Here is a 176,742-nt window from a genome sequence, read left to right as displayed (position 1 = left end):
CGGCCACCTCAGAGCGTGTGATTTTTTGGCAGCGTGCCAGGTAAATCTGTCCGAATGCCGGTGGCATGTGATTCTCTGGCGATGATGGATTGGCGGGAGGCGAAGATGGCTGCCGATGAATTGTTCGGTGATCTGCCGGCGCAATCGAAGCCTGAAGCCGACGCGGCGCCGCTCGGCGCGCCACGGCTGCGTGAGCCACAGCGCGACCAGATCGCGTTGCGAGCGGTGGATATCGAGAGCCTGATCGGGGAAGACCATCCGGTGCGCCTGATCTGGTCTTATGTCGAAGAGCTTGATCTGAGTGAGCTGGAGAACCGGATCAAGGCCAGGGGCGACCGCCCCGGTCACCCCGCGACCTCGCCGCGGCTTTTGCTGGCGCTGTGGCTCTCAGCCACCAGCGAGGGCGTCGGCAGCGCGCGAGCATTGGAGCGACTGTGCGAGAGCCACGATGCCTATCGTTGGCTGTGCGGCGGGGTGTCGGTGAACTATCACATGCTGGCGGACTTCCGGGTCGGTTGCGCCGACCTGCTGGACCGGCTGCTCAGCGAGCATCTGGCGGCGCTGGCGAAGGCTGGTCTCGTCAATCTGGCGACACTGGCGCAGGACGGGGTGCGGGTCCGGGCCAGCGCGGGAGCCGCCTCGTTCCGGCGCGAGGCGACACTCGAGCGGCATCTGGCCCTGGCTGAGACGGTGGTGGAAGACCTCAAGCGCGAAGTCGACGTGCGCTCTGACGCCAGCAATCAGCGCGCCCGGGCAGCCAAGGAGCGAGCCGCGGAGGAACGCAGCGCGCGCGTGAAAGCGGCGCAGGCGGCGCTTGCCGAGATCAAGCAGCAGCGCAAGGAACGCGAGAGCAAGCAAGGCAATGGCAAGACGCCGAAGGAGCCGCGCGCGTCGACGACGGACGCCGATGCACGGGTCATGAAGATGGCGGATGGCGGCTTCCGCCCAGCCTACAACGTGCAGGTGACGAGTGCGGCCGGCGAGCAGTTCGTCACTGACGTTAAGGTATGCAACACGGGGTCCGACCGCGGGCTGATGCGGCCCATGCTGGAGCGGCAGCGCACGCGCCCTGGCGGCCTGCCCAAAGACCATCTCGTCGATGGCGGCTTTGGCAGTGCGGAAGACATCGAGTGGGCGCATGCCGAGGGCATAGAGGTTTTTTGCCCGCCCACTCAATCCAAGCACGGCACCGACCCCTACCTGCCGCGACGCGGCGACGGCGCGGGGGTACTGGCTTGGCGTGCGCGGATGGCGAGCAAAGAGGGCAAGGCCCGGTACAAGCCCCGTTCGATATGCGAGTGCATCCATGCCCGCTGGCGCAACTGGAACCTACGGCAATTGACCGTGCGCGGGATCGAAAAGGTCCGCGCCGTCGTGCTCTGGTACGCCCTCACCAACAACATCCTGCAAGGCAACCGCCTCCGCAGCGCATAAACGAGAGCTCATCGACGAACTCAGACCCGCCATTTACCGCGACAAGAAACTCCACTCCGTTCCGAACAAGTAAAAGCGTCACAAGCTCTCAGGGTGACGGTTTGAGAGCGGTGTTGTGAGCGACAAGCCTCAATGAAAATCCCGCGACGGCGGCAGGATGCGAACGTTGCGGGGGTGGCGGATTTTTTGCGCAGGCGCATCCATGTGATCGCGGCGGTCGTCGTTGAGCGGCTCGATCAGGGCGGCGCCAGCCGGCACTGGATGCGTGCGGCTCAGCGCGTCGTTGGCCAGTCCAATCAGATCATGCGAGCGGTCGATCATGCGTTGCGCGATGAGATGCGTCACCTTCTCGGGGCTGCTCTGGATATAGCCTTCGACCAGGATCAGGCGCGCGCCCATCACCTCTTTGCGGTACTGCTCCATGATCTTGGGCCACACCACGACATTGGCGATGCCGGTTTCGTCCTCCAGCGTCATGAACACCACGCCGCTGGCGCTGCCCGGCCGCTGCCGGACCAGCACCACGCCGGCGCAGCGAACGCGACGGCGCTCGTTCTCATGGCTGACGTCCTTGCAGGCCACGATTCGTTCGCGCGAAAACATCTCGCGCAAAAATTCCATCGGGTGGCCTTTGAGTGAAAGCCGGATGGTCTGGTAATCCGCGACCACCTGCTCGGGGAGCGGCATCACCGGCAACGGCTTTGCATGCTCGTCCGGCTGCTCCCGTGCAGTCGCCGCTTCAAACAGCGGCAGCACCACGTCATCGGGCAGCCGCCGCACCTGCCACAGCGCCTCGCGGCGGTCGAGCCCGAGCGAATGGAAGGCGTCGGCATCCGCCAGCAGGATCAGCGCCCGCTTGGGGAGGCCGGTATCGCGAGCGAAGTCTTCGAGCGACGTGAAGGGACCGAGATTGCGGGCGTCGATGATGCGATCGACCCAGTCTTTCGGACTGACATACTCTTCGCCTCGTTGCTTTGCCTGCTCCTTTTTGAGGAACTCTTCATCTGGATCAAGCCAGTGGAAACCGTCGATCTGGCGGAAACCCAGGCGCACGGCGCAATATCTGTTGTCGGTGTTTTCCAACGTGTTCTGCGCAAAACTGTAGGAGACATCGATCTCGCGAACCTCGACACCGTTCTTGCGGGCATCGCTGACAATTTGCGCCGGGGCGTAAAAGCCCATCGGCTGCGAATTCAGCAGGCCGCAGCAGAAGGCATCGGGGTGGTAATGCTTCAGCCATGACGAGATGTAGACGAGCTGCGCAAAGCTCGCCGCATGACTCTCGGGAAAGCCGTAACTGCCAAAGCCCTTGATCTGCTCAAAACAGTTTCTGGCGAATTCCGGCGCATAGCCGCGCGCGATCATGTTGCCAATCATCTTGTCTTCGAACTTGCCGATGGTGCCGACATTGCGGAACGTCGCCATCGAACGGCGCAGCCCGTTGGCTTCTTCGGAAGTGAATTTTGCCGCCTCGATCGCGATCCGCATCGCCTGCTCCTGGAACAGGGGCACGCCTAACGTCTTGTGCAGCACCTTGTAGAGCTCGTCTGGCTTGCCATGATCGGGCGACGGCGCCGGATAGTTCTCCTTCTCGATCCCGTTCCGCCGCCGCAAATACGGATGCACCATATCGCCCTGGATCGGCCCGGGCCGCACGATCGCGACCTCAATAACGAGATCGTAGAAGGTCCGCGGCTTCAGGCGCGGCAGCATGTTCATCTGCGCGCGGCTCTCGACCTGGAATACGCCGAGCGACTCTCCATCACACAGCATGTCGTAAACTTTGGGATCGTCCTGCGGGACGCTTGCCAGAACCCAACGCCTGCCCTTGTGATCCGCGATCAGATCAAAACATTTGCGGATGCAGGTCAGCATACCCAGCGCGAGCACGTCGACCTTCATCATGTTGAGCGCGTCGACGTCGTCCTTGTCCCATTCGATGAAAGTGCGGTCCTCCATCGCGGCGTTGCCGATCGGCACATAGGTGTCGAGCCGGTCCTGGGTGAGCACATAGCCGCCGACATGCTGGGAGAGATGGCGCGGGAATTCGATCAGCTCGGTCGCGAGCTCGACCGCGAGGTTGATCATGGGATTTTGGGGATCGAGCCCGGCCTGCTTGACCTGCATGTCGTTGAGGCCCTTACCCCAATGTCCCCAGACGGTGTCGGCAAGCGCGGCGGTAACGTCCTCGGTCAGGCCAAGCGCCTTGCCGACATCGCGGATGGCGCTGCGCGGACGATAATGGATCACGGTGGCGATGATCGCGGCGCGGTGGCGGCCGTAGCGGCGATAGACATATTGCATCACCTCCTCGCGCCGCGAATGCTCGAAATCGACGTCGATGTCGGGCGGCTCGAGCCGCTCCTTGGAGATGAAGCGTTCGAACAGCAGATCAACCTTGGTCGGGTCGACCGAGGTGATGCCGAGCACATAGCAGACGGCTGAATTTGCAGCAGAGCCGCGGCCTTGGCACAGTATGTTCTCGCCGCGGGCGTAATGAACGATATCGTGCACTGTAAGGAAATAGTGTGCGTATTTTAGCTTTCTGATGAGCCGTAATTCCTTATGCAGAGTCTTTTTTGTTTTCGGCGCAATTCGGATTGGAAACTTTCTGTGAGCCCCTTGCCACGTTAAATCTTCTAAATGACGCTGCGCGGTCTTGCCCGGCGGAACCGGCTCGTCCGGATATTGGTATTTGAGCTGATCGAGCGAGAAGACGATCTTGTCCGCAAAACGCATGGTCTCCGCGATCGCCTCGGGAAAATCGCGGAACAGCCGCGACATTTCTCTAGGCGTCTTCAGAAAGCGCTCGGCATTGGCCTCCAGCTTTTTGCCGACCACCTCGATCGTGGTTTTTTCCCGGATGCAGGTCAACACGTCCTGAAGCGGGCGGCGGCCGGGGTCGTGATAGAGCACCTCATTGGTCGCGAGCAGCGGTACCTTTGCCGTCGCCGCGAGGTCATCGAGCCGCACGAGGCGGCGCCGATCGTCGCCGCGATAGATCAGGCTCGCCGCCAGCCACACGCCTTCGGCGCGGCTCGCTTTCAACTTGGCAAGAACATCCAACGCTTGCGCTTTTTCAAAGCGATGCGGCAACGTCAGTATCAGGAGTTGGCCTTCGGAAAACTCAAGGAGATCGGCGAAGGTGAGATGGCACTCGCCCTTCTCGATCCGCGTAATATCGTCGCCACGCTTGCCCCGCGTGAGGAGCTGGCAGAGCCGGCCATAGGCGGTGCGATCGTGCGGGTAGACCAAAATATCGGGCGTACCATCGATGAAGACGATACGCGTGCCGATAAGCAGCTTCGGCTTGTTCAGCACCTTCTCATGGTCGAGTTCCTTATAGGCGCGCACCACGCCGGCAAGGGTGTTGTGATCGGCAATGCCGATCGCGGAGATGCCGAGGATGCTCGCCTGATGCACATAGGCACGCGGATCCGAGCCGCCGCGCAGGAAGGAGAAATTCGTGGTGATGCCGATCTCGGCATAAGCGGGCGTATTCATGCGAAGAGACCATGCACGTACCAGCCAGGAGAAGCGGGCTTGCCATCGCCGTCGAACACTTCCCCCTCATAAAGACCGTCGCGAAAGATCCAGAAGCGCAGGCCCTCGGCATCCTCGATGCGAAAATAATCCCGCGTGAGCTGCCTGTCGTCCTGCCGCCACCATTCCATGGCGATGCGCTCGGGCCCCTCCACCCGCACCACCGCATGCAGCGCGCGCCGCCAGGTGAATTGATGCGGCGGGCCGTCGGGGACGGTTGCGAACGGCACCTTGATCGGCTCGGGCTTCTCGAACAGCCGCAGGGGGCGCAGCGGCGGCTCGCTCTCCATGCGTGCGGGCCATGTTGCATGCGTGGCGACAGCAAGATGATGCTGCGCTGATACGGCCAACACGGCATGCTCGGGCATATGAGTATCTTGCGGCAGGTGCACGACGACGCGTTTTCCGCCGATGCGCGCGGCGATGCGGTCGATCAGTGCGGCCAACTCGTCATTGTCGTGGACATGGGCGTCGAGATCGCGCTGCTCCTGCACCACGATCTCGGTGCGGCTCGCCGACAACCGCACCATGTCGAAGCCGAAGCCGGGATCGAGGGGATCGGCGAGCGCATCGAGACGCTCGCGGAACAGACGGTCGATGACGGCGCTTCGCGTCACCGGCCGTCCGGTCTCGACCATGATCGCGCGCACCACGCCGTCGGTGCGGAAGAAGGCGGCTTCTAACCGGCGCGCGCCCTTGCCCTGCTTCTCCATGGCGGCGATCAGCGTATCGGCGAGCCGCGACAGTGTCATCGCGATCATGATGTCGGTCGAGATCGGCTCGGGGAAACGTTTTTCCACGATGTAATCGGGCAGCGGCTTGCGCGGACTGATCGGCGCGTCGCCCTGCCCCAACGCATGCGCGAGCAGTGTCGAGAACCGTGCGCCGAACCGCGCCGTGATCTCGTGCGGCGCGCGTGACGCGACATCGCCGATGGTTTTCAGGCCGGCACGGCGCAGGCCGGTGGTAATGGCCTCGCCCGCGCCGAGCGCGGATACCGGGAGACGGTTGATCGCCTCTGCCTCCCCGCCATCGGCGACGATGGTGCCTGAAGCCTGCCGCGTCAGCGTGCGCGCGCAGACCGAGGTCCCGGCAATCGCCGCGCTGACGGCAAAGCCCTGACGCGCCAGCGCGCGAACCAGCGTCTGCAACAGCGCAGCCTCACCGCCGAACAGATGCGCGCAGCCGGTGATGTCCAGAAACAGTCCATGCGGCGGATCGAGCGCGACCAACGGCGTGAAGCGGTCGCACCAGTCGGCGATGTCGCTGAGCGTCTTTGCATCGGCCACGACATCGGCGTCGAACACTTTTAAATCCGGACACATCGCCCGGGCATTGGCCAAGGGCTGGCCTATATGCAGGCCCAAACGTGATGCCGCATCGTCGAGCGAATGGATCACCAGCGCGTTGTTGTCCTTGATGACGACGATATTTGGTTCATCCTGCACGCCGCTGCGCGCCGGGAAAAATCGCTGGATCCGATCGACGGGCAGGCGCGGCAGCCACAGGCTGAGGATACGCCGGCGATTCACTGAACTGGCACTCATCACATTTCCATTCCATGATCCACCGGCCACACGGGCCATGACGATTGCGCAGGAGTTCGGCATCGAAGCGCGGCGCACCCCAGGCACTCCACATCGCCCCCGGCGGTGAATGCGCCGCGCGCAGCATCCATCGTGTCTCTGCGGTCGAAGGCAGCGGCTGCGCGGCCATCCGCAGCAGCAGGCCGGTGACGCCGGAAGACTGCGCGGCCAACGTCAGCTTGCGGCTCGCCACGAGATCGAACTGCCTGGTCTCGCCCCAGAGCTCGAGCACGACGGCGCCGAGCGCATCGCAGGCGAGTGCGTCGGCCGAGGCGCGCAGCGCACTCTCCACGTCAGCCGCGCGTACCATCACCACGCGGCGCGGATCGAGGCCGAGTTCGGCGAGCCCGCTCATCGACAGCGCGCCGGTTTCAATGTCCGAAAAATCCTGCCGCACCCACAACAGCGGTTTGCGTGTCGTCACGCGGCCCGCAAGCCCGGTGACAAAGCCCGTCGCGGCAGCGCCCTGGCGCCCCTCGCAAAACACCTCGTGGATCGCCGCGCGCGCGAGCCCGCCCTTCAGCGCGCAGTCCACCTCGCTGTGGCCGAGCGCGACGCGATCGCGCTGATGCACGACCTCCGCCGCCTCGATGCGCTCGATCTGGCCGCGCAGGATCGCAAGCGCGCTTCCGCGTGCGCCGCTCATGCTCGCCGCTCCTTCAGGGATAGATGCCGTGGCTCTCAAAAAGAAACCAACGGCTGGCTCATTTGTTCATGATATGTTCTAATATAAAGCTAACGGCGTCCGAAGAGTCAATCGAATTGGCACTCAGTCGGATTCATGAGCTGAATCAAAGGGATTCTGAGATGGACGTACAGCGCAAGCTGGAGATTCTGGCGGACGCCGCCAAATACGATGCGTCCTGTGCCTCCAGCGGCACCGAAAAGCGGGATTCCAGCGACGGCAAGGGCATGGGCTCGACCGCGCCGGGCATGGGCATCTGCCATTCCTACGCGCCGGACGGACGCTGCATCTCGCTGCTCAAGGTGCTGCTGACCAACGCCTGCAATTACGATTGCCTCTATTGCGTCAACCGCGCCTCCTCCAACGTGCCGCGCGCCCGCTTCACCATCGACGAGGTGGTCAAGCTCACGCTCGACTTTTACCGGCGCAATTACATCGAGGGACTGTTTCTCTCATCCGGCATCATCCGCAGCCCTGATTACACCATGGAGCAGGTCGTCGGCGTCGCGCGAAAACTGCGCGAGGAATATTACTTCCGCGGCTACATACATCTCAAGACCATTCCCGAGGCCGACGACGCGCTGATCACGGAAGCCGGCAAATATGCCGATCGTCTCTCCATCAACATCGAAATGCCGGACGAGACGAGCCTGCAGCAATTCGCGCCCGAGAAGGACGTGCGCGCGATCCGCCGTACCATGGGCCGGCTGCGGCTGAAGCTGGACGAAGCGGAAGAAAGCCACCGCGCGAAAACGAAGACGAAGCCGCGGCGTTTCGCACCCGCTGGCCAAAGCACGCAGATGATCGTCGGCGCTGATGCTGCCTCCGATCACACCATCCTCCATACCAGCGCCAATCTCTACGGTTCATACCGGCTGAGGCGCGTCTATTACTCCGCCTTCAGCCCGATCCCCGATGCCAGCCGCGCCTTGCCCCTGCGCGCACCGCCCTTGCTGCGCGAGCACCGGCTCTATCAGGCCGACTGGCTGATGCGGTTCTACGGTTTTGACGTCGGCGAGATCGTCGACGACAGCGCGATGCTGCCGCTCGACATCGATCCCAAGCTCGCCTGGGCGCTACGCCATCGCGACCGCTTCCCGCTCGACATCAACCGCGCCAGCCGCGAGGAACTGTTGCGCGTGCCGGGCTTCGGCACCAAGGCGGTCGAGCGCATCATCGCGACGCGGCGCACGACCACGATCCGCGTCGCCGATCTCGCGCGGCTGCATGTGCCCCAGAAAAAGGCGCTGCCGTTCATCGTCCTCAGCGATCATCGCCCTCCGTCGCATCGGCTCGATGCTGCCGGGCTCATCGAGCGATTCAAGCCGAGGGCAACGCAATTGGGATTTGGCTTCTGATGCAGTACCTCACCCTCGACACCGAAACCGATTTCGACGGCTGGCGCAAAGCCGCACGTAGCCTCGTGCTTCATCATGTGAGGCCTGCCGATGTCACCTGGACCGTGCAAGGCGGCGAAGCGGAGTTGTTCGCGATGCCTGCGCCGTCTCCGATACTTGAGGTGAACGACGGCACCTTCAACGTGCCCGCAAAATTTGTCGAGTTCGCAAAAGCGGCAATCCTTCACCGCGACGGCGAGCGTTTCGCGATCCTCTATCGCCTGCTCTTCCGGCTGAAGGACAATCACGATCTCATCGAGGTCGCGACCGATTCCGACGTCGCGCAAATCACCGCCATGGCAAGAGCCGTCCATCGCGACGAGCACAAAATGCATGCCTTCGTGCGTTTCCGCGAGATCGGCCGGGAACGCGAAGCGCATTACGTCGCCTGGTTCGAGCCGGAACATCACATCGTCGAGCTCGCTGCGCCGTTCTTCGCCAAACGCTTTGCCGACATGCCCTGGTCGATCCTGACGCCGGATTTGTGCGCGCATTGGGATGGCCACGCACTCACGTTCACATCAGGCGTCAGCAAGGGCGAGGCCCCTGGCGAAGACCGGCTCGAGGAAACCTGGCGACGCTACTACGCCAGCATCTTCAATCCGGCGCGGCTCAAGGTGAAGGCGATGCAGACGGAGATGCCGAAAAAATATTGGAGGAACCTGCCTGAGGCTTCGATCATTAAACCCTTGATCGAGGACGCCGAGCGCATGACCGGCGCCATGATCGCTAAATCCGCGACCGATCCACACAAGCCTCAAAAGCGGCCGGAGGCTCTCATGACACGCAAAACCACAGCCGCCGACGATCTCGAAACACTCCGCGAGGAGGCCGCGCACTGCCGCGCCTGTCCGCTTTACAAGGACGCGACGCAGACCGTGTTCGGCGAAGGTCCGAAGGACGCCACCATCATGCTGGTCGGAGAGCAGCCCGGCGACAAGGAAGACCTCGCCGGCCATCCCTTCGTTGGCCCCGCCGGCCAGATGCTCGACCGTGCGCTGGAAGAGGCCGGCGTCGATCGCAAGAAGGTCTATGTCACCAATGCGGTGAAGCACTTCAAATTTGTGCCCCGCGGAAAAATCCGCCTGCACCAGAAGCCGGCAACGCCGGAGATCAAAGCATGCCGGCAGTGGTATGAGCGGGAAGTTACGGCAATCCAGCCCGATCTCATCGTGGCGATGGGCGCAACTGCCGCGCAAAGCGTGTTCGGCAAGATCACGCCGATCGGCAAGACCCGCGGCCGGCTGATCGACCTTCCCGACGGCCGCAAGGCGCTGGTGACGGTGCACCCCTCCTATTTGCTCCGGCTGCCCGACCCCGAGGCCAAGGTGCTGGAATATCAGCGCTTTGTCGAAGACCTGAAGATCGCTGCCGGTCAGCAGAAGAAATCCGCCCACGCCGCCTGACGCTCTCCGCAATGCGCGCAACAGGCGGTGGAAAAGTTGCCCCTTATCAATAGTTTTTCAACCATTTCAACTGGCTGTCACATGCCGCGCGCAAAATCGGAGGCATTGGGACAGGAGAATTCCGATGAGTGACGTTGCTTTACCCGGCTCCATTGAGCCGGCCTTGCGTAAGGGCCCCGACCTTGAAGGCGGATTCCATCCGCTGACTGGTATCATCTATATGGGGGTCATCGCCGCCGCACTGCTCTTCGTTGCCTACAGCATCTGGGTCGATGTCGATGCGGCTGGCGCGCAGGTCAAGAGCATCGCCCCCTTCCTCATGCTCTTCGTCGCGCTTTTGATCGCGCTCGGCTTCGAGTTCGTGAACGGCTTCCACGACACTGCCAATGCGGTCGCGACCGTCATCTACACGCGCTCGCTGCCCGCCAACATCGCCGTGGTGTGGTCCGGCTTGTTCAATCTGTTCGGCGTGCTGCTGTCCTCGGGCGCGGTGGCGTTCGGCATTGTCTCGTTGCTGCCGGTCGAGCTGATTCTTCAGGTCGGTTCCAGCGCCGGCTTCGCGATGGTGTTCGCGCTGTTGATCTCCGCCATCATCTGGAACGTCGGCACCTGGTATTTCGGCCTGCCGGCCTCGAGCTCGCACACGCTGATCGGCTCGATCATGGGCGTCGGCATCATGAATGCGCTCCTGCACGGCCGCAGCGGCACCTCGGGTGTCGACTGGTCTCAGGCCACCAACATCGGCAAGGCACTGCTGCTGTCGCCGCTGTTCGGCTTCGCGCTCGCCGCGATCCTGCTGTACATCCTGCGCAGCGCGCTGCTGCGCGCCACGCCCGCTCTGTTCGGCGAGCCGAAGGGCGACCAGCCGCCGCCGTGGTGGATCCGCGGCATCCTGATCCTCACCTGCACGCTGGTGAGCTTCTTCCACGGCTCCAATGACGGCCAGAAGGGCATGGGCCTGATCATGCTGATCCTGATCGGCACCGTGCCAACGGCCTATGCGCTCAACCGCGCGCTGCCGGCGACCGAGATCGAACATTTCGTCACGAACTCGGACGCGGCCAGCAAGATCATCGACGGCAAGGCGGCCGGTTACAACGTGCTCGGCAATCCGCGGCCCGCGGTGACCAGCTACGTCGCCACGCGCGAAGTCAACGGCGGCACCTTCCCGTCGCTCGCCGTGCTGGTGCGCGATATCGCCAAGCAGGTGACCACCTACGGCTCGCTCGCCAAGGTTCCGGCGGACGTCGTCGGCAACACCCGCAACGACATGTACCTCGCTTCGGAAGCGCTCCGCTTCCTGATGAAGGACAAGGAAGCCGAGCTCAACGCCGACGACGTCGCTGTGCTCAATGCCTATAAGGGCTCGCTCGACAGCGCCACGAAGTTCATCCCCGGTTGGGTGAAGATCGCGGTCGCCATCGCGCTTGGGCTGGGCACCATGGTCGGCTGGAAGCGCATCGTCGTCACGGTCGGCGAGAAGATCGGCAAGACGCACCTGACCTACGCGCAAGGCGCCTGCGCCGAGATCACGGCGGCTGCGACCATCGCCGCTGCCGACATCTACGGCCTGCCGGTGTCGACCACCCACGTGCTGTCGTCAGGCATCGCGGGCACGATGGCCGCCAACGGTTCGGGCCTGCAATGGTCCACGATCCGCAACATCGCCATGGCCTGGGTGCTGACCCTGCCGGCCGCGATGATCATCTCGGGCACGCTGTACTACTTCTTCTCTCACGTCTTCTGAGAGACCGCCGCTCACTGACGTCAAAGGGCCCGTGCGATGCACGGGCCCTTTTTCATTGCGCTCGGCCGTAAGGGCTTACGATGCCGCGAGCTGCCCCTCGACCAGCTTGACCCAGTAAGACGTGCCGAAGACGATCGCCTCGTCGTTGAAATTGTAGGCGGGGTGATGCAGGCCGGCGCTGTCGCCGTTGCCGCAGAAGATGAAGGCGCCCGGGCGCGCTTCCAGCATATAGGCGAAGTCCTCGCCGCCCATCAGCGGCGGCATCTCGTGGACATTGGCGTCGCCTGCGACCTGCTTGGCAATGCGCGTCGCCACCTCGGTCTCCGCAGCGTGGTTGTTCACCACCGGATAATTGCGCTTGTAGTGCAGGTCGATCTTCGCGCCGGTGATCTGCGCCACGCCCGCCACCACCTCGCGCACGCGCTTCTCGACGAGCTTGCGTACCTCCGGCGACAGCGTGCGGATCGTCCCCCTCAGCGTCGCAGTCTGCGGAATGACGTTGCGGGCGTTGCCGGCGTGGAACTCGCAGATCGAAATCACGGCCGATTCCAGCGGATCGATGCTGCGCGCGACGATCGACTGCAACGCGGTGATCAGCTGCGCGCCGACCAGCACGGAATCCACGCATTTGTGCGGCCGCGCGGCATGGCCGCCGAGGCCCTCGATCATGATGTCGACCTCGTCGGTGGCTGCCATGATCGGGCCCGGCCGGATCGCGAACGAGCCGATCGGAATGCCGGGGCCATTGTGCATGCCGTAGACCTGCTCGATGCCGAAGCGCTCCATCATGCCGTCCTTGACCATGGCCGCACCGCCGGCGCCGCCCTCCTCGGCGGGCTGGAAGATCACGACCGCATCGCCGGCGAAATTGCGGGTCTCGGCCAGGTAACGCGCAGCACCGAGCAGCATCGCGGTGTGGCCGTCATGGCCACAGGCGTGCATCTTGCCCGAATTCTTCGAGGCATAAGGCAGGTTGGTCTGCTCATCGATCGGCAGCGCGTCCATGTCGGCACGCAGGCCGATGGTCTTGAGGCCCTCCCCGGCAGGCTTGCTGCCCTTGATCACCGCGACCACGCCGGTCTGGCCAATGCCCGTCACGACCTCATCGCAGCCGAACTCGCGCAGGCGGTCCGCGACGAATGCTGCGGTGCGGTGGACGTCGTACAGCAGCTCGGGGTGCTGGTGGATGTCCCGTCGCCAGGCCTGGATGTCGGGTTGAAGGTCGGCGACGCGGTTCACGATGGGCATGGAGGATCTCAAGCTTTGTTGGGAATACAGGACTGTCTACCATGCAAGCGCCAGTCCACCCAACTGCCTCAGATCGGAGCCTAGCCCTGCCCGCCCGGCATGGCCGGACTTGTCCCGATCCGCCGCGTCTGCCTATTAGGACGGAACGTCAAGTGACCATCCGGGTGGAAGTAGAATGCCAAGACGGCTCGAAGGTGAGTATGACTACATTGTCGTCGGCGCCGGCACGGCGGGCTGCATCGTCGCCAACCGGCTCTCGGCCGATCCCAAGAACCGGGTGCTGATCCTGGAGGCCGGCGGCGACGACAACTGGATCTGGTTCCATATCCCCGTCGGCTATCTCTTCGCGATCGGCAATCCGCGCTCGGACTGGATGTTCAAGACCGAGGCCGAGCCGGGGCTGAACGGCCGCGCACTCGCCTATCCCCGCGGCAAGGTGATCGGCGGCTCATCGGCGATCAACGCCATGATCTCGATGCGCGGACAGGCCGCCGACTATGATCATTGGCGCCAGCTCGGCATGACCGGCTGGGGCTATGACGACGTGCTGCCGCTGTTCAAGCGGCTCGAAGATCACTTCCTGGGCGCGAGCGAGCATCACGGCACAGGCGGCGGCTGGCGCATCGAGGCGCCGCGGCTATCGTGGGACGTTCTCGATGCGGTCGGCGACGCCGCCGAGGAGATGGGCATCAAGCGCATTCCGGATTTCAACACCGGCGACAACGAAGGCACGAGCTATTTCCACGTCAACCAGAAGCGCGGCCGGCGCTGGTCGTCGGCGCGCGGGTTTCTCAAGCCCGCGCTGAACCGTCCCAACCTGCGGCTCGAGAAGAACGTGCTGGTCGACCGCCTCATCATCGAGCAGGGCCGCGCCGTCGGCGTGCGCTTCATCCAGAACGGCGAGATCATCGAGGCGCGCGCCAGCCGCGAGGTAGTCCTCTCGGCAGGCTCCATCGGCTCGGTGCAGGTGCTGCATCGCTCCGGAATCGGGCCAGCGGACTGGTTGTCGCCGCTCGGCATCGACATCGTAATGGACAAGCCCGGCATCGGCCGCAATCTCCAGGACCATCTCCAGCAGCGCGCGATCTACAGGGTCGAGGGCGTGCGCACATTGAACGAGACCTATTACAATCTGTTCCGTCGTGGCCTGATGGGGCTCGATTACGCCTTCCGCCGCCGCGGTCCCTTGACGATGGCGCCATCGCAGCTCGGCATCTTCACCCGCTCCGATGCGACACGCGCGCGCGCCAACATCCAGTTCCACGTGCAGCCGCTGTCGCTCGACAAATTCGGCGATCCCCTGCATCGCTTCCCCGCGATCACCGTTAGCGCCTGCAATCTCCAGCCGACCTCGCGCGGCACCGTGCGCCTGCGCGGAACGACACCAGACGAGAAGCCGATCATCGCGCCGAATTACCTCTCGACCGATGATGACCGCCAGGTCGGCGCCGACGCCATCCGCACCACGCGCCGGCTGATGCAGCAGAAGGCGCTGGCAAAATATCGCCCGAGCGAATATCTGCCCGGTCCCACTGTCGGCGATGACGATGCCTCGCTCGCGAAGGCCGCCGGCGACATCGGCACCACCATCTTCCATCCCGTCGGCACGGCGAAGATGGGAGCGGCGAACGATCCGATGGCGGTGGTCGACGAACGCTTGCGCTTCTACGGCCTCAGCGGCCTGCGCATCGTCGACGCCTCGATCATGCCGACGATCACGTCAGGCAACACCAACACGCCGACCGCGATGATCGCCGAGAAAGGCGCGGCGATGATCCTGGAGGATGCGAAAGTGAATGCGTAGCCCGGCCCCGCGCTGCGCTCCATCCAGGCCAGCACGCATCAACGCTCAACTCATGATCAGTCAGCACCGATTTTCGATCGGACCCGGGCGGTCCGGGAATTTTCGGAGTTGAAGCCCGTTCATCTATGTGCCCCGGACGCAGTACGTAGCCCGGATGGAGCGAAGCGCAATCCGGGGATGGCCGGGCGCTCGATCCCGGATTTCGCTGCGCTCCATCCGGGCTACGATTCTTCCTCACGAAAACGTCATCGCCTCCCGCGAATAAACCTGCCCCTCCCCCAATCACCTCCCAGACGGCCCAATTCCGGGCCAAAGGAGATGTGCGATGAGCGGACACGATCACGGCGAAGACGGCGTCAGCCGCCGCAAGGTGCTGGAATGCATGACCTGGGCCGGCACCGGGGTGCTCTGGACCGTCACGGGCGGCGTGCCGCGCTCGCTCGGCATCATCGATTCCGCGCAAGCCGCGACCGCGGCCACGCCCGGCATGACCTTCCTCCAGATCAGCGACAGCCATGTCGGTTTCGACAAGCCGGCCAATCCCAATGCGCTGGGCACGCTGGAGGAAGCCATCAACAAGATCAACGCAATGCCGGTCAAGCCGTCGTTCATGATCCACACCGGCGACATCACCCATCTGTCCAAGGCCGCCGAGTTCGACAATGCCGATCGCATCATCTCGCAGAGCAAGCTCGACGTGCACTACGTGCCTGGCGAGCATGATTTCCTCGACGAAGAGGTGAAGTTCTATCGCGAGCGCTACGGTCGCGGCACCAAGGGCCAGGGCTGGTACTCCTTCGACGCCGGCGGCGTGCATTTCATCGGCCTCGTCAACGTCGTCGACCTCAAGGGCGGCGGTCTCGGCAATCTCGGCGCCGAGCAGCTTGCCTGGCTCGAGGACGATCTCCGCGGCAAGTCGAAATCCACTCCAGTCGTGCTGTTCGCCCATATCCCGCTCTGGACCGTCTATCCGGAATGGGGCTGGGGCACCGAGGACGGCGGCCGCGCGCTCGAATCCGTCAAGGGCTTTGGCTCGGTCACCGTGCTGAACGGCCACATCCACCAGGTGATGCAGAAGGTCGAAGGCAACGTCACCTTCCACACCGCACGCTCGACCGCTTTCCCGCAACCGGCGCCGGGGACCGCCCCCTCGCCGGGACCGATGAAGGTCGAGGACGCAAAACTCCGCTCGATGCTCGGGGTCGCCAGCGTCAACTTCAAGCAGAACGAGCAGCGGCTCGCCATCATCGACACGCCGCTTCAGGGCTGAACGGAAGCTGACAATGAAGACACTCAATCGCCGCGACTTCAGTATCGACCTCGGTCTTTCTTTGGCCGCGGCCATCCTGCTGCCCGTCACAAACGCCCGTGCCGACGACAACCTGGAGGTACACATCGACAATTTCGTCTTCCAGCCGCCGGAACTCAAGATCAAGCTCGGCACGACGGTGACCTGGACCAACCGGGACGACATTCCCCATACCGTGGTGTCGGCCGGCAAGTTCAGGTCCAAGACCCTGGATACGGACGACAAATTCACGTTCACCTTCACCAATGCGGGCGACTACAAGTATTTTTGTTCACTGCACCCGCACATGACCGGGATGATCAAGGTTGAGTAACATCTCCAACCAAGGCATCTCTGTCTTGCCCGGCCGGTGGTCCCACGCCGGCCGGGCTCGCGTGCCTTTGGTCAGGCCCAAAGACGAAGCCAAGAACGAGACGAAGCACGAGACGACGTACCAAACGCAGCAAGAGGCAAAGCGAGAGGCGATGCCCGTCAGCGACGATTTTCAGAAGGCGCAGCGCTTCCGTGAGGCGGCGTTGCCCTATCTCGACGACGTCTACACGCTCGCACGCTATTTGCTGCGCGACGCCTCCGATGCCGAGGACGCGGTGCAGGAATGCTATCTGCGTGCGTTGAAGCATTTTGACAGCTATCGCGGTCCGGCGATGAAGCCGTGGCTGTTCGCGATCCTGCGCAACGTTTGCAACGCCGAATACGCAAGGCGCGCGCATTCACACGCCGGAATCGAGGACACACCCGGCGCGGCCGACCAGACGCCGATGTGGCAGGAGACCGAGGCGAGCCCGGAAACCGAGGTGCTGCGCAGCCGCGACGCCGGCGCCATTCGCAAGTTGATCGACGCGCTCGCCGAGCCGTTCAAGGAAACCTTCGTGCTGCGGGAGATCAACAACCTGTCCTATCGTGAAATTGCCGAAGCCGTCGGCGCCCCCGTCGGTACCGTGATGTCCCGCCTCGCACGCGCCCGCGCCATGCTGCGCGCGGCCTGGACGGCGGAAGAGGAGCACTCGAAATGACCTGCGACGAAGCAAAGATCCTGCTTCACGCGCTGCTCGACAACGAGCTCGATGCCGGCCATGCGCGCGAGGTCGAGGCCCATATCGCAAGCTGCCCGGCCTGCGCGGCCGAGCTTGCCGCGCAACGCGAGATGCAGCGCGTGCTTGCCGATACCAAGCTGCGCTATACCGCGCCGGCCGGCTTGCGTTCCCGTATCGAAGCGTCGCTGCCGCAACCGCAGCGCCAGCCGAGCCGCCGCTCCGTGCTGCGCGGCTTTGCGATGGGCTCGGCGGTCTCGGCACTCGCCGCCTCCGGAGTCGTCGCCGTCGTGCTGCGCCAGGACGACCAGCAACGCATTCTCTCGGAGGTCGTTTCCGCCCATCTGCGCTCGCTCCAGGCCGGCCACCTCATCGACGTGGTCTCGACCGATCAGCATACGGTCAAACCGTGGTTCAACGGCAAGCTCGACGTTGCGCCACCGGTGATCGATCTCACCGCGCAAGGCTTTACCCTCGTCGGCGGCCGGCTCGACTATATCGACGCACGCGCCATCGGCGCGGTCGTCTACAAGCGTCGGCAGCACGTGGTCAACCTGTTCGTGTCGCAGACCTCGAGCACCGAGCATCGTCCGCCCAAGACCCAGACCATGCAGGGCTTCAACTGCCGCCGCTGGGGCGAGCGCGGCCTGAACTTCTGGGCCGTCAGCGATATCGGCAACGACGAGCTCACCGAATTCGTCGACAAGTTCGAGGCGGCGATGAAGGCGAATGTGGAGGGGTAGCGGCGCGACATCGACGCGCGACATTGATGAAACGCAATGCTCCCACATGGTCGTCCTGGCGAAAGCCAGGACCCATTACCACGAAGCGAAGTTATCGCGTGGTACTGGCCCTGAATTCTATTGAGAGATCACGCGATATGGGTCCTGGCTTTCGCCAGGACGACAGCTGACGGCGATCCGCCTACGCCGACCTTCTCACCGCGTTGTCCACCAGCGTCTTGCCGAGCGACCAGATCGCACCGGGGACCTTGTGGCTGCCGGCGATGACGTCGTCGAAGGCGCGCTCGATCCAGTTGCAGTCTTCTTCGGTGATGGTGAGCGGCGGCAGCAGCTTGATGGTGTGGCTGCCGTGGCCGGCGACTTGCGTGAGGATCTTGTGGTCCTTGAACAGCGGCACGGTGATGAGCTGGCAAAACAGACCCTTGTTGGCAGCTTCCAGCACGTTCCAGGAGGCCCGGAGCCGCAGCGATTTTGGCGGACCGAACTCGATGCCGATCATAAGGCCCTTGCCACGCACTTCCTTCAGCAGCTCGTAGCCGGGCACCATGCGCGTCAGCGCAAGGCGAAGCTCGGCGCCGCGCTTGGCGGCGGACTCGATCAGCTTCTCGGACTCCATGACATCGAGCGTGGCAATGCCCGCGGCCATCGCCAGATCGTTCTTGGAGAAGGTCGAACCGTGCACCACTGCGCGGTCCATCTGGTTGAAGATCTTGTCGAAGATGCTCTTGCGCGTCAGCACGGCACCGACCGGCACATGGCCGCCCGACAGCGACTTCGACAGCAGCACCATGTCGGGCTCGACGTTCCAGTGCTCGACCGCGAGGAAGCGGCCGGTGCGGCCCATGCCGGTCTGGATCTCGTCGGCGACGAACAGCGTGCCGTATTTCTTGCAGAGCGCGGCCGCACCCGGCAGGAACTCGTCGGAGGGCATGTTGACGCCCTTGCCCTGGATCGGTTCGACGACGAAGGCCGCGACCTCGCGCGAGGCCAGCGCTTTTTCGAGCGCGGCGAGATCGTTGAACGGGACCGAGGTACAGCCGGGCAGCAGAGGCTCGAAGCCGGTGCGGAAGTTCGAATCACCCGTCAGCGACAGCGCGCCATAGGTCAGGCCATGGTAGCCGTGGGCGCAATAGACGATGCCCGGGCGGCCGGTGGCGCCGCGCGCGAACTTGATCGCCGCCTCGACGCATTCGGCGCCGGAATTGGCGAAGAACACCTTGTCGAGATAGGGAACATATTTCAGAAGCCGCTCGGCGAGCACGCCGGCGAGGACCGAGACGTCGAACTGGACCAGATTGGGCAGATCGGCATCGAGCACGCTTTTCAGCGCCTCGCGCATCACCGGATGATTGCGCCCGATCGCAAACACGCCAAAACCGGACAAAAGGTCGAGATAGCGCGCATCATCGCGATCGTAGAGGTACTGCCCCTGCCCCTTCTGGAAGCCGACATCATAGCCGATGGTCTTGAGAACCCGGACGAACTGCTCGTTCAGGTACCGATTATGCAGGGCGCTGCGCTGGGCCTGACGGTCCGCGAATAGCTGAGACATGTCTGGATTTGGACTGTTCATCCGCTACATACTTCGGTTGAGGGCCGCTTCGTCAACTGAAAACGGTCAGCAAACGGAAAAGGGTCTGTGCGGCCTTTTGCCCTTTTTCGGACCATCTTCGCAAGCACAGCTTTAAACCATGTTGTACGACCAAGGAACACTCATGCGTTTGGCCCTTTACACCGGAATAATACTGGCTGGTGGTTACACCTGCCTGACGCCCGCGCTCGCCGCCGATCCGACTGGTGACTGGAGGGTCGCCGACGGCGTCGCCAATGTCCGCGTCGCCCAATGCAATGGCAACATGTGGGGCGCGGTTTCCTGGGAAAAGCAGACCGGCGGGCGCGACGACAACAACCCGGATGTCTCAAAAAAGAACAGGCCAACGCTGGGCATGGCGATCCTGAACGACATGAAGAAGACGGCCGGCGCCGAGCAATGGGAAGGTCAGGTCTACAACGCAAAAGATGGTCAGATGTACAGCGCGACCATCACGCCGGTTGGCACCGACCAGCTCGAAATCAAGGGCTGCGTGCTGGGTTTCCTGTGCGGGGGAGAGACCTGGACCCGAGTCGGGCCGCCGATCCCGTTGAGCCCCGCCAATGCCATGGCCAAAGGTGCGCCAAAAACCACCGGCGCGGCGCCCAAGGCCGCAGCAACGCCGGGCGCCGTGGCACCTGCGCCGACGACGGGAGCTCCGAAGAGCGCCGCCGCGGCCAAGCCCGGTCAGAAAGGCGCCGCCGACCCCGTCGGTGACATCTGCCTACTCCCTGAGATTGCGGGGTTTGCCCATTAGGGCCGGCTGAAACAGCAGCACGGCGGCGAGCGTCGTCACCAGCGAGAGCGCCAGCAGCTTGCCCATGCTGGATGTGCCCGGATGGCTCGACAGCCACAGGCTGCCGAACGCGGTCGCCGTCGTCAGCGCGCTGAAAAAGATCGCGCGCGTCAGGCTGGTTTGAAGCAGGTTTGTCCTGCCCGAGCGCCAGGCCACGACATAGTAGATCTTGAAGGCAACGCCGACGCCGAGCAGCAGCGGGAACGCGACGATGTTGGCGAAGTTGAGCGGCAGGCCGATCAGCACGCATATCTCGAGCGTCACCGCGCCGGCAACCAGAAGCGGCACCAAAGTCATCAGCACGTCGGTGATCCGCCGCAACGTGACCCAGAGCAACAGGCCGATCACCAGCAACGCATAGATACCGGCGTGGATGAACGCGTTCACCACGGTGTCGCCGGATTTCAGGATCGAGACCGGGCCGCCGATCGCGGTCGGCTCGGCAGCGAGCACCGCTGCCGCAAACTTGCGCAGCGTGTCGTTATCGTTGGGATCGCCCTTCGGCAGCGCCTCGACGCGGGTGATGCCGTCCTTGCTCTTCCAGGTGTTGACGAGATCGGGCGGCAGCGACTTCAGGCTGACCGGCTCGGCCTGCATCGCATTCCTGAGCTGGTCGAACACGATCTTCATCGGCGTGACGAACACGTCCTGTGCCTTGTTGCGGGTCGCCTCGTCGGCCTTGGCGAGCTTCTCCAGTGCGTCCGCGAGCCGGCGCGAGGCGACGGCGCCCGGGCCCTTGGCGTCACCGGCGGTCCGGCGCAGATTGTCGACCGAGGATTGCAGCGACTGGACGTTCTCCTGGTCGGACGGCGCCGCGTCGATCTGGTCCGGATTGAGCGCGGGGTTCAGCACTTTGGCGCCCTGTGCGAGCAGCTTCAGCTTCGGCTGCTGATCCTCCGGCACGAAGCTGTCGAGCGACATCACCCGCAGCACTTCCGGCACCTTCTCGAGCCTGGCCTCGACCTGTTTCGCCTGCTCTTCCGACGTGGTCATCACGTTGATGGCATTGGCGCCGGTGTTGGGATCCTTGCGCAGGTCGAGGAAGGTCGCGATCGATTCCGCCTTCGGGTTGCGCAGGTTCATCGGGTTGAAGTCGAACTTCAGGAAGTAGAGCAGCGGCAGGCCGGCGATCGCCAGCAGCAATGTGCCGCCCACAACCAACACACGGTGCTTCTCCAGGAAGTAATCGAGCGGCGCCAGGAAGGCATAGCCGACCGGCTCCATCTCGCCGGGCGGATTCAGCAGCTTCAACATCGCGGGCAGGATGGTGATGCTGGAGATGAACGCCACCAGCATGCCGACGCCCGCGATCTGGCCGAGCTCGGAGATGCCCTTGTAGTCGGTCGGCAGGAAACAGAGGAAGCCGGCGGCGGTCGCCATCGCCGCCAGCGACAGCGGCACCGCGGAGCGCTTCGCGGCAAGCACCAGCGCGCCGGAGAGATTGTCGTGCTTATAGCGCTCCGAGCGGTAGCGGACGCTGTACTGGATACCGAAATCGACGCCCAGTCCCACGAACAGCACGGCGAACGCGATCGACAGCAGGTTGAACGAGCCGACCATCATCAGGCCGGCGGCGGTTGTCAGCGCGAGACCGACGAAGAGATTGATGAACACCGCGAAGATGATCTTCGAGGAGTGCAGCGCAAGCCACAGGATCAAGAGCACGACGACCACCGTGCCGATGCCGTTGACGACGGCGCCTTCCTGGACGGTGGCGTATTCCTCGTTGGCAATCGGGACCGGACCGGTCAGCCGTACCCGCGCCTGGTATTTGGTCGGGAAATCCAGATCGGCGGCGGCCTTGCGAATCGCGTCGGTGGCGTCCTTGCCGGGCTCCAGCGCGTTGTAGTCGAGGACCGGCTTGAACTCGATGAAGGCGCGCTTGTCGGAATCCGACAGCGGCTGGTCGCTGACGAGCTCGCGCCAGGAGAAGCTCGCATTGCCCTTGTTGAGCACGGTCTCGACCGTCTCGGCGATCTGGTTGAACGGCCGCTCGGTGTTGTCGAGCTTCACTTGCCCGCGCTTGACGCCGGCAAGTCCTGTCTCCAGCGCGCCGGTCAGGCCGCGGATCGAGGGATCGCCAGCCATGATCTCGATCAGGGGGGCCGCGGATTCGAACTGGCTGGTGATCTTGCCGACTTCCTCGGTCGGCAGGAACAGCAGGCCATTCTTCTCGAAGAACTCGCCGGTGCCGAGCTGCTGCATCGACTGGAAGTCGGTCTTGTTGTCCTTCAGCTTGGCATAGAGCGCGTCCGCAGCCGCAGTCGCCATCTCCGGCGTCTTGGCCTCGACGACGGCGAGAATCGTCGCATCGCGATCGAAGGCGCGGTCGAACTGCTGGTCGCGCTGGCGCCAGTCCAGATTCTGGGCAATCAGCGAATTGATGTCGGTGTTGATGGCGAAGTGCTGGGACGTGTAATAGCCCGCCCCGACCGCCAACAGGAGCCCGAGAACGACGACGAGGGGGGCAAACCGGGTGCAGGCCCTGACGATGGCAACGACGACGCTTTGCAGCACGTATTTTCTTTCTAGTGTTAACAGCTTGCCGGAAACGCCCGCTGTTTATCGGAGTTCCGGAGCGAAACCTATTGCTGTTTTGAGTGCGTCTCGCGGGAACAAGGTTCGAAGTAAACGCCGGGAGACCATGGCAAAATCTTGCGGGGCGGTCGGTATAGCCGGTGACTTGAGGCGGGAAAGTGACGAAGGGGTGAGCACAAACGTCGCCATTTTGCGCACACAAAATACCATATTATAATACCGCGAGATTAGCTCTATAGGGAACCCAAGGTTCATTCCACCTTTCCTTGCTGCCGATTTTTTGACACAAAGTGCTGTGCTTGCATGCGCTAGGGCCCAGATGGGGTGGGCGGTTACCGCGGTCGCGAAGCCAATGGTGCGGATATTGCAACATCGGCCAGTATCGGGGTGCCGCCAGGGACAATTGAGCGGATTGGTGCAACTTGCGTGATGGGCGTCCAATGGAAGTTTATCTAGCGCAGCCGCGCGGCTTTTGCGCGGGCGTGGTGCGGGCGATCGAGATCGTAGAACGGGCCCTCCAGAAGTACGGCCCGCCCGTCTACGTGCGCCATGAGATCGTGCACAACAAATACGTCGTCGAGAGCCTGAAGAATAAGGGTGCGATCTTCGTCGAGGAGCTGTCTGAGGTTCCGCCGAAGGCAGTGACCGTTTTCAGCGCCCATGGCGTCGCGCGCAGCGTCGAGGAAGAGGCCGCCGCGCGCGACCTTCCGGTGCTGAACGCCACCTGCCCCCTGGTCACGAAAGTTCACAATCAGGGGAAGCGCTACATCACCAAGGGCCGTACCCTGATCCTGATCGGCCATGCCGGCCATCCCGAGGTCGAGGGCACGATGGGCCAGGTTCCCGGCCCCGTGCTGCTGGTCCAGAGTGTCGACGAGGTTAAGGCCCTGACGCTGCCGGTCGATACGCCTGTGGCCTATATCACCCAGACCACGCTGTCGGTCGACGACACCAGGGACATTATCGGGGCCCTTCAGGCCAGATTTACAGATATTCAAGGCCCCGACATCCGGGATATCTGCTATGCGACACAGAACCGCCAATCTGCGGTAAGGGACTTGAGTAAGCTGGTCGACGTGATCTTGGTGGTGGGCGCTGCCAATAGCTCGAACTCGAACAGGCTCCGCGAAATCGGCACTGAGGCCGGCGTCGCGAGTTATTTGATCGCCGATGGCCGCGAGCTCAATCCGGAGTGGTTGAAAGGTGCCAGAACCGTCGGCCTCACGGCCGGCGCCTCGGCGCCCGAGGTGCTGGTGGATGACGTGATCGAAGCGCTGCGGCGGATCGGACCGGTGACGGTGTCGGTGCTCCCGGGCCGCGAGGAAAACATCGAATTCAGGCTTCCGGCCCAACTGGCTGCGAGCTGACCTACCCGAATTCCAAGCCCAGAAAGAAAACGTGTAATGGCTATCCCCTTCTTCAAGGAAATGCGTATCGGCGGCTATTTGCTCAAGCAGAAAATGCTTGGCCGCAAACGCTATCCGCTCGTGCTGATGCTGGAGCCGCTGTTCCGCTGCAACCTCGCCTGCGTCGGCTGCGGCAAGATCGACTATCCGGATGCGATCCTCAACCGCCGCATGACCGCACAGGAGTGCTGGGACGCGGCTGACGAGTGCGGCGCGCCGATGGTGGCGATTCCCGGCGGCGAGCCGCTGATCCACAAGGAGATCGGCGAGATCGTGCGCGGCCTCGTGGCGCGCAAAAAGTTCGTCTCGCTCTGCACCAACGCGCTGCTGCTCGAGAAGAAGCTCGATCTGTTCGAGCCCTCGCCCTATCTGTTCTTCTCCGTGCATCTCGACGGCCTGAAGGACCATCACGACAAGGCCGTGTCGCAGAAGGGCGTGTTCGACCGCGCCGTGTCCGCGATCAAGGCGGCGAAGGCGCGCGGCTTCACCGTCAACGTCAACGCCACCATCTTCGACGGCCATCCGGCCGAAGAGATCGCAAAATTCCTCGACCTTACCGTCGAGCTCGGTGTCGGCGTCTCGATGTCGCCGGGCTATGCCTATGAGCGTGCGCCGGACCAGGCGCACTTCCTCAACCGCACCAAGACCAAGAAGCTGTTCCGCGACGTCTTTGCAATGGGCAAGGGCAAGAAGTGGAACTTCATGCATTCCGGCCTGTTCCTCGACTTCCTCGCCGGCAACCAGGAATACGAGTGCACGCCCTGGGGCATGCCCGCACGCAACATTTTTGGTTGGCAGAAGCCCTGCTACCTGCTCGGTGAAGGCTACGCAAAAACCTTCAAGGAGCTGATGGACACCACGGACTGGGAGACCTACGGCACCGGCAAGTACGAGAAGTGCGCGGACTGTATGGCCCATTGCGGTTACGAGCCGACGGCGGCGACCGCAGCGCTCAACAACCCGATCAAGGCGATGTGGGTGTCGCTACGCGGCATCAGGACCACGGGTCCGATGGCGCCGGAGATCGACATGTCGAAGCAGCGCCCGGCGCAGTACATCTTCTCGGCCGAAGTGCAGAAGCGCCTGTCGGAGATCCGCAAGGACGAGGCCGCCGCCGCTCAGGAGAAGGCCGCCCGGAAGGCTTCAACCGCCGCGTAAGCACGAAGATCTGTAGCCCGGATGAGCGCAAGCGAAATCCGGGACAGTCTTTCCGCGCTAGAGGCCTTGGATTTCGAGCTACGAACATCAAAAGAGAAGGCCCGGTCGCCAATGGCGGCCGGGCCTTTTCGTTTGTCCAGCTCAAGCGGCAGCGGGGAGGCGTGGAGTCAATGCGCGGACTGCGCCCCTCTCCTCCTTGCGGGACTGGACCGAATTTTTCAGAGAAGAGCGTTGGCAAAAATCGAGCCTGTCCATTGCCGTCCGTAACGATTGCGCCTCCAACGCGAAGCGTTCTCCTGCGCTGAAGCGTCGAGAGGAGCGCCGATCACAGCGCTCCGTTCCCTCGTCCTCGGATCACGCGCCGAGCAAGCACTTCGCGCCTGTTCCGATTCCTTCAGACGCTGACCTGCCCCCTTCACGATGGCGTGTTTCCAGAGGGGGTGCGCTTGCATTTTTCATAAGCAAGCTTATCAGATTCATAAGCAAGCTTATCATAAGCTTACGTAGGAGTTTGAGAGCCTTGGAAGTCGAATCCCCCACCCTTGGTTTTCTGCTGCACGAAGTCGCGCGGCTGCTCAGGAAGAGGTTTGAGCAGATTTCCCGCGAATCCGGGCTGACGCGATCGCAATGGCAGGCGCTGGCCTATCTGGCTCAGAACGAAGGCATCAACCAAAGCGGATTGGCAGAACTCCTCGACATCGAGCCGATCACGCTTTCGCGGATTTTGGACAAGCTAGAGGCTTGCGGGCTGATCGAGCGACATCCGGATTCGTCGGACCGGCGGGTCCGGATCCTCCGGCTTGCGCCGGCTGCCCGGCCAAAGCTGATGCAGGCACGCAAGCTCGGCGAGATCACCCGCCGCGAGGCGCTGACCGGTCTATCCGAGTCGGAAGGTTTGCGCCTGCTGGAGACCCTCAAAGTTTTGAAACTCAACCTCACCGAAGCGTGCGACTTCGGAGGAAAAGCAGAAGCGAGCAAGTCATGGGCAGTACCGGCGAAGTAAATCCCAAACGGCACGGTGCCGACAGCGAAAAGGCCATCACCCATAGTGATTCACAGGGCGCTGAGGACAAGGTCTATCGTTTGACGCGCCATCCGCCCGAGGCGAGGGACGCTCAAGACACAGACGCAGCCGCCGAGCCGGCAGCGAAAGAGCGATCGGACGATCGCAAGTCGCCCGGCGAACCGCACCACCGGCCTGCGTCGGCCGCTCCGGGAGCGCCGAAAAAATCCCGAAAGCGGGTTCTGATGTTTGCCTTGTTGCCGGTGGCGCTGATCGTCGGCGGCTATCTCTATGTGACGGGGGGCGCTGTCATGTCGACCGACAACGCCTACGTCCAGGCCGACATGGTCGGATTGTCTACCGACGTTTCCGGGATTGTCACCAACGTACTCGTCCACGACAACCAGAAGGTCGCGAAGGGCGATGTGCTGTTCAAGCTGGACGACCTGCCATTTCGGCTGGCGCTGGATCGGGCTGAAGCCCAGATCGGAAACACCCGGAATGATCTTGTCGCGCTGCAGACCAGCTACCGCAACATGCAGAGCCAGGTCGAACAGGCCAAAACAGACGTCGATTTCAACAATGTCAACTTCAAGCGCCAGCAACAGTTGATCACCAACGACTTCACACCGCGGGCGACGTTTGACGCGGCCCGCAATACGCTGCAAGCATCGCAGCAAAAGCTCGCCTCGCTGGAAGCGCAGCTTGCCGGAATCGCCGCAAACCTGAACAATAATCCGGATGCGCCGATTGAGGATCATCCACGCTACAAGGATGCGCTGGCTGCACGGAACGAGGCTGCGCGCCAGCTGTCCCATACCGTTGTCAAAGCACCCTTCGCCGGAATCGTGACCAACGTGCCGTCGTTGCAGCCTGGCCAATATCTCGCCGCCGCAGCAACAGCATTCAACATTGTGTCGACCGATCATGTCTGGATTCAAGCCAGCCCGAAGGAAACGGAACTGACTTATGTCAAGCCCGGACAGAAGGTGACGGTCGACGTCGATAGCTATCCTGGCAAGCGATGGGTTGGCACGGTCGAAAGCATAAGCCCGGCGTCGGCATCGAGCTTTTCATTGCTTCCGGCCGAAAATACCAGTGGCAATTGGGTCAAGGTTGTCCAGCGCATTCCGATGCGCATCCGGGTCAACAATGCGCCCGACATGCCGTCATTGCGCGTCGGTATGAGCGTGGAATTGAACGTCGATACCGGACACGAGCGCGGACTGCCCAGCTTCATCACGGGCCTGTTCAGCTCCTCGTCCTCGGAAAACGAAAATGACTGATTCCGCGACCGTCGAGGCTCGGCCGATCAACCGGCCCGCCATCACGGCCTGCGTGATCCTCGCCGTGATCATGCAGGCGTTGGATACCACAATCGCCAACGTCGCGCTTCCCTACATACAGGGGAGCGTTTCGGCCAGCGCGGATCAGATCAATTGGGTACTCACATCCTACATTGTGGCCGCCGCGATCATGACCCCGCCATCAGGCTTTCTCGTCAACAAGTTCGGGCGCCGGCGGATCCTGATGGCGGCGGTCACCGGCTTCGTCATCGCGTCGGTGCTGTGCGGCATCGCGCAGTCGCTGGTCCAGATCGTGGCGTTCCGCCTGCTACAAGGCTTTTTCGGTGCGGCGCTGGTGCCAGTGTCTCAGTCGATCCTGCTCGACATCTACACCCCCGAAGAACGGGGATCGGCGATGGCGTTATTCGGCGTGTCCGTGATGGTCGGGCCGGTGCTCGGTCCGGTCATCGGCGGCTGGCTGACGGATCATTACACCTGGCGCTGGGTTTTTTATATCAATGTGCCGCTTGGTGCTCTCGCCTTTGCTGGCATATCGTTTTTCCTGCGGGAAACCAAAACCAGCGCAGCCGCCAGGCTCGATTGGGTCGGATTTGGCAGCCTGAGTATCGCTATCGCCGCGATGCAGGTCTTTCTGGATCGGGGCGCGCAGCTCGACTGGTTTTCCTCCTTCGAGATCCTGATCGAGGCCGTCGTCGCGGTATCGGCGTTCTATGTCTTCCTTGTTCATACCTTCACGGCCGACGACTCATTCGTCAATCCGAAGCTGTTCCTCGATCGCAACTTCACGGTGGGAATGCTGTTCATTTTCATCGTCGGCATAACCTATCTGGCTTCGCTGGCGCTGATGACGCCCTATCTGCAAACGCTGATGGGATACCCCGTCGTCACGGCCGGGCTCGTCATGGGCCCGCGCGGTATTGGGACCATGGTCTGCATGTTCGTGGTCGGCAGGTTGATCGGGCGGATCGACACCAGGATACTCCTTATGATTGGCCTGCTGCTGACGGCATGGGCCCTGTATGACATGACCGGTTGGACCCCCGACGTCTCGCAATGGACGATCGCAGTGACTGGATTCATCCAGGGCGCGGGTCTTGGATTTCTTTTTGTCCCGCTGACCACCGTGACCTTTGCCACGCTTGCCCCGGAGCAGCGGCCCGACGCAACCGGTCTGTACAACCTCTCGCGAAACGTCGGCTCCAGCGTGGGAATCTCCGTCGTTTCCTATCTTCTGACGAGGAATGGCCAAATCAACCATGCCATCATCGGAAGCCATGTCACGGCGGTTAATCCCGGCTTCAGGAACAGCGTCATGGCACACGCGTGGAGTCCGTGGACCGCCTCAGGACGGGCTGCCCTCGATCAGGTCATCCAGAATCAGGCTTCCATCATCAGCTACATCGACGATTTCAAACTGATGATGCTCCTCTCACTGGGCGCCATCCCCCTGGTGCTGCTGCTGCGGCGTGCTGCGTCCGAGGCGAGCAACGACCATGCGATGGTCATGGAATGAAGCTGCATTGCGGCACTCTACGACCGTTGAACAAGACGACTGCAAGAGAGGAAGGAAACGCAATGAATAAAATTCTCCTGGCCCTCGCATTGCTCGCGAGCCTATCGACCGAAAGCGTCGCTCAGCACGCTGGTAGCGACCAGGATGAGAAGGCCTGCACCCACGACGTTGAGCGACTCTGCCGCAAGTGGATGGATCAAGGCGACTTTACTATTCTGGCCTGCCTGAAGGAAAATCGCACCAGGCTACATCCGGCTTGCCGAGACGTGCTGATCAGGCATGGGCAGTGGCGTTGTTCAAAGCTCGTCCGTCCCTGCATCAGTGCCTTCCGAGGAACCGGCCGCGAACGGAATCAGCAATAGTCCGAGCAGCGCCGCGCAAGCGAGGAGCGCCCAGGCTTCGTTGGCACTGAGTGCGAATGCGGCCTTTTCGACCATGGGACGCAGATAGGCTTCAATCGTGGCATCGGAGACCCCCGCAGGGCGATGGGTAAACAACGTCAGGTCAAGCCCGATCGCCTGAGCCGCAGTCACATCGCCCGCAATCAGACGCTCGCGCAGAGCGTCGGCGTGCGCGCCGGTGCGCCCATAAAGGATCGTATCGATCAGCGCGATACCGATTGCGCCCCCGACGTTTCGCATCAGATTGAACAGGCCGCTTGCGTCGGGTACCCGTGATGCGGTCAGCGAGCCCAACGCCAGCCGTGTCGGAGGCAGCAGGCAGAACATGATCGCAACGCCGCGCAAGACTTGCGGCCAGAACATTTCGTGGAAGTCGGCGACACGGCTCTCGAATGCACTGCAACCCAGTCCGATCGCGAACAGACCAAACCCCGCCGCCGACAACCAACGGGGATCGAACCTGCTTTCCAACAGGCCCGCAATCGGCGCGGTGGCAAGCTGCGAAACGCCGGTGACGAGCATGATCGTGCCGATTTCAAATGCGTCATGATGTCGAACATAGGCGAGGAAGACCGGCATGAGATAGACCGAGCCGAACAATCCAATTCCAAGGAAGAAGCTCAATGCGCAACCGATCGCAAACGAGCGAGATCCAAATGTCGACAGATCGACCACCGGATGCGCGGCCCTGAGTGTTCGGATGGTGAAGAAAGTTGCCGCGGCAGCACTCAAGACAATCGGGATAAAGCAGAATGGCGAAAGCCACCCGTGTTGCGGGCCTTCCTTCAGGCCGATCTCCAGGCATGCAAGCGAAACCGCAAGAAGTGCGAGGGAAGGCACGTCGAGTGTGACCAGATTGGAAAACCGCGGTCGTTCGCGCGGGAGCAGCATTGGCGTGGCGAGTGCGGCGATCGCACCGGGGGCGACATTGATCAGAAACAGCCAATGCCAGGACCACGTGTCGGTGATCCAGCCACCGACCACCGGCCCGACCGTGGGCGCCAGCACGGCCATGATGCCGGCCATGGTGGTCGCAACGGGATGCAAACGGATCGGAAACAGCAGGAAGACAGCGGAGAAAACCGCCGGAATCAGCACGCCGCCAGCAAATCCCTGAAGCACGCGGAAGCCGACAAGCGTCGTGAAACTGCCGCTGAACGCGCAACCGATGGAGGCCAGGGTAAAGAGGCTGATCGCAGTAACGAACAGCCATCGCAGCGTCAGCGCGCGCGTAAGCCACCCGGTCAGTGGAATGGCGATGATCTCGGCGATCAAATACGCGGTTTGAATCCAGCTCATCGCCTCTCGCGATATGGCGAGTGTACTCTGGATCGTGGGTAGGGAAGTGGCGACGACCTGAATGTCGAGGATCGCCATGAACATGCCCAGGCACATCAGGACGAAGCCAAGCCACGTCGCCGCACTGGGCTCGGTAACCCGTTCAATGACCATGCGCCACGCGCAATGTCTTACGGGATGCGGCGAGAGCGCGGTTTTCTGCCCGGATGCGGATCGCGAGAACCGTAGCGTTGAGGATGCTGAAGAGGACGGCCAGCAGCGGAAGACTGAGAACCAAAGGGAGCACGGCGATCTCGCCGGCAACCACCGCATAGTTGGGATGCGACAGAAATCGATAGGGTCCCGCTGACACGAGCGCTTGTTCGGGCAGAACAATAATCCGCGTCGTCCATCGTGAGCCGAGCGTCCAGATGACCCAGAAGCGAAGGCACTGAAGGATAAGGTAGCCGGCCAGGGCAGCGACATTCACCGGTTGATCGCGTCCAAACACCCACAGCGACAACAGCCAGGCTGCGTGAACCGTGATGATCAACGGATAATGCCGGGGTGCCACCTCAACGGCGCCCCTGGCCAGGAGCTTTCGAGTGTTGGCGCGCGAAATGACGAGTTCGCCGACGCGCTGCAGCGTGATGGCGCCGAGAATGAGTTCAGCAAACGTCACGCAGTGTGCCGTAGCGCGACGCAGCTCGCGGTGAAGCCGGGTCCGAGCGCCGTCAACAGCGACCGCACCGGCAACCCCTTCGCGAGGGCCTGCTCGAGCACGAACAACACAGTGGGTGACGACATGTTGCCAAAGTCGGCGATAATCTGCCGTTCATGGGAAAGCGTGCCTTGGTCGAGCGCGAGCGCGCTTTCCAATGCACTGACAACCTTCGTGCCGCCGGGATGGCAGATGAACCGGTCAATGTCTTCCATCGAAAGGCGCATTCTGGAGAGAATTTCCGTCACGGCGGAGTTGAGATGCCTCGTGACGAAATCAGGTATGGTGCGGCGAAAGATGACGCCGAATCCTTCCGGGTCGACACTCCATCCCATGATGCCAAGCGTATCCGGCCAAAGATGTTCGCCGGTAGCCTCGATCTGCGTCGAGCCGCCATCGCCCGCGCGCAACACGATTGCAGCAGCGCCGTCGCCGAACAGGCTGACGGCAACGATGTTGGCCTTGGTAAGTTCGTCCAGGCGAAGCGCGAGTGAGCAAAGCTCGATCGTGACCAGCAGCACGTTGGTGCCAGGCCGCGCTTGGGCGAGGCGCGATGCAATCGATAAACCCGAAACCCCGCCCGCACAGCCAAGACCAAACACCGGTACACGCATCGCGTCGGACCGGAAGCCCATCCGGCGGGCGACGCGCGCCTCGATACTTGGTGTCGCGATTCCCGTGGAAGAGACGGTCACGACAGCGTCGACATCGACGCCGGCAAGTTGCGCGCTCGCCAGCGCCTTCTCGGCGACATCGATAAATAGCGCTTCAGCTCCTTCGAGAAAGGCCTCGGTGCGTTCCGGCCAGCCTCGTCGTTCGAGATACCAGTCGAACGGCTTGACGCCGTGACGCTTGACGATTCCGGTATTCGAAAAGATGGTTGAGAACCGTTCGAATTCGGGAAAGCGGGCGCCGAAGACATCCCATGCCGCCGTCAGCACGTCCTCTTGTAAAAACACGTGGGGAGGCACCGACGTCGCCAAGGAGACCAGTGCAGCCGGGGGTATCGGGGATCCGATTGTTTCTGTCATCAGCATGAGAAACATCGGCGCTGTGCAAATATTTCGACGCTTGTAAGAAATGATCTGGCCGGACACGTCACTTAAACTTGAATAGTCACCGCAATTCCGTAATTCGACACGGCCGCCGAATGGCATGGCCCATTCCAGATTGCGGTGATGCTGCCGAACCGCAATCAGGCGGTCTTGATCGCTGTCAAAAAGGTTGCGACTTGCGACTGCAGGGATTTGGACCGAAGCGAGAGATCTGATGCCGCCTGCAACACCTGGGCGGACGCCGTACCGGATTCGCCGGCAGCACGGGTCACGTGGACCATGGTGTCGGCCATCTCCCGGGTACCGGCAGCCGCTTGCTTGACGTTGCGGCTGATTTCGTGGGTCGAGGCGCCCTGCTGTTCCATGGCGCCGGCAATGCGGGTCGAGATCGCGTTGAGCTCCTCGATGGTCGTGCCGATTCCCTGGATGGCCGACGACGTTTCGCCGGAGACCTTCTGAACCGCGGCGATCTGTGTCGCGATCTCGTCCGTCGCCTTCGCCGTTTGGGTGGCCAGCCCTTTCACTTCCGCTGCCACGACGGCAAATCCCTTGCCGACCTCGCCGGCCCGAGCCGCTTCGATCGTGGCGTTCAACGCCAGCAGATTGGTCTGGGCGGCAATCGCCTGGATCAGCGTGACGATCTCCCCGATCTTTTGGGTGGCCTCGGTCAGGCCGACAACGGTCGTGCTGGTTCGCCGGATGTCGTCAGACGCGCGGTCCGCAATCTCCTTGGCGTATCCAACCTGGCTATTGATATCGGCAATGCTGGTCGCCATCGCTTCGGCAGCCGATTCCACGCTTTGGACGTTGGTCGTCGTCGCGGCCGCTGCCGTGGCAGCAATGTTGGTCTGCTGGGTCGACTCCATTGCGAGTGCCGACATGCTCTGGGCCGTCGAGTCGAGCTGCGATGCCGCCGCTCCAAAACTCGACAGCGCGTCGGACGACCGCGCGTCGAAGTCGGAGACCAGGGCATCGATCATGCCGACCCTGCGGGCCTTTTCCGCTTCGTCGGCCTTTTGAACCGCGGCCAGCCTGTCGGCTTCGATGAGACCGGTCTTGAAGATCTCGACGGCGCGCGCCATCGCGCCGATTTCGTCGCGTCGGTTCGCATCAGGAATTGTCACGTGCAGATCGTTGCCGCTCAACTGCGCCATCACGCCGGTCAACCGCCGGATCGGCGATGCCGTGGTCAGGACCGTGACCATGCCGGCGGCAAGCGCGATGCAGGTCGCGACGACCAGGGCGACGATGACGCCGAGGCGCGCCCGATCCGTCGCGGCATTGACCAGATCATAGGATTGGCGCCCCGCCCGCTCGTTCAGCTCGACGATCTTCGCAAGCGTCAGGTTGAGCGCGTCAAACTGGTTTCTGTTGTCACCGACGTAGTATTTGCGAGCCGCGGCGTTGTCCCCGGCTTTGAGCGCATCCACGACCGAGACTGTGGATTTCTGGAATTCCGGCCAGGTCGAATCGAACTGGGCGATCGCCGTTTTTTCCTCGGCAGCATTGGGTTGATAGGTCTTCCTGATGTCGACGGCTTTCGCCGCGTATTTGTCCATCAGCCCTTCGCGGTATCGCCCATCCTCAGGCGTCACGCTCAGAAGACGATTGGCTTCCTCCCGGCGAAAATTGACGACCGCATTGAGCATCTCGCTGCTCTGGAACAGCGCGGGCATTGCCTTGCCGCCGAGGTCGTTTGCCGCCCGGTCGACGGCCGCGATTTGAACGAGCGCAAAGGAGCCGAGCCCGATCGTAACGAGCAGGACCAATCCAAAAGCGATGAAAGTCCGGACACGAATCGATATGTCGACAAGATGCGGCATGAATGTTCTGGCGTGGATGGCTGCGGGAAGGGCATGCTTCGTCGAGACGTCGTCATCTCAACTCTAGCTGCGAAGTTTCAATCTTTCCTTAACCAGCATCCTGCCGGGGTCTCGGCCTCCCGGGCTACACACACCAAAAGACAAAGGCCCGATCGCTTATGGCGACCGGGCCTTTGTCTTTCGTCAGATCGAAAATCCTGCTCAGACCGTCTCAGACACCAGCGCCTCGCTGTCGGCAAGCTCAGTACCGATCAGGAAGTCGCGGCAGCCCCGCAAGCTGCGCAGCGCGCGGTTGAAGTCGATGCCGGTCGAGACCAGCCCGTGCAGCGCTGTCGGATTGCGCACGATACCGCGCAGCACGGCGGCGAGGTCGATCTGGCCGTTGGGCTTGATCGCGGCGCGGGCGAGCGCGGGCAGCGCGCGATGGGCGGGGTCGCTGATGACGCGGACCGCGGCGAACGGCAAGCCGGCCTCGGCGGCGTAGGCGGCCGCGATGTGGCTTTCCATGTCGACGGCAGACGCGCCGGTCTCCGAATGCAGAGCCGCCTTGGAGGAGCTGCCCGTGACCACTTCCTCGGCGCCGGCGAGACTGCCGCGCACCACGCGGCGGCGGCCGGAGGTCAGCTTGTCGATGAGGTCGTGGCCGAGCGACAGGCCGGCCGCCCAGCGGGTATCGCCCGCGAGCACCTCGGTTGCCACCACGACATCGCCGGAGCGCAGCGTCGGGTCGAGCCCGCCGGCCACGCCGAACGAGATGACGCCGCGAATCGTCTGGGGATCAACCACCGTCAGCAGTGCCCGCAACTGGGTCGGGCTGCTCGACGAGCAAATGACCGCCATTCCGGGCCCGGCCGCAATGCGGGCCTCCTGAACCAGACCGGTCACGATCAATATCGGCCGCGGGTCAACGGCCTGACCCGCGGCAACATAGTCCCCCGTCCCCAAAGTCACATCCCGACCCCTACCACCCTGCTGTTGGTGTTCCGCAAGTTCCGATACCGCGCCAGCGCCCACAGCGGAAAGAACTTCGGATAACCATGGTACCGTAGATAGAATACGCGGGGAAAGCCTGTGGCGGTATAGCGCTGCTCGTCCCACAGTCCTTTTTCGTTCTGTGTTGCAATCAGGTACTCCACCCCGCGGGCGACGGCCGGGTGTTCAACCTCGCCGACCGCCATCAGGGCAAGCAAGGCCCATGCCGTTTGCGAGGCGGTCGAGGGGGCAGCCTCCCAACCCCTGTAGTCCAGGCGGTAACTGACCGCGTCCTCGCCCCAGCCGCCGTCCTTGTTCTGGATCGAGACCAGCCAGCCGGCCGCCTTGCGCATCATCGGATCGGTGTGGGGAACTCCAGCCATATTGACGGCGCAGAGCACCGACCAGGTTCCGTAGATGAAATTCATGCCCCAGCGGCCGTACCAGGAGCCCTCCGGGTGCTGGGTCTTCCTGAGATAGGCGACCCCGTCGGCGACGTGCTTGCTGGTCTTCTCGGTCTCGCCGAGCTGGGCCAGCATCGAAATGCAGCGCGCGGTGACGTCCTCGGTCGGCGGGTCGAGCAGCGCAGCGTGGTCGGAGAACGGGATGTTGTTCAGATAGTATTCGAAATTGTCGACGTCGAAGGCCGCCCAGCCGCCGTCGGCGCTCTGCATGCCCTCGATCCACTCCCGGGCACGGTCGATCGCCGCGTCATAGCCGGCAGTGCCGTGCTCCCGGCGCATGCGGTCCATCGACATCACCACCACCGCGGTGTCGTCGAGATCGGGATAATGCGCATTGTTGTACTGGAAGGCCCAGCCGCCCGGACGCACGTCGGGCCGCTTCACCGCCCAGTCGCCCTTGACCTCCAGCTCCTGCTTCGGGATCAGCCAGTCGAGGCCCTGCTTGGCGGCAGGCACCGCCTTGTCGCCGCCGGCTTCAAGCAATGCGTGGGCGGTCAGCGTCGTGTCCCAGATCGGCGAGACGCAGGGCTGGCAATAGGCCTCGTCGTCGCCGATCACCAGGAGCTTGTCGATGCCCCGGCGCGTGACCGCGCGCGGCGGGAAATTCTCGTCCTTGCCGAGCGCGTCGTACATCATGACGATGTTGGCCATCGGCGGATAGATCGCGCCCATGCCGTCCTCGCCGTTGAGCCGCTCCTCGGTGAATGCCAGCGCGGCATCGATGGCGCGCTGGCGCAGGCTCTTGGGAAACATCGGCTCGACCACGCGCAAGATGCTGTCGAGCGCGCTGAACAGCGTAAACCAGGCCTGGCTCTGGTGCGGCGCCTTCGCGGTCATGCCGATCGAACGCGGATCCTGGAGGAACAATTCGTCGACGCCGACGCCTTTCGGATTCTTCGCGCGCGGCTTCAGCGCAGCAAGCACCATCAGCGGCACCATGGTGGTGCGCGCCCAATAGGAGATCTTGTTGATGTGGAACGGAAACCAGAACGGCAGCAGCATGATTTCGATCGGCAGCACCGGCACCGCACGCCAAGTCACGACGCCGAACATGGCCAGCAGAAAGCGCGTGAAGACATTGCTGTGAACGGCGCCTCCGCGAGCGTGAATTGCTTCACGCGCGCGCACCATGTGCGCAGCGTCCGTGGAATCGCCGATCATCTTGAGCGCGAAATAGGCCTTCACGCTGGCGCTCATGTCGAACGCGCCATCATGCACCAGCGGCCAGCCGCCATGGGCGCCTTGAACGCGGCGAAGATAATTTGCGATCTTGGCTTCGAGCACGGCATCGACCGGCTCGGCCAGATAGTGGCGCAGCAGGACGTATTCGGCCGGGATCGTGCTATCGGCCTCGAGCTCGAACACCCAATGGCCATCGGATTGCTGGATGCCGATGACGCCTTGCGTGGCCGACGCAATGCTCGATTCCAGGACCTTCGATTCCAAAGCTTCGCGGGCGGTCGCGTTCACGGAATCCATCTGGCTCGATTACTCCGATAGTTGATTGCAATTGACCGGGACAAATGCCCGTCAGGGCCGCTCGTCAGTATCCCTTGGCGGCCAGGACCAGATCGGCGGCGCGATCACCGGACCGGACCGATCCCTCGATGGTTGCAGGCAATCCCGTAGCAGTCCAATCGCCGGCAAGGAACAGGTTTTTCAGCGCGGTGACCGGCCCCGGGCGCAGGGCATTCTGCGCCGGCGTCGCGGCAAAAGTGGCGCGGCGCTCGCGCACGATCTGCCACGGCGGCAGCTCGCCGGACACACCGCCCGCCTTGCAGACGTCGTTCCAGATCGCCTGCGCGAGTTCCTCGCGCGGCATGTCGACGAGGCGATCGCCATTGCTGATGGTGACGGAAAGCCGGTTCGGGAACGCGAACAGCCATTCGACGGTCCCGCCGATCACGCCGAGGATCGCAGCCGAACCCGGCGGCGGCTCAATGCGGAAATGCGCGTTGACGATGGCGCGGAATTCGGTCGGCGTCTTCAGGCCCGGCAGCAGGCTCGCGGCCGAGCGCGGCGGTACCGCCATCACGATGACATCGCCGGCACCGAGCTGGATCACATCCTCGCCGCCGAAATTCAGCGCGCCGACCTTGCCGTCATTGCTGACGAAGGAACGCAGCTCATGGCCGAGCTGAACGGAATGACCGCGCTCTGCCAGGAACTTCACGGCGGGTTCGATCAGCACGGCACTGAGGCCGTCGCGCGCGATCAACGGGCGACAGGCCTGTCCGCCCGCAAGCAGCGTCTCGCGCACGATCGCGCCGGCAAGCCCGGCCGAGCCCTCGGGTGGATCGACGTTGAGCGCTGCAAGCAGCAGCGGCTGCACCAGGCGCTGATAGAGCGTGCCCTCGCAAGGAATGGATTTGCCGACCAGCGTCTGCTCCGACGCCCAGATCAGCGGCGCCAGCTTCAGATAGTCGGTGAGCCCGGTGTCGGGCACGCGGCGGCTCTCGTCGAGCACCCAGGTCGGCAGTCGGCCATCGCCGAGATCGATCTGCCAGCGCTGTCCGGTCTTGATATCGACGAACGGAAACTGCGCGCGCTCCGGCCCGACCAGGCCCGCCTCGGTACCGATCGAGCGCGCATAGGCCCGCGCATGGCTGTTGCCGGACAGCAGCAGATGATTGCCGTTGTCGATGGTGAGATTGGTGGCGCCGTCGAAATAGGAACGGCAGCGGCCGCCGGCCTGATGCGTCGCCTCGTGCACGGCGACCTTGTAGCCGGCATTGGCGAGCCGCACAGCGGCGGAGAGGCCGGAAATTCCAGCGCCGATGATGTGAGCTGTGTTTTGCATCAGATGAGAGCGTAGCGGAACAGGATCGCGAAGCGTGTGACCTTCGACACACGCACCGGTTCGCGCGGCGCGTTGAAGCCGCGCGCGATCAGGAGGTCAAGAATGGCGTGATAGTATTTCGACATGATCCGCGGCGCGCGCACCGCGCGGCGCCTGTTGCGGTTCATGATCTCGTCCGATTGCTCGAAATACACCTTCGCGCGCTGCGCCAGCGGCAAACAGACCTTTGGCAGCGCCCGCTCGACAATCACGCGGTTCGGATCGTTGGAGGTGATGCCGGCATGCAGCAGCGCTTCGCGCGGCAGATAGAGCCGGCCGAGACCGGCGTCCTCGTCGATGTCGCGCAAAATATTGGTGAGCTGGAGCGCGCGGCCGAGATGATGGGCGAGCAAGATGCCGTCCTCTTCCGGCAGGCCGAACACCCGCACCGACAGCCGCCCGACGGCGCTCGCCACCCGATCGCAATAGAGATCGAGCGTCGCCATGTCGGGCGCGCGGATGTCCTGCGGCACGTCCATCTCCATGCCGTCGACGATGGCAAGGAAATCCTCGCGCTTCAGTCCGAACGTCTTCACGGAGGCGACGTAGTCCTTCAGCCGCTCGGGCGGATAGCCCTGATAGAGCGCGTCGATGTCGTTGCGCCAGACCTGGAGCGCGGCGAGCCGTTCGTCGCGCGGGCCGTCGGAATCCGCGATGTCGTCGACCTGGCGGCAGAAGCTGTAGATCTGGAACATCGCCTCGCGCTGGTCGCGCGGCAGGATGCGCATCGCGGCATAGAAGGAGCTGCCGGATGCGGTCGAGCCATAATTGGCGCCGGGCGTGGTCGCCTCAAGCGTCATGGGCAGTCCCTGGTCTGGAGATGGCCTTGCGCCCGATCGCACGGCGGCCGACTTCGCCGATCATGCCGGCGAGGCTGAAGATGAGAAGCTCAAACTTGTTCAGATGCACCCGCTCGCGCAAGGGATCGCGCACCTTCAGGAGGCGCACGATGCGGTCGGCATAGGCCTGGATCACCGCGACATCGACGCCTAGACGGACATCCCTGATCTCCGCGCTCAGCGACTTGCCCTCGTCGAGGAGCGCTTCGTTGCGTACGGCGAGCGCCTGAAGGCAGGCCAGCATCGCCGGCGGCGAGGCGGCGAGCCCGAGCTGCTCGACGGAGGCGCCGCTCGCGGCCAGCGCATCACGCGGCAGATAGACGCGATTGAGCTCGCGAAAATCCTTGCCGCAATCCTGGAGGTGGTTGTTGATCTGGAGTCCCGCGCAGAGCGCGTCCGATGCGGCCCAGGTCGAGGTATCCTCGCCATGGACGTCGAGCATGAAACGGCCGACCGGCATCGCCGAATAACGGCAGTAGTGGATCACCTCGTCCCAGGTCTCGTAACGCAGCTTGGTCACGTCCATGCGGAACGCGACGAGCACGTCGAGCGCATGACGCGGCGCCATGCCGCGTTCGGCGAGCGCGCGCCGCAAGGCGACGGCTTCGGCCTGGGTGTCGCCCTTGCCAAGCAGTTCCGCCTCGAACAAATCGAGATAAGCGAGCTTCTGATGGGGCGGCAGCGTCGCGTGGTCGGCGATATCGTCGGCCGTGCGGACGAAGTTGTAATACGCCAGAATCAGCGCGCGATGACGCGGATGAATGATCCAGGACGCGACGGGAAAATTCTCGTCGCGGTCACCCTTGCCGGATCGTAATTCGCTCGCAGAGGTCATCGAGGGCTGGTCAACAATCGCTTGGACAGGAAGGCTTTTTCGCCCGCACGGGCTCACGCCGGCGGGGCCGCCGCGGCCCCCATATAGGGGAATACGGCCTCAAAACCAATCCTGTCTCTCGATGGCTGCCCTACCGGATCCGGACCCGAAAAGGCGGCCCGGTATCCGCCATTGTAGGCCAGCGGCCGAGCTTACTGGTTGTGGTTCTTCAGGACCTGGTCGCAGGGCTGCGAGATCTTCGGCCGATTTTCCTTCAGGCAGGCCAGGATCGCGAAATCGCCCTGATCGATCACCGGACGGCAGAACTTCTGCACATCGCGTGTGCAGGCCTTCTGTTCGGCGTCCGTGCCACGCCCTTGCTGGGCAAACGCAGCCGTAGAAAGGGTGGCCGACAGCAGGGTGAGAGCGACGAGAAGCTTACGCATTGTATTCCTTCATTCTGACGGCAGAATCGCACCGATCCCGGACAGCACAGGGCGGACGACGGGAACGGATTGTTCTGATGGCAAGTTGCCGCGAAAACAGCGGCACCGGAGAAGGCACAAGCACTGGTAAATGCGGCCAAATTGGTGCCACGCCGACCAGATCAGGTCTTCCCTAGGTCTTCATTGCCAGATGTAAGGGATTGATACGACGTCATAATTCGGGCAGGCCGCGTTTTGCTGGACACCTGTTGCAGAGCTGCATCTGTCGATCCGCCTTTTCCGCGAGAAATATGCAGAAACAGAGCGAATCCAGGGGCGGAACATGGCGAGAGCGCTTTGCGAGCCTGACATCGTGGACGGTTGGGCTTTGAACCTGACACAGGCTCGGAACACTAAACTTTCGATGTGGCGAGACGTTCTGTCATGAGCGGGCGTCGTTCCAAAACGGGATATTTATGATGAAATTCTTTGGGCGATCTGGACAAGCGATCAAGGCGGCCGGCATTGGGGCTGCGCTGCTCTTCTCGGTTTCGGCGAGCCACGCTCAGTCGTCCGGACCGTTTGCCGGCTTCGACGGCGCGTGGAGCGGCACCGGCACGGTGTCGCTGTCCGACGGCTCCACCGAGCACATCCGCTGCAAGGCGGACTACAAGGTGGGCGGCACCGGCCTCAACCTGAAGCAGGCCCTGCACTGCGCGTCCGACAGCTACAAGTTCGACCTCACCAGCGACGTGACGAGCCAAGGCGACCGCATCTCCGGCAATTGGAGCGAGGCCAGCCGCAACATCTTCGGCAATCTCCAGGGCACCGCCGGCGGTGGCCAGATCGACGTGTTCGTCGAGGCCAACGGTTTTGCCGCCAACCTGACGCTGCGCACCAACGGCACCAAGCAGACGGTGCAGATCTCCTCCAAGGGCGAGATCCGCGGCGTCAACATCACGATGACGAAGGGCTGATCGCCCTTCCCGCTAGATAAGGAACACGCCCCCGGTTTTCGCGAGCCGGGGGCTTTTTGCTGACATGGACCACATTCGCAGAATCGTGCTGTGGGGCATCGGGCCGTTCGCAACTCACCGTGCTGTGAGCCTGAGAGAAGCAGCGTCTGCCGCCCCGCTCAGATCGCGGGCTTGTCCGGCCCCTGAAGCCTGGCGTGCAGATTGATCAGCCACATCGCCGTCGGCCGCAGGATGAAGAGGTCGGCGACCAGCGCCGCCACCATCGAGAAGGCACTGAGCCAACCGAACAGCCGGAGCGACGGCAGATCGGAGAACACGGTGACGACGAGGCCGCAGGCCAGCACCAACGTGGTCAGGATCAGTGCCGGGCCGACCAGCACGGTCGCGCGCTCCACCGCGAGCGCTGAACCCACGCCCGGCTTGCTCTCCAGCCTGAGGCGGTTGAGGAAGTGGATGGTGGCGCTTAAGCCGAGGCCGAACGAAACGGTCAGCGCCACGACACTGGCGAATTGCAGCCCCTCACCCATCGCCCACAGCACCGTTCCCGACATCACCACCGGGAAGATGCCCGGCAGGATGCAGGCGAACATCACAACCCAGGAGCGGAAGGCGAGCCCGATGAAGATCGCGACCAGCGCGAATTCGACGGTGAGCCCGCGGTTGAGCTTCTCGATCATGCCGGCCGAGTTGCGTGCGGCAATCGCGGCGAGACCGGTGACCGCCACCTCGTAACCGGGATGCTTCTTGCGGACGACGTCGAGCTCGGCATCGAGCTTGTCCACGACGGGCAGAAGCTGGCTGGAATCGATATCCGGTACGCGGCCTGCGACCAGGACGGCATCCTGGTCGGCATCGATGAAGCGCCGCACGAGATGCTCAGGGATCAGGCTGACATATTCCTTGAGCGTCGCGACGTCGCCGCTGCCGGCCTTTTCCGCAAGCCACCGGCGCAGGGTTTCGACAGACCAGACGTTACCAACGCCGGCCGCCTTCTCTACGATCGCGTGAACGTCCGCGATGGTTTGCAGGGTCTCCGGCGAGTAGAGCGATTCACCCTTGGGGAACTGGATCAGGACGTTGACCGGATTGGCGCCGGTCAATTTGGCGTCGAGCCGGTTGCTCGCGGCCACGGCCTGACGCTTGTCCGGCACCTGGTCCGCAAGCCGGTAGCGCGGCTGAAGATTGGCATAGACGACGCCGAGGCTGGCGACGAACACGACCGCGATCAGGCTGAACAGGCCGGGGCGACCCACCATGCGCACCGCGATCCAGTAGCAAAAATTGCGCAGCGCCTGCACGCCGGCATCCGCGCTCTGGAACTTGCTCGCAAAGACTTTCTCGTTGCGCACCAACAGCACACCGAACACCGGCACCAGCGACAGCACCGCGACCAGCGCGATGATGGTGGCGGCCAGACCCGCCTCGCCGAACTTGCGGATCAAGTCTGAGTCGGAGAACTGAAGCGCGATGAAGGAAATGCCGGCAGTGCCGTGCGTCAGCACGCAGGCCGGTCCCACCACCAGCACCGCGTTCTTGAACGCGGTGAACTTGTCCTGCCCTGCGATCAGCCGGTCACGTGCGGCGAAGGTAAGCTGCATCGAGTCCGAGAAACTGATGACCATGATGAGCGGAGTCATCACGTTCAGGAACATGTTGAGATTGAAATTGGCCCAGCCGAGCGCACCGAGCGCCAGCAGGATCGCGATCATCGGCGGGAACGCCGCCACGATCATGAAGGAAATTTTTCGGAAGAAGATGATGGCGATGACACAGCCGGCGAGGATGCCGAGGATGTTGTAGGTGAGGCCGTCGCGCTCGACCGCGTTGCGGATCTCGAGCTGCATCACCGGCACGCCGGAGAGCTCCACGCTGAGGCCAGTCTGGCCGAGATCCTCCTTCATCAGCGCGCGGATGTCGCCGACGGTCTTGGTGAGCTTGCTGGAGGCAACCACCTCCGGATCGAGCGAGAGCACGATCAGCGCGAGCGTGCCGTCCTCCGACAACAGCTTGCCGCGGATGATCTCGTTGGCTTTGACGGTCTCGATGAACTTGTCATAGGCCGCGCCCTCAGGCAGCTCGCCCGGGAATAGCGCCGCCGGCAGCTTGCCCGGCGCCGGCGCCTGGCGGGCGGAGAACAGCGACACCAGCCCGCGCGTGCCCTCGACCAGTTGCAAATCGGTGACGAAGTCGCGCAGCTTCTCGAGGTTATTCCGCGCCAGCAGGGTCTTGCCCTCGACCACGACGAGAACGTCGAATTCCTCCGCCGGGAACTTCTTCGTCACCTCTTCGTACTGGTGGAATTCACGGGAATTGGAGCGGAACAGCTGCGACAGTGAATCGTCGATCTTGATCCGATGGATGCCGAACACGGCGCCGACGATCAGCACGAGCAGGACGATGCAGGAAACGATCGGCGCCCGGACGGCGATCAGCCCGATGCGCTCAAGCCCGAAGGCGATGGAGGACGTAGGCCCCTGCTCGACCTTGTCGACATGAACCTCACTCTCGCTGTGCTTTTCGAGCATGCCTTGTCCAGTTCCTAAATCGGTTCGGTCAGTGAGCTTATGCGCCCCGCATATCGGCTTGAAAACGCCATACAGATGGGAGGCTTGCCCTTTGAAAAAGCGCGGGAAATCGCCGCGACGGGTTTAGCAGGTCCAAACGCCATCTCGCAAGCGCGTGCAAGCGCACAAATTGGATCAACATGCGGCGATTTCGGCCCTTGATATCGGTCATTCCGGCCGGATCGTCCCGATTCGAGCCGGGGGATCGCCGCTCTCGTCCTTGAGCGCCACGCCGGTGACTTCTCGCGCCAGTCCCTCGCGGACGAGCCAGGCGATCTTGAAGGCCGCCTCGTCATAGCTCAACCCTGCGTGATGGATGTTCGAGACGCAGTTGCGCTCGGCATCGGTCAGGCCCGGCTTCGGGGCGAAGGTCAGGTAGGCACCGAGGCTGTCGGGCGCGGACAGGCCTGGCCGCTCGCCGATCAGCATCACCACCATGCGCGCGCCGAGAATGGCGCCGATCTCGTCGCCGAGCGCGACGCGCGCGCCTGAGGCGACGACGACATGGCCGATCGCGACACCATTGTCCGCCGCGAGCAGAGGCAACAGGCTCTTTACCAGCGCGACCGCGTGGACATGGACCGCCGCCGCCGACAATCCGTCGCCGATGACGATCGCGAGCTGGCACGGTTTTGTGGCGCCTCGCGCCAGGGCCTCGGCGGATCCGGCATCGAGCTGCCGCCCCAAATCCGGCCGTCGCAGATAATCCCTGCGATCCGCCGCCCGGCTCCTCACCTCGGAAACGACGAGGCCAAGCGCACTGATCCCGGCAACCAGAAGCGGCGCATCGAAGGCGGCATGCACGGCATCGCGGGCGCGGGCGTGGTCCAGCGTGAAATCGAGCAGCGGTTTTGTCGGGAGACTCGCACCGCTGCGCCCGAGCGCGACGCGCGCAGGCGTGAACGACCGCAGATCGAGGGTCGGGCGGCGCGGGACGGTCTTGTCGGTCATTCGGCCGGAACGGCAGCCTCGCGCAGCCGGATCGAATAATTCGAGGCGTTCTGTTTGCCCGTCGTAGCCGCTTGCGAAAACTTGATCAGGTGGTGCGCGATCATGGTACAGCCGATCAGCCCTTCGATGTCGCCGCGCTTGATCCTTCCAAGTGCGAACTTCCAGAACACGCGCCTGTAATCGCCGAGCACCCCGACCTTCCAGAAGATGTTGCGCATCATGATCAGGCCGCGCCGGATATTGGGCCAGGTCTTCATCTCGTCCGGCACCGGCATCTTGAGGCGATGGGGATAAACGTTGTCGCATTGATACTGGAAGCGAGCGTAGACCTTCTCTGGCTCGTACGCGACGCTCATGGCGTGCTTCCAGGACGCGACGACGTCGTCATAAGGCAGCAGGAAATTGACGTTGGAATCGCGACCTTCGTCATCTTGAATCAGACGCCCTTCGCGCTCCAGTCGATCCCATAGCGGGGTCTTCGGCAGCGCCTGAAGCAGATTGATGGTCAGCAGCGGAATCTGGGATTCGTCGACGAATGCGAGCAGCGCCTCCGCGGTATTCGCCTTGTCGGTGTCGAGCCCCATGATGATGCCGGACACCACTTCCATGCCGTAGGAGTTGATGGTGCGCACGCCCTCCAGGATCGGGACCATCATGTTGTGGTCCTTGTGCATCGCCTTCAGCGCGTCGGGGTCCGGCGTCTCGATGCCGCAGAAGATGGTGATGAAAAAGGCCTCGCGCATCTTCTCGAGGATCTCGGGCCGCTTGGCGATGTTGAGCGTCGCCTCACAGGCGAGCCGCACGACGTAGCCGGTCTTCTTTTGCCATTCGATCAGATGCGGCAACAGGTCCAGCGCCGCCTTGCGGTTGCCGATGAAATTGTCGTCGACGAAATAGACCGTGTCGGTCATGCCGCATTCGCGCAGGCGATCGAGCTCGGCGATGATCTGCTCCGGCGACTTGAGACGCGGGTTGCGGCCATAGAGGCCGGGGATGTCGCAGAACTCGCACTGATAGGGGCAGCCGCTGGAATACTGAATGCTGCCGAGGAAGTATTTCTTCACGTCGGCAAGCTCATAGGCCGGGATCGGAAACTCCGTCATCGGAATGCGATCCTTGGTGGTCAGCACCACCTGCTGTTCCGGGCGCGAGGTGTCGCGCGACAGGATCTCGATCAGTTCATTGGTGGCGTCGCCGAGCTCGCCGACATGAAGATAGTCGAAGGACGGATAGTAATCGGGACACGCGCTGACCGAGGGCCCGCCGAGCGCCACCGGCAGATCGAGTTCATGGGCGCGGCGGCAAATGTCGTTCATATGCTGGCGCTGGATGTGCATGCCGCTGACGAAGACGGCCTCAGCCCATTCGAACTCTTCCTTTGTCGTGGGACGGAGATTCTCGTCGACGAACTTGACCTGCCATTCCTCAGGCAGATAGGCCGCAAGCAGCAGGAGACCCTGCGGCGGCATGAAGGCGCGGACGCCGTCTGTCAGAGGATAAGAGTATTCAAATGTGCCAAAGGATGAGGTGTAACGCGGGAAGACGCAGAGGATATGCCGGCTCGTTCCGTTGCTTTCAGCGCGCATCGAACTTTCCCCCAACCACGTTCTACGAACGGTCCTGACGAGGTCACCAGACACATAACGTAACGCTGCGACCGGATTTCCTCAATATTGTGGCATCGGTCTAATTCGTGAGACTCGCCAATGGTTTCCCAGGTTCACGCCGGGGACGGAAGTTTTTCGCGAGATTTTTCCGCCTCCGCCCTCACGCAATCAGCCGGGAGGCAAAATCGGGCAACAGGCCTGCATCGCCGGCAAGCCGGAAATCGGCGCCCGCGATGCCCGTTTGCGCCAGCCAGTCGTCGAATTCCGGCGCGCGGGCCACCCCGAAGACGTCACGGACGTAGAGCGCGTCATGAAAGGAGGTGGACTGGTAGTTCAGCATGACGTCGTCGGCGCCCGGCACCCCCATGATAAAGGTGACGCCGGCGGCGGCCAGCAGCGTCAGCAGATTGTCCATGTCGTCCTGGTCCGCCTCGGCATGGTTGGTGTAGCAGATGTCGATCCCGAGCGGCAGGCCGAGCAGCTTGCCGCAGAAATGATCCTCGAGCCCCGCCCGGATGATCTCCTTGCCATCATAGAGATATTCGGGGCCGATGAAGCCGACCACGCTGTTGACCAAAAGCGGTGCAAAGGCCCGGGCGACCGCATAGGCGCGGGCCTCGCAGGTCTGCTGGTCGACGCCGTGATGGGCGTTGGCCGACAGCGCCGAGCCCTGGCCGGTCTCGAAATACATCACGTTCTGCCCGACCGTGCCGCGCTTCTGCGACAGCCCGGCCTCCTGCCCCTCTTTCAGCAAGGCGAGGTCGATGCCGAAACTGCGATTGGCGGCCTCGGTGCCTGCGACCGACTGGAAGACGAGATCGACCGGCACGCCCTGCCCGATCAGCGACAACGTCGTCGTGACATGGGTCAGGACGCAGCCCTGGGTCGGAATCTTCAGCCGCGCGATGATCTCGTCGAGCAGCCGCAGCAATTGCGCGATCACGGCCGGGTCGTCGCTCGCCGGATTGATGCCGATACAGGCATCGCCGGCGCCAAGCAGGAGGCCGTCGAGGATCGAGGCTGTGATGCCCCGAGCATCGTCGAAGGGATGGTTGGGCTGGAGCCGCGTGCTCATCCGCCCCTTCAGACCGATGGTGTTGCGGAAGGCGGTGGTGACCTCGCACTTCCGCGCCGCCAGGATCAGGTCCTGGTTGCGCATCAGCTTTGACACCGCGGCCGCCATTTCCGGGGTGATACCGGGCGCGAGCTTGCGCAAGATTTCGGGCCTCGCAGCGTCCGACAGCAGCCAGTCGCGGAAAGCGCCGACCGTGAGCGACGCCACCGGTGCAAAGGCCTTTGCATCATGGCTGTCGATGACGAGGCGGGTAACCTCGTCGGCCTCATAGGGGATGACGGCTTCCTGCAAGAACTGCCCGAGCGGGACGTCGGCGAGCGCCATCCGCGCCGCGATCATCTGCTCGGCGTTGCCGGCGGCAAGGCCGGCCAGCCGGTCGCCGGAGCGCGGCGGCGTCGCCTTGGCGAGGAGGTCGCGCAGATCGGGGAACGTGTAGGTCGTGGCGTCGATGGTGTGGCGGTAGACCAAAGGCAGCTCCGCAGGTTCGTCGGCCAGTGACCGACTCCAGATCGATTTTGAAGGCGGCGCTCACGTTAGGGAATACGCGCTCGGCGGCTGTCGTGCACGCCGATGTTTGGGGCATTCCGGGCGATCCCCGGGGTCGGTCTGCCGGAAACCGATAGGATCACGCCAAATTACTGAGACGGCTCATATTTTCCCCGACCCTGGGCCTGCACCCCAGACTTGCACGTTAACGCTGCGTCCATCTTCATTCTGCATAGTTTTGCAACAATTTTAGACGACCGCGCGCACCGGCCGCTCCAGGCCATTCGGGCCCTGAACATTATGACAACCGATCGATCTGGGAATGCCACCGGGCTGGCAGGCCGCTTCACGCTTGCCACCAAGCTCTACGCGATCTTCGCGCTGTTCGCGCTGCTCACCGCGGCGATCGCGATGCTGTCCGACTACAACAGCCGCCGCAGCGCCGAGCTGACCGCCGCGATCGAGACGGCGAATGCGGCCGCGCTGAACGTCGAGCGCGTCAACTCGCTGGTCTATGCGGTCGTGATGGAATCCCGCGGCGTCTATATGTCGAGCGAGCCGGCCGTGGTGAAGAAATACGGCGAAGGCCTGCTCAAGTTCAACGAGCAGATCCTCGACGTCGTGAAGCGCTGGGAAACCATCGTCAGGGACGACGACGCCGCGCAATTCGCCACCTTCAAGAAGCGCATCGAGCAGTTTGTCGACTTCCGCAAGGAGCTGGTCCGCCGCGGCATCGAGATCGGCCCGGCCGCGGGCCGCGAATGGGGCGACAACGACGCCAACCGCGCCGTACGCTCGGCGCTGAACAAGGATCTCGAGGCGCTGTCCAAGGTCTATGCCGAGCGCGCCAGGCAGATCGCGCAGCAGACCGAGACCAACCGCATCCTGTCGCTGGTGCTGACCTGCCTCGGCGGCGTGGCGCTGGCGCTCGTCGTGATCGGCATCATCATCATCGCCCGCTCGATCGCCCGGCCGCTCGCCGCGATCACCGCAACCATCAAGCAGGTCGCCGACGGCGCCGAGAATGTCGTGGTGCCGCACTCTGACCGCGCTGACGAGATCGGCGCGCTCGCCCGCGCCATCCAGGTGTTCCAGGACGCGATGGGGCGCAACCGCAACCTCGCCTCGCAGGTCTCGCAGGACTCGGCCGCACGCGAGGAGCGTGCCCGTCACATCGAACAGTCCGTCGAGGAATTTCGCGATGCGATCGGCGCGGTCATGCGCGGCCTCACCGACAACGCCACGGTCATGCGCGAGACCGCGCAGACCATCACGCGCGTCACTGCGGACGCGAGCAGCCGCGCCGGCACGGCGGCGAACGCGACCGAGCAGGCCTCGCACAACGTCACGGCGGTGGCGAGCGCCGCCGAAGAGCTGTCAGCTTCCGTCGAAGAGATCGGCCGCCAGGTGCGGCAGAGCGCCGGTGCGGTCGAGCAGACCGGCCAGCGCACCGAGAAGTCGATCACCGAGATCGAGGGCCTTGCTGCCGCCACGCAACGCATCGACGGCGTCCTCAATTTGATCCAGGCGATCGCCGAACAGACCAATCTGCTCGCGCTCAATGCCACCATCGAAGCTGCGCGCGCCGGTGACGCCGGCCGCGGCTTTGCCGTCGTCGCGCACGAGGTCAAGGCGCTCGCGGGCCAGACCGCCAAGGCAACCGCCGACATCAGCGAGAACGTCAGCATGATCCAGGCCTCGACCCGCAACGCGGTCGATGCCGTGCGCGAGATCGGTGGCGCGGTGCGCGAGATCAATGACGTCACCTCGGCAATCGCCGGCGCGATCGGCCAGCAGGACGCCGCCACGCGCGAGATCTCGTCCAACGCGCAATCGGCCGCGCAAGGCAACGAGACCCTCGTCGCCAACATCACCTCGCTGCGCGACGCCATCGGCGAGACCGATACGGCGGCCTCCTCCGTGCTGATGGCGGCGAGCAGCCTGACCGCGACGGCGGAGACGCTGTCGCGCGAGGTGGAGACGTTCTTTCAAAACCTGCGATCAGGTGCGGCGGATAGCCACGTCGCCAAGGCGGGATGACGGCGCGTCAGCCCGCCTTGCAGGCGGGCTCACGCTTTCACAAAAAACGCGAAAACAACCCCATGCACAGTAGCCGGCGCCAGCTTTTCCAATGGCTTAACCGCCGGCGCGACGCCTGCTGATTTTACGAAGTGCGTTTGACTCGTCGGGCAAAACACCGGCATGATCTCATCATGGCGGCGGTGCAGCTCGCCGAGCCGAAAGCCTCTGCCCTGAAGGCGACCTCTTCGTTTGCGATCCCGCGAGAAGACCATCGAGACGTTTCCACTGTCCCGATAAGGCCGCGCTGTGCCTCTTTCGCGTATGATGTTCATCCAACCGGTCCGGGGACCCAATCGTCGCCGGAAAGCGGCCTAACCGTTACGTCAGGAATGACCCCGATCTCCAGGCTCGGATCGAAATGGCGCATCGTCCGCTCATTGAGATCAATGATGCGGCCAGGCTTGAGCGGCCCCACGTCATTTATCTTGACGATGACCTTCTTGCCTACAGCTTCGATGAGAGCATATTTCGGCCGCGCGCCAAATTGGACCCCGCCAAATCTCTGACGCAAACTCGTCTTGATGGCAGCCGTCCACACCGAGGGATCATAACGCTCGCCGGAGGCTGTGTTCGGGCCGCCCTCCTCGCTGCCGGGCTTGAACGGATTGTACATGGATGCCGCGCCAACGATCGCATCCCCAGAAGCGGCAATGACGATAGCGCTTGAGTGAACTCCACCCGTTTCACTCCGAGCAGCGGGAACAGAAACGGCAAGCGCAACCACGGCGCCGCAAATCGCGGCGCTCGAGCGGAACACCATCAGATCTCCTTTGATTTTTTCGATCGCCCGGTTCCTGATGCCGCAAAACATGGTCAAGCGAACGCGAAAGCGTTCAGGAACTTGCGCCAATCTTTTTGCGGACTCGAGCCAACCTCTGGCTACGGAACCGTCGTGGGAACCAGAGCGGTCCCCGCACAGTGTTTTAGTTCTCGCCGTCTAAGACAGGGATTGCGTCAGCAGCATGACGACGAGAGTCACGGCTGAATAGCTCGACCATGGTCTCACGAGTACGGTAAAAGTGCACCCCGAAGTATCGAGCTTGCAATCCCGACGAGTCCCGCGAAGGGATCGTCCAGCTCCAAAATCAAAAAGATCGCGCAGTTCGTAGTATGGGCAGAGCGAAGCGAAGCCCATCAAACGTCTCACACAACTGCGTCGGCCCGTCAGGGCGTGATGGGTTTCGCAAGAGCTCTACCGATCCTACGGACTGCCGGTGCGACGACTGCTGATTTTACGAAGTCCGTTTGACTCGTCGGGCAAAACACCGGCATGATGTCATCATGGCAATGGCACGCCGTTCCTAACTCTCTCTCGCCCTGAAGTGCCAAGCCCAGAAGTCGCGTTTTCAGCGCAACGGCAGTGAGCGCTCTCGCGCTGGTCAGCCGATACGGAGCAGGCGTCAGTTTGACTGGCGCATGGTCGCGGCGGCTTCCGCCACCTGGGTCTCGCGTGTCGCACGCCGTTTGGTCGAGTCGGCCAGGACCGCCGCCACGATTTCCGGTGGTGAGGTATAGGGGGTGCCGCCCTTGAAGGGAGGCGCCGGATCGTACTCCATGGCGAGCTGGATCTTGCGAGCCGTCTCCTCGCCTGCAAGATCTCCGATCACGCGGAGCGCCACATCGATCCCCGAGGTCACTCCACCGGACGTATAGATATTGCCGTCCTGCGTCATCCGATCATTGGAGACGATTGCGCCGAAGTTCGTGAGCAGGTCGCGGGCCTGCCAGTGGCCGCCGGCCCGGCGCCCTTGCAAAAGACCGGCTGCGCCGAGCAGCAAAGAGCCGGTGCAAATACCGAAGATGTATTGGGAACGTTTCGCTTCCTGCTTCACGTAAGCGACCCACTGGGGATCGAGCATCACAGTGTCGATTCCCGTGCCTCCGGGGATAACGATGATGTCGCTCTTCTTGGCGGTCTCGCGGGTGACGTTCGGGACCAAACGAAGTCCGCGGTCGGTTCGCACAGGATCCATCGTCGCAGCGACGAGATCGACTGTCCAACCCGGCGTGCGGGCAAGCACTTCGAATGGGCCGGTGATGTCGAGTTGCACCATGTCCGGCACGGTCACGATGTTACAATGCATGGGTTGCCTCGATGATATGCCCGCAGCGGCGCCGTCAGCAGCCTGGACGGAATTGCTGCCGCGTATCAGCACCGAAGTGGTGATTGCCAATCCGAGTGCGTCACGCCGAGTTAGCTTCATCTTCATCTCCGCTCAGGAACTTGACAGAACCGTTTCCTCGCAAACATCATGTTGCCAACTCTCGTTCATGATCGGCAGCGTGTATATGTCAAACAGACAACAAAAACTGCCACGCAGAACGGTTTTGATTTTGGCCTTTGACGGCGTTCAGATCATCGACATCGCCGGGCCGGCCCAGGTTTTGAGCACCGCGAATGAAGAAGGTGCAGACCCACCCTACGAAGTCCGGATCGTTGCGCTTCAAGCTGGTTTGATCGAGAACGCATCCGGCTTCTGCATATTGGCCGGCGAAATTCCAAAGGAGGGCGCGGTGGACACGCTCGTGGTTCCCGGCGGGCCTGGTGTTCATAACCTCCGCGAGAATCCGTTGGCGAGCATTGCACTGAATGATCTGAGCCAACGCGCCGCACGGGTTTGCTCTGTTTGTACGGGCGCCTTCCTTCTGGCGGAGGCAGGCATTCTGGACGGTCGCCGGGCAGTCACGCACTGGCGCTCGTCCGAGAGGCTGGCCCGAGAATTTCCAAATGTGACGGTTGATCCCGAACCAATCTTCCTGAACGACGGCCCCGTGTGGACGACCGCCGGCGTAACAGCCGGTATCGACCTCATGCTCAGCCTGGTGCAACAAGACCACGGTGCAGCACTTTCCGCGCGCGTCGCCCGCCGCCTCGTCGTCTATATGCGGCGAGCTGGCGGTCAGAAGCAGTATAGTGAGCCTCTCGCGCTACAGGCGGCGAGCGCGGCACCCTTCGACGTCTTGAGTTGCAGGATTGCAGGCGATCCCTGCTTGCCATGGACCGTGGAGCAAATGGCCCAGGCCGCCGGCCAGTCACCGCGAACGTTTCATCGCCGGTTCGAGGCAGCCACGGGCCTGTCTCCTGCGAAGGCGGTCGAGAAGATCCGCTGCGATCTCGCACGGTCGCTTCTTCACACGACGGATCTCAGTCTTGGACAGATTGCAGGTCGCACGGGGCTAGGCTCCGAGTCCCGGCTGAGACGGGCGATGACCCGACAGTTCGGCGTAAATCCGAGCGAGATGCGTGACCGGTTTGCATGATTCCGCGCTGGAGGAACACAGGGCGCTCGCTCCTCCCTTGGGAAAACGACTATCGCTCCGATCTTGATGGGTCGGCAAATATTCGAACGCGGCCAACATCCTCAACTTCACGATAACGACGCAACTCCATTTGGAGTTCGGGATCTGAACTGGCCCAAGCTAACCAATCGAACGGGACTGAACTCTGCAGCAAGGTATCGACGAGAATCACGTCTGGTCGACCGTTTCGCAGGTCCGCTAACAACTGCCGCCGCTCGAAATTGATGATGCCGTCCAGCTTTGCCCGCTCTTCCTGGGTTGGCTGCGAGTTGTTCTGGGCCAGAATTGCGCCGGCCGTTAGAGCTTGGGCACAAGAACTTCCCACCCAAGTCCCATCGATTTGACGGACGAGCGGATGCCCCAGAGCGACGTGATCGGTAATCGCGAGCAACCGCGGATGCTTTGCAAGTGCCTGGATACGCTGCTCCAGCGACGGAAACTCACGGAGCGACAAGGACAAACAGAACCCGATGAGCACAACACCAACAAAGCCGCCGATCCTGACCGACACCGGCAACGTCTTTGTGCGAACATGTAGCAACGGCGCAGCAATCGCAAACATGCAAAGCGCGTACAGTGTATATGTCCAGCCCTTGCCTTGAAGAACGAAACTCGCGGCTCCGCCAATGGCTGCTGCCAGCCACGGGGTTGCGTCGTCTCCCATTTTGAGGCCTTGCGGAGACACTTGGCGCAGAAACGCTATAGAAGCTGTTATCACAACGATCGGAAAAGGAAGCAGACCAGCTAAATTCTTCCTCATTGGTAGATAGGTGGCAGCGACCATCGGGGCATAGGTAAACAGCCAACCGGGAAAGATGATAACGACCAGCGCTCCGTAGCCGATGACGATAGCGGCGGCTGCACACGCTTCAGGGGTGAACAATGGCCTGAGAGAACGTTGGTGGATGGCGGCAAGGATGATCGGGAGGCCCACCACGAGCGCGAGCTGGGGCTTGATGCTTATAGCCAGCCCGGCACTCAATCCTGCCAGGATCGCAACCGCTCCGGGGGAAAGGCTGCGCCAGCGAATCGCAGTGATGGCTACAAAGGGAGTCAGTGCAACTACGGCTATGTGTTCACGTTGCCCGAATACGGCGCTTGGAAGGACCGCGAACAGAAAAGCCAGCACACATGTTGAAAGACATCGCTCTCCAGCTCCCAACTTGGCCGCCGCAGCGGCGCGATCGATCATGAAAAGCGAGCCGATGATCTCGATCATCACCAAGATGATCACAATGATCTCAGGCGCAATGCCGGTTAATCGCGCAAGCAGTGCTGCCGGCATGTATAGGTAGATCGATAGCGGCGGATTCAGTTCGAAGAGGTCGACCCCCAGCTTTCGGCCATCCAGAATTTCCTCTGCTTCAGAAAGCAGGCAGCTCAAATCGGGGTTAAGAACGGATGGTATTTGAACAAGCAAGGCCGTCAGGAGGATCGCGGCCACGATAATCCAACGCTGATTCATGCCGTAACTGCTTCCAGGCATACTCTTGGGCGGGACGGCCTCTTCTGACGTCGGCAAAAGTCCTCTCCTCGAGCGGAAGCGGCCTGTTCTCCTTCACCTTGCGTGAACTTGCAAAAGTGTAGGCAGCGCCACTCTCAATCAGTAGACGTTACTATTGTGCTACAATGATCCGAAACAATACTGTTTCAGGGCCAAAGCGTAGGACTTGCCATAGCTTCGTTCCGAAGATTGCAGAGGAACTGGCGACCGGAGTGGGGTCGTCTCCGTTCAGGGTCGAAATGCGAGGCGCTGAAGTTGCCGGCATGATCTCATCATGGCGATGGCGCGCCTCGAACTCTCGGTCGCCTAGAGCATGATCCGGAAAAGTGCGCAGCGGTTTTCCGAAAAGATCATGCTCAAACAATGATCTAAAGCGCGCTGACGATTCATCCTAATCGCATAGCGCTTTAGGCGCGAGGGGTGTATCGCACGTTCGGTCTGACCTGCGTCAGGGCGACGCCGGAGATTGCGAGCAGCCCACCGGCAATCAACTTCGGGGTCATGCGGTCGCCAAGGAACAGCACGCTCGAGATCAACGCGAACACCGGAAGCAGCAGGCCGAAGGGAGCGACGCGGCTCATGGAGCAACGGGCGATCAGCCAGAACCAGAGGCCGAACCCGACAATTCCTCCGATGAAAATCGTGTAGGCGAGCGCCAGCCAACCACGCTCATCCGCCGTGACAAGGCTCGCCAATTGTCCATGTTCAAGAAGCAACGACATCACCATGACCTGCGGCACCGTGAGCAGCGACGACCACCCCATCAACATCAGGGGATCGAAAGGGCCGTAGCGTTTCGTCAGGACGTTGGACACCGCGAATGCGAAGGCTGCCCCGACCACAAGCAGCAGCGGAAGCGCGTTGGCCGACAGGCCAGGCCCCGCTGCCAACACCACCACGCCGACGAATGCAAGCACCACTCCGGCGGACGTGGTGAGAGACGGCCGCTCGCCGAGCAGCGGCCAACCTAACAGGACGGTGAAGGGCGTGGCGAGTTGAATTGCGACGGCCGACATGCTTCCCGAGCCGAGGCCGAGGCCAACATAGAACAGCCCGAAGTTCAACCCGCCCAGGAAAAGCGAAATGGCAGCGATCGGGCCGAACTGTTGACGCGTGGGCCTTTTGACAAAGGGAACAAGCAGCAGAGCGATGGCGAGGAAGCGCAGTGCGAGGAAGAAGAGAGGCGGAAACTCCGTAACGCCCACTTTGATGGCCACGAACTGATAACCCCAGAGCAAGGGAACGGCCACTGCGCAGACGATCTGAATGGCGGACATCGCATCGTCCCTTTCAAGACCATTCAGTCTAGATATAGGCGTGCGAACTGCAGAAACGTCCATGGTGTGTCTACCTGATGAAGCGGTCGAGAAAAGCGTCAACGGTCGCTTGCGAAATGATCCGTGTCGGTGCCGTTTTACCGACCACCCGCAGGCCCTCGACGAAACAGACGAGAACTCGGGCGGCGCTCGAAGGCTCGACACCATCGGCCAACTTGCCCGCTGCCTTCGCACGGGAAAGTGCACCAGCCACCCGAGCCTCCATGGCTTTGAAAAAGCTCCCGATGCGACGATCAACATCGGCGTCACGGCCAGCCAGTTCCATGGCTGTGGCGACCAGCAGGCATCCGCGCCGACCATTGGCACCGCTGTTGCGGTCAACGTAGCCGGCAAGGTAGGCCCGCAGGCCGTCGACAGGGTCTCTGTGCGGGTCGAATTCGATATCCATCCGCGTCATTGCATCGGCAATGTAGCGATCAAGCGCAAGCAGGAAGAGCGAGTGCTTGTCACCGAACGCGGCGTAAAGGCTGCCGCGCGAGAGCTTCGTCGCACGAAGAAGATCCGGGAGCGCCGTGGCGTGATAGCCGCGCGACCAGAACACATTCATCGCGCGTTCGACGGCAGCTTCGGTGTCGAAACTTCGGGGGCGGCCACGGGACGGCTGCGCTGGGGCGGCCTGGTTCATTCCTGATATATAGACCAATTGGTCTTTAAATGGCAAGCCATCAATGCGGTCAAAGGCGAAGCTCATTGGATGGGCCGAGCGAAGCGGAACCTGCCCGAAGAGCGCTAAGTTGGCGGACCATTCAAAGCGCGAGACCTCTGCCTCATCGCTCCGTTTTCGAGATAGACCACTCCGTTCGGGGCCGAGCTGTCGATGAACTCGGCGACAAAGGCGCGCCCGATATCGTCCTGCTCGATCGTGCCAAACGATCCCGGAATGAGACGCCCTAGCCAGGCGACATAACCGGGGGTGTGAACATTGCCGCCAATAATTCCCGGCCGAAAAATCGCGAGGCGCTGGAAGCCGGTCTTTTGGACCTCCTCTTCCTTCAGGCCCATGATCCGCACATAACGGATCCTGCTCTTCGAGGTGCTCCCCACTGCCGAGAGCAGAGAAAATCGCGTGATGCCGCCGGCATGGCACCCGCGGGCAAAGCCACCGACGACGCCTATCTCGAGGGCCGTCAGCTCCTCCTCGCTCCACTTCGTGCTGCCTTTGCCGACGCCGACACAGGATGCCCCGTAAACGGGCTCACCTTGCGCGATCATGCCCTGCGCAAGTCTGGTCACTTCCGCCGGAAATTGAGGAGATGCCGTATCCAGGATCACCTGTCGCACGCGGGCATTGGCGTGGAGAGACGCCTCCCTGCGATTGACCATCACGATTTCGGCGCACGAAGACTCCGCCGCGAGTGCACGCACCACCGCATCTCCAACCTGTCCCGTGCCACCGATGATCAAGATGCGAAATGTCATTTTAGGTCGCCTAAAGCCTTTGCCACGACAACGGGTGCCGCGAGATCATTGTTGTCGATGACCATAGTGGCATGTTTCTCCGGCGCACACTCGCTCAGATAGATCCGCTGACCCTCGACGTAGCGGCGATTGGACTCGGCCGACGGGTCGGGGGACGTCCCGTCCCTGTCAGCACTGCGTGCCGCAGACCTCGAAAAATCGACCCGCAGGAAGATGGATGCATCCCAATACGCGCGCAATTCAGGGCGATGCAGAAAGATGCCGTCCAGCAGCAGGATTGAATTCGGGGGCGCGGTCCGCTCGACAAATGGGACAGCCTTGTCGGTGACGTGATCGAAAGCCGCGGCGCAGTATCGACCGCTGCCGCCCGGACTGAGCGGATCCAGGAGATATTGCTTCAGCAAAGTGTAGTTGTAGGAGTCCTCGAAGAAGCCGATTGGCGATTGCCTGCCGCGTGCGTAGCGAACGGCCCTTGGATTGTGGAAGCCATCGACGGAGGCTCCGATCACGGGACGGCCGAAATCGCGCAGGACGTCTGCGAGTTCGTTTGCGAAGCTCGTCTTGCCGGCACCGTCGACGCCATCGATGGCGACCCGCACGATCCTGTCCGGTGCGATATCCGTCGCCATGCAAGCAATCGCGGTGAGCAGGTCGGTTCGTTGAGACATCTCAACGAACCTAAGCGAGCGGGGATCGGCCGTAAACCCTGAGCTTGGCCCGCCGGCCTATTCTCGTACCGAAACCGGCTGCGCGCGTCCAAACAGGATGCGCTCCTGCATCTCCGCGAAGGTCGCATCCACATTTGTCTCGGTCGTCATCAGCGAGACGATGATGGCGACAAAGAACGACAACGGCATGCAGATGATCGCCGGATTGCGCAGGGACACGAACCACCAGGCGCCTTCGACCTGCGTCAGCGCCTTGCCGAGGACGTCGACCTGAATGGTCGGCGACAGCACGATCAGCAGCAACGAACTCAGCGTTCCCACCAAAATGCTGGCCACCGCCGCCGAGGTCGTGAAGCGGCGCCAGGTGATGGCGAGAACGAGCGACGGGAAGTTGGCCGCGCAAGCCACCGAGAAAGCCAACCCCGCCATGAAGGCGACGTTCTGACCTTCGAAGGCGACACCGAGGGCGACGGCGAACACGGAGATCACCACGGTTGCGATCCGTGCGACCTTGAGCTGTTCGGCCTCCGAGGCAGTGCCATTACGGACCACGTTGGTCCAGATGTCGTGGCACAAGGTAGCAACGCCGGACAGGGTGAGCCCAGCGACAACCGCGAGCATGGTCGCAAATGCCACCGCGCAAATGAAGCCGAAGAAGGCGTTGCCGCCGACGGCGAGCGCGAGCAGCGGTGCCGCCATATTGCCGCCACCGCCCGCCTTGGTCACCGCTTCGGGGCCAACCAGCACCATCGCGCCGAAGCCGATGATGAACACCATGAGATGGAAGAAGCCGATCAGGCCCGTCGCATAAAGGATCGACAGGCGCGCCGCCTTGGCGTCCCGCACCGTGTAGGCCCGCATCAACACATGCGGCATGGCCGCCGTCCCGAACATCAGGCCGAGGCCGAGCGAAATGGCGTCCCATTGTCCCGAGACCACCCGCGAGCCGGGCTGAAGCACCCTTGCTCCGTATTTCTCCGACGCCGCGGCAAACAGTTTGAGCGGGTTCATGTCGAAATGAGTGAGCACGAGAAAGGCCAGCACCACGCCGCCCGCCATCAGCAGCGCGGCCTTGACGACCTGCACCCAGGTGGTGGCGAGCATGCCGCCGAACAGCACGTAGACCAGCATGACGCTGCCCACGAGCACCACCGACCATGCATAAGACAGTCCGAACAGCAGCTTGATCAGCGATCCCGTCGCGACCATCTGCGCGATCAGATAAAACAATATCACCGCCAGCGTCCCGACCGCGGCCGCAACCCTCACCGGTTTCTGACGCAAGCGGTAGGCCACCACGTCCGCGAAGGTGAAGCGGCCGACATTGCGCAGCGGCTCGACGATCAGGAACAGGATGATCGGCCAGCCGACCAGCCATCCGATCGAGTAGATCATGCCGTCGAAACCGTTCGACGTCACGATCCCCGCGATGCCGAGCAGCGCGCCGGCGCTGAGGAAGTCGCCCGCCAGCGCCCAGCCGTTCTGCCAGGGCGTCACCTCGCCGCCGGCGGCAAAGAAATGCTCCGTGGTGCGCGTACGCCGCGCGGCCCAGTAGGTGATCAGCAGAGTGAGCGCCATGAAGGCGAAGAAGAACCCGATCGAGATCGCATTGCTGCCCATGTCCGTTCCCCTATCGATCAAGATCGCGCAAAGCCGGGTCGAACACCCGGTTTGCCCACAGCACGTAAACAAGGCACAGCAGGAACGAGCTGACGATGACGAGCGGGCCGAGCAGGATGCAGAGCGACAATCCCGGCGCCAGCAGCTGGCCCAACAGCGGCTTGTCAAATGCAAACAGCGCCATGAACGTGAAGTAGATGATCATCATCGCAGCGCTAAGCCCGAGCGAGACCCGAAGCCTTTGCTTCACCAGCGCTCCGGCTTGCGCCCTTGCCTCGGTCGCCGCGTCCGTCCTTGCATCCATTGTGGTCTCGATGTTGCCGCTAGCCGTTGCAAGCAGCTTCTGGTGTGCCCGCGGCAAAGGGAACTACGGATTTTTGCAATCTGCCGTGCGCATCTGCGGCATGGCTGATAGCCCGACCTGCATGTCCGGGTCGTTCTTCAGCGTGTTGCGGAGAAACGCGCGGACGGCGCGAATGCGGGGAGCGAACTGGAGATCGCTGTGCACATTCAGCCAGACCTCGCGGCTGGTCGAGGCAAGACCGGGCAGCACAGGAATGAGATCCGGCCGCCCGGCGATGGCGAAGCTCGGCAACAAGACGATGCCGAGACCGCCGGCAGCAGCGTTCATCTGCGCGATCATGCTGTTGGAGTGGAAGGCGATGCGGGGCTCCTCGATGACATCAGCGAGCCAGCGCACCGAATCCACCTGAATCAGGTCCTCGATATAGGACACGAACCAGTGCTCCTGGAGGTCGCGCAGGCTTTCAGGCGTGCCGTGGCCGTCGAGATAAGAGCGGCTGGCATAGAGTCCGAGCCCGAACTTGCCGATCCGTTCCGATATCAGGCCCGGCCCCGGGGGCTGGAAGAAGGACACGAACAGGTCCGCCTCGCGCTTGTGGACATAGACCGTCTGCGCCGAGGTCACGAGCTCGACCGTCAGTTGCGGCATGGTCTTGCGCAAATTGCTGAAGCGTTGCGCCAGGTAGAGCGAGGCGATGCCCTCCATCGTCGCCAGCCGGACCGTCCCGGCAAGCCCTTCGGTGTCGCCGATGCTGGCTTCTTCATGAATGGCAATGATGGCGCTTTCGACCTTCTCGGCATGGCGCAGCAGCCGCTCGCCGATATCGTTCAGCCTCAGGCCGGTGCGGTGGCGCTCGAACACGGCAACGCCGAGCGACGCTTCCATCTGGGCGATGCGCCGGCTCACCGTGGAATGGTCGAGCCGCATCCGTTTGGCGGTCTGGCTGAGATTGCCGGCGCGGGCGGCGTGCAGGAAGACCCGCAAATCATCCCAGTTGAGCGTGTCGAACATTGTGGGCTCCAGCATCTCGTGAATTTACGGCAGAGGTTTGCAAGTCCTGTTCCAGTCGGTGCGTTCGATCCTCTGCAACCGGGCTTGCGATAATCCCTATGCGCAGGACGGAACGGACAATGCTACCGGACCGATCGACCAGGACGCCAGGAAGATCCCATGCTCCCCCGTTTCAAGGCTGCCGCCGTCCACGCCGCGCCCGTCTTTCTTGACCGCACTGCGACGACGGAGAAGGCCATTTCGATACTCCGCGAGGCCGCCAAGGCCGGCGCGGAGCTGATCGCCTTTCCGGAGACCTATATCCCGGCTTTTCCGGTCTGGGCTGCGCTATGGGCGCCGATCGACAACCATGATTTGTTCGTTCGCATGGCCGATCAATCGGTCCTGATCGACGGTCCCGAGGTCACGCGGCTGCGTGCTGAAGCGCGGGCCCTGGGGGTCATTGTCTCGATCGGTATCAGCGAGCGCTCTCCCGTCAGTGCGGGGGGCTTGTGGAATTCGAACCTCCTGATCGGGGACGACGGCGAGATTCTGGTCCATCATCGCAAGCTGGTGCCGACGTTCTACGAAAAGCTGGTTTGGGCGTCGGGCGATGGCGCCGGTCTCAAGGTGGCCGATGTGCGGCTCGGCCGGATTGGATGCCTGATCTGCGGCGAGAATACCAATCCGCTGGCTCGTTTTTCACTGATGGCCCAGGGCGAGCAGGTGCATATCTCGAGCTGGCCGCCGATGTGGCCGACGCGCAGGCCAAGCAACGGCGGCAACTTCAACAACATCGCCGCCAACCGCATCCGCGCCAGCGCGCATTCGTTCGAGGCCAAGGCGTTCGGGATCGTGACCGCCGGCTACATGGATGCGCCAATGCGCGCGTTCCTGATCGCGCGGGATCCCACCGTGGCCGAGGTGATCGATCAGACACCGCGCGCGGCGAGCTTCTTCGTCGATCCGACCGGTGAGATCCTGGGCGACACACTCCAGGGCGAAGAAGGCATCGCCTACGCGGACATTGATCTAAACAAATGCGTCGAGCCCAAGCAATTCCACGATGTCGTCGGCTACTACAATCGGTTCGACATTTTCGACCTGTCCATCAACCGGACGCGGCTTGCGCCAGCAAAATTTTTCGACGAGGCCGCGCGGCCATCGACGGGCGCCACGCTGCCATCGGTCGATCAAGTCGAAATCGGAGAGCGATTGCGGTAATTCCCTCTACGCTTGCACCGTGATGCCATCGCTGGATGGCAGGGTCGATGAGGCAGGCAGAGAGATTTTTGCCAAATTAACGATCGTCCCAGAAAGGCGCTGTCGCCGGCCTGACGGAAACCTGGGTTTCAGCCGTTGTGCAGATGATGTTCCTGCGAAAGGAACGATCCGCGTGCGCTGGCTCATCAAGTCTCCCTTAACCATCATCGCCGTGCTGCTTGGCTTTACGCTCAGCAGCTTCTGGGCGCTTGTGGTGTGGAAATCGGCGGAGGAAAAAGCAGCGGCGCTGACCCAGGCCGGTCAGCAAACGCAGGCTCTGACGCATTCGCTGGCACAGCACGCATCCAAGAGCTTTGGTGCGGTCGCGCTCGCGCTGTTCGGCGCAAGCCAGTACATCGAGCACTCTGACAAGTCCGCCCGAGCCTCAGCCGAAATCAATGACCTGTTGGCGCAGTACGCCAAGAACATTCCGCAGGTGCGCGAGATCGGCGTCCTCTCGGAAAATGGCGACTGGATGTATTCGTCGTTTGAAACCGTTCCGGCGGTGAACAATGCGGATCGTGAGTATTTCAGGTTTCATCAGACCCATCCCGAGGAAGCAGGCCCCCGCATCAGTGAGCCTGTGATATCGCGCGTGACCGGCCGGCCGACCCTGCTGATGACGCAGCGTCTGCCGAACGCCGACGGCTCGTTCGGGGGCGTGGTGTTCGCCGCCATCGATCTAGCCTACTTCCGGTCGTTCTATCAGGGCTTCGAAGCCGACCAAGGGCGCACGGTCACCTTGATGATGAAGAATGGCAAGGTGCTCGTTCATCGTCAGGATGACCAAGTGGGCAAGAATATGGGCGGCAGCTCGCTATTCGTCAGCCGACTCAAGGAAGCCTCCACTGGTCTTTATTCGATCATCTCGCCGTTTGACGGTCGACTGAAGCAGTTCACCTTCGAGATCGTCGCCGAGTTTCCGGTCGTCATCAGCGTTGCCGTTGCTGAAGACAGCATCCTGGCCGAATGGCGCGCGAGCCGGAATTTCGACTTTCTGCTGGGCGCGGTTATTTCGGCGATCCTCGTCGGGCTAGCGGCTCTGTTGATGCATCAATTCCGCGAACGTTCGACGATGGCCCGACTATTGCGCGAACGTGAGCGCGGATACCGGCTGCTCGCCGAGAACGTCGAGGATGTGGTCGCTCGGCTCGACCTCAGCGGAAAACGTCTCTACATGTCTCCGTCGATCGAGAAAATGCTCGGCTGGACGCCCGCTGAAGCTCTTCAACAGGAGGGTTACGAGATTCTCCATCCCGCCCATCGGGAGCTCGTCAAGCACACCGTCGACCGACTGGGCCCCATGGAGCGGACCGCCATGTGCGAGTATCTCATGCGCTCGAAATCCGGGGACTACGTGTGGGTCGAATCGCAATTCAGCTTCATTGAGGGAACCGACAGTTCGTCGCCGGAAGTCCTCGTCGTCGTCCGCGACATCGCCAAACGCAAGGTGGCCGAAGAGCAACTCGTCGCCGCAAACGCCCGGCTCAAGGACCTGTCAGAAACGGATACGCTGACCGGGATTGCCAACCGGCGAAGATTTGACGAGATGCTCGAACGTGAGTTCAAGCGCTGCCACCGCGCGCAATCGGAGCTGTCCTTGCTCTTCATCGACATCGACAAGTTCAAGGCGTTCAACGACACCTACGGCCATACGGCCGGCGATGAATGTATCCAGCGCGTCGCGAACGCGCTCAAATCAAATCTGAAACGGCCTGGCGACCTCGTTGCACGTTATGGCGGCGAGGAGTTCGCTGTGCTCCTTCCGGAAACGGGCGCTCAGAATGCCGAAAATGTTGCCCAGGCATTGCGCCTCGCCGTGTCTGATATGGCGATCCCTCACCAAGGCAACGGCCACGGCCGGGTAACCATCAGCATCGGCGTTGCGGGATCGCGATGCGGCACAGCCAGCAGCCCTGCGACCGCCCTCGCAGCGGCCGACACGGCGCTGTACGTAGCCAAGGAGAATGGACGGAACCAGGTCAGCCTCGCCGCCGAAAGCCCAAGCTTGAAATTGGTTCGTCCCGCCTGACAAGTCGCCGCGGCACGCCGCTACCCCGCCATCACCCCGCCCCGCTTTATCAGCTCCTTGCCGACCGCGGCCAGATGCACCTGGTCGGGGCCGTCACCGATGCGGATAAAGCGGGCGTAGACATAGGCACGCGCCAGGAACGTGTCCTGCGAGACGCCGGCGGCGCCGTGGATCTGGATGGCGCGGTCGATGACGCGGGCGGCCATGCTGGGCACCACGATCTTGGCCGCCGCGATCAGGTCGCGCGCGGCCTTGTTGCCCTCGCGGTCCATCTTGTCGGCGGCTTGCAGCGTCAATAGCCGCGCCTGCGCGATCTCGCAGAAGGAGTGCGCGATGTCCTCCTTCACCGAACCCTGCTCGGCGAGCGGCTTGCCGAAGGCGACGCGGGACACCGAACGCTGGCACATCAATTCCAGCGCGCGCTGGGCGCAGCCGATCAGCCGCATGCAGTGATGGATGCGGCCGGGGCCGAGCCTGCCTTGCGCGATCTCGAAGCCACGGCCTTCGCCGAGCAAAATGTTTTCCGCGGGCACGCGGGCGTTCTCATAGACGATCTCGGGATGGCCGACCGGCGCGTCGTCATAGCCGTAGGTGAGCATGTCGCGGACGATGCGCACGCCCGGCGTATTCTTCGGCACCAGGATCATGGATTGCTGGCGATGGCGGTCGGGATCGTCGGGTGCGGTCTTGCCCATCACGATCAAAATCTCGCAATCTTCGTTCATCGCACCTGACGTGAACCACTTCCGCCCATTGATGACGTAGTCGCTGCCGTCGCGTTTGATCTCGCACTGGATGTTGGTGGCATCGCTGGAGGCGACCTGCGGCTCGGTCATCGAGAAGCCGGAGCGGATGCGCCCATCCAATAGCGGCTTCAGCCAGCGCTCCTGCTGCGCCGGCGTGCCGTAATTTGCGAGCACCTCCATGTTGCCGACATCGGGCGCCGAGCAATTGAACACCTCGGGCGCCCAGAGGATGCGGCCCATGATCTCCTTCACGGGCGCATATTCGAGATTGGTCAGTCCCGGTCCGTGCTCGCCGGAGAGGAACAGGTTCCAGAGCCCCTGCTCGCGTGCCAGCCGCTTGAGGTCCTGAAGAACCTGCGGCGTCCGGTAGCGCACGGCTTCAGGCTTCACCTGCTCGTAATAGAGCTCCTCAACCGGCTCGACATGCGTCCGCATGAACTGGCGGACGCGCGCCTGGAGCTCCAGCGAACGTGCGGAGTGTTGAAAGTCCATGGTGGTCTCCTCTTTCCTTCTCCCCTTGTGGGAGAAGGTGGCGCGAAGCGCCGGATGAGGGGTATCTCTCCGCGAACACAACAGGCAGTTTCGCACGCGGAGAGATACCCCTCACCCGGCTGCGCTTCGCGCATCCACCCTCTCCCGCAAGGGGAGAGGGTGCACCGTCTCTGCGGCCGCCCCTTACGTGCCGCGCAACAGCTCGCTCGCCACGACCCAGTCGTTGCCGTCGAACTGGAGCATATAGCCGTCCTTGATGGGACGGAAATCCTGCGGCGTGGTGTTGAGCGTGATGCCGGGCAGCAGCAGCGACAGCGGCACGTTCTTCAGGTTGGAGGCCTGCGCCATGATGTTCTCGCGCGTCAGATCGTCCTTGCACTGCTTGAGCACGACCACCAACGCTTCGGCAACCGTATAGCCGTAGAGCGCGGCGACATTGTTGATGTCGGCATTGGGCAGGCGCTTCTTCATGAAGTCGATATAGGCCGACATCGCCGGATCGTCCTTCGGCTCAGCCGTGAACGGTTTTAGCGAACCCAGCGACAGCACGCCCTTGCCGGCATCGAGGCCCGCCGGCACCATCACCGTCGCCTTGTTGGCGCAGCCCGAGGCGAGGAAGCGCGTCGGCTGCCAGCCGACCTCATAAGCTCTGCGGATCGCCTGCGCGCAGGCGCGCGGCGTCACTGAGTAAATCATGAAGACGTCGGCCTTGGTGTTGGCGAGCGTCAGCACCTGGGAATCGATGGTGGGGTCGGCCACCTCGAAGCTTGAGGCCATCGCGATCGCCTTGTCGGCATCGGCGCCAAGCGCTTCCTTGACGCCGCGAAGATATTCCTTGCCGGCGTCATCGTTCTGATAGAGCACCGCGAACCGCGCGTTCGGGTTCTTGGCGCGGGCATAGGCGACGTCGATCGCGGCTTCGCTGGTGTAGTTCGGCGCCCACGGCAACGCCATCGACCAGGGCATGTTGGCGGGGTCGTTCCACTTCGAGGCCGAGCTGATCAGGAAAAGCTGCGGCACCTTGTTGCTGTTGAGGTACTTTGCGATCGCCGAGCTCGGCGCCGTGCCCATGGTCGCGAAGATGAAGGCGACGCCGTCGCCCTCGACGAGGCGCCGGGCCGCTTCCATTGTCTTGGGCGGGGAGAACGCGTCATCCAGCGACAGCAGATTGAGCTTGCGCCCGTTGACCCCGCCCTTCTCGTTGATCTCGTCAAAATAGGCCGTGAGCACCCGGCCGGTGATGCCGAGCGGCGAGGCCGGCCCGCTATAGGGCATGGTGTTGCCGATCTTGATCTCGGTGTCGCTCACGCCGGGACCGTAAGATTTTTGCGCGGCGACGGGCGTGGACAGGCAGGCGGCAGCCAACGCTGCGGCCAGGGCCAAAGCGGCTTTCATGGTTTCTCCCCGGTGATTATCATCCGCGCGACGCGAACGCGCGGCGTGCTGCCTTTTGCCAGCGTGTCAGATCAGCGGAGTTATCTCGGACGGTCTTGCGTCGAGTTGCTGGTGAGCTAATGCCGCCGCCGCAGGCTGAAGCCCAGACTGACCCAGCCTGCGCCCGCCATGATCAGATCGATGCCGAGGAACAGGCCGAGAATGTAGACGCTGTTGACCGGCCAGCGCGCCAGGATCAACAGCCCAAGCAGCAGCGTGATGACCGCAGACAGCGCCACCCAGACCCACGGGCTTTCGCGCTTCATGCTGAAGGCGAGAAACAGCCGGACCGCGCCGGAGGCAAGCAGCGAGGCGCCGAGGAACAAGGTCAACAGCGCTGCAGCAAACAGCGGATTCTCGAAGGTGAGAAAACCTGCGACGATGTAGAGCACGCCGAGCAAGGCCCAAATCACGAACTTGCCCCAGCTCTTCATCTGGAACGCGCCGATCACCTCGGTGACCCCGGCGACGATCATCATCGCGCCAACCACGATCACGCTCGCCACCGTCGCCATCACCATGCTGCCGAGCGCGACGAAGCCGGCGATGAGATAGACGACGCCGAGGGCGACGATCCAGCCCCATTTGGCGTGCAGCGCGGTAATGCCCGATCCCAGGCTGAGGTTTGGAGACGTATCCGAAACACTTGTCATGACGGCTACTCCTGCATGCGAAGCCCCAGAGCGCAGCTTTAGGATAGCACCGATAGCACCGGGACAACAGCCAGCAGAGCAGCCTTGGCCGGCGCCAACGTTGACCCAAATCAAGATCGAATGCGGCGCAACACGTCCGCGATCGTTGCCGAAAAAATCAGCTCACCCGGCCGCCTTGCGCACGTCGAGCACGGCCTGAGCCCATTCGGCCGGCCGCTCCTGCGGCAGATTGTGACCGGCGCCCGTGAACACGCGCCGCTCGAAAAAGCCCTCGAACTTGCGCGCGTGATGCGCGGTGCCGGCATTGACGCCGTCGCTGTCGCCGTCAATCGCGATCGTGGGGACGCGGATCGGTGGCTGGGCCGCAAGCGTCGCCTCGATCCCGGCATAGGCGGGATCGCCCGCGACCAGCGCGTAGCGGTGACGATACGAGTGGATCACGATGTCGACGAAGTCGGGGTTGTCGAAGGACACCGCACTTTTCTCAAACGTCGCATCGTCAAAGGCCCATTTCGGCGACCACATCGACCAGAGCTGGCGGGCAAAACCGCGCCGGTTGCGCTCCAGCGCGCGGCGGCCGCGCTCGTTGTGGAAGAGATATTGATACCAGTGCGCCGCTTCCTCCGGCGGCGAGGCCGGCTCCATTGCGCGGGCAATGTTCTGGATATTGTAGGAATTGCCGGAGATCAGCCCGATCACGCGCTCCGGATGCAGCACCGAGACCACGCAGGCCGCGCGTCCGCCCCAGTCATAGCCGCCGACGACCGCGCGTTGAATGCCAAGTGCATCCATGAAAGCAAGCAGATCGGCACCCAGCGCCGCCTGCTCGCCGGAGCGCAGCGTCTCAGGGAAGCGAAACCGCGTCGGGCCGTAGCCGCGCAACCAGGGCACCAGCACCCGCGCGCCGGTTTGCGCGAGGATCGGCGCGGTCTCGGCGTAGGCATTCACGTCGTAGGGAAAGCCGTGGCCCATGATGCAGGGCCACCCATCCGGCGCGCCATAGTCGAGATAGGCGATGTCGAGGACGTCCGTGGTGACTGTTTTTTGTTGCATGATTTACTCACGGGTGTGCTCGCTATCGTAGCCCGGATGAGCGAAGCGACATCCGGGGTTTGGCGAGGCTGGTCCCGGATATCGCTTCGCTCATCCGGCCTACTGGGGCCCGACCTATTTCTGCGGCCCCGACAGCGAGATGTCCCGTTCGGCGCGGAAGACGTTGCTGTAGAGATTGGCAATCCACTGCCGGCCGATCTCGGTCTTGTTGAGATAGCCGATCTCGGTCTGGATATGCGGTGCGACGCTGTTCCAATAGAACTGCGGATAGCGGTTCACGATATCGGCCGGCGAGTCGTAGCCGAGCTGCCGGTTCATGCCGACTTCCTCGAACTCGTAATAGAGCGCGTTGGCCTTGCGCAGATAGTTGGGATCGCCGAGCTGTCCGATAAAGTCGGCGGCGCGCAGGATCGATGCCTCGTCGTCATAATCTTGGCCATGCTGGGCAGGAAACCGCGTGCCCTCGATGGCGCGGGCAATGCGTCCCGGGTCCAGCCCCGGAATATGTCGCAACCGCCGCGTGACATAAAGCTTCGAGCGGTCAACGTGATACATCATGAGACTGGCATCGGACGCGCCGCGCGGCAGTGACACCTTGGTGCCGGCCTCGTCGATCAAGAAACCGTCTTCGTCATCCTCCTCGAACAGGCCGCGCACATAGCCGATGTCGTGGGCGAGGCAGGCGATCAAGACATGGACGTAATCCTCGGCTGTCAGGTGGGTGTGGAGATTTCGGCCACTCATGATGGAATGAGCCGCCAGCGTCACCTGCATCGTGTGCTCGATGTTATGGTAGAGCGCATCACTATTGCCGATGCATTCCATGGCGGTGCGGGTCGCGCTCTCGACGATACTTGCGGAGGTCTCGTCGTACCGACGCCGCATGAACGTACCGAGCAACTTCTCCAGGGATTCGGCCGCCAGTCTCGGTAACGTCATCATCGATGCAGCCCCGCTGTCGGCGGTGTCCCACGCCAACTCCCGACGTCTCATTCTCGTCCTCGACGCAAGCTCAGCATAGCCCAATCCGGCCGGCTGACCAAATCTCGAGACAAGAATACGGAAATATGTTGCAGTCCCGCCGCGCAACATCACGGTTGCGGTCACAGTTCGGTGCACCCTGCCAGGTCATGCGGGACGGCTCGACGGCCGAAGGCGGCCGGGAATTCGCTTTATCGGATTTCTATGAGCCTGACTGCAAGAGCCGGAAATGCCCTGCGGTCCGGCGTGGCCGCCTGCACTTTTCTGCGAACGACGGCGTCAATTCCCCCGTGCAACACGTCCGAGCATGGCATCGAACGCGACCTTGATCCTGCTTATGTACAGGTCCTTGTAAGGAAATTCCGGATTCTGGTCGTGCACCAGCATGGAGGCGTTCACCTCGAACACAACGAGCTTGCCGTCGCGGTCGAGCCCGCAATCGATGCCGAAATAATCGAGGCCGATGCGATCGCGGATGAGCCGCAACGCCTCGTAGTGGGCCGCACCGAAGACCTGTTCGGGATCGCGCAGGAAGCACTCCTCCTCGTCCTGCATCCAGACATGGCGCCCCATCTCGGTGCTGTCGCGATGGAGCTTCCAATCGTCCCCAATCGCCAGATGATAGGGCAAAATCTCTCCGCCGATGAACAAGAACCTGTACTTGCGGAAGAAGCCGTCGACGGAGCGATAGTCGATATAGTCGATCACATAGCGATCATGGTCCGCTTGCGCGGCGAGGAACGCGGCCAGCGCCGCGACATCTTCGAATTTCTCGAAGACGTCGCCGCCGTGCATCCCGGCACGTCGCGCCAGCAGCGGAAAGGCAAGGTCGAGACCGGCCGGAAGCCCCTCACCGGCGGCGATACGGTCCGTGCGCGGTACGCGGCAGCCATCGATGCCGGCGAGCGCTGCGGCAGTGGCGTCGCGCGTCGTGTTCTGGATTTTTGCGGGATCGTTGACGACCGGCTTGCCGAGGCTTCGTGCGATGGCCATGGCGAGAGGCAGCACCTTGGCGCCCTGGTCGGCGTCGGAGACGAGGTTGACGACGACATCGGCCTCGCGCGCGAACAGGCCGATGTCCGGCTGGCTGCCGGGCAACAGCGACAGGATGCTGGTCTGGTAGGCGCAGTCCTTGAAGAGAAACTCGACCGGCGTGTTGCCGACGAAGGGCGCAAACAGTGCCAAGGCCCGGAACGCCGGCGGCGATTTGACTGCGGGCCTGCGCAGGATCGGGTGCACCTGCACGGCGCGGTCGTAGGCGGACCGCGCCGCCTCGAGCTCACCGCGCGCCTGACGGATCGCGCCGATCCAGTAGAAATTCTCGGCCTGTTCGGGAGCAAGTGCAACGGCTCGCTCGAACTGCGCCAGCGCCTCGCCGCTCTCGCCGAGCTCGAAGCAGACCTTGCCAAGCTGATTGCGAAGATCGGCATCGTCGGGCGCCTCCTCGAGCAATTCGAGCAGCAGCGTCCGCGCGATGGCGAACTGCCTGGTCGCGACCAATGCCTGGACCAGATTCGTCCGCGACGGCCGATGGCCCGGATTGCGCCGGAGTGCCTCCAGGTAAAGTGAGATGGCGTCCTGCACCATGCCGCTGCGCTGATGAACGATGCCGAGATTGCACCAGCAGGCGACGAGATGAGGAGCAACGCGCAAGGCGGCCTTGTAATTCTCGGCGGCAGACGCGATGTCGTCGCAGAGCATGAAGGCGTTGGCGAGAGCGGCGTGAAGATCGGCAACGCCGTCGACTGCCACTCCGATCGAGACCGTGGCGGCGAGCGCGAGCCCGGCCTGGAAGATCGCGATCGCGCGCCTGATCTCGCCGCGCTGGTAATGCTCGCGCCCCGCGCGCAACAAATCGGATACGCTCGGCGAGCCGGTTGCCGGCGCCGCGAGGGCCATTGATGGTGACGTCATGTGGTCTCCGGAAACGTCGCCGTGAAGGTGACGCCGTGCAGATTGATGGCGGGTGCGATGCCGTAGTGATTGCCGCCGAAGGCGCGCATGCGGCGCCACAACTCGTCGCTGGAAATATCCAGCGGGATATCGCAAGCGTCCTTGTAGCTGCGACGCGTGTTGGTGTGGCCGCTCCATGGCAGCGTACACCGCGGCACCAGCGACGGCTCGGCTGCCAATTGCTCCGCCCACACTTCGAACAATTGCAGCAGGTGCGCATAGGCGAGCTCGCCGAGCCCCAGGAGGGCGCAACCCTGCGGGATCGGGAACGACACGGCGTCGAGGATCGTGCCGGAATCGACCCGCTCCGCCATGACGTGGAAGGTCACGCCAAACGTGTCGGCGCGGTCATAGAGCGCGAAATGGGCCGGAGCCCAGCCCGGATAGTTCGGCGGGCCCGGATGAAAATTGAACGCGCCATAGCCGAAGCGCGCGAGCAGGTCGGCCGGCACGATGGCGCCGGACGCGAAGGCGACCAGCCGGGCGTTGCGGAGCAGCTCCGGCTCGATGCCGCGAAGCTCGCCGATGTCAGCTACCGGCCAAATCGCCAGATCCGGCCTGAAATTTCGCAGGATTCGCGACAGCGCCACCTGCTCGGCGGCGTCAGTCAGCAACACAAGGCTGTCGAGCATGGCTTCGGCTTCAGCAAGGATGAAAGTGAGCCAAAATGTCGCGGGGTAGCGTTAACAGCGTATTAATGAACGGCCGTTCGGCACATTCGAGAAATACACCGAAACAAATTTCCGCGGTCCAGACGCATCCGTTCACAGAACGGGTCTGTGAAACTACGGTCATTCCACCAGCAGCACGTCCACGGCCACACCGAGCTTCTGCTTCGGTGAGCCGACGATGATGCCGTCGACCGGCGAGACATCGGAGAAGTCGCGGCCGACCCCGAGCACGATGTGGTCGTTGGCGACCAGAAGATCGTTGGTCGGATCGAAATCGACCCAGCCAAGCTCCGCCCCGCACCACAGCGACACCCAGGCGTGCGTGGCGTCGGCGCCCTGCAAACGCGGCTTGCCCGGCGGCGGAATGGTGCGCAGATAGCCGCTGACATAGGCCGCAGGCAGACCGAGGCCGCGCAGCCCTGCGATCATCACATGGGCAAAATCCTGGCAGACGCCGTGGCGCTTGTCGAAGACCTCGTTGAGCGGCGTCGAGATCACGGTCGCCTTGGGGTCGTAGCGAAACTCAGTACGGATGCGGTGCATGAGATCGACCGCGCCGGCAAGGATACCCGCATCCGGCGCAAAGCTCGTCGCCGCATAGGCGCTGACGGGACGCAGCACCGGGACGAGCGGGCTGGCAAAGACGTAGCCCACGGGCGAAGATGGCCCGAGGCTGGTTGCTTCGAAGGCGATGTCGCGGACGCTCTCCCAGGACGGGCTCAACGCATCGCGCGCCGGCGGCTGGCGCGACACCGAGACGCGCGAGCGGGAGTCGATCCGCAAGTTGCGATGCGCAGTCTCGATCACGACGCTTTCGGTCAGCGTGCCGAAGAAATCGCGCCGGACGTTGCGTTCAGCGGGGCGCGGACGAATCTCGACGCTGTGCGAGATCAGCTCCTGGCCGCCTCCGCGCTTCGGCTCGAGCCGCAGCGTGCAGCGGGCGAAGCTGACCGGGCTTTCATACTCGTAGGTGGTGACGTGACGGATGTCGTAGATCACGCCAGCCCCGTCAGCTTTTCCGGCCGGCTGGCATTGGGACCATGCGGGAAGTAATGCAGCCCGATCGCCTCGGCGAGGCTGAGCAGATCCTGCTCCAGCGAGAACAGCGTCTTGACCTCGAGCTTCTCGGCCTCGGCCGTGGCGAGCATCGCCTGCACCGCGACGGCGAGCCGCTGCGGCCGCTCGATCAGGCCGTGCTCCTTCAGGCTCGGCAGTGCCGCGATGTGCTCGTTCAGTTGCGTCACCTGGAATGCGACCGAGCGCGGATTGTAGGGATCGAGCACGGCGAGATCGCGGACCGGCGCCAGGATCGGCGCGAGCAAATAGCGCGAGCGATAGGTGATCTGGGAATCCACCAGCGTCAGCAGGATATCGAGGTCCTCGTCGCCCGCCTCGTCATAGGCGAACTGGCGCGCGAAACGCGTGGTGTTGACGGCGCGTTCGGTGCGGCGGCCGATGTCGAGGAAGCGCCAGCCGGCGGCGCGGTTCATGTTCTCCTGCGCAAGGCCTGCAAAGCTCGCAAGCTCCTGCAAGGTCAGCTCGGCAGCGCTGAGCACGCTGTCATCGCCCTCGACCTCGTAGGCCAGCCGATCGGCCATCTCGGTAATGACCTGCCAGGCATCGGGCGACAGCCGCTCGCGCAACGAGGTCGCCGTGCGCTGCGCCGAGCGCACCAGCGACAAGGCCGAGCCGAAACGCTCCGTGCTCTGTAACGCTTCGGCGGCGATGCGCCCGGGCGTGGCGCGCGAGGCTTGCGAGATTGCGCCCCAGGACACCAGCAGGCGTTGGATGCGTTCGATCGACTGCATCGTGGCCGATGTGCCCTTGTTGGGCCCGCTCGGCGAGCTCAGTGCGCGCACCAGCCGCAGCGTGGCCTCGGCGCGTTCGAGATAGCGGCCGAGCCAGAACAGATTGTCGGCGGCACGGCTCGGCAGCACGCCGGCGATGCGGCGGATCCGCACCTTGTCGGTCGTCGGCAGCAGCGACGACGTCGAGACCTGCTTTCCCGAGACGACCCAGACGTCGGCCGCACGCGCGCCGTCGCCCATCGACACCGCACGCGCATCCGACTGCTCGGCGATCCGGCAGAAGCCGCCAGGCATGATGGTCCAGCCGTCGGGCGTCGCGGCCGCGAACACGCGCAGCACGAAGGGACGCGGCGTGAGCTGCCCCTGCTCCCACACCGGCATGGTCGAGAGCCGCACCACTTCCTGGCCGACATAGTCCATGCCGCGCGTGGTGATGGAATCGATCAGGCGCTGGCGCCCGCTCTTGTCGAGCTCGCTCGCGAGCACCGGGCCGTTGCTGTCGAAGCCGGGAACGCCGCGCCGGTAGGCGCCTTCGATCGCGACCTCGTCGAGCCGGGACAACACCTCGTCGCGCGCCGCGCGCTGGCCGCACCACCAGGTCGCGATATGCGGCATCTTCAGCTCTTCGCCGAGCAGCCGGCGGCTTAACGCCGGCAGGAAGCCGAGCAGCGCGCGCGCCTCCAAGACGCCGGAGCCTGGCATGTTGGCGACGACGACGCCGTCCTTGCGCAGCACATCGATCAGCCCGGGCACGCCCAACCGCGAAGACGCATCGAGCTCGAGCGGATCGAGCGAGTTGGAATCGACACGGCGAAGCAGCACGTCGAGCCGCTTCAGCCCCGCCACCGTGCGGATGTGGACGCGGTCATCGCTGACGGCGAGATCGTCACCCTCGACCAGCAGGAAGCCGAGATAGCGCGCCAGCGTCGCGTGCTCGAAATAGGTCTCGCTGAAACTGCCGGGAGAGAGCACGCCAATCCGCGGCTCGTCGCGATCGGCGCGCGCACGAAGAGAGTCGCGGAACGCTTCGAAGAACGGTGCGACGCGCGGGACGTTCATCGACTTGTAGAGATCGGAGAACGCGCGCGAGAGCACCAGGCGGTTCTCCAGCGCGTAGCCCGCACCCGACGGCGCCTGCGTGCGGTCGCCGAGCACCCACCAGCGGCCATCGGGTCCGCGGCCGACATCGGCGGCATAGAGCGAGAGGTAGCGGCCGCCCGGCGGCGGCACGCCGCAGACGGGGCGGAGATATTCAGGGCTGCCGGCGATCGCGGCCGCGGGCAGCGCGCCTTCCGCAACCAGCTTCCCCTCGCCATAGATGTCGCGCAGCACGAGCTCCAGAAGCTCTGCGCGCTGCTTGATCCCGGCGGTGAGCTGCTGCCAGTCGGCCTCGTCGATCAGCAGCGGCAAATGGCTGAGCGGCCAGATCCGGTCGGCGCTGTCGCCGGGTGCGCGGTAGGTGACGCCGGCTTCGCGCAAATGGCGGTCGGCCATGGCAAAGCGCCGCTCGATCTCGTCGGGCGCGAGCGCGCCGAAAGCATCGAAAAAGCGGCTCCAGACCGCGCGGGGCTTGCCGTCCGGACCGAGAAACTCGTCGGGAATGCCGGGCAGGCGGCTATAGTCGCGGACCCATTGCGCGACGCGGCGCTGGCCTTCGCGTTGACCTTGCGCCCTACCCGCCTTTTCGTCCTCTTCGGCTGCGCCCTCGCCCATGCGCCTCTCCATGCCCCACCCTCATACTCATTGCAGGAGTGGCGTTCGCAAGTCGAGGGTCAGCGGAAACTCATTTGTGCGTTCCTCCGGCGGCGGCTGCATCGGTCCTGGCGTATGGCCATGGTCCTGGAAGCGCGCCAACCGCCGCGCCTCGGCCTCGTAGGTGTTGACCGGCTTGGTGTCATAGCTGCGGCCGCCGGGATGGGCGACGTGGTAGACGAAGCCGCCGAGCGAGCGACCGTTCCAGGTGTCGATCAGGTCGAAGGTCAAGGGCGCGTGGACCGGAATGGTCGGGTGCAGACCGGAGGCCGGCTGCCAGGCCTTGAAGCGGACGGCGGCCACGGCTTCCCCCGAGCGTCCGGTCGAGGTCATCGGCAGGCGGCGGCCGTTGCAGCTCACGATGTGGCGGCCCTCGACGAAGCCTTCCGCCTTGACCTGGAGGCGCTCGACCGAAGAATCGACATAGCGCACGGTGCCGCCGGCCGAGCCTTCCTCGCCGAGGACGTGCCAGGGCTCCAGCGCCTGACGCAACTCCAGCGTCACGCCGCCATGGTGGACGCGGCCGAACGCGGGAAAGCGGAATTCGAGTTGAGCCAGATACCATTCCGACTCGAAAGCGTAGCCGGACTGCTTCAGCTCGGAGAGCACGTCCAGAAAATCTTCCCAGATGAAATGCGGCAGCATGTAGCGATCATGCAGCGCCGTGCCCCAGCGCACGAATTTGCCAGCTTGCGGCTCGCGCCAGAATTTTGCGATCAGCGCGCGGATCAGGAGCTGCTGCGCCAGCGACATGCGCGGATCGGGCGGCATTTCGAGCGCGCGGAATTCGACGAGGCCGAGCCGGCCCGTGGTCCCGTCGGGCGAATAGAGCTTGTCGATGCAGATCTCGGCGCGATGGGTGTTGCCGGTGATGTCGACGAGCAGATGCCGGAACAGCCGGTCGACCAGCCACAGCGGCGCCTGGTAGCCCGGCGGCGGCACATGCGAGAGCGCGATCTCGAGCTCGTAGATGCTGTCATGGCGGGCTTCGTCGATGCGCGGCGCCTGGCTGGTCGGACCGATAAACAGGCCCGAGAAGAAATAGGACAGCGCCGGATGCCGTTGCCAGTACAGCACCAGGCTCTTCAACAGATCGGGCCGCCGCAGGAATGGCGAGTCCGCCGGGCTGGAACCCCCGACCACGACGTGATTGCCGCCGCCGGTACCGGTGTGACGGCCGTCGACCAGGAAACGGTTGGCACCGAGGCGTGTCTTGCCGGCATCCTCATAGAGCCCAACGGTGATATCGACCGCCTCGTGCCAATTCTTGGCCGGCTGGACGTTGACCTCGATCACGCCGGGATCAGGCGTCACCTTGATGACGTCGACGCGCGGATCGAACGGCGGCGGATAGCCTTCGACATGGACCTGGAGCTGCATCTCCTCGGCGGTGGCTTCGAGCGCCGCGATCATCTCGAGATAATCCTCGATTTGCTCGACCGGCGGCATGAAGGCGCAGAGCACACCGTCGCGAACTTCGACCGACAGCGCGGTGCGGACCGGAACGGACGTGTTGAGCTGCTCGGGCGCGACCCGCTCCGGCGCTTCCGGACGCGCCGGGAGGCTGAACACCGGCAGCTTGCCGCGGGCCTCCATCGGGTCCCGTTCGACGATGTAGGGATATTGGTTGGGCGGCACGTAGCCGAGCGAGCCGATCGGCAAGCGCAGGCCGAGCGGTGAATCGCCGGGCGTCAGGAACAGATGATTGCGCCGGAGCGTCCAGCGCTCGCTGCGCCAGCGCGGCTCCGCGTTCCAGCGCTGCACCGGCAGCACGAAGCCGCGCGGCGTGTTGAGGCCCTGCTCGAACACCCGCGCGATGCGCGCGCGTGCCTCCGGATCGGACAATTTGGAGTCGGACGGATCGACGTTGACGGGAAGCTCGGCTTCTTTCTGAAGCCAAAGCGCGGTGTCCTCATAGGCTGGCATGATGTAGCCGGGATCGAGCCCGAGCCGCAGCGCCGTGCCCTCCATGAAGGTCCCCGCGTCTTTTGCCTGCGCCGGCCGCGGATTTTCGATCTTGGCGATGAGGTCGGCATTCTTCCAGATCGGCACGCCGTCCTTGCGCCAGTACAGGCCAAAGGCCCAGCGCGGCAGGCTCTCGCCCGGATACCATTTGCCCTGGCCGAAATGCAGCAGGCCACCCGGCCCGAAGCGTGTGCGCAGGCGGCGGATCAAATCGTCGGCGAGCGCGCGCTTGGTGGGGCCGACAGCCTCCGTATTCCATTCCGCCGCTTCGAGATCATCGACGGAGACGAAGGTCGGCTCGCCGCCCATGGTGAGACGCACATCTTGCGCGGCGAGATCGCCGTCGACCTGCTCGCCGAGCTCGTTGAGCCGCGTCCAGGATTCGTCGGAGAACGGCTTTGTGATACGCGGCGCCTCGCGGATGCGCTTGACGCTCATGTCGAAGGCGAACTCGACTTCCGCAAAGCCGGCGCCGCCGGAGATCGGCGCTGCCGAGCGATAATGCGGCGTGGCGGCAACCGGAATATGGCCCTCGCCTGCGAGCATGCCGGAGGTCGCGTCGAATCCGATCCAGCCGGCGCCGGGCAGATAGACCTCGGCCCAGGCGTGCAGATCGGTGAAATCGTTTTCGACCTCAGGCGGTCCCTCGATCGGATCGATGTCGGGACGGATCTGGATCAGATAGCCGGAGACGAAACGGGCAGCCAATCCAAGATGACGGAAAGTCTGGATCAGCAGCCAGGCGGAGTCACGGCACGAGCCGGCAGCAGAGGAGAGCGTCTCCTCCGGCGTCTGCACGCCCGGCTCCATGCGAATGACGTAGTTGACGTGCTTCTGAAGCTCGCGATTGAGATCGACCAGGAAGTTGACGGTGTTCGGGGCTTCGTGCGGGATCGTGTCGAGAAATTTCGCGAACAGCCGATCGGCCTTGACGGTCTCGAGATAAGGCGCGAGCTCCGTCTTAAGATCTTGCGTATATTCGAACGGAAAGCTGTCGGCATAGGGCTCGACGAAGAAGTCGAACGGATTGACCGTGGTCATCTGCGCCGTGAAATCGACCTCGATCTTCAACTCGGTCGTCTTTTCCGGGAAGACGTAACGCGCGATCCAATTGCCTAGCGGATCCTGCTGCCAGTTCACGAAATGATTGGCCGGGGTGACCTTGAGCGAATAGCTCAGGATCGGCGTCCGCGTATGCGGCGCCGGCCGCAGGCGGATGGTCTGCGGGCCAAGATCGATCGGACGGTCGTATTTATAGTGCGTGACGTGGTGTAATGCGACGTAGATCGACACGGGATGCGGTACTCCAGCAGCTTTTTTGAGCAGAACACCGCTGGTGATCGCGATCAAGCACTAACAACGGGCAGACCGTGCCTATGGCACGGGCTACCCGCGCATTACATCGTCGCGCCGAGCACCCAGGGCGCGAACTCGGCACCGCCGAAATCGAAGCTTTCGCTCTTGGTCGGCTGGCCGGAGGCGGTCTTGAGGATGAGATCGAAGATGCGCTGGCCGCATTGCTGGACGCTCTCCTCGCCCTCGAGGATGGTGCCGCAATTGACGTCCATGTCGTCTTCCATGCGCTTGTACATGGGCGTGTTGGTCGCGAGCTTGATCGACGGCGCCGGCTTGCAGCCGAATACGCTGCCGCGGCCGGTGGTGAAACAGACGAGGTTGGCCCCGCCCGCGACCTGGCCCGTGGCTGCGACGGGATCGTAGCCGGGCGTGTCCATGAACACGAAACCCTTCTTGGTCACCGGCTCGGCATAGCGCAAGACGTCGACGAGATTGGTGGTGCCGGCCTTGGCCATCGCGCCGAGCGACTTTTCCAAAATGGTGGTGAGGCCACCGGCCTTGTTGCCGGGGCTCGGATTGGCGTTCATCTCGGCGCCTTCGCGCGCGGTGTATTCGTCCCACCAGCGCATGAGATCGACCAGCTTCTCGCCGACTTCGCGGCTGACGGCGCGGCGCGTGAGCAGATGCTCGGCGCCGTAGGTCTCGGGCGTCTCCGACAGGATCACTGTGCCGCCGTGACGCACGATGAGATCGCTGGCTGCGCCAAGCGCAGGATTGGCCGACACACCGGAATAGCCGTCGGAGCCGCCGCATTGCAGCGCCACGGTCAATTCGCTCACCGGCACGGACTCGCGCTTGACCTTGTTGGAATCCGCAAGTGCTTCGCGCACGAAGGCAATGCCGGCCTCCACCGTCTTGCGGGTGCCGCCGACCTCCTGAATGTCCATCGCGCGCAGCCGGCCGGCGAGCTTCTGCTCCTCCATCAGGCCGCCGATCTGGTTCACCTCGCAGCCGAGGCCGAGCACGATCACATGAGAGAAGTTGACGTGCCGCGCATAGCCGCCGAGCGTGCGGCGAAGCAGCGCTAAGGGCTCGTTCTGCGTCATGCCGCAGCCGGTCTTGTGAGTCAGCGCAACCACGCCGTCGACATTGGGAAAGTCAGCCAGCGGATTGTCGCCGGTAAACGGATTCTTCTTGAAGACGTCGGCAACGAGGCTTGCGACATGCGCGCTGCAATTCACCGAGGTGAGGATGCCGATATAGTTGCGCGTCGCGACGCGGCCGTCCGGACGGCGGATGCCTTCGAAGGTCGCCCGCAGATCGAAATTCGGCGTCGGCTTGACGTCGGCGCAATAGGCATAGTCCTTGGCGAAGTCGCCCATGCCGATGTTCTGCACATGCACGTGCTGGCCCGGCGCGATCGGCACGGTCGCAAAGCCGATGATCTGGCCGTAGCGTATCACCGGCTCGCCCACCGCGATCGGCCTGATCGCGACCTTGTGGCCGGAAGGAATGCGTTCAACCGTCGTCACGCCGTCGGCCACCAATGTACCGGGCGGCAGGCTCGCGCGTGCGATCAGCACGCCATCATCGGAATGCAGGCGGATGACGGGGCTGATGGTCATGGGAGTCTCCTTGGTCTTCGTAGTTCACCTCTCCCCGCAGGAGCGGGGAGAGGGAGAGGATATCAGGCCTTGCCGGCCGAATCCTTGCGGGTCGCGTTGACCTGCATCTTGGCGTAGGTCGTCATCAGGCCGACCTCGTTCGACAGCGTCACCAGCTTGAAGCCCATGTTGATGGCGCGCGCCGCACCTTCGGCGCCGCTGCAATGGATGCCGGCGTTGAGGCCGCGCTTGCTGCTCTCCTTGATGATCTTGTCGTAGATCGCGAGGATCTCCGGCTCAGTACGATCGAGCTTCGGCTCGAGGCCATAGGAGAAGCCGAGATCGGACGGGCCAATATAGACGCCGTCAATACCTTCGACGTCGAAGATCGCTTCCATGTTCTCGACCGCGGTTTTGGTCTCCATCATCGGTAGCAGCACGATGTCGTCGTTCGCCGTCTTCTGGTAGGAGCCCGCGGTGCCGTACATGCCGGCGCGGATCGGACCGTTGGAGCGGACGCCCTTCGGGGGGTATTTGGAATAGGAGACGAGGTTCTTGGCTTCCTGCGGCGTGTTGACCATCGGGCAGATCACGCCATAGGCGCCGCCGTCGAGCACCTTGCCGATGATACCGGGCTCGTTCCAGGGCACGCGGACCATCGGCGTGATCGGATGCTTGTCCATGGCCTGGAAGCACTGCACCATCGACAAATAATCCTGCACGCCATGCTGCATGTCGACGGTGACGCTGTCGAAGCCGCATTGCGCGATCATCTCGGCCGAGAAGCCCGAGGGAATCGCAAGCCACGCGTTGACCACGGCCTTGCCCGACTTCCAGATTTCCTTGACCTTGTTCGCCACGTTGCCTTCCTTCTTTGTTGTTGGGACCTTCGTCACCATGACGAGCGCCGCGACAGCACGATCCCGTTGTTACCGCCAACCGGATCGCCGCGCTACGCTCGCAATGACACGAGACCTATGCCGTTGCCCGCTGGATGCTGACTTCGCTGACGCCAACCTCGCGGGCGGTGTTCACTATCGCCGCCCAGGTGTCATCCGGCAAGGGGACGCCGTTCTTGGTGCGCTCGGCCCGCGTTTTCCGCTCGGGATCGCCGGGAATCAGCACCTGATCGACCCCGCCCACCGGCTTGGTGGCGCGGATGAAGTCGGCATAGCGCGACACCTCTGCATCGAAGACATGGGAGGTATCGACCACCTTCGGATCGATGTAGAACGCCAGCATGCCGTTGGCGAAGCGCCGGCCGCCCGAAGTGGCCCCGGTTCCGGTCAGCGCGCCGCCGAGCAGCTCGCAGATAAAGGCGAGACCCGAGCCCTTGTGGTCGCCGAAAGCACGGATCGCGCCTGTTCCCTTGGTGTGATCGCGCGCGCCTTCCGGCGTGTAGGGCCCGTAGAGCACGGCGGGGTCCTCGCTTAAGGAGCCATCAGCATCGACCAGCGCGCCCTTCGGCAGCTTCTTGCCGCCGCGGCTTGCGACCAGCACCTTGCCTTCGGCAACAATCGAGGTCGCGAAGTCCAGCACGATCGGATCCTGTCCCTCGCGCGGGATGCCGACGCAATAAGGCGCGGTCGACAGCCGCTTCTCGACGCCGCCGAACGGCGCCACCAGCAGCGAGCCGGCAGCATTGACGAAATGCACGGAGACCAGACCTTCGGCGGCCGCCATTTCCGCCCAGTCGCCGACGCGGCCGATATGGCCGGCATTGCGCAGTGCAACAGCGGCGAGGCCCGCTTTCTTGCACTTGTCGATGCCGATTTTGACCGCCTGCGGCGTCACGGTCTGGCCGTAGCCGAACTTGCCATCAACGACCGCGAGCGAGGGCGTGTCGACGACGATCTCGGCGGTCTGGTTCGGGACCACAAAGCCCGTCTTCTTCCAGCGGATGTAGACGGGGACGCGGATCACGCCGTGGCTGTCATGGCCGGTGAGGTTTGCCGTGGTGAGATAAGTCGCGATCCGCTTTGCTTCCTCCGGAGAGGACTCAGCGTGGCCGAACACCTCGGCGACGAAATCGATGAGGTTCTGGACCTGGATCGTGACCATCGACGGCCCCTCCGATTACGCACTCACCTTGGCATGACCGCCGAGATAGGCGGCGCGGATAGCCTCGTTGCCCCAGAGCTCGTCGGGTTTGCCGCCGAGCACGATGCGGCCGGTCTCGAGCACGTAGCCGTAATCGGCGACCGACAAGCCCATGCGCGCATTCTGCTCGACGAGCAGGACGGTCGTGTTGCGCCTGATCTCGGAAATGATCTTGAACACGGCCTGCACGATGACAGGTGCAAGGCCGAGCGATGGCTCGTCCAGCAAGAGAAGCCGCGGCTTGGCCATCAGCCCGCGCGCGACCGCCACCATCTGCAACTGGCCGCCGGACAGGGTCCAGCCCAACGCGTTGGTGAACTTCCTGATGTCCGGGAACAGGTCGAACATCGCATCTGCCTCGCGCGAGATCTCCGAGGTCGCGGCCCGGCGATTGGAGGCCCCGAGCATGATGTTCTCTTTCACGGTCAGACCCGGGAAAACGCGACGGCCTTCCGGCACGTGTGAGATGCCCATGCGAACGATGGCTTCCGGGCCGAGGCCTGCGATCGACTTGCCGTCGTACAGTATCTCGCCGGATGTCGGTTTTGCGAGCCCCGAGATGGCGCGCAGCGTGGTCGACTTGCCGGCACCGTTGGCGCCGAGCAGCGTCACCACCTGCCCCTCTTCGACGGCGCAGGTGACGCCGCGCAGCGCTTCGATCTCGCCGTAGCGCACCACCAGATTGCGGATTTCGAGCAACGGCATCATTCGCTCCCGAGATAGGCGGAGACGACGTCGGGATGACGCAGCACGGCCATGGATTCGCCGTCCGCGATGCGGCGTCCGAAGTTGAGCACGGTGATGTGCTGGGCCGCTTCCGAGACCAGCGTCATGTCGTGATCGATGATCAGGATGGTCAAACCTTGGGCGGCGATGCGCTTGAGCAGCTCGTGCAGCTCGAGCTTCTCGGTCGAGTTGAGGCCGGCCGCGGGCTCGTCGAGCAAGAGCAGCGTCGGGTTCGAGGCGAGCGCGCGGGCGATCTCGATCAGCCGCTGATGGCCGTAGGAAAAGCTCGATATCAGCTCGTTGGCGCGACTGCCGAGGCCGACGAAGGTCAGCGCCTCCATCGCGCGCTCGGTCAAGGCGTCATCGCCCTTCCCGACCATGGTGTTGCCGGGCCGCTCGGCGCCGATCTCGACATTCTCCAGCGCCGTCATCGAACGGAACAGGCGGATGTTCTGGAACGTACGCCCGAGACCCGAAGCCGTGCGCTGATGCGGCGGCATGTGGGTGATGTCGGTGCCATCGAGCACGATCTTGCCGGCCGTAGCGACATAGAGCCCCGAGAGCACGTTGAGCGTCGTGGTCTTGCCCGAGCCGTTCGGTCCGATCAGCGCATGCACGCCGCCGCGTTTCACGGCGATATCGACGCCATCGACCGCCTTGAGGCCACCGAAGTGCTTCGACAGGCCGGTGACTTCCAGCACCGTATCGCCACCGATCGTCGCCGGCTTCAACTGCAAGGCGTTGGCTGCCGGCGGCGTCTTGATCTTGGCGCGCCAGCGCGTGAAGGCATCAGCGACAAAGCCCCAAATGCCGTCGGGCATGAAACGGATGATCAGGATCACGAACAGGCCGTAGATCGCAAGGTAAAGGCCCGGCACGCTCTTGAGGAAGCGCAGCCATTCCGGGATCAGGATGAGGAGACCCGTACCGATCGTCGAGCCGATCGGCGAAGCAACGCCGCCGAGCAGCGACATGGTCAGGAACACGATCGATTCCGCAAACGAGAACTGATCGGGGCTGACATAGGCGAAGCCGCCGGCGAACAGGCCGCCGGCGAGTCCGCCGAGAAGAGCGCACAGCGCAAACGCGTAGATCTTTGTGCGGAAGACGTCGATGCCGTTGACGCCGGCCGCGAGCTCGTTGTCGCGCACCGCGCGCATGGCGCGGCCGAGCTTGGTGTCGGGGAGATGCCAGACCAGATAGCCGACGATCGCCAGCATCGCGACGCAGAATGCAAGATAGCTCTGCGAGGTCTGAAACAGATCGGGACGCTTGATGTTGGAGACGCCGTCGGGACCATGCGTCAGCCAGATCGCATTGATCATCACCAATGTGACGATCTGCTGGAACGAGATCGTGACCATCGCGAGATAATGGCCGCCAAGCCGCAAGGTCGACATGCCCAGGAAGGCGCCGGCCAACATCGAGATCACGCTGCCGCCGACGAGACACAGCCAGAAGCTGACATGCAGATCGGTCGTCCCGATGCCGACCGCGTAAGCACCAAGGCCGAAGAAGGCGGCCTGCGCCAGATTGATCTGACCGCACAGGCCGAGCACCACCGAGAGCCCGAACACCGCGATCGCGAACGTCGTGGCCTGGAGCAGGATGTTGTGAACGTATCCATCGAAGTTCATGTTGGCCGCGACGACGACCAGGACGGCCGCGCCGATGAAGTACGGCAGGTGCCGGACCAGCAGCGGCTTCGAATGGATAGCGGGTGCCGGAATCGGCATGTTGTCGCTGGGAGCGCTCATGCCTTCTCCGCCACGCGTTCGCCAAAGATGCCCTGCGGCCGGAAGATCAGGAAGGCGATCAGAACCAGGAACGCAAAACCGTCCTTGTAAGGCACCGAGATATAGGCGGCGCCAAAGGTCTCGATCACGCCGAGCGCGAGGCCGCCGATGATGGCGCCGGCGACGTCGCCGAAGCCGCCGATGATGGTTGCGGCGAATGCCTTGAGCGCGATCGTCGAGCCCATCTGGATTGAGACGAACAGCACGGGCGCGACGAGGATGCCGGCGAGGCCGCCAAGCACCGCCGAATAGATGAAGGTGATCATGATCATCGTAGAGACGGAAATGCCGAGCAGCGAGGCCATTTCCTTGTCCTGCGAGGTCGCCTGCAGCTTCTTGCCGAGCAGCGTCTTCTCGAAGAACCAGAAATTGAAGATCACGAGGCAGATGGTGACGCCGATGATGAGGAGATACTGGCTGTCGAGATAGACCGGGCCGACCTGGATGCCCGGCGTTTCAAACCAGCCTTCCAGCACCTGCGGCTGCGGGCCGTAGATCGCGAGCACGGAATTGGCCATAAGGATCGACGCGCCGATCGTCGCAATGATCACCGGCAGATAGGTGCGGTGGCGCAGCGGATAATAGACGCCGAGATTGAAGACGACACCGAGCAGCGCCATGCCGAGCAGCGCGACGATGAAGGCCGCCCAATAGGGCAGACCGGCCTCAACCGCGACGACCATCAGATAGGCCGCAACCATGGAGAATTCGCCCTGGGCAAAATTCACCACATTGGTGGCTCGGAAAATCAGCACGAAGCCGAGCGCGACGAGCGCGTAGACGGCGCCGATACCGATGCCGGTAAAGAGCAATTGTAGGGCGAGATCCATGACAAGCGATCTGTTGGAGAGGAAGCGAATATTGCGGTGCCGACCGGAGCGGAGTGGCTGTCGTGTTCACAGCATCTCGTTAAAGGCCGCACGGGAGGTGTTAGGGCTCTCTCCCCCCTTGCGGGGGAGAGCTGGAGAGAGGGGTAAGCCACAAACACCGCTTGTGCGGCTTACCCCTCTCCCTTACCCTCCCCCGCAAGGGGGGAGGGAACCCATCCGTTCGTGCGTCCCTGCCCCCGGTCAATCGTTGAACTCGATGTGCTTGTCGAACACGATGTTGCCCTTCTCGTTCTTCACGACGTTGTAGCCGTGCAGACCGTCGCCGTTCTGGTCGAAATTGTATTCGCCCTCGGCACCGGCGAACTTCCTGGTTGCCAGGATGGCTTCGCGGATCTTGCCGGGATCGGTTGAGCCGGCCTTGTTGATCGCCGCCGACAAGACGTTGATGGCATCGAAGGTCCAGGAGCTCTGGTTGTCGGGCGCGACCTTGACCGCATCACGGTAGATCTTGCCGAACGCCTTCGAACCCTCGCTGGAATCCTCCGCATAGTCGGCCACGCCGTAGGTGTTGTAGAGCGCGGGACCGGCGAGCTTCAGTGCGGTGACGTTGGTGATCGAGGGTGAACCGACCCACGGGATATTCACGCCGAGCTGACGGAGCTGGCGCGCAAAGATGCCGAGATCGTTCTCGAAGGTGAAGTAAGAGCCGAGAATGTCGGCGCCGGACTGCTTGATCGCGAGCACGACGGGCGTGAAGTCCTGGCTCTGGTTGGCATAGCCCTGGTCGAGCACCGACGGAGCACCGAGCTTTTCCAGCGCGCCGCTCAGCGCCTTGCCGCCGGCGGTGCCGAAGGCGTCGGTCGAGTGCAGCACGGCCCATTTCTTCTTGCCGAGCGTATTGACGCCGAACTCGGCGATGACGCGACCGGAATAGCTGTCATTGGGACGGCAGCGGAACAGCCACTGATTGCCCATATGGGTAAGGTTCGGATCGGTGCCGCCGATCATCACGGGCTTGCCGAGCTTGATCACGTCGGGCGCCATCGCATGCACCTGGGTCGAACGGATCGAGCCGAGGAAGCCGACGATATCAGGTTGAGAGGCAAGCTTGGAGAAGGCGAGCACGATGCCGGGATTGGTGGTCTGATCGTCCTCGACGATCAATTCGCCCTGTTTTCCCAGAATGCCGCCGGCCTTGTTGACGGCTTCGAGCGCGAGCCTGGCGCCCTTGATGGCGTAGCCGCCGGATTCAGCGGCGGGCCCGGTGACGGGCGCACACATGCCGATCTTGAGGGTGGCGGCCTGCGCCTTTGCGCTTTTGATGAGGTATGGCGCGGCAATACCGGCAGCAATTCCGGTCGCGAAATCGCGTCTCGTCAGTTTCATTCATTCCTCCCTGGGGCCGGGCATCCTTGTCGGCCCTTCTTTGTCTTTAGCTCTGTTTTGGCTCTATCGCTGAATACAGAGCCGGATGCTACTTACGAATTCTGCCAGTACGAGTAAATTGATATTGCGCCAACATCGACTAAGTACGCAGAGAGCGCCCCTAATGATGTTTAACACCCGCGCAGGCTGTCTATTCTCAGCGAGTTTTGCGGGGCTTTTCGCTTCGCCCGGGCTGCCCAAGCGCTAAGCAATGACGACAGTCATGCATGATCGGCAAGTCATCATGCAAATTTGCCGTCACGCATCGTCCGTGATCTCGTCACGCGCCTCAGTCGTCGCGAGACACAATTCCAACTGCCCCAGCATCTCCTGCAACTCGGCGAGCTTGCGTGCACCAAAACGCCGCGTGATCTCGGCATAGATCGCTTCCGAGGACGGTGCGACGGAGGCCATCAGCTTCACGCCCTTCTCCGAGATCGAGACCATGCTGCGGCGCTGGTCGGCTTTCGCGGTCTTACGCTCGATCAAATTGCGCGCCTCGAGATCGCGCAGGATGCGCGACAAGCTTGGTCCGAGCAGAAACGCGGTGCGCGCGAGTTCCGTGACCTCGGCGGCCTCGATGGCGGCGAGCGCACGGAGGATGCGCCATTGCTGCTCGGTCAGACCGTGCTCGCGCAGCGAGGGACGAAATTGCCGCATCACAGCCTCGCGAGCTCGCAACAGCGACATCGGCAACGAGCGCGAGAAGTCGCGCATCGGCACCTGCCGTGCGCCGGGCGCGTTTGCGTTGGTCGGATCAGCCGGTCTCTTCGCCATGACGCCCTGTCCTCAAACCCGAAAATGTTTGCACTGCAACACGCCGGAATGGGGTTTGACGAATTCACTTAACATGTTAATTATCTCCCGGCACCCACATTTCAGAGACTGCGCATGGCGCTCTCCCATCACGATATCCAAGCTTGCGCGAGCCGTCTGCACCAGGCGGAGAAAACCCGCACGCAGATCCGGCAGCTCTCGCAGGATTTTCCCGACATCAGCATGGCCGATGCCTACGCGATTCAGAAGGCGTGGGTCGACGTCAAGATCGCTGAGGGACGCGTCGTCAAAGGCCACAAGATCGGCCTGACCTCGAAGGCGATGCAGAGTGCGCTTGACATCAACGAGCCGGATTCCGGCGTGCTGCTCGACGACATGTTCTTTGCCGATGGAGGGCTGGTCCCGACCGAGCGCTTCATCGCCACCCGCGTCGAAGCCGAGCTCGCCTTCATCATGAGCAAGCGGCTCACCGGGCCCGACTGCACGATGTTCGACGTGCTCAACGCCACCGACTTCGTGGTGCCGGCGCTTGAGATTCTGGATACGCGGATCGAGCGCGTCGATCCCAGGACCAAGGCGACACGTAAAATCTTCGACACCATCGCTGACAATGCGGCGAATGCCGGCATCGTCCTCGGCGGGCGGCCGATCCGCCCGCTGGAGGCTGACCTGCGCTGGATCGGCGCGCTCTGCTTTAGGAATGGCCAGCTTGAAGAAACCGGCCTTGCCGCCGGTGTGCTCAATCATCCCGCCACTGCCGTGGCCTGGCTCGCCAACAAGATCGCGCCACTCGGCCTTGCGCTTGAGCCCGGCCAAATCGTGCTCGCCGGCTCCTTCATCCGACCGATCGAGACCCGCAAGGGCGACACAATTCAAGCCGATTATGGCGCCTACGGTTCAGTGAGCTGCTACTTCGCCTGACGAACAAAAATATACGGGGAGTGAAACCGCCATGCCGCATTTCACGATCGAATATTCGGCCAATCTCGATGGCCGCCTCGACATCGGCGCGGTCTGCGAAGTGGTGCGCAAGGCGGCGGTCGAGACCGGCATCTTCCCGCTCGGCGGCATCCGCGTCCGCGCTATCAGGTGCGAGCATTATGCGATTGCAGATGCCCGGCAGGATTACGGCTTCCTCGACATGCTGCTGCGCATCGGCGAGGGCCGCGATCTGCCGACCCGCAAGACAGCCGGCGAGCACGTTTTCAACGCCCTCTCCCGGCATCTCGATCCTGTCTTCGCAGGTTCGAAATTTGCCCTGTCGTTCGACATGCAGATCAACGACAAGGACACCAGCTGGAAGCGCAACAACATCCACGACGCCCTGAAAGTGGAGGCCGCCCATGGATAAGCCCACACCCAAAGCCGATGTGTTCCAGGCCAACCGCGAGCGCGTCGCGCCGCTGCTGAAGAAGCTGCGCGCCGACGGCATCGGCCACATGATCGACGGCAAGACCGTCCCCTCGATCTCCGGCGAGACGTTCGAGACGAAGTCTCCGGTCGATGGCGCGGTGCTCGCAAGCGTCGCCCGCGGCAATGCGGAGGACATCGACGCCGCCGCGACCGCGGCTGCGCTGGCTTTCAAATCCTGGCGCGACATGGGGCCTGCGATGCGAAAGAAGCTGCTGCATCGGGTCGCCGACGCCATCGAGGACAATGCCGAAGACATCGCCGTGCTGGAATGCATCGACACCGGCCAGGCCTATCGCTTCATGGCCAAGGCCGCGATCCGCGCCGCCGAAAACTTTCGCTTCTTCGCCGACAAATGCGCCGAAGCGCGCGATGGCCAGAACACGCCGAGCGATGAGCATTGGAACGTCTCGACCCGCGTGCCGATCGGCCCGGTGGGCGTGATCACGCCGTGGAACACGCCGTTCATGCTCTCGACCTGGAAGATCGCCCCTGCGCTGGCGGCCGGCTGCACCGTCGTGCACAAGCCGGCCGAATGGTCGCCGGTGACGGCCGCCATTCTGGCAAAGCTCGTCAAGGAGGCCGGCGTTCCCGACGGCGTGCTCAACACCGTGCACGGCTTTGGTGAAGAGGCCGGCAAGGCACTAACGGAGCATCCGGCGATCAGGGCAATCGGCTTCGTCGGCGAGAGCGCGACGGGATCTGCGATCATGGTTCAGGGCGCACCGACGCTGAAGCGCGTGCATTTCGAGCTCGGCGGCAAGAATCCCGTGATCGTGTTCGACGATGCCGACCTCGACCGCGCGCTCGATGCCGTCGTGTTCATGATCTACTCGCTCAATGGCGAGCGCTGCACGTCGTCGAGCCGTCTGCTGATCCAGGCGAGCATTGCCGAGAAATTCGTGGAGAAGCTGACCGCGCGCGTGAAGGCGCTGAAGGTCGGCCATCCCCTCGATCCCGCCACCGAAATCGGGCCGCTGATCCATGAGCGGCATCTGGCCAAGGTCTGCTCCTATTTCGACGTCGCGCGCCAGGACGGCGCGACGATTGCTGTCGGCGGCAAGGCCTATGACGGGCCGGGCGGCGGACATTACGTCGAGCCAACGCTGGTCACCGGTGCGCATGGCAAGATGCGCGTCGCGCAGGAGGAGGTGTTCGGCCCCTTCCTCACCGTGCTGCCCTTCCGTGATGAAGCAGACGCCATCGAGATCGCCAACGACATCCGCTATGGCCTCACCGGCTATGTCTGGACCAACGATGTCGGCCGGAGCTTGCGCGTCGCCGATGCGTTAGAGGCCGGCATGATCTGGCTGAATTCTGAAAACGTCCGCCACCTGCCGACGCCGTTCGGCGGCATGAAGGCCTCCGGCATCGGCCGCGACGGCGGTGATTACTCGTTCGACTTCTACATGGAGACCAAGCACGTCTCGCTGGCGCGAGGCACGCACAAGATTCAGAAACTGGGAATGTAGGACACGTCATTCCGGGGGAAACGCAATGCCGGTACCGCAACACATTTTCGAGCCGCCCTTCAACATCATCCGTTCGAGCCACGTCGTGCTCGACGTGACCGATTTGAAGCTGAGCCGCGCGTTCTACGAGACCATTGTCGGCCTGCATGTCGAGGACGCCGATGACAATTTCGTCTACCTGCGCGCCGCTGAAGAGCATCAGCATCACTCGCTGGTGCTGCGCAAGGCCGCAGTACCGGCCTGCAACCGGCTCGGCTTCAAGGTCGGCAATGACGGCGATCTCGACAAGGCCGCAAAGTTTCTCTCCGAGAATGGTCTTGGCTACGCCTTCGTCGACCAGCCGTTCCAGGGCCGCACGCTGCAATTCACCGATCCCTTTGGCTTCCAGATCGAGCTCTATGCATCGATGGACCGGCGGCCGCATCTGCTGCGTCGCTTCGACCTTTACAAGGGCTGCCATCCGCAGCGGCTCGACCATTTCAACGTCTTCGCCGCCGAAGTGCAGGACACGGTCGATTTCTATGCCCGGCTCGGCTTCCGCCTCACTGAATATGCCGAGGAGGATGGCCCGAACGGCCGCATCGCCGCCGCCTGGATGCATCGCAAGGGCAACGTCCACGACTTCGCCATCACCAACGGCAAAGGCCCGCGGCTGCATCACTTCGCCTATTGGACACCGACGGCGATGAACATCATCCATCTCTGCGACGTGATGGCCTCCGCTGGTTTCGTGAAGAACATCGAGCGCGGGCCGGGACGTCACGGCATTTCGAACGCCTTTTTCCTGTACGTCCGCGATCCCGATGGGCATCGGCTGGAGCTCTACACCAGCGATTATTTCACCGGCGATCACGACCATGAGCCGCTGCGCTGGTCGCTGCGCGATCCGCGCCGCCAGACACTGTGGGGCGCACCGGCCCCGCGCTCCTGGTTCGAGCAGGGCTCGCCATTCGCGGGTCAGGCCGTACGTGAGCCGAAATTCGTAGCCGATGTACTGGTGGCGGATTAAGCCATGAAGCTCCCTCGCCTCGCCACCTACTCCGTCAAAAGTGAAACCCGCTACGGCGCCGTCTTGGAGGGAGGCATCGTCGATCTCTCCCCGCACCACGCCAAAAACTATCCGACGCTGCGCGAGGTGATCGCCGCAGGAAAGCTCGCGAGCCTCGCCGAAGAGGCGGCCGGCCGCACGCCGGACCATGCGCTCGGTGACATCACCTGGTTGCCGCCAATCCCTGCGCCGGAGAAGATCATCTGCATCGGCGTCAACTATCCCGACCGCAATGCCGAGTACAAGGACGGCCAGGACGCGCCGAAATATCCGAGCATGTTCATGCGCTCGACGCGATCCTTCGTCGGCCATGAGACGCCGCTGGTGCGCCCGCGTGCGTCGGCGCAGCTCGACTATGAGGGCGAGATCGTGCTGGTGATTGGCAAGGCTGGCCGGCATGTTCCGGAAAGTGCGGCGCTCGACCACATCGCGGCGTTGACCCTTTGCAACGAGGGCTCGGTGCGCGACTGGCTGCGCCACGGCAAGTTCAACGTCACCCAAGGCAAGAACTTTGATTCCAGCGGCAGCCTCGGTCCTTGGCTCGTGCCTTACACAAAGGAATCCCAGATCGCCGACATTCGTCTCACCACGCACGTCAACGGTGAGCTGCGGCAGGATGACCGCACCAGCCGGTTGATGTTTCCGTTCCGCACCCTCATCAGCTACATCTCGACCTTCGCAACGCTCGTCCCCGGCGATATCATCGTCACGGGCACGCCGACCGGCGCCGGTGCGCGGTTCGATCCGCCGCGCTATCTGAAGCCGGGCGACGTGATTGAGGTCGAAGCCGAAGGCATCGGAAGTTTGCGCAACGGCGTCGTCGACGAAGCCTGACCAACAATTGAAGTGAGAATAGTACAATGACCACCCTCACCGGCGGCGAAGCGATCGTAAGCGGCCTTGTCGCCCACGGTGTCGACACCGTGTTCGGCCTACCTGGCGCGCAAGTCTACGGCCTGTTCGACGCCTTTCACCAGGCCCAGCTCAAGGTGATCGGCGCACGGCACGAGCAGGCCTGCGGCTACATGGCGTTCGGTTACGCACGCTCCAGCGGCAGGCCCGGCGTGTTCAGCGTGGTGCCCGGCCCCGGCGTGCTCAACGCCAGCGCGGCGCTGCTCACCGCATATGGCTGCAACGAGCCGGTGCTGTGCGTCACCGGCCAGGTGCCGACGCAGTTTCTTGGCAAGGGCCGCGGCCATCTGCACGAGATGCCGGACCAGCTCGCCACCTTGCGCACCTACGTGAAGTGGGCTGACCGGATCGAAACGCCGGGCAACGCGCCGACCACCGTGGCGCGCGCGTTCCAGGAAATGACGTCCGGGCGGCGCGGTCCGGCCTCGGTGGAGATGCCCTGGGACATCTTCACCCAGCGCGGCGACACCGCGGCAGCACATGTGCTGGAGCCATTGCCCGCACCGCGGCCCGACCCTGATCTGATCAAGCAGGCGGCTGCGCTCATCAAAAACAGCAAGGCACCGATGATCTTCGTCGGCAGCGGTGCGATCGAGGCAGGTGACGAGATCCTCGAACTTGCCGAGATGATCGATGCGCCCGTTGTTGCGTTCCGCAGCGGCCGCGGCATCGTGTCCAATGCACACGAGCTCGGGCTGACCATGGCAGCCGCCTACAGACTGTGGGCCAAGACCGATCTGATGATCGGCATCGGCACGCGGCTTGAGCTGCCGACCATGTCGCGCTGGCCGTATCGCCCCGACGGGTTGAAGAGCATCCGCATCGACATCGATCCCGTCGAGATGCGGCGGTTCATCTCAGACACCGCGATCGTCGCCGATGCCAAGACGGCGACCGCCGATCTCGCCGCTGCCGTCAGCAAGGCGGGTTATAGCAAGACCGCCGGCCGCCGTGCCGCGATCCGCGAGGCCACGGCGACCGCACAACAGGAAATCCAGCGCATCCAGCCGCAGATGGCGTATCTCAATATCCTGCGCGAAGTGCTGCCGGCGAACGCGATCGTCACTGATGAGCTGTCGCAGTTCGGCTTTGCCTCCTGGTACGGCTTTCCGATCTACGAGCCGCGCACCTTCATCACCTCAGGCTATCAAGGCACGCTCGGCTCAGGCTTCCCGACCGCGCTCGGCGCCAAGGTGGCCAACCCCGACAAGCCAGTGGTGGCGATTACCGGCGACGGCGGCTTCATGTTCGGCGTGCAGGAGCTTGCCACCGCGGTGCAGTTCAACATCGGCGTGGTGACGCTGGTGTTCAACAACAACGCTTATGGCAACGTCCGCCGCGACCAGCGCGAACGCTTTGACGGCCGCGTGGTGGCGTCGGATCTCGTCAATCCGGATTTCGTCAAGCTTGCGGAGTCGTTTGGCGTGGCTGCTGCGCGCGTCACCGCGCCGGATCAGTTCAAGGCGGCGATGGAGAAGGCGCTCGCGCATGGCGGGCCATATCTGATCTCGGTGGAGGTGACGCGGGATTCGGAAGTCAGCCCGTGGGCGTTCATTCACCCGCCGAAGCCTTGAGATGAGCACCACCCTGTAGCCGCGCCGCCGCGATCACCAGGAGGCCTGCGCCTGCGACCGACCAGCAGGCGACCGGCGCCCAGTGCAGCAGCGGCGCGTAGTCCGGCATCTTCTGCAAGCCCCCGGCAACCGCCGCCATCCGCGCGAAGGTGCCGAGCGCCAGCGCGGAGAAGACGAGGCCCGTCACCTTTCCTTCCGCGCCGGTCGAGCCGATCGCGAGCGCGGCCGAGATCGCGCTCATCAGCATGCAGCCCCACGCGGCCCCGGCGAGAAATTGTGCAGCGATCAGCGTGTTGAGGCTGCCGGCGAATTCGGCCGCAGCGATCGCAACCGCTCCGAGGAGCCCGGCCGCACCCATCACAATCAGGCCGCCGCGATGCTTGACGACGAGGCTTGCCGGAAACATCGCGATGTTGAAGCCGATCCAGAACACCGGCATCAGCCATGGCAGATCGTCTGGCTTGACAAAGCGCAGATAGAACGGCGCGCTGTTCATGGCAAAGTGCAGTTGATAGCCGAGCGCCAGCGCTATCGTCGCGACGATGAAGACGATGGACGTCAGGCCGAGCGGCTTTGCCACCTCGGCCGGTGTGAGCGATGACGTGTCCCGCGCCACATCGTGTTCGATCCGCGACAGCCCCAGCGCCGTGAGCAGCAGCACGACGCTGGAGATCACGAACGGCAGCCGCGCGTCATGCTCTCGCATGACCACGCCGAGATAGGGCGAGACAGCGCCGGCAACGCCGTAGCCGAGCATCGCGAGAGCGGCGAGGAACGGCACCTGCGGCCGCGCACGATATTTGCCGAGCAAGGTCAGCGGCGGCGCCCGCAAGGCAGACGAGGTGATCGACCAGATCACGATCAGCGCGATCAACCAGACCTGCGCTGCCGCGCCGACGCCGGCAACGAAGGGCATCGCAACGAACGCGCCGCAGGAGATCGCGGCCACGAGTCCGACGAACAGGCCAAGCCTGCCGACATAGGGCGCGAGCCTGTCCGCGGCGATCCCCATCGCCGTGTCGGCAATGGTGAAGATCGCCTGGTCCAGCATCAGGATGAGGATGACGGCTGATGGCGCGATGCCGACCTCGGCGGCGAGCTTCGGCAGATAGATGACGTAGGTGGTCCAGCCCAGCGTGAACACCAGTTGCAGCGCGGCCAGATACAGGCCGGTGCGGCTGGCCGTCCCGGTGTCAGCCGTGAGCCGTGCTGTCGTCATGTCGCCGCCTCCCCGCCCAGAGCTTAGCCGAGCGAGGCCAGCGAAGAAACGCGTCAGCGCGTCCGGCGGAAGGTCAAATTGATCCGCTTCCGACCGAGCAGCGCATGCTCGCCGTCGGCGAGTGGCGCGACGCCGTGATAGGCGAGCCGGGACGGGCCGCCCCACACCACAACATCGCCATGGACGAGGCGGAAACGGCGCGGCTTGTCGGCGCGCGCCATGCCGCCGAACAGGAAGGTCGCGGGCAGGCCCAGCGACACCGAGACGATCGGCGCCGAATAGTCCAACTCATCCTTGTCCTGATGCAACGACAAGCGCGTGCCGGGCTCGTAGCGATTGACGAGGCACGCATCGGGCGCAAAGCCGGTGAAGCCGCCCTGCTCCGCCGCACGGCGGGCCAAATCGCGCAACACCGGCGGCATCGCCGGCCATGGCGCCTCGGTTCGCGGATCGATGGGATCGTAGCGATAGCCGGTGTGGTCGGTGATCCAGCCGCGTTCGCCGCAATTCGTCATCGCCACCGACATCAGATGGCCGCCGGGCGTGGTCATCCGCCGAAACGGCGACTGCACCACGATGGCGCGCACGGCTTCGATCAGCTCGCTCTCGATCGGCTTGACGAAGCCGCGCAACAAGACGGCACCGTCAGCGATCTCCTCGCGCGACGGTTGGGCTTCGGCAACCCTGTCGAACAAATCAGCTGTCAATCGTCGCGCTCATTTGGCATCATGAAAGATCACACCCACCGTATGGCGCTGGCCGGACCTGATCCGGCTGACGCCATGGCGGAGATTAACGCGATAGGTGCCGCGTGTCCCCTTCACCGGACGATGATGCACGGCAAACGCAACCGCGTCACCCTGCGTGAGCGGCACCACTTCCGCGCGAGACTGCATGCGCGGGCGTTGTTCTGTCAGCACGAATTCGCCGCCGGTGAAATCGCGGCCCGGCTCCGACAAGAGGATCGCGACCTGAAGCGGGAACACGTGCTCGCCGTAGAGGTCCTGGTGCAGGCAGTTGAAGTCACCGGCCTCATATTGCAGCAGCAGCGGCGTCGGCCGTGGCTGACCCGCCTCGTGGCAACGCTTCAGAAACGCCGCATGCGCGGCGGGATAGCGAATGTCGATCCCCATCGCCTCGTTCCAGCGATTGGCGACGCCTTGCAGATGCACGTAGAGCGCCGGGCGCAATTGCGCGATCAGGTCGGGCAGCGGATAGGAGAAATATTTGTACTCGCCGCGGCCAAAGCCGTGACGGCCCATGACGATGCGGCTGCGGAAGTGGGAGTCGTCGGGATAGAGGGCGGAGATGGCGTGGCATTGGTCGGGCTCCAGCAGGCCTTTCAGGACGGCGGAGCCCTGAGAGTCAAGCTCGGCGGTGATTTGGGGCCAGTCGAGGGCCTCGACGCGGGTGGCGAGATCCGCTGACGGGGAGTGAGGCGATTTGTGTGCTGTTGCTGTCATGGCTCTGACTTTCGCAAGACCGCCCCGCTCTCCGCCACCCGATTTCCGACTATCTCCTCGTCATTGCGCCTCAGCCCAGCACCGGCAGCGTCACCACGTCATACCCGTGCTTGATCGTGCGCTTCAGCACGGGGTCCTCCAGCTCGAACTCGAAGCGGTCGGCCGGGCGGATGCCGCCCTTGGCGGCGAAGGTGCCGCCGAACATGGCGCAGCCATCGGGAAACTTCCCACCCTCGAAGCCGCGCGCGATGAGGTCGTCGACCGGCAGCATCGCGTCCAGCGTGCCCTCCTGGTAGAGCACGCGCTCGCCCTTGATGGTGGCGTAGGAGCGCAGGATCATCTTGTCCCAGTGGCCGATCACGTCTTCGAGTTCCCACAGCGTCGTTGCGATCGGCTTGTCGCACATCTGCTTGGACACCGTGACGTTGTAGGCCTCGACCTTGCGGTCGGTATGGTCGGAGCCGCAGCCGACGAAGATGCGGCCCTGCCAGCCGATCAGCACGAACTCGACCTCGCCAGACGAGTCGCCGCCGCAGCATTCGATGCCGTCTTCCTGTGTCAAACGCCGCGCCGAGGCGCGGTAGTAGATCGGCGTCGAGGCCGGCGGGGCAATGCCCATCTCTTGCAGCTCGGCGATGTGCTTGTCGCGCGCGACTGGATCGCGGCCGGTCCAGCCGGCGATGACCATCTGGTCGATCGCCAAGGTCAGCGGCGTGGTGGTATCCTCTGCGTCGACGGTGAAAGTCAGGTCAAACACGAATTACGGCCTCCATGCCGGCAGCAAGTTCGAAAATACGACGGTCGGATCCGCCGCTACCCGCCAGCATCAGGCCGACGGGAATTTCGCCCTCGCGATGCGCAGGCAGCGAAATGGCGCAACCGTCGATCATGTTGATCAGGGTGCAATTGCGCAGCGCGCGCAGATTCTGGATGGTGAACGCCTTGTCGTCGGCGAGATCGGCGATCTTCGGCGGCGTATTGGCAGTGGTCGGCAGCACCAGCGCGTCATAGGGCGCAATGCGCGCATTGACGCGCGCGATCAGCGAACGGCGCTCGTTGAGGAGATCGATATAGTCGGCCGCGCTCTGCGCCTCGCCGCGCATGATCCGCACGGAAACGCGGGGATCATAGACATCGCCCTTGGACGTGATGAGATAGCGATGCCACGCAAAACTCTCGGAGGCGGCAAAGCCACCCTTCGCGTTCATCGGCCCGATGTCGTGGAACTCCGCCATCTCGATACGCTCGATGATGGCGCCGTGATCGGAAAGCGTCCTCAGCGCCCGCTCGAACGTCACGGCGACTTCGGCGTCGATGTCGTCGAGCGCGATCGTGGTCGGCACCGCCAGCCGCATGCCCTTTACGGGACGCGGCTTCAGCGCGACGATCGGCTCGTTGGCAAGCACCGCATCGAGTATGGCACAGCAACTGACCGATCGCGCCAAGGGGCCAATGCTGTCGAGCGAGAACGACAGCGGCACCGCACCGTCGAGCGGCACACGACGCTGCGTCGGCTTGTAGCCGACGATGCCGTTGAAGGTGGCCGGAATCCGGCAGGAGCCTCCGGTGTCGGTGCCAAGCGCGCCATGCGCCATGCCGTCGAGCACGGACACCGCGGCACCCGAGGAGGAGCCGCCGGGCACGTGGCCCTCGGCCCGGTTCCAGGCGCCTTTCGGCGTGCCGTAATGCGGATTGATGCCGATGCCGGAATAGGCGAACTCGGTCATGTTGGTCCGCCCGATCACGACAAAGCCGGCCTTGCGTAGCCGCGCCACCGTCGGGGCATCCTGCTCGGCTGGCGGGGAATCGTCGAGCGCGCGGGAGCCGGCGCGCGTGACCTGGCCCTTGATGTCGAAGAGATCCTTGATCGAGACCGGGATACCGGCATAGCGCGACGGTGCCGCCTTCACCTTGCGCAAGGCATCCATGGCATCCGCGGCCGCGAGCGCGGCGTCCTTGTCGACATGGATGAAGGTGCGCTGGCCCTCGCCGGCGGGATCGGCGATCCTGGCGATGCACGCCTCGACCAGCTTGCGGGAGGTGGTGCGGCCACTTTCGAGGTCTTCGGCGAGCTTCGCCAGTGTCGGAAAATCGGGCATGTCTGTCTCACGGAATATTGCGCGCGCAATCTATAGCGCCGGCTCAGTTCGACACAAGCATTGTGCGCATGATGGCATGCATGCACATTGCTGGACCGTTGACGCGCCATGGTCGATTGTCGCATCAGAAACGAAACGGGCGGGCGCGAAGCCTGTCTTTGGGAGGGCTTGCCGACATGGCCGAACCGCAGCGCGCGCGACCGAAACCGACACCCGAAACCCAGCATTTCTGGGATGGCACCAAAGCAGGCGAGTTGCGCCTGCAACGCTGCGACGCCTGCGCGCATGTCTATTTCCCGCCGCGCCCGTTCTGCCCGTCCTGCGCCTCACGCAAGGTCAGCATCTTCAAGGCGAGCGGCAAGGGCTTTCTGTACAGCTACGTAATCAATCACCGCCCAGCCGCGCCCGGCTTCACGCCGCCTTACGCGATCGCGGTGGTCGAGCTTGCGGAGGGGCCGCGGATGATGAGCAACATCATCGACTGCCCGCAAACGCCGGAAGCGCTCGAGCTCAACATGAAACTCGAAGTCGCCTTCGAGACACTCGACGACAAGATCAGCCTCCCCGTGTTCCGTCCGGCGAAGGGATAGGCCATGCGCAGCAACCAGGTCGCCGTCGTCGGCGCTGCCGAGACCACAGAACTCGGTGTCATCCCCAACGTGTCGCAGCTCCAGCTTCATGCGGATGCCGCGCTCAATGCCATTGCTGATGCCGGGCTAAAACTCTCCGACATCGACGGCTTTGCAACCGCGGTCGAGACGCCGCAGCAGGTCTGCCATTATCTCGGCATCAAGCCGACCTGGGTCGACGGCACCTCGGTCGGCGGCTGCTCGTTCATGCTGCATGTCCGCCACGCGGCGGCGGCGATCGAGGCCGGGCTGTGCAAGACCGTGCTGATCACGCATGCCGAGAGCGGCAAGTCGATGATCGGCAAGGCACCGCGCTCGATCCCCGCCGACAGCCTGCAAGGCCAGTTCGAGGCACCGTTCGGCGTCTACGGGCCGCCCAGCATGTTCCCGATTCCCGTGCTGCGCTTCATGAAGACCTACGGCATCACCCATGAGCAGCTTGCCTCGGTTGCTGTCGTGCAGCGCGAATGGGCCGCCAAAAATCCGCGCGCGATGATGAAGGACCCGATCACGGTCGCCGACGTCCTCAACTCACGCATGATCGCCTATCCGTTCCGGCTGCTGCAATGCTGCCTCGTTACCGACGGCGGCGGCGCGCTGATCCTGACCTCGGCCGACCGCGCCAGGGACTTTCCGCGCAAGCCTGTCTACATCATGGGCACCGGCGAGAGCGTGGAAACGCCGATGGTCAGCCAGATGGAGACTTTTAATTCCTCGCGCGCGTTCAAAACCGCGGGGCCGCTGGCCTTCAGGGAGGCCGGCATCGCGCACAGGGATGTCGACCATCTCATGATCTACGATGCCTTTGCGCATCTGCCGCTGTTCGGCCTCGGCGATCTCGGCTTCATGCCGCACGAAGAGACCGGCAAGTTCATCGCCGACGGCAATACGCGGCCCGGCGGCAAGCTGCCGCTCAACACCAATGGCGGCGGCCTCTCCTACATGCATTCCGGCATGTACGGCATGTACGCGCTGCAAGAGAGCGTGCGCCAGATGCGCGGCATTGCGCCGGCGCAGGTGCCGAATGCAAAGATTTCGGTGTGCCACGGCGTCGGCGGCATGTTCGCCGCAAGTGGCACGATCGTGTTTACGAACGAGAGGTAGCAGTCCGTCATTCCGGGGCGGCGCGAAGCGACGAGCCCGGAATCCATAACCACGATCGTGAGTATGGATTCCGGGCCTGCGCCTTTCGGCGCATCCCGGAATGACGGCGGAATTTGGAACGGCTAGCGGAGAACCCACATGACAAAATCACTGCAAGACAAGGTCGTCATCGTCACCGGCGCAGGCCGCGGCATCGGGCGGGAGATCGCGCTACTTTGCGCGGCGGAAGGCGCCAAGGTCGTGGTCAACGATCCCGGTGGGGCCGCTGACGGTGCGGGCTCGAGCGCTTCGCCAGCTGAGGAGGTCGTCGAGGAGATCAAGAAGCGCGGCGGCACGGCCGTCCCCAATTTCGAGTCGGTTGCGGAAGCTATCCCCGCCAGCAAGATCGTGAAGACTGCGACCGATCATTTCGGCCGGCTCGACGGCGTCGTCAACAATGCCGGCATCTTGCGCGACATGATCTTTCACAAGATGAGCGTGGAAGCCTTCGAGGCCGTCATCAAGGTTCATTTGATGGGCTCGTTCTACGTCTCGCACGCCGCGGCGCGGATTTTCCGCGAGCAGGAGTCCGGCTCCTTCGTGCACTTCACCTCGACCTCGGGCCTGATCGGCAACTTTGGACAAGCCAATTACGCCGCCGCCAAGCTCGGCATCGTCGGCCTGTCGAAGTCGATCGCGCTCGACATGGGCCGCTTCAACGTCCGTTCCAACTGCGTCTCACCGTTCGCTTGGACCCGTATGATCGGCACCATCCCGACCGAGACCGAAGCCGAGAAGGCGCGCGTCGAGAAGATCAAGCAGATGGGACCGGAAAAGATCGCGCCGATCTGCGCCTATCTGCTCTCCGATGCCGCCAAGGACGTCTCGGGGCAAATCTTCGGCGCGCGCATGAACGAGCTGTTCCTGTTCAGCCAAAATCGCCCGCTGCGCTCGGTGCACCGGAGCGAAGGCTGGACACCGCAGTCGATCGCGGAACACGGCATGCCGGCGCTGAAGGGCTCGTTCTACAAGCTCGATCGTTCCGCCGACATCTTCCCTTGGGATCCCGTGTAAGGATCCCGTCTAGCCGCATTTCCGGCATCCCTGCCCTGCGATCTCTGGTTGTCTTGTCCGGAGATCGCCCCGCTTTATGCCTGATTGCAAGCGAATGGTGTCCTCCCAACACAATCTTGGGAGGAAACCATGACAAGAATACTGACCAACTCCAACGACACTTCTGCAACGCAACCCGGCGGCCTCGGCCGCCGCGATATTTTGAGAGGCGCGGCGGCGCTCGCCGCGTCCACCGTCCTCGTCTCGGAGGCCGACGCGCGCGACTTCGGCGCGAACGCCGAACCGCAGCGTTATCCCGACCCCGACATCATCGCCATCGACCCCAAACGCTTCAAGGCCAAGGTCGGCAACACCTCGATCAAGCGGCTCTATACTGGCTGCCTCTGGGCAGAAGGACCGGCGTGGAATGCGCAAGGACAATATCTCGTCTGGAGCGACATCCCCGCCAACCGGCAGCTGCGCTACCTCGACGACGACGGCCACATCTCCGAGCAATTCCACAAGCCGTCGAACGAGGGTAACGGCAACTCGTTCGACACCGAGGGACGCCAGATCACGGCCGAGCGCACCCGCCTCGTCCGCTACGAGCACGACGGTTCGGTGACGTCGCTGGCCGAGCAGGCCAACGGCAAGCCGCTCAACGGCCCGAACGACATGGTCGTGCACCCCAACGACAAGTCGATCTGGTTCACTGATCCCGGCTATGGCGCGATCAGCATCTATGAGGGCAAGCTCGCCAACACCGGCTCGCTCCAACCCTATCAGAAGGAAGCGGTCTATCGCCTGGATGCACAGACCGGCCAGCTGACGAAGGTCGCCGACGAGCCGTTCAAGCCGAACGGCATCGCCTTCTCTCACGACTACAAGAAGGTCTATGTCTGCGACACCGGCATCACACACTATCCGCAGGCGGAAAACGTGGTGTGGTCCTACGATCTCGACGGCTCGAAACTATCGAACCCGAAGCGGCTGATCGACATGAAGCTCGACGGCAAGTCGGGCTTCCCCGACGGGATGCGTGTCGACACCGAAGGCAACATCTGGGTCGGTGCCGGCTGGGTTGGCCCGGGCTATGACGGCGTGCAGGTGTTCGCGTCGACCGACGGCGCACGCATCGGCCAGATCCTGCTGCCCGAGACCTGCGCCAATCTCTGCTTCGGCGGCAAGAAGCGCAACCGCCTGTTCATGACCGCGAGCCAGTCGCTCTATTCGGTCTATGTGGAGACGCAGGGCGCGCATTTCTGTTGAGTGCCACGAATGGTGAGTGGCGAATGGAATCTATTCGCCACTCGCCCCTCAACCCGTATTTCTCAACCCCGCCGAGATGCCGTTGATAGTGAGCTGAATCCCGCGCAGCACCTGCTCATCCGGGTTCTGCGCGCGGTGCTCCTTCAACAGCTCGACCTGCACGTGGTTGAGCGGATCGAGATAGGGGAAGCGGTGGCGCACGGACCGCTCCAGCAGCGGGTTGCCTTGCAACAGCCGGTCTTGGCCCATGATGTCCAGCAGCGTCTCGATGCAGGAATGCCATTCGCGGCGGATGCGGCCGAAGATTTTTTCGCGCAGGGCTTCGTCGGGCACGAGCTCGGCATAGCGCGAGGCGATCGCGATCGAGCTTTTGGCGAGCACCATGTCCATGTTCGAGAGCAGCATGCGGAAGAACGGCCATTCCTTGTAGAGCTCTTTCAGGAACGGCATGCCCTTGTCGGGATGCTCCGCAATCCATTGCTCGACCGCACTGCCAAAGCCGTACCAGCCCGGCAGCATCAGGCGGCACTGCGCCCAGGAGAACACCCAGGGAATCGCACGCAGATCCTCGATCGCGCGCGTCTTCTTGCGCGAAGCGGGACGGCTGCCGATGTTGAGCGTCGCGATCTCGTTGATGACGGTGGATTCCCAGAAATAATCGACGAAGCCGTCGGTCTCGTAGACGAGACCGCGATAGGCCTTGAAGGCGAGGTTCGACAATTCGTCCATCGCCGTGAGATATTCGCGGCGCGGCGCGCTCTGGCGTGGATGCAGCAGGCTCGCCTCCAGCGTTGCGGCGGCGAGGATCTCCAGATTGTTGCGGCCGACCTCGGCGTTGGAATATTTCGACGAGATGATCTCGCCCTGCTCGGTGATGCGGATCTGGCCGTTCACCGCGCCGCCGGGCTGCGCAATGATGGCGTCGTAGCTCGGACCGCCGCCGCGGCCGACCGAGCCGCCGCGGCCGTGGAACAGCCGCAGGCGCACGCCATGGCGCTCGAACACGTCGACGAGGCCGATCTCGGCCTTGTAAAGCTCCCAGCCCGAGGTGACGAAGCCGCCATCCTTGTTCGAGTCGGAATAGCCGAGCATGACCTCCTGCACGCTGCCGCGGCTGTCGACGAGGCGGCGGTAATCGTGCAGCGACAACATGCGATCCATGATGCCGCTAGACGCCTGCAAATCCTCGATGGTCTCGAACAGAGGCACGATGTTAATGGCGCTGCGCCCGGAGGGATGGACGAGTCCCACCTCCTTCAACAGCACTGCGACCTCGAGCATGTCGGACATGCCCTTGCACATCGAAATGATGCACTGGTGGATGGAGTCCGAGCCGAACTTCGCATGGGCCTCCGCGGCGGCATGGAAGACGTTGAGCTCGCCCATGGTCTCGTCGCTGTACTTCACGAACTGCGAGACCAGCGAGCGCGCGCTGCGCAATTCGTTGGTCAGCAACGAAATGCGGGCGTCCTCGCCGAGCGCGAGATAGGAGGTGCCGGGATTGGCAGCATCCATCAGCTCGGCGATGGTACGCTCGTGCACGGCCGAGTTCTGGCGGATATCGAGCCGCGCCAGATGGAAACCGAAGCAATCCACCGCGCGCCGCAACAGCCGCAGCCGGCCGCGGGCGATGACGCGGGCATTGTTGGAGATCAGCGAACGGTGCAGCACGTCGAGATCGGCCTGCAGCTCCTTGACGCTCTCATAAGGCGCGCCCTTGCCGACGGGACGACGGGTGATCTCGACCTGCAGCTTCTCGGCCGTCGCCGACAGGCGCGCATAGATGCCCGACACCGCGAGGCGATAGGGCTCGCCGCTCCGGTGCGGCGAGGTGTCCGGCGAACGCTCCGCCAGCTTGCGCAGCTCCTCGGAGACGTCGGCGAGATGTGCTGCGATCGACAGTTCCGAGCCGAGCACGTGCAGCTCGTTGAGATAGAACTGCATCACCCGGCTAGACTGGAGCCGCAGCGTGCCGCGCATCACGTCGGCGGTGACGAAGGGATTGCCGTCGCGGTCGCCGCCGATCCAGCTGCCCATGCGCAGGAACGAGGCGAGCTCGCCGGCGGCCTGCTCGCCGCCCTCCTCCAGCCGGTCCTCCAGCGCGTTGACCAGCCGCGGCACCTCGCGCAGGAACGTGTAGTCGTAGAACGACAGGCCGTTGGCGACCTCATCGAGCACGGTGAGCTTGGTCCGGCGCAACAGATTGGTCTGCCAGAGCGTCAGCACCTCGCGGCGCAGCTGCTCGTCGCTGGCGGCGGCTTCGTCCTCCGTCAGCGCGACACGTTCACGGCGATCAAGAAGCGCTGCGACCTCCATCTCGCGGTCCATGGTGCTCTTGCGGCGGACCTCGGTCGGGTGCGCCGTCAGCACCGGGCTGACCTGGGCATCCCTAAAAAAGCGCCTCAACTGGTCGGCGCTGATTCCGGCGCCCTTCGCGAGAGCCAGCGTCTCCGCCAGCACGCCGGAGCTGCCGGTCTTGGCCGCGGTCCGGGCGCGCATCTGGCGGATGTTGTTCTGGTCCTCGGCGATGTTGGCGAGGTGGGAGAAATAGCTGAAGGCGCGGACGATCCGCACCGTCTCGGAGGTCGACATGCCGTCGAGGATCTGCTCGAGCTCACGCCGGGCGACCCGATCCTCATCGCGGTGGAACCGGATCGAGGTCTGCCGGATACGCTCGACCAGGTCGAACACATCGGCGCCCTCCTGGTCGCGCACCGTGTCGCCCAGGATGCGCCCGAGCAGGCGGATATCGTCGCGCAGCCGCGCATCAGCCTCCAGCGCCTGGGCGTCCTCAGGCCGGTTGGGACGATGATCTGCGGCGTCGGATGGTACGGTCTGAAGGGACATGGCTCGCTCCCTGGTTCGAGCTCGCGTAACTGCCCGGCTCAGCCGAGTGTGCAAGTTTTTTGCCGCAGCGCAAGATGAACTTGGGGGCGGCGCACATGGGGAGGGCGCTAGGCCGGTACGATCACCTTGCCGATCGGCCAGAGCGCGATGCCCGCAAGCTTGAGATGGGCCCAGGCGAAGGGGATGCCGATGATGGTGACGGCCAGGACCAGCGCGGTCACGAGGTGGCCGAGCGCCAGCCACCAGCCGGCGAGCACGAACCAGATGATGTTGCCGATCACCCCGAGCGGGCCGGTGCCGATATCGCTCATACCGGTGACCTCGTAGCGATTGACCGCCCGCGAACCGAACGGCATCAGCGTGTAGACGGCGATGTTGAACGCCGCCCGCGCCCAGGGCAGGCCGATGATGGTGATGGCCATGATGATCGCGGCAATCAGCCAGCCGAACGCCATCCAGGCACCGCCGATGAGAATCCAGAGCAGGTTGAGCAGAATGGAAACGGGGGTCATGGGATTATCCGCCTTCAGTGACCCTGCTTGTATAAGCCCGAAAACTGTCTCTGCGAAGACAACTCCGATATTGGCTCCCGGCCATGGTCGGAATTGGCGCTGCCGGCCAACGATCTAGTCCGCTCGCTCGACCAGATGCGCACGCGAGGGCGCGGGGTCGAAGCGATCGCAGAAGTATTGGGTTTCGTGGGCCACCTGCTCTCCGCGGAACTCCATGATGCTCACCACGTAGGACGGCACGCCGTCATAGGTCAGGACGAACTCGCTGACCCAGAGATCGCCGCCGCCGATCATGCGCCGGACCGTGAAGCGCTTCTTGTTCGGCTGTACGGTACGGCTCTCCTGAATGTTGCGCCGGCCGCGGATCCGCTCGCCCGATTGCGGATAATCCAGCACGGCGTCTTCGAGATAGATCTCATGCTCGACCTCGAAATCGCTTGCGTCCGAAGCGTCCCAATGGCGTTGGAGAGCCGCCCGCTTGGTTCGATCATCCATCTCGATCTCCTAGCCTGTAGCCCGGATGAGCGAAGCGACATCCGGGACTTTACTCTCACCGCCCCGGGTATCGCTTCGCTCACCCGGGCTACGAACCAAGCTAGATCTTCCGTCCCGCCTGCTCCCAATAGGGATCGCGCAGGCGGCGCTTGAAGATTTTCCCGGAGTCTTCGCGCGGCAGTCCGGTGCGGATCTCGATGTGTTTTGGCACCTTGTAGTCGGCAAGCGAGGCCTTCAACCGCGCACGTATGCCGGCGGCATCGAGCGTAACGCCGGCTTGCGGCTCGACCACCGCCATCAGCGCCTCGCCGAACTCGGCGTCGGGGATGCCGAACACCGCGCAATCATGCACGCCGGGGACGGCGTGCAGCACGGCTTCGATCTCGGCCGGATAGATGTTGACGCCGCCCGAGATCACCATGTCGCGCTTGCGGTCGCAGATGAAGACGTAGCCGTCTTCGTCGATATAACCGACGTCACCCGAGGTAATGAACCCGTCGCGGTCGATCTCGGCGCGCTTCTCCGGCTTGTTGTGGTAGGTGAAGTCGGCCATCGCGGCCATGCGGGAATAGATTTCGCCGATCTCGCCAACCGGCAGTACGCGGCCGTCGTCACCGAGGAAGCGCAGTTCCGCACCGGGCGAAATCTTTCCGACCGTGCCGGGCTTCCTCAGCGCATCCTCGGAGGTCGCAAACGTAACGGCGCTGGATTCGGTCGAGCCGTAGAATTCGTAGATCACCGGTCCCCACCATTCGATCATGGCGCGTTTGACGTCTGCCGGACAGGGCGCGGCGGCATGAATGATGTGGCGCAACGAGGAGACGTCGCACCTCTTGCGCACGGCGTCCGGCAACTTCATCAGGCGGATGAACATGGTCGGCACCATGAAGATGGTGTCGATCTCAAAGCGTTCGATCAGCTCCAGAAACTCTTCGGCCTCGAAGCGCGGCATCAACACCAGCGCACCGCCGAGCTTGCCGGCACGGATGCCGAACGAGTTCGGCGCCGAATGATAGAGCGGCCCCGGCAGGATCGCGCGAGCACCCGGCTTGAGGCCATAGATCATCGCGCGCATGCGTTCGCCGGCGGCGGCCTGCTCAGGCGTCGGCGCATTGCGCCGCACGCCCTTGGGATGACCGGTCGTCCCCGACGTGTAGATCATGTTCATGGGCTGCGGCACGACCGGGCCGTCATAGGGCTGGTGTTGCGCGAGCCAGGGTTCGAACTCGATCGCGAAGTCCGGCGTCCTCAGGTGATCGGGATCAATCTTGTAGTTGGACAGGATCTCCGGCGGTGTCGGCACGCTGAGCACGGTGACGCCCTCTGGGATCGCATTCCGCAAGGCGTGCAGCATGTCGGCGTGCCCGATCAGCACGGACGTGCCGGTATCCCGAAGGATGTAATTGATCTCCTCCGGCTTGAAATGCCAGTTGACCGGCACGCCATAGGCCCCGAGACGCATCGCGGCGTAGGCAGCCTCCAGGAAGGCAATGTCGTTGCGCATCAACATGCAGACGCAATCGCCCTGCTTGACGCCGATCTTGGCAAGGCCGGAGGCGATGCGGTCGGCACGGCCGGCGAGCTCGGCGTGGGTACGGCGACGCTCGCCCGAGACGATGCCGAGGAATGGGGACGTTTCGCTCATTTGTTTGTTTTTCTTTGTTTTTGCCCCTCATGGTGAGGAGGCGCGAAGCGCCGTCTCGAACCATGAGAGCCCGTGGCCCATTCTTCGAGACGCCGCTTCGCGGCTCCTCGGGATGAGGTTTAGTACTAGTCCGCAAACTTCGGCGCGCGCTTTTCGAGATTGGCGCGCACCGCTTCGGTCTGGTTCGCACTGCCGATCAGCTTCTGCTGCTCGACGGATTCGGCAAGCAGCGCCGGCCCCGGATCGACCGAGAGATTGTTCAGCAAACGCTTCGCAGCGCGAATCGCATCAGGGCTCTTGGCGGCGATCTCGCGCGCGACTTCGAGCGCGGCTGCGCGCGGATCATCGCAGATGCGCGTGGCAAGGCCGTATGCCATCGCCTCCTGCGCCAAGAAGATGCGCCCGGTGTAAGTGAGATCGCGCAAAATGTCGTCACGCACCAGCGATGCCAGGATCGGCGTGCCCGCCATATCCGGTACGAGGCCCCATTTGATTTCCATCACCGACATCCGCGCATCGGCGCTGAGGAAGCGCATGTCGGCGCCAAGCGCGAGCTGAAAGCCGCCGCCGAAGGCAACGCCATGGATCGCGGCGATGACCGGCACCGGAAGCTGACGCCAGCCCCACACCGCGGCTTGCGGAAAGTTCGCCTGGCCATGCGTGCGCGCGGTCAGATCGCGATTTTCGCCACCCGGAATTCCGTTGCCACCCTTCTCCTTCATGGCGGCAAAACGCCCCATGTCGAGACCAGCGCAGAAGGCACGACCTTCGCCGGAAAGGACAACAACGCGCACGCTTTTGTCCTTCGAAAGCCGGTCGGTTGCGGCGACCAGGGCTTCGAACATGGCCTGATCCAGCGCATTCATCTTGTCCGCCCGCACCAGACGTACATCGGCGACGCCCTCCGAAACCGAAATCGAGACGCGCTCTTCCATGGATGAATTCTCCCCTGTTCTTGTTCAGTGCCGCTTTACAGGAAGACGGCGGCCGGATTTAGTCAATCGACCAATTAACTGACAATGCCTGCGGAGGAAACAGCCATGTTCAAGGAAAACCTTCTGGCCGGCCGAAACATCCTCATCACCGGCGGCGGCACCGGGCTCGGCAAGTCGATGGCGGCGCGCTTCCTTCAACTTGGCGCGGAGGTGCACATCTGCGGCCGGCGCAAGATCGTCTGCGACGAGACCGCGACCGAGCTGATGGATCAGTATGGCGGCCGTGTCACCAGCCACGGCGTCGACATCCGCAATGCGCTCGCAGTCGAGGAGATGGTCGAGAACATTTTTCGCGAAGCACCGCTGACCGACCTCATCAACAACGCCGCCGGCAATTTCATCTCGCGCAGCGAAGAGCTATCGCCGCGCGGCTTCGATGCGGTCGCCAACATCGTCATGCACGGCACGTTCTACGTGACGCACGCGGTCGGCAAGCGCTGGATCGCTTTGAAGCAGCCCGGCAATGTCGTCTCGATCACCGTGACCTGGGTGCGCAACGGCTCGCCTTACGTGGTGCCGTCGGCAATGAGCAAGTCGGCGATCCACGCGATGACGATGTCGCTTGCGACCGAATGGGGCAGATACGGCATCCGCCTCAACACCATCGCGCCCGGCGAGATTCCGACCGAGGGCATGAGCAAGCGCATCAAGCCCGGCGACGAGGCCGGCGCCCGCACCAAGGCGATGAACCCGATGGGCCGCGTCGGCACCATGGAGGAATTGCAGAACCTCGCGGTGTTCTTAATTTCCGGCGGCTGCGACTGGATCACCGGCGAGACCATCGCCATGGACGGCGCACAGGCGCTCGCCATGGGCGGCAATTTCTACCAGCTCCGCGACTGGAGCGACGACGACTGGACCAAGGCACGGGACAGCATCAAGGCGCAGAACGAGAAGGACCGGGCTGCGCGGGGGTAGTTATTGTCGTCCCGGCCTAGTGCGCAATTGCGCACAGGGGGCCGGGACGACGTTGTTGAGATAGCGACGCCTCACTTCCCCCTTCCCCGTATTGTCTTTACCCGCAGATCACGCCACACTCCGCGGCATAAGAACAAAATGCCACGGGAGAAACATGTCCATACAGCCATTGGCGAATCTCGCCGATATGGTGCGCGAGCGGGCGAACAGCCGCGGCAACGCGACCGTCTATGAGTTCGAGGGTCGCGTCACCAGCTTTGCCGAATTCGATGTCAACACCAACAAGGTCGCGAATGCGCTCATCGCGATGGGCGTGAGGCCCGGCGAGCGCATCGCCTATCTCGGCAAGAACAGCGACTTCTATTTCGAGCTGCTGATGGGCGCGATGAAGGCCGGCGTCGTCATGGCGCCGGTGAACTGGCGGCTCGCCGGCCCCGAGGTCGCCTTCATCGTTGCAGATTGCAAAGCGCCGGTGCTGTTCGTGGGACCGGAGTTCATCACGCTGGTCACGCACATCAAGGACCAGATTCCGAGCCTGCGCAGCGTGATCACCACCGAGGGCGGTGCGCCGGAATGGCAGGATTTTGCGACCTGGCGCGACGCGCAGAGCAGCAACGATCCAAAGGTGCGGATCGATACGAAAGACATCGCGATCCAGCTCTACACGTCGGGCACGACCGGTAAGCCGAAGGGCGCGATGCTGTCGCATGCGAACTTCCTCAATCTGGTGCAGACCGGCAACGCCGCGGACAAGCCGGAATGGAACCGGTGGTCGCCCAACGACGTGTCGCTGGTGGCGATGCCGATCTTCCACATCGGCGGTTCGGGCTGGGGCGTGATGGGGCTCTATCATGGCGCCCGCGGCGTGATCGCGCGCGAGTTCGATCCGACCAAGGTGCTGGATTTCTTCGAGCAGTCAGGCATCACAAAGCTGTTCATGGTGCCAGCCGCGATGCAGTTCGTGGTGCGGCAGCCCCGCGCGAAAATGGTCGATTTCTCACGGCTGAAATACATGCTTTACGGCGCCTCGCCGATCCCGGCAGCGCTGCTGAAGGAATGCATCGACATCTTCAAATGCGGCTTCGTGCAGATGTACGGCATGACCGAGACCACGGGCACCATCGTCGCGCTGCCTCCGGAGGATCACGTAGAGGGCCTGGAGCGGATGCGCTCCGCCGGCAAGGCGCTGCCGGGCGTCGAGATCGCGATCCTGGATGCGGACGGCACCCCGCTGCCGCCGCGTCAGGTCGGCGAGATCGCGACACGCTCGGGCTCGAACATGGCGGGCTACTGGAATTTGCCGGAAGCCACCGCCGCGACGCTGCGTGGCGACGGCTGGCTGCGCACGGGTGATGCCGGCTACATGGACGAGGACGGCTATCTCTACATCCATGACCGCATCAAGGACATGATCATCTCCGGCGGCGAGAATATCTACCCTGCCGAAGTCGAGAGCGCACTGTGCGATCATCCAGACGTCGCCGAAGCCGCCGTGATCGGTGTGCCCGACGACAAATGGGGCGAAGCGGTGAAAGCCGTCGTGGTGATGAAGCCTGGCAAGCAGGCGACCGCCACCGACATCATCAACTTCACCCGCGAGCGCATCGCAGGCTTCAAGACACCAAAGAGCGTGGAGTTCTTGCCCGCCCTGCCGCGCAATCCGAGCGGCAAGATTTTGCGGCGGCAATTAAGGGAGCCGTATTGGGCGGGGAAGGATCGGCGGGTGAATTGACCGCATAGGGTGAGTAAAGGCGCGCTCTTACGCGCGCCGTGCCCACCATCTCACTACGATAACCAGAGGCGTGGTGGGCACGCTTCGCTTTGCCCACCCTACGATTCAACGCTACTCGGCCCGATCGGGTAGCAGCATGAAGCGTTTCCTGGATCTGTCCCATTTGTATTGACTGGCGTGATCGCATTCCAGGCAGTGCTGCAGCGTGATCGTTCCATCGCTGGACGCCGATACGACAGCAAATTGAGTTTTGCCGCGCAGCTCGACAACGTGCCGAATGAATGGCGGCTTGCCTTCCGGCCAAGCCACGATCAGAAGGAATGCTCCTCGCTCGCCCTTGCACGTCTCGTATGCGCCGACCAGAGCCGTGTGCTTGGTCTTCGACCCGTCGAAGAATCCGTCGACCGCAAAGGGGGACTGATCGTCGCCGAAATAAGCGGCTTCGTCCGCCGGAAACATGTCTCGCCGCAATTCGTTCACCTTGCACCAGCCACTGCGAATCTTCGCCGCCGGAATGCCGCGGATATCCGCGCCGAACGGACGATATTCGGTACGCAACCACCATGCGTATCCCTCAGGCGTAGGTGAAGTTACAAGAAACGGCTTGTCCTGGGCTCTGCCGGCCATCGGACTGCCTAGCAACACAATTGCCGCGAGGATCGCCTGCAGAAGTCGTCTCACGCGTCGTCTCCGATTAATGCTTCCCCGGCCCCATATAGCCGAACAGGAACCCCGCCACCTTGCGGATCTGGATCTCCTCGCTACCCTCCGTGATGCGGTAACGGCGGTGATGCCGGTAGATGTGCTCGAACGGCTTGTGGCGTGAGTAGCCCATGCCCCCGTGGACCTGCATGGCGCGGTCGGCGGACTCGCAGCAGAGGCGGTTTGCCCAGTAGTTGCACATCGAGACGCGGTCCGAAAGCGTGCGCTCGATCTGCTCCTCGTTGAGCTTGTCCATCTCCCAGGCGGTCTTGCGGATCAACAACCGCAGCATCTCGGCCTGCGTCGCCAGCTCGACCAGCGGGAACTGGATCGCCTGGTTTTCCGCAAGCGCCTTGCCGAACGGCTTTCGCTCGCGGGCATATTTGACGCTCTCGTTGATGCAGTAGACGGCGGCGCCGAGCGAGCTTGCGGCCTGGCGGATGCGGTTCTGATGCACGAAGCACTGCGCCAAGGACAGGCCGCGGCCGACTTCGCCGAACTGCGCATCCTCAGGCACGAACACGTCGGTGAAGCTGACGCGGGGATGATCGGTCGGCATGTTGAAGGTCCACATGTACTCCTCGACCTTCACGCCGTGGCTCTTGGCCGGCACCAGAAGGCAGGTGATGCCGCGGGCATCGCCGTCATTGCCGCTCGTGCGTGCGAACAGCGCGCAGTGGGTGGCAACGTGCATGCCGGTGGTCCACATCTTCTCGCCGTTGATGATCCAGCCCTTGACGTTGTCGCGGGTCGCGGGCACCGCACGTGTTTCCATGTGGGTGGCATCGGAGCCGTGATTTGGCTCGGTCAGGCCGAAGGTGATGCGGTACTTGCCCTTGATCGAGCCGTCGATCATCGCCTTCTGGTCGTCGCGGCCATAGCGGTCAAGCATGGTGGCCACAGGGAAATTGCCGACGATGGAGTGCTCGTTCTGGAGATCATTGTGCAGGCCGAGACCCTTTGCGGCAAAGTGCTCGCGAATCACCGCCATCCAGAGATTGGAGCCATCCTTGCCGCCATATTGCTTCGAGACCGCAAAACGCAGATGGCCCGCGGCGTCCGCGAGATCCTTTGCCTTGCGCAGCAGCGCCTCCCATTCGTGGCGCGGCAGGCCGCCGTTCTCGAAATCGGTACGCGCCCATTCACGGCGATGATCGAAGAAGCGGATGTTGTCGTCGGCCGCTTCCAGCGGCTTGATCTCGCGTTCGATGAAACGGTCGAGCTCTCCGAGATAGGCGACGAGATCGGCAGGCAATGAAAAATCCACGAGTCTCTCCCGGAATGATTTTATCGTTTTGCGTTAAGGCGCTAAGCGCCTTTTTGCTTGAGACGATTAAGGTGAGAAGAGCCCGCGCAAGTCAAGCAAGCCGAGGCGTGTGACGCACGCAAGGCGCGCCCGCGCAATTCGATGGTGTTCAAGTGCGCCCGCGCGTTAATATGGTCGCAACATTCCTTCACGAGAAAATCCGGGAGCGACCGATGGAGCTGAAATTTTCAAAGGTGGAACGCAAAGGGCCGATCACGATCATCACACTGTCGCGACCCGAGGTCTACAATGCGCTGCATACTGACGCGCATTTCGAGCTGCAAAAGGTGTTCGACGATTTCTCGGCCGATCCTGAGCAGTGGGTCGCGATCGTCACCGGCGCCGGCGACAAGGCGTTCTGCGCCGGCAACGATCTGAAGTGGCAGGCGGCGGGCGGCAAGCGCGGCTGGGACAAGGGCGGCTTTGCCGGCCTCACCGCGCGCTTCGACTGCGACAAGCCGATCATCGCCGCGGTGAACGGCGTTGCGATGGGCGGCGGTTTTGAGATCGCACTCGCCTGCGATCTGATCATCGCCTCTGAGAATGCGACCTTCGCCCTGCCCGAGCCGCGCGTCGGCCTGGCCGCACTCGCTGGCGGCCTGCATCGGCTGCCGCGCCAGATCGGGCTGAAGCGTGCCATGGGCATGATCCTCACCGCGCGTCATGTCAGCGCCAAGGAGGGCCATGAGCTCGGCTTCGTCAACGAGGTCGTGCCGCAGGGCGAGGCGCTGGTCGGCGCGCTGCGCTGGGCCGAGATGATCACCAAGAACTCGCCGATGTCGATCCGGGCGTCGAAGCAGACGATCCAGAAGGGGCTGGCCGTCTCGCTGGAGCAGGCGATTGAGGAGCAGCGGGAATATCCGGCGGTGAAGGCCATGGTGGCCTCGCAGGATTACATCGAGGGCCCGAAGGCGTTCTCGGAGAAGCGGCCGCCGAAATGGGTGGGGAAGTAGCTCTCGCTGCTCGTCACGACGACAGACGTCTCCAACATCACCGCCGTCATGCCCCGGCTCGACCGGGGCATCCAAGTACGCCGCGGCTTCTCCGCATCTCGCTGCGGCCTCTGGAATACTGGATCGCCCGCCCTTCGCGGACGATGACAGTAGAGAGTGTGGCGCCGGCTATCCGCCTCGCGACAGCTCGCGCTTGTAGGAGGCGTAGTTCGGTTGATCCACAGCGAGCTTATCCATCGTGGTTTGCCAGAGATGTTCGGCGAGGCCCGGCGTTGTGAGGTCAACATCACCCTTGGCGATGCGTTCTGCCAGCGCCCGGTTCAAATCTCCTACAGAGCCGTCCGCTCCCAACAACGCACGTAGCCGCTCGACCTCCTTCGCGTCGCTCCCCTGCTCCCGCGTCAGCTGCCGCGTCACGAGATCGAGGATGTTGACGGCCACGCGCAGCTTGAACGCCTGGTGGCCGGAGATCAGCGGAGTGATATCGTTGCGGAGAAAATCGGCGACAGCCTTGGTCAGCTCGATCGGCGTCGGTTCGTCCTGCATGTTTCAACTCCCCCGCGGCGCGAGCAGCCGCAACAGATCGATCTCGGTCTCGGAGGCGCGACGGCCGATCATCGCACGCTCCATGGAATGATCCGGGCCCTCGCGAAAACGCTGCATCATGCCGCCACACATGATGCCCCAGCGCAGCGACCCCATCACTTCCCAGAATTTGACGCGCGCGGGATCGCATTTGCGGCCAGCGGCCTCGTAGCCGGCGAACAACTCTTCGCGCGAGCCAAAACCGCCAGCGGGCTTGTCAATCTCGCCAAAGCGCCAGGAGTTGACGCAGACCCAGCCGAGATCCTCCATGGGGTCGCCGAGATGGGCGAGCTCCCAATCCAGCACAGCGCGGATGCCATCGGGGCCGATAATCATATTGCCATTTCGGAAATCGCCATGCACCAGCGTCTCCTCGTCCGAGGGGCCGGGATCGTGGTCCCGCAGCCAGCGCAGCGCCAGCTCGAATACGGGCTTTGGCCAGTTCAGGCTGCGATAATCGCGCTCGAACTCGGAGATCTCCTGCGTCGCGGACCGGCTGCGCAGCTCAGGCAATTTGTCCTGCGGCAGTCTATGCAGGCCCGCAAGCACACCGCCGATCTGCCGCGCGAGTCGTGGCCGCGCCGCCGCGAACTCCTCATCGCGCAGGATCTTGCGCGCGATGGTCTCGCCCTCCACCCGCTGCATGATGAAGCCTGTACCAAGTTCGTCCTCCGGCACCAGCACATGCATCACGCGCGGCGACGGCACGCCGGCCTCATAAGTAAGCTGCATCAGCTGCGCTTCAGCCGCGAGTCCAGCCGCGCGGGTTGGCGCAGCGCCATAGCCCTTCGGCGAACGGCGTAGGATCGCGCCGATCGGCCCATCTGGATGCAGGATGTCGAAGCGCCAAGTCTCCTGACTCGCGCCACCGGACAGTTTTGCGGCGCCGGTGGCACCGGTCGCACCCGGACACCAGCGCGCAACGCTGCGGGACAGCTCCGCCTCGATCATTTGCCTTTGAACTGCGTCGGGCGCTTCTCCAGGAAAGCGCCGACGCCCTCCCGGAAGTCCTGGGTGTCGCCGGCGCGGAGCTGGCATTGGAATTCGAGATTGAGCTGATCCTCGAAGGAATTTTCCGGGCTGTCCCAATAGAGCTTGCGGATCAACGACAGCGCGACCGTCGGGCCGCTCGCGAGGTCGCGCGCGAGCTTCATCGCCTCTTCCATCAGCACGCCGTCATCATAGACGCGGTTGATCAGGCCCCATTCCAGCGCCTTCTCGGCCGGCAGGCGCTCACCCATCAGCGACAATTCAACCGAACGCGCCTTGCCGATCAGGCGCGGCAGCAGCCAGGTCGAGCCGCAATCCGGCACCAGGCCAATGCGGCGGAACGCTTGCAGGAAATAGGATGACCGCGCGCACAAGATCATGTCGCCGAGCAGCGCGAAACTCATGCCGGCACCGGCCGCCGGGCCGTTGACCGCGGTAACGATCGGGCAATGCAGATTGCGGATGCGCCGGAGGAAAGGGTGAAAGCCGGTCTCGAGCGTCACGCCGGCCTTGGTTTTCTTCGACTGGTTGTTGCGGCCTTGGAGATTCGCTCCCGTGCAGAACGCCCGCCCGGCGCCGGTCAGCACGACGCAGCGCACCTCGTCCTTCTGTTCCTCGATCGCGTCGAGCGCGTCGGCGAGACCGCCGAGCATGTCCAGGGAGACCGCGTTCATCACCTCCTGATGGTCGAGCCTGAGGATTGCGACCGAACCATCGAGATCGAGCGTGACGTGTTTGAACTGCATGGTTTCCTCATCAGTTGCGGCTAGCGATGTTTCGCAGACCGGAATTAGCTTTGCCGGGGCGCATATTTGATTTTTGTCGCGGCCTTGTCCATGGTGGTCCGAACATACCTTGTCGTCGTATCGCACAATCTTGCGCGCACAGGCTGGCGCGCCGCAGTGCCAAAAAACAGGAAACGCGCCATGTCCATTTTTGACCTCACGGGCCGCGTCGCCGTGATCACCGGCGGCAATGGTGGTATCGGGCTCGGCATCGCGCAGGCGCTCGCAGGCCAGGGCTGCAATGTCTCGATCTGGGGCCGCAATGCTGACAAGAACAAGGCTGCTGCCGCGAGCATGGCGGGCCTAGCCGGCAAGGTCGACGCCCGCGTCTGCGACGTCACCGATCCGGCTTCGGTCAATGCCGCAATGAAGGCCACGCTCGATACGTTCGGCCGAGTCGACGGCTGCTTCGCCAATGCCGGCATCGGCGGCGGCGGCCGGCGCTCCTTTATCGAGCGCACCGAGGAAGAGTGGCGCACGATGTTTGCGACCAATCTCGACGGTGTGTTCCACGCATTCCAGGCCGCCGCCAAGCACATGACCGAGCGCGCCAACGCCGGCGACCCCTTCGGCCGGCTGGTTGCGACCTCGAGCCTCGCCTCGATCTTCGGCACCGCGCGCAACGAGCACTATGCCGCGACCAAGGCCGCGATCAACGCGCTGGTGCGCGCGCTCGGCGTCGAGCTGGCGCGTCATGGCGTCACCGCGAATGCCATCCTGCCGGGCTGGATCAAGAGCGACATGACCGCCGGCATCATGGCCAACGAAAAATTCGTCGCCAACGTGATGCCGCGGATTCCGGTGCGGCGCTTCGGCGAGGCCAGCGATTTCGGCGGCATCGCGGTATATCTCATGAGCAAGGCATCGTCCTATCACACCGCGGATACGTTCGTGATCGATGGCGGCTATACTGCGTTTTGAGTTTCGCGTTTGTAGCCCGGATGGAGCGAGGCGTAATCCGGGACCGGCGTAACTTGGAGCAAGACCCCGGATTGCGCTTCGCTCCATCCGGGCTACGAAGTCTGAATTCATAAATCTGGGAGGGGCAAATGTTTTCCCACGTGATGATCGGCACCAACGACCTCGACAAGGCCAAGGCGTTCTACGACAGTTTGCTGAGCACGCTCGAAGTGCGGCCAGCCAGGATCGATGGCCATCGCATTTTCTACATCACCAAGACCGGCGTGTTCTCGGTGTCGAAGCCGATCAACGGCGAGGCTGCGACTCCTGCGAACGGCGGCACCATCGGCTTTGCCTGCGGCTCACCGGAGCAGGTCGACGCGTGGCACGCGGCGGGCCTCGCCGGCGGGGCCAAGACTTGCGAGAACCCGCCCGGCATCCGCGAAGGCGCGGCCGGCAAGCTCTACCTCGCCTATCTGCGCGACCTCGACGGCAACAAGATCTGCGCGATGCATCGGATGATTTGAGCGGAGCACTCGCTGCGACGCCGTGGCCGGGCATAGCCGTCCGAACGACGGCGTCGCTTCCGCTCGCCTATGTCCCGGCTATACAGCGCTCCTCTTGCGCGTTGCGCGCTGGGGATCGGCAGGCTCGGGCGCGATCCGCGGCACGATGATCCGGATTCGTGTCCCCTCGACTGACTCGCTTTCAAGCTTGATACGCCCGCCCAGCCGATTGACGACGATATTGTGAACGATGTGCAGGCCGAGACCGATGCAGCCTTGACTGCGACGCGTCGTGAAGAACGGATTGAACGCCTGCCGGCGCAGGTCCGCACTCATGCCGCAGCCATCATCAGAAACGGCAATCTCGATATCATCCCGGCCGCACGCACGAATCTCGATGTTGATGCTGCCGCTCCTGCCATGCGGAAACGCGTGCACCATCGCGTTCTTGATCAGGTTGGTCACCACCTGTGCGAATGGACCGGGATAGCTGTTCATTACGAGATCGGGCTGGCATTCGACGTTGAGCGCCAAGCCGTTCCTCCGCAATTCCTGCTGCAGGCTCGCGGCAACCTGTCGCGTTAGCTCGCCCGGATCGAAGCTGCGACGCTCAAGATAGCCCTGGTCGACAGCGACCTGCTTGAACGCCTCGATTAATTCCGCTGCGCGGGCGAGATTGTCGGCCAGATGCGATGACGCGGTCTGGACGACCGCAACGAATTCATTCAGGCTCGATCGCTTCAGGCCGCCCCGCGCAACTTCCGCCGCAAACTTTGTCGTCTTGCGCTCCAGCGCCGAGGTGACGGTCAGGCTGGTGCCGACGGGACTGTTAATCTCGTGCGCCACGCCAGCCACCAACCGTCCGAGAGCTGCGAGCTTTTCCGCCTCGACCAGCGAATCCTGAGCCTCCTTCAGGCGTTGCAACGCCGCCTCCGCCGCGTCGCGCGCGCCGCGAATCTCTCGCTCGCTGCGCTTGCGTTCGGTGATCTCCTCAGCCGCGACATTGACACCGACGATGTTGCCGTTCGGTCCGCGCTGCGGATGCCAATAGGTGATCCAGCAGCGCTCGTCATTATAGCCGGGACGCTGGCCGTAGACCTCGATCCCGGTGACGGGGTCGCCGGTTTCCATGATGGAGCGAACGATGCCCTCGACGGCGGACGCGAGCCCGGGCACGCAGTCCCGCACCGTGTGCCCGAGATGGCCTTCGACCGAGATGCCGCAGATCTCGGTGAGGCGCTGGTTGATCTGCAAATAGCGACAGTCCGGCGAAAGATAAGCAAGTCCGATCGGCGCTGTATCGTAGATCAACTGGAGCGCCGGCTGTTTTGGAAACTGCACTTCGCGTACAACGGAAGAACTCATGTGCTCTCTCCCTCTGCGCGAGCCGGAGGTTAGCCGGTTACAGCGCAACGCAAAAGTCCCAATAGCGGCCGGGAATAGGCTGAATTAGTGAGGAACCGAGAGGAGCCGCGGGTCCTGCGGTGCGACCCGTTAACCGACCCACATGGTCAGATCGCTCGACCCGTGCTGAAGATCAGAAGGCGGGTGGACCGACCTTCGCCCTCACGATGCCGATCGCACTCAAACAGTGTTTGAAACGATATCGCGATATTCCATCGCATGGCATAGGTCGCGTGAAAAATGCAGGCTCGCGCTTTGGCCTTGCCCCGTCTATTCTTGACGACAACGCGCTGATCCAAAACGGGAGGAACAACATTGAAACACGCCTACATACCCCGCACCACCAACTACACGCTCAATCCCGGCGACGAGCTCAATGATCTCAGGATGTCGGACCAGGTCCGGCCGCTCTACGATCACGTCAGGAAGTTCATCCGCGACACCGTCGAGCCGATGTCGATCGAGTTCGCCAAGGCCGGCGAGGGCAAGGAAGACCGCTGGAGCTTCACGCCGAAGCAGCTCGAGGTGCTCGAGGTCGCCAAGAACAAGGCCAAGAAGGAGGGCCTCTGGAACTTCTTCCTGCCTGATGACGAGACCGGCCAGGGCCTGAAGAACCTCGATTATGCCTATATCGCCTCCGAACTCGGCAAGAGCCCGCTCGCCTCCGAGTCCATGAACTGCTCGGCGCCCGACACCGGCAACATGGAGGTGCTTGAGCGCGTCGGCACCAAGGAGCAGAAGGAGAAGTGGCTGAAGCCGCTGATGAACGGTGAGATCCGCTCGGCCTATGTCATGACCGAGCCGAACGTCGCCTCCTCCGATGCCAAGAACATCTCGACGAGTGCAAAACTCGTCGGCAACGAATGGGTCATCAACGGCGAGAAATATTACATCTCCGGCGTCGGCGATCCCCGCTGCAAGATCCTCATCGTGATGGTGAAGACCAATCCGGATGCGGCGCCGAGCAAGCAGCAGTCGCAGATCCTGGTGCCGCGCGACACGCCCGGCGTCGAGGTGCTCGGGCCGATGTATGTGTTCGGTCAGGACCACGCGCCGCGCGGTCACATGCATATGCGCTTCAACAATGTGCGCGTGCCGAAGGAGAACATCCTGCTCGGCGAAGGCCGCGGCTTCGAGATCTCGCAGCTTCGTCTCGGCCCAGGCCGCATTCATCACTGCATGCGTACCATAGGCAAGGCCGAGAAGGCGCTCGATTTGATGGTGCAGCGCGGCCTCACCCGCGAAGCCTTCGGTAAGAAAATCGCCCATCTCGGCGGCAACATGCAGATCATCGCGCAGGCGCGCTGCGAGATCGAGGCGATGCGGCTGATGGTGCTGAAGGCGGCAAAGGCCATGGACGTGCTCGGCAACAAGGAGGCTCGCGTCTGGGTCTCCATGGTCAAGGCCATGGTGCCGGAGCGCGCTTGCAAGATCATCGACCAGTCGATCCAGATGCATGGCGCCACCGGCATCTCGCACTGGACCCCGCTCGCGGAGATGTATCAGGACGTCCGTCACCTGCGCTTTGCGGATGGTCCGGACGAAGTGCACTGGATGGTGGTCGGTCGGCACGAGCTGAGCATGGCGTAAAAGGTCTCTCCTCTCGTTGCATGCCGTAGGGTAGGGCAAAGGCGCGCTCTTCGCGCCGTGCCCACCATCACGGTTCGTCGCATGAAATGGTGGGCACGCTTCGCTTTGCCCACCCTACGAAGCTCTTCCCTGGAGCCCATTATGGACTACGCCGCTAGCGACCTCACGCCGCGCGAGCGCTACAAGGTGCTGGCCTCCTTCGTGCTGCCGCGGCCGATCGCGTGGGTGACGTCGATCGGGGCGACCGGCGTGGTCAATGCCGCGCCATTCAGCTTCTTCAACGTGTTCTGCGAGGATCCGCCGCTGTGCATGTTCGCGGTCAACCGCCGGCCGGACGGCCAGGAGAAGGACACGCTGACCAATATCCAGCGGACCGGCGAATTCGTGGTCAACATCGCAGATGAGCCGCTGGCGCGCGCTATGCACGAGAGTAGCGGCGACTTCCCGCCGGAGGTCGGCGAACCGGGCTATCTCGGGCTGAAGCTTGCGCCGTCGAAGACGATCGCCGTGCCGCGGCTGGCCGACACGCCGTGGGCGATGGAATGCAAGACCTGGAAGACGATCGACGTCAACGGCGATCGCCAGCTCATCATGGGCGAAGGAATCCACTTCTACATCCGCGACGAACTCTGGGACGCCGACGCAATGCGGGTGCATATGGACCGCTATCACCCGATCGGCCGCATGTTCGCCGACCGCTACTGCCGCACTGATGACCGCGTCGTGTTTCCTGCGGCGGAGGGAGCGAAGAAATCGTAGCTAGGTCGCCGGCGCGAGCTTGTCCTGCGTCTTGGTTTCGAAATCGCTGGCGTCGTGGCGCTCGTGGAGCTGGCTTGCGGGATCGCCGGAGACGCGGTTGACCATGCGGCCGCGCTTCACGGCGGGGCGCTGGGCGATTTCATCGGTCCAGCGCTGCACGTTCTTGTAATCCTGCACGGACAGGAATTCGCCGGCGCCATAGACCAGCCCCTTGGCGAGGGCGCCGTACCAAGGCCACACCGCGATATCGGCGATCGTGTACTCGCTGCCGGCGAGATATTCGTTGTCCGCAAGGCGCCGGTCGAGCACGTCGAGCTGGCGCTTGGTCTCCATCGCAAAACGGTCGATGGCGTATTCGATCTTGGTCGGCGCGTAGGCGTAGAAATGGCCGAAGCCGCCGCCGAGATAGGGCGCACTGCCCATCTGCCAGAACAACCAGGACATCGCTTCGGTGCGGGTCTTGATGTCCTTGGGCAGGAAGGCGCCGAACTTTTCCGCGAGGTAGACCAGGATCGAGCCGGATTCGAACACCCGGATCGGCTCCGGACCCGAGCGATCCATCAGTGCGGGGATTTTCGAGTTCGGATTGATGTCGACAAAGCCGCTGCCGAACTGGTCGCCATTGCCGATCTTGATCAGCCAGGCGTCGTATTCGGCGCCCTTGTGGCCGAGCGCCAGAAGCTCCTCCAGCATCACCGTGACCTTCACGCCGTTCGGCGTCGCCAGCGAATAGAGCTGGAACGGATGCTTGCCGACCGGCAGCTCCTTGTCGTGGGTGGGGCCGGCGATCGGGCGGTTGATGCTGGCGAACTGCCCGCCGTTCTCCTTATTCCAGGTCCAGACTTTGGGCGGCACGTAGGCGGGGGCATCGGTCATGCAATTAGCTCCGGCGGGAAGATGCGCCTGCATTAATTAGCCCGCAAATGGCCGATGACAAGGCCCGTCCGGTCTGCGCCGGGCGCGGGCCTCAGGCCAGCGTCATGCGTCCGGCCTAACCCGTCACCACCCTGCGCGACTGCACCTCGGCTTCCGTCACAAATCCCTCGTACCCCTTCGCCGCGACCTCGTCGCAGATCCGCCGGTAGACGCCGACGCCGCCGATATAGGGCATGAAGATGCGCGGCTTGCCCGGGATGTTGGCGCCCATGTACCAGGAATTGGCCTGCGGATAGAGCGTGCCGTGGGCGACCTCGTTGACATGGGCGACCCATTTCTCCTCGGCCTCCCTGCCCGCCTCCATCGTGGCGAGCCCTTGCTTGCGCATGTGGACGAGGCAATCGGCGATCCAGTCGACATGCTGCTCGATCGACACGATCATGTTCGACAGCACCGACGGACTGCCCGGCCCGGTGATGATGAACAGGTTCGGAAAACCCGCCGTCATCAGCCCGAGATAGGTTTTTGGGCCCTCCGCCCATTTCTGGTTCAGCATCTCGCCGCCGCGACCGCTTATGTCGATCTTCGCCACCGATCCGGTCATGGCGTCGAAGCCCGTCGCCATCACTAGTGCATCGACCTCGTGGTCTGCGCCCGCGACACGCACGGCGTTGGCGGTGATCTCCTGGATCGGATTGGTCTTGATATCGACCAGTGAAACGTTCGGTCGGTTGAAGGTCGCGAAATAATCGGTGTCGATGCAGATCCGCTTGGTGCCGATCGGATGACTGTTCGGCTGGAGCAATTTTGCGGTTGTGGAATCCTTGACGATCTCGGTGATCTTGCCGCGCACGTAGTTGGCAGCCGAGTCGTTGGCGGCCAGATCCAGGCCGAGATTGTTATAGACGTACATGAAGGTGAGCCCGCCGCGGTCCCAACGCGCCTTGAATTTGGCGCGCCTGGCGTCCTCGCTATCGTCGAGCGCGCCACGATCGGGCTGCTCGGCATAGATACCGTTGCGCGCGACCTCGCGCGCGAAGCGGCGGATTTCCGGATAGTTCTTGCGGAACGCATCGCGCTCCTCGTCGGTCAGCGCGCCGTTGCGGGCCGGAATCGAAAAATTCGCCGTGCGCTGAAACACGGTGAGATGTTTTGCGTGCTCGGCAATGATGGGCGCCGACTGGATGCCCGATGAACCGGTCCCAATGAGGCCGACACGCAAGCCGGTGAAGTCCACCGATTCATGCGGCCAGTTGCCGGTGTGATAGACGGCGCCTTTGAAATTCTCGAGACCTTTGATGTCGGGGTTGCGCGCGTTCGACAAGCAGCCGGTCGCGAGCACGATGAATTGCGCCTGAACCGTCTTGCCGTCGGAAGTCGTGACCGACCAGCTGTTCGCACGTTCGTCGAACGCGGCGCGCTCGACGCGGGTGTTGAACTGGATGTCGCTGCGCAGATCAAAACGGTCGGCGACGTGGTTGGCGTATTTCAGAATCTCCGGCTGCGGCGCGTAGCGCTCGCTCCAGTCCCATTCCTGCTGAAGTTCGTCCGAGAACGAGTAGGAGTACTGCATGCTCTCGACATCGCAGCGTGCGCCCGGATAGCGGTTCCAGTACCAGGTGCCGCCGACGCCACCGCCCTGCTCGTAGACACGCGCCGAGAAACCGAGCCCACGCAGACGATGCAGCATGTACATGCCGGCGAAACCTGCGCCGACGATGACCACATCGTAGGCTCCCGTGGTTGGGTCCGGGCTCGACTGCGCTGACGACATCGATTGGCGCTCCCTCGTGGTTTTCTGTTGTTGTGCATCAGCATTCTCTCACGTCAGCGAAAGCGCAAGAGGCTTATCGGACGTCCCTGCTCCACTTATTTTGCGCGACGGAATGGCTCCTCGCGCGGCGCGGCGCCTGCACGCAAGATGCGCGGCCAAATCCGGCTTGGCATCGCAGGCGACGATGGGCTAGCGTCGAACCGCCTTCGCAACGAGAGCAACAACAGTAACGCGACGGCCGCCGCGGGGATAGAACCATGAAATCGCCGATCTGCGACATGCTGGGAATCGAGTTCCCGCTGCTCGCTTTCAGCCATTGTCGCGACGTCGTTGCCGCCGTCAGCCGTGCGGGCGGCTTTGGCGTGTTGGGCGCGACCGTGCACACACCGGAGACTCTCGAGCGCGAGCTGAAATGGATCGACGAGCATGCCGACGGCAAACCCTACGGCATCGACGTGCTCATCCCCGAAAACATCTCGACCGCCGGCGAGAAGGACGTCACCTGGAAGAGCCTCGAGGCGCGCGTGCCGCAGGCGCATCGTGACTACACACGTGGTCTTCTGAAGAAATACGACATCGAGCTTACGACGACTGATGTGGCCGACAATCAGCCGCAGCCGTTCGACGCCAAGACCGCGCTCGAGCTGCTCGAGGTCTCCTTCAACCACCCGATCCGGCTGATCGCCAATGCGTTAGGCGTGCCGCCGAAAGCGATGATCGAGATGGGCAAGAAGCATGGCGTGCCGGTCGCAGCGCTTGTCGGCGCCAAGGAGCATGCCCTGCGCCAGGTCGCGGCCGGCGTCGATATCCTCGTCGTGCAGGGCACCGAAGCCGGCGGCCATTGCGGTGAGGTCTCGACCATGGTGCTGGTGCCGGAGGTGATCAAGGCGATCAAGCCGATCCGCGACGTGCCGGTGCTGGCCGCTGGCGGCATCATGACCGGACGGCAGATGGCGGCCTGCATGGCGATGGGTGCCGCCGGCGCCTGGACCGGCTCGGTGTGGCTTGCCACTGTCGAGGCCGAGACCACGGAAGTTTTTCGCGAGAAGATGATCGCCGCCTCGTCCCGCGACGCGATCCGCTCGAAGGGCCGTACCGGAAAACCGGCGCGGCAGCTCCGCTCGGTCTGGACCGATGCCTGGGACCGCGCGCCGGAAAGCCCGGGCGCGCTGCCGATGCCGCTGCAGAGCATCATCAGCCGCGACGCCTTCAACTCGATCGACCGTGCGGCGGCCGCCGGCAACGCGCGAGCGCGCGATCTCGTTAGCTATTTCGTCGGCCAAGGCGTGGGGTTGATCGACAGCGTGAAGTCGGCCGGTGCCGTGGTGCAGGAATTCAAGGAAGAGTTCGCCGAAGCCGTCGAGCACATGAATGCGCTGGTGGCGGAGTGACTCGTGGCCGGAGTAGAGTCCGTTGCCCATCCTTGGAGGCTCGTTCAGCGGCGCGGTGCGCCGCTGAACGAGCACCTCAGGGTGACGTCGTCCCCGTAGCCGTCACCCTGAGGTGCCGTAGCGTAGCGAAGGCCTCGAAGGGCGGCGGCGTGCCGAAAATCTAAAGAGCGAAGCAATAAGAAATGACAAACCTCTCCCTTTCCCCGGACCGCATCCCCGTCATCGTCGGCATCGGCGAGATCATCGACCGTCCCAAGGAGATCACCGAGGGCCTCGAGCCGCTCGATCTACTCGAACAGGCGCTGCGGCGTGCCGAGGCGGATGCCGGAGCAAAACTGCTCGGCGAGGTGCAGTCACTCGACGTTGTCAACTTCCTGAGCTGGCGCTATCGCGATCCGGAAAAGCTCTTGGCACGGCGGCTCGGCATTGCGCCGGCGCATTGCTATTATGGCCCGGTCGGCGGCGAGAGCCCGATCCGCTACATCCACGAGGCCGCGCAGCGCATCGCCCGCGGCGAATGCAGCGTCGCCGCGATCTGCGGTGCGGAGGCACAGTCGACCGCAACCAAGGCCGAGCGAACTGGAGCAAAGCTGCCATGGACGCCGTTTGCCCATGACGTCGAGGAGCCGAAGCGCGGCGCGGCGTTCCAGAAGCCGCTTGCGGTGAAGCTCGGCGTGTTCCGCCCCGTCACCGTCTATCCGTTCTACGAAGCTGCATCGTCGGCGCATTGGGGCCAGACGCCGCGCGAAGCCATGGCAGAGTCCGGTACGCTATGGTCGCGCTATTCGGAAGCTGCCGCGCAAAATCCCAACGCCTGGCTGAAGCGGCGCTATGCGCCGGACGAGATCACCACGCCGACATCAGACAACCGCCTGATCGCGTGGCCTTACAACAAGCTCATGGTTGCCAACCCAAGCGTCAACATGGGCGGCGCGTTGGTGCTCACCAGCCTCGCCAAGGCGCGGGCGGCCGGCATCGCGGAAGACAAGCTGGTCTATCCGCTCGGCGGCGCCTCGGCCGAAGAGCCGCGCGACTACCTGCTGCGCGACCAGTTCTATGAGAGCCATCCGCAAAATGCAGTGCTGAAAGCCGTGATGGATCTCGCCGGCGGCGACGGCAAGAAATTCGACGCGATCGAGCTCTACAGCTGCTTCCCTTGCGTGCCGAAGATGGCGCGGCGAACGCTGGGCCTGGGCGCCGAGGTGCAGCCGACCGTGACCGGCGGGCTCACCTTCTTCGGCGCGCCGCTCAACACCTACATGACGCATGCGGCCTGCGCGATGGTGCGCAAGCTTCGCGAGGGTGCCAAGCTCGGCCTGCTCTACGGCCAGGGCGGTTTCGTCACCAAGCATCACGCGCTGGTGGTCTCAAAGACGCCACCGCGCGCGGGGCTGGCGCAGGAGACAAGCGTGCAGTCGGAAGCCGATCGTAACAAGCGTGCGGTGCCGGAGTTCGTCACGGAGCCCGCCGGCAAGGGCAAAGTCGAGAGCTTTACGGTGCTCTACGGCCGCAACGGCGATGTCGAGCATGGCGTCGTCATGCTGCGCACCGCAGACGAGCGGCGCACGCTGGCGCGGATTCCGGCTGATGACAGCGCGACGCTAAAGCATTTGCTCAACATGGATCGCTCGCCGGTCGGCTCGCTCGGCGAGATAACGATGGCTGCCGATGGCGTGCCGGAGTGGCGCGTGGTTTAGCTCTCGTAGGGTGGGCAAAGGCGCTCTTGCGCCGTGCCCACCAACTTTCGGGGTCGCATGGAGATGGTGGGCACGCTTCGCTTTGCCCACCCTACAGAGCCGAACCCGGAGCTAGCCCTTCGGCGGCTGCTGCTCTGACGCCGTCGCGGGCTTGCCCTTGGCACCGGCACCACCAACCACGCGAACCTGGTCGCCGTCGGACAGGCCATCCGGCGGGGCGGTGATGACGCGGTCATCGGCGGCAATCCCCGAAGCGAGTTCGATCTCCTTGCCGAGATCGCGGCCGATGGTCACGGTCTTGAACTGCACCTTGTCATCCGGGCCGACCGTCGCGACGCGCAGGCCGCTGCTGTTAAAGATCAGGGCGCTGGCGGGGATGCTCAGCGGCGCGGTGTCGCGCTGTAGATTGAGTTTTACGCTGGCATAGCCGCCGGGCATTAGCTCGCCGTTGGAATTGTCCAGCCCAAGCTGCATCCGCGTGGTACCGGAGGCGACGTCGACGGCCTGCGACGAGGCTTCCACCGTCGCCTGGAACGTCCGGTTCGGGTATTCCGGCATCACCATGGTGGCCTTGGCGCCGATCTTGATCGCCGGCACGTAGTTCTGGGGCACGTTGACGTAGACGCGCAGCTTGGTGATGTCGGAGACCACGAACATCGCCGGGCCCGAGCCGCCACCGGCGTTGATCAGCGCGCCGACGTCGGTGTCACGCGCCGTGACCACGCCGTCGAACGGCACGGTGATCTTCTTGTAGCCGGCCAGCGCCTCGAGACGCTCGACATTGGCCTGCCCCGAATGCACGGCGGCATTCTTGTTGGAGAGGTCGGCGGTGCGCTCGTCGATCTCCTGGGCAGAGACGAAGTTGGAGGCCACCAGCGTCTTGCGCCGGCTCAGCGTTGCCTCCGACAGTCTTGCGCTGGCCTGCTGGCTGGCGAGGTCGGCGCGAGCCTGCAAGAGCTGCTGGTCGAGGTCGGGCGCCTCGATCTCGGCGATCACCTGACCTGCTTTGACGCGGGCGCCCATGTCGACGCTCCAGCTCTTCAGATAGCCCGAGACGCGGGCGAAGATCGGGGCGCGGTAATAGGCCTCGAGGCGACCTGGCAGGTCGATGGTGGCGTTGACGGATTTAGCGTTGGGCAGGGCCACCGCGACGCTGGGAACGGCCTGATCGTCAGTCCATTCCTTCAGCTTGGAGCCCTGCTCCTCGCGGGCCCGGATGCCGGTGCCGACCACAAGGCCTGCCGCAATCAGCGCCACCACGCCGAAAATGCCCAGTTTCCGGCGCGACACCGGTGAGCTTGGTTCAGTGGGCGACATGCGGAGTCTCCAATGGGGCGGCGGCTTTGGCGCCTTGTTTCTTGTGTACCATACTGAACACCACGGGAACAAACATCAGCGTGGCGAAAGTAGCAAAGATCAGGCCGCCGATGACAGCGCGGCCGAGCGGCGCGTTCTGCTCGCCGCCCTCACCCAGCCCCAAGGCCATCGGCGCCATGCCGATGATCATGGCGAGCGCCGTCATCAGCACCGGGCGGAACCGGACGAAGCCGGCCTCCAGCGCCGCCGCGATGGGGTCGCCGAGCTCCTCGTAGCGCTCACGGGCAAACGAGATCACGAGCACGCTGTTGGCGGTGGCGACGCCCATGCACATGATGGCGCCGGTGAGCGCCGGTACCGACAACGTGGTCTGGGTCGTGAACAGCATCCAGACGATGCCGGCAAGTGCGGCCGGCAGCGCCGTGATGATCACGAACGGATCGGACCAGGACTGAAAGTTCACGACGATCAGCAGATAGATCAGGACGACGGCGCCAAGCAGGCCGAACAACAAGCCGGTGAAGGCGCTGTTCATGGTCTGCACCTGGCCGAGCAGCACCACGGAAGAACCCTTCGGTACATCCTTGGCGGTGTCGGCGATCACCTGGCGGATATCGGTGGCGACCGCGCCGAGATCGCGACCCGACGTCGTCGCAAAAATCTGCACCAACGTCTGAATGTCGTATTGCGACACCACCGCGCTCGACGTCGATCGCTTGATATCGGCGATGCCGCCGAGGATCGGCGACTGCGAGTTGCCGGCCGCGGTGATCGGCAGCGTCTGGAGCGCGCTCAACGAATCGATCTGGTATTGCGGTGTCTGCATCACGATCGAATAGGACACGCCGTTATCCGGATTGAGATAATAGGTCGGCGCGACCTGCGAGGAGCCGGCGAGATTGACCACGAGACTGTTGGTAACGTCGCGCTCGGTGAGCCCGACAAATTGCGCGCGGGTGCGGTCGACGTCGATGTTGAAGGTCGGATTGCTCGGTGATTGCTGGATGCGCGCGTCGGCGACGCCCGGAATGCGGCGGACCTTGGCAAGCACCTTGTTCGCGTAAGCAAAGTTGCCTTCTGCATTGGCGCCGCGGATTTGCAGGTCGATCGGCGCCGGTGCGCCGAAATTCAGGATCTGGCTGACGATGTCGGCTGGCAGGAACGAGAAGCTGACGCCGGGGAACAGCCGCGGCAACTGCTCGCGCAGCACCCGCACATGCTCTTCGGTCGGCTTGTGGCCTTCCCTCAGCTTGACCTGGATGTCGCCGTCCTGCGGGCCGATCACGCCGGTATTGTTGTAGGTCATGTTGATGCCGGAAATCGGCATGCCGATGTTATCGGTCAGCGTCTCGATCTCGCCCGGGATCAGCTTGCGGATCGCCTTCTGCACGTCGGCGAGCTGGTTGGCGGTCTCCTCGACGCGGGTACCGACCTGAGTGCGGACATGCATCAGGATGTTGCCGGCGTCGACCGCGGGGAAGAAGTTGCGGCCCAGGAACGGCACCAGTGCGAACGATGCGCCGACCACGCAGAGGAAGCCGATAACGAACACCGGGCGATGTGCGAGCGCGAGCCCGAGGAAGTTATGGTAGCCTCCGCGAATGCGCTCGAACCGCGCCTCGAAGCCGCGCTGGAACCACACAAGCGGATTGCGCGACTTCGGCGGCGCGCCCTCGTGATGCACATGTGGCTGCAACAGATAATTGGCCATGGTCGGCACCAGTGTGCGCGACAGGATGAACGACCACATCATCGCGAACATCACGGCTTCGGCCATTGGCACGAACAGGAAGCGCGCGACGCCGGTGAGGAAGAACATCGGCACGAACACGATACAGATACAGAGCAGCGAGACGAAGGCCGGCGTCACGATCTGGTTGGCGCCGTCGAGGATCGACTGCTCGACCGGCTTGCCTTGCTCGAGATGGTAATTGATGTTCTCGATGGTCACGGTGGCGTCGTCGACGAGAATGCCGACGGCGAGCGCAAGGCCGCCGAGCGTCATGATGTTCAGCGTCTCGCCGATCGCCGACAGCATGATGATCGCGCCGAGCACCGACAGCGGGATCGAGACCGCGATGATCACGGTCGAGCGCCAGCTGCCGAGGAACAGCAGGATCATGACGCTGGTGAGCAGCGCCGCAATCACGCCTTCGAAAGCGACGCCCTGAATCGCGCCGCGGACGAACACCGACTGGTCGCCGATGAAGCCGATCTTCAGCGCGTCCGGCAACTGGTCCTTGACGTCGATGACCTTCTGCTTGATGCCGGCGATGATATCGAGGGTCGAGGTCGCGCCCGCCTTCAGCACCATCATCAGCACCGAGCGGTTGCCGTCGACATGGACGATGTTGGTCTGCGGCGGGTTGCCGTCGCGCACGGTCGCGACATCGCGCACATAGACCATCGCGCCGTTGACGGTCTTGATCGGCAGATTGCCGAGCTCCTCGATCTTGAGCGGCGAATTGTTGAGCTGGATGTTGTACTCGAAGGTGCCGATCTTCTGGGTGCCGACCGGCGTGATCAGGTTCTGGGCTGCGAGCGCATTGGCGACGTCCTGGCCGGACAGGCCGCGGGCCTGGAGCGCAGTCGGATCGAGGTCGATCTGGACCTGGCGCTGCTTGCCGCCGAACGGGTATGGGATTGCAGCACCCGGCACGGTGACCAGCGGCGTGCGGAGCTGGTTGATGCCGATGTCGGCGAGGTTCTGCTCGGAGAGTCCGTCGCCCGACAGCGCCACCTGGATGATCGGCACGGTCGAGGCGGAGTAATTCAGGATCAACGGCGGCGTTGAACCGGGTGGAAGCTGCTTCAGCAGCGTCTGCGAGATCGCGGTGACCTGGGCGTTGGCGGTGCGGATGTCGACAGTCGGCTGGAAGAAGATCTTGACGATGCCGAAGCCATTATAGGAGTTGGCGACGATGTGCTCGATGTCGTTGACCGTCGTCGTCAGCGAGCGCTGGAACGGCGTGGTGATGCGGCCCGACATCTGGTCCGGCGGCAGGCCGGTGTACTGCCAGACCACGCCGATCACGGGGATGCGGATCTCCGGAAAGATATCGGTCGGCGTCCGCAGCGCGGCCAGCGGTCCAATGATCAGGAGCAGGAGCGCGAGCACGACAAACGTGTAGGGCCGGCTCAGGGCAATACGGACCAGAGCAATCATTCGCCAAGCAATTCCAAATCAGGGGACAGGGAACACGCCCCCGCGGGTTCCTCGGCTGATTTACCCGAACCCCGCCCAAATGGCCAACGACGGCGTGTCACGCGTGGTCACTTCCCTGCTATCGCACAGCGAAATCGCATTCCAGATATGCAGCCTGCGTCGGGAAGATGACGGAAACAGCTTTCATCCACGTAAAAAAGCGGCGCCCGGAGGCGCCGCTTTCAGCACTGCCATGATTTCCCGGCTTAGGCCGCGCGGACGTTGGTCAGGAATTTGCTGACCTCGGTCTTGAGTCGCGAGCTGTCGTTGGACAGCATCTGCGCCGCCGAGAGCACCTGCGAGGAGGCGGTGCCGGTCTCGGTCGCGCCGCGCTGCACGTCGGTGATGTTGGAGGACACCTGCTGGGTGCCCTGGGCGGCCTGTTGCACGTTGCGGGCGATTTCCTGGGTCGCTGCGCCCTGTTCTTCCACCGCGGCCGCGATGGCCGAGGAGATTTCCGACAGACGCTCGATAGTCGAGGAGATCTCCTTGATCGCGCCGACCGAGTCATTGGTCGCCGCCTGGATGCCGGAGATCTGCTGGCCGATCTCGCCGGTCGCCTTAGCGGTCTGCTCGGCGAGCGCCTTCACTTCGGAGGCAACCACCGCAAAACCGCGGCCGGCTTCACCGGCGCGCGCCGCCTCGATGGTCGCGTTCAGCGCCAGCAGGTTGGTCTGGCCGGCGATGGTGTTGATCAACTCGACGACGTCGCCGATGCGCGAGGCCGCCTTGGAGAGCTCGCTGACGCGCTCGGTGGTGGCACGGGCCTGGCCGACGGCATCGCCCGCCATCCGCGCCGATTCCTGCACCTGACGGCTGATCTCGCCGACCGAGGACGCCATCTCTTCGGTGGCTGAGGCCACCGACTGCACGTTGGTCGAGGCTTCTTCCGAGGCCGCGGCAACCGTGGTCGCCAGCCGCTGCGAGCGGTCGGCGGTCGAGGTCAGCGTCGAGGCCGAGGCTTCGAGCTGAGTCGAGGCCGACGACACGGTCTGAACGATCTCGCCGATCATGGTTTCGAATTCGCGGGTGACGTTATCGACGCGGCGGCCGCGCTCGATCTTGGCCTCGGCATCGGCCGCGGCGGCCTCGTCGGCGGCCTTCTTGGCAATCAGCGCTTCCTTGAAGATCTGGAGCACATCGGCCATCGAACCGATCTCGGTCTTCTCGCCGCGATGCGGGACTTCGGCGCTCAGGTCACCCTTGCCCAGCGCCTGCATCGGCTGGATGATGGAGTTGATGCCGCTGGAGACGTCGTGGACGAGGTAGAAGCCGACGCCGATGCCGGCGAGAACGGCGGCACCGAGGATGATCGCGACGAGCACGAAGGCATAGTAATAGGTGTCGGAGGCGTCTGCGGAGGCCTGATCGCCGCCCTTGGCGTTGAGCTCGATGTCCTTGGCCAGGATGGTGTCGGCCTCAAGCCCGATCTTGTTGACCGTCTTGGTGTTCAGCTCGTGCGCCTCGTGCGGGGTCTTGCCCGCCTCCTTGCGCGATAGCGCCATGACTTCCTGGGTGCCCTTCTTGTAGTCCTCCCAGGTCTTGGACCACTGACTGTAGAGCGCGCGCTCCTCCGGCGAGGTGATCATCGCCTCGTAGCGCTTGCGGAACCCGGTGTTGGCCTCGACGACGGTCGCGAGCGTCTTCTCCGCCGCGAGCTTCTCCTCCAGCGTTTCCGCCAGCATGTGCTCGCGGATCACGTTGCGGTAGGTGATGACACCGGCGCGGAGATCGCCGATCACGCGGACGCTGGGCATCCAGTTCGTGGTGATGTCGACCGTGTTGGCATTGATCGTCCGCATCTTCATGACGGCGAGCAGGCCCATGCCGGTCATCGCGACCAGCAGGAACGCCACGACACTGATGATCTTGGCACGGATGGAGATGGTGGCGAGCATAGTGGGTCTCGTTGTGCTGGCGCGGGCGCGCGTCGGGAATTTACCAATCAACCGAGGCCAGCGGCGCCGACATCACACAACAGAGCATCTGGGTAGACGTGGACTCCGATTCCTCACGCGTAAGGAACCCGAAAGAGATGAACAGGGGGATAAGAATGCCCTGCGCTCAGCGCATGAGCCCAATCGCGTCCGAGAAAAACTCAGGCCCACCGAAGTTGCCGGACTTCAGCGCAAGCAACATGTCGCCTGCCTCAGCGCCCACCGCGCGCAGCACCGGGACACCTGCAGCGATCTCTACTCCTACGAGAAATCCGGGAATCCTCAACCGATCGACCACGGCGCCGGAGGTCTCGCCGCCGGCGACGACCAATCGCCGCACGCCTGATTTCGCAAGGTTTTCGGCAATGTCGGCCATCGTCTGCTCGATCGCGTGCCCAGCCGCGTCGCGGCCGTGACGTGCCTGTAGCGCGGCGACCTGATCCGGTGTCGCGCTCGACGCGATCAGCACCGGACCTTCGGCCAACCGCGGCCTCGCCCAGTCCAGCGCGCGCTGCGCTTCATTTGCTCCCGTAAGAATACGGTCCGGGTCGAGATGAAACACCGGCATGGCACGCTCAGCGTTGGCAATCTGCTTGAGCGTCGCCTGCGAGCAGCTTCCGGCGAGGCAGGCTGCCGGTCCGCCGACCGCAGCACCAGCCTCGCTGCTCACCGCAGTCGATTTGACCTTGCCGGTCGACACCAGCGCGCGCGCCAGCCCAAGGCCGATGCCGGAGGCGCCGACCGACAGCCGGTGCTCGGCGGCAACGAAGCCGATGGTCTCTAGGTCGCGGTCAAACACGGCGTCGATGATCGCAGCTCCAATGCCCTTGCCCGATAATTCACAAAGTCGGGCTCGCACGGCATCCGCGCCGCGCGCGACGGACGCGAGGTCGACGAGGCCGATTTGCGTCTTGCTCTGGCGCGCCAGCACGCGAACCAGGTTGGAATCGTGCATCGGATTGAGCGGATGGTCCTTCAGCGGGCTCTCGTTCAGCGGCACGGCGCCGACGAACAGATTGCCCTGGTAGACGGTGCGGCCGGTCTCGGGAAAGGCCGGCGTCACCAGCACGACGCCTTCGCCGCAATCGGCGCGGAGCGCGTCCATCACCGGGCCGATATTGCCGGCGTCGGTGGAATCGAAGGTCGAGCAGATCTTGAACAGCACGTGGCTCGCGCCGCGGTCACGCAGCCATTTCTCTGCTGCGCGCGAACGCGATACGGCGAGGCCCGCCTCGATCGAGCGGCTCTTCAGCGACACCACGACGGCGTCGACCTCGGGCAAAGCGAGATCGTCTGCGGGCACGCCGATGGTCTGCACCGTGCGCAGGCCCGCGCGCGTCAGTGTGTTGGCGAGATCGGAGGCGCCGGTATAGTCGTCGGCGATACAGCCCAACGCAAGTGTCACTGCTTCACTCCCGCATAGGGCTTGAACCAGGCAAGACCATCGGCGGTCTTGCCGCGCGGGTTGTATTCGCAGCCGACGAAGCCGGGATAGCCGAGCCGGTCGAGCTCGGCGAACAGGAACGGATAGTTGAGTTCCTCGCCGTCGGGCTCGTTGCGCGAGGGAATGCTGGCGATCTGGATGTGGCCGACGATCGGCATCATCTCGCGCAGCCGCATGGTGACGTCGCCATGGATAATCTGGCAGTGATAGATGTCGAACTGAAGCTTCAGGTTCGGAAGCCTCAACTCCTGGATCAGGTCGCGCGCGAAGCCGAAATCGTTGAGGAAGTAGCCGGGCACGTTGCGCGCATTGATCGGCTCCAGCACGATGTCGATGCCGTGCGGCGCGAAGAATTCCGCGGCCCACGCCACCGACTTATAGAAGGCCTCGATCGCGACGCGCTCGCCGCGGTTCGCAATGCCCGCCATCAGGTGCAGACGCTTGACGCCGGTGGCCTTGGCGTAAGGCAGCGCCGTCTCCAGGCTCGCCTTGAGGTCGGCGAAGCGCGCCGGCAGCGCCGCGAAACCCTTCTCGCCGGCATTCCAGTCGCCCGGCGGCAAATTGAACAGCGCCTGCGTCAGGCCGTTGCGCTTGAGTCGCTCCCCGACCGCTTCGGCCGGGTGCTCGTAAGGAAAGAGAAACTCGACCGCGGTAAAGCCCGCTTGCGCGGCAGCATCGAAGCGATCGAGGAACGGGACCTCGGTGAACATCATCGAGAGATTGGCGGCAAAACGGGGCATGGGAATCCTCTTCTACTTGTCGCCGGGAAGCTTGACGCCGGTGACCTGCGCATACATCCGCGCCACCGACGCATCGTCGTCGCGTCCCATGCCGGCAGCTGATGTCATCAGGAACATCTGGAGCGCTGCGGCGGAAACCGGCACCGGAAATCTGGCACTGCGCGCCATGTCCTGAATAATGCCGAGGTCCTTGACGAAAATCTCGACGGCGCTGCGCGGCGTGTAATCGCCGTCGAGCACATGCGGCATGCGATTCTCGAACATCCAGGAATTGCCGGCGGACGCCGTGATCACCTCATAGACCTTGCGGATGTCGAGGCCCTGCTTGGCGGCAAACGCAATTGCTTCCGATGCGGCGGCGATGTGCACGCCGGCCAGCAGCTGGTTGATCATCTTGAACGCGGCACCCTGCCCCGCAGCATCGCCGAGCTCGTAGAGTTTCGCGGCCATCGCATCGAGTGCGGGCCGCGCCTTTGCGAACGCGGCGGGACTGCCGGAGGCGAGGATCGTCAATTCGCCTTGCGCCGCGCGTTGCGCGCCGCCGGAGATCGGCGCGTCGAGGTAATGCCGGCCGGTGGCCTCCAATTGCTTGGCGAGACGTCGCGCCACATCGGGATCCATGGTGGCGGACGACACGAACACGCTGTCCTTCGGCATGGTCTCGGCGGCGCCGTCCTTGCCGAACAGGATGGTTTCGGTCTGCGCAGCATTGACGACGACGCTGACGACGATATCGGCGTCCTTGGCGCCTTCGGCAGGCGTCTTGGCGCCCGCGCCGCCATCGGTCACAAAGCGCGCCACTGCGTCAGTCGAGACGTCGCAGCCGGTGACGGCATGGCCTGCACGCTTCAGCGAAGTCGCCATGCCAAAGCCCATCGAGCCGAGCCCGATGACGGCGATGCGCTGATTTTGTGACGTGGAGGCGGACATGCGGCTTACCCTTGCAAACGTTTCCCGGACGGCCAGCCTTTGCGGCGGCTCGTCATCTCGAATAACACGGCTTGGCCGCGCTGCCAAAGCGTGAGACAAACGGACATGACGGCCATGAGCGATGAAACAAGGCTGCGTGAGGATATCTGCCGCTTCGGGCGGTCCCTGTTCGAGCGCGGGCTGACGCCGGGCTCCTCCGGCAATATCAGCGTAAAGCTTGCCGACGGCGGCTGGCTGGTGACGCCGACCAACGCCTCGCTCGGCTTCCTCGATCCCGCGCGGCTGTCGCGGCTGGACGATCAGGGGCGGCTGGTGTCGGGCGATGCTCCGACCAAGGAAGTTCCGCTGCACACTGCGCTCTATGACACGCGCGGCAGCGCGCGCGCCATCGTGCATCTGCACTCCACCCATTCGGTCGCGGTCTCGATGCTGCCCGAGATCGACCCGCGCGCCGCGTTGCCGCCGATGACGGCCTATTATCTGATGAAATGCGGCGCCACCGCACTCGTGCCCTATTACCGCCCCGGCGATCCCGCGGTGGCGGATGCAATCAAGGGGCTGGCGGGGAAATATTCATCGGTGCTGCTCGCCAATCACGGCCCGGTTGTCGCCGGCGACACGCTGGAGGCCGCCGTGTTCGCGACCGAGGAGCTGGAGGAGACGGCGAAGCTGTACCTGCTGCTGCGCGGGATGAACCCGCGGTACCTGTCGCCGGAGCAGGTGACGGATCTGGTGAAGGTGTTCGGGGTGGCGTTGCCAGAGCATGGGCACGAACATTAGTGCCCTCCCACCACTATCATTCCCCGCGAAGGCGGGGAATCCAGTACGCCGCAGCCTCTCCGTATCCCACTGACGTCTCGGAGTACTGGATCGCCCGCCCCAGTGCGCAAGCGCGCACAAGGCGGGCGATGACACCGAGTGTGTGGGACGCGCGTGCCCAACACTTAGCAGCTACAGCCCCAGATACGCCTTGCGCACGTCCGGATTGCCCCTGATCTCCGCAGCCGGTCCCTGCATCAGCACGCGGCCGGTTTGCAGGATGTAGGCGCGGTCGGCGATCTCCAGGCATTCGGCCATGCGCTGCTCGACGATCAACACGGTCATGCCGGCGTCGCGGATACGATTCACCGCCTGGAAGATCTCGTCGACCAGCTTCGGCATGATGCCCTGCGACGGCTCATCCAGCATCAACAGCCGCGGGCGCGTCATCAGTGCACGGCCGATCGCGAGCATCTGCTGCTCGCCGCCCGACAGCGTCTCGGCGCGCTGCTCCAGGCGCTCGGACAGGCGCGGGAACAACGTGAAGACGAGATCGAGCGGTTCTTCGCGGTTGGCTTCACTGCGATACAGATAGCTGCCGAGGCGCAGATTGTCGCGCACGGACAAGCGCGGAAACAGGCGGCGATTTTCCGGCACATAAGCGATACCGGTGGCCGTGATGTGATGCTGTGCCATGCCGTCGAGGCGCTTGCCGTCGAAGGTCACCGTGCCCGAGCGCGGCCGCTCGGCGCCGGCGATGGATTTCAGCAGCGTCGACTTGCCCGCGCCGTTGGCGCCCGCAACGCAGACGATCTCGCCCTTGGCAACTTCGATACTGACCGCGGAGATCGCGACCAGCCCCTGATAGGCGGTCGTGACTTCATGCACCGACAGCATGACGATCTCCCAGATATGCGCTGATCACCTTGGGATCGCGGACGACGTCGTTGGGCTTGCCCTCGACCAGCACCTTGCCGAGGTCGAGCACGATGGCGCGGTCGACCAGCGGCATCACGATCTCCATGACATGCTCGACCATCAGCACGGTGACGCCGGTATCACGCACCTTGCGCACCAACGCGACGCCGGTCTGCGCCTCGGTCGGCGTCAGGCCGGTGAGGACTTCGTCGAGCAGCAATAGTTTCGGTTCGGTCGCGAGCGCACGCGCAACTTCGAGGCGGCGCTTCTCGGCCGGCACGAGGTCGCTCGCGAGCACGTCGGCGCGGGCGGCCAGACCGGTGAACTCCAGCACCTCATGCGCTTTCCGGCGTGCCTCGCGCATCACCGTGTTGCGCACCAGCGCACCGACGATAACGTTGTCGATGACGCTCATGGTCTCAAAACTCTTGACCACCTGGAAGGTGCGCCCGACACCCCGCTGGCAGCGTTCCGCCGCCGGCATTGCCGTGACATCCACACCGTCGAACCAGATCGAGCCTTGCGTCGGCGGCAAGACGCCCGCGATGAGATTGAACAGCGTCGACTTGCCGGCGCCGTTGGGGCCGATCAGGCCGACGATCTCGCCACGACCGACCGAGATCGAGACATCGCTGTTGGCGACGAGGCCGCCAAAGCGTTGCCAGACGCCGCGGGTTTCCAGGAGAGCCGTCATCGCGCAGTCTCCTTGCGGCGCGAGAATAGCCCGATCAGACCTTCCGGCCGCGCCAGCGCAATCACAACGATCAGCGTGCCATAGACGATGAGATCGACGCCGCGGCCGGAGCCGCCGATATAGGACCGCGTCAGCTCAGTGAGCGGAATCAGGATTACCGCGCCGAGCAGCGGCCCCCACAGCGTGCCGATGCCACCCAGCACCGCCGGCAACGCCATCAGCAACGAGAACTGGAAGCCCATGACACTTCCGGGATCGATATAAGAAACATACATGGCATAGAAGCTACCGCCGACCGCGACCAGGAAGGCAGAGACAGCCGCAGCACCCATCTTGGAATCGAACACGACCACTCCGAGGCTCTGGGCTGCATCGGGATTGTCCTTCACCGCGCGCCACCAGTAGCCCCATTTCGAATCTTCCAGCCACCAGGTGACGATCCAGGCGATGCAAGCGAGCGCCAGCGCGAAATAGAAGTACGGCAGCTTGCTGCGGGCGAACTGGAATTTCAGCCAGCTGTCGCCGCGCACGGGCATCTCGATGCCGAGGGCCGCACCCGCCCAGTCCCAGTTCTGGATCAGCAGCAAGCCGATCTCGGCGATCACGATGGTGGCGATCGCAAAGTAGTGGCCACCAAGGCGGAAGCAGGGATAGCCGAGCGCCATCGCGATCACGGCGGAGATGACGCCGCCGGCGAGCATACCGAACCAGGGCGGCACGCCGAACTTCGTGAACAAGAGCGTGGTGGTATAGGCGCCCAGGCCGAAATAGAGGGCATGCCCGAGCGATATCTGCCCGCAATAGCCCGAAAGGATGTTCCAGCTCTGCGACAGCGCCCCGAACATCAGCGTCAAAATCATGATGTTCTGGACGTTCGGATTCTTGACGAACAACGGCACGAGCGCCGCGGCGACCGCGAGGCACGCTGCAACGAGGAGTTCGCGGCGCCGCCGCTCTGTGAAGCTCTTGTCCATCTCACATCGATCCGAACAGGCCGCGTGGCCGGATGAAGACCACGAGGAGATAGACGGCATAGATGCCGACCGACTTCAATGATGGCGGCAGCACGAGCGCGGTAGTGGCCTCGACGAGACCGACGATGATGCCGCCGGCGAAGGCGCCGAACACGCTGCCGAAGCCGCCAAGCGCCACCGTGACATAGGCGATCAGTGCAAAGGATGCGCCGACGTCGGGATAGATGTAGAAGAAGCTCGCCATGATAGCGCCGGCAAGCCCGACCAGCGCGCCGCCAAGGCCCCAGCCGAGCGCGAACACGCGGTTCTTGTCGATGCCGACGAGGGCCACCGCACCGGGATCCTCACGGGTCGCCTCCAGGGCGCGGCCGAAATCGGTGCGATTGATGAAGAGGTAGAGCCCGCCGAACGCGGCGATCGCGACCAGCGCGCCGAAGAGCTGCGGCTGGGGCAGGAAGATCCCGGCGATCGATACCGTCTTGCCGCCGAGCCATGACTGGGGGACGCTGCGATAATCGGCCGTGAAGAACAGCTGCGCCAGGCCGCGCATCACGATCGCGAGGCCAAAGGTCGCGAAGATCTGCACCATGCCGACATTGGCCTTGGCACGCATCGCAAACCTTACGACCACGAGATAGACCACTGCCCCCAGCACGAACAAAGCCGCGGCGGCCAGGGGCGCGGCGAGCAGCGGATCGATCGCGAAGAACGTGAACAGGAAGAACGTCACATACATCGCGATCATCAGGAATTCGCCATGGGCGAAATTGACGACGTCCATCAGGCCGAAGATCAACGCCAGGCCGACGGCGATCAGTCCGTAGAGCAGCCCCATCAGGAGGCCGCTCGCCAGGCTTTGGATAATGGTTTCGGCTGTCACGTTGCTTCGTCCCCCGCCCGCAACCCGATCGCTTACTTCATCGGCCAGATCGCATCGGCAACCGCCGCCTGCGTCGGGAAGATGGTGACGAACTTGCCGCCGACATATTGCAGCAGCACCGGATCGGCGTCGTTGTTCTGGCCCATGTCGTCGAACTTGACGCGCTTCCAGGGCATGATGGTCTGCTCACCCGGGATATCGGTTGCCGCCATCGCGTCGCGGATCTTCTCGCCGTCGGTCGACTTGGCGCGGTTGATGGCGTCTGCAATCACGATCATCGCCATGAATTGCCGCGAGGTGTTGTCGTTGAGGTCCTTGCCGGACTTCGCCTTGAACAGGTCGTTGATCTTGCCGACCATCGGCCGCTTGGCGGCGAGATCGAGCGAGAAGCTGCCGCGGGTGATCGCGCCCTCGAGCTTGTCGCCGACCGCGTCGTAAAGCGCCTTCTCGGAGAAGCCTGCGGCCTGCGCCACGATCGCGTTCGGCTTATAGCCGAGCTCGGCCATGGTCTTGATCAGCAGGATGCCGTCGGTGGTGTAGCTCGAGGGCATCAGCACGTCGGCATTGGCTGCCTTGAGCTGCTGCACCTCGGCCGAAAGCGACGGCGAGTTGGCCCGGTACTTGATGTCGGAAACGATCTTGTAGCCGCGCTCGGCCGCGAGCTTGGTCTGCGCGTTGGCGGAGTCGGTGCCGAAGATCGTATCTTCGTGGAACAGCGCCAGCGTGTCGGCCTTGGCGCCCTTCTTCTTCATCGCATCGAGGAAATCGAACATCCCGGCCGAGAACATCTCGTCATGCGGCGAGGCGCGGAAATAATACTTCAGGCCGCGGCGATGCAGGCTCGGCGAGGAGTTGTCCGCCGACAGGAACGGAGTCTGGTAACGTTCGCAGATCTGGCTGATCGTGACTGCCACTGCGCTTTGATAGGAACCGAGGATGGCGCAGACCTTTTCCTGCGTGATCAGGCGCTCGGCTTCGGCACGCCCCTTTTGCGGGTCGCCCTGGGTGTCGGCATAGACGATACGGATCTTGGCGCCGCCGAGGCCGGGCAAGCCCAAGCCCTTTGCAAGCGGAAGGTCGAAGTCTTGATCGTTATTGATGATATCGACCGCGGTCTCGAACGCCCGTTGCGCATCGACACCCACCTGGGCGCCTGAGCCCGATAATGGATAGGTGGCACCGATCACCACTTCGGAGGTTTGCGCGCGGGCGGCTAGCGGCATCAGCGCGGCGGTGGCGGTGGCTCCGAGCAGAACGTCGCGGCGAGTGATCGTCATGGGCAAAGTCCCCTGTTACTGAATTTTGTGCGTATCGAATGAAGCGATTGGTGGATAGCGCAAAGCCTGAAGAAGCAGCAAATGCTGCCCACTAAATCACGGCCATGGTCCTGTTCTTCAGATCCGTCACGAGCATCAAGCCGGGCGAATGCGTGATCGCGAACGGTAGTTTGGCGGCGTTGATGACCGATTGCGGCGTGACGCCGCAGGCCCAGAACACCGGAATCTCGTCCTCGGCGACCGGTACGGGATCACCATAGTCGGGCTTGGCGATGTCCTTGATGCCGATCAGGTGCGGATGACCGAGGTGCACGGGTGCGCCGTGCACGGCGGGATAGCGCGAGGTGATCTGTACCGCGCGGATCGCATCGGCCGGCCTGAACGGACGCATCGACACCACCATAGGGCCGGCGAACGGGCCGGCCTCGCCGCAGGCAATGTTAGTGCGGTACATCGGCACCCGCACGTTCTGCTCGATGTGGCGGATCGGCATGCCCTCGTCGAGCAGCGCCTCTTCGAACGAGAATGAGCAGCCGAGCACGAAGGTCACGAGATCATCGCGCCAATGCTTGGTCACGTCGGTCGGCTCGTCCACGACTTCGCCGTCGCGCCAGACGCGATAGCGCGGCACGTCGGTGCGGATGTCGAGATCGGCGCCGAGCGCGGGGATGTGCGGGCTGCCGACGTCGGACATGCCGATGATCGGGCACGGTTTCGGATTGAGCTGGCAGAAGCGGTGAAAGGCGCTGGCGTATTCCGCAGGCAGGATCGCCAGATTGCCCTGGACGAAGCCGGGGGCGACACCCGCGGTGGAACCAACCTGGCCGCCACGGTAGGCGAGCCGCGACTGGCGGCTCGGGAGGGCGTCGGGTGCTTCAGTTTGCTGCGCTGCCACCAAAACAGTCATGTGATCGACCTGCCTATAAACTCGACAAAGACAAGCCAACACCAAGCGTGCTATAAAGTCTAATCTTCCTTTCTAATCAAGATCGATAAATTTAATTTATCGATCGGGAAAATCCTTCCAATGTTAGACTTTAGATCGATCGAGACGTTCCTCTGGGTTGTGAAGCTCGGCAGCTTTCGCGGCGCCGCAGCACGGCTCAATACGACCCAGCCGGCGATCTCCCAGCGCATCGCCCAGCTTGAACGCGAGATGGGCGTGAAGCTTCTGAACCGGGATCATCGCGTCGCCTCGCCGACCCCGAGCGGCCGGCAGATGATGGTCTACGCGGAGAAGCTGATCGGCCTGCGCGCTCAGATGATGGCCGAGGTCGGCGATCGCTCAGCCATGCGCGGCGTGATGCGGCTCGGCGTCGCCGAGACCATCGTGCACACCTGGCTGCCGCGTCTCGTGAAGAGCATGAACGAGGTCTATCCGAACCTGTCGCTGGAGATCGAAGTCGACATCACGCCGAACCTCACCGCGCGCCTGCTCGCGCAGGAGATCGAGTTGGCCTTCGTCGTTGGACCGCTGTCGGCCTCCGGCGTACACAACCGCGTGCTCGCCGATTATCCGATCGGCTTTCTCGCAAGCCCCTCGCTCGGGCTCGGCCACGGCCCGGTAACGCGGGCGGAGCTGGCCCGGTTTCCGATCATTACCTTCCCGCGCAAGACCAGGCCCTACGAGGTCGTGCGCGAGGTGTTCGACCGGCCGGAGTTGCCGCCGATCCGGCTGCACGCGTCCGCGTCGCTCGCGACCGTCATCCACATGGCGGTCGAGGGGCTCGGCATCGCCGTGATCCCCGATGCGATCGTCGAGAACGAGCTCGCCGATGGGCGGCTGCAACTGCTCGACACCGATCTGGAAATCGCGCCGCTGACATTCACCGCGAGCTGGCTCGCCTCGCCCGACGTCGTGGCGGTGGAGCGCGTGGCCGAGCTTGCATGTCAGATTGCGCAGAGCAGCCTCGCGGTTGACGCGCCCGCGCTGGCGCGTCATTGAAACAGGCGCCGGACAATCGAGAGAACGACCGCATGAGCCGAGCCGCCACCAACCTGCAAATCGATTCCGCCCGCCTCTGGGGCTCCATCCACGAGACCGCGCAATTCGGCGCGACGGCCAAAGGCGGCGTACGGCGGCTGACGCTGAGCAGCGAAGACAAGCAGGTGCGCGACTGGTTCCGCAAGGCCTGCGAGGACGCCGGGCTCGCGTATCATGTCGATGCGCTCGGATCACAGTTCGGCCTGCGCAAGGGACGCGACATGTCGAAGCCGCCCGTCGGCATCGGCTCGCATCTCGACACCCAGCCGACCGGCGGCAAGTATGACGGCATCCTGGGAACGCTCGGCGCGCTTGAAGTGATCCGCACGCTGAACGACGCCGGCATCGAGACCGAAGCGCCAATCTGCGTCGTCAACTGGACCAATGAAGAAGGCTCGCGCTTTGCGCCCGCGATGATGGCCTCCGCTGCCTATGTCGGCGATTTCACCACCGACGACATCCTGTCGCGCAAGGACGTCGAGGGCACGACCGTAGGTCAGGCGCTCGACGGCATCGGCTATCGCGGCGACAAGCCGGTCGGCTTTCAGAAGCTCGGCTGCTTCGTCGAGCTGCACATCGAGCAGGGCCCGATCCTGGAAGCCGAAGGCAAGACGATCGGTGTGGTCGATTCCGGCCAGGGCGTGCTGTGGTACGACGGCAAGATTTCCGGCTTTGAGAGCCATGCGGGCTCAACCCCGATGCCGTTGCGGCGCGATGCGCTGGCGACGTTGTCGGAGATCGTGCTGGCGATGGAAGCCACCGCGAAGAAGCACGGACCGAAGGCGGTCGGCACCATCGGCGAAGCCGTGATCGCAAATCCCTCGCGCAATGTCATTCCGGGCGAGATCGCTTTCACCATGGATTGCCGCAGCGCGGATGGCGCGATCATGGACGCGCTCGATCGCGATCTTCGTGCAGCAATCGCGGAGATCGCAGCGCGCCGCAAGGTCGAGGTGAAGATTGATCTGGTCTGGCGCAAGCCGCCGACGCATTTCGATCCGAAGCTCATTGCAGCGGTCGAGAACGCGGCGAAGACGCTCGGCTATTCCTCTCGCCGCATCACCTCCGGCGCGGGCCACGACGCCTGCAACCTCAACACCATCATGCCGGCGGCGATGGTGTTCGTGCCTTGCAAGGACGGCATCAGCCACAACGAGCTGGAGGACGCGAAGCAGCCGGACTGCGCCGCGGGCACCAATGTGCTGATGCACACCGTGCTGGCGATCGCCGGCGTCGCATCCTGATCGGAGAGCGTCATGCGCGGAGTTTTCGTCGACGCCAACGAAGCCCTCGCCGTGATCATGGAGCGGCTGGAGATATCAGGCGATCCCAAGGTGCGGATCCACAGGGATCCCGACATCAAGCCTGAGCAGTATCCCGAAATCCTCGACGGCGCAGAGATCGCGATCGTCGACCACACCGCGCTGCCGACCGAGGTCGCGAAGCAATGCGCAGGCCTCAAGCACGTCGTGTTCCTCGGCACCGGCGCGCGCAGCTATATGAATCCGGAAGAACTCGCCGAGCTCGGCATCTCCGTGCATCTGATCAAGGGCTATGGCGACACCGCTGTGGCGGAATCGGCCATCGCACTGATGTGGGCCTCGGCCCGCGTCATCGCGATGATGGATCGCGAGATGCGCGGCGGCAACTGGCTGCGCGAAGATGGCATGCAGCTCACTGGCAAGACGCTGGGCCTGATCGGATTCGGTGGTATCGCCGCCGAGGTCGCCCGCATTGCATCTGGCAGCGGCATGAAGGTGATTGCCTGGAATCGCTCGCCGAAGAGCCATCCGGGCGTGACGTTCACCGATCTCGACACAGTGCTGGCGAAGAGTGACGTGGTGTCGCTGCATCTGCTGCTCAACGACGAGACCCGCGGCATGATCACCCGCGAGAAGATTTTTGCGATGAAGCCCGGAATCATCCTCATCAACACTGCGCGCGCCGCCGTCGTCGACGAGGCTGCGATGATCGACGCGCTGAAGTCGGGCCACATCCGCCATGCCGGCCTCGACGTCTTCAACACCGAGCCCCTGCCCGGCGATCACCCGCTGACCAAGCTGCCCAACGTGACGCTGTCGGCGCATTCGGCGTTCCGGACGCCGGAGGCGAGCGAGAACCTGATTGAGGCGGCCTGGGTCCACTGCCGCCGGATCGTGAAAGGATAAGAAAAACAACAATGGCTGATTATCGCACCATCAAGGCAGAGCCGCTCACCAACGTCGTCCGCGCCATCGTCAAGGCTGGCGGCTCCACGGACCGCGAGGCCGAGCTCGTATCCACCAACCTCGTCGAGGCCAATCTCAAGGGGCACGATTCGCACGGCGTCGGTATGATCCCGCGCTATGTCCAAAGCGTCACCACGGGCGGCCTAGCCGTGAACCAGCACGTCAAGATCGTGCTCGACACCGGCCCGCTTCTCACCCTCGACGGCCTCACCGGCTACGGCCAGGTGATCGGCCATGAAGCGATGGAGCTGGCGGCAGAGCGCGCCAAGCGCAACGGCGTGTGCCTCGTCGGTCTCTCCAACTCGCACCACATCGGCCGGATCGGGCATTGGGCCGAGCAGTGCATTGACCACGGGTTGGTCTCGATCCACTTCGTCAACGTGATCTCGCGCCCGATCGTGGCGCCATGGGGCGGCAGCGATGCGCGCCATGGCACCAACCCGTTCTGCGTCGGCATTCCCCGCAGAGGCAAGGACCCGATCGTGCTCGATCTCGCGACCAGCAAGATCGCGCAAGGCAAGACGCGCGTCGCTCACAACAAGGGCGTCGAGCTCGAGCCCGGCACCATCATCGACAATGAAGGCAAGCCCACCACCAATCCGCGCTACACCGTGATCGCCCCGCACGGCGCTATCCTGCCATTCGGCGAGCACAAGGGTTCGGGGCTCGCGCTGGTGTGCGAAATTCTCGGCGGCGCACTCTCCGGCGGACAGGTGGTCAAGGGCCCGTCCGACGGCAAGTACAACGTCCTCAACGGCATGCTCTCGATCGTCATCGATCCGAACAAGCTTGGCACCGGCGAGAATCTCGCGCGCGAAGCCGAGAGCTTCGTCGCCTGGCACACCGGCTCGCCGCCCGCCCCCGGCGTTGACAAGGTCAGGATCGCCGGCGAGCCCGAGCGCGAGACGAAGAAGAAGCGCCTCGCCGAGGGCATTCAGGTCGATCCAACCACCTGGCAGGAGATTATCGAGGCCGGGAAGAAGTTCGGGCTGGATCAGGCGGCGATCGAGAAGATCGCGGGCTGAACGGAGCTGCGGATGCGCGCCAGCCTCTCTCGCAAGGAGGGAAGCGGAACGCACAGCGATTTCGGAATAATCGCATTATGCTCCTGTTTTGCCCGACGCGTCAAACTGACTCGCCGGCTGCCAGCGTAAACCCTTGATTCCACTACCCTCGGCTACTGTGCATGGGGTTGTTTTCACGCTTTCTGTTTGGCCAGTTGCCTGGAGGGCATGAAAACGGCGCCTAGTCGACCATGTCGGCGACCGCCTTGCCGCACGCCGTCGTGTCGGCGTTGCCGCCGAGGTCCTTCGTGCGGAGCGTGCGCTCAGCCAGCGTGCGCTCGATCGCATCGACGATCGACTTGCCGGCTTCCTTCTCGCCGAGATGCTCGAACATCATCGCACCCGACCAGATTGCGCCGATCGGGTTGGCGATGCCCTGCCCCGCGATATCGGGCGCCGAGCCGTGCACGGGTTCAAACACCGACGGGAAATTGCCCTCGGGGTTGATGTTACCGGACGGCGCGATGCCGATGGTGCCGGTGCAGGCGGGGCCGAGGTCCGAGAGGATGTCGCCGAACAGATTCGAGCCGACCACGACGTCGAACCAGTCCGGATGCAGCACGAAGTTCGCCGTCAGAATGTCGATGTGGTACTTGTCCCACTTCACACCCGGAAACTTTTTGGCCATCGCCTCCACACGCTCGTCCCAATAGGGCATGGTGATGGAGATGCCGTTCGACTTCGTCGCCGAGGTCAGGTGCTTCTTCGGCCGCGACTGCGCGAGCTCGAATGCGAATTTCAGGATGCGGTCGACGCCCACGCGGGTCATCACGGTCTGCTGGGTGACGAACTCGCGGTCAGTGTCCGGGAACATGCGGCCGCCGACGGAGGAATACTCACCTTCGGTGTTCTCGCGCACCACCCAGAAATCGATATCGCCGGGCTTGCGGTTCGCCAGGGGCGACGGCACGCCGGGCATCAGCCGCACGGGGCGCAGGTTCACATACTGGTCGAACTCGCGGCGGAATTTGATCAGCGAGCCCCACAGCGAGACGTGATCGGGAATCTTGGCCGGCCAGCCGACCGCGCCGAAATAGATCGCATCATGCTTTCCGATCTTTTCCTTCCAATCGTCCGGCATCATCTGGCCGTGCTTCTCGTAATAGTCCCAGGACGAGAAGTCGAAATGGTCGAAATGCAGGGACACGCCGTGCTTCTTCGCCGCTGCCTCCAAAACGCGCAGGCCCTCGGGCATCACTTCCTTGCCGATGCCGTCGCCGGGAATGACTGCGATCCGGTATTGTTTCTTGCTCATCGAGAACGTCCTTGCTTGGTCCGGCAGCCGCCGCCTTTTTGACCGCACTGCAATGGACCAAACTCGGCAGCAGTGCAACGCTGCACTGCAATGTTGACCGTGGCGCGGCCTACCGCCTACTGATTTCATTCAGTTCCCACCGAGCGAGTACACCCCATGGATCTGCATCTGCGTGGCAAGCGCGTCCTGATCACGGGCGCGTCCAAGGGCATCGGCGCAGCCGCCGCCGAAGCATTCGCCGAGGAAGGCGCGCATCTCCTGCTCGCCGCCCGCAACGGCGAGCAGCTCAAGGCGCTGGCGGACCGCTTGCGCTCCGCGCACCAGATCGATGCCGCGACGAGCATCGTCGACCTGCGCAAGGCCGAGGATTTGGCGCGGCTCGCTAGGGAAGCCGCTGACATCGACATCCTCGTCAACAATGCCGGCGACATCCCCGGCGGCTCCATCGACAAGATCGACGAGGCGACCTGGCGGCACGCCTGGGAATTGAAAGTGTTCGGCTACATCAACCTCACGCGGCAGATCTACGCGCAGATGAAGGCCAAGGGCGGCGGCGTGATCGTCAACGACATTGGCGCGGCCGGCGAGAAATTCGACGCCAATTACATCTGCGGCAGCGCCGGCAATGCCGCGCTGATGGCATTCACCCGCGCGCTCGGGGGCAAGAGCCTCGCCGACAACATCCGCGTGGTCGGCATCAATCCCGGCCCGGTCGGCACCGACCGCCATGTCACCCTGCTCAAGACGCGAGCCAAGCATCAGTTCGGCGACGAGACCCGCTACAAGGAATTCCAGAAGGGCATGCCGCTTGGTCGGCCCGCGCATGCGCGCGAGATCGGCGACCTTATGGCGTTCCTGGCGTCGGATCGCGCCGGCTACACGTCGGGCGTGATCTATACGGTTGATGGCGGCATCAGCGCCGGGTGGGGTTAGAGTCTATCCTCGCCATTGCGAGCGCAGCGAAGCAGAAATGCCCCCCGCGGCCACAGACTGGATTGCTTCTCTGCGCTCGCTATGACGATAGAACAAGCACAGGAGTAAAATAGTTGTCTCAAGAGCTGATCCGCGAAACCGCATGCGACCTCGTCGGCAAGCTGCGTTCCGGCGTCGTCTCTCCGCTCGAGCTTCTGGACGTTCTGGAGAAGCGCATCAGCGAGGTCGACGGCAAGGTCAATGCGCTGCCGACGCTATGCTTCGATCGCGCGCGGGATAGCGCCAAGGCGCTGATGCAGAAGCCGGCCGGTGCGCGCGGCCTGCTCGCGGGCCTGCCGGTACCGATCAAGGACCTGACCGACGTCGCCGGCGTGCTGACCACGCAGGGTTCGCCGATCTTCAAGGACAACGTTGCCGCGAAGTCCGACATCGTTGTCGAAAACCTCGAATCCAATGGCGCCGTGGTCTACGCAAAGTCTAACACGCCGGAATTCGGCGCCGGCGCCAACACTTTCAACGAGGTGTTCGGTGCGACGCTCAATCCCTGGGATACGACGAAATCCGCGGCGGGCTCCTCCGGGGGCGCCGCAGTGGCGCTCGCCACCGGCATGGCCTGGCTCGCGCAGGGCTCGGACATGGGCGGCAGCTTGCGCAGCCCCGCGAGCTTCTGCGGTATCGCCGGTATGCGCCCGAGCATCGGCCGCGTCGCGCACACGCCGAAAGCCGGCATCGACCGCAATCTCGGCGTCCTGGGCCCGATGGCGCGCAATGTCGAAGACCTTGCGCTGCTACTCGACGCCATGAGCGGCGACTACGCGGACGATCCGCTCTCGCTGCCGGCGCCAACAACCTCGTTCCTGTCGGCGGCACGCTCGGGCAAGAAACCCAAACGCATCGCCTATTCGCCCGATCTCGGCATCACGCCAGTTGACCCCGAGGTCAAGGCGATCACGCGCAAGGCGGCGGAACGCTTTGCCGAAGCCGGCGCCATCGTCGAGGAAGCGCATCCGGATTGGCGTGAGGCGCATGAATGCTTCCACGTGCTGCGCGCCTTCGATTTCGCGATCAGCAAGGCCAATTTGCTACGCACCAAGCGCGACCTGCTCAAGCCCGAGGTGATCTGGAACATCGAGGAAGGCCTCAAGCTGACGGTCGAGAAGCTCGAACGCGCCGAGGCGCAGCGCGTCGGCATGACCGCGCGCGCGATCGAGTTCTTTAGGACTTACGATCTCTTGCTGGTGCCGACCACGATCGTGCCGCCCTTCCCGATCGAAAACCGTTATGTCGCGGAATGCGCCGGCAAGAGGTTCGACAACTACGTCGAATGGCTCGGCATCGTCTACGCCATTACGCTAGCCTGCTGTCCGGCGCTGTCACTGCCATGCGGCTTCACGGCGTCGGGCCTTCCGGTCGGCGTACAGGTGGTCGGCGCGCCGCGCGCAGATGCACAGGTGATTGCGGGCGCGAAGGCGCTGGAGGACATTCTGGACCTGCGCGGGACCACGCCGATTGATCCGCGGGTGAAGAAGTAACGCAATCATTACGCCACGCACTCGGTGCGCTCCCTCGCCCCGCTCTTTCGGGGGGAGGCTAAGACCTCACCTTCCGCTCGTCGCTTCCAGACTGCGGCTGTAGCGCGACATCGCAAAGCAGAAGACAAAATAGATCGCGGCGACGAAGATGTAGACCTCGACCGAAAACTGCTGCCAGCCAGGATCGATGATCGCGGTCTTGGCCGTCGTCAGCAGGTCGAAGATGCCGATGATCAGAACAAGGCTGGTGTCCTTGAAGAAGGCGATGAAGGTGTTGACCAGCGGCGGGATGACATGGCGGATCGCCTGCGGCAGAATGATCAGCCGGTGCTTGCGCCAGTAGGACAGACCCAATGCGTCCGCCGCCTCATATTGCCCGCGCGGCACGGCCTGGAGGCCGCCGCGGATGACTTCGGCGAGATAAGCGCCCGCGAACAGGATGATCGCGATCTGCGCGCGTAGCAGCTTGTCGATGTTGAATCCAGCAGGCATGAACAGCGGAAACATCACGCTCGCCATGAACAACAGGTTTACCAGCGGCACGCCGCGGATCAGCTCGACATAGAGCACCGAGAGCGAGCGGATCGCCGGTAGCTTTGAACGTCGGCCGAGCGCCACAAGGATGCCGAGCGGGAAGCCAAACGCCAATCCGAACGTCGCCAGAATCAGCGTCACCGGCAATCCGCCCCAACGGTCCTGCGAGATAAAAGAGAGCCCGAGGACGCCGCCCCACATCAACACGCTGATCAGCGCGAGCAGCCCGATCCAGAGAAGAGCGAGTTCGCGCCGCCAAAAGGCGCGGCGTGAGGACAGATAGAAAAGCGCGATGAACAGCACGACCGACAGCGCCGGTCGCCACTGTTCGTCGAACGGATAGGTGCCGAACAGGATGAAGCGGTATTTTTCGGGAATGATCGCCCAGCAGGCGCCAAGGCCGCGCACGGCACGGCAGGCGCTGGAGTCGTTCGCCGGCGTCAGCCAGACCGCGTTCGCAATGCCCCATTGTCCGAAGCCGACGACGCCCTTCACAAGGATCGCCAGCAGCACGATCGAGATGATGCCGTTTGGGATCGACGAGAACAGATTAGTGCGGAGCCAATGTAGCACCGGATTGCCGATTTGCGGGCGGCGAGCGGCGCGCGGCACTTCGGGCATATCGGTGATCGCCGTCATGCTCAGCGCTCCACCAGCGCGATGCGCGCATTGTACCAGTTCATGAAGAAGCTGATGCCGAGGCTGATTGTGAGGAAGACGGCCATGATCAGCGCGATCGCCTCGATCGCCTGCCCGGTCTGGTTCAGCGTGGTGTTGGCGACCGAGACCACGTCCTGGTAACCGATCGCGACCGCGAGCGACGAGTTCTTGGTCAGATTGAGATATTGGCTGGTCATGGGCGGCACGATGACGCGAAGGGCTTGCGGCAGGATGATCTGCCGCAGCATGAAGCTGCGGCGCAGGCCGAGAGCGTTGGCGGCGTCCCACTGGCCGCGCGGCACCGATTGGACGCCGCTGCGAACGATCTCGGCGATGAAGGCCGAGGTGTAGGTCACTAGCGCGATCAGCAATGCAAAATACTCAGGCGAGAGCGTCAGCCCGCCGATGAAGTTGAAGCCGCGCAATTCGGGCCATTCGATCGTCCAGGACACGCCGAGAAGCCACGACACCAGCACCGGCAGCATGACGATGAGGCCGAGCGCAAACGGCCACGCCGGCCGCGGCTTGCCGTCACGCATCTGCTGCGCGACCAGCCACCGCTGAATGAGATAGAACACGGCTACGCCCAGCACGGCTATGGCGAGCACCCAAAGCTGTGGCGACTCGATCGGAACCGCCGGCAGGATCAGGCCGCGATTGGACAAGAACACGCCCTCGATCGGCCGCCACGCGGCGCGCGCGGCCGGCAGCGCCTGCATCAGCACATACCAGAACAGCAGTTGGAGCAGCAGCGGAATGTCGCGCAGCAGCTCGACATAGACGGCGGCGAATCGGGAGAGCAGCCAGTTGGCCGACAGCCGCGAGATGCCGATCAGCGTGCCAAGAATGGTCGCAAGCACGATGCCTATGACGGCGACGCGCAAGGTGTTGGCGACGCCGACGACGAAGGCCCAGAGGTAAGAATCCCTTGGATTGTAGGCGAGCAGGCTGTCGGCGACCGGCCTCGCGGCCAAGAAAGGCAAAGCCGGTGGTGATGCGACGGGCCGAGAGATTTGTGACGGTGTTGGACCAGAGGAAGACGAGGACCGCGACCGCGATCCCGACCACCAGCACCTGCCAGAACAGGCCTTTCAGCTCGCCGTGCCCCAGCGCGGCGAGGAAGCGGCGGCGGGGCGGCGGCCTGGGATCATCTGATGTCACAGCACAAAAATCCTTCTCGAAAACAGCGATTTCCGGCAGCGCACGTCAACTGTTGCACCGATTGCCAATGCGTGCAACAAATGTTTCATGGCCGAGCCCGCGAAATCTTCGCCGCTGAGCGAACTGCGCATTGCATTGCCATCGCTTCCGATGCGGCTGCAGGAGGTCGGACGTTTCGTCGCGGCCAATGATTACGACGCCACCACCCGTTCGATGCGCGATCTCGCGGCGGAAGCCGGCGCCGATCCCGCCGCGTTCACGCGGCTTGCAAAGGCGATCGGCTATTCCGGCTGGGATGATTTGCGCGCGGCGCTGACCGAGGCACGGCGGCCGTCGCAGACCTCGCCGTTCTCCGGCCGCGCCAAGAGCCGCCGCCACGGTCCGCACGCCGATGTCGCGCTCGTCACCGACAAGCTCGAGGCCGAAGCCGCCGGCCTTCCGCGCATCTCCGCACACGCGATCGTGGAAGCAGCCCGTGCGTTGCATGATGCCAAGCGGATCTGGATCACCGGTTATCGAAGCTGCCGCAGCGTGGCGGAATTGCTGAACTACGAACTGCGGCTGTTCCGCCCCGAACAGGTGCAGATCGTCGGCACGTCCGGCCCGGACGATCTCGACCTCGGCGCATTTCGGCCCGGTGAAGCCGTCATCGTCATCGGCTTCCTGCCCTATACCCATGCGAGCGTCCGCGTCGCGCAGGCCGCCTATCGCGCGGGCGCAACGCTGATTGCGATCGCTGATAGCCTCTCGGCGCCGATGGCCGAGGGCGCCGACCACGTGTTGTTGTTCGAAGCCGCCTCCTCGCCCGGCTTCTTCCCAAGTCTTACCGGCGCGCTCGCAATTGCGCAGTCGCTGGCGGCGGTGACGTTCTCGCTCGGCGGCACGGCCGCGAAGAAACGCCTTCAGGATACCGAGGCGCGGCTCGCTGCGGCCGCCACCTATGTCTCAGAGAAAGGTTGACCCATGAGCACCCGCACCAGCCGCGTGCTGCATCGTTCATTGCGCGAAACGCCGCCTAAGGCGATCGGCGGCGAAGGCGTCTATCTCTTTGCCGAAGATGGGCGGCGCGTGATCGATGCCTCCGGCGGCGCGGCGGTCTCCTGCCTCGGCCACCAGCATCCACGCGTGATCGCGGCGATGGCGAAACAGGCCTCGACGCTGGCCTATGCCCACACCGCCTTCTTCTCCTCCGAGCCAGCGGAGCGGCTTGCCGAGACGCTGGTCGGTCACGAGCCCGGCGGTCTGGCCTATGCCTATTTCGTCAGCGGCGGATCGGAGGCGATCGAAGCCAGCATCAAGATCGCGCGGCAATATTTCATCGAGCGCGGCGAGCCGCAACGGCAGCACTTTATCGCACGACGGCAGAGCTATCACGGCAACACGCTCGGCGCGCTCGCGGCCGGCGGCAATGCCTGGCGGCGCGCGCCCTATGCGCCGCTGCTGTCGGCCGCCTTCAGCCATGTCACGCCGGCCTTTGCCTATCACGAGAAGCGCGAGGGTGAGTCGGATGCGCAGTTCGTGGCGCGGCTTGCGGCCGAGCTCGAAGCCGAGTTCCAGCGGCTTGGGCCGGACACGGTTGCGGCGTTCCTCGCCGAGCCCGTTGTCGGCGCGACCGCCGGCGCCGTGACTGCGCCGGACGGCTACTTCAAAGCGGTGCGCGAGATCTGCGACCGACATGGTGCGCTGCTCATCCTCGACGAGGTCATGTGCGGCATGGGCCGCACCGGCACCACGCACGCCTGGCAGCAGGAAGGCGTCGCCCCCGACCTCCAGGCGATCGCAAAGGGTCTCGGCGGCGGCTATCAGCCGATCGGTGCGATGCTTGCGAGCGGCAAGATCATCGACACCATCCGCTCAGGCTCAGGCGCGTTCCAGCACGGCCATACTTATCTGGCGCATCCCCTCGCCTGCGCAGCTGCGCTCGCCGTGCAAGACGTAATCCGCGAGGACGGCCTGCTTGATCGGGTCAAGGAGCGCGGCAAGCAGCTCGAGCAGCGGCTCACCGAGCGCTTCGGCAATCACCGCCATGTCGGGGATATCCGGGGCCGGGGGCTGTTCTGGGCGATCGAGCTCGTCTCCGATCGCGCGACGCGAACCTCGTTCGATCCGGCGCTGAAGCTGAACCAGAAAATCAAGGCGGAGGCCTTTGCCAACGGGCTCGGCTGCTATCCCGGCGGCGGCACCGTGGATGGCGCTCGCGGCGACCACGTGCTGCTGGCGCCGCCCTATATCACGTCGGCTGACGAGATCGATCTGATCGTCGACAAGCTCGGCACAGCCGTCGACAACGTGTTGCGTAGTGTCAATCACTGAGGGGAGAGTAGCATGATAAGGAAAGTGGCTATCGCGGCAGGTGTGCTCGCGGCATCGACGGTTATCGCGTCCGCCGCGACGCTCGACACGGTGAAGAGCCGTGGCACGCTGATTTGCGGCGTCAGCGCCGGTTTTGCCGGCTTTTCCGCGCCGGACTCGCAGGGCAATTACAAAGGCCTCGACGTCGACTATTGCCGCGCACTGGCGGCCGGCGTGCTCGGCGATGCCAACAAGGTGCGCTACGTCTCGCTGACCGCGCAGAACCGCTTCACAGCGCTGCAATCGGGCGAGATCGACGTGCTCTACCGCAACTCGACACAGACCTATTTGCGCGGCGTGACTCTGGGCCTGCGCCAGGGTCCGATCAACTTCTACGACGGTCAGGGTTTTGTGGTGAAGAAGGACCTCGGCGTGAAGGAGCTGAAGGACCTCAAGGGCGCCACCGTCTGCGTCGCGCAGGGCACCACGCATGAAGTCACACTTGGCGATTACGGCCGCGCCAACGGTATCGACTGGAAGCCGCTGGTGTTCGACCGGGTCGACACCATGTACCAGACCTTCTTCGGCGGCCGGTGCGATGCCATGACCCAGGACGCCTCCGCGCTCGCGGGTGCCGTGACGACGGCTGCGCCGAACGCGGCCGACTACGTCGTGCTGCCGCAGACCATCAGCAAGGAGCCACTCGGGCCCTTCACTCGCAACGGCGACGAGGTCTGGAGCGACATCATCACCTGGCTGCATTACGGCCTGATCGAGGCGGAGGAGCTCGGCGTGACGCAAGCCAATGTCGATGAGATGGCGAAGTCACAGACACCCGCCATCCAACGCTTGCTCGGCGCCTCCGGGGATCTCGGCTCGCGGCTTGGGCTGGATAACAAATGGATGGTCACGGCGATCAAGGCCACCGGCAATTACGGCGAGATCTTTGAGCGCAATGTCGGCAAGGCAAGCCCGCTCAAGCTCGAACGCGGCCTCAACGGCCTCTGGAGCAAGGGCGGCTTGATGTACGCGGTGCCTTTCAAGTAAAGAGTTCACCTCTCCCCGCAAGCGGGGTGAGGGAGAAGAGATACCGATGCGCATCGCCCTGATCCACGCCCTCAAGCATTCCATCGCTCCGATCGAGGCCGCCTTCGCAAAGGACTGGCCGCAAGCGCGGCTGATGAACCTGCTCGACGACAGCCTGTCGGCGGATCTGGCGCGTGATGGCGCGCTCACCGACACCATGACCGAGCGCTTCCTCGCGCTCGGCGATTACGCGGCGGCGACAGGAGCCGACGCGATCCTGTTCACTTGCTCGGCGTTCGGTCCCTGCATCGAGGCGGTCGCAGCCGCGCACGCCCCGATGCCGGTGCTCAAGCCAAACGAAGCCATGATCGAGCAGGCCGTGACCATGGGCAAGCGCATCGGCCTGCTCTCGACCTTTCCGCCGACGCTGGCCTCGATGCCGCCGGAGTTTCCGGCCTCCGTCGAAGTCGTGCCGAAACTCGCTGAGGGCGCGCTGGCCGCGCTCGACCGCGGCGACCGCGCCACACACGACCGGCTGATCGCGGAAGCGTCAAAGGACTTGCGCGACTGCGACGTCATCGCACTGGCGCAGTTCAGCATCGCGGCCACGGCGTCGCTGGTTGCGGAGGCGACCGGCCGTCCAGTCGTGACCACGCCGGACAGCGCAGTGCAGAAACTGATGAAGCTGCTCAAGGCGCGGAACTAAGCCCGGGCCTTATCCTTGCGGCGCGCGTCCTTGATCGCGGCTGCCAGCGCCGTCTTAGTCTCGTTGACGAAATCCTCGACCAGATCCTCGCGCGTGGCATGCGCGGCCTCGCCGGTGAACAGGCCCTGCTCGGCGAGCATCACGACGCCGTGCAGCGCCGCCCAGATCTTGAGCGCTTGCCGCTCGCGCAAGAAACCGACTGCGGGCGCTTCCAACGCTTCGATCACAAGCCCAAAAGTTTCGCGCGTGGCCTCGTGCAGCTCGCTACCCTTGGCCGCGCATGACACGGTGCGCGAGGCAAACATCAGGCGATAGATGCCGTTGCGGCGCAGGCCGAAATCGAGCGTCGCCTGCGCCAGCCGCGACAGCTTTGATTGCTTCGACGGCTTCGCCATCGCCTCGCGCAGAAGTGCACTAAGCTGCCGGAACGCCTCCGCCGTCACCGCCGTTAGCAGCGCATCGCGATCGGCGAAATGCCGGTACGGCGCCGGCTGCGAGACGCCGAGCTGTTTTGCCAGCGCCTTGATGCTGATCGCCTCCACCCCGCCCTGCTCGGCCTCGCGCAGCGCGGCCTTGATCAAGGCGTCGCGGAGATCGCCATGGTGGTAGGTATTCTGCGGCTTGCGGGCAAGTTGTGAGCGCATGTTGCGCGGAGTCTATAAGTTTGCGCTTGACAGGGGAAGCCTGCCGCGAATGTAATAGGATATAACTTAAAGCCGGCGGCTAACGCCGCCGATAAAATTGACCCGAGGAACGCGCGACGTCCTTACGACCGCGCGCATACGACCGAGGAAGCCGCAATGACAGAGCGACTGAGGGTTCGCGTCGATCCCGACAAATGCCAGGGCCACGCGCGCTGCAAGGCGCTCGCGCCGGAACTGTTCGAGCTTGACGAATACGGCAACGCCCATGAGGCCGGGGACGGCACCGTTCCCCCGGGTCTCGAAGACAAGGCCTGGCTCGCCAAGTCCAATTGCCCGGAAATCGCAATCGATGTGATCGAGGAGTAGCGCGGCTTCCGCTCGTTTGCGTGCCTTCAGCGAACACGAAATCCAAGGGATTCCGAGATGTCTGACGTCAGCCAATCCGCCGCCCATCCGCCTGTTACCGACTGGGTCAACGATTTCGACCACACCGATCCGCAATGGACGGAAGATCCCTTCCCGATCTGGGACGAATTGCGCGCGGCGAGCCCGGTCGTGCACACTGATCGCTTCCTCGGCTGCTACATGCCGACGACCTATGACGCCGTGCGCGAGATCGCCAACGACTCCGAGCATTTCTCCTCACGCCGCATCATCGTCCGCGACGTGCGGCCCGAGATCTCCAGGAACGCCGCGCCGCCGATCACCTCGGATCCGCCCGTGCACAAGCCGGCCAAGCAGTTGCTACTGCCACCCTTCACGCCGGATGCGATGAAGAAGCTCGAGCCGCGGATGCGCGCGATCTGCAATGAGCTGATCGACGGGTTCATCGCCGACGGCAGGGTTGATGCCGCGTCGCGCTACAGCAAATACATCCCGGTTCGGGCCATCGCCCATATGCTCGGCATTCCCGAGAGCGACAGCGATCTCTTCATCAACTGGATCCACATGATCCTGGAGCTCGGCATCAAGGACGAGACCATGCTGCTCCAGGCTGTGCATGAGATGAGCGACTATTTCAGGACGCATATCGAGGAGCGTCGATCGAAGCCGACGAACGACCTCATCTCCTATTTGATGAATGCCAAAGACAAAGAAGGCCAGCCGCTGGAAGAGTCGCATGTGCTGGGCTCACTGCGGCTGCTGCTGATCGCCGGCATCGACACCACCTGGAGCGCGATCGGCTCCTCGCTCTGGCACCTCGCCCGGACGCCAGCCGACCGCGAGCGCCTGATCGCCGAGCCCGGGCTGATCCCGACCGCCGTGGAGGAGCTTTTGCGCGCCTACTCACCGGTGACGATGGCGCGCGAGGTGGTCAGGGAAACGACGATTTCGGGCTGCCCGGTCAAGGCGGGCAATATGGTGCTGCTGTCCTTCCCGGCCGCTAACCGCGACCCAAAGATGTTTCCCGACGCCGACAAGGTCGTGATCGACCGGCGGGAGAACCGCCATGCCGCCTTCGGCCTCGGCATCCACCGCTGCGTCGGTTCCAATCTGGCGCGGATGGAGATGCAGGTTGCGCTGGAGGAATGGCTGAAGCGGATTCCGGACTTCCGGCTCGACCCGGCGGGCACCGTGACCTGGTCGCAGGGTACGGTGAGAGGCCCCCGCCAGTTGCCATTTCTGCTTGGAAAGGCGATGTAGGCTCCCAGACATTGGATTTCTGGGAGGCCGGACGTGACAGAGCAGGCAATCAAACCGGCTTCCGAGCATTTTGACGTCGCCGACGCCGAGCGGCGGATCAAGGCGATCTTGATCGGCTCGATCGGCAACCTCGTCGAATGGTATGATTTCTACGCCTATACGGCGTTCGCGCTCTACTTCGCCCCAGCCTTCTTCCCCGGCAGCGACCCCGTCGTGCAGCAATTGAACATCGCCGTGGTGTTCGCGGCGACGTTCCTGATGCGTCCGCTGGGCGGTTGGTTGTTCGGCTATATCGCCGACCATTACGGCCGGCGCATCTCGCTGACACTATCGGTCGTCTTCATGTGCTTCGGCTCGCTGATCATCGCGCTGACGCCGACCTATGCGACGATCGGCTTTGCCGCACCGGTGATCCTGGCGCTGGCACGCGTCATCGAAGGCCTGAGCCTCGGTGGCGAGTATGGCGCCAGCGCGACTTATCTGAGCGAGGTCGCCGATCCCAAGCACCGCGGCTTCTATTCGAGTTTCCAGTACGTCACGCTGATCGGCGGCCAGCTCACCGCGATCATCGTGCTGCTGCTCCTGCAAAAGGTCTTCCTGACGCCGGAGGAGCTGCGGGCCTGGGGCTGGCGCATTCCGTTTGCGATCGGCGCGGCGCTCGCGATCTTTGCCGCAGTCATGCGGCGCAATCTGCAAGAGACCGAGGCGTTCGAGGAAGCCAAGAAGGTGGTGAAGCCGACCGGCTCGATCACCAACCTGCTGAAATATCCGCGGGAGCTGTTGCTCGTGGTCGGCCTCACCGCGGGCGGCACCGCGGCGTTCTACACCTTCACCACCTACATGCAGACCTTCGTCAAGCTTTCGGTCGGGTTGACCGAGGACCAGACCACCTTCGTGATCTTCGGCACGCTGATCTTCGCCACCATCCTGCAACCGATCTATGGCGCGATCTCCGACAAGATCGGGCGCAAGCCGCTGCTGATCTTCTTCGGCGTCGCCGGCACGCTCGCGACCGTGCCGCTTTTGATGACGCTGAAGGAGACCAAGTCGCCCTTCATGGCGTTCATTCTGATCTGCTGCGCCTGGCTGTTCGTCGCCGGCTACACCTCGATCAACGCGGTGGTAAAGGCCGAGCTGTTCCCGACGAACGTCCGCGCGCTCGGCGTTGGCCTGCCCTATGCGATCACGGTCTCGATCTTCGGTGGCACGGCGCCGGCGATCGCGCTCTATTTCAAGAGCATCGGGCATGAGGAGTGGTTCTACTTCTACCTCAGCGGCATCATCTGCCTGTCGCTGATCATCTACTCTACCATGCGCGACACCAAGCATGCCTCGGCGATGCATCGCCACGAGTAGGCCATGGCCGACGACAACGAGCCGCCATCCGACAGCAAGCTGACGCGCACCAAGGAAACATGGGCGCGCGAAGGGCGCTTTCTCACGGGCCGAATCACACGCCCGGAAGACCAGCGCTTGCCGCCCGGCCAGCATCTCACCAAGGACTGGCCGGTGCTCGACCTCGGCGTCGTGCCGCCGGTTTCGCGCGACCGCTGGCGGCTCGACGTCTATGGCGCGCTCGAGAATCCCCTGTTCTGGACCTATGCCGAGTTCGCCGCTCAGAAGCAGTCGCAGTTCACCTCCGACATCCACTGCGTGACAACCTGGTCGCGCTACGACAACCAGTGGGAGGGGCTCGCAACCCGCGAGCTGCTCGCGGCCTGCCAGCCACGCGAGGATGCGCGCTTCGTGGTGCTGCATTCTTTTGACGGTTACACCACCAACCTCGCGCTGGACGACTTTGCCGCCGAGGATGCCCTGCTCGCCCATAGCTGGTCAGGCGAGCCGCTGTCGGATGAGCATGGCGGCCCGGTGCGGCTTGTCGTGCCGCATCTCTATTTCTGGAAGAGCGCCAAATGGCTCCAGGCCATCGAGTTCGTGACGGAGGACGCGCCGGGCTTCTGGGAAGTCCGCGGCTACCATAACCGCGGCGATCCCTGGGCCGAGCAGCGCTATTCCGGCGACTAGGATTCAAACAAGAACGGAGGGAGCCATGCCGACGGAACGCTTTCAATTCACCGGCGAAGGCGGCCATCAGCTCGCGGCCGCGCTCGAGCTGCCGGACGGCGAGCCCGCGGCTTTCGCGCTGTTCGCGCATTGCTTCACCTGCGGCAAGGATACGCTGGCCGCCAAGCGCATCTCGGTCGCGCTTGCGGCCAGAGGCATTGCAGTGCTGCGTTTCGACTTCACGGGGCTCGGCTCCAGTGAAGGCGAGTTTGCCAATTCGACGTTCTCCTCCAACGTCGCCGATCTCGTGCACGCGGCCGATCATTTGCGCGCAACGCGCAAGGCACCGTCGATCCTGATCGGTCACAGCCTCGGCGGCGCGGCGATCCTCGCCGCGGCCGGGAAGATCCCGGAAGCGAAGGCGGTCGCGACCATCGCGGCACCATCCGATCCCGCCCACGTCACTGGACTGTTCAAGGAACATGTCGACGCGATCCGCGCGCAAGGCGAGGTCGAGGTTTCACTTGCCGGCCGTCCGTTCCGGATCAAGCGCGAATTCCTCGACGACATTGTCGAGCATGAGCTGATGAAGGACGTCACCGGCCTGCACAAGGCGCTGCTGGTGATGCATTCACCGATAGACGACACCGTCGGCATCGACAATGCGACGAAGATTTTCGTGTCGGCGAAGCATCCCAAGAGCTTCGTCTCGCTCGACCACGCCGATCATCTCCTGACCAAGCCGGCAGACGCGCTCTACGCCGCCGACGTGATTGCGACTTGGGCAAGCCGCTACGTCGAAGTCGCAAAGCCCGCTGGAGTAGCGGATACGTCCGAAGCGCCGCGCAAGGTCGTCGTGCAGGAAACCCGCAAGAGCAAGTTCGACCAGATCATCACCGTCGGTTCCCATCATCTGGCGGCAGACGAGCCGATCGCGGCCGGCGGCGAGGATGCCGGCCCCGGACCCTATGATTTCCTGCTCGCCGGTCTCGGCGCCTGCACATCCATGACCATGCGCCTCTATGCCGACCGCAAGTCGCTGCCGCTCGACCGTGTCACGGTCACGCTGAAGCATTCCAAGATCTACGCAAAAGACTGCGAGGAGTGCGAGACGCGCGAGGGCATGCTCGATCAGATCGAGCGTGACATCGCGATGGACGGTGCGCTTGACGCCGAGCAGCGCAAGAAGCTGATGGAGATCGCCGACAAGTGCCCGGTGCACCGGACGCTGACATCGGAGATTCGCATCGTGACCAGGGCGGTGGACTAGGGCGATCACGTTAGAAACAGGACGCCATCGTTCGCACCGCCGCGCTGATCTCGGTCTCGCGCCAGGCCGCAAACCCGAGCAACAGACCATGATCGCGCGGCTTTTCGAGCGACAAGCTCGACAAGGCGCGCGTCTCGACTCCCGCCGCGACCAGCCGTTTCACCGCGGCCTGATCAGCCGTACCGCGCGTCAAGCGCGCGACCAGCTGGATGCCGCCTGAGGGCACTTCGGCCGAAAGCACATCGCCGAGATGGCGTTGCAGGCAGTCGACGAGGTGATCGCGACGAGCGTGATAGAGCCGCCGCATCCGCCGTGCATGCGCGAGGAAATGACCATCGACGATGAACTCGGCCAGCGCTTCCTGGATATGGCTGGCCGCAATCAGGCCAATGTGCCGCTGCGCGATCTCCAAGGTGCTGACCAGCGCCGGCGGCACGACGAGATAGCCGAGCCGGATGTCCGACGTCATCGCCTTCGAGAAGGTGCCGACATAGAACACGCGGCCATGGGCATCGAGCCCCTGCAAAGCCGGCACCGGCCGGCTGTCATAGTGGAATTCGCCGTCGTAATCGTCCTCGATGATCCAGGTCTTGCCGGGCCGGCTGAGCCCAAGAAATTCAGTGCGGCGTGCAAGCGACATCAACCGTCCGGTCGGGTGCTGATGCGTCGGCGTCATGAAGATCAGCGTGGGCGCCGCTATTTTCGGCATCCGCTGCATACCCTGCTCGTCCAGCCTCACGCCGGTCACGCGCGCGCCGGATGCACGAAAGGCGGCCGCCGCGCCGGGATAGCCGGGATCCTCGACCCAGACGTCGTCGCCGGGCGTGATGACGGCAGCCGCAATCAAGGTCAGCGCGGCCTGCGCACTCGGCAGGATCATGATCTGATCCGCGGTGGCACGGACACCCCTGCTGCTCGCAAGATAATGCGCCAGCGCCTCGCGCAGGCGCGGCCGGTTGACCGAGCCGAGCTCGCGCTTGGCCGCACGCACGGCACTGCGGCGCAGGCAGCGGGCCCAAACCTCGCCCGGAAACTCCCTGAAATCGCCATGCCCCGGACGCAAGGGTTTTAGCGGCGCTTGATAGGACATCGGCCAATCGGTCTGCTTGAGCTTCGACGCCCACGGAGAGAGCCGCGGCCTCGTCGAGCGCACACGCGATGTGGCGGCGCCTGCTGCTTCGATACGCTCGGCGCCGTCGACCGTCACGACCGGGCGCCGCCCGTGCGACGCCGCCAGATACCCCTCGGCGGCAAGTTGCTCGAAGGCATAGGTGACGGTGTTGCGGGAGACGCCGAGATCGCTCGCAAGCTGGCGGCTCGACGGCAGCGCGCGGCCCCGGCCAATGCGGCCGCTTCCAATCAGCTCCCTGAGCTGGCTCGTCAGCTGAGCTACCAGCCCTTCCGCACTGGCCCGCTTCAGCTCGATCAGCCCGGTCATCGTCTCTTCTGAAACTGGCACCTTATTCCTTCTCAATCTGGCACTTTCGTAGGTACCAGACCGGATGCTATCCGCCAGGCTGGACTGCTTCAAGGACCTCCAAGATGAACTCCCTGTCACGCCGCGCGGCCATCGGCCTGTTTCTCATCGTCGTGCTCGCCTGGGGCGTGAACTGGTCGGTGACGAAGCAGCTCGTCCAATTCCTCTCGCCACTGTGGACTTCGGCGATCCGGAGCTGGATCGCGCTGGCCGCGTTGTTCGTGATCCTCGGACTGAGCAACAATCTGGTGATCCCGGAGCGGCGCGACATTCCTGTGGTCCTGAGCGTGGCGCTGCTGCACATGACGGTGTTCTCGGTTCTGGTTGCGGCCGGTGTGCGCTTTCTGCCCGCGAGCAAGGCCATCGTGCTCGGCTACACCACGCCGCTCTGGGTCGCGATCGCCGCGCCCCTGCTCGGGAAAGATACGCTGACTGCGCCAAAACTCGCCGGCGCCCTGCTCGGGCTGATCGGTCTTGCCGTGATCCTGAACCCGGCATCGATCGACTGGACCAATACCCATGTCGTGCTCGGCGCCGGCATGGTCATCCTGGCCGCGATCTCCTGGGCTGCGAACATCGTCTATATCCGCGCGCACCACTGGATCGCGTCCCCGCTCCAGCTCCTGATCTGGCAGGTGCTCGTGGCAACGATCGTACTGACAGGATCGGCGGCGGTCACAGATGGCCTGCCGCACGCAGAATGGTCGTGGAGACTCGTGCTGCTGTTCCTGTATTCGGGGCTGATCGGGACGGCGCTGGCCTATTGGGCGATGTCGATGGTCAACAAGAGCATCTCGGCCCTGACCACGGCGCTCGGCACCACCGCGACGCCGCTCGTCGGCATTGCCAGTGCTGCGATCCTGCTGGGAGAGCCCATCGACAAGAGCCTTGCTGTCGCTGCGGCCCTGATCGTCACTGGCATCGGTCTCGCGACGCTGGGGGATCGCCTGCTGCGCGGTCAGGCCACCGCAAGGGGCTGAACGCGCAGCACGCCGCGCAGGCCTGCGGCTGTGCCGATCAAAATGCCAGCGACAGCAATGAACGAGCCCAGCGCAAGCGTCGACACGCCCGTAAGCCCCTGCCCGACCGAGCAGCCAAACGCCATCACGCCGCCGACCCCCATCAGCGCAGCACCACCGGCCGAGCGCAGCATGTGGCGTGGCGAAGAATAGCCCTCGAGATGGAAGCGGCCCGTCGCGAGCGCGGTGACCAGGCTGCCGCCGAAGACACCGGCAACCGTCGCGATGCCGAAGTTCAGCGTCAGGCCGGTCGAGAGCATGGCGTATTGCAGGGCATCCGCAATCGGCGCGATGAAGGTGAGCGACGTTACCGGGACCGGATTGAAGTCATCGGCGCCGAGATAGCCGGTGACGAACCAGCCGCTGGCGACGAGGAAACCAACGATAACGCCCGCCGCGATCTGACCCGGCGAACGCCGGAACGCCGGGTGCGCGAATGCAAAGAGGATCAGGGCAATGACGATCGCGGCGGAAGCCAGAATCCGCGACACAGATTCGCCGAGACCAAGCGTCGCCAGCATCGACGGCAGCGAGTTGGCGTTGACCGTGGCTTGCGAAACCTGAACCAGCGCAATGCGGGCTGGTGCGATCAAACCCTTGAGCGTCATCTGTGCAGCAATGGCGAGCACGATCACGACGACGAAGGAGCGCAGATTACCGCACCCGAGCAGGACCAGCGCACGCGAGCCACAGCCGTTCGACAGCACCATGCCGTAGCCGAACAGCACACCGCCGAGAAACAGCACCGGCGCCGAAAACGTCTGTTGCAGATAGATCGACTTGCCGAGGTCGACCATGCCATTCCCGGCGAGGAACTGACTGGCGAAAATCGCAACGGCGATTGCCAGCGCATAGGTCCGCACCAGCCGACTGTCACCCTTCGCGAGAAAGCCCCGCATGCTGCTCATCAGGCAGAAGCCGCTGAGCAGGCCGACAGCGCCGTAGATCAGGCCGATGGCGAACCCGGCGAGGATAACGAGCTGGGCGGACGGCTCCATGATTATGGCTTCAGGATCACGCGATCCCGCGACGAGCCGGCGACCGCCGCATACGCTTCCGTGGCGCGCTCCAGCGGATAGACGGCGTTCGCCTTGATCGGAAACGGCTTCAGGGGACCACTCGCAAAGCCGGGCCCGAGTTCGCGCAGCACCGCGCCGGTCGCGGCCGACGACAGGCCGAGCGTGTCGATGCCGACATAAGTGTGCTGGCCCCGGTAGAATTCGAGAATGTTGAACTGCACGATGCGATCGATCGCGGCAATCAGGATCTGACGACCGCGCAATGCAAGCGACTTGTGCGCGGCCTGGAAATAGGGATCGCCCACCGTGTTGAAGACGATGTCAGCACCCTTACCGGCGGTCAGTTCGCGCACGCGCGTGGCGACGTCGGTAACGGACGCATCGATCACCTCAATGGGCGCGTTGGCGTGACCTTCATAAGCCTCCGCCTTGCGCACCACGCCGATGACGCGCGCGCCCTGCCAGGTCGCGATCTGCACCGCGGCCTGACCGACCTTGCCATTGACGCCGAACACCAGAACGGTCTCTCCGCTCTTCGGTACGCCGGCGCGGCGAAAGCCTTCCATCGCCGTGACGAAGGGAACGCCGATGCCGGCAGCCTCCTCCCAGGATAAAGTCTTCGGCTTCTCGACGACAGCATCTACCTCGATGACGAGATGGGTTGCGTGCGTGCCGTCGCGGCGGATGCCGAGATCGCCGGAGGAGCCGAACACCTCGCGGCCGACCGTGCCGGCCGGCCCGTCGATCACCACACCGGCGTAATCGCGGCCGGGCGTGCGCGGGAAGACGGCGTAGGGCATCAGCCCGGTCGCAGCCTTGACGTCGGACGGATTGACGGCGGCCGCCTTCACCTCGATCAGGAGATCATCGGGACCGCACGTGAGCTTATGACGCTCGACCACCGGCGCAATCGCGGCGGCGTTCTCGGCCTTGGCATTGAGGCGGACGCAGCGCGCCTCGACGGCTTTTGGATCGGCTGATGACATCGAAAGACCCACGATTTCTCGCGGGCCTTGTCGCCCCTACGGGTGGTCAAGTCAATCCTTCGGCCGCTTGTCGTAGAGCCGCTTGGCCTTGCCGAGCGAGCGCTCCAGCGTGGCGGGTGCAACCACCCGCACATTGGAGCTGATCCCGATGGTGTTCTTGATATGGGTCGAGATACGGTCGGCATGGTCGACGAGCCCGCGACCATCCCAGCTCTCCGGTCGTGCCTCCGCGATGATGGTCAGCTCGTCCATGCGGCCTTCGCGGGTGAGCTCCATGACGAAGTGCCCGCCGCACCAGTCGGTCGCGAGCAGGACTTCCTCGATCTGGGTCGGAAACAAATTGACGCCGCGCAGAATAATCATGTCGTCGGAGCGCCCCGTCACCTTCTCCATGCGCCGCATGCCCGGTCGCGCCGTGCCCGGCAGCAGCCGCGTCAGGTCGCGGGTGCGATAGCGGATCACCGGAAAGGCTTCCTTGGTCAGCGAGGTGAAGACCAGCTCGCCCTTCTCGCCATCCGGCAGCACCGCACCGGTCTGGGGATCGATCACTTCGGGATAAAAGTGGTCCTCCCAGATGTGCAGGCCGTCCTTGGTCTCGATGCATTCCTGCGCGACGCCGGGACCGATCACTTCAGAGAGGCCGTAGATGTCGGTCGCGTCCATGTCGAACGCATCCTCGATCTCGCCGCGCATCGCATTGGTCCAGGGCTCGGCACCAAAGATGCCGACCTTGAGCGAGCATTGACGCGGGTCGAGTTTCTGGCGCTTGAACTCGTCGAGGATCGCCAGCATGTAGCTCGGCGTCACCGTGATGATGTCGGGTCGGAAATCATTGATGAGCTGGACCTGCCGCTCGGTCATGCCGCCGGAGATAGGCACCACGGTGCAGCCGAGTTTCTCGGCGCCATAATGCACGCCGAGGCCGCCGGTGAAGAGGCCATAGCCATAGGCGTTGTGGATGATCATGCCGGTGCGGCCACCGGCGGCGCGGATCGAGCGCGCCACCACCTCTGACCAGGTGTCGATGTCGCGTTGGGTGTAGCCGACCACGATCGGCTTTCCCGTCGTGCCCGAAGAGGCATGCACGCGCACCAATTTTTCGCGCGGCACGGCGAACATATTGAAGGGATAATTGTCGCGCAAATCCGTCTTCACGGTGAACGGAAATTTCGCGAGATCCGACAGCTCGCGAAAGTCGGACGGATGCACTCCGGCCTTGTCGAAGGCCTTGCGGTAGTGCGCGACGTTGTCGTAGGCGTGCTTCAGCGACCAAGCGAGGCGCTGGGTCTGGAGCACCATGATCTCCTCGCGTGACGCGCGCTCATGCGCGTCCAGCTCGGCCTTATAGGTGTGGCCGCCTTCCTTGAGCCTGGTCAAAGCCATCCTCGTTTCCCCACATTGATTTGTTCTTCTGTTTATTGGTCTTGCGTTGGCAGCCACGTCCCGGGAATGACGCGTGAATGCCCACGGAATTCGGCGATGACAGTGTCACCGGCGGTAACGCGCACGTCATAGATGCCGGAGCGTCCACTACGCGTAACCTCCCGCGCTTTTGCAACAAGGCGATCACCGAGCTTGCCGGGCTTGATGAAGGTGATCTGACCTTGCGCTGCCACCACACGATCATTGTGCGAATTGCAGGCGAAGGCGAAAGCCGAATCGGCGAGCGTGAAGATGAAGCCGCCGTGGGCGATGCGCTGGCCGTTGACCATGTCCGGTCGCACATTCATCGCCAGCGTCGCAAAGCCCGGACCGATCTCGACGATCTCCATGCCGAGGCCTTTTGAGGCGTCGTCCTCCGTCCACATCGCATCGGCGCAGGCGCGGGCGACGTCTTGGGGCGACAAGGCGGCTTTGACGTTCACGCGTTCCTCCGGGTTGAATGTCTACTCAAGATGTTCTGCCGGTTGGCGAGACGTGTCAAACGTGGTCGTAGTCGACCACGACCCGCGCGGAGGACGGCTTGGCCTGGCAGGTCAGCACAAAGCCCGCCTTCAGCTCCCATGGCTCCAGCGAGTAGTTAATGTCCATCGGCGCCTCGCCCTCCACCAGTTTTGCGCGGCAGGTCGAGCACATGCCGCCCTTGCAGGCGAAGGGTAGGTCGACGCCGGCGCGTAGTGCGGCATCGAGGATCGCTTCGTCCTCGGCGACCGGCACGTCGCGGCGCTTGCCGTCAATGATCAGGGACGCAATCGCCTTTGGCGGCGCATCGGGAGCAACGACCTTCTTCGGCCGCGGCTTGCCACCGAACTCCGAGACGAAACGTTCGACGTGAATCCGGTCCTCGGCAATGCCGATGTCGCGGCAGGTCGCCTCGATCTCCTCGCTCATGCCCGTTGGACCGCAGACGAAGACATGATCGACGCTCGCCGCCGGCACCAGCGAGCGCAGCAGCACCCTCACCTTCCCGCCGTCGAGCCGGCCATGCAGGATCGGGATGTCCTGCTCCTCGCCCGAGATAACGTGGAAGATCGAGAGACGGTCGATGAAACGGTCCTTCAACTCCTCGAGCGCCTCGATAAACATGATGTTGTCGGTCGCGCGGTTGCCATAGAACAGGAAGAAGCGGCTTTCGGGCTCGCGCGCCAGCACGCCCTTCACGATCGAGAGGATCGGCGTGATGCCGGAGCCGGCGGCAAAGCCGACGTGGATGCGCGCAGCATCGGCCGGCGGGACCGCGCCGAAGCGTCCGGTCGGCGTCATCACGTCGAGCTCGTCGCCGGATTTCAGGTCATCCGCCGCCCAGCTCGAGAACGCGCCGCCGTCGACCTTCTTCACCGCAATGCGGATTTCGCCATCGTCAGGACCGGAGCAGATGGAATAGGAGCGGCGCACTTCCTCCCCGTCGAGCGTGGTGCGGAGCGTAAGATACTGCCCGGGGTTGAAAGCATAATCGTCGGCGAGTTCGCGCGGAATGGCGAATGTCATCGAGATGGCGTCGGATGCCTCGCGGCGGAGATCGCTGACGGCCAGGCGATGGAAGCGCGGTGCGGCTGCGGACATGGTCAATGACACTTGAAATAATCGAAGGGTTCGCGGCAGGCCTTGCAGCGCCAGAGCGCTTTGCAGGAGGTCGAGCCGAATTCGGACAGCAGCTCGGTATTGTTCGAACCGCATTGCGGGCAGGCAACCGCCTGCTCACCGAACAACGCACGGCGCGAGCTTGAGGCCTGGGGCGGCGCGACGCCATAGGCATGCAGCTTGCGGCGGCCTTCCTCGCTCATCCAGTCGGTGGTCCAGGCCGGCGAGAGCACGGTGCGGACTTTCGGCTGACGAAAGCCGGCGCGCTCCAACGCGAGCTCGATTTCGAGCGCGATCATGTTCATGGCCGGACAGCCCGAATAGGTCGGCGTGATCGCAACCTCGACATGTTCGCCGTCGAGCACGACATCGCGGAGCACACCGAGATCGGCGATGGTCAGCACCGGAATCTCTGGATCGACGACGTTCGCCGCGGCGTCCCACGCGCGTTGGCGCAACTCGCTATCACGTTCGAGCACGGTCACCATGTCTGCCCCGGAAAAGTCCGCTGCATCGACTGCAGCTCGGACAGGAGATGGCCGAGATGCTCGCTGTGCCGGCCGGAACGACCGCCCTGCTGCATCCAGTCGCTTTGTGGCAATACCAGCGTTGCCTCGCTGACGATATCGGAGAGCGTCGTCATCCAGCGACCGCGTAAGGTCTCCGGATCGATGGCGATACCGGCATGGATCAGAGCACGCTCGCCGTCATCGACGGCAAACATCTCACCGGTGAAGGCCCAGAGGTGATCGATCGCGGCTTGCGCGCGGGCGTGGCTCTCTTCGGTGCCGTCACCTAGGCGGATGATCCATTCCGAAACATGACGAAGGTGATACGCGGTCTCCTTCTCGGACTTCGCGGCAATGGCCGCAAGCGTCGTGTCGCGAGAATTCATCATCGCGCGCCAATAGAGATCGGCGAAGGCGGAATAGAAGAACTGGCGCACCAGCGTCTGGGCGAAATCGCCGTTCGGCTGCTCGACCAGCAGCAGGTTGCGGTACTGCCGGACATCGCGCAGGTAAGCGAGCTTGTCCTCGTCGTTATCCTTACCCTCGACCTTGGCGGCATAGGTGTAGAGCTCGCGCGCCTGGCCGATCAGGTCGAGCGCGACGTTGGAGAGCGCCATGTCCTCTTCCATCATCGGCGCATGCCCGCACAATTCCGACAGCCGATGGCCGAGGATCAGCGCATCGTCAGCGCGGCGCAGCGCGTAGAGCACCAGCGGCGTTTCGGAAACATTGATGTTGGCGACGGTCATCACATGTGCCCCACTTCTTCGGGCACCTCATAGAACGTCGGGTGCCGGTAGATCTTCGACTCTGCCGGCTCGAACATCATGCCCTTCTCGGCGGGATCACTCGCGGTGATCGCGGTCGACGGCACGACCCAGATCGAGAGGCCCTCGCCGCGGCGGGTGTAGATGTCGCGGGCGGCTTGCAGGGCCATGGTCGCGTCGCTCGCATGCAGCGATCCGACATGCTTGTGCGCAAGCCCGTTGCGGCTGCGAATGAAGACTTCCCACAGCGGCGTGTTCGGCGTGGCCATCGTAATCTCCTTATTCCGCGGCTTGTGCGGTCTGGCGATGCGCGCGCTTCGCGGCATAGGCAGCGGCCGCCTCACGCACCCAGGCGCCATCATCGTGCGCCTTGCGGCGCGCCGCGATACGATCGCGGTTGCAGGGGCCGTTGCCGGCGAGCACCTGCTTGAACTCGGTCCAGTCGATCTCGCTGTAGCGCCAGTGCCGGTCAGCATCCTGCGTCATGCCGGGATCGGGAATGGCGAGGCCGAGATATTGCGCCTGCGGCACGGTGGCATCGACGAATTTCTGGCGCAGCTCGTCATTGGAGAAGCGCTTGATCTTCCACTTGGTCGAGACGTCGCTGTGCTGGCTGGCGGCATCGGGCGGACCGAACATCATCAGTACCGGCCACCACCAGCGGTCCAGCGCTTCCTGCGCCATCGCCTTTTGCTCGTCGGAGCCACGGCATAGCGTCAGCATGATCTCGTAGCCCTGCCGTTGATGGAAGGACTCCTCCTTGCAGACGCGGATCATCGCGCGCGCATAGGGGCCGTAAGAGCAGCGGCACAGCGGGATCTGGTTCATGATCGCGGCGCCGTCGACCAGCCAGCCGATGGTGCCGATGTCGGCCCAGGTCAGCGTCGGATAGTTGAAGATCGATGAGTATTTGGCCTTGCCGGCGAGCATGGCATCGACCAGCTCTTCGCGCGAGGTGCCGAGCGTCTCGGCGGCGGCGTAGAGATAGAGCCCGTGGCCGCATTCGTCCTGAACCTTGGCGAGCAGCGCCGCCTTGCGTCGCAAGCTCGGCGCGCGCGTGATCCAGTTGCCTTCCGGCAGCATGCCGACGATTTCGGAATGGGCGTGCTGGGAGATCTGGCGGGTGAGCGTCTTGCGATAGGCCGCCGGCATCCAGTCGTTCGGCTCGATGCGCTCCTCGGCATCGATGCGCGCCTGGAATTGCGCCGCCCTCGCCGCATCCTCGACGTTGCGGTCGTCCGCCTCAGCCGTGTTGAGCGCCTGGGTATACATGCGCGTCCTCCCGTTTCATTGGGAGGCAATATATATCAGAATTTTATTCTTGCAAGATATTTCTGTAACATAAAGTTCAGACGCCGAACCTCCGCTCCAGGAGCTTTAGCGCCGGCGGCAATGGCCCCTTTTCATTGGTTCCATGGCTATCAAGCCAATGTTCGGACCGGGCCAGCAGCGCGCGATAGATCTCGCCGCAGAGCGCGCGGGCGGCCCTGCCCGGCCAATCCGCCGGCAGCAGGCTCTCGGGCAGCAGCGGATCGCGCAGCACGACGCGGCGGTAGTAATGGATCAGGAGGATACGTGCGGTGAAGGCGTCGGCTTCGGACAAATCCGTGCCCCTCCTGATCGCGGCGCGGAGCGGCTCGAACATCTTCATGAATTTCAGATAGGCGTCTGCTGTGCGGTCGAGCGGCCAGCTCGCGCTGAGCAAACGGCGCCCGCTGTCATCCTCGGCCGAGACTTCAAGCCGAATGGCGCCGGCAGCTTCCTCCGGCACCGGCACGCCTGATGGCGCGACCCACACACCTGGCAGCGGACTGCCGAAGCCGGCATTGCGCAGCGCCTCGCGCGAAGCGTCCCGGCCCTCGCCATTGCTGATCAAGAGCAACTCGAAGCGGCCGGTCCAGTCAGACTGGGGCGGATCGTAGATGTGGCGCGTTGCGGCCTCGAACGTCTGGCGGCCCTTTTCGGCAAGGCGATAAAAGCTGTTGCGGCCGACCTTTTCGCGCGTCAGCCAGCCGTCGGCCGCAAGCCGCGACATCACCGTGCGCACCACGCCGCTGTCGATGGCGAGGCCTTCAAAGAATTCCAGCAACGTGCCGAGCCACACCGAGCCGCCGCGCGGCACGATGGCATCGCCGAACACGGTGATGACGATGGAGCCGGTGCGCGAAGGCTCGCGCTTGAGCTGGTCGATGATGCGAGAGAGCGGATGCGCCATGCGCGAG

The 176,742-nt window shown here is 63.6% G+C and carries 149 protein-coding genes and 2 pseudogenes; 57 read left to right on the top strand and 94 right to left on the bottom strand.

Annotated features, from left to right (window positions below; genetic code table 11):
- The first annotated feature begins 105 nt into the window (after positions 1–105).
- Positions 106–1,434, top strand: coding sequence for an IS1182-like element ISBrsp9 family transposase (locus UB31_RS05990; protein ID WP_045010194.1), 1,329 nt, complete (start codon positions 106–108; stop codon positions 1,432–1,434).
- Between the two features lie 129 nt (positions 1,435–1,563).
- Here the strand turns inward: UB31_RS05990 and UB31_RS05985 are convergent, their stop codons facing one another.
- From UB31_RS05985 to UB31_RS05975, 3 genes are read right to left on the bottom strand one after another with little or no spacing between them, the layout of a single operon-like run.
- Positions 1,564–4,938, bottom strand: coding sequence for an error-prone DNA polymerase (locus tag UB31_RS05985; protein WP_045010175.1), 3,375 nt, complete (start codon positions 4,936–4,938; stop codon positions 1,564–1,566).
- Positions 4,935–6,524 carry a Y-family DNA polymerase gene (locus UB31_RS05980; protein WP_045010174.1) on the bottom strand — a complete coding sequence of 530 codons (1,590 nt, stop codon included), beginning with the start codon at positions 6,522–6,524 and terminating at the stop codon, positions 4,935–4,937. The genes UB31_RS05985 and UB31_RS05980 overlap by 4 nt, the downstream gene beginning before the upstream one ends.
- Positions 6,415–7,209, bottom strand: coding sequence for an ImuA family protein (locus UB31_RS05975; RefSeq protein ID WP_045010173.1), 795 nt, complete (start codon positions 7,207–7,209; stop codon positions 6,415–6,417). Before UB31_RS05975 ends, UB31_RS05980 begins: the two co-directional genes overlap by 110 nt.
- A gap of 161 nt (positions 7,210–7,370) precedes the next feature.
- Here UB31_RS05975 and UB31_RS05970 point away from each other — a divergent pair, with 161 nt between their 5' ends.
- The 3 genes from UB31_RS05970 (at position 7,371) to UB31_RS05960 (ending at position 11,798) form a co-directional block, all read left to right on the top strand.
- Complete coding sequence (locus tag UB31_RS05970) at positions 7,371–8,606, top strand: putative DNA modification/repair radical SAM protein (RefSeq protein WP_045006510.1); 1,236 nt, start codon at positions 7,371–7,373, stop codon at positions 8,604–8,606.
- Positions 8,606–10,051, top strand: coding sequence for a UdgX family uracil-DNA binding protein (locus UB31_RS05965; protein ID WP_045010172.1), 1,446 nt, complete (start codon positions 8,606–8,608; stop codon positions 10,049–10,051). The genes UB31_RS05970 and UB31_RS05965 overlap by 1 nt, the downstream gene beginning before the upstream one ends.
- A gap of 124 nt (positions 10,052–10,175) precedes the next feature.
- Positions 10,176–11,798 (top strand): inorganic phosphate transporter, encoded by a 1,623-nt coding sequence (locus UB31_RS05960; RefSeq protein WP_045010171.1) that lies wholly within the window; start codon positions 10,176–10,178, stop codon positions 11,796–11,798.
- A 75-nt stretch (positions 11,799–11,873) separates the two neighbouring features.
- Here UB31_RS05960 and UB31_RS05955 read toward each other — a convergent pair whose 3' ends face one another.
- Entirely contained in the window at positions 11,874–13,046 is a 1,173-nt protein-coding gene (locus tag UB31_RS05955; protein WP_045010170.1) for a M20 aminoacylase family protein, read from the bottom strand.
- Between the two features lie 175 nt (positions 13,047–13,221).
- Here UB31_RS05955 and UB31_RS05950 point away from each other — a divergent pair, with 175 nt between their 5' ends.
- From UB31_RS05950 to UB31_RS05930, 5 genes are all read left to right on the top strand, one after another.
- Entirely contained in the window at positions 13,222–14,850 is a 1,629-nt protein-coding gene (locus UB31_RS05950; RefSeq protein ID WP_045010169.1) for a GMC family oxidoreductase, read from the top strand.
- 325 nt (positions 14,851–15,175) lie between these two features.
- Positions 15,176–16,120 carry a metallophosphoesterase family protein gene (locus tag UB31_RS05945; protein ID WP_045006516.1) on the top strand — a complete coding sequence of 315 codons (945 nt, stop codon included), beginning with the start codon at positions 15,176–15,178 and terminating at the stop codon, positions 16,118–16,120.
- A 13-nt stretch (positions 16,121–16,133) separates the two neighbouring features.
- Positions 16,134–16,472, top strand: a complete 339-nt coding sequence (locus UB31_RS05940) for a cupredoxin domain-containing protein (RefSeq protein WP_045006517.1) — start codon at positions 16,134–16,136, stop codon at positions 16,470–16,472.
- Between the two features lie 151 nt (positions 16,473–16,623).
- Positions 16,624–17,172, top strand: a complete 549-nt coding sequence (locus UB31_RS05935) for a sigma-70 family RNA polymerase sigma factor (RefSeq protein WP_045006518.1) — start codon at positions 16,624–16,626, stop codon at positions 17,170–17,172.
- A complete protein-coding gene (locus tag UB31_RS05930) occupies positions 17,169–17,933 on the top strand; it encodes an anti-sigma factor family protein (protein ID WP_045010168.1) in 765 nt (254 codons plus the stop codon). Before UB31_RS05935 ends, UB31_RS05930 begins: the two co-directional genes overlap by 4 nt.
- A gap of 181 nt (positions 17,934–18,114) precedes the next feature.
- On the opposite strand, the gene hpnO is transcribed toward UB31_RS05930, so the two are convergent.
- Positions 18,115–19,506, bottom strand: coding sequence for an aminobacteriohopanetriol synthase HpnO (gene hpnO / locus UB31_RS05925; protein ID WP_045006520.1), 1,392 nt, complete (start codon positions 19,504–19,506; stop codon positions 18,115–18,117).
- A gap of 142 nt (positions 19,507–19,648) precedes the next feature.
- Between hpnO and UB31_RS05920 the strand changes: the two genes are divergently transcribed.
- The gene (locus tag UB31_RS05920) at positions 19,649–20,281 is read left to right on the top strand and encodes a DUF2147 domain-containing protein (protein ID WP_045010167.1); all 633 of its coding nucleotides are present in this window, start codon (positions 19,649–19,651) and stop codon (positions 20,279–20,281) included.
- Here UB31_RS05920 and hpnN read toward each other — a convergent pair.
- A complete protein-coding gene (hpnN, locus tag UB31_RS05915) occupies positions 20,249–22,837 on the bottom strand; it encodes a hopanoid transporter HpnN (protein ID WP_045006522.1) in 2,589 nt (862 codons plus the stop codon). The two genes, UB31_RS05920 and hpnN, sit on opposite strands and share 33 nt — an antisense overlap.
- 461 nt (positions 22,838–23,298) lie before the next feature.
- On the opposite strand from hpnN, the gene ispH reads away from it, so the two are divergent.
- The 6 genes and pseudogenes from ispH to UB31_RS42470 form a co-directional block, all read left to right on the top strand.
- Positions 23,299–24,225 (top strand): 4-hydroxy-3-methylbut-2-enyl diphosphate reductase, encoded by a 927-nt coding sequence (gene ispH / locus UB31_RS05910; protein ID WP_045006523.1) that lies wholly within the window; start codon positions 23,299–23,301, stop codon positions 24,223–24,225.
- Between the two features lie 36 nt (positions 24,226–24,261).
- The gene (hpnH, locus tag UB31_RS05905) at positions 24,262–25,422 is read left to right on the top strand and encodes an adenosyl-hopene transferase HpnH (protein WP_045006524.1); all 1,161 of its coding nucleotides are present in this window, start codon (positions 24,262–24,264) and stop codon (positions 25,420–25,422) included.
- Positions 25,423–25,942: 520 nt separating this feature from the next.
- Positions 25,943–26,425, top strand: coding sequence for a MarR family winged helix-turn-helix transcriptional regulator (locus tag UB31_RS05900; protein WP_045006525.1), 483 nt, complete (start codon positions 25,943–25,945; stop codon positions 26,423–26,425).
- Positions 26,404–27,711 (top strand): HlyD family secretion protein, encoded by a 1,308-nt coding sequence (locus UB31_RS05895; protein WP_082078414.1) that lies wholly within the window; start codon positions 26,404–26,406, stop codon positions 27,709–27,711. The genes UB31_RS05900 and UB31_RS05895 overlap by 22 nt, the downstream gene beginning before the upstream one ends.
- The gene (locus UB31_RS05890) at positions 27,704–29,245 is read left to right on the top strand and encodes a DHA2 family efflux MFS transporter permease subunit (RefSeq protein WP_045010166.1); all 1,542 of its coding nucleotides are present in this window, start codon (positions 27,704–27,706) and stop codon (positions 29,243–29,245) included. Before UB31_RS05895 ends, UB31_RS05890 begins: the two co-directional genes overlap by 8 nt.
- A 62-nt stretch (positions 29,246–29,307) precedes the next feature.
- Positions 29,308–29,532: pseudogene (locus UB31_RS42470) on the top strand (hypothetical protein); the annotation flags it as partial.
- 9 nt (positions 29,533–29,541) lie between these two features.
- Here UB31_RS42470 and UB31_RS05885 read toward each other — a convergent pair.
- The 10 genes from UB31_RS05885 to UB31_RS05840 form a co-directional block, all read right to left on the bottom strand.
- Positions 29,542–31,098: a DHA2 family efflux MFS transporter permease subunit gene (locus tag UB31_RS05885; RefSeq protein WP_045010165.1), complete on the bottom strand. Its 1,557-nt coding sequence runs from the start codon at positions 31,096–31,098 to the stop codon at positions 29,542–29,544.
- A complete protein-coding gene (locus UB31_RS05880) occupies positions 31,088–31,606 on the bottom strand; it encodes an isoprenylcysteine carboxyl methyltransferase family protein (protein ID WP_045010164.1) in 519 nt (172 codons plus the stop codon). Before UB31_RS05880 ends, UB31_RS05885 begins: the two co-directional genes overlap by 11 nt.
- Positions 31,603–32,676, bottom strand: a complete 1,074-nt coding sequence (locus UB31_RS05875; protein WP_045010193.1) for a type III polyketide synthase — start codon at positions 32,674–32,676, stop codon at positions 31,603–31,605. The genes UB31_RS05880 and UB31_RS05875 overlap by 4 nt, the downstream gene beginning before the upstream one ends.
- Positions 32,677–32,840: 164 nt before the next feature.
- Positions 32,841–34,523 carry a methyl-accepting chemotaxis protein gene (locus UB31_RS05870; RefSeq protein WP_045010163.1) on the bottom strand — a complete coding sequence of 561 codons (1,683 nt, stop codon included), beginning with the start codon at positions 34,521–34,523 and terminating at the stop codon, positions 32,841–32,843.
- 201 nt (positions 34,524–34,724) lie between these two features.
- Positions 34,725–35,474: a phosphorylase gene (locus tag UB31_RS05865; RefSeq protein ID WP_045010162.1), complete on the bottom strand. Its 750-nt coding sequence runs from the start codon at positions 35,472–35,474 to the stop codon at positions 34,725–34,727.
- Entirely contained in the window at positions 35,471–37,438 is a 1,968-nt protein-coding gene (gene shc / locus UB31_RS05860) for a squalene--hopene cyclase (RefSeq protein WP_045010161.1), read from the bottom strand. The genes UB31_RS05865 and shc overlap by 4 nt, the downstream gene beginning before the upstream one ends.
- 64 nt (positions 37,439–37,502) lie before the next feature.
- On the bottom strand, positions 37,503–38,759 hold the full coding sequence (gene hpnE / locus UB31_RS05855) for a hydroxysqualene dehydroxylase HpnE (RefSeq protein ID WP_045010160.1): 1,257 nt from the start codon (positions 38,757–38,759) through the stop codon (positions 37,503–37,505).
- Positions 38,759–39,598, bottom strand: coding sequence for a presqualene diphosphate synthase HpnD (gene hpnD / locus UB31_RS05850; protein ID WP_045010159.1), 840 nt, complete (start codon positions 39,596–39,598; stop codon positions 38,759–38,761). The genes hpnE and hpnD overlap by 1 nt, the downstream gene beginning before the upstream one ends.
- Positions 39,588–40,472: a squalene synthase HpnC gene (hpnC, locus tag UB31_RS05845; protein WP_045010158.1), complete on the bottom strand. Its 885-nt coding sequence runs from the start codon at positions 40,470–40,472 to the stop codon at positions 39,588–39,590. The genes hpnD and hpnC overlap by 11 nt, the downstream gene beginning before the upstream one ends.
- A 191-nt stretch (positions 40,473–40,663) precedes the next feature.
- The gene (locus tag UB31_RS05840; RefSeq protein ID WP_045006536.1) at positions 40,664–40,897 is read right to left on the bottom strand and encodes a hypothetical protein; all 234 of its coding nucleotides are present in this window, start codon (positions 40,895–40,897) and stop codon (positions 40,664–40,666) included.
- 458 nt (positions 40,898–41,355) lie between these two features.
- Between UB31_RS05840 and UB31_RS05835 the strand changes: the two genes are divergently transcribed.
- Entirely contained in the window at positions 41,356–41,853 is a 498-nt protein-coding gene (locus UB31_RS05835) for a hypothetical protein (RefSeq protein ID WP_045006581.1), read from the top strand.
- Positions 41,854–42,011: 158 nt separating this feature from the next.
- Here the strand turns inward: UB31_RS05835 and UB31_RS05830 are convergent, their stop codons facing one another.
- The 4 genes from UB31_RS05830 to UB31_RS05815 all read right to left on the bottom strand — a co-directional run bounded on the left by UB31_RS05830 (position 42,012) and on the right by UB31_RS05815 (position 48,518).
- Positions 42,012–44,378, bottom strand: a complete 2,367-nt coding sequence (locus UB31_RS05830; RefSeq protein WP_045006537.1) for an efflux RND transporter permease subunit — start codon at positions 44,376–44,378, stop codon at positions 42,012–42,014.
- 207 nt (positions 44,379–44,585) lie between these two features.
- The gene (eutC, locus tag UB31_RS05825; RefSeq protein ID WP_045010157.1) at positions 44,586–45,368 is read right to left on the bottom strand and encodes an ethanolamine ammonia-lyase subunit EutC; all 783 of its coding nucleotides are present in this window, start codon (positions 45,366–45,368) and stop codon (positions 44,586–44,588) included.
- A complete protein-coding gene (locus UB31_RS05820) occupies positions 45,365–46,954 on the bottom strand; it encodes a B12-binding domain-containing radical SAM protein (RefSeq protein WP_045006539.1) in 1,590 nt (529 codons plus the stop codon). The genes eutC and UB31_RS05820 overlap by 4 nt, the downstream gene beginning before the upstream one ends.
- Before the next feature lie 181 nt (positions 46,955–47,135).
- On the bottom strand, positions 47,136–48,518 hold the full coding sequence (locus tag UB31_RS05815; protein ID WP_045006540.1) for an ethanolamine ammonia-lyase subunit EutB: 1,383 nt from the start codon (positions 48,516–48,518) through the stop codon (positions 47,136–47,138).
- 318 nt (positions 48,519–48,836) lie between these two features.
- Between UB31_RS05815 and UB31_RS05810 the strand changes: the two genes are divergently transcribed.
- Positions 48,837–50,576, top strand: coding sequence for a methyl-accepting chemotaxis protein (locus UB31_RS05810; protein WP_045010156.1), 1,740 nt, complete (start codon positions 48,837–48,839; stop codon positions 50,574–50,576).
- A gap of 29 nt (positions 50,577–50,605) precedes the next feature.
- Here the strand turns inward: UB31_RS05810 and UB31_RS41190 are convergent, their stop codons facing one another.
- From UB31_RS41190 to UB31_RS05800, 3 genes are all read right to left on the bottom strand, one after another.
- On the bottom strand, positions 50,606–50,890 hold the full coding sequence (locus UB31_RS41190; protein WP_156163228.1) for a hypothetical protein: 285 nt from the start codon (positions 50,888–50,890) through the stop codon (positions 50,606–50,608).
- Entirely contained in the window at positions 50,887–51,378 is a 492-nt protein-coding gene (locus UB31_RS05805) for a septal ring lytic transglycosylase RlpA family protein (RefSeq protein ID WP_156163237.1), read from the bottom strand. Before UB31_RS05805 ends, UB31_RS41190 begins: the two co-directional genes overlap by 4 nt.
- A gap of 640 nt (positions 51,379–52,018) precedes the next feature.
- Positions 52,019–52,687: a DJ-1/PfpI family protein gene (locus UB31_RS05800; RefSeq protein ID WP_197090770.1), complete on the bottom strand. Its 669-nt coding sequence runs from the start codon at positions 52,685–52,687 to the stop codon at positions 52,019–52,021.
- Here UB31_RS05800 and UB31_RS05795 point away from each other — a divergent pair.
- Entirely contained in the window at positions 52,671–53,879 is a 1,209-nt protein-coding gene (locus tag UB31_RS05795) for a GlxA family transcriptional regulator (protein WP_197090769.1), read from the top strand. The genes UB31_RS05800 and UB31_RS05795 overlap by 17 nt on opposite strands.
- Before the next feature lie 49 nt (positions 53,880–53,928).
- Here UB31_RS05795 and UB31_RS05790 read toward each other — a convergent pair whose 3' ends face one another.
- From UB31_RS05790 to UB31_RS05755, 8 genes are all read right to left on the bottom strand, one after another.
- On the bottom strand, positions 53,929–55,383 hold the full coding sequence (locus tag UB31_RS05790) for a hypothetical protein (RefSeq protein ID WP_045010154.1): 1,455 nt from the start codon (positions 55,381–55,383) through the stop codon (positions 53,929–53,931).
- Positions 55,384–55,829: 446 nt separating this feature from the next.
- Complete coding sequence (locus UB31_RS05785; RefSeq protein WP_045010153.1) at positions 55,830–56,699, bottom strand: DMT family transporter; 870 nt, start codon at positions 56,697–56,699, stop codon at positions 55,830–55,832.
- Positions 56,700–56,769: 70 nt separating this feature from the next.
- A complete protein-coding gene (locus UB31_RS05780) occupies positions 56,770–57,450 on the bottom strand; it encodes a TetR/AcrR family transcriptional regulator (protein WP_502691247.1) in 681 nt (226 codons plus the stop codon).
- Positions 57,451–57,488: 38 nt separating this feature from the next.
- Complete coding sequence (locus tag UB31_RS05775; RefSeq protein WP_245305950.1) at positions 57,489–58,163, bottom strand: Rossmann-fold NAD(P)-binding domain-containing protein; 675 nt, start codon at positions 58,161–58,163, stop codon at positions 57,489–57,491.
- Between the two features lie 11 nt (positions 58,164–58,174).
- Positions 58,175–58,846: a nucleoside/nucleotide kinase family protein gene (locus UB31_RS05770; RefSeq protein WP_045010150.1), complete on the bottom strand. Its 672-nt coding sequence runs from the start codon at positions 58,844–58,846 to the stop codon at positions 58,175–58,177.
- Between the two features lie 57 nt (positions 58,847–58,903).
- The gene (locus tag UB31_RS05765; protein WP_045010149.1) at positions 58,904–60,466 is read right to left on the bottom strand and encodes a solute symporter family protein; all 1,563 of its coding nucleotides are present in this window, start codon (positions 60,464–60,466) and stop codon (positions 58,904–58,906) included.
- Positions 60,467–60,476: 10 nt separating this feature from the next.
- Positions 60,477–60,770, bottom strand: a complete 294-nt coding sequence (locus tag UB31_RS05760) for a DUF485 domain-containing protein (protein ID WP_045010191.1) — start codon at positions 60,768–60,770, stop codon at positions 60,477–60,479.
- Between the two features lie 63 nt (positions 60,771–60,833).
- Entirely contained in the window at positions 60,834–61,781 is a 948-nt protein-coding gene (locus UB31_RS05755) for a LysR family transcriptional regulator (RefSeq protein ID WP_050044722.1), read from the bottom strand.
- A gap of 159 nt (positions 61,782–61,940) precedes the next feature.
- Between UB31_RS05755 and UB31_RS05750 the strand changes: the two genes are divergently transcribed.
- Positions 61,941–62,984: a carbon-nitrogen hydrolase family protein gene (locus UB31_RS05750; RefSeq protein WP_045010147.1), complete on the top strand. Its 1,044-nt coding sequence runs from the start codon at positions 61,941–61,943 to the stop codon at positions 62,982–62,984.
- A 172-nt stretch (positions 62,985–63,156) separates the two neighbouring features.
- Positions 63,157–65,055, top strand: a complete 1,899-nt coding sequence (locus tag UB31_RS05745) for a diguanylate cyclase (protein ID WP_045010146.1) — start codon at positions 63,157–63,159, stop codon at positions 65,053–65,055.
- Between the two features lie 20 nt (positions 65,056–65,075).
- Here UB31_RS05745 and UB31_RS05740 read toward each other — a convergent pair whose 3' ends face one another.
- The 18 genes from UB31_RS05740 to hpaR all read right to left on the bottom strand — a co-directional run bounded on the left by UB31_RS05740 (position 65,076) and on the right by hpaR (position 89,117).
- Positions 65,076–66,293, bottom strand: a complete 1,218-nt coding sequence (locus UB31_RS05740; RefSeq protein ID WP_045010145.1) for an acyl-CoA dehydrogenase family protein — start codon at positions 66,291–66,293, stop codon at positions 65,076–65,078.
- Between the two features lie 183 nt (positions 66,294–66,476).
- On the bottom strand, positions 66,477–67,688 hold the full coding sequence (locus UB31_RS05735) for an ABC transporter substrate-binding protein (RefSeq protein ID WP_045010144.1): 1,212 nt from the start codon (positions 67,686–67,688) through the stop codon (positions 66,477–66,479).
- 116 nt (positions 67,689–67,804) lie between these two features.
- Positions 67,805–68,380: an HdeD family acid-resistance protein gene (locus UB31_RS05730; protein ID WP_045010143.1), complete on the bottom strand. Its 576-nt coding sequence runs from the start codon at positions 68,378–68,380 to the stop codon at positions 67,805–67,807.
- A gap of 162 nt (positions 68,381–68,542) precedes the next feature.
- A complete protein-coding gene (locus UB31_RS05725) occupies positions 68,543–69,433 on the bottom strand; it encodes an alpha/beta fold hydrolase (protein ID WP_045010142.1) in 891 nt (296 codons plus the stop codon).
- 114 nt (positions 69,434–69,547) lie between these two features.
- Positions 69,548–70,375, bottom strand: a complete 828-nt coding sequence (locus tag UB31_RS05720; RefSeq protein ID WP_045009059.1) for an HD domain-containing protein — start codon at positions 70,373–70,375, stop codon at positions 69,548–69,550.
- Positions 70,376–70,693: 318 nt separating this feature from the next.
- A complete protein-coding gene (locus UB31_RS05715; RefSeq protein ID WP_197090768.1) occupies positions 70,694–72,328 on the bottom strand; it encodes a tetratricopeptide repeat protein in 1,635 nt (544 codons plus the stop codon).
- A complete protein-coding gene (locus tag UB31_RS05710; RefSeq protein WP_045010140.1) occupies positions 72,325–72,999 on the bottom strand; it encodes a formyltransferase family protein in 675 nt (224 codons plus the stop codon). Before UB31_RS05710 ends, UB31_RS05715 begins: the two co-directional genes overlap by 4 nt.
- Before the next feature lie 159 nt (positions 73,000–73,158).
- On the bottom strand, positions 73,159–74,037 hold the full coding sequence (locus UB31_RS05705) for a transglutaminase family protein (RefSeq protein ID WP_045010139.1): 879 nt from the start codon (positions 74,035–74,037) through the stop codon (positions 73,159–73,161).
- Positions 74,034–76,559, bottom strand: coding sequence for a circularly permuted type 2 ATP-grasp protein (locus tag UB31_RS05700; protein WP_045010138.1), 2,526 nt, complete (start codon positions 76,557–76,559; stop codon positions 74,034–74,036). The genes UB31_RS05705 and UB31_RS05700 overlap by 4 nt, the downstream gene beginning before the upstream one ends.
- 27 nt (positions 76,560–76,586) lie before the next feature.
- A complete protein-coding gene (locus tag UB31_RS05695; RefSeq protein WP_045010190.1) occupies positions 76,587–79,856 on the bottom strand; it encodes a transglutaminase family protein in 3,270 nt (1,089 codons plus the stop codon).
- A gap of 104 nt (positions 79,857–79,960) precedes the next feature.
- The gene (locus UB31_RS05690) at positions 79,961–81,484 is read right to left on the bottom strand and encodes a UxaA family hydrolase (protein WP_045010137.1); all 1,524 of its coding nucleotides are present in this window, start codon (positions 81,482–81,484) and stop codon (positions 79,961–79,963) included.
- A 62-nt stretch (positions 81,485–81,546) separates the two neighbouring features.
- Entirely contained in the window at positions 81,547–82,323 is a 777-nt protein-coding gene (locus tag UB31_RS05685) for an HpcH/HpaI aldolase family protein (RefSeq protein ID WP_045010189.1), read from the bottom strand.
- A 115-nt stretch (positions 82,324–82,438) separates the two neighbouring features.
- Positions 82,439–83,524 carry a malate/lactate/ureidoglycolate dehydrogenase gene (locus UB31_RS05680; protein WP_045010136.1) on the bottom strand — a complete coding sequence of 362 codons (1,086 nt, stop codon included), beginning with the start codon at positions 83,522–83,524 and terminating at the stop codon, positions 82,439–82,441.
- A gap of 15 nt (positions 83,525–83,539) precedes the next feature.
- Positions 83,540–84,268 carry an ABC transporter ATP-binding protein gene (locus tag UB31_RS05675; protein ID WP_045009051.1) on the bottom strand — a complete coding sequence of 243 codons (729 nt, stop codon included), beginning with the start codon at positions 84,266–84,268 and terminating at the stop codon, positions 83,540–83,542.
- The gene (locus tag UB31_RS05670; protein ID WP_045010135.1) at positions 84,268–86,046 is read right to left on the bottom strand and encodes a branched-chain amino acid ABC transporter ATP-binding protein/permease; all 1,779 of its coding nucleotides are present in this window, start codon (positions 86,044–86,046) and stop codon (positions 84,268–84,270) included. The genes UB31_RS05675 and UB31_RS05670 overlap by 1 nt, the downstream gene beginning before the upstream one ends.
- Complete coding sequence (locus tag UB31_RS05665) at positions 86,043–86,915, bottom strand: branched-chain amino acid ABC transporter permease (RefSeq protein WP_045009049.1); 873 nt, start codon at positions 86,913–86,915, stop codon at positions 86,043–86,045. Before UB31_RS05665 ends, UB31_RS05670 begins: the two co-directional genes overlap by 4 nt.
- A gap of 240 nt (positions 86,916–87,155) precedes the next feature.
- Positions 87,156–88,301, bottom strand: coding sequence for an ABC transporter substrate-binding protein (locus UB31_RS05660; protein WP_045010134.1), 1,146 nt, complete (start codon positions 88,299–88,301; stop codon positions 87,156–87,158).
- Between the two features lie 297 nt (positions 88,302–88,598).
- On the bottom strand, positions 88,599–89,117 hold the full coding sequence (hpaR, locus tag UB31_RS05655; protein WP_045010133.1) for a homoprotocatechuate degradation operon regulator HpaR: 519 nt from the start codon (positions 89,115–89,117) through the stop codon (positions 88,599–88,601).
- Positions 89,118–89,231: 114 nt separating this feature from the next.
- Between hpaR and hpaH the strand changes: the two genes are divergently transcribed.
- Genes hpaH through UB31_RS05625 form a run of 6 tightly spaced genes read left to right on the top strand, consistent with a single transcriptional unit; the run spans position 89,232 to position 95,533 of the window.
- Positions 89,232–90,038 carry a 2-oxo-hept-4-ene-1,7-dioate hydratase gene (hpaH, locus tag UB31_RS05650; protein ID WP_045010132.1) on the top strand — a complete coding sequence of 269 codons (807 nt, stop codon included), beginning with the start codon at positions 89,232–89,234 and terminating at the stop codon, positions 90,036–90,038.
- A 31-nt stretch (positions 90,039–90,069) separates the two neighbouring features.
- Positions 90,070–90,468 carry a 5-carboxymethyl-2-hydroxymuconate Delta-isomerase gene (locus UB31_RS05645; protein ID WP_045010131.1) on the top strand — a complete coding sequence of 133 codons (399 nt, stop codon included), beginning with the start codon at positions 90,070–90,072 and terminating at the stop codon, positions 90,466–90,468.
- Positions 90,461–91,999, top strand: coding sequence for a 5-carboxymethyl-2-hydroxymuconate semialdehyde dehydrogenase (hpaE, locus tag UB31_RS05640; protein WP_045010130.1), 1,539 nt, complete (start codon positions 90,461–90,463; stop codon positions 91,997–91,999). Before UB31_RS05645 ends, hpaE begins: the two co-directional genes overlap by 8 nt.
- 25 nt (positions 92,000–92,024) lie before the next feature.
- Entirely contained in the window at positions 92,025–93,008 is a 984-nt protein-coding gene (hpaD, locus tag UB31_RS05635) for a 3,4-dihydroxyphenylacetate 2,3-dioxygenase (RefSeq protein ID WP_045010129.1), read from the top strand.
- Positions 93,009–93,011: 3 nt separating this feature from the next.
- Complete coding sequence (locus UB31_RS05630) at positions 93,012–93,881, top strand: fumarylacetoacetate hydrolase family protein (RefSeq protein WP_045010128.1); 870 nt, start codon at positions 93,012–93,014, stop codon at positions 93,879–93,881.
- Between the two features lie 26 nt (positions 93,882–93,907).
- A complete protein-coding gene (locus UB31_RS05625) occupies positions 93,908–95,533 on the top strand; it encodes a thiamine pyrophosphate-dependent enzyme (protein ID WP_045010127.1) in 1,626 nt (541 codons plus the stop codon).
- Here UB31_RS05625 and UB31_RS05620 read toward each other — a convergent pair.
- The 5 genes from UB31_RS05620 to UB31_RS05600 form a co-directional block, all read right to left on the bottom strand.
- Positions 95,511–96,752, bottom strand: a complete 1,242-nt coding sequence (locus UB31_RS05620) for an MFS transporter (protein ID WP_045009040.1) — start codon at positions 96,750–96,752, stop codon at positions 95,511–95,513. The genes UB31_RS05625 and UB31_RS05620 overlap by 23 nt on opposite strands.
- A 53-nt stretch (positions 96,753–96,805) precedes the next feature.
- Positions 96,806–97,459: a DNA oxidative demethylase AlkB gene (gene alkB, locus UB31_RS05615; protein ID WP_045010126.1), complete on the bottom strand. Its 654-nt coding sequence runs from the start codon at positions 97,457–97,459 to the stop codon at positions 96,806–96,808.
- 9 nt (positions 97,460–97,468) lie between these two features.
- Complete coding sequence (locus tag UB31_RS05610; protein ID WP_045010125.1) at positions 97,469–98,215, bottom strand: 2OG-Fe(II) oxygenase; 747 nt, start codon at positions 98,213–98,215, stop codon at positions 97,469–97,471.
- A gap of 70 nt (positions 98,216–98,285) precedes the next feature.
- Positions 98,286–98,972 carry a DUF2848 domain-containing protein gene (locus tag UB31_RS05605; RefSeq protein ID WP_045010124.1) on the bottom strand — a complete coding sequence of 229 codons (687 nt, stop codon included), beginning with the start codon at positions 98,970–98,972 and terminating at the stop codon, positions 98,286–98,288.
- Positions 98,965–100,314, bottom strand: coding sequence for an amidase (locus UB31_RS05600; protein ID WP_045010123.1), 1,350 nt, complete (start codon positions 100,312–100,314; stop codon positions 98,965–98,967). Before UB31_RS05600 ends, UB31_RS05605 begins: the two co-directional genes overlap by 8 nt.
- Before the next feature lie 176 nt (positions 100,315–100,490).
- Between UB31_RS05600 and UB31_RS05595 the strand changes: the two genes are divergently transcribed.
- The 4 genes from UB31_RS05595 (at position 100,491) to UB31_RS05580 (ending at position 104,348) form a co-directional block, all read left to right on the top strand.
- Positions 100,491–100,904, top strand: a complete 414-nt coding sequence (locus UB31_RS05595; RefSeq protein WP_045010122.1) for a Zn-ribbon domain-containing OB-fold protein — start codon at positions 100,491–100,493, stop codon at positions 100,902–100,904.
- 3 nt (positions 100,905–100,907) lie between these two features.
- Positions 100,908–102,047 (top strand): thiolase C-terminal domain-containing protein, encoded by a 1,140-nt coding sequence (locus UB31_RS05590; protein WP_045010121.1) that lies wholly within the window; start codon positions 100,908–100,910, stop codon positions 102,045–102,047.
- A 138-nt stretch (positions 102,048–102,185) separates the two neighbouring features.
- Positions 102,186–103,100, top strand: coding sequence for an SDR family oxidoreductase (locus UB31_RS05585; protein WP_045009033.1), 915 nt, complete (start codon positions 102,186–102,188; stop codon positions 103,098–103,100).
- A gap of 129 nt (positions 103,101–103,229) precedes the next feature.
- Entirely contained in the window at positions 103,230–104,348 is a 1,119-nt protein-coding gene (locus tag UB31_RS05580; RefSeq protein ID WP_045010120.1) for an SMP-30/gluconolactonase/LRE family protein, read from the top strand.
- A gap of 48 nt (positions 104,349–104,396) precedes the next feature.
- Here the strand turns inward: UB31_RS05580 and ppc are convergent, their stop codons facing one another.
- The 5 genes from ppc to UB31_RS05555 all read right to left on the bottom strand — a co-directional run bounded on the left by ppc (position 104,397) and on the right by UB31_RS05555 (position 110,782).
- Complete coding sequence (gene ppc, locus UB31_RS05575) at positions 104,397–107,195, bottom strand: phosphoenolpyruvate carboxylase (protein ID WP_045010119.1); 2,799 nt, start codon at positions 107,193–107,195, stop codon at positions 104,397–104,399.
- A gap of 107 nt (positions 107,196–107,302) precedes the next feature.
- The gene (locus UB31_RS05570; RefSeq protein ID WP_045010118.1) at positions 107,303–107,707 is read right to left on the bottom strand and encodes a YccF domain-containing protein; all 405 of its coding nucleotides are present in this window, start codon (positions 107,705–107,707) and stop codon (positions 107,303–107,305) included.
- A gap of 114 nt (positions 107,708–107,821) precedes the next feature.
- A complete protein-coding gene (locus UB31_RS05565; RefSeq protein WP_045010117.1) occupies positions 107,822–108,202 on the bottom strand; it encodes a nuclear transport factor 2 family protein in 381 nt (126 codons plus the stop codon).
- A gap of 100 nt (positions 108,203–108,302) precedes the next feature.
- Positions 108,303–109,847: an acyl-CoA synthetase gene (locus tag UB31_RS05560; protein WP_045010116.1), complete on the bottom strand. Its 1,545-nt coding sequence runs from the start codon at positions 109,845–109,847 to the stop codon at positions 108,303–108,305.
- Between the two features lie 125 nt (positions 109,848–109,972).
- Positions 109,973–110,782: a crotonase/enoyl-CoA hydratase family protein gene (locus tag UB31_RS05555; RefSeq protein WP_045010115.1), complete on the bottom strand. Its 810-nt coding sequence runs from the start codon at positions 110,780–110,782 to the stop codon at positions 109,973–109,975.
- Between the two features lie 105 nt (positions 110,783–110,887).
- On the opposite strand from UB31_RS05555, the gene UB31_RS05550 reads away from it, so the two are divergent.
- Together UB31_RS05550 and UB31_RS05545 are read left to right on the top strand one after the other, a co-directional pair.
- The gene (locus tag UB31_RS05550) at positions 110,888–111,760 is read left to right on the top strand and encodes an SDR family oxidoreductase (protein WP_045010114.1); all 873 of its coding nucleotides are present in this window, start codon (positions 110,888–110,890) and stop codon (positions 111,758–111,760) included.
- A 154-nt stretch (positions 111,761–111,914) separates the two neighbouring features.
- Complete coding sequence (locus tag UB31_RS05545) at positions 111,915–113,492, top strand: fatty acid--CoA ligase (protein ID WP_045010113.1); 1,578 nt, start codon at positions 111,915–111,917, stop codon at positions 113,490–113,492.
- A gap of 111 nt (positions 113,493–113,603) precedes the next feature.
- Here the strand turns inward: UB31_RS05545 and UB31_RS05540 are convergent, their stop codons facing one another.
- Positions 113,604–114,173, bottom strand: a complete 570-nt coding sequence (locus UB31_RS05540; protein ID WP_156175193.1) for a hypothetical protein — start codon at positions 114,171–114,173, stop codon at positions 113,604–113,606.
- 13 nt (positions 114,174–114,186) lie between these two features.
- A complete protein-coding gene (locus tag UB31_RS05535; protein WP_045010111.1) occupies positions 114,187–115,461 on the bottom strand; it encodes an acyl-CoA dehydrogenase family protein in 1,275 nt (424 codons plus the stop codon).
- A gap of 212 nt (positions 115,462–115,673) precedes the next feature.
- Between UB31_RS05535 and UB31_RS05530 the strand changes: the two genes are divergently transcribed.
- The gene (locus UB31_RS05530) at positions 115,674–116,453 is read left to right on the top strand and encodes an enoyl-CoA hydratase-related protein (protein ID WP_045010110.1); all 780 of its coding nucleotides are present in this window, start codon (positions 115,674–115,676) and stop codon (positions 116,451–116,453) included.
- Between the two features lie 168 nt (positions 116,454–116,621).
- Here the strand turns inward: UB31_RS05530 and UB31_RS05525 are convergent, their stop codons facing one another.
- The 3 genes from UB31_RS05525 to UB31_RS05515 are packed head-to-tail and all read right to left on the bottom strand — an operon-like array spanning position 116,622 to position 118,774.
- A complete protein-coding gene (locus UB31_RS05525) occupies positions 116,622–116,999 on the bottom strand; it encodes a DUF6285 domain-containing protein (RefSeq protein WP_045010109.1) in 378 nt (125 codons plus the stop codon).
- 3 nt (positions 117,000–117,002) lie between these two features.
- Positions 117,003–117,989: a phosphotransferase family protein gene (locus UB31_RS05520; protein ID WP_045010108.1), complete on the bottom strand. Its 987-nt coding sequence runs from the start codon at positions 117,987–117,989 to the stop codon at positions 117,003–117,005.
- Positions 117,986–118,774, bottom strand: a complete 789-nt coding sequence (locus UB31_RS05515) for an enoyl-CoA hydratase/isomerase (RefSeq protein ID WP_045010107.1) — start codon at positions 118,772–118,774, stop codon at positions 117,986–117,988. Before UB31_RS05515 ends, UB31_RS05520 begins: the two co-directional genes overlap by 4 nt.
- A 180-nt stretch (positions 118,775–118,954) precedes the next feature.
- Between UB31_RS05515 and UB31_RS05510 the strand changes: the two genes are divergently transcribed.
- Together UB31_RS05510 and UB31_RS05505 are read left to right on the top strand one after the other, a co-directional pair.
- Entirely contained in the window at positions 118,955–119,734 is a 780-nt protein-coding gene (locus UB31_RS05510) for an SDR family NAD(P)-dependent oxidoreductase (protein WP_045010106.1), read from the top strand.
- A 128-nt stretch (positions 119,735–119,862) separates the two neighbouring features.
- Entirely contained in the window at positions 119,863–120,240 is a 378-nt protein-coding gene (locus tag UB31_RS05505; RefSeq protein WP_045010105.1) for a VOC family protein, read from the top strand.
- Positions 120,241–120,318: 78 nt separating this feature from the next.
- Here UB31_RS05505 and UB31_RS05500 read toward each other — a convergent pair whose 3' ends face one another.
- The gene (locus tag UB31_RS05500) at positions 120,319–121,584 is read right to left on the bottom strand and encodes a PAS domain-containing sensor histidine kinase (protein ID WP_045010104.1); all 1,266 of its coding nucleotides are present in this window, start codon (positions 121,582–121,584) and stop codon (positions 120,319–120,321) included.
- A gap of 354 nt (positions 121,585–121,938) precedes the next feature.
- Between UB31_RS05500 and UB31_RS05495 the strand changes: the two genes are divergently transcribed.
- Both UB31_RS05495 and UB31_RS05490 read left to right on the top strand, forming a co-directional pair.
- Positions 121,939–123,213 (top strand): acyl-CoA dehydrogenase family protein, encoded by a 1,275-nt coding sequence (locus tag UB31_RS05495; protein WP_045009013.1) that lies wholly within the window; start codon positions 121,939–121,941, stop codon positions 123,211–123,213.
- Between the two features lie 141 nt (positions 123,214–123,354).
- Positions 123,355–123,972 carry a flavin reductase family protein gene (locus UB31_RS05490; protein WP_045010103.1) on the top strand — a complete coding sequence of 206 codons (618 nt, stop codon included), beginning with the start codon at positions 123,355–123,357 and terminating at the stop codon, positions 123,970–123,972.
- Here UB31_RS05490 and yghU read toward each other — a convergent pair whose 3' ends face one another.
- Together yghU and UB31_RS05480 are read right to left on the bottom strand one after the other, a co-directional pair.
- Complete coding sequence (yghU, locus tag UB31_RS05485) at positions 123,973–124,848, bottom strand: glutathione-dependent disulfide-bond oxidoreductase (protein ID WP_045010102.1); 876 nt, start codon at positions 124,846–124,848, stop codon at positions 123,973–123,975.
- A gap of 115 nt (positions 124,849–124,963) precedes the next feature.
- The gene (locus UB31_RS05480) at positions 124,964–126,622 is read right to left on the bottom strand and encodes a flavin-containing monooxygenase (RefSeq protein WP_045010101.1); all 1,659 of its coding nucleotides are present in this window, start codon (positions 126,620–126,622) and stop codon (positions 124,964–124,966) included.
- A gap of 257 nt (positions 126,623–126,879) precedes the next feature.
- Here UB31_RS05480 and UB31_RS05475 point away from each other — a divergent pair, with 257 nt between their 5' ends.
- Positions 126,880–128,013, top strand: coding sequence for a nitronate monooxygenase (locus UB31_RS05475; RefSeq protein WP_045010100.1), 1,134 nt, complete (start codon positions 126,880–126,882; stop codon positions 128,011–128,013).
- Positions 128,014–128,195: 182 nt separating this feature from the next.
- Positions 128,196–129,710, top strand: a complete 1,515-nt coding sequence (locus tag UB31_RS05470) for an acetyl-CoA acetyltransferase (RefSeq protein WP_045010099.1) — start codon at positions 128,196–128,198, stop codon at positions 129,708–129,710.
- A gap of 111 nt (positions 129,711–129,821) precedes the next feature.
- Here UB31_RS05470 and UB31_RS05465 read toward each other — a convergent pair whose 3' ends face one another.
- From UB31_RS05465 to ltnD, 6 genes are all read right to left on the bottom strand, one after another.
- Entirely contained in the window at positions 129,822–131,027 is a 1,206-nt protein-coding gene (locus tag UB31_RS05465) for an efflux RND transporter periplasmic adaptor subunit (protein ID WP_045010098.1), read from the bottom strand.
- Positions 131,014–134,193 carry an efflux RND transporter permease subunit gene (locus tag UB31_RS05460; protein WP_045010097.1) on the bottom strand — a complete coding sequence of 1,060 codons (3,180 nt, stop codon included), beginning with the start codon at positions 134,191–134,193 and terminating at the stop codon, positions 131,014–131,016. Before UB31_RS05460 ends, UB31_RS05465 begins: the two co-directional genes overlap by 14 nt.
- 245 nt (positions 134,194–134,438) lie before the next feature.
- Positions 134,439–136,130: a methyl-accepting chemotaxis protein gene (locus UB31_RS05455; RefSeq protein WP_045010096.1), complete on the bottom strand. Its 1,692-nt coding sequence runs from the start codon at positions 136,128–136,130 to the stop codon at positions 134,439–134,441.
- Positions 136,131–136,296: 166 nt separating this feature from the next.
- Positions 136,297–137,574 carry a 3-oxo-tetronate kinase gene (otnK, locus tag UB31_RS05450; RefSeq protein ID WP_045010095.1) on the bottom strand — a complete coding sequence of 426 codons (1,278 nt, stop codon included), beginning with the start codon at positions 137,572–137,574 and terminating at the stop codon, positions 136,297–136,299.
- The gene (otnI, locus tag UB31_RS05445; protein ID WP_045010094.1) at positions 137,571–138,353 is read right to left on the bottom strand and encodes a 2-oxo-tetronate isomerase; all 783 of its coding nucleotides are present in this window, start codon (positions 138,351–138,353) and stop codon (positions 137,571–137,573) included. The genes otnK and otnI overlap by 4 nt, the downstream gene beginning before the upstream one ends.
- A 12-nt stretch (positions 138,354–138,365) precedes the next feature.
- On the bottom strand, positions 138,366–139,283 hold the full coding sequence (gene ltnD / locus UB31_RS05440; RefSeq protein WP_045010093.1) for an L-threonate dehydrogenase: 918 nt from the start codon (positions 139,281–139,283) through the stop codon (positions 138,366–138,368).
- A gap of 105 nt (positions 139,284–139,388) precedes the next feature.
- Between ltnD and otnC the strand changes: the two genes are divergently transcribed.
- A complete protein-coding gene (gene otnC, locus UB31_RS05435) occupies positions 139,389–140,063 on the top strand; it encodes a 3-oxo-tetronate 4-phosphate decarboxylase (RefSeq protein ID WP_045010092.1) in 675 nt (224 codons plus the stop codon).
- A 171-nt stretch (positions 140,064–140,234) separates the two neighbouring features.
- Here the strand turns inward: otnC and UB31_RS05430 are convergent, their stop codons facing one another.
- From UB31_RS05430 to UB31_RS05405, 6 genes are all read right to left on the bottom strand, one after another.
- Positions 140,235–140,939 (bottom strand): ABC transporter ATP-binding protein, encoded by a 705-nt coding sequence (locus tag UB31_RS05430; RefSeq protein ID WP_045009000.1) that lies wholly within the window; start codon positions 140,937–140,939, stop codon positions 140,235–140,237.
- Positions 140,923–141,654 carry an ABC transporter ATP-binding protein gene (locus tag UB31_RS05425; protein WP_045008999.1) on the bottom strand — a complete coding sequence of 244 codons (732 nt, stop codon included), beginning with the start codon at positions 141,652–141,654 and terminating at the stop codon, positions 140,923–140,925. Before UB31_RS05425 ends, UB31_RS05430 begins: the two co-directional genes overlap by 17 nt.
- A complete protein-coding gene (locus tag UB31_RS05420) occupies positions 141,651–142,628 on the bottom strand; it encodes a branched-chain amino acid ABC transporter permease (RefSeq protein WP_045010091.1) in 978 nt (325 codons plus the stop codon). The genes UB31_RS05425 and UB31_RS05420 overlap by 4 nt, the downstream gene beginning before the upstream one ends.
- A gap of 1 nt (position 142,629) precedes the next feature.
- Positions 142,630–143,508 (bottom strand): branched-chain amino acid ABC transporter permease, encoded by an 879-nt coding sequence (locus UB31_RS05415; protein ID WP_045010090.1) that lies wholly within the window; start codon positions 143,506–143,508, stop codon positions 142,630–142,632.
- A gap of 32 nt (positions 143,509–143,540) precedes the next feature.
- Positions 143,541–144,785: an ABC transporter substrate-binding protein gene (locus tag UB31_RS05410; RefSeq protein WP_045010089.1), complete on the bottom strand. Its 1,245-nt coding sequence runs from the start codon at positions 144,783–144,785 to the stop codon at positions 143,541–143,543.
- A 91-nt stretch (positions 144,786–144,876) separates the two neighbouring features.
- Positions 144,877–145,692 (bottom strand): putative hydro-lyase, encoded by an 816-nt coding sequence (locus UB31_RS05405; RefSeq protein WP_045010088.1) that lies wholly within the window; start codon positions 145,690–145,692, stop codon positions 144,877–144,879.
- A 120-nt stretch (positions 145,693–145,812) separates the two neighbouring features.
- On the opposite strand from UB31_RS05405, the gene UB31_RS05400 reads away from it, so the two are divergent.
- From UB31_RS05400 to UB31_RS05385, 4 genes are read left to right on the top strand one after another with little or no spacing between them, the layout of a single operon-like run.
- Positions 145,813–146,730: a LysR family transcriptional regulator gene (locus tag UB31_RS05400; protein ID WP_045008994.1), complete on the top strand. Its 918-nt coding sequence runs from the start codon at positions 145,813–145,815 to the stop codon at positions 146,728–146,730.
- Between the two features lie 32 nt (positions 146,731–146,762).
- Entirely contained in the window at positions 146,763–148,013 is a 1,251-nt protein-coding gene (locus UB31_RS05395; RefSeq protein WP_045010087.1) for a Zn-dependent hydrolase, read from the top strand.
- 12 nt (positions 148,014–148,025) lie between these two features.
- Complete coding sequence (locus UB31_RS05390) at positions 148,026–148,937, top strand: NAD(P)-dependent oxidoreductase (protein WP_045010086.1); 912 nt, start codon at positions 148,026–148,028, stop codon at positions 148,935–148,937.
- Positions 148,938–148,948: 11 nt separating this feature from the next.
- Positions 148,949–150,022 carry a malate/lactate/ureidoglycolate dehydrogenase gene (locus UB31_RS05385; protein WP_045010085.1) on the top strand — a complete coding sequence of 358 codons (1,074 nt, stop codon included), beginning with the start codon at positions 148,949–148,951 and terminating at the stop codon, positions 150,020–150,022.
- A 220-nt stretch (positions 150,023–150,242) separates the two neighbouring features.
- Here UB31_RS05385 and UB31_RS05380 read toward each other — a convergent pair whose 3' ends face one another.
- Entirely contained in the window at positions 150,243–151,316 is a 1,074-nt protein-coding gene (locus tag UB31_RS05380; RefSeq protein ID WP_045008990.1) for a tartrate dehydrogenase, read from the bottom strand.
- Positions 151,317–151,472: 156 nt separating this feature from the next.
- Here UB31_RS05380 and UB31_RS05375 point away from each other — a divergent pair, with 156 nt between their 5' ends.
- Together UB31_RS05375 and UB31_RS05370 are read left to right on the top strand one after the other, a co-directional pair.
- Positions 151,473–152,249 (top strand): SDR family oxidoreductase, encoded by a 777-nt coding sequence (locus UB31_RS05375; protein WP_045010084.1) that lies wholly within the window; start codon positions 151,473–151,475, stop codon positions 152,247–152,249.
- Positions 152,250–152,362: 113 nt separating this feature from the next.
- Positions 152,363–153,781, top strand: a complete 1,419-nt coding sequence (locus UB31_RS05370; RefSeq protein ID WP_045010083.1) for an amidase — start codon at positions 152,363–152,365, stop codon at positions 153,779–153,781.
- A gap of 66 nt (positions 153,782–153,847) precedes the next feature.
- Here UB31_RS05370 and UB31_RS05365 read toward each other — a convergent pair whose 3' ends face one another.
- A complete protein-coding gene (locus UB31_RS05365) occupies positions 153,848–154,954 on the bottom strand; it encodes an amino acid ABC transporter permease (protein ID WP_045010082.1) in 1,107 nt (368 codons plus the stop codon).
- 2 nt (positions 154,955–154,956) lie between these two features.
- Positions 154,957–156,136, bottom strand: a pseudogene (locus tag UB31_RS05360) (amino acid ABC transporter permease).
- A gap of 87 nt (positions 156,137–156,223) precedes the next feature.
- On the opposite strand from UB31_RS05360, the gene UB31_RS05355 reads away from it, so the two are divergent.
- From UB31_RS05355 to UB31_RS05340, 4 genes are read left to right on the top strand one after another with little or no spacing between them, the layout of a single operon-like run.
- A complete protein-coding gene (locus UB31_RS05355; protein ID WP_045010081.1) occupies positions 156,224–157,096 on the top strand; it encodes a MurR/RpiR family transcriptional regulator in 873 nt (290 codons plus the stop codon).
- Positions 157,097–157,099: 3 nt separating this feature from the next.
- Positions 157,100–158,449 carry an aspartate aminotransferase family protein gene (locus UB31_RS05350; protein ID WP_045010080.1) on the top strand — a complete coding sequence of 450 codons (1,350 nt, stop codon included), beginning with the start codon at positions 157,100–157,102 and terminating at the stop codon, positions 158,447–158,449.
- 12 nt (positions 158,450–158,461) lie between these two features.
- A complete protein-coding gene (locus UB31_RS05345) occupies positions 158,462–159,475 on the top strand; it encodes an amino acid ABC transporter substrate-binding protein (protein WP_045010079.1) in 1,014 nt (337 codons plus the stop codon).
- 46 nt (positions 159,476–159,521) lie between these two features.
- Entirely contained in the window at positions 159,522–160,160 is a 639-nt protein-coding gene (locus tag UB31_RS05340) for an aspartate/glutamate racemase family protein (RefSeq protein WP_156175191.1), read from the top strand.
- Here the strand turns inward: UB31_RS05340 and UB31_RS05335 are convergent.
- A complete protein-coding gene (locus UB31_RS05335) occupies positions 160,157–160,804 on the bottom strand; it encodes a TetR/AcrR family transcriptional regulator (RefSeq protein WP_045010077.1) in 648 nt (215 codons plus the stop codon). The genes UB31_RS05340 and UB31_RS05335 overlap by 4 nt on opposite strands.
- Positions 160,805–160,960: 156 nt before the next feature.
- Here UB31_RS05335 and UB31_RS05330 point away from each other — a divergent pair, with 156 nt between their 5' ends.
- Genes UB31_RS05330 through UB31_RS05310 form a run of 5 tightly spaced genes read left to right on the top strand, consistent with a single transcriptional unit; the run spans position 160,961 to position 165,722 of the window.
- A complete protein-coding gene (locus UB31_RS05330) occupies positions 160,961–161,170 on the top strand; it encodes a ferredoxin (protein WP_045008980.1) in 210 nt (69 codons plus the stop codon).
- 57 nt (positions 161,171–161,227) lie between these two features.
- Positions 161,228–162,448 carry a cytochrome P450 gene (locus UB31_RS05325; protein WP_045010076.1) on the top strand — a complete coding sequence of 407 codons (1,221 nt, stop codon included), beginning with the start codon at positions 161,228–161,230 and terminating at the stop codon, positions 162,446–162,448.
- Between the two features lie 33 nt (positions 162,449–162,481).
- Complete coding sequence (locus UB31_RS05320; RefSeq protein WP_045008978.1) at positions 162,482–163,804, top strand: MFS transporter; 1,323 nt, start codon at positions 162,482–162,484, stop codon at positions 163,802–163,804.
- 3 nt (positions 163,805–163,807) lie between these two features.
- A complete protein-coding gene (locus UB31_RS05315) occupies positions 163,808–164,473 on the top strand; it encodes a sulfite oxidase-like oxidoreductase (RefSeq protein WP_045010075.1) in 666 nt (221 codons plus the stop codon).
- A 25-nt stretch (positions 164,474–164,498) separates the two neighbouring features.
- Positions 164,499–165,722 carry a bifunctional alpha/beta hydrolase/OsmC family protein gene (locus UB31_RS05310; protein WP_045010074.1) on the top strand — a complete coding sequence of 408 codons (1,224 nt, stop codon included), beginning with the start codon at positions 164,499–164,501 and terminating at the stop codon, positions 165,720–165,722.
- 10 nt (positions 165,723–165,732) lie between these two features.
- On the opposite strand, the gene pdxR is transcribed toward UB31_RS05310, so the two are convergent.
- Positions 165,733–167,160, bottom strand: a complete 1,428-nt coding sequence (gene pdxR, locus UB31_RS05305) for a MocR-like pyridoxine biosynthesis transcription factor PdxR (protein WP_197090772.1) — start codon at positions 167,158–167,160, stop codon at positions 165,733–165,735.
- Between the two features lie 104 nt (positions 167,161–167,264).
- On the opposite strand from pdxR, the gene UB31_RS05300 reads away from it, so the two are divergent.
- Positions 167,265–168,179, top strand: a complete 915-nt coding sequence (locus UB31_RS05300) for a DMT family transporter (RefSeq protein WP_045010072.1) — start codon at positions 167,265–167,267, stop codon at positions 168,177–168,179.
- Here UB31_RS05300 and UB31_RS05295 read toward each other — a convergent pair.
- The 10 genes from UB31_RS05295 to paaX form a co-directional block, all read right to left on the bottom strand.
- Positions 168,158–169,216, bottom strand: a complete 1,059-nt coding sequence (locus UB31_RS05295; RefSeq protein ID WP_045010071.1) for a YeeE/YedE family protein — start codon at positions 169,214–169,216, stop codon at positions 168,158–168,160. The genes UB31_RS05300 and UB31_RS05295 overlap by 22 nt on opposite strands.
- 2 nt (positions 169,217–169,218) lie before the next feature.
- The gene (locus UB31_RS05290) at positions 169,219–170,223 is read right to left on the bottom strand and encodes a quinone oxidoreductase family protein (protein ID WP_045010070.1); all 1,005 of its coding nucleotides are present in this window, start codon (positions 170,221–170,223) and stop codon (positions 169,219–169,221) included.
- A gap of 51 nt (positions 170,224–170,274) precedes the next feature.
- Entirely contained in the window at positions 170,275–171,606 is a 1,332-nt protein-coding gene (gene paaK / locus UB31_RS05285; protein ID WP_045010069.1) for a phenylacetate--CoA ligase PaaK, read from the bottom strand.
- 32 nt (positions 171,607–171,638) lie between these two features.
- Complete coding sequence (gene paaI / locus UB31_RS05280; RefSeq protein ID WP_045010068.1) at positions 171,639–172,088, bottom strand: hydroxyphenylacetyl-CoA thioesterase PaaI; 450 nt, start codon at positions 172,086–172,088, stop codon at positions 171,639–171,641.
- A 55-nt stretch (positions 172,089–172,143) separates the two neighbouring features.
- Positions 172,144–173,226: a 1,2-phenylacetyl-CoA epoxidase subunit PaaE gene (gene paaE / locus UB31_RS05275; RefSeq protein WP_045010067.1), complete on the bottom strand. Its 1,083-nt coding sequence runs from the start codon at positions 173,224–173,226 to the stop codon at positions 172,144–172,146.
- Between the two features lie 2 nt (positions 173,227–173,228).
- Complete coding sequence (paaD, locus tag UB31_RS05270) at positions 173,229–173,732, bottom strand: 1,2-phenylacetyl-CoA epoxidase subunit PaaD (RefSeq protein ID WP_045010066.1); 504 nt, start codon at positions 173,730–173,732, stop codon at positions 173,229–173,231.
- The gene (gene paaC / locus UB31_RS05265; RefSeq protein ID WP_045010065.1) at positions 173,726–174,502 is read right to left on the bottom strand and encodes a 1,2-phenylacetyl-CoA epoxidase subunit PaaC; all 777 of its coding nucleotides are present in this window, start codon (positions 174,500–174,502) and stop codon (positions 173,726–173,728) included. The genes paaD and paaC overlap by 7 nt, the downstream gene beginning before the upstream one ends.
- Positions 174,502–174,789, bottom strand: a complete 288-nt coding sequence (paaB, locus tag UB31_RS05260) for a 1,2-phenylacetyl-CoA epoxidase subunit PaaB (protein WP_008136594.1) — start codon at positions 174,787–174,789, stop codon at positions 174,502–174,504. The genes paaC and paaB overlap by 1 nt, the downstream gene beginning before the upstream one ends.
- 10 nt (positions 174,790–174,799) lie before the next feature.
- The gene (gene paaA / locus UB31_RS05255) at positions 174,800–175,792 is read right to left on the bottom strand and encodes a 1,2-phenylacetyl-CoA epoxidase subunit PaaA (RefSeq protein WP_045010064.1); all 993 of its coding nucleotides are present in this window, start codon (positions 175,790–175,792) and stop codon (positions 174,800–174,802) included.
- Between the two features lie 76 nt (positions 175,793–175,868).
- On the bottom strand, positions 175,869–176,735 hold the full coding sequence (paaX, locus tag UB31_RS05250) for a phenylacetic acid degradation operon negative regulatory protein PaaX (RefSeq protein ID WP_045010188.1): 867 nt from the start codon (positions 176,733–176,735) through the stop codon (positions 175,869–175,871).
- Positions 176,736–176,742: the final 7 nt, after the last annotated feature.

It is taken from the genome of Bradyrhizobium sp. LTSP849, assembly GCF_000938255.1.
Taxonomy (GTDB): domain Bacteria; phylum Pseudomonadota; class Alphaproteobacteria; order Rhizobiales; family Xanthobacteraceae; genus Bradyrhizobium.
The sequence above is the reverse complement of the archived record's forward strand: the minus strand, read 5'-3'. Positions and strand labels throughout refer to the sequence as shown.

Bases quoted from the DNA above. Each gene is read 5' to 3' on its own strand.
- UB31_RS05990 (WP_045010194.1), top strand. From the start codon at position 106: ATGGCTGCCGATGAATTGTTCGGTGATCTGCCGGCGCAATCGAAGCCT.
- UB31_RS05985 (WP_045010175.1), bottom strand. From the start codon at position 4,938: ATGAATACGCCCGCTTATGCCGAGATCGGCATCACCACGAATTTCTCC.
- UB31_RS05980 (WP_045010174.1), bottom strand. From the start codon at position 6,524: ATGAGTGCCAGTTCAGTGAATCGCCGGCGTATCCTCAGCCTGTGGCTG.
- UB31_RS05975 (WP_045010173.1), bottom strand. From the start codon at position 7,209: ATGAGCGGCGCACGCGGAAGCGCGCTTGCGATCCTGCGCGGCCAGATC.
- UB31_RS05970 (WP_045006510.1), top strand. From the start codon at position 7,371: ATGGACGTACAGCGCAAGCTGGAGATTCTGGCGGACGCCGCCAAATAC.
- UB31_RS05965 (WP_045010172.1), top strand. From the start codon at position 8,606: ATGCAGTACCTCACCCTCGACACCGAAACCGATTTCGACGGCTGGCGC.
- UB31_RS05960 (WP_045010171.1), top strand. From the start codon at position 10,176: ATGAGTGACGTTGCTTTACCCGGCTCCATTGAGCCGGCCTTGCGTAAG.
- UB31_RS05955 (WP_045010170.1), bottom strand. From the start codon at position 13,046: ATGCCCATCGTGAACCGCGTCGCCGACCTTCAACCCGACATCCAGGCC.
- UB31_RS05950 (WP_045010169.1), top strand. From the start codon at position 13,222: ATGCCAAGACGGCTCGAAGGTGAGTATGACTACATTGTCGTCGGCGCC.
- UB31_RS05945 (WP_045006516.1), top strand. From the start codon at position 15,176: ATGAGCGGACACGATCACGGCGAAGACGGCGTCAGCCGCCGCAAGGTG.
- UB31_RS05940 (WP_045006517.1), top strand. From the start codon at position 16,134: ATGAAGACACTCAATCGCCGCGACTTCAGTATCGACCTCGGTCTTTCT.
- UB31_RS05935 (WP_045006518.1), top strand. From the start codon at position 16,624: ATGCCCGTCAGCGACGATTTTCAGAAGGCGCAGCGCTTCCGTGAGGCG.
- UB31_RS05930 (WP_045010168.1), top strand. From the start codon at position 17,169: ATGACCTGCGACGAAGCAAAGATCCTGCTTCACGCGCTGCTCGACAAC.
- hpnO (WP_045006520.1), bottom strand. From the start codon at position 19,506: ATGAACAGTCCAAATCCAGACATGTCTCAGCTATTCGCGGACCGTCAG.
- UB31_RS05920 (WP_045010167.1), top strand. From the start codon at position 19,649: ATGCGTTTGGCCCTTTACACCGGAATAATACTGGCTGGTGGTTACACC.
- ispH (WP_045006523.1), top strand. From the start codon at position 23,299: ATGGAAGTTTATCTAGCGCAGCCGCGCGGCTTTTGCGCGGGCGTGGTG.
- hpnH (WP_045006524.1), top strand. From the start codon at position 24,262: ATGGCTATCCCCTTCTTCAAGGAAATGCGTATCGGCGGCTATTTGCTC.
- UB31_RS05895 (WP_082078414.1), top strand. From the start codon at position 26,404: ATGGGCAGTACCGGCGAAGTAAATCCCAAACGGCACGGTGCCGACAGC.
- UB31_RS05890 (WP_045010166.1), top strand. From the start codon at position 27,704: ATGACTGATTCCGCGACCGTCGAGGCTCGGCCGATCAACCGGCCCGCC.
- UB31_RS05885 (WP_045010165.1), bottom strand. From the start codon at position 31,098: ATGGTCATTGAACGGGTTACCGAGCCCAGTGCGGCGACGTGGCTTGGC.
- UB31_RS05875 (WP_045010193.1), bottom strand. From the start codon at position 32,676: ATGACAGAAACAATCGGATCCCCGATACCCCCGGCTGCACTGGTCTCC.
- UB31_RS05870 (WP_045010163.1), bottom strand. From the start codon at position 34,523: ATGCCGCATCTTGTCGACATATCGATTCGTGTCCGGACTTTCATCGCT.
- shc (WP_045010161.1), bottom strand. From the start codon at position 37,438: ATGGATTCCGTGAACGCGACCGCCCGCGAAGCTTTGGAATCGAAGGTC.
- hpnE (WP_045010160.1), bottom strand. From the start codon at position 38,759: ATGCAAAACACAGCTCACATCATCGGCGCTGGAATTTCCGGCCTCTCC.
- hpnD (WP_045010159.1), bottom strand. From the start codon at position 39,598: ATGACGCTTGAGGCGACCACGCCCGGCGCCAATTATGGCTCGACCGCA.
- hpnC (WP_045010158.1), bottom strand. From the start codon at position 40,472: ATGACCTCTGCGAGCGAATTACGATCCGGCAAGGGTGACCGCGACGAG.
- UB31_RS05840 (WP_045006536.1), bottom strand. From the start codon at position 40,897: ATGCGTAAGCTTCTCGTCGCTCTCACCCTGCTGTCGGCCACCCTTTCT.
- UB31_RS05835 (WP_045006581.1), top strand. From the start codon at position 41,356: ATGAAATTCTTTGGGCGATCTGGACAAGCGATCAAGGCGGCCGGCATT.
- UB31_RS05830 (WP_045006537.1), bottom strand. From the start codon at position 44,378: ATGCTCGAAAAGCACAGCGAGAGTGAGGTTCATGTCGACAAGGTCGAG.
- eutC (WP_045010157.1), bottom strand. From the start codon at position 45,368: ATGACCGACAAGACCGTCCCGCGCCGCCCGACCCTCGATCTGCGGTCG.
- UB31_RS05820 (WP_045006539.1), bottom strand. From the start codon at position 46,954: ATGCGCGCTGAAAGCAACGGAACGAGCCGGCATATCCTCTGCGTCTTC.
- UB31_RS05810 (WP_045010156.1), top strand. From the start codon at position 48,837: ATGACAACCGATCGATCTGGGAATGCCACCGGGCTGGCAGGCCGCTTC.
- UB31_RS41190 (WP_156163228.1), bottom strand. From the start codon at position 50,890: ATGAACATCATACGCGAAAGAGGCACAGCGCGGCCTTATCGGGACAGT.
- UB31_RS05805 (WP_156163237.1), bottom strand. From the start codon at position 51,378: ATGGTGTTCCGCTCGAGCGCCGCGATTTGCGGCGCCGTGGTTGCGCTT.
- UB31_RS05795 (WP_197090769.1), top strand. From the start codon at position 52,671: ATGTCCGGCACGGTCACGATGTTACAATGCATGGGTTGCCTCGATGAT.
- UB31_RS05790 (WP_045010154.1), bottom strand. From the start codon at position 55,383: ATGAATCAGCGTTGGATTATCGTGGCCGCGATCCTCCTGACGGCCTTG.
- UB31_RS05785 (WP_045010153.1), bottom strand. From the start codon at position 56,699: ATGTCCGCCATTCAGATCGTCTGCGCAGTGGCCGTTCCCTTGCTCTGG.
- UB31_RS05780 (WP_502691247.1), bottom strand. From the start codon at position 57,450: ATGAGCTTCGCCTTTGACCGCATTGATGGCTTGCCATTTAAAGACCAA.
- UB31_RS05770 (WP_045010150.1), bottom strand. From the start codon at position 58,846: ATGTCTCAACGAACCGACCTGCTCACCGCGATTGCTTGCATGGCGACG.
- UB31_RS05765 (WP_045010149.1), bottom strand. From the start codon at position 60,466: ATGGGCAGCAATGCGATCTCGATCGGGTTCTTCTTCGCCTTCATGGCG.
- UB31_RS05760 (WP_045010191.1), bottom strand. From the start codon at position 60,770: ATGGATGCAAGGACGGACGCGGCGACCGAGGCAAGGGCGCAAGCCGGA.
- UB31_RS05755 (WP_050044722.1), bottom strand. From the start codon at position 61,781: ATGTTCGACACGCTCAACTGGGATGATTTGCGGGTCTTCCTGCACGCC.
- UB31_RS05750 (WP_045010147.1), top strand. From the start codon at position 61,941: ATGCTCCCCCGTTTCAAGGCTGCCGCCGTCCACGCCGCGCCCGTCTTT.
- UB31_RS05740 (WP_045010145.1), bottom strand. From the start codon at position 66,293: ATGGACTTTCAACACTCCGCACGTTCGCTGGAGCTCCAGGCGCGCGTC.
- UB31_RS05735 (WP_045010144.1), bottom strand. From the start codon at position 67,688: ATGAAAGCCGCTTTGGCCCTGGCCGCAGCGTTGGCTGCCGCCTGCCTG.
- UB31_RS05730 (WP_045010143.1), bottom strand. From the start codon at position 68,380: ATGACAAGTGTTTCGGATACGTCTCCAAACCTCAGCCTGGGATCGGGC.
- UB31_RS05725 (WP_045010142.1), bottom strand. From the start codon at position 69,433: ATGCAACAAAAAACAGTCACCACGGACGTCCTCGACATCGCCTATCTC.
- UB31_RS05720 (WP_045009059.1), bottom strand. From the start codon at position 70,375: ATGATGACGTTACCGAGACTGGCGGCCGAATCCCTGGAGAAGTTGCTC.
- UB31_RS05715 (WP_197090768.1), bottom strand. From the start codon at position 72,328: ATGACGTCACCATCAATGGCCCTCGCGGCGCCGGCAACCGGCTCGCCG.
- UB31_RS05710 (WP_045010140.1), bottom strand. From the start codon at position 72,999: ATGCTCGACAGCCTTGTGTTGCTGACTGACGCCGCCGAGCAGGTGGCG.
- UB31_RS05700 (WP_045010138.1), bottom strand. From the start codon at position 76,559: ATGGGCGAGGGCGCAGCCGAAGAGGACGAAAAGGCGGGTAGGGCGCAA.
- UB31_RS05690 (WP_045010137.1), bottom strand. From the start codon at position 81,484: ATGACCATCAGCCCCGTCATCCGCCTGCATTCCGATGATGGCGTGCTG.
- UB31_RS05680 (WP_045010136.1), bottom strand. From the start codon at position 83,524: ATGGTCACGATCCAGGTCCAGAACCTCATCGATTTCGTCGCCGAGGTG.
- UB31_RS05675 (WP_045009051.1), bottom strand. From the start codon at position 84,268: ATGCCGTTGCTCGAAATCCGCAATCTGGTGGTGCGCTACGGCGAGATC.
- UB31_RS05670 (WP_045010135.1), bottom strand. From the start codon at position 86,046: ATGAGCGCTCCCAGCGACAACATGCCGATTCCGGCACCCGCTATCCAT.
- UB31_RS05665 (WP_045009049.1), bottom strand. From the start codon at position 86,915: ATGGATCTCGCCCTACAATTGCTCTTTACCGGCATCGGTATCGGCGCC.
- UB31_RS05660 (WP_045010134.1), bottom strand. From the start codon at position 88,301: ATGAAACTGACGAGACGCGATTTCGCGACCGGAATTGCTGCCGGTATT.
- hpaR (WP_045010133.1), bottom strand. From the start codon at position 89,117: ATGGCGAAGAGACCGGCTGATCCGACCAACGCAAACGCGCCCGGCGCA.
- hpaH (WP_045010132.1), top strand. From the start codon at position 89,232: ATGGCGCTCTCCCATCACGATATCCAAGCTTGCGCGAGCCGTCTGCAC.
- UB31_RS05645 (WP_045010131.1), top strand. From the start codon at position 90,070: ATGCCGCATTTCACGATCGAATATTCGGCCAATCTCGATGGCCGCCTC.
- hpaE (WP_045010130.1), top strand. From the start codon at position 90,461: ATGGATAAGCCCACACCCAAAGCCGATGTGTTCCAGGCCAACCGCGAG.
- hpaD (WP_045010129.1), top strand. From the start codon at position 92,025: ATGCCGGTACCGCAACACATTTTCGAGCCGCCCTTCAACATCATCCGT.
- UB31_RS05630 (WP_045010128.1), top strand. From the start codon at position 93,012: ATGAAGCTCCCTCGCCTCGCCACCTACTCCGTCAAAAGTGAAACCCGC.
- UB31_RS05625 (WP_045010127.1), top strand. From the start codon at position 93,908: ATGACCACCCTCACCGGCGGCGAAGCGATCGTAAGCGGCCTTGTCGCC.
- UB31_RS05620 (WP_045009040.1), bottom strand. From the start codon at position 96,752: ATGACGACAGCACGGCTCACGGCTGACACCGGGACGGCCAGCCGCACC.
- UB31_RS05610 (WP_045010125.1), bottom strand. From the start codon at position 98,215: ATGACAGCAACAGCACACAAATCGCCTCACTCCCCGTCAGCGGATCTC.
- UB31_RS05600 (WP_045010123.1), bottom strand. From the start codon at position 100,314: ATGCCCGATTTTCCGACACTGGCGAAGCTCGCCGAAGACCTCGAAAGT.
- UB31_RS05595 (WP_045010122.1), top strand. From the start codon at position 100,491: ATGGCCGAACCGCAGCGCGCGCGACCGAAACCGACACCCGAAACCCAG.
- UB31_RS05590 (WP_045010121.1), top strand. From the start codon at position 100,908: ATGCGCAGCAACCAGGTCGCCGTCGTCGGCGCTGCCGAGACCACAGAA.
- UB31_RS05585 (WP_045009033.1), top strand. From the start codon at position 102,186: ATGACAAAATCACTGCAAGACAAGGTCGTCATCGTCACCGGCGCAGGC.
- UB31_RS05580 (WP_045010120.1), top strand. From the start codon at position 103,230: ATGACAAGAATACTGACCAACTCCAACGACACTTCTGCAACGCAACCC.
- ppc (WP_045010119.1), bottom strand. From the start codon at position 107,195: ATGTCCCTTCAGACCGTACCATCCGACGCCGCAGATCATCGTCCCAAC.
- UB31_RS05570 (WP_045010118.1), bottom strand. From the start codon at position 107,707: ATGACCCCCGTTTCCATTCTGCTCAACCTGCTCTGGATTCTCATCGGC.
- UB31_RS05565 (WP_045010117.1), bottom strand. From the start codon at position 108,202: ATGGATGATCGAACCAAGCGGGCGGCTCTCCAACGCCATTGGGACGCT.
- UB31_RS05560 (WP_045010116.1), bottom strand. From the start codon at position 109,847: ATGAGCGAAACGTCCCCATTCCTCGGCATCGTCTCGGGCGAGCGTCGC.
- UB31_RS05555 (WP_045010115.1), bottom strand. From the start codon at position 110,782: ATGGAAGAGCGCGTCTCGATTTCGGTTTCGGAGGGCGTCGCCGATGTA.
- UB31_RS05550 (WP_045010114.1), top strand. From the start codon at position 110,888: ATGTTCAAGGAAAACCTTCTGGCCGGCCGAAACATCCTCATCACCGGC.
- UB31_RS05545 (WP_045010113.1), top strand. From the start codon at position 111,915: ATGTCCATACAGCCATTGGCGAATCTCGCCGATATGGTGCGCGAGCGG.
- UB31_RS05530 (WP_045010110.1), top strand. From the start codon at position 115,674: ATGGAGCTGAAATTTTCAAAGGTGGAACGCAAAGGGCCGATCACGATC.
- UB31_RS05525 (WP_045010109.1), bottom strand. From the start codon at position 116,999: ATGCAGGACGAACCGACGCCGATCGAGCTGACCAAGGCTGTCGCCGAT.
- UB31_RS05520 (WP_045010108.1), bottom strand. From the start codon at position 117,989: ATGATCGAGGCGGAGCTGTCCCGCAGCGTTGCGCGCTGGTGTCCGGGT.
- UB31_RS05515 (WP_045010107.1), bottom strand. From the start codon at position 118,774: ATGCAGTTCAAACACGTCACGCTCGATCTCGATGGTTCGGTCGCAATC.
- UB31_RS05510 (WP_045010106.1), top strand. From the start codon at position 118,955: ATGTCCATTTTTGACCTCACGGGCCGCGTCGCCGTGATCACCGGCGGC.
- UB31_RS05505 (WP_045010105.1), top strand. From the start codon at position 119,863: ATGTTTTCCCACGTGATGATCGGCACCAACGACCTCGACAAGGCCAAG.
- UB31_RS05500 (WP_045010104.1), bottom strand. From the start codon at position 121,584: ATGAGTTCTTCCGTTGTACGCGAAGTGCAGTTTCCAAAACAGCCGGCG.
- UB31_RS05490 (WP_045010103.1), top strand. From the start codon at position 123,355: ATGGACTACGCCGCTAGCGACCTCACGCCGCGCGAGCGCTACAAGGTG.
- yghU (WP_045010102.1), bottom strand. From the start codon at position 124,848: ATGACCGATGCCCCCGCCTACGTGCCGCCCAAAGTCTGGACCTGGAAT.
- UB31_RS05480 (WP_045010101.1), bottom strand. From the start codon at position 126,622: ATGTCGTCAGCGCAGTCGAGCCCGGACCCAACCACGGGAGCCTACGAT.
- UB31_RS05475 (WP_045010100.1), top strand. From the start codon at position 126,880: ATGAAATCGCCGATCTGCGACATGCTGGGAATCGAGTTCCCGCTGCTC.
- UB31_RS05470 (WP_045010099.1), top strand. From the start codon at position 128,196: ATGACAAACCTCTCCCTTTCCCCGGACCGCATCCCCGTCATCGTCGGC.
- UB31_RS05465 (WP_045010098.1), bottom strand. From the start codon at position 131,027: ATGTCGCCCACTGAACCAAGCTCACCGGTGTCGCGCCGGAAACTGGGC.
- UB31_RS05460 (WP_045010097.1), bottom strand. From the start codon at position 134,193: ATGATTGCTCTGGTCCGTATTGCCCTGAGCCGGCCCTACACGTTTGTC.
- UB31_RS05455 (WP_045010096.1), bottom strand. From the start codon at position 136,130: ATGCTCGCCACCATCTCCATCCGTGCCAAGATCATCAGTGTCGTGGCG.
- otnI (WP_045010094.1), bottom strand. From the start codon at position 138,353: ATGCCCCGTTTTGCCGCCAATCTCTCGATGATGTTCACCGAGGTCCCG.
- ltnD (WP_045010093.1), bottom strand. From the start codon at position 139,283: ATGTCCGCCTCCACGTCACAAAATCAGCGCATCGCCGTCATCGGGCTC.
- otnC (WP_045010092.1), top strand. From the start codon at position 139,389: ATGACGGCCATGAGCGATGAAACAAGGCTGCGTGAGGATATCTGCCGC.
- UB31_RS05430 (WP_045009000.1), bottom strand. From the start codon at position 140,939: ATGCTGTCGGTGCATGAAGTCACGACCGCCTATCAGGGGCTGGTCGCG.
- UB31_RS05425 (WP_045008999.1), bottom strand. From the start codon at position 141,654: ATGACGGCTCTCCTGGAAACCCGCGGCGTCTGGCAACGCTTTGGCGGC.
- UB31_RS05420 (WP_045010091.1), bottom strand. From the start codon at position 142,628: ATGGACAAGAGCTTCACAGAGCGGCGGCGCCGCGAACTCCTCGTTGCA.
- UB31_RS05410 (WP_045010089.1), bottom strand. From the start codon at position 144,785: ATGACGATCACTCGCCGCGACGTTCTGCTCGGAGCCACCGCCACCGCC.
- UB31_RS05405 (WP_045010088.1), bottom strand. From the start codon at position 145,692: ATGACTGTTTTGGTGGCAGCGCAGCAAACTGAAGCACCCGACGCCCTC.
- UB31_RS05400 (WP_045008994.1), top strand. From the start codon at position 145,813: ATGTTAGACTTTAGATCGATCGAGACGTTCCTCTGGGTTGTGAAGCTC.
- UB31_RS05395 (WP_045010087.1), top strand. From the start codon at position 146,763: ATGAGCCGAGCCGCCACCAACCTGCAAATCGATTCCGCCCGCCTCTGG.
- UB31_RS05390 (WP_045010086.1), top strand. From the start codon at position 148,026: ATGCGCGGAGTTTTCGTCGACGCCAACGAAGCCCTCGCCGTGATCATG.
- UB31_RS05385 (WP_045010085.1), top strand. From the start codon at position 148,949: ATGGCTGATTATCGCACCATCAAGGCAGAGCCGCTCACCAACGTCGTC.
- UB31_RS05380 (WP_045008990.1), bottom strand. From the start codon at position 151,316: ATGAGCAAGAAACAATACCGGATCGCAGTCATTCCCGGCGACGGCATC.
- UB31_RS05375 (WP_045010084.1), top strand. From the start codon at position 151,473: ATGGATCTGCATCTGCGTGGCAAGCGCGTCCTGATCACGGGCGCGTCC.
- UB31_RS05365 (WP_045010082.1), bottom strand. From the start codon at position 154,954: ATGACGGCGATCACCGATATGCCCGAAGTGCCGCGCGCCGCTCGCCGC.
- UB31_RS05355 (WP_045010081.1), top strand. From the start codon at position 156,224: ATGGCCGAGCCCGCGAAATCTTCGCCGCTGAGCGAACTGCGCATTGCA.
- UB31_RS05350 (WP_045010080.1), top strand. From the start codon at position 157,100: ATGAGCACCCGCACCAGCCGCGTGCTGCATCGTTCATTGCGCGAAACG.
- UB31_RS05345 (WP_045010079.1), top strand. From the start codon at position 158,462: ATGATAAGGAAAGTGGCTATCGCGGCAGGTGTGCTCGCGGCATCGACG.
- UB31_RS05340 (WP_156175191.1), top strand. From the start codon at position 159,522: ATGCGCATCGCCCTGATCCACGCCCTCAAGCATTCCATCGCTCCGATC.
- UB31_RS05335 (WP_045010077.1), bottom strand. From the start codon at position 160,804: ATGCGCTCACAACTTGCCCGCAAGCCGCAGAATACCTACCACCATGGC.
- UB31_RS05330 (WP_045008980.1), top strand. From the start codon at position 160,961: ATGACAGAGCGACTGAGGGTTCGCGTCGATCCCGACAAATGCCAGGGC.
- UB31_RS05325 (WP_045010076.1), top strand. From the start codon at position 161,228: ATGTCTGACGTCAGCCAATCCGCCGCCCATCCGCCTGTTACCGACTGG.
- UB31_RS05315 (WP_045010075.1), top strand. From the start codon at position 163,808: ATGGCCGACGACAACGAGCCGCCATCCGACAGCAAGCTGACGCGCACC.
- UB31_RS05310 (WP_045010074.1), top strand. From the start codon at position 164,499: ATGCCGACGGAACGCTTTCAATTCACCGGCGAAGGCGGCCATCAGCTC.
- pdxR (WP_197090772.1), bottom strand. From the start codon at position 167,160: ATGACCGGGCTGATCGAGCTGAAGCGGGCCAGTGCGGAAGGGCTGGTA.
- UB31_RS05300 (WP_045010072.1), top strand. From the start codon at position 167,265: ATGAACTCCCTGTCACGCCGCGCGGCCATCGGCCTGTTTCTCATCGTC.
- UB31_RS05295 (WP_045010071.1), bottom strand. From the start codon at position 169,216: ATGGAGCCGTCCGCCCAGCTCGTTATCCTCGCCGGGTTCGCCATCGGC.
- UB31_RS05290 (WP_045010070.1), bottom strand. From the start codon at position 170,223: ATGTCATCAGCCGATCCAAAAGCCGTCGAGGCGCGCTGCGTCCGCCTC.
- paaK (WP_045010069.1), bottom strand. From the start codon at position 171,606: ATGGCTTTGACCAGGCTCAAGGAAGGCGGCCACACCTATAAGGCCGAG.
- paaE (WP_045010067.1), bottom strand. From the start codon at position 173,226: ATGTCCGCAGCCGCACCGCGCTTCCATCGCCTGGCCGTCAGCGATCTC.
- paaD (WP_045010066.1), bottom strand. From the start codon at position 173,732: ATGGTGACCGTGCTCGAACGTGATAGCGAGTTGCGCCAACGCGCGTGG.
- paaC (WP_045010065.1), bottom strand. From the start codon at position 174,502: ATGACCGTCGCCAACATCAATGTTTCCGAAACGCCGCTGGTGCTCTAC.
- paaB (WP_008136594.1), bottom strand. From the start codon at position 174,789: ATGGCCACGCCGAACACGCCGCTGTGGGAAGTCTTCATTCGCAGCCGC.
- paaA (WP_045010064.1), bottom strand. From the start codon at position 175,792: ATGTATACCCAGGCGCTCAACACGGCTGAGGCGGACGACCGCAACGTC.
- paaX (WP_045010188.1), bottom strand. From the start codon at position 176,735: ATGGCGCATCCGCTCTCTCGCATCATCGACCAGCTCAAGCGCGAGCCT.